This is a genomic window from Paraburkholderia xenovorans LB400, assembly GCF_000013645.1.
GTDB lineage: Bacteria > Pseudomonadota > Gammaproteobacteria > Burkholderiales > Burkholderiaceae > Paraburkholderia > Paraburkholderia xenovorans.
The window spans coordinates 1,266,644-1,497,329 of the sequence record NC_007952.1 but is presented as its reverse complement, the minus strand read 5'-3'; the positions used below and the strand labels follow the sequence as shown (position 1 = coordinate 1,497,329).

The 230,686-nt window shown below is 62.3% G+C and carries 202 protein-coding genes, 2 tRNA genes, 3 rRNA genes and 3 pseudogenes (2 of these 210 cut by a window edge); 89 read left to right on the top strand and 121 right to left on the bottom strand.

The features are described from left to right. Positions 1–207: pseudogene (locus BXE_RS28620) on the top strand (hypothetical protein); it begins 193 nt to the left of the window's first position. 375 nt (positions 208–582) lie between these two features. Then, the gene (locus tag BXE_RS28615) at positions 583–1,401 is read left to right on the top strand and encodes an alpha/beta fold hydrolase (protein ID WP_011491613.1); all 819 of its coding nucleotides are present in this window, start codon (positions 583–585) and stop codon (positions 1,399–1,401) included. Positions 1,402–1,411: 10 nt separating this feature from the next. Here the strand turns inward: BXE_RS28615 and BXE_RS28610 are convergent, their stop codons facing one another. Together BXE_RS28610 and BXE_RS28605 are read right to left on the bottom strand one after the other, a co-directional pair. Further along, on the bottom strand, positions 1,412–2,401 hold the full coding sequence (locus tag BXE_RS28610) for a peptidoglycan DD-metalloendopeptidase family protein (protein ID WP_011491612.1): 990 nt from the start codon (positions 2,399–2,401) through the stop codon (positions 1,412–1,414). A gap of 505 nt (positions 2,402–2,906) precedes the next feature. After that, positions 2,907–3,323 carry a hypothetical protein gene (locus BXE_RS28605; RefSeq protein WP_011491610.1) on the bottom strand — a complete coding sequence of 139 codons (417 nt, stop codon included), beginning with the start codon at positions 3,321–3,323 and terminating at the stop codon, positions 2,907–2,909. Positions 3,324–3,709: 386 nt separating this feature from the next. Between BXE_RS28605 and BXE_RS47930 the strand changes: the two genes are divergently transcribed. Both BXE_RS47930 and BXE_RS28600 read left to right on the top strand, forming a co-directional pair. Continuing rightward, a complete protein-coding gene (locus BXE_RS47930; protein ID WP_267886391.1) occupies positions 3,710–3,844 on the top strand; it encodes a hypothetical protein in 135 nt (44 codons plus the stop codon). Between the two features lie 216 nt (positions 3,845–4,060). Beyond that, the gene (locus BXE_RS28600) at positions 4,061–4,360 is read left to right on the top strand and encodes a hypothetical protein (RefSeq protein WP_216668838.1); all 300 of its coding nucleotides are present in this window, start codon (positions 4,061–4,063) and stop codon (positions 4,358–4,360) included. Positions 4,361–4,470: 110 nt separating this feature from the next. Here BXE_RS28600 and BXE_RS28595 read toward each other — a convergent pair whose 3' ends face one another. Beyond that, positions 4,471–5,631: a porin gene (locus tag BXE_RS28595; protein WP_011491607.1), complete on the bottom strand. Its 1,161-nt coding sequence runs from the start codon at positions 5,629–5,631 to the stop codon at positions 4,471–4,473. 544 nt (positions 5,632–6,175) lie between these two features. On the opposite strand from BXE_RS28595, the gene BXE_RS28590 reads away from it, so the two are divergent. Beyond that, positions 6,176–7,285: an OpgC domain-containing protein gene (locus BXE_RS28590; protein WP_011491606.1), complete on the top strand. Its 1,110-nt coding sequence runs from the start codon at positions 6,176–6,178 to the stop codon at positions 7,283–7,285. Between the two features lie 103 nt (positions 7,286–7,388). Continuing rightward, the gene (locus BXE_RS28585; protein WP_011491605.1) at positions 7,389–8,264 is read left to right on the top strand and encodes an alpha/beta hydrolase; all 876 of its coding nucleotides are present in this window, start codon (positions 7,389–7,391) and stop codon (positions 8,262–8,264) included. A 156-nt stretch (positions 8,265–8,420) separates the two neighbouring features. Here the strand turns inward: BXE_RS28585 and BXE_RS28580 are convergent, their stop codons facing one another. After that, positions 8,421–9,503: an AI-2E family transporter gene (locus BXE_RS28580; RefSeq protein WP_011491604.1), complete on the bottom strand. Its 1,083-nt coding sequence runs from the start codon at positions 9,501–9,503 to the stop codon at positions 8,421–8,423. Between the two features lie 373 nt (positions 9,504–9,876). Here BXE_RS28580 and BXE_RS28575 point away from each other — a divergent pair, with 373 nt between their 5' ends. Together BXE_RS28575 and BXE_RS28570 are read left to right on the top strand one after the other, a co-directional pair. After that, positions 9,877–10,158 carry a DUF3331 domain-containing protein gene (locus BXE_RS28575; protein ID WP_007177006.1) on the top strand — a complete coding sequence of 94 codons (282 nt, stop codon included), beginning with the start codon at positions 9,877–9,879 and terminating at the stop codon, positions 10,156–10,158. A 262-nt stretch (positions 10,159–10,420) separates the two neighbouring features. Then, the gene (locus tag BXE_RS28570; protein WP_011491602.1) at positions 10,421–13,006 is read left to right on the top strand and encodes an adenosylcobalamin-dependent ribonucleoside-diphosphate reductase; all 2,586 of its coding nucleotides are present in this window, start codon (positions 10,421–10,423) and stop codon (positions 13,004–13,006) included. A gap of 19 nt (positions 13,007–13,025) precedes the next feature. On the opposite strand, the gene BXE_RS28565 is transcribed toward BXE_RS28570, so the two are convergent. The 7 genes from BXE_RS28565 to urtA all read right to left on the bottom strand — a co-directional run bounded on the left by BXE_RS28565 (position 13,026) and on the right by urtA (position 19,725). After that, entirely contained in the window at positions 13,026–13,355 is a 330-nt protein-coding gene (locus BXE_RS28565) for a zinc ribbon domain-containing protein (protein WP_040124774.1), read from the bottom strand. A gap of 118 nt (positions 13,356–13,473) precedes the next feature. Then, a complete protein-coding gene (gene fmdA, locus BXE_RS28560; RefSeq protein ID WP_011491600.1) occupies positions 13,474–14,706 on the bottom strand; it encodes a formamidase in 1,233 nt (410 codons plus the stop codon). 36 nt (positions 14,707–14,742) lie between these two features. After that, positions 14,743–15,432 carry an urea ABC transporter ATP-binding subunit UrtE gene (urtE, locus tag BXE_RS28555; protein WP_011491599.1) on the bottom strand — a complete coding sequence of 230 codons (690 nt, stop codon included), beginning with the start codon at positions 15,430–15,432 and terminating at the stop codon, positions 14,743–14,745. Positions 15,433–15,503: 71 nt separating this feature from the next. Then, positions 15,504–16,247 carry an urea ABC transporter ATP-binding protein UrtD gene (gene urtD, locus BXE_RS28550; RefSeq protein WP_011491598.1) on the bottom strand — a complete coding sequence of 248 codons (744 nt, stop codon included), beginning with the start codon at positions 16,245–16,247 and terminating at the stop codon, positions 15,504–15,506. Continuing rightward, positions 16,244–17,407 carry an urea ABC transporter permease subunit UrtC gene (gene urtC / locus BXE_RS28545; RefSeq protein ID WP_007177000.1) on the bottom strand — a complete coding sequence of 388 codons (1,164 nt, stop codon included), beginning with the start codon at positions 17,405–17,407 and terminating at the stop codon, positions 16,244–16,246. Before urtC ends, urtD begins: the two co-directional genes overlap by 4 nt. Positions 17,408–17,467: 60 nt before the next feature. Continuing rightward, positions 17,468–18,385: an urea ABC transporter permease subunit UrtB gene (gene urtB / locus BXE_RS28540; RefSeq protein WP_011491597.1), complete on the bottom strand. Its 918-nt coding sequence runs from the start codon at positions 18,383–18,385 to the stop codon at positions 17,468–17,470. Between the two features lie 74 nt (positions 18,386–18,459). Beyond that, positions 18,460–19,725, bottom strand: coding sequence for an urea ABC transporter substrate-binding protein (urtA, locus tag BXE_RS28535; protein WP_011491596.1), 1,266 nt, complete (start codon positions 19,723–19,725; stop codon positions 18,460–18,462). Positions 19,726–19,977: 252 nt separating this feature from the next. Between urtA and BXE_RS28530 the strand changes: the two genes are divergently transcribed. The 6 genes from BXE_RS28530 (at position 19,978) to BXE_RS46030 (ending at position 28,234) form a co-directional block, all read left to right on the top strand. Further along, positions 19,978–23,439: a hybrid sensor histidine kinase/response regulator gene (locus tag BXE_RS28530; RefSeq protein ID WP_233518965.1), complete on the top strand. Its 3,462-nt coding sequence runs from the start codon at positions 19,978–19,980 to the stop codon at positions 23,437–23,439. Continuing rightward, on the top strand, positions 23,432–24,517 hold the full coding sequence (locus tag BXE_RS28525; protein WP_011491594.1) for a response regulator: 1,086 nt from the start codon (positions 23,432–23,434) through the stop codon (positions 24,515–24,517). The genes BXE_RS28530 and BXE_RS28525 overlap by 8 nt, the downstream gene beginning before the upstream one ends. Before the next feature lie 389 nt (positions 24,518–24,906). Beyond that, positions 24,907–25,968 (top strand): dTDP-glucose 4,6-dehydratase, encoded by a 1,062-nt coding sequence (rfbB, locus tag BXE_RS28520; RefSeq protein ID WP_011487057.1) that lies wholly within the window; start codon positions 24,907–24,909, stop codon positions 25,966–25,968. A 10-nt stretch (positions 25,969–25,978) separates the two neighbouring features. After that, the gene (gene rfbA / locus BXE_RS28515; RefSeq protein ID WP_011491593.1) at positions 25,979–26,872 is read left to right on the top strand and encodes a glucose-1-phosphate thymidylyltransferase RfbA; all 894 of its coding nucleotides are present in this window, start codon (positions 25,979–25,981) and stop codon (positions 26,870–26,872) included. After that, positions 26,857–27,711 carry a dTDP-4-dehydrorhamnose 3,5-epimerase gene (locus BXE_RS48245; RefSeq protein WP_148223020.1) on the top strand — a complete coding sequence of 285 codons (855 nt, stop codon included), beginning with the start codon at positions 26,857–26,859 and terminating at the stop codon, positions 27,709–27,711. Before rfbA ends, BXE_RS48245 begins: the two co-directional genes overlap by 16 nt. A 181-nt stretch (positions 27,712–27,892) precedes the next feature. Then, positions 27,893–28,234, top strand: a complete 342-nt coding sequence (locus tag BXE_RS46030; RefSeq protein ID WP_148223019.1) for a hypothetical protein — start codon at positions 27,893–27,895, stop codon at positions 28,232–28,234. A 46-nt stretch (positions 28,235–28,280) separates the two neighbouring features. Here BXE_RS46030 and BXE_RS28505 read toward each other — a convergent pair whose 3' ends face one another. From BXE_RS28505 to BXE_RS28430, 15 genes are all read right to left on the bottom strand, one after another. Next, entirely contained in the window at positions 28,281–29,807 is a 1,527-nt protein-coding gene (locus BXE_RS28505; RefSeq protein ID WP_011491590.1) for a right-handed parallel beta-helix repeat-containing protein, read from the bottom strand. Then, positions 29,804–31,048: a glycosyltransferase gene (locus tag BXE_RS28500; RefSeq protein ID WP_011491589.1), complete on the bottom strand. Its 1,245-nt coding sequence runs from the start codon at positions 31,046–31,048 to the stop codon at positions 29,804–29,806. The genes BXE_RS28505 and BXE_RS28500 overlap by 4 nt, the downstream gene beginning before the upstream one ends. Before the next feature lie 24 nt (positions 31,049–31,072). After that, positions 31,073–32,209 carry a glycosyltransferase gene (locus BXE_RS28495; protein WP_011491588.1) on the bottom strand — a complete coding sequence of 379 codons (1,137 nt, stop codon included), beginning with the start codon at positions 32,207–32,209 and terminating at the stop codon, positions 31,073–31,075. Then, positions 32,209–33,303 (bottom strand): glycosyltransferase, encoded by a 1,095-nt coding sequence (locus BXE_RS28490; protein ID WP_011491587.1) that lies wholly within the window; start codon positions 33,301–33,303, stop codon positions 32,209–32,211. The genes BXE_RS28495 and BXE_RS28490 overlap by 1 nt, the downstream gene beginning before the upstream one ends. 3 nt (positions 33,304–33,306) lie before the next feature. Next, the gene (locus BXE_RS28485; protein ID WP_011491586.1) at positions 33,307–34,260 is read right to left on the bottom strand and encodes a polysaccharide pyruvyl transferase family protein; all 954 of its coding nucleotides are present in this window, start codon (positions 34,258–34,260) and stop codon (positions 33,307–33,309) included. Continuing rightward, positions 34,261–35,553: a lipopolysaccharide biosynthesis protein gene (locus BXE_RS28480; protein WP_011491585.1), complete on the bottom strand. Its 1,293-nt coding sequence runs from the start codon at positions 35,551–35,553 to the stop codon at positions 34,261–34,263. Beyond that, positions 35,550–35,828 (bottom strand): hypothetical protein, encoded by a 279-nt coding sequence (locus BXE_RS28475; RefSeq protein ID WP_011491584.1) that lies wholly within the window; start codon positions 35,826–35,828, stop codon positions 35,550–35,552. Before BXE_RS28475 ends, BXE_RS28480 begins: the two co-directional genes overlap by 4 nt. 9 nt (positions 35,829–35,837) lie before the next feature. Continuing rightward, positions 35,838–36,773: a glycosyltransferase family 2 protein gene (locus tag BXE_RS28470; protein ID WP_011491583.1), complete on the bottom strand. Its 936-nt coding sequence runs from the start codon at positions 36,771–36,773 to the stop codon at positions 35,838–35,840. Beyond that, a complete protein-coding gene (locus BXE_RS28465; protein WP_011491582.1) occupies positions 36,770–39,010 on the bottom strand; it encodes a polysaccharide biosynthesis tyrosine autokinase in 2,241 nt (746 codons plus the stop codon). The genes BXE_RS28470 and BXE_RS28465 overlap by 4 nt, the downstream gene beginning before the upstream one ends. Before the next feature lie 13 nt (positions 39,011–39,023). After that, positions 39,024–39,467, bottom strand: coding sequence for a low molecular weight protein-tyrosine-phosphatase (locus BXE_RS28460; RefSeq protein ID WP_011491581.1), 444 nt, complete (start codon positions 39,465–39,467; stop codon positions 39,024–39,026). After that, entirely contained in the window at positions 39,464–40,522 is a 1,059-nt protein-coding gene (locus BXE_RS28455; protein ID WP_011491580.1) for a polysaccharide biosynthesis/export family protein, read from the bottom strand. Before BXE_RS28455 ends, BXE_RS28460 begins: the two co-directional genes overlap by 4 nt. A 386-nt stretch (positions 40,523–40,908) precedes the next feature. After that, a complete protein-coding gene (locus BXE_RS28450) occupies positions 40,909–42,288 on the bottom strand; it encodes an undecaprenyl-phosphate glucose phosphotransferase (protein ID WP_011491579.1) in 1,380 nt (459 codons plus the stop codon). 47 nt (positions 42,289–42,335) lie between these two features. Further along, positions 42,336–43,859, bottom strand: a complete 1,524-nt coding sequence (locus tag BXE_RS28445; protein WP_011491578.1) for a mannose-1-phosphate guanylyltransferase/mannose-6-phosphate isomerase — start codon at positions 43,857–43,859, stop codon at positions 42,336–42,338. A gap of 1,329 nt (positions 43,860–45,188) precedes the next feature. Continuing rightward, positions 45,189–45,578, bottom strand: a complete 390-nt coding sequence (locus tag BXE_RS28435; RefSeq protein ID WP_011491575.1) for a hypothetical protein — start codon at positions 45,576–45,578, stop codon at positions 45,189–45,191. Positions 45,579–45,655: 77 nt separating this feature from the next. Next, positions 45,656–46,033, bottom strand: a complete 378-nt coding sequence (locus BXE_RS28430) for a hypothetical protein (protein WP_011491574.1) — start codon at positions 46,031–46,033, stop codon at positions 45,656–45,658. Positions 46,034–46,363: 330 nt separating this feature from the next. Between BXE_RS28430 and rfbC the strand changes: the two genes are divergently transcribed. Further along, on the top strand, positions 46,364–46,912 hold the full coding sequence (gene rfbC, locus BXE_RS28425; RefSeq protein ID WP_011491573.1) for a dTDP-4-dehydrorhamnose 3,5-epimerase: 549 nt from the start codon (positions 46,364–46,366) through the stop codon (positions 46,910–46,912). A gap of 92 nt (positions 46,913–47,004) precedes the next feature. Here the strand turns inward: rfbC and BXE_RS28420 are convergent, their stop codons facing one another. From BXE_RS28420 to BXE_RS28410, 3 genes are all read right to left on the bottom strand, one after another. Next, a complete protein-coding gene (locus BXE_RS28420) occupies positions 47,005–48,006 on the bottom strand; it encodes a GlxA family transcriptional regulator (RefSeq protein ID WP_011491572.1) in 1,002 nt (333 codons plus the stop codon). Positions 48,007–48,250: 244 nt separating this feature from the next. After that, the gene (gene galU, locus BXE_RS28415; RefSeq protein ID WP_007176973.1) at positions 48,251–49,132 is read right to left on the bottom strand and encodes a UTP--glucose-1-phosphate uridylyltransferase GalU; all 882 of its coding nucleotides are present in this window, start codon (positions 49,130–49,132) and stop codon (positions 48,251–48,253) included. A 673-nt stretch (positions 49,133–49,805) separates the two neighbouring features. Continuing rightward, positions 49,806–50,795, bottom strand: a complete 990-nt coding sequence (locus BXE_RS28410; RefSeq protein WP_011491570.1) for a GlxA family transcriptional regulator — start codon at positions 50,793–50,795, stop codon at positions 49,806–49,808. A 1,164-nt stretch (positions 50,796–51,959) separates the two neighbouring features. Here BXE_RS28410 and BXE_RS28400 point away from each other — a divergent pair. After that, a complete protein-coding gene (locus BXE_RS28400; protein ID WP_040124784.1) occupies positions 51,960–52,187 on the top strand; it encodes a hypothetical protein in 228 nt (75 codons plus the stop codon). A 116-nt stretch (positions 52,188–52,303) separates the two neighbouring features. Here the strand turns inward: BXE_RS28400 and BXE_RS28395 are convergent, their stop codons facing one another. The 4 genes from BXE_RS28395 to BXE_RS28375 all read right to left on the bottom strand — a co-directional run bounded on the left by BXE_RS28395 (position 52,304) and on the right by BXE_RS28375 (position 58,180). Next, positions 52,304–53,254: a dimethyl sulfoxide reductase anchor subunit family protein gene (locus tag BXE_RS28395; RefSeq protein ID WP_011491568.1), complete on the bottom strand. Its 951-nt coding sequence runs from the start codon at positions 53,252–53,254 to the stop codon at positions 52,304–52,306. Positions 53,255–53,271: 17 nt separating this feature from the next. Next, the gene (locus tag BXE_RS28390) at positions 53,272–54,027 is read right to left on the bottom strand and encodes a 4Fe-4S dicluster domain-containing protein (protein WP_011491567.1); all 756 of its coding nucleotides are present in this window, start codon (positions 54,025–54,027) and stop codon (positions 53,272–53,274) included. Positions 54,028–54,052: 25 nt separating this feature from the next. Further along, entirely contained in the window at positions 54,053–56,977 is a 2,925-nt protein-coding gene (locus tag BXE_RS28385) for a molybdopterin-dependent oxidoreductase (RefSeq protein WP_011491566.1), read from the bottom strand. A gap of 270 nt (positions 56,978–57,247) precedes the next feature. Then, on the bottom strand, positions 57,248–58,180 hold the full coding sequence (locus tag BXE_RS28375) for a 2-hydroxyacid dehydrogenase (RefSeq protein ID WP_011491565.1): 933 nt from the start codon (positions 58,178–58,180) through the stop codon (positions 57,248–57,250). A 281-nt stretch (positions 58,181–58,461) separates the two neighbouring features. Between BXE_RS28375 and BXE_RS28370 the strand changes: the two genes are divergently transcribed. Next, positions 58,462–59,949 carry a sensor domain-containing diguanylate cyclase gene (locus BXE_RS28370; RefSeq protein WP_011491564.1) on the top strand — a complete coding sequence of 496 codons (1,488 nt, stop codon included), beginning with the start codon at positions 58,462–58,464 and terminating at the stop codon, positions 59,947–59,949. Between the two features lie 27 nt (positions 59,950–59,976). Here BXE_RS28370 and BXE_RS28365 read toward each other — a convergent pair whose 3' ends face one another. Continuing rightward, entirely contained in the window at positions 59,977–60,279 is a 303-nt protein-coding gene (locus BXE_RS28365; RefSeq protein ID WP_011491563.1) for a putative quinol monooxygenase, read from the bottom strand. A gap of 269 nt (positions 60,280–60,548) precedes the next feature. Between BXE_RS28365 and BXE_RS28360 the strand changes: the two genes are divergently transcribed. Beyond that, positions 60,549–60,890, top strand: a complete 342-nt coding sequence (locus tag BXE_RS28360; RefSeq protein ID WP_011491562.1) for a zinc ribbon domain-containing protein YjdM — start codon at positions 60,549–60,551, stop codon at positions 60,888–60,890. Positions 60,891–60,920: 30 nt separating this feature from the next. Here BXE_RS28360 and BXE_RS28355 read toward each other — a convergent pair whose 3' ends face one another. Next, positions 60,921–62,321 (bottom strand): heavy metal sensor histidine kinase, encoded by a 1,401-nt coding sequence (locus BXE_RS28355; RefSeq protein WP_011491561.1) that lies wholly within the window; start codon positions 62,319–62,321, stop codon positions 60,921–60,923. Continuing rightward, the gene (locus BXE_RS28350) at positions 62,318–62,989 is read right to left on the bottom strand and encodes a heavy metal response regulator transcription factor (protein WP_007176962.1); all 672 of its coding nucleotides are present in this window, start codon (positions 62,987–62,989) and stop codon (positions 62,318–62,320) included. Before BXE_RS28350 ends, BXE_RS28355 begins: the two co-directional genes overlap by 4 nt. Before the next feature lie 203 nt (positions 62,990–63,192). Here BXE_RS28350 and BXE_RS28345 point away from each other — a divergent pair, with 203 nt between their 5' ends. The 3 genes from BXE_RS28345 to BXE_RS28335 all read left to right on the top strand — a co-directional run bounded on the left by BXE_RS28345 (position 63,193) and on the right by BXE_RS28335 (position 65,323). Beyond that, a complete protein-coding gene (locus tag BXE_RS28345; protein ID WP_011491560.1) occupies positions 63,193–63,825 on the top strand; it encodes a hypothetical protein in 633 nt (210 codons plus the stop codon). A 92-nt stretch (positions 63,826–63,917) separates the two neighbouring features. Beyond that, the gene (locus BXE_RS28340) at positions 63,918–64,550 is read left to right on the top strand and encodes a cytochrome b/b6 domain-containing protein (RefSeq protein ID WP_011491559.1); all 633 of its coding nucleotides are present in this window, start codon (positions 63,918–63,920) and stop codon (positions 64,548–64,550) included. After that, on the top strand, positions 64,547–65,323 hold the full coding sequence (locus tag BXE_RS28335; RefSeq protein ID WP_011491558.1) for a molybdopterin-dependent oxidoreductase: 777 nt from the start codon (positions 64,547–64,549) through the stop codon (positions 65,321–65,323). Before BXE_RS28340 ends, BXE_RS28335 begins: the two co-directional genes overlap by 4 nt. Positions 65,324–65,341: 18 nt before the next feature. On the opposite strand, the gene BXE_RS28330 is transcribed toward BXE_RS28335, so the two are convergent. Then, a complete protein-coding gene (locus BXE_RS28330; protein ID WP_011491557.1) occupies positions 65,342–66,310 on the bottom strand; it encodes an AraC family transcriptional regulator in 969 nt (322 codons plus the stop codon). A 318-nt stretch (positions 66,311–66,628) separates the two neighbouring features. Between BXE_RS28330 and BXE_RS28325 the strand changes: the two genes are divergently transcribed. The 3 genes and pseudogenes from BXE_RS28325 to BXE_RS46025 form a co-directional block, all read left to right on the top strand. Further along, a complete protein-coding gene (locus BXE_RS28325; RefSeq protein WP_011491556.1) occupies positions 66,629–67,681 on the top strand; it encodes an NAD(P)-dependent alcohol dehydrogenase in 1,053 nt (350 codons plus the stop codon). A 716-nt stretch (positions 67,682–68,397) separates the two neighbouring features. Then, positions 68,398–69,354, top strand: a complete 957-nt coding sequence (locus tag BXE_RS28320; RefSeq protein ID WP_007176956.1) for a LysR family transcriptional regulator — start codon at positions 68,398–68,400, stop codon at positions 69,352–69,354. A 486-nt stretch (positions 69,355–69,840) separates the two neighbouring features. Next, positions 69,841–69,960, top strand: a pseudogene (locus BXE_RS46025) (DotU family type IV/VI secretion system protein); the annotation flags it as partial. A 285-nt stretch (positions 69,961–70,245) separates the two neighbouring features. Here the strand turns inward: BXE_RS46025 and BXE_RS28315 are convergent. From BXE_RS28315 to BXE_RS28260, 13 genes are all read right to left on the bottom strand, one after another. Then, entirely contained in the window at positions 70,246–71,364 is a 1,119-nt protein-coding gene (locus tag BXE_RS28315; protein WP_011491553.1) for an aldose epimerase family protein, read from the bottom strand. Beyond that, positions 71,361–71,660: a hypothetical protein gene (locus BXE_RS28310; protein ID WP_148223018.1), complete on the bottom strand. Its 300-nt coding sequence runs from the start codon at positions 71,658–71,660 to the stop codon at positions 71,361–71,363. Before BXE_RS28310 ends, BXE_RS28315 begins: the two co-directional genes overlap by 4 nt. Before the next feature lie 50 nt (positions 71,661–71,710). Continuing rightward, positions 71,711–72,340 (bottom strand): ABC transporter substrate-binding protein, encoded by a 630-nt coding sequence (locus BXE_RS44605; RefSeq protein WP_081435586.1) that lies wholly within the window; start codon positions 72,338–72,340, stop codon positions 71,711–71,713. After that, on the bottom strand, positions 72,333–73,025 hold the full coding sequence (locus tag BXE_RS28305) for an HAD family hydrolase (protein WP_011491552.1): 693 nt from the start codon (positions 73,023–73,025) through the stop codon (positions 72,333–72,335). The genes BXE_RS44605 and BXE_RS28305 overlap by 8 nt, the downstream gene beginning before the upstream one ends. A 19-nt stretch (positions 73,026–73,044) precedes the next feature. Next, positions 73,045–74,250, bottom strand: coding sequence for an MFS transporter (locus BXE_RS28300; protein WP_011491551.1), 1,206 nt, complete (start codon positions 74,248–74,250; stop codon positions 73,045–73,047). A gap of 16 nt (positions 74,251–74,266) precedes the next feature. Continuing rightward, a complete protein-coding gene (locus BXE_RS28295; RefSeq protein ID WP_011491550.1) occupies positions 74,267–74,863 on the bottom strand; it encodes an NUDIX domain-containing protein in 597 nt (198 codons plus the stop codon). Positions 74,864–75,859: 996 nt separating this feature from the next. Beyond that, a complete protein-coding gene (gene zwf, locus BXE_RS28290; protein ID WP_011491549.1) occupies positions 75,860–77,347 on the bottom strand; it encodes a glucose-6-phosphate dehydrogenase in 1,488 nt (495 codons plus the stop codon). 239 nt (positions 77,348–77,586) lie between these two features. Then, positions 77,587–78,522, bottom strand: a complete 936-nt coding sequence (gene lhpI / locus BXE_RS28285; protein ID WP_040125389.1) for a bifunctional Delta(1)-pyrroline-2-carboxylate/Delta(1)-piperideine-2-carboxylate reductase — start codon at positions 78,520–78,522, stop codon at positions 77,587–77,589. Between the two features lie 188 nt (positions 78,523–78,710). After that, complete coding sequence (locus BXE_RS28280; protein ID WP_040124793.1) at positions 78,711–78,968, bottom strand: hypothetical protein; 258 nt, start codon at positions 78,966–78,968, stop codon at positions 78,711–78,713. Between the two features lie 112 nt (positions 78,969–79,080). Continuing rightward, positions 79,081–80,646: an enterotoxin A family protein gene (locus BXE_RS43455; RefSeq protein WP_148223016.1), complete on the bottom strand. Its 1,566-nt coding sequence runs from the start codon at positions 80,644–80,646 to the stop codon at positions 79,081–79,083. Further along, on the bottom strand, positions 80,588–81,256 hold the full coding sequence (locus BXE_RS28270; protein ID WP_011491546.1) for a hypothetical protein: 669 nt from the start codon (positions 81,254–81,256) through the stop codon (positions 80,588–80,590). The genes BXE_RS43455 and BXE_RS28270 overlap by 59 nt, the downstream gene beginning before the upstream one ends. Before the next feature lie 84 nt (positions 81,257–81,340). Continuing rightward, the gene (locus BXE_RS28265) at positions 81,341–81,607 is read right to left on the bottom strand and encodes a hypothetical protein (RefSeq protein ID WP_040124796.1); all 267 of its coding nucleotides are present in this window, start codon (positions 81,605–81,607) and stop codon (positions 81,341–81,343) included. A gap of 630 nt (positions 81,608–82,237) precedes the next feature. After that, complete coding sequence (locus tag BXE_RS28260; protein WP_011491544.1) at positions 82,238–83,578, bottom strand: NAD(P)/FAD-dependent oxidoreductase; 1,341 nt, start codon at positions 83,576–83,578, stop codon at positions 82,238–82,240. Between the two features lie 517 nt (positions 83,579–84,095). Between BXE_RS28260 and BXE_RS28255 the strand changes: the two genes are divergently transcribed. Beyond that, positions 84,096–84,950, top strand: a complete 855-nt coding sequence (locus BXE_RS28255; RefSeq protein ID WP_040124799.1) for a helix-turn-helix domain-containing protein — start codon at positions 84,096–84,098, stop codon at positions 84,948–84,950. 35 nt (positions 84,951–84,985) lie between these two features. Here the strand turns inward: BXE_RS28255 and BXE_RS28250 are convergent, their stop codons facing one another. Both BXE_RS28250 and BXE_RS28245 read right to left on the bottom strand, forming a co-directional pair. After that, positions 84,986–86,827, bottom strand: a complete 1,842-nt coding sequence (locus BXE_RS28250) for an ATP-binding response regulator (RefSeq protein WP_011491542.1) — start codon at positions 86,825–86,827, stop codon at positions 84,986–84,988. Next, a complete protein-coding gene (locus tag BXE_RS28245; protein ID WP_011491541.1) occupies positions 86,797–87,327 on the bottom strand; it encodes a molybdopterin-dependent oxidoreductase in 531 nt (176 codons plus the stop codon). Before BXE_RS28245 ends, BXE_RS28250 begins: the two co-directional genes overlap by 31 nt. A gap of 232 nt (positions 87,328–87,559) precedes the next feature. Here BXE_RS28245 and BXE_RS28240 point away from each other — a divergent pair, with 232 nt between their 5' ends. Beyond that, positions 87,560–88,507, top strand: a complete 948-nt coding sequence (locus BXE_RS28240; protein ID WP_011491540.1) for a phosphoribosyltransferase family protein — start codon at positions 87,560–87,562, stop codon at positions 88,505–88,507. Between the two features lie 71 nt (positions 88,508–88,578). On the opposite strand, the gene BXE_RS28235 is transcribed toward BXE_RS28240, so the two are convergent. Next, entirely contained in the window at positions 88,579–90,300 is a 1,722-nt protein-coding gene (locus BXE_RS28235) for an ATP-binding domain-containing protein (RefSeq protein ID WP_011491539.1), read from the bottom strand. A 216-nt stretch (positions 90,301–90,516) separates the two neighbouring features. Between BXE_RS28235 and BXE_RS28230 the strand changes: the two genes are divergently transcribed. Both BXE_RS28230 and BXE_RS28225 read left to right on the top strand, forming a co-directional pair. Then, a complete protein-coding gene (locus tag BXE_RS28230; protein WP_011491538.1) occupies positions 90,517–91,143 on the top strand; it encodes a glutathione S-transferase family protein in 627 nt (208 codons plus the stop codon). 161 nt (positions 91,144–91,304) lie between these two features. Then, on the top strand, positions 91,305–91,871 hold the full coding sequence (locus BXE_RS28225; RefSeq protein WP_011491537.1) for a Fur family transcriptional regulator: 567 nt from the start codon (positions 91,305–91,307) through the stop codon (positions 91,869–91,871). A 183-nt stretch (positions 91,872–92,054) separates the two neighbouring features. On the opposite strand, the gene BXE_RS28220 is transcribed toward BXE_RS28225, so the two are convergent. Together BXE_RS28220 and BXE_RS28215 are read right to left on the bottom strand one after the other, a co-directional pair. Next, the gene (locus BXE_RS28220; protein WP_040124801.1) at positions 92,055–92,567 is read right to left on the bottom strand and encodes a response regulator; all 513 of its coding nucleotides are present in this window, start codon (positions 92,565–92,567) and stop codon (positions 92,055–92,057) included. A 523-nt stretch (positions 92,568–93,090) separates the two neighbouring features. After that, a complete protein-coding gene (locus BXE_RS28215; protein WP_040124803.1) occupies positions 93,091–93,903 on the bottom strand; it encodes a TetR/AcrR family transcriptional regulator in 813 nt (270 codons plus the stop codon). 77 nt (positions 93,904–93,980) lie between these two features. On the opposite strand from BXE_RS28215, the gene BXE_RS28210 reads away from it, so the two are divergent. From BXE_RS28210 to BXE_RS28200, 3 genes are all read left to right on the top strand, one after another. Beyond that, a complete protein-coding gene (locus BXE_RS28210) occupies positions 93,981–95,528 on the top strand; it encodes an MDR family MFS transporter (RefSeq protein ID WP_040124804.1) in 1,548 nt (515 codons plus the stop codon). Positions 95,529–95,933: 405 nt separating this feature from the next. After that, a complete protein-coding gene (locus BXE_RS28205) occupies positions 95,934–97,199 on the top strand; it encodes a hypothetical protein (protein WP_011491533.1) in 1,266 nt (421 codons plus the stop codon). Positions 97,200–97,404: 205 nt separating this feature from the next. Next, positions 97,405–98,478 (top strand): TAXI family TRAP transporter solute-binding subunit, encoded by a 1,074-nt coding sequence (locus tag BXE_RS28200; protein ID WP_011491532.1) that lies wholly within the window; start codon positions 97,405–97,407, stop codon positions 98,476–98,478. 44 nt (positions 98,479–98,522) lie between these two features. Here BXE_RS28200 and BXE_RS28195 read toward each other — a convergent pair whose 3' ends face one another. Both BXE_RS28195 and BXE_RS48065 read right to left on the bottom strand, forming a co-directional pair. Beyond that, positions 98,523–98,957, bottom strand: a complete 435-nt coding sequence (locus tag BXE_RS28195; RefSeq protein ID WP_011491531.1) for a hypothetical protein — start codon at positions 98,955–98,957, stop codon at positions 98,523–98,525. Beyond that, entirely contained in the window at positions 98,929–99,051 is a 123-nt protein-coding gene (locus BXE_RS48065) for a hypothetical protein (protein WP_322787396.1), read from the bottom strand. The genes BXE_RS28195 and BXE_RS48065 overlap by 29 nt, the downstream gene beginning before the upstream one ends. 329 nt (positions 99,052–99,380) lie before the next feature. Here BXE_RS48065 and BXE_RS28190 point away from each other — a divergent pair, with 329 nt between their 5' ends. The 10 genes from BXE_RS28190 to BXE_RS28145 all read left to right on the top strand — a co-directional run bounded on the left by BXE_RS28190 (position 99,381) and on the right by BXE_RS28145 (position 108,692). After that, the gene (locus tag BXE_RS28190; RefSeq protein WP_011491530.1) at positions 99,381–100,268 is read left to right on the top strand and encodes a DMT family transporter; all 888 of its coding nucleotides are present in this window, start codon (positions 99,381–99,383) and stop codon (positions 100,266–100,268) included. Between the two features lie 122 nt (positions 100,269–100,390). Then, positions 100,391–101,287, top strand: a complete 897-nt coding sequence (gene sapR / locus BXE_RS28185) for a sap1 transcriptional regulator SapR (RefSeq protein WP_011491529.1) — start codon at positions 100,391–100,393, stop codon at positions 101,285–101,287. Between the two features lie 32 nt (positions 101,288–101,319). Next, positions 101,320–101,883 carry a D-alanyl-D-alanine dipeptidase gene (gene ddpX / locus BXE_RS28180; RefSeq protein ID WP_011491528.1) on the top strand — a complete coding sequence of 188 codons (564 nt, stop codon included), beginning with the start codon at positions 101,320–101,322 and terminating at the stop codon, positions 101,881–101,883. 56 nt (positions 101,884–101,939) lie between these two features. After that, on the top strand, positions 101,940–102,221 hold the full coding sequence (locus BXE_RS28175) for a hypothetical protein (RefSeq protein ID WP_040124807.1): 282 nt from the start codon (positions 101,940–101,942) through the stop codon (positions 102,219–102,221). 157 nt (positions 102,222–102,378) lie between these two features. Continuing rightward, positions 102,379–102,981 (top strand): GNAT family N-acetyltransferase, encoded by a 603-nt coding sequence (locus tag BXE_RS28170; protein ID WP_011491526.1) that lies wholly within the window; start codon positions 102,379–102,381, stop codon positions 102,979–102,981. A gap of 89 nt (positions 102,982–103,070) precedes the next feature. Then, complete coding sequence (locus tag BXE_RS28165; protein WP_011491525.1) at positions 103,071–103,964, top strand: MerR family transcriptional regulator; 894 nt, start codon at positions 103,071–103,073, stop codon at positions 103,962–103,964. Between the two features lie 227 nt (positions 103,965–104,191). Beyond that, entirely contained in the window at positions 104,192–105,787 is a 1,596-nt protein-coding gene (locus BXE_RS28160) for a flavin-containing monooxygenase (protein WP_011491524.1), read from the top strand. Between the two features lie 75 nt (positions 105,788–105,862). After that, complete coding sequence (locus tag BXE_RS28155) at positions 105,863–106,771, top strand: SDR family NAD(P)-dependent oxidoreductase (protein ID WP_040124809.1); 909 nt, start codon at positions 105,863–105,865, stop codon at positions 106,769–106,771. Between the two features lie 92 nt (positions 106,772–106,863). Continuing rightward, positions 106,864–107,745 (top strand): metal-dependent hydrolase, encoded by an 882-nt coding sequence (locus BXE_RS28150; protein ID WP_011491522.1) that lies wholly within the window; start codon positions 106,864–106,866, stop codon positions 107,743–107,745. Next, complete coding sequence (locus tag BXE_RS28145; protein ID WP_011491521.1) at positions 107,742–108,692, top strand: alpha/beta fold hydrolase; 951 nt, start codon at positions 107,742–107,744, stop codon at positions 108,690–108,692. Before BXE_RS28150 ends, BXE_RS28145 begins: the two co-directional genes overlap by 4 nt. Here BXE_RS28145 and BXE_RS28140 read toward each other — a convergent pair. Then, a complete protein-coding gene (locus BXE_RS28140; RefSeq protein ID WP_011491520.1) occupies positions 108,667–109,221 on the bottom strand; it encodes a putative glycolipid-binding domain-containing protein in 555 nt (184 codons plus the stop codon). The genes BXE_RS28145 and BXE_RS28140 overlap by 26 nt on opposite strands. Positions 109,222–109,533: 312 nt before the next feature. On the opposite strand from BXE_RS28140, the gene BXE_RS28135 reads away from it, so the two are divergent. After that, entirely contained in the window at positions 109,534–110,478 is a 945-nt protein-coding gene (locus tag BXE_RS28135; protein ID WP_011491519.1) for an urea transporter, read from the top strand. A gap of 66 nt (positions 110,479–110,544) precedes the next feature. Here BXE_RS28135 and BXE_RS28130 read toward each other — a convergent pair whose 3' ends face one another. The 7 genes from BXE_RS28130 to garD all read right to left on the bottom strand — a co-directional run bounded on the left by BXE_RS28130 (position 110,545) and on the right by garD (position 118,858). After that, a complete protein-coding gene (locus tag BXE_RS28130; protein ID WP_011491518.1) occupies positions 110,545–111,744 on the bottom strand; it encodes a porin in 1,200 nt (399 codons plus the stop codon). 97 nt (positions 111,745–111,841) lie between these two features. Continuing rightward, complete coding sequence (locus BXE_RS28125) at positions 111,842–113,194, bottom strand: TRAP transporter large permease (protein WP_011491517.1); 1,353 nt, start codon at positions 113,192–113,194, stop codon at positions 111,842–111,844. A 7-nt stretch (positions 113,195–113,201) separates the two neighbouring features. Next, positions 113,202–113,681: a TRAP transporter small permease gene (locus BXE_RS28120; RefSeq protein WP_040124812.1), complete on the bottom strand. Its 480-nt coding sequence runs from the start codon at positions 113,679–113,681 to the stop codon at positions 113,202–113,204. A 145-nt stretch (positions 113,682–113,826) separates the two neighbouring features. After that, on the bottom strand, positions 113,827–114,819 hold the full coding sequence (locus tag BXE_RS28115; protein ID WP_011491515.1) for a TRAP transporter substrate-binding protein: 993 nt from the start codon (positions 114,817–114,819) through the stop codon (positions 113,827–113,829). A 613-nt stretch (positions 114,820–115,432) separates the two neighbouring features. After that, positions 115,433–116,362: an SMP-30/gluconolactonase/LRE family protein gene (locus tag BXE_RS28110; RefSeq protein ID WP_011491514.1), complete on the bottom strand. Its 930-nt coding sequence runs from the start codon at positions 116,360–116,362 to the stop codon at positions 115,433–115,435. Then, complete coding sequence (locus BXE_RS28105; RefSeq protein ID WP_011491513.1) at positions 116,359–117,201, bottom strand: NAD-dependent epimerase/dehydratase family protein; 843 nt, start codon at positions 117,199–117,201, stop codon at positions 116,359–116,361. The genes BXE_RS28110 and BXE_RS28105 overlap by 4 nt, the downstream gene beginning before the upstream one ends. Before the next feature lie 67 nt (positions 117,202–117,268). After that, complete coding sequence (gene garD, locus BXE_RS28100) at positions 117,269–118,858, bottom strand: galactarate dehydratase (RefSeq protein WP_011491512.1); 1,590 nt, start codon at positions 118,856–118,858, stop codon at positions 117,269–117,271. 225 nt (positions 118,859–119,083) lie between these two features. Here garD and kdgD point away from each other — a divergent pair, with 225 nt between their 5' ends. The 3 genes from kdgD to BXE_RS28085 all read left to right on the top strand — a co-directional run bounded on the left by kdgD (position 119,084) and on the right by BXE_RS28085 (position 122,511). Further along, positions 119,084–120,001 carry a 5-dehydro-4-deoxyglucarate dehydratase gene (gene kdgD / locus BXE_RS28095; protein WP_011491511.1) on the top strand — a complete coding sequence of 306 codons (918 nt, stop codon included), beginning with the start codon at positions 119,084–119,086 and terminating at the stop codon, positions 119,999–120,001. Positions 120,002–120,215: 214 nt separating this feature from the next. After that, positions 120,216–121,568, top strand: coding sequence for an MFS transporter (locus tag BXE_RS28090; RefSeq protein ID WP_011491510.1), 1,353 nt, complete (start codon positions 120,216–120,218; stop codon positions 121,566–121,568). Between the two features lie 199 nt (positions 121,569–121,767). Next, entirely contained in the window at positions 121,768–122,511 is a 744-nt protein-coding gene (locus BXE_RS28085) for a FadR/GntR family transcriptional regulator (RefSeq protein WP_011491509.1), read from the top strand. 132 nt (positions 122,512–122,643) lie between these two features. Here BXE_RS28085 and BXE_RS28080 read toward each other — a convergent pair whose 3' ends face one another. From BXE_RS28080 to BXE_RS28070, 3 genes are all read right to left on the bottom strand, one after another. Next, positions 122,644–124,227, bottom strand: coding sequence for an aldehyde dehydrogenase (NADP(+)) (locus tag BXE_RS28080; RefSeq protein ID WP_011491508.1), 1,584 nt, complete (start codon positions 124,225–124,227; stop codon positions 122,644–122,646). Between the two features lie 371 nt (positions 124,228–124,598). Further along, positions 124,599–125,900, bottom strand: coding sequence for an MFS transporter (locus BXE_RS28075; RefSeq protein WP_011491507.1), 1,302 nt, complete (start codon positions 125,898–125,900; stop codon positions 124,599–124,601). 29 nt (positions 125,901–125,929) lie between these two features. After that, positions 125,930–126,766, bottom strand: coding sequence for an NAD-dependent epimerase/dehydratase family protein (locus BXE_RS28070; RefSeq protein ID WP_011491506.1), 837 nt, complete (start codon positions 126,764–126,766; stop codon positions 125,930–125,932). A gap of 414 nt (positions 126,767–127,180) precedes the next feature. Here BXE_RS28070 and BXE_RS28065 point away from each other — a divergent pair, with 414 nt between their 5' ends. Next, complete coding sequence (locus tag BXE_RS28065; RefSeq protein WP_011491505.1) at positions 127,181–127,720, top strand: DUF2867 domain-containing protein; 540 nt, start codon at positions 127,181–127,183, stop codon at positions 127,718–127,720. Positions 127,721–127,833: 113 nt separating this feature from the next. Here BXE_RS28065 and BXE_RS28060 read toward each other — a convergent pair whose 3' ends face one another. Beyond that, on the bottom strand, positions 127,834–128,655 hold the full coding sequence (locus tag BXE_RS28060) for an alpha/beta fold hydrolase (protein ID WP_011491504.1): 822 nt from the start codon (positions 128,653–128,655) through the stop codon (positions 127,834–127,836). A 614-nt stretch (positions 128,656–129,269) separates the two neighbouring features. Here BXE_RS28060 and BXE_RS28055 point away from each other — a divergent pair. Together BXE_RS28055 and cydB are read left to right on the top strand one after the other, a co-directional pair. After that, positions 129,270–130,685, top strand: a complete 1,416-nt coding sequence (locus BXE_RS28055) for a cytochrome ubiquinol oxidase subunit I (RefSeq protein WP_011491503.1) — start codon at positions 129,270–129,272, stop codon at positions 130,683–130,685. Between the two features lie 41 nt (positions 130,686–130,726). Next, positions 130,727–131,731, top strand: a complete 1,005-nt coding sequence (gene cydB, locus BXE_RS28050; RefSeq protein WP_011491502.1) for a cytochrome d ubiquinol oxidase subunit II — start codon at positions 130,727–130,729, stop codon at positions 131,729–131,731. A 57-nt stretch (positions 131,732–131,788) separates the two neighbouring features. On the opposite strand, the gene BXE_RS46680 is transcribed toward cydB, so the two are convergent. After that, a complete protein-coding gene (locus tag BXE_RS46680) occupies positions 131,789–131,998 on the bottom strand; it encodes a hypothetical protein (protein WP_041744125.1) in 210 nt (69 codons plus the stop codon). A 276-nt stretch (positions 131,999–132,274) separates the two neighbouring features. Here BXE_RS46680 and BXE_RS28040 point away from each other — a divergent pair, with 276 nt between their 5' ends. Then, positions 132,275–133,024: a response regulator transcription factor gene (locus tag BXE_RS28040; RefSeq protein WP_011491500.1), complete on the top strand. Its 750-nt coding sequence runs from the start codon at positions 132,275–132,277 to the stop codon at positions 133,022–133,024. A gap of 51 nt (positions 133,025–133,075) precedes the next feature. Here the strand turns inward: BXE_RS28040 and BXE_RS28035 are convergent, their stop codons facing one another. Further along, the gene (locus tag BXE_RS28035) at positions 133,076–135,064 is read right to left on the bottom strand and encodes an ATP-binding response regulator (protein ID WP_011491499.1); all 1,989 of its coding nucleotides are present in this window, start codon (positions 135,062–135,064) and stop codon (positions 133,076–133,078) included. A 299-nt stretch (positions 135,065–135,363) separates the two neighbouring features. Here BXE_RS28035 and BXE_RS28030 point away from each other — a divergent pair, with 299 nt between their 5' ends. Both BXE_RS28030 and BXE_RS28025 read left to right on the top strand, forming a co-directional pair. Further along, positions 135,364–136,155, top strand: a complete 792-nt coding sequence (locus tag BXE_RS28030; protein WP_011491498.1) for a hypothetical protein — start codon at positions 135,364–135,366, stop codon at positions 136,153–136,155. A gap of 204 nt (positions 136,156–136,359) precedes the next feature. Then, complete coding sequence (locus tag BXE_RS28025) at positions 136,360–139,818, top strand: GMC family oxidoreductase N-terminal domain-containing protein (protein WP_011491497.1); 3,459 nt, start codon at positions 136,360–136,362, stop codon at positions 139,816–139,818. Positions 139,819–139,862: 44 nt separating this feature from the next. Here the strand turns inward: BXE_RS28025 and BXE_RS28020 are convergent, their stop codons facing one another. Continuing rightward, positions 139,863–141,275 (bottom strand): FAD-binding oxidoreductase, encoded by a 1,413-nt coding sequence (locus BXE_RS28020; protein ID WP_011491496.1) that lies wholly within the window; start codon positions 141,273–141,275, stop codon positions 139,863–139,865. Continuing rightward, positions 141,272–142,261 carry an isopenicillin N synthase family dioxygenase gene (locus BXE_RS28015; protein ID WP_011491495.1) on the bottom strand — a complete coding sequence of 330 codons (990 nt, stop codon included), beginning with the start codon at positions 142,259–142,261 and terminating at the stop codon, positions 141,272–141,274. The genes BXE_RS28020 and BXE_RS28015 overlap by 4 nt, the downstream gene beginning before the upstream one ends. 304 nt (positions 142,262–142,565) lie before the next feature. On the opposite strand from BXE_RS28015, the gene BXE_RS28010 reads away from it, so the two are divergent. From BXE_RS28010 to hutC (BXE_RS27990), 5 genes are all read left to right on the top strand, one after another. Further along, positions 142,566–143,393, top strand: coding sequence for a transporter substrate-binding domain-containing protein (locus BXE_RS28010; RefSeq protein ID WP_011491494.1), 828 nt, complete (start codon positions 142,566–142,568; stop codon positions 143,391–143,393). Positions 143,394–143,518: 125 nt separating this feature from the next. After that, the gene (locus BXE_RS28005; RefSeq protein ID WP_007176882.1) at positions 143,519–144,169 is read left to right on the top strand and encodes an amino acid ABC transporter permease; all 651 of its coding nucleotides are present in this window, start codon (positions 143,519–143,521) and stop codon (positions 144,167–144,169) included. Positions 144,170–144,200: 31 nt separating this feature from the next. Beyond that, the gene (locus BXE_RS28000) at positions 144,201–144,863 is read left to right on the top strand and encodes an amino acid ABC transporter permease (protein ID WP_011491493.1); all 663 of its coding nucleotides are present in this window, start codon (positions 144,201–144,203) and stop codon (positions 144,861–144,863) included. Between the two features lie 19 nt (positions 144,864–144,882). Further along, positions 144,883–145,752 (top strand): amino acid ABC transporter ATP-binding protein, encoded by an 870-nt coding sequence (locus BXE_RS27995; RefSeq protein WP_011491492.1) that lies wholly within the window; start codon positions 144,883–144,885, stop codon positions 145,750–145,752. Between the two features lie 52 nt (positions 145,753–145,804). Continuing rightward, positions 145,805–146,608: a histidine utilization repressor gene (gene hutC, locus BXE_RS27990; RefSeq protein ID WP_011491491.1), complete on the top strand. Its 804-nt coding sequence runs from the start codon at positions 145,805–145,807 to the stop codon at positions 146,606–146,608. 24 nt (positions 146,609–146,632) lie between these two features. Here hutC (BXE_RS27990) and hutC (BXE_RS27985) read toward each other — a convergent pair whose 3' ends face one another. The 8 genes from hutC (BXE_RS27985) to BXE_RS27950 all read right to left on the bottom strand — a co-directional run bounded on the left by hutC (BXE_RS27985) (position 146,633) and on the right by BXE_RS27950 (position 154,538). Further along, positions 146,633–147,361 (bottom strand): histidine utilization repressor, encoded by a 729-nt coding sequence (gene hutC / locus BXE_RS27985; RefSeq protein WP_007176878.1) that lies wholly within the window; start codon positions 147,359–147,361, stop codon positions 146,633–146,635. 124 nt (positions 147,362–147,485) lie between these two features. After that, a complete protein-coding gene (gene hutH, locus BXE_RS27980) occupies positions 147,486–149,135 on the bottom strand; it encodes an HAL/PAL/TAL family ammonia-lyase (protein ID WP_011491489.1) in 1,650 nt (549 codons plus the stop codon). Positions 149,136–149,173: 38 nt separating this feature from the next. After that, complete coding sequence (locus BXE_RS27975; RefSeq protein WP_011491488.1) at positions 149,174–149,965, bottom strand: ABC transporter ATP-binding protein; 792 nt, start codon at positions 149,963–149,965, stop codon at positions 149,174–149,176. A 34-nt stretch (positions 149,966–149,999) separates the two neighbouring features. Further along, on the bottom strand, positions 150,000–150,755 hold the full coding sequence (locus BXE_RS27970; RefSeq protein WP_011491487.1) for an ABC transporter permease: 756 nt from the start codon (positions 150,753–150,755) through the stop codon (positions 150,000–150,002). A gap of 14 nt (positions 150,756–150,769) precedes the next feature. Beyond that, the gene (locus BXE_RS27965; RefSeq protein WP_011491486.1) at positions 150,770–151,492 is read right to left on the bottom strand and encodes an ABC transporter permease; all 723 of its coding nucleotides are present in this window, start codon (positions 151,490–151,492) and stop codon (positions 150,770–150,772) included. Between the two features lie 136 nt (positions 151,493–151,628). Continuing rightward, entirely contained in the window at positions 151,629–152,489 is an 861-nt protein-coding gene (locus tag BXE_RS27960; RefSeq protein ID WP_040124819.1) for a transporter substrate-binding domain-containing protein, read from the bottom strand. Positions 152,490–152,837: 348 nt separating this feature from the next. Continuing rightward, the gene (locus BXE_RS27955) at positions 152,838–153,674 is read right to left on the bottom strand and encodes an arylamine N-acetyltransferase family protein (protein ID WP_011491484.1); all 837 of its coding nucleotides are present in this window, start codon (positions 153,672–153,674) and stop codon (positions 152,838–152,840) included. A 180-nt stretch (positions 153,675–153,854) separates the two neighbouring features. Further along, positions 153,855–154,538, bottom strand: coding sequence for a hypothetical protein (locus BXE_RS27950; RefSeq protein WP_040124821.1), 684 nt, complete (start codon positions 154,536–154,538; stop codon positions 153,855–153,857). A gap of 339 nt (positions 154,539–154,877) precedes the next feature. Between BXE_RS27950 and BXE_RS27945 the strand changes: the two genes are divergently transcribed. The 6 genes from BXE_RS27945 to BXE_RS27920 all read left to right on the top strand — a co-directional run bounded on the left by BXE_RS27945 (position 154,878) and on the right by BXE_RS27920 (position 162,803). Next, positions 154,878–156,410 (top strand): carbohydrate porin, encoded by a 1,533-nt coding sequence (locus BXE_RS27945; protein ID WP_040124823.1) that lies wholly within the window; start codon positions 154,878–154,880, stop codon positions 156,408–156,410. Between the two features lie 100 nt (positions 156,411–156,510). Beyond that, positions 156,511–157,674 (top strand): hypothetical protein, encoded by a 1,164-nt coding sequence (locus tag BXE_RS27940; protein WP_011491481.1) that lies wholly within the window; start codon positions 156,511–156,513, stop codon positions 157,672–157,674. Positions 157,675–157,711: 37 nt separating this feature from the next. Then, positions 157,712–159,019, top strand: a complete 1,308-nt coding sequence (gene efeB / locus BXE_RS27935) for an iron uptake transporter deferrochelatase/peroxidase subunit (RefSeq protein WP_011491480.1) — start codon at positions 157,712–157,714, stop codon at positions 159,017–159,019. A 60-nt stretch (positions 159,020–159,079) separates the two neighbouring features. Then, positions 159,080–160,111, top strand: coding sequence for an iron ABC transporter substrate-binding protein (locus BXE_RS27930; RefSeq protein WP_011491479.1), 1,032 nt, complete (start codon positions 159,080–159,082; stop codon positions 160,109–160,111). Further along, positions 160,112–161,716, top strand: coding sequence for an ABC transporter permease (locus BXE_RS27925; protein ID WP_011491478.1), 1,605 nt, complete (start codon positions 160,112–160,114; stop codon positions 161,714–161,716). A gap of 28 nt (positions 161,717–161,744) precedes the next feature. Then, a complete protein-coding gene (locus BXE_RS27920; protein ID WP_011491477.1) occupies positions 161,745–162,803 on the top strand; it encodes an ABC transporter ATP-binding protein in 1,059 nt (352 codons plus the stop codon). Here the strand turns inward: BXE_RS27920 and BXE_RS27915 are convergent. Beyond that, positions 162,788–163,678 carry a LysR family transcriptional regulator gene (locus tag BXE_RS27915; RefSeq protein WP_011491476.1) on the bottom strand — a complete coding sequence of 297 codons (891 nt, stop codon included), beginning with the start codon at positions 163,676–163,678 and terminating at the stop codon, positions 162,788–162,790. The genes BXE_RS27920 and BXE_RS27915 overlap by 16 nt on opposite strands. 102 nt (positions 163,679–163,780) lie before the next feature. On the opposite strand from BXE_RS27915, the gene BXE_RS27910 reads away from it, so the two are divergent. Next, a complete protein-coding gene (locus BXE_RS27910; RefSeq protein ID WP_011491475.1) occupies positions 163,781–164,701 on the top strand; it encodes a DMT family transporter in 921 nt (306 codons plus the stop codon). A gap of 80 nt (positions 164,702–164,781) precedes the next feature. On the opposite strand, the gene BXE_RS27905 is transcribed toward BXE_RS27910, so the two are convergent. The 3 genes from BXE_RS27905 to BXE_RS27895 all read right to left on the bottom strand — a co-directional run bounded on the left by BXE_RS27905 (position 164,782) and on the right by BXE_RS27895 (position 166,901). Next, positions 164,782–165,033, bottom strand: a complete 252-nt coding sequence (locus tag BXE_RS27905) for a Txe/YoeB family addiction module toxin (RefSeq protein WP_011491474.1) — start codon at positions 165,031–165,033, stop codon at positions 164,782–164,784. Positions 165,034–165,043: 10 nt separating this feature from the next. Continuing rightward, positions 165,044–165,337, bottom strand: coding sequence for a type II toxin-antitoxin system Phd/YefM family antitoxin (locus tag BXE_RS27900; protein ID WP_011491473.1), 294 nt, complete (start codon positions 165,335–165,337; stop codon positions 165,044–165,046). Between the two features lie 265 nt (positions 165,338–165,602). Continuing rightward, positions 165,603–166,901: an MFS transporter gene (locus BXE_RS27895; protein ID WP_011491472.1), complete on the bottom strand. Its 1,299-nt coding sequence runs from the start codon at positions 166,899–166,901 to the stop codon at positions 165,603–165,605. A 180-nt stretch (positions 166,902–167,081) separates the two neighbouring features. Between BXE_RS27895 and BXE_RS27890 the strand changes: the two genes are divergently transcribed. The 9 genes from BXE_RS27890 to BXE_RS43445 all read left to right on the top strand — a co-directional run bounded on the left by BXE_RS27890 (position 167,082) and on the right by BXE_RS43445 (position 177,989). Then, positions 167,082–167,855: a GntR family transcriptional regulator gene (locus tag BXE_RS27890; protein ID WP_011491471.1), complete on the top strand. Its 774-nt coding sequence runs from the start codon at positions 167,082–167,084 to the stop codon at positions 167,853–167,855. A gap of 9 nt (positions 167,856–167,864) precedes the next feature. Then, a complete protein-coding gene (mdcA, locus tag BXE_RS27885) occupies positions 167,865–169,526 on the top strand; it encodes a malonate decarboxylase subunit alpha (protein WP_011491470.1) in 1,662 nt (553 codons plus the stop codon). 2 nt (positions 169,527–169,528) lie between these two features. Then, a complete protein-coding gene (locus BXE_RS27880) occupies positions 169,529–170,464 on the top strand; it encodes a triphosphoribosyl-dephospho-CoA synthase (RefSeq protein ID WP_040124826.1) in 936 nt (311 codons plus the stop codon). Beyond that, positions 170,452–170,766: a malonate decarboxylase subunit delta gene (locus tag BXE_RS27875; protein WP_011491468.1), complete on the top strand. Its 315-nt coding sequence runs from the start codon at positions 170,452–170,454 to the stop codon at positions 170,764–170,766. Before BXE_RS27880 ends, BXE_RS27875 begins: the two co-directional genes overlap by 13 nt. Then, positions 170,763–171,665 carry a biotin-independent malonate decarboxylase subunit beta gene (locus BXE_RS27870; protein ID WP_011491467.1) on the top strand — a complete coding sequence of 301 codons (903 nt, stop codon included), beginning with the start codon at positions 170,763–170,765 and terminating at the stop codon, positions 171,663–171,665. Before BXE_RS27875 ends, BXE_RS27870 begins: the two co-directional genes overlap by 4 nt. Then, on the top strand, positions 171,662–172,480 hold the full coding sequence (gene mdcE / locus BXE_RS27865; RefSeq protein ID WP_011491466.1) for a biotin-independent malonate decarboxylase subunit gamma: 819 nt from the start codon (positions 171,662–171,664) through the stop codon (positions 172,478–172,480). Before BXE_RS27870 ends, mdcE begins: the two co-directional genes overlap by 4 nt. Further along, complete coding sequence (locus tag BXE_RS27860) at positions 172,480–173,181, top strand: malonate decarboxylase holo-ACP synthase (RefSeq protein ID WP_011491465.1); 702 nt, start codon at positions 172,480–172,482, stop codon at positions 173,179–173,181. The genes mdcE and BXE_RS27860 overlap by 1 nt, the downstream gene beginning before the upstream one ends. Beyond that, positions 173,181–174,113: a malonate decarboxylase subunit epsilon gene (mdcH, locus tag BXE_RS27855; RefSeq protein WP_011491464.1), complete on the top strand. Its 933-nt coding sequence runs from the start codon at positions 173,181–173,183 to the stop codon at positions 174,111–174,113. The genes BXE_RS27860 and mdcH overlap by 1 nt, the downstream gene beginning before the upstream one ends. Positions 174,114–174,272: 159 nt before the next feature. Beyond that, entirely contained in the window at positions 174,273–177,989 is a 3,717-nt protein-coding gene (locus BXE_RS43445) for an enterotoxin A family protein (protein ID WP_011491463.1), read from the top strand. Between the two features lie 134 nt (positions 177,990–178,123). Here the strand turns inward: BXE_RS43445 and BXE_RS27845 are convergent, their stop codons facing one another. Further along, on the bottom strand, positions 178,124–178,735 hold the full coding sequence (locus BXE_RS27845; protein WP_011491462.1) for an alpha-ketoglutarate-dependent dioxygenase AlkB family protein: 612 nt from the start codon (positions 178,733–178,735) through the stop codon (positions 178,124–178,126). A gap of 157 nt (positions 178,736–178,892) precedes the next feature. Between BXE_RS27845 and BXE_RS27840 the strand changes: the two genes are divergently transcribed. Next, positions 178,893–179,477 carry a malonic semialdehyde reductase gene (locus BXE_RS27840; protein ID WP_011491461.1) on the top strand — a complete coding sequence of 195 codons (585 nt, stop codon included), beginning with the start codon at positions 178,893–178,895 and terminating at the stop codon, positions 179,475–179,477. Positions 179,478–179,513: 36 nt separating this feature from the next. Here the strand turns inward: BXE_RS27840 and BXE_RS27835 are convergent, their stop codons facing one another. Next, complete coding sequence (locus tag BXE_RS27835; protein ID WP_011491460.1) at positions 179,514–179,843, bottom strand: hypothetical protein; 330 nt, start codon at positions 179,841–179,843, stop codon at positions 179,514–179,516. A 391-nt stretch (positions 179,844–180,234) separates the two neighbouring features. Between BXE_RS27835 and BXE_RS27830 the strand changes: the two genes are divergently transcribed. After that, the gene (locus BXE_RS27830) at positions 180,235–181,398 is read left to right on the top strand and encodes a metallophosphoesterase (RefSeq protein WP_011491459.1); all 1,164 of its coding nucleotides are present in this window, start codon (positions 180,235–180,237) and stop codon (positions 181,396–181,398) included. Positions 181,399–181,449: 51 nt separating this feature from the next. Here the strand turns inward: BXE_RS27830 and BXE_RS27825 are convergent, their stop codons facing one another. Continuing rightward, positions 181,450–181,974: a hypothetical protein gene (locus BXE_RS27825; RefSeq protein ID WP_011491458.1), complete on the bottom strand. Its 525-nt coding sequence runs from the start codon at positions 181,972–181,974 to the stop codon at positions 181,450–181,452. 632 nt (positions 181,975–182,606) lie between these two features. On the opposite strand from BXE_RS27825, the gene BXE_RS27820 reads away from it, so the two are divergent. Continuing rightward, positions 182,607–183,314 (top strand): MgtC/SapB family protein, encoded by a 708-nt coding sequence (locus BXE_RS27820; RefSeq protein ID WP_011491456.1) that lies wholly within the window; start codon positions 182,607–182,609, stop codon positions 183,312–183,314. Positions 183,315–183,475: 161 nt separating this feature from the next. Continuing rightward, a complete protein-coding gene (locus BXE_RS27815; protein ID WP_011491455.1) occupies positions 183,476–183,730 on the top strand; it encodes a GlsB/YeaQ/YmgE family stress response membrane protein in 255 nt (84 codons plus the stop codon). A gap of 75 nt (positions 183,731–183,805) precedes the next feature. Here the strand turns inward: BXE_RS27815 and BXE_RS27810 are convergent, their stop codons facing one another. The 4 genes and pseudogenes from BXE_RS27810 to BXE_RS27800 all read right to left on the bottom strand — a co-directional run. Further along, positions 183,806–185,320 carry an acetyl-CoA hydrolase/transferase family protein gene (locus BXE_RS27810; RefSeq protein WP_011491454.1) on the bottom strand — a complete coding sequence of 505 codons (1,515 nt, stop codon included), beginning with the start codon at positions 185,318–185,320 and terminating at the stop codon, positions 183,806–183,808. A 190-nt stretch (positions 185,321–185,510) separates the two neighbouring features. Continuing rightward, a complete protein-coding gene (locus BXE_RS27805; RefSeq protein ID WP_011491453.1) occupies positions 185,511–185,726 on the bottom strand; it encodes a hypothetical protein in 216 nt (71 codons plus the stop codon). Between the two features lie 187 nt (positions 185,727–185,913). Beyond that, the gene (locus BXE_RS47350; protein ID WP_233518967.1) at positions 185,914–186,078 is read right to left on the bottom strand and encodes a hypothetical protein; all 165 of its coding nucleotides are present in this window, start codon (positions 186,076–186,078) and stop codon (positions 185,914–185,916) included. Then, positions 186,068–187,437: pseudogene (locus BXE_RS27800) on the bottom strand (FUSC family protein); the annotation flags it as partial. The pseudogene BXE_RS27800 and the gene BXE_RS47350, both read right to left, overlap by 11 nt. Positions 187,438–187,636: 199 nt before the next feature. On the opposite strand from BXE_RS27800, the gene BXE_RS27795 reads away from it, so the two are divergent. Beyond that, positions 187,637–188,632, top strand: a complete 996-nt coding sequence (locus BXE_RS27795) for a LysR family transcriptional regulator (RefSeq protein ID WP_011491450.1) — start codon at positions 187,637–187,639, stop codon at positions 188,630–188,632. 185 nt (positions 188,633–188,817) lie between these two features. Here BXE_RS27795 and tnpC read toward each other — a convergent pair whose 3' ends face one another. The 16 genes from tnpC to phnS all read right to left on the bottom strand — a co-directional run bounded on the left by tnpC (position 188,818) and on the right by phnS (position 205,523). Beyond that, complete coding sequence (gene tnpC / locus BXE_RS27790; RefSeq protein ID WP_038456920.1) at positions 188,818–190,398, bottom strand: IS66 family transposase; 1,581 nt, start codon at positions 190,396–190,398, stop codon at positions 188,818–188,820. A gap of 63 nt (positions 190,399–190,461) precedes the next feature. Continuing rightward, entirely contained in the window at positions 190,462–190,800 is a 339-nt protein-coding gene (gene tnpB / locus BXE_RS27785; RefSeq protein WP_011488195.1) for an IS66 family insertion sequence element accessory protein TnpB, read from the bottom strand. Next, the gene (gene tnpA / locus BXE_RS27780; protein WP_011488194.1) at positions 190,797–191,183 is read right to left on the bottom strand and encodes an IS66-like element accessory protein TnpA; all 387 of its coding nucleotides are present in this window, start codon (positions 191,181–191,183) and stop codon (positions 190,797–190,799) included. Before tnpA ends, tnpB begins: the two co-directional genes overlap by 4 nt. Positions 191,184–191,354: 171 nt before the next feature. Beyond that, positions 191,355–191,468: ribosomal RNA gene (gene rrf / locus BXE_RS27775) — 5S ribosomal RNA — on the bottom strand. Between the two features lie 174 nt (positions 191,469–191,642). Next, positions 191,643–194,524: ribosomal RNA gene (locus tag BXE_RS27770) — 23S ribosomal RNA — on the bottom strand. Positions 194,525–194,818: 294 nt separating this feature from the next. Next, positions 194,819–194,894 (bottom strand) — tRNA-Ala (locus tag BXE_RS27765). 81 nt (positions 194,895–194,975) lie between these two features. Further along, positions 194,976–195,052, bottom strand: a tRNA-Ile gene (locus BXE_RS27760). A gap of 77 nt (positions 195,053–195,129) precedes the next feature. After that, positions 195,130–196,660: ribosomal RNA gene (locus BXE_RS27755) — 16S ribosomal RNA — on the bottom strand. Together the 16S, 23S and 5S rRNA genes with 2 tRNA genes alongside form the textbook arrangement of a ribosomal RNA operon. 600 nt (positions 196,661–197,260) lie before the next feature. Next, positions 197,261–197,821, bottom strand: coding sequence for a phosphonate degradation HD-domain oxygenase (locus tag BXE_RS27750; RefSeq protein WP_011491449.1), 561 nt, complete (start codon positions 197,819–197,821; stop codon positions 197,261–197,263). 4 nt (positions 197,822–197,825) lie between these two features. Further along, a complete protein-coding gene (gene phnY / locus BXE_RS27745; RefSeq protein ID WP_011491448.1) occupies positions 197,826–199,277 on the bottom strand; it encodes a phosphonoacetaldehyde dehydrogenase in 1,452 nt (483 codons plus the stop codon). Continuing rightward, positions 199,274–200,563, bottom strand: coding sequence for a phosphonoacetate hydrolase (gene phnA / locus BXE_RS27740; RefSeq protein ID WP_011491447.1), 1,290 nt, complete (start codon positions 200,561–200,563; stop codon positions 199,274–199,276). The genes phnY and phnA overlap by 4 nt, the downstream gene beginning before the upstream one ends. Positions 200,564–200,619: 56 nt before the next feature. Beyond that, positions 200,620–201,354 carry a phosphonate utilization associated transcriptional regulator gene (locus BXE_RS27735; protein ID WP_040125396.1) on the bottom strand — a complete coding sequence of 245 codons (735 nt, stop codon included), beginning with the start codon at positions 201,352–201,354 and terminating at the stop codon, positions 200,620–200,622. Positions 201,355–201,430: 76 nt separating this feature from the next. After that, complete coding sequence (phnV, locus tag BXE_RS27730) at positions 201,431–202,294, bottom strand: 2-aminoethylphosphonate ABC transport system, membrane component PhnV (protein ID WP_011491445.1); 864 nt, start codon at positions 202,292–202,294, stop codon at positions 201,431–201,433. Next, positions 202,284–203,228, bottom strand: coding sequence for a 2-aminoethylphosphonate ABC transporter permease subunit (locus BXE_RS27725; protein ID WP_007176835.1), 945 nt, complete (start codon positions 203,226–203,228; stop codon positions 202,284–202,286). Before BXE_RS27725 ends, phnV begins: the two co-directional genes overlap by 11 nt. Beyond that, entirely contained in the window at positions 203,206–204,306 is a 1,101-nt protein-coding gene (gene phnT, locus BXE_RS27720; protein WP_011491444.1) for a 2-aminoethylphosphonate ABC transport system ATP-binding subunit PhnT, read from the bottom strand. The genes BXE_RS27725 and phnT overlap by 23 nt, the downstream gene beginning before the upstream one ends. Before the next feature lie 125 nt (positions 204,307–204,431). Further along, positions 204,432–205,523, bottom strand: a complete 1,092-nt coding sequence (phnS, locus tag BXE_RS27715) for a 2-aminoethylphosphonate ABC transporter substrate-binding protein (protein WP_011491443.1) — start codon at positions 205,521–205,523, stop codon at positions 204,432–204,434. Between the two features lie 367 nt (positions 205,524–205,890). Between phnS and BXE_RS27710 the strand changes: the two genes are divergently transcribed. Further along, the gene (locus tag BXE_RS27710) at positions 205,891–207,000 is read left to right on the top strand and encodes a 2-aminoethylphosphonate--pyruvate transaminase (protein WP_040125398.1); all 1,110 of its coding nucleotides are present in this window, start codon (positions 205,891–205,893) and stop codon (positions 206,998–207,000) included. Between the two features lie 20 nt (positions 207,001–207,020). Here BXE_RS27710 and BXE_RS27705 read toward each other — a convergent pair whose 3' ends face one another. Then, on the bottom strand, positions 207,021–207,776 hold the full coding sequence (locus BXE_RS27705) for a DeoR/GlpR family DNA-binding transcription regulator (protein ID WP_011491441.1): 756 nt from the start codon (positions 207,774–207,776) through the stop codon (positions 207,021–207,023). A gap of 192 nt (positions 207,777–207,968) precedes the next feature. Between BXE_RS27705 and BXE_RS27700 the strand changes: the two genes are divergently transcribed. After that, positions 207,969–209,246, top strand: a complete 1,278-nt coding sequence (locus BXE_RS27700; protein ID WP_011491440.1) for a tyrosine-type recombinase/integrase — start codon at positions 207,969–207,971, stop codon at positions 209,244–209,246. A 379-nt stretch (positions 209,247–209,625) separates the two neighbouring features. Here BXE_RS27700 and BXE_RS44590 read toward each other — a convergent pair whose 3' ends face one another. From BXE_RS44590 to BXE_RS44585, 7 genes are all read right to left on the bottom strand, one after another. Then, positions 209,626–209,871, bottom strand: coding sequence for a helix-turn-helix transcriptional regulator (locus BXE_RS44590; protein WP_081435582.1), 246 nt, complete (start codon positions 209,869–209,871; stop codon positions 209,626–209,628). A gap of 767 nt (positions 209,872–210,638) precedes the next feature. After that, on the bottom strand, positions 210,639–211,061 hold the full coding sequence (locus BXE_RS27695; RefSeq protein ID WP_011491438.1) for a type II toxin-antitoxin system VapC family toxin: 423 nt from the start codon (positions 211,059–211,061) through the stop codon (positions 210,639–210,641). Further along, on the bottom strand, positions 211,058–211,309 hold the full coding sequence (locus tag BXE_RS27690) for a FitA-like ribbon-helix-helix domain-containing protein (protein ID WP_011491437.1): 252 nt from the start codon (positions 211,307–211,309) through the stop codon (positions 211,058–211,060). The genes BXE_RS27695 and BXE_RS27690 overlap by 4 nt, the downstream gene beginning before the upstream one ends. A 133-nt stretch (positions 211,310–211,442) precedes the next feature. Beyond that, positions 211,443–213,155: a hypothetical protein gene (locus BXE_RS27685; protein WP_011491436.1), complete on the bottom strand. Its 1,713-nt coding sequence runs from the start codon at positions 213,153–213,155 to the stop codon at positions 211,443–211,445. A 194-nt stretch (positions 213,156–213,349) separates the two neighbouring features. Further along, complete coding sequence (locus BXE_RS27680; protein WP_158340993.1) at positions 213,350–214,336, bottom strand: DUF4297 domain-containing protein; 987 nt, start codon at positions 214,334–214,336, stop codon at positions 213,350–213,352. Positions 214,337–214,805: 469 nt separating this feature from the next. Beyond that, positions 214,806–215,246: a hypothetical protein gene (locus tag BXE_RS27675; protein ID WP_040124828.1), complete on the bottom strand. Its 441-nt coding sequence runs from the start codon at positions 215,244–215,246 to the stop codon at positions 214,806–214,808. A gap of 11 nt (positions 215,247–215,257) precedes the next feature. After that, a complete protein-coding gene (locus BXE_RS44585; protein ID WP_081435581.1) occupies positions 215,258–215,416 on the bottom strand; it encodes an SDR family oxidoreductase in 159 nt (52 codons plus the stop codon). Positions 215,417–215,452: 36 nt separating this feature from the next. Between BXE_RS44585 and BXE_RS46675 the strand changes: the two genes are divergently transcribed. Continuing rightward, positions 215,453–215,614 carry a hypothetical protein gene (locus BXE_RS46675; protein WP_158340994.1) on the top strand — a complete coding sequence of 54 codons (162 nt, stop codon included), beginning with the start codon at positions 215,453–215,455 and terminating at the stop codon, positions 215,612–215,614. A 96-nt stretch (positions 215,615–215,710) separates the two neighbouring features. On the opposite strand, the gene BXE_RS27670 is transcribed toward BXE_RS46675, so the two are convergent. Continuing rightward, positions 215,711–216,460 carry an IclR family transcriptional regulator gene (locus tag BXE_RS27670; RefSeq protein ID WP_011491434.1) on the bottom strand — a complete coding sequence of 250 codons (750 nt, stop codon included), beginning with the start codon at positions 216,458–216,460 and terminating at the stop codon, positions 215,711–215,713. Between the two features lie 322 nt (positions 216,461–216,782). Here BXE_RS27670 and BXE_RS27665 point away from each other — a divergent pair, with 322 nt between their 5' ends. The 5 genes from BXE_RS27665 to BXE_RS27645 are packed head-to-tail and all read left to right on the top strand — an operon-like array spanning position 216,783 to position 221,845. Next, the gene (locus BXE_RS27665; protein WP_011491433.1) at positions 216,783–217,937 is read left to right on the top strand and encodes a CaiB/BaiF CoA transferase family protein; all 1,155 of its coding nucleotides are present in this window, start codon (positions 216,783–216,785) and stop codon (positions 217,935–217,937) included. Then, positions 217,934–218,680, top strand: a complete 747-nt coding sequence (locus BXE_RS27660) for an enoyl-CoA hydratase/isomerase family protein (RefSeq protein WP_011491432.1) — start codon at positions 217,934–217,936, stop codon at positions 218,678–218,680. Before BXE_RS27665 ends, BXE_RS27660 begins: the two co-directional genes overlap by 4 nt. A 40-nt stretch (positions 218,681–218,720) precedes the next feature. Beyond that, positions 218,721–219,551, top strand: coding sequence for a CoA transferase subunit A (locus tag BXE_RS27655; protein ID WP_011491431.1), 831 nt, complete (start codon positions 218,721–218,723; stop codon positions 219,549–219,551). Continuing rightward, positions 219,544–220,290, top strand: coding sequence for a CoA-transferase subunit beta (locus BXE_RS27650; RefSeq protein WP_011491430.1), 747 nt, complete (start codon positions 219,544–219,546; stop codon positions 220,288–220,290). The genes BXE_RS27655 and BXE_RS27650 overlap by 8 nt, the downstream gene beginning before the upstream one ends. 7 nt (positions 220,291–220,297) lie before the next feature. Further along, entirely contained in the window at positions 220,298–221,845 is a 1,548-nt protein-coding gene (locus BXE_RS27645) for a class I adenylate-forming enzyme family protein (protein WP_011491429.1), read from the top strand. A gap of 47 nt (positions 221,846–221,892) precedes the next feature. On the opposite strand, the gene BXE_RS27640 is transcribed toward BXE_RS27645, so the two are convergent. Continuing rightward, positions 221,893–222,906 carry a TauD/TfdA family dioxygenase gene (locus BXE_RS27640; RefSeq protein WP_011491428.1) on the bottom strand — a complete coding sequence of 338 codons (1,014 nt, stop codon included), beginning with the start codon at positions 222,904–222,906 and terminating at the stop codon, positions 221,893–221,895. Positions 222,907–223,059: 153 nt separating this feature from the next. On the opposite strand from BXE_RS27640, the gene BXE_RS27635 reads away from it, so the two are divergent. From BXE_RS27635 to BXE_RS27620, 4 genes are all read left to right on the top strand, one after another. After that, a complete protein-coding gene (locus BXE_RS27635; protein ID WP_011491427.1) occupies positions 223,060–223,974 on the top strand; it encodes a LysR family transcriptional regulator in 915 nt (304 codons plus the stop codon). Between the two features lie 343 nt (positions 223,975–224,317). Further along, the gene (locus BXE_RS27630; RefSeq protein ID WP_011491426.1) at positions 224,318–225,301 is read left to right on the top strand and encodes an MDR family oxidoreductase; all 984 of its coding nucleotides are present in this window, start codon (positions 224,318–224,320) and stop codon (positions 225,299–225,301) included. Between the two features lie 18 nt (positions 225,302–225,319). Continuing rightward, on the top strand, positions 225,320–226,828 hold the full coding sequence (locus BXE_RS27625; RefSeq protein WP_011491425.1) for a class I adenylate-forming enzyme family protein: 1,509 nt from the start codon (positions 225,320–225,322) through the stop codon (positions 226,826–226,828). A 40-nt stretch (positions 226,829–226,868) separates the two neighbouring features. Beyond that, positions 226,869–227,612, top strand: a complete 744-nt coding sequence (locus BXE_RS27620) for an enoyl-CoA hydratase/isomerase family protein (RefSeq protein WP_011491424.1) — start codon at positions 226,869–226,871, stop codon at positions 227,610–227,612. A 156-nt stretch (positions 227,613–227,768) separates the two neighbouring features. Here the strand turns inward: BXE_RS27620 and BXE_RS27615 are convergent, their stop codons facing one another. From BXE_RS27615 to BXE_RS27605, 3 genes are all read right to left on the bottom strand, one after another. Continuing rightward, positions 227,769–228,701: a hydroxyacid dehydrogenase gene (locus tag BXE_RS27615; protein ID WP_011491423.1), complete on the bottom strand. Its 933-nt coding sequence runs from the start codon at positions 228,699–228,701 to the stop codon at positions 227,769–227,771. A 16-nt stretch (positions 228,702–228,717) separates the two neighbouring features. Then, complete coding sequence (locus BXE_RS27610) at positions 228,718–229,917, bottom strand: mandelate racemase/muconate lactonizing enzyme family protein (RefSeq protein WP_011491422.1); 1,200 nt, start codon at positions 229,915–229,917, stop codon at positions 228,718–228,720. Positions 229,918–230,016: 99 nt separating this feature from the next. Further along, positions 230,017–230,686, bottom strand: partial view of a Bug family tripartite tricarboxylate transporter substrate binding protein gene (locus tag BXE_RS27605; RefSeq protein WP_011491421.1) — the 3' portion only. The gene runs 320 nt beyond the window's last position; the window shows 670 of its 990 coding nt (coding positions 321–990); its start codon lies off the right edge, out of view — the gene reads right to left on this strand; the stop codon is at positions 230,017–230,019.

Sequence of the window (230,686 nt, the reverse complement as noted above, 5' to 3'; positions counted from 1 at the left end):
CGAACGTCGACGAAATTCTCGACGACAAGGAGGCCGATGCCACCCGACCGGATCGCCGCGGCCGAAGCAGTGGCCGGGCTCTTCTCGCCCGACATGCCGAACAATGCGTTCCTGCCGCGCTACCTGCCGCTGCTGCATGCCGATCCGGCCATCCTGCATCATCACGGCCAGGTCACCCAGTTGTTGCGTGGCATCGAATCGAAGTAGCCGGCTCCCGAATTCACTCACCATTGAAAGCGGGCGTTTCGATCCATCCGGAGATGCCCGCTCGTTGGCTTCATAGGGATGCCATTGCCGGATTACCAGGCATTTTCGAATGCCGCCAATCGGGCGAGGCCTATTTTCAAGGCAATTTGTGCGCGATTCGTAAGAGTGCGGATCGCCTGCATGGCTCGTTTGCCACCGAAACAAGTGCGCGGTGAAGCGCCGTTTGAATTTGCCTGGTTTTGCTGAATAAAACAAAGGTGAGCTTCTGCGGGAGCTACTATGAGCATGCTGCGAAGAGCATGCTACGGAAAGGCGCCCTGCATGCTTCACGAAGCCCTGCTAAGGTAAGCAGACTTCCTCGCGACGCTCACCGCCATGCAAAACTGGCCGCTCCCCGAAAGCTACACTTTCCGCGATCAATCCGTGCGCTTCAACGTGACCGGTACCGGTCCGCCGCTGGTGCTGGTTCACGGCACGCCGTTTTCTTCCTATGTGTGGCACCGCATTGCCCCGCATCTCGCACAGACGCGCACGGTCTACTATTACGATCTGCTCGGCTACGGGCAATCCGAACAGCGCGATGCTCAGGACGTTTCGCTCGGCGTGCAGAATGGCTTGCTGGCGGAATTGCTCGCGCACTGGCAATTGAAAAACCCGGACGTCATCGCGCACGATTTCGGCGGCGCGACTTCGTTGCGCGCGCATCTGATCGACGGCTGCGACTATCGCAGTCTCACGCTGATCGATCCGGTGGCAGTGGCGCCGTGGGGCTCGCCGTTCGTGCGGCATGTGCGCGAGCATGGTGACGCGTTCGCCGGACTGCCGCCCTACATCCACGAGGCAGTGGTGAAGGCGTATGTACGCGGCGCGATCGCGCGCGAGATTACGGATCACGAACTCGCGCCTTATGTGACGCCGTGGCTCGGCACAACGGGCCAGGCCGCGTTCTACCGGCAGATCGCGCAGATGGATCAGCGCTACACCGACGAGGTCGAAGCACGCTATCCGCAGTTGCGCTGTCCGGTGCAGATTCTGTGGGGCGAAGAGGATCAGTGGATTCCGCCGGCGCGCGGCCGTCAACTGGCCGCGGCCATACCGGAAGCGCGGTTTCAGCCGGTCCCGAAGGCCGGCCACCTGATGCAGGAAGACGCGCCGGAAGCGATCGTCGCCGCGGCGCTACGGTGGCTGGACTAAGCGCGCGCGCCTAGCCGCGTCCTTGCGGCAGGTACGGCATGGGATCGATCGGCTTGCCGTCGCGGCGCAACTCGAAGCCCAACGACACCCGCGAGTTGTTCTCGTCGCCCATCTCGGCGATCTGCTGTCCCTGCACGACGATATCGCCGGTTTTGACCAGCAGCTTGCGGTTGTGCGAGTAGGCGGTCAGAAAGTCCTTGTTGTGCTGGACGATGATCAGACTGCCGTAGCTGTTCAGGCCCGTGCCGGCGTACATCACCTTGCCGCCGGCAGCCGCCCGCACCGGATCGCCCGGCTTGCCGCTGATTTCGATGCCCCGCGTTTCGCCCGGCTGGAATCCTTCCACCACGCTTCCGCCCGCGGGCCAGGCCAGCGACACGCCACTCGCGTGCCGCGCGGTTTGCTGTGCCACCTCGCGCGCCTCGGCGGCGCTGGGCGCGGGCGACTGTGCAGACTGCGGTTGCGCCGCGCCTGCTGATCCAGCCGATCCTGCCGATCCTGCCGATCCTGCCGATCCGGCCGATGCCGCCGCTGCTTGCTGCGCCGCGCCCGAAGCCGCGGATCCGGACGCCGCGGCGGCCTTCGCGGCCGCATTGGCGGCGTTCACCGCCCGCGCGGTTTCCGGCGAGGCGACGCGCAACACCTGTCCACGCTTCAGCCGCGCGGACGCCTTCAATCCATTCCAGGCCTGCAACTGCCCGACACTGCAATGATGACGCTGCGCGATGCGCGCCAGGGTGTCGCCACGCTTGACGCGATACACCAGCGGCGGCGATTTCTTAAGCGGTGCGCTCTGATCGGCGCCGCTCACGGCCGGCGTTGCCGCCGTCGCGTCCGATGCCGGCGCGCTCGCGGCCGGCACCGCCGACGCAGCCGCTGCGCCTGATGCCGCGCCGGTCTGCGCACCCTGCTGCCCCACATTCGCACATCCACTGACCGCCAGCGCGACCCATACGCCGGCCAGACTGGCCATCATGGTTCTGTCGAAACGCTTTCCCATCTTGTTCGACTCCTGCCTCATTCATTGTCGAGCCGGATGCCGGCTTGCAGCGGCAATGCGCACGCCCGTCCGGCGCGCTGCTCTCCCCGCTACACTGCCGCGCCGCCTCGCGCGGCGCTCATCCCTGCGCTGCCGGCAACCCAACCCTTCGCGTTCACAGCCTGCCGGATAGCCAGGACGCGTCCATACAGCCCGTCAAAACAGCCGATCTTCTGCGAAAAGGGTCAGATTACCGATTAAAATTCAAGCGGAATTGTAAAGTGCGTTTTATAAAAAACGCGCCAACTCACACACTCTGATACAAACCTTACGCACGGCATTGCCGACTTCGCTGCACGCGCAACGTGTCGGGCGACGGCTCGTGGCCGCACCAACGGCTATGCCTCGGCAGCCGCACGATAACGTTTGCTTAACGGCAAAGCGCGGCAAAAACTTGAATCTTCAGTGAAGCAATGGTGACAGTGGCGAGACGATCGTGACGGCGCGATGGGACGGCGACAGCCAGCTAGCTGTAATACTCCCCTTGGTACTTCACGTACCCGACCGGATGATGCGTAAAGTGCAGAACCGGCAGAACAGGGTTGCTATTGTCTTCGGTGGGATAGGCGCTGGCGTCGGGAATGTACTCGCCTTGTGCTTCGATCGGCTGCCCCGCCTGCAATCCGGGAATCTCATGCGCGAGGCCCTCGTTGTCGCCGAAACGCACGGCGACGAACACCTCTGTGCCCACGAGATCTTCCGTACCGCCTTCGAACTTCACGACCGTGTCGATCCGGATGATGAAATGCTGGTGATTGGCACCGTTGTGATTCTCCGGGCTGGCGAATACCTTGCTGATCGTGCCTTGCACGCAGGCCAGCGGCGCGCCCAGCGAATGAACGTAACTGTGATGAGGAAGGATCAGCGTCGCGCGATTGCTCATGAAGTCTCCGTGAAAGGAATCAGCGTTGCCTACAGCGAATCGTATGGCGAGCCGCAAGCCGGCAGCGGCAGCGCGATACCATTTGAGCAGAACACAGCGCATGAGTTCAGCGCGCAAGTCACGGAATACGCGCTGACCGTGCGCCTCCGCGCACCAATGCCGTCGGGCATCGCTTTGCCTCAGTGTGGAATAGCGGATCTGGCACGAACCGCCGTAGTGGCCCCGGACCTATAACGCTTTCCATTTAGTCAGCACGGCGAACTATGTCCGCACTATCGTGATGCCCAGCGCCTCGAACGGCGCGGTCAGCGCCTCGGCCGTGTTCCGTTCGACGACAATCGCGCTGGCCGCCGTCACGTCCGCCAATCGAAGTGCTGGAACTGCCGTTGGAAGAAGCGCTGACGATGATCGGGCGTGGCGAAATCGTCGACGGAAAGACCATCATGCTATTGCAGTACGCCACGCTGAATTTGTCCGGCACCCAGGCGGAACATGGCGAGCGTTCACGTTTTTCGGACTGATCCTATCCGACATTAGGAAAAGGACGATAGGTTGGAGAAGACAATAAAAATATTCTTACGCATCCCATTGAAGTCGACCGGCGGCGCAGTCAATGCGCCGCCGGTTTATCAAATGGGAAACCATTTCCGTCAGAATATTTTTAGTTCGCCGCCTTGACCAGGATGGCGAATCAAGCCGAGGTTCAAGTGGATTCTCTCAGTTCAGCAAACCGCTTCATGAGCGGTTTTTTCTTCGGCACGCTGATTGCCGCCGTTATCATGGTGCTGCTGTGCAATGCCGGTGAATTTTCCCCGTTTATGGCGAAACTGCATGCGCTGGAACAGGTTATCGTAACCGCGCTGATTTCCATCGTGATTGTCGACGCCAAACCCTTGGCCTATAAAACCGTCTGGCGCGAGCGCCGCTGCAGCTTCGTACTGGATGAAGACATTAGCGCAACCCTGCGCGGCCGGACCTTTGGTATTCCATTCGGCGTGATAGTCGGCATTCTGATTCAGAATTACGTGATGAACTGAGTGCCAATCCATTCAATACGCCGCCCGATATTCGCGATCTTCAATTCTCGCGCCGCGGGTGATATTCGATCGCGCGGCGCGGCGATGAAACGAAGTCGGATATATCGCGCCTAGAACTTATGCCGGATCGCCGCCCGCACCACGACCTGCTTCGACGTCGATGAAGGGGACTGCGTGCCGGGCGTGAAGGCCTCGTCGAGAATCGAATAGGTCGAGTCGCCAGTCACCTGCTGATACTCGCCCTGAATGTAGACGTCGGTGCGCTTGGACAGGTTGTAGTCCGCCATCAGGCCGAACGAATGGATTTTCGGCTTCACGCCGCCAGTCGAGGCGTCGAAGGTTTCCATCGAGTACACATACTGCGCGCCGACGAACAGCATCGGCGAGATCTGATACTTGCCGTTCAGTTCGAAGTTCTGATACTTCAGCGAATTCAGCAGCACGCCCGGCGGCACGAGCGGCGTCACGCCGAGATACCCGTTGCCGGTCGGATCCAGATAGTTCGAATTGGTGTAGACGAAACCGGCCGTCGCCGGGCCGAACGTATAGGTAATGCCGCCGCCGAACACACGCATGCGGGCAGCGATGAAGCTGGCGTCGTTCGCCGTGATCGCGCCGTTCGCGCCATTGCCGGGATTGTCGGCCTGCAGATACGCAGCCGCCACCAGCAAGCCGCCATACGCATACTGGCCGCCGAAACTGTACGCGCGATTGTTGGCGAAACCGGTGTCGTTGCTGAAGCTGTAGACACCGCCGAACTGGAAACCGGAAAGCGACGGACTGGTGTACTTGACCGAGTTGTCGAGACGAAACGTGTTGTCCGTGTTGTCGTTATCGTACGGGTGCGAGAACAGCAAGCCGCCCCAACTGCCGTTGGCCGTGGTCTGGGCCAGATAGTCGACCACGGAATCGTACTGGCGGCCGAACGTCAGCGTGCCGTATCGCTCCGCGCTCAAACCCACGAACGCCTGGCGGCCGAACATCCGGCCGCCCTGGTTGAACCGGCCGGAGCTCACGTCGAAACCGTTTTCCAGCTGGAAAATGGCCTTCAGTCCGCCGCCCAGTTCCTCGGCGCCTTTCAGCCCCCAGCGGCTGCCCTGCGCGTCGCCGCTCGCCAGTTCATAGACATGGCCGCGGCCGACATTGTTGGTGTAGTTGATGCCTTCATCGAGCACGCCGTAAAGCGTCACGCTCGTCTGCGCCGAGGCGGACGCGGCAAAAGCGACAGACACAGCGGCGGAGACAGCTAGCGCGAACACTTGCCTGTTCATGAAGATCTCCCTGCACTCGAGCAATGGGACAACTCGATCCGGCCGCTTTTGTTCTGGCGCTTCGTCCGCGAACCAACCGACCCTGACGCGCGCTTTACGGAAATCCTCACACGCCGTTAGGCCGCCGTCCATTGGGTGTGGTGTCGATATCTCAAATTGTTGCGAAATCTCCACTTGGTGCGGCAGCCCCTTTTACCGCGGCCCCCATTGAGGTAAACGGAGCAACGTCACGCGGACTTGAGCCCGGGCAAAGGCCGACGCGCCGCGGCGTTGCGCTGACACTTGCGCAGTCGCGAGCGGATCTGTCACGGAAAGAAATATAATCGAAAGCTTTTTTGCGGCGCCGCAGCGGAACTCCGCCCCCGTTATGGGGGTCATCTTTACGCCTCCTGCAACCGCGCCGCGCCCGGCCCGGCCGGTTGAAAGCGGCGACGCGGATCGCGTATCCGCCGCTGTACCCCAATCCAATTTCAAAAGCCTTGTGAGACGCCCGCCGCGCTGGACTAGCGCGCCGTCGCACGGGGCCTGCTTTGGGCACCACACAATGCAAAAGTCGCAACCGCGCCTGATCGAGCTCGATTTTTTTCGCGGGCTGGTCCTTCTGATCATCGTCGTCGACCACATCGGCGGCAGCATTCTGTCGCGCGTCACGCTGCACGCCTATGCGCTGTGCGACGCCGCCGAGGTCTTCGTGTTCCTCGGCGGCTTCGCCACCGCCACGGCCTATGCCGCGCTCGCCGAACGGCGCAACGAGACGATCGCGCGCAGCCGCTTCCTGCGGCGCTCGCTCGAAATCTATCGGGCGTTTCTGGTTACCGCCGCGTTGATGCTGCTGGTCAGCGCCGCGCTCACCGCGTTGAGCATCGACGGGCCGAATCTCGCCACCACGGATCTCGACGACCTGTTAGACACCCCGCTCGCCGCGCTGCGCGACATCCTGTTATTCCGCCGCCAGCCCTATCTGGCCTCCGTGCTGCCCATGTACGCGTTTTTCGCCCTGCTCGTGCCCATGATCCTGCCGCTCGCGCGCAGCAAGCCGTGGCTCCTGCTGGCCGGAAGCGTGGCGCTGTGGGCCGGCGCGCCGGCCATCGACGCGTACCTGCCCGCCGCGCCGGACATGCACTGGGATTTCAACCCGTTCGCCTGGCAATTGCTGTTCGTGCTCGGCGTGCTGGCTCGTTGCCAGCCGGTCTATCAGCGCGTCAGCGCGCACCGCCTGGGGTGGCTCGTCAGCCTGCTGGCGCTCGCCGTGGTAGCGGCCGCGGCCTACTACAAGCTATTTATCGAGCGCGAACCGCTCGACGGCAGCCTCAAACAGAACCTCTCCTATCTGCGAGCCGTCAATTTTCTCGCCATTGCCTGGCTCGTCGCGAATCTGATCCAGCTAGGCTGGACGAAGAAGCTCGCGCAATGGATGCCGTGGGTCGGCGTGATCGGCCGCAAAGGGCTGCTGTGCTTCGTCGCCGGTGCCGTGATCTCGCTGGTGGTCGATTCCGTGCTGTACGCGGCGACGGACGGCTATCTGAACTATCCGCTCGGCCTGCTCGCCGACGCGGTCGCGGTCGCCGCGCTGTTCGCAGTGGCGCTGGGCGCGGAGCCGCTCAGGCGTCTGGCCGGCCGGTTGTATGCCGGGCGGCTTGGAACGTCGCCCTGAGGTCCTGAGCGGCGCGCACGTGGGCCAACGCCCAGGATTCCACCGCCGATCCCGATAGCACGACAGCCGCGCGCAACCCGCGCGGCGCGCCTCCCAATCTGACATGCGTCTATTCCTACAGTCCGCCCTCGTTGCGCTCTACGCCGCGTCCACCAGCGCGCCGACCCTCGCCAGCACCGTCATCAGCCGAAGCTTCTATTCGGACGCGCTCGGCCGCGACTGGTCCTACACCATCTATCTGCCCACCGGCTACCGCCACGACGCCAGCCGCATTCCCGTGCTCTACCTCCTGCACGGCAATAATGGCGATGCCAACGACTGGATCACGCAAGGTCATCTGCAAACCACGGCCGACGCGCTGATCGACCACAAGGAGATGCCGCCGGTCGTGATCGTGATGCCGCAAGGCGGCACGGACTGGTACGTCGATCGCAAGGAGAAGATGGAAACGGCGTTCTTCGACAATCTGCTGCCCGAGATCGAAACGCGCTACGCGGTCTCGACACAGCGCGGCGGGCGGATGATCGGCGGCGTCTCGATGGGCGGCTTCGGCGCGCTGCGTTATGCGATGACGCAGCCCGAGCGCTTTTGCGGCGCGCTGCTGCTGAGCCCCGCGATCTATGCGAACGAGCCGCCGCGCGCGTCAGCCGCACGCCGCGTGGGCGTGTTCGGCGAGCGCGAATTCAACGCGGGCATCTGGCACGAGCTCAACTATCCGGCGCAATGGGAGCGCTACATGAGCCGGCCCTACCGTCTGCCCATGTTCATCGCCGCCGGCGACGACGACCTCGCGATCCAGTCCGAAGTATCGTCGCTCTATACGCACCTGAGGCTGGCGGGCAATCCGGCGGCGCTGCGCATTATCGACGGCGGCCACACCTGGGATGTCTGGAGCGCGCTGCTGCCCGCCGCGCTGAAATACACGCTCGGCTGCGTGAAGCCGCCGCCGCAGGAACATCCGTCGAATCAGCGGCCCTGAAGGTTCGGGGCCAGCGGGTCCAAAGGGTCCAAAGAGTCCAAAGGGTCCAAAGGGTCCAAAGGGTTCCAAAGAGTCCGGGGGTCCAGGTGTGTCTATCCTGCGTCCAACCGGCATCTGTCCGGACTGTGCGAGGCAGCGCGGAGAAGCGCCGTGCAACTATTGCACGAGGTCGGTCCACAACACCATCAGCACGGTCATCAGCGCGGGACCGATAAAGATACCGAGCAGCCCGAACGTTTCCGCGCCGCCAAGAATACCGAACAGCACGAGCAGGAACGGCAGGCGCGTGGAGTTGCCGATCAGCACCGGCCGCACGAAATGCTCGGCGACGAACACCACGACGGCGCCGAACACGGCAAGGCCGATCGCCGCCGCCACCGAGCCTTGCGACAACAGCCACAAAGCCGCGATGCCGAAGGTCAGCGGCGCGCAGAACGGCAGCATCGCCGCGATCGCGGTGACGAACGCGAGCAGCGCAACGTGCGGCAAGCCCGTCACGAAGTAGGCGACGCCCAACAGCGCGCCCTCGCCTAGCCCGACCACGACCAGCCCCGACACCGTGCCGCGCACTGCCGCGGCCATGCGTTGCAGAAGCTGCGCGCCGTCGTCGCCGAAACCGCGCCGCATGCCTTTGAGCAGCGCCCCCGACAAACGCGGACCCGCCTGGAAGATCACGAACAGCGTGACCAGCATGAACGCGAACACCGTCACGGCATGCACCGCGCGCGCGCCGAAGTGCCGGCCGAGCGTCACCACGGCGGGACTGTGCAGTCCTTTCATCGCGGCCGACTCGCGCAGCGGCTGAGTCAGGTTGGCCTGCCACCACGTGGAAATCTGTTGCACGCCGAACGGCAGATGCTGGACGAAATCCGGCAACGGAATGCCGTTTTCCTGCACCGTCTTGAACCACTCGTTCAGGTCATGCGCTTCGCGCAGCGCCTGCGCAATGCCGATGCCGACCGGCAGCACGACCAGCAATGCGATCAGCAACGTCAGCACCGCGGCGATCAGCGTCGTGCGGCCGGTGAACCAGCGGTTGCCCTCGACCTTGCGCAACAGCGGCCACAGCGCAATCGCGATCACGCCGGCCCACGCCACCACCGCGATGAAATCGCGCACCACCCACAACGCCAGCAGCACCAGTCCGATGTAAAGCGCGAGCGAGGCCGTTTTCTGCTTTTTCAGACGGTCCGGCGCATCCGGCGGTTCGGGAGGTGCAACGGGCGGGGATGAAATCATGTGAGCTCTTATGGTTCTGGAAAGACGTCCCTTATGGGGACTTCCTTCGGGCGTGTGCGAGCCGACCGGAAAAATGCAAAACCGCTACACTGGCGTTGCACGGTCGCTCATCAATAACCACATATTAAAGGAAGCGCCGGCGCCCTTTGCTGGCACCGCCCTTGTATCACTGCGTACAACACTGCGTTGCAAAAATCCGGCCTATTCCCGTTTGCCCGCTGTCGTGACGCGCAAAGCCCCGTCTTATCGGCATGGGTCGAATGTCAAGTTTAATTGTTGCTGTTTCAAGAACAGTGTTTCAACGACGACACAATGGCTATCCGGGGCGCGCAGGACTACATTCGGCACACCACACAATACGGAGCCGACGACGATGACCTTAGAGTCCATCCCCCTGGACGGTGCCAATGGCGTACGCATCGAAATTCTCGAGCGCTCCGACACGACGCTGGTGATTCGCTGGGTCGAGCCGGGACGATGTCACTACGGTGAGCAACGGTGGCGGCGCAGATCGGCGCACACGTCCGGAACCTGCGCGGTATCGCGCCGCAAGATTCGCCGCGGCGACGCGGTGTTCAAACCGGCGGAACGGCCGGCTCCCTCGAATGCTTCCGCCATGATTTGCGCTGAACTGCTGGAGTGCGTCGAGGACTGACGCCTCAATCCCCTGCCGGCGCCGCGCACGCTGATCCGACGTGCCCGAGCCGCCCGGCAGAACAACCCACATAGCGGTCAGCGCATCATGCGAGCCGCTTCGCACCGTGGGCAACACACCCTTTGATTGCGGCTCTTCGCCACGTGCGTTAAGGTGGACCACATTGCGCCGTGTCACCCTGCCGTGCCACGCACGGCGGTATAGTGACGCGCATTTCCACCCACCGCGCCGCGCCCCTCGCGGCGCCGTTTGAGGGCATATCATGGCCGAAGACACGCCGCAGACCCGCGCCCAGATCGCGCCCACCGCACCTCCCACACCTCCCGCTCCACTCGTCGCACCGCAACAATTCTCCCTCGACGTTCTGCTCGAAAAATACGCGAAAGGCGACGAACAATCGGCTGACGACGTATTCAAACGCGTCGCGCGCGGCGTCGCCGAGGCCGAACCGCCGGCGCTGCGCGAATCGGTCGAAGCGCTGTTCGTCGACAATCTGCGGCATGGCGCGCTCGGCGCCGGCCGCATCATGAGCGCGGCGGGCACCGGCATTGCGGCCACGCTGATCAATTGCTTCGTGCAGCCGGTGGGCGACGCGATTCAGGGCGTCGACGAAGAAGGCCTGCCCGGCATTTACGTCGCCTTGCTGCAAGCGGCCGAAACCATGCGCCGCGGCGGCGGCGTCGGTTACAACTTCTCGGCGATCCGGCCCAAGGGCGCGCGGGTCCACACCACCAGTTCGTCGGCCTCAGGACCGTGCAGCTATATGGACGTGTTCGACGCGTCGTGCCGCACCGTTGAGAGCGCCGGTTCGCGGCGCGGCGCGCAGATGGCCGTGCTCGACTGCAATCACCCCGACCTGCTGGAGTTCATCGAGGCCAAGCATTCGAAAGGCCGCTGGAACAACTTCAACGTCTCGGTCGGCGTGACCGACGAATTCATGCGCGCGGTCGAAGAAGATCAGCCCTGGCAACTCGTGCATCGCGCCGAACCGTCGCCGGCACAGCGTGCGGCAGACGACGTGCGGCAACGCGAAGACGGCCTGTGGGTCTACAGCGAACGCCCGGCGCGCGAGATCTGGGACCGCATCATGCGCTCCACTTACGACGTCGCGGAACCCGGCATCGTGTTCATCTCGCGCATGAACGAGGACAACAATCTGCGCGCGGTCGAAACCATTCGCGCAACCAATCCGTGCGGCGAACAACCGTTGCCGGCATACGGCTGCTGCAACCTCGGCCCGCTGAACCTCACGCGTTTCGTGATCGATCCGTTCGCGCAGATCAAAGGCCGCAAGCCGTCGTTCGACTGGGACGGCCTCGCGAAACGCACGCGCACCCAGGTGCGCTTTCTCGACAACGTGCTCGACGTGACGCTCTGGCCGCTGCCGCAGCAGTACGAAGAGTCGCGCGCCAAGCGGCGCATCGGAGTAGGCTTCACCGGCCTCGGCGATACGCTCGTCATGCTCGGCTTGCGCTACAACTCGCAGGAAGGCCGCGATTTCGCCGTGGGCATCGCGCAACTGATGCGCGACGAGGCGTATCGCGCATCCGTCGAGCTGGCGCGCGAACGCGGCGCGTTTCCGCTCTTCGACGCCGCGCGCTATCTGGAAACCGGCACGTTCGCTTCGCGCCTGCCCGAGGACATCAAGCAGGCGATTCGCCGCGACGGTATCCGCAACAGCCATCTGCTCTCCATCGCGCCGACCGGAACCGTGAGCCTTGCCTTCGCGGACAATGCGTCGAACGGCATCGAACCGGCCTTCTCGTGGACCTACACGCGCATGAAGGTGATGGCGGACGGCAGCCGCGAATCGTTCGATGTGGAAGACTACGCGTATCGTCTTTATCGCGAGCTCGGCGGCGACGTCAACCGGCTGCCGGACTATTTCGTCAGCGCGCTGGAAATGTCGGCGCGCGACCATCTCGACATGATGGCTGCCGTGCAGCCGTATGTGGACACGTCGATCTCGAAGACCGTGAACGTGCCCGCCGACTATCCGTTCGAAGCGTTCGAAAGCCTCTACCTCGACGCATGGAAAAACGGCCTCAAGGGTCTCGCCACCTACCGGCCCAACGAGACGCTCGGCGCGGTGCTCAGCGTGAGCCCGCCGCAAGCCGACGACACGCTGACCGAGAGCGATCTCGATCCGCTGCGAATCGCGATCGATCATCGGCCCAAGGGCGAGCTGCCCGCGATCATCGAGAAAGTCGAGTATCTGACGCAGGCGGGCAAGAAGTCGCTCTATGTGGCGGTATCGTTTATCGAGGTCACGGGCCGGCTGGGTGGTGAGGACGTCACCATCGAACGGCCTATCGAGTTTTTCATTCCGACCGGTCAGCGCGACGAATCGCAGCAATGGATCACGGCGACGATGCGCTCGCTGTCGCTCGCGGCGCGTGGCGGTTTTGTCGCGCGCAACCTGCAGGATATGCGCAAGGTTTCCTGGGATCGCGGCCAGGTCCGGCTCGGCGAGGTGCAGCGGCTGGACGGGCACCGCACGCCGCGCTGGCACGATTCGGAAGTGGCCGCCCTCGCCTTTGCGATCCAGCAGATTCTGCATCGGCGCGGCTTTCTCGACGCCGAAGGCAATCAGGTGCCCTCGCGCATGCTGGCGCGTCTACCGCGCGGGCACATGCGCGCCGAAACCGCGTTGCCGGCGGATTTCGGCATTCGCCCGCACCCCGTCGAAACCGATGCCGACGCCCTCGTTTTGACGCAGCCCGGCGGCGCGCAAGGGCTGCATACGATGCTCGGGCGCAAGTGCGGGTCGTGCGGGGCAAATGCGGTGATTCGCAAGGATGGCTGCGACTTCTGCACCGCGTGCGGTGAAGTGGGCGCGTGCGGGTAGAGTCCGCGCGCGGTCGCGGCTAGTGGCTGATCATCCACGGCCTGCCTGCGGGATTGGTCTTCAGGCCCCCCGCGGTCGTCGCGCCCTTTGTACTGCCCGATCCGCATCCACACCCCGGCCCATGCCGGTGTTTGTATTCGCCCGAGCGTTGCGGCGCATGCGCCGAGCGCTCGTTGATCTGATGTCCGGTGCGCGCGCCTGCCGCCATCAACGACAACGAAGGCAGGCTCAACGTGCGTTGCGCCTGCGACTCGCAGGTGGGGCATGCGCAAGGCATGTCGCGTTCGGCAACGCGGCGGATCGCGGCGAACGGGCCGCAGTTTTCGCAACGGTAATCGTAAGTCGGCATGATGTGCTCCCTGGATGCTTCAAGTCGTTCTATTTCCGGTGACCGCCGCGCCTTTGCGCGACCCGGCACGGCGGTCTTACGGACACGGCCCTCTCAGGTGTTTCAGCAAACGTCTGCGTCAGACCAGATCCGGTGACAAAGGCAGATCCACGCCGCCGGTAATATGTTTGACGGGTCCCGCGGAGTTCGGCCGGATATCGAAGTCGAAAATCTGCGTGGGCAACCACAGCGTCGCGCAGGCGTTCGGTACATCCACGACGCCGCTGATATGCCCCTGCACCGGTGCCGTGCCCAGAATCGAGTAAGCCTGCGCGCCCGAATAGCCGAACTTCTTCAGATACTCGATCGCATTCAGGCACGCCTGGCGGTAGGCGATATGCACGTCCAGATAGTGCTGCTTGCCTTGCTCGTCGACGGAGATGCCTTCGAAGATCAGGTAGTCGTTGTAGTGAGGCGTGATCGGACTCGGCTTGAAAATCGGGTTCCTGATGCCGTATTTCTCCATGCCGCCCTTGATCAACTCGACCTTCATGTGCACCCAGCCGGCCATTTCAATGGCGCCGCAGAAGGTGATTTCGCCGTCGCCCTGACTGAAGTGCAGATCGCCGACGGAAAGACCCGCGCCGTCCACGTACACCGGGAAATACACCTTCGAGCCGCGCGACAGGTCCTTGATATCGCAGTTGCCGCCATGCTCGCGCGGCGGCACCGTGCGCGCCCCTTCGGCGGCGGCTTTGGCGCGCTCGTCGCCGGCGAGACGCCCCATGTGCGCAGTGGCGGCAAACGGCGGATTGGCGAGGCCGGGCACACGCTGCGGGTCCGTGGCGATCAGCGCGGCTTCGCGCTCGTTCCAGGTGGCCAGCATCTTCGGATCAGGCAGGCAGCCGATCAACCCCGGGTGGATCAATCCCGCGAAGTTCACGCCGGGAATATGGCGCGAACTGGTGTAGAGACCATGAAAATCCCAGATCGACTTTTGCGCCTGCGGGAAATGATCGGTCAGGAAACCACCGCCGTTCTTCTTCGAGAAGAAACCGTTGAAGCCCCATTGGCTCTCCTGCTTCGCGCCGATGTCGAGCAGGTCCACCACCAGCAGATCGCCCGGCTCCGCGCCCTTCACGCCCACCGGTCCGGACAGGAAGTGCACGATGGAGAGATCGATATCGCGCACGTCGTCGGCACTGTCGTTGTTCTTGACGAAGCCGCCGGTCCAGTCGTAAGTCTCCAGAATGAAATCGTCGCCCGGATTGACCCAGCAGGCCATCGGAATATCCGGGTGCCAGCGGTTATGGACGTTCTCGTTGTCGTAGGCCGACTGGTTCAGATCGACCTTGATTAGCGTTTCAGCCATTGCAAACTCTCCTCTTGGAAATTGCAGACAGTCGGCTCACACCGACAGGTACTCGCGGATCTTCACGGTGTCGGCGTCGCTGCGCGTGCTCTCATGCACGAGGCGCCCGCCTTCGATCACGAAGAGCCGGTCGGCCACATCGAGCGCGAAACTCAGCACCTGCTCGGACACGACGATCGTGATGTCGCGCAGCTTGCGGATCTCGTTCAACGCCCGCGCGATGTCCTTGATGATGGACGGCTGAATGCCCTCGGTGGGCTCGTCGAGCAGCAGCACCTTGGGCTCCGTGACCAGCGCGCGGGCAATCGCCAGCTGTTGCTGCTGGCCGCCGGACAGGTTGCCGCCCTTGCGCGAGCGCATCTCGTAGAGCACCGGAAAGAGCGCGTAGATTTCATCGGGCACGCGCTTCGTGGGCGAGTTCTCCAGACCGGTCTGGATGTTCTCCTCCACGCTCAACGTGGCGAAGATTTGCCGGCCCTGCGGCACATACGCGATACCTTTGGCGACGCGCCGGAAACTTTCGTCGCGCGACACCTCTTCGCCATCCAGTTTCACCGACCCCGCTTTCAGCGGCAGAATACCGATCAGCGACTTGAACAGCGTGGTCTTGCCCATGCCGTTGCGCCCCATGATCGCCACGGTCTCGTTGCGGGCGGCGTTGAAGCTGATGCCGTGCAAGGCCTCGCTTTGGCCATAACTGACGAATACGTCGTCCACATTCAACATGCTGGGCTCCTCGTTGCGCGCTTCATGATCGCCTCCCGTTCGACTCGTGACCGGTTCAAGTTCGTTCTCACTCAGTGGCCCAGGTAGACGTCGATCACGCGCGGGTCGTTTTGCACCTGGTCCATCGCGCCTTCGGCGAGAATCTTTCCCTGGTGCATCACCGTGACCTTGTGGGCAATCTGCTCGACGAACGCCATGTCATGTTCGATGACGATCATCGAGCGGTTCTGGCAGATCCGTTTGAGCAGTTCAGCCGTGATCTCGCGCTCGCGCACGCTCATGCCGGCGATCGGCTCGTCGAGCATCAACAGTTCGGGCTCCTGCATCAGCAACATGCCGATTTCGAGCCACTGTTTCTGGCCATGCGAGAGCAAGCCCGCTTCCAGATCCAGTTGATTCGCGAGGCCGATCTCACCGGCCACGCTGCGCACGCGGTCCATCACGTCGTCCGTGCGGCGAAACGCCAGTGCGCCGAACACGCCGCGTCCGCGAGGAAACGACACTTCGAGGTTCTGGAACACGGAGAGGTTTTCGTAAATCGACGGGGTCTGGAACTTGCGGCCTATCCCTTTGCGCACGCGACGAAACTCCGGCAACTGCGTCATCTCCTCGTTGCGGAACTTGATGCTGCCGTGGGTCGCGCGCGTCTTGCCGCAGATGAGATCGAGCAGCGTCGTCTTGCCCGCGCCGTTCGGTCCGATCACCACGCGCAGCTCGCCGCGGTCCACATACAGGTTGAGCGAATCGATCGCCTTGAAGCCGTCGAACGACACGCTCAGCTCTTCCACCGCCAGCACGAAATCGGTATTGCTCATGAGGCGCTCCTTGCGCCGCGGCGCGCGAGCCACGGCTTCACGTGACTGTCGTAAAGACCGGCGAGGCCGTTCGGAAACGCCATCACCACGCCAATAAAGAGTGCCGCCATCAGGAACAGCCACAGGTTCGGAAAGCTCTCGGAAAACCACGTCTTGCCGAGATTGACGAGCACCGCGCCGTAGACCGCGCCGACCAGCGACATGCGCCCGCCCACCGCGGCATAGATCACCATTTCAATGGAAGGCACGATCCCCACGAACGACGGTGACATGAAGCCCACCTGCAACGTGAACATCGCCCCGCCGATCGCGGCCAGCACCGCCGCGACACAGAACGCGAACACCTTGAACATGGCCACGTCATAGCCCGAGAAACGCACGCGGTCTTCCTTGTCACGCATCGCGAGCAGCAGCGTGCCGAGCTTGCTGCGCTGGATTTGCCGGCAACAGAGAATCGCCACCAGCAGCAGGACCGCATTGACGAAGTACAGGATCAGCTTCGCACCGTCGCCGCGAATGTCCCAGCCAAGCAGGGTGCGCAAATCCGTGATGCCGTTCACGCCGCCCGTATAGCCTTGCTGGCCGATGATCAGCACCGAAAGAATCAGCGCCACCGCCTGCGTGATGATGGCGAAGTACACGCCGCCCACGCGCCGCTTGAACATGGCGAAGCCCACCACGAACGCCAGCGCGCACGGCACGACCACCACCGCCGCAAGCGCGAACGGCAGCGAATGAAACGGCTTCCACCAGAACGGCAGCGCGGTGAGCTGGTTCCAGTCCATGAAGTCGGGAATGCCCGGCGTCGACTGGATTTTCGTGCTGACCGGATCCGAGGCTTCGAGCTTCAGGAACATGGCCATGCAGTAGCCGCCGAGGCCGAAAAACACGCCTTGCCCGAGACTCAGCACGCCGCCGTAGCCCCACGCCATCACGAGGCCGACGGCGACGAACGCGTAGGTCAGATACTTGCCCATCAGATTCAGACGGAACACGTCGAGCGCGAGCGGAAACACGACGAGAATCAGCACCGCCAGCACCACGATGCTGCCGTAGCCGTCGGTGGTGAGCCAGCGCCGCAGCGCGGGCCGCAAGCCGGCGCGGGCGGCGGCATGACCCGGCGAAGCGGGCGCACCGGCGGAAGGGTTCAGCGGGTCCATATGCGTTTCTCCGGGCTGAAGCGATTGATGGAACGGTTCAGAGGCGCACTCGATGAAAAATCACGCACGGCGCACCTTCGACGCGAAAAGTCCTTGCGGCCGCAGCATCAGCACGATCACGATGGTCAACAGCGTCACCACGCGCGCCGACGAACCCGTCATGAAGAACTCGCTGATCGACTGCATCTGCGCAATGCCGAAGGCGGACGCCACCGTGCCGAGCAGGCTCGCGGCGCCGCCGAACGTCACCACGAGGAACGAATCGACGATGTAGAGCGAGCCGCTGGTCGGCCCGGTGGAGCCGATCGCGGTAAACGCCGCGCCCGCGACACCGGCCATGCCGCAGCCGATCGCAAAGGTCAGCCGGTCGGTCTTGCGCGTATCGATGCCCGCCGCGTTCGCCATCTGACGGTTCGCCACCGTGGCCCGCACACGCAAGCCCCAGCGCGAGCGGTACAGCGCCAGCAGCACGCCGCCCGTCATCACCACGGCGAGGCTCATCACGAAGAGGCCGTTGATCGGAATGTCGAGCCCCGGCTTCGGCGACCAGGAACCCATCAGCCAGTCCGGCAAGGTCGGGCTCACTTCTTTCGGGCCGAACACCGAGCGGAATACCTGCTGCATGCCGAGGCTGAGGCCCCAGGTCGCCAGCAGGGTGTCGAGCGGACGCCGGTAAAGATGACGGATCAGCGCCCACTCCGCGACCCAGCCCGCTGCGAACGCCAGCGCGAAAGCCGCGCAGATGGCGAGCGGGAAATACAACGGCGCGAAGCCGTGCCAATAGTTGTCGGCCAGTTGGGAAAACATGTAGATCGTGTAAGCGCCGATCGTCATGAATTCGCCGTGCGCCATATTGATGACGCCCATCTGGCCGAAGATCACCGCCAGCCCCAGCCCCATCAGGAGCAGCACGCTGAAAAGGCTCAGGCCCGCGAAACCCTGCATCAGCGTGATGTTAAGAATGTCCGAAGCCGACATGTCGCTCTCCTCGAATTGATCGGCGCGCGCCCGCACTGCGGCGAGCGCGCTTCACGCGTGGCTTGCCGCGGTGATTACTGGTAGCCCTTCGGGAACGGATTGGGCTCGATCAGATCCGGCGATTCCGCGACCACCTTGAACTGGCCGTCCACCTGCGCCTGTCCGATCCGCGTGCGGCTCCACAAGTGATGGTTCGCGTGAATCTTCACGTAGCCCTCCGGCGCGGTCTTCAATTCGATGCCCGGCGAGGCCGCCACCACCTTGTCGACGTCGAAGCTGCCGGCCTTCTCCACCGCCGCTTTCCAGAGCCACGGCCCGAGATAGGCCGCCTGGGTCACGTCGCCGATCACGGATTTCGGCCCGTATTTCGCCTTGAATGCCGCGACGAATTTCTTGTTGTTGTCGTTATCGAGCGACTCGAAATACTTCATGGCCGAGTAGAAGCCCGCGAAGTTTTCGCCGCCAATGCCGAGCACTTCGTCTTCCGTCACCGAGATGGTCAGCAGGAACTGCTTGTCCGCGGTGATGCCGGCCGCCTTGAGCTGCTTGTAGAACGCCACGTTCGAACCGCCGACGATGATCGCGTAGATGCAATCCGGCTTGGCGATCTTGATCTTGTTGATCAGCGAGTTGAAGTTGGTGGTGCCGAGCGGGTAGTACTCCTCGCCCACCACCTTGCAGCCGGTCAGATGCTGCTCGATATGCTTGCGCGCGATCTTGTTCGAGGTGCGCGGCCAGATATAGTCCGAGCCGATCAGGAAGAAGCTCTTCGCCTTCTTGGTCTGATTCGCCCAGTTCAGCCCCCAGAGAATCTGCTGGGTCGCTTCCTGGCCGGTGTAGAACACGTTGTGCGACTGCTCCAGGCCTTCGTAGAAGGTCGGGTAGTACAGCAGGCCGTTGTCGCGTTCGAAAATCGGCAAAACGGCCTTGCGCGAGGCCGACGTCCAGCAGCCGAACACGGCGGCGACGTGATCGTTCTCCAGCAGCTTCTTCGACTTCTCGGCGAACGTCGGCCAGTCGGATGCACCGTCTTCCTGAATGATCCTGATCTTGCGGCCAAGAATGCCGCCCGCCGAATTGATCTGTTCGATCGCAAGCCGCTCGGCCTGAATCGAGCCGGTTTCGGAGATCGCCATCGTGCCGGTTGCCGAGTGCAACTGACCCACCGTCACTTCCGTGTCGGTAACGGCAAGGTGCGTGGTGTTGACCTTGGCGGTCGGAAACTGCTGGGCCCGCGCGATGCCGGACATGGCCAGCGCGGGCGCGGCAGCGAGCCCCATCAACAGTTTGCGGCGCAGCGCCGAGGGCATGCCGGACTCGTTCTGATCATCGTGTGACATCGAATTCTCCTTGTAGTCGTGGTCGGGCGACCCGCGCTGGGAACCGGATGGCGGTGTCGACGCCACGAAAGGTAGGTAGCCAATTTGCGCGGCCCAATACGTCAGTTGACGTAGGGCGCGACAAAAATCCGCTCCCTATAATCGCGTCGGCGTGGTAGCCGCAATGGCATACGGGTGAGGAGGCAAGCGCGAATGGAATGCAATTTGCATGGCCGCACCGCTAGTCACGCAACCCGCCGACGAAAGGCCTCGATGCACCAAACGCAACCACAGACCCCTCCGCCCGCCGCTGCCGCCACCCAAGCTGGGGCATCGCGCCCGCCGGCAGGCGGCACGCAGCGCATCGTCAAGATCCGCCGCGACTACAACGCGTGGGTCGGCGACGAGACGCTCGAGGACTACGCGCTGCGCTTCACGCCGCGCGCGTTCCGGCGCTGGTCGGAATTCCGCGTCGCCAATACGGCGATCGGCGCGGTGTCGTTTCTGGTGCTCGAAGCGATTGGCGGCGCGCTGGTCGTGAACTACGGCTTTACCAACGCGATCTGCGCCATCCTCGCCGTCTCCCTGCTGATCTTTTTGACAGGTATCCCGATCAGCTACTACGCCGCGCGCAACGGCGTCGACATGGACCTGCTCACGCGCGGTGCGGGTTTCGGCTACCTGGGCTCGACGCTCACTTCGCTGATCTATGCGGTCTTCACCTTCGTTTTCTTCGCGCTGGAAGCGGCCATCATGTCGCTCGCGCTGGAGCTGTATCTGAAGGTGCCGCTTTCCGTGGCCTACGTGATCAGCGCGCTCGTGATCATTCCGGTCGTGACCTTCGGCATTACCTTCATCAATCGCCTTCAGGGCTGGACCCAGCCGTTGTGGCTCGTGCTGCTGGTCGTGCCGTACGTCGTGGTGTTGTGGCGTGAACCGCACGTGCTCGCGGAATGGGTGACGTTTAGCGGCGTTTCAGGCAACGGCCACGAATTCAACCTGGTCGCTTTCGGCGCGGGCTGCACCGTGGTGTTTTCGCTGATCGTGCAGATTGGCGAGCAGGTCGACTATCTGCGCTTTCTGCCGCCGCGCACGCGCGCCAACCGCTTTCGCTGGTGGGCCGCGCTGATCGCGGCCGGCCCTGGCTGGATCGTGCCGGGCGCGATGAAAATGCTGGGCGGCGCGTTTCTCGCCTTCCTCGCCATCCAGCACGAGATCGATCCGGTCAAGGCCGTCGAGCCCACGCAGATGTATCTGGTCGCGTATCACTACGTGTTCCATTCGCCTGAAGGTGCGCTTGCCGCGATGACGCTGTTCGTCATCGTGTCGCAACTGAAGATCAACGTGACCAACGCCTATGCCGGCTCGCTCGCGTGGTCGAATTTCTTTGCGCGGCTCACGCATAGCCATCCGGGACGCGTGGTGTGGCTCGTGTTCAACGTGCTGATTGCGCTGCTGCTCGTCGAGATGGGTGTATTCGAAGCCATCAGCAAGGTGCTTGCGCTGTATGCAAACGTGGCGATTGCCTGGATCGGCGCGGTGGTGGGCGACCTCGTCATCAACAAGCCGCTCGGGTATAGCCCGCGCCACGTCGAGTTCAAGCGCGCGCATCTGTACGACGTCAATCCGGTCGGCGTGGGCGCCATGCTGATCGCTTCGCTGATTGCCGCACTCTCGCATGCGGGTGTGTTCGGCACCACGGCCGAGGCGCTGTCGTCATTCATTGCGTTGCTGGTGGCGTTCGTCTGCGCACCGCTGCTGGCCATCGCCACACGCGGACGCTTCTATCTGGCGCGCGACGGCCGCGACCTCGAAGAAGGCGCGATACTGCGCTGCGTGATCTGCGAAAACACCTTCGAACGCGAGGACATGGCGCACTGCCCGGCTTACGCCGGTTCGATCTGCTCGCTGTGCTGCTCGCTCGATTCGCGCTGCAACGACTCGTGCAAGCCGCATGCGCGACTACCCGCGCAATTCGGCAAGTCGATGCGCACACTCTTCCCCAGACTCACGCTTGGGCCCGCAGGTTTGCGGCTCGCGCAGTACGCCGGCCTGCTGATCGCCGTGGTGACGCTGCTCGGCGGCGTGCTGGCGGTGCAGTGGTATCAGAGCGTGCGCACGCTGCCCAATCTCGACACGACCGTTCACGACGTGCTGCTACAGGGCTATCTGAAGGCGTTTTTCGCGCTGGCGCTGGTCGGCTGTATTGCCGCCTGGTGGCTCGTGCTCGCCAACGAAAACCGCAAGGTCACCCAGGAAGAATCGCAGCGGCAAGCCGAATTGCTGATGCAGGAAATCGAGGCGCACCGCAAGACCGACGCCGCGCTTCAGCGCGCGAGCGCCGCGGCCGAGTCCGCCAATCGTGCCAAGAGCCGCTACGTGACGGGCCTGAGTCACGAACTGCGCACGCCGCTCAACAGTATTCTCGGTTACGCACAACTGCTGCTGCAAGGCACCGACGAACTGCCGCCGGCGCGGCGCAATGCCGTGGCGACCATCTATCGCAGCGGCGAGCATCTGCTGGCGCTGGTGGATGGCCTGCTCGACGTCGCGCGGATCGAGGCCGGCAAGCTGCAGTTGAACGTGACGGAGATTTCGCTGCCGGACTTCGTCGCGCAACTCGCTGCCATGCTCGAACCGCAGGCCACCGACAAAGGATTGCAGTTCGAATTCCAGACGAGCGGCCGCATGGCGGACGTGGTGCGCATCGACGAAAAACGCGTGCGGCAGATTCTCATCAACCTGATCGGCAACGCGATCCGCTTCACCTCGCACGGTTCGGTGAAGGTGCGTGCCAGCTATGCGTGGGAAGCCATTACGTTTGAAATCACCGATACCGGGCCCGGCATGCCGGCCAGCGAACTGGAGCGGCTATTCCTGCCATTCGAGCGCGGCGCGGCGGCGCGCGAACACGATCATGGCGCGGGGCTGGGACTGACCATCTGCCGCCTGCTCACGGAACTGATGGGCGGCAACCTGGAAGTGCAAAGCGAGGTGGGCAAAGGCACGCGCTTTATCGTGAAGCTGTTCGCGCCTGAAGTGCGGGCGCCGCAGTTGCTGGCGAGCGGCCCGCTCAACGTGAAGGGTTACGACGGGCCGCGCCGCACCGTGCTCGTGGTGGACGATCTCGCGGAGCAGCGCCGCATTGTCGTGCAGACGCTGGCGCCGCTGGGCTTCAACGTGGTGGAAGCCGCGAGCGGACCGGAGGCGCTGCAATGGCTCGGCACCGCGTCGGCGGATCTGATCGTGATGGACGTGTCGATGCCGGACATGGACGGCTTCGAGGCGAGCCGGCTGATTCGCGACAATCATCTGTCGGCGGCGCCGGTTCTGATCCTGTCCGCCAACGCATTCGCGGACGATCGCGACAAAGGCGCCGCAGCCGGTTGCGACGACTACCTCGCCAAGCCGCTCTACATTCCGCTCCTGCTCGACAAACTGGCCGCACTGCTGCAACTGCACTGGATCGTCGAGCCGACCGAAGCGGCGGCCGCCTCCGCCGTTGCGCGTGTCGACGTGACGGCGAGCCTGCCCGCCACATTGCGCGAAAAGTTGCGTGCGCAACTGGAAATGGGTTACGTGCAGGGCTTTATCGAACAACTCGACGCCGCCGAACATGGCGCACCGGAACTCGCCGCCGTGCTCGAACCATTGCGCGCGCTTGCGCGCCGCTTCCGGCTGACTGAACTCGCGCATCTGCTCGCGCCTACCCCGCAGGTCCATCCCGATGCATGACGAAACTTTGCTTTTGCCGCCCGACACGCAACCGGATTTGCCCGATGGCAAACCGGTCGTGCTGATCGTCGACGACACGCCGGACAATCTCGCGCTCCTCTCCGATACGCTGCAGGCGGCCGGCTACGCGGTACTGGTGGCGCTCGACGGCCAGTCCGCGCTGCAACGCCTCGCGCGCATCACGCCTGACGCCGTGTTGCTCGACGCGCTGATGCCCGGCCTCGACGGCTTCGAGACGTGCCGGCGGATCAAGGCCGATCCGCGCAACCGGCATCTACCCGTGATCTTCATGACCGCACTGACCGATAGCGAGCATGTGGTGCAGGGCTTTCGCGTGGGCGGCATTGATTACGTCACCAAACCCGTCAAGCCAAGCGAGGTCAGCGCGCGGATTGCCGCGCACGTGCAGCGCTCGCGCCAGCAGCGTCAGGCGGACAGGGTGCTGGAGATCGGCATGCGCGCGGCACTGATTGCGGCGGCGAGCGGTGAGATCAGGTGGCAGAGCGATCTGGCGCGGCAACGGCTGGCGTGGTATGGGTCGGGGCGTGGGCTGATGGACGAGGCAGATCAAGTGGCAAACGAAGCGGCAAATGAAGAAGACCGCGACTGTGCGGCTTCGGCTTTGTTCACGCCTCGACGTGTTGACGAAACCGCGCTATTGCATCACCCGCTGAGCGAAGCCGGCCCGCGTCTGCCGATGGTGCTGGAGCAATGGTTCGTGCGCTGGATCGAAAGCGGTTGTGACCTGCAAGCCGCTTTCGAAACCGCCGCCGACGGCGTGCGCCGCGTCGTGCGCGTACTGGGACCGGCAACGCGCGGCGAATGGGTGATCCTGCTGGAAGAATTCGACGACGCCGCGCATACCAGCGCCCTTGCCTCGCAATTCGGGCTGACGGCACGCGAAGCGGAAGTATTGCTGTGGCTTTCGCGCGGCAAGACGAATCGGGATATCGGCGATATTCTCGGAATGGCGCCACGCACGGTCAACAAGCACCTCGAACATGTGTTCGGCAAACTGCATGTCGAAACGCGCGCCGCTGCCGCGGCGATTGCGGCGAAGGCGAGCACGCGGTATTGAGGTCTAGCGTGCCCGGGCTGGAGCGGTTCGTCGTATCAGGGGAATGGCCCTTTCAGCACCCTTTGTCCACTGTCGCAATTATCTGGTCAATTTCTGCCACTTTCGCCTACAACAGTCGGCGTTCGACAATCATTCGTCAATAACGATCGAGCAGGCATGTGCCTGCTCCGTTCATGTGCGTCCTGCCCTTCTACCGACAGGGCGGTAATTCTCATGGTCAGATTCTGAACGTGCCGATTCTCGAAACCGGCGATATTGGACTCACGACCAGGATCAGATCAAAGACAGCGTTACCGGCTCACTGGGGCGTTTTAAATGGCCATAAATTTCATGCGAAGACATTTCACAAAATCAATCGAATGCCGCCCCGCACATTCGAAGGACAATTCATGATTCTGGTAACGGGCGGCGCCGGTTTTATCGGCGCCAATTTCGTGCTCGACTGGCTGCGGCTCCATGACGAACCGCTAGTGAATGTCGACAAGCTGACTTATGCGGGCAATCTCGGTACGCTGAAATCTCGGCAGCACGATCCATTGCATATTTTCGTGCGCGCGGATATCTGCGATCGCAGCGCGCTCGACGCGTTGTTCGCCGAGCACAAGCCGCGTGCCGTGCTGCACTTTGCCGCGGAAAGCCACGTGGACCGTTCGATTCATGGCCCGGCTGATTTCGTGCAAACGAACGTGGTCGGCACCTTCACGCTGCTCGAGGCAACCCGTCAGTACTGGAACGCGCTCGGCGAAGCCGGCAAGGCCGCATTCCGCTTCCTGCACGTTTCGACCGACGAAGTATTCGGCTCGCTGTCCGCTACCGATCCGCAGTTCTCCGAAACCACGCCGTATGCGCCGAACAGTCCTTACTCGGCCACCAAGGCCGGTTCCGACCATCTGGTGCGCGCCTACCATCATACGTATGGGCTGCCGGTGCTGACCACGAACTGCTCGAACAACTACGGTCCGTACCAGTTCCCCGAAAAGCTGATTCCGCTGATGATCGCCAGTGCGCTCGCCGGCAAGGCGCTGCCGGTCTACGGCGACGGCCAGAACGTGCGCGACTGGCTGTACGTGGGCGACCACTGCAGCGCGATCCGCGAGGTGCTCGCGCGCGGCACACCCGGCGAGACGTACAACGTGGGCGGCTGGAACGAGAAGAAGAACCTCGAAGTGGTCCACACGCTGTGCGACCTGCTCGACCGGTTGCGTCCGAAGGCGGGCGCGTCGTACCACGACCAGATCACGTATGTGAAAGATCGTCCGGGCCACGACCGCCGTTATGCGATCGACGCGCGCAAGCTCGAACGTGAACTTGGGTGGAAGCCCGCGGAAACGTTCGAAACGGGTCTCGCGAAGACGGTCCGGTGGTATCTGGACAATCAGGCGTGGTCGAACGAAGTCGCCTCGGGCGAGTACCGCAAGTGGGTTGAGACCAACTACGCGCAGCGCGCGTAAGGGCAAGGCAATGGCGCGTAAAGGCATTATTCTCGCGGGCGGCTCGGGCACGCGCCTGTATCCGATCACGCACGTCGTCTCCAAGCAGTTGCTGCCGGTGTACGACAAACCGATGATCTACTACCCGCTGTCCACGCTGATGGTGGCGGGCATCCGCGACGTACTGATCATTTCGACGCCGCAGGACACGCCGCGCTTCGAGGCGATGCTCGGCGACGGCAGCCAGTGGGGGATGAACATCCGGTATGCGGTGCAGCCTTCGCCGGACGGTCTCGCGCAGGCATTTATTATCGGTCGCGACTTTGTGGGCAACGATCCGTCGGCGCTGATTCTGGGCGACAACATCTTCTACGGTCACGATCTGGCGAAGCAGCTGGAAAACGCCGACGGGAAAACGGAAGGCGCGACCGTCTTTGCGTACCACGTGCAGGACCCGGAACGGTATGGCGTGGTGGAATTCGACCGGCAGTTCCGCGCGCTGTCGATCGAGGAGAAGCCCGTGAAGCCGCGTTCGAACTACGCGGTCACGGGTCTGTACTTCTACGACAACCAGGTCTGCGATATCGCCGCCGACATCAAGCCGTCGCCGCGTGGCGAGCTCGAAATCACCGACGTCAACTCGCGGTATCTCGCCAATGCGGCGCTCAATGTCGAGATCATGGGGCGCGGTTATGCCTGGCTCGATACCGGCACGCATGATTCGCTGATCGAGGCGGCGACGTTCATCGCCACGCTGCAGAAACGTCAGGGGCTCGTGGTCGCATGTCCCGAGGAAATCGCATACCGGCAGCGGTGGATCGACGGCGAGCAACTGCAGGCGCTCGCCCAACCACTCGCGAAGAACGCTTACGGCAAGTACCTGCAAAACCTTCTTACGGATCAAGTGGCGTGGCTGTCCAGGTAATCGCGGCCGCGCTGCCTGAAGTGAAACTCATCGGGACGAAGGTGTCTGGAGATGCGAGCTTTTTCTTCGAGAACTTCAACGCGCAGGCATTCGCCGCACAGGTCGAGCGTGGCGGGGCTCGGCCGGCAGAGCGCCAACCCAATCGCACACTGAAATGTGAAATGAAATTCTTCGACTTGTCAGGACCCGCGGTGAGACCGTTGCGCGCGTGTCTGTTATGTCTTTTTGCAGTGTCCACCTCGGGCTTCGCTCAATATCACACCGCATCGAGCCGGCAGCCCACTCTGTCGCCTTACTCCACCGATAAGGCGAGCGAATTGGACTATACGTCGGTGGATCCGGCTACACTGACCTCTTATTCGCCGACCGGTTTGCCTGTGTCTGATGACTCGGACATGTCGAAGTTGGGGCACTACAAGCGTCGCTATGCGGACCACCAACGTCGACGGGATCTCGACGACAGAAAAACCGCCAGCAAGTCGCCTTATGCGCCCCCCGACCTCACCAAGGAGGCGACAGTAGGGAAAGATCTGATAGATGAGCCGGACTACCTCACCAGCATGATGATCGAATCCGCATCCGAAAGTGGCGACGATCTTGCCCTTGGCGATAACGACAAAAAGGGCCGCCAATCAAGGTTTCAAACGTCAAAGAAGCGGGCACTTGAGTCGTCTCTCCTGTCTCAAGGCGCTTCAGCGGACACGAGTAGCCTCACTTCCTATTCCGCAGCGACTTCAACACTTGATGATACCGAGGCGTCGCCCAGCACGAAGCGCTTCAGGCCAAGTCCTGCAATGAAGTCCTACAGGAGCATGCTGAGCGGTGTGGACGCCAACTGACGAAGCCGTTCCGCTTGCGCTTATATTGCTTGAATCCTGCTTCAGTCGCTGACCGCGATTCCCGCCGGCAGGGACCGCCCTTCACGAGGCGGCCCCATCGACCGCGCAAACGTTTGCTCAAGGCTTGCCGGCGCTCCGTTCCGAACTGGTAGACTAAGGCGCTGCCTGCTTTGGAGCCATCGTGCGAGATTTGCGAACACTGACACGCTTGAGGAACGTTGGCGAGAGTCTCGCCCTGGTGTTTCTTGCCATTGCCGTTTGCGTTGCCGTCGTGATCCGCAAGGTTTGTGGCAGCGTCGCTCGCCTGTGGGACCTTCGCAAGGATCGTCCTAAACAGAATGACGCGATGGATGAATATGTGCGGTCGCTGCATGAGGCACGCACGAAGCGCACACCTGCCGATCGCGCCGGGCATCGTCTGGAAAAACGTCACGAATCCAGTCGACACCCGAAGCGATCGGCCAATGAGGAGAATGCCCCGACGCCCCATTGCCCGGCCGAAGACGCTCACAGCCGCGACTGAGCACGAGGTCGCGAGTCAGCCAATCACGCACGCGCCGATGTCGCAACTACTTATCAGGAGTCGGCGCGTCGCGGAGATCCTGAACCACGTTATCTTCCACGGAAACCCTCCCCGGATTGTCGGAACGAATCCAGGCAGTGACGCTCGCCACGTCTTTCTGTCCGGGCTCAGTAGAAAGTAAATTGGCGGACCGGGACGTGCCGGTCGAAACAAAAATGCGGTTTCGGGCCACCTGCCATTGCCGCGAAAGGCTTCCCGGGCCAATCCAGATCGCGTAATAGCAATCGCCGATCAACTCGTTCTCGTAAATGCGGCCGAAATTCCATGCCTTGCTCGCTGAATTAGCTCCAGTGACGACATGGCTGCCCCGCCCCAGCATCTGCTCTTTTCTCACCCTTCCGCCCGCGATCCACTGGGGAGAAAAACTTTTGTTCTGGTATATCTCGGCATTCCCCGCGCAGTAGAAATGAATGTTATTGCATTTATTCAAGACATTATTCATTACCCTGATGCCGCGATTCCGCTCGGAGATCCAGATTCCACCCACTTCCGCATATCGGCTGTTCGACGCAATGGCGCATTGATTCAGCGAGTTGTGGTGAATATCTACGTTCAGATTCGAGTTATTCACACCGTTGGCATAGAAGAACTCGGAAAACCGGTCCACCGTATCTCTGGCCAGCAGAATGCCAATGGCGTCGGTTCTCGATATCCTGTTGAAGCAAACTTCACCGCCCGATACGCCTCCAAGGAAAATTCCACGAGCGGCGCCGTCCTCGCAAATATTATTTGCGATTTTGACATTCGAGCTATATTTTTCGCCCAAACTGTTTCCGACGTACGATTCCTCGTTTCCCGTGAACCACGTTACGGCAACACAGTCGTCGCCCGGAAACCTCACCCGATTCGAAATAATTCTTATATTGGCTCCGCAACCCTGACAGGTTATGCCGTCGGCCTTGGTGTGATGGACATCATTATCGTGAATATAAATATTGGTCGATTTCTGCACCCAGATACCGGCCGACCAGCTTCCGTCGATCTCAACGCCCGAAATCTCTATCCCCCGAGCACCCTCCACATAAATGGCAAAATTATTGTCGATTCGTGTAGACGGCGCCGACACGTAGGCGATTTTTCCGTTTCTCACGTGCAGGTTCTGGCATCCGCCTAACCTGGACGACGATTTAAACGTCAGCCCCGACGGCGAAGGACCTGTCGGCGTAGGGCGATCTACCAGAAGGGTCGAACCATTCAGATCCAATGTTGCGTTCTTTAAATCAATGAACACGAGCGGCTTGACGCGATACACCTTTCCCTTTCCAGCAATCACCGTGACGTTGGAGCGCAAGGCACGCGTGAAATAATCCGTGTCGTCGTCAATTCCGTTACCGTTGGCACCCGTCCCGTCGATGCGCACGCTAATCTTTGTGCCGTTCGCCGGCGCAATCCCGGAGGAAACAGCAACACCGCTCGCAGCCGGCCGCCCCAAAGATGGCAACGAAAAAGACATGCCGCCCAGGATGAGTTTCACAATGGAGCGTCTTTTCTCCAGGCGATCAACCCGTTTCATCGGCTTTCCGTCGACCGCGGTCCGAACGTCTTGGCCGGTTGAACGGCATCCTCGGTCAATCCGTCAGTTCGCTCTTCTGCGACCGGCACGATTGCGCCATAAACGTGCTCATGCTGCGCCGCTATCTCGTCCCAGGTGGGCGCAATATGCCTTCTCTCCGGCGGACTCCACGATCCCGTCCAGTCCAGAATCTTTGCCGCAATATTGGCAGGATTATCGTCAGCGGGAACCATCAGCACACGCTCGTCATTCGAAGGCTCATAACCTGTTCCACACTGCTCGAATTCGTCCGCCGCGGCTGGAAACGTGGAAAGAACCCGCGTTCCCAGTTCGGCCGAGTACCAGAAACTTCCCCGTCTTGCCGAAAGCCCGTCAGAGAATAGTTGAAGCACTACGTCACACGCAGAGAGCTTTAACGCCAGTTCATCCGCCCGCTCGATATAGCCGCATAGTTCGATATTGCCTTCAAGGCCATACTCCGCAATTTTCTTGCGAAAATCTTCGCGTTTTTCGTCGTGCCCGTCCGGAAAATCACCGCACATAACCAGCTTCGCCGCACACCCTTTGTTCAGCAGTTCCTTGACGATATGCAGCATTTTTTCCGGCTGCTTCCATTCATAGACGAAGCCGAAAAAGCCTAGCACGATCTGCCGGGTGTACCCACTATCGTCATGCCGGCTTTTTTCGACGTGCAGGCGCGATAGCACATTTTCACGCGCCGCCAGAACATCGGCTGTTTCAAGTTCCGGAATATCGACGTTCACGGCGATCGGAATCACAACCTGTTTTTGACTGCGCCTCGTATACTTTGCGACTCGTGAGCTCAAAAATGCTTTCCGCTCCCGTTCGGAGGCAAAGATCAGGACGTCTGCCAGAAGAATGGTCAGGTAAACGCTGGCACGGCGCAACACATGCATGCTTCTCCATTCGTGCAACGTGATCGCGAGGCGGCTCGCTCGAAAAAAGATCCGGCCAATGACCGGCACGACGCCAGGCATGACAGAGGTTCCCCATCCCTCAACCGGATATTGAATATGGACGATATTCGATCGGCTAAAGAATCGAAAAAATCCAAACCATTTAAAAATATTTCCCGGCTTGAACCTTGAGTGAACAAAGCCAATCCTGGCACCGGGCGTCGCTCGCCGGCCCAGAGCGGCCGCCACTTGCTCCGCATAGTCCCCGATACCGTCACGATCAATAGCAGGGTCGTGACCAACCACGTAGTCGACATGAATCATATAATCCTCGATAAATCCGGCCAACTACTCCATGAACCCGGCGGCGCCCACCGTCTCTGCGTGTGGCATTACCGCCTGATACATTTGCAGCATTTTTTCGTTCATCGCTTGCGATTTAAAAACGCTGGTATAGCGCTCGCGCGCTGCACGCCTCAGGAGGGTCAGGTTTTCAAGCTTCAGGTCCGAGAAAAAGGCTACCGCCTTCTCTTCATTTTCAAAATTGAGGTGATATCCGCTAATCCCGTGTTCCACGATATCCGGCAACGCTCCCGCCACATTGCATATCACCGGCGTGCCCGCTCTGAGTGCTTCAACGGCAACGAGGCCAAAACCTTCCCAGCGTGAAGGCACCACGAGAGCGTCCGCGAGATCATAAAAAATCTGCAATGCATCTCGTTCCTGCCAGCCGATGATTTGCACATTCTCAGGACACGATCCACGTACCTGAGCCCACCAGCCGGAATTGACGACCGCCTCCCCGACCACCGTCAATTCGATGTCTTTTCGCGCAGCCAATCGAAGCGCGTTGAATAGAAGATCGACACCCTTCTGATAATCCAGCCGGCCGACGAATAACAGGCGTATCGCACGCTTTTCGGATGAGACAGCCTGATTCCGCGGTGCGTCCGGGACGAGGTCGGAGATACCGCTTACGATCAGTTCGAGCTTCTGTTTCGGCAAGCCGGCATCGAGTGCGGCGTTGTACTCATGTTCAGAAATGCAAACGATCCTGTTGCACGCCAACGCGAGCATCGTTTCGATCTTCTTCCACAGCCAGTTCGTATGTTCGGCCCCCTGGCGCAGATACGACCAACCGTGCGGACAATAAATAACCTTCGTCTCCTTGCGTAATGCCATCAATACAACGCGACCAATGGCACCGGCAAAAGAACTGTGCAGATGAATCACATCCGGCGCCTGTGTCCTGACGATCTTGAGAATCGCGAGACAGAGATTCAGCATCGTAGACAAAGAGCGCCCTTGCCGCCTGAATTCCCAAACAACGGCCTCGTGAAACTCGCTTCGCCCTTCATCTCCGTCGCGCGGGACGATGATGTGGATATTTTCCGCTCCATACAGACCCACCTGATACGGAATAATCTCCGCCAGATACGATTCGATACCGCCCTTCAGGGTCTCGCACACGTGCACTATTTTCATCAGGTCCCCCCGATTGCATCTCGAGCCAGAATCAAACTCACTTGCTGGTCAATGTAGTTTTTTGAGGTCAGCGTTTCATTACGCGCACGATCGAACGCTGCGCGCTGATAACTCCGTCGCGCCGAGACATCCTTGGCGAGTCTTCTGACTTGCGAACCGAGCGATTCGGCACTCCCGGTCTCGTAGTACATCACTTCGCCTTCGTCGAAATAGTCAGTCAGCCCTCCGGTATTTGCCGCGATAACAGGCACGCCGAGGAACGCCGCTTCCAGTACGCATGTAATGCCGGACGCATGCATATTGCTTTTGAGCGGCACCACGACGAGGTCCGCCCATGCATACGCGTCTTTCACTTCACCTAGCGAATTCGCGGACTCTATTTCCCAATTGTCCGGATATGACGCGACCGATTTCCTGAAGGTGCGGCTAAGCACGCGGACGCGGACTTCGCTCATCCCGGACAGGGCCGCACAAAACGTCTTCCAGTCGCGATGTTCGTCGTTACCGATTGCGAGAATTCTCAGCGCCGAATCGTCCCGTATAGCCGGGAGTTCGTCAGCCGAAAAGCTGTCGTGACAAATACCGAATTTCACCGACTTCGCGTTGATCCGGCTGTCGAGCTGATTCAGCCAGTCCTGGTTCTGGCTGGACAACGTTATTACCAGATCTGACTTACTCAAAACGGCACCGAGCAGCCTTGCGCCGAACTTACTCTGCTGTTTCAGCAGGTCCGGGGTCCAGATGATCTGGCATACGGTCTTTGCTTTTATCAGCCACGGAAAAACCGTTCTCAACAGCAGGACGGAGAACGTTTCTCTATCCGTGTGCGTAAAGATGTAGTCCGACTTCGCCATGTCTCTGATATTTCTCAGTGCATGCACGAGATCAGCACGAAAGATTCTGGAAATACTTTTCCTGATAATTCTGGAAAGGTAATTTTCGTTAACTGATTTCGAATAAAGCACGTCGAATCCAGACTCCTCCAGATAATGATATCCATAAGGAGACCTGTCCGGCCGAATACCTTCTTCGAAGGATTTCTTCCAGTTCTCAACGGAAATCTCGGCCCAGAGCAATACGAACGCTTTGCGCACGGCTCACGCTCCGTTCGCAGAGAGAACCACATTGGGCAGCGCCTTCGTCCAGCATTCGTAATAACCCGAATTCTTGCCGTACGAGTTATCAATCAAAACGATTTCCTTATCCAGCAAGGCGCCGAGAATATGCCCATGCAATCGCGACGTCACGACGCGCTCATATTTCGAGAAAAAATTCACATTCGCCTCGATGATCGAACGCACCATTGGCAGGTACATTTTCCACGGGCGAACGACCCTCACCGGAGCCATCCCCGCAACCCGATGAAATTTGCTCGACCATTGCTCGAGAAACGGCGCCGAAAACTTTTGCAAATCGTTCCAATCGCCTTGAAAATCCCGGTCCTGCACCGGCGATTCCGCAACATGTGAAGCCTGCGGCTGCTCCTTGTCGCCACGAATCAGCCAGAGCGTGCCTTTTGCCGCATCGCGCGTTGCCGGTTTGAACGCCGATGATCCGTAAAGCCAATGCGCCATATCCGGCAGCAGGCGGACTTTGTCGCTCAGAAAATTCACGGCAAATTGGTAGCTTTTTTCGTCCCTGACGCAGATGTGCAGATTTTTATGGCTTCTGAAAATTGCCGCCGATTCCCTGGCCTTGGCCTTGTCAGAAAAATGGATCGTCTGTGGCAGCAAAACAATCTTGTTGTCGGGAAACTGCCTGACGATGTGCTCGCGGAACGACTGATGCCACGGATAAAGGTCACCGAAATTCCCCCCGCCTTGCAATACGATCGTTCTGTCGCCAACCGCGCTTCTGGAAAGCTGCGACCTTTCCTTCAGACTAAACCGGTCATCGATCACGATATTATTGTCGCGGAAGAAATTCTCGCTTCCCTGGAATATCAGCAAATCCCCGATATTGAAGTAAACGGGATAGTCGGCAAATATTATGTGCTCGCCCTGCGGAATGATTTCCAGCAACGACGTCAGTTTGTATTTTAATGAATTCATTTAGCCACCCCGTTTGAAAAAACCCAATGCCCCACCCCAGTCGGTTCGTGAAGGCATCCAATTTTCAGATCGCGTCTCAAAAGCACTCTTGAACATCACCCACGCCACGGTGAGTTTTAGAACGGAGGACATCAGAATCCCGGTCGCAACGCCCACGACTCCGAGTTGCAAACCGAGAAAATACGCAAATACAATCGCGGACAAGCCGCCCACCAGTTGGCGGATCGCCCCCTTATGCGGCTCGCCCACCGCGCTGAACGCCTGGGAAACAATCAGGCTTCCTCCGGCCACGCAGGAGTCGATGGAGAGAATGCACAGCACCTTGACGAATCGGGAAATCTCCACGTTCGTAATAAAGAACGACGACAGCATTACCGGCGCGAGGCAACCCGCCATCAGCACGGACAAAACCGTGATATATCGGAAATTAACCGCGGTTTGTTCCACAACCGCGCTTCTTGATTTTCCGATTGCCTTTGCCAGAAGCACCTGACTCAACGAAATTGGAATCTGGCCTACGCCCCGCGCAACTGCCGCGACGATCGTATAGATGCCTACCTCCCGCATCGGCATGGACAGTGCGATTAACGCGATCTTGTCCACCTGCCAGACCAGGATGTTCATTACATCGCCGATCCAGTACAGCGACGCGAGGCGGCCCAGTTCGCGAACATCCTTGCGGGCCAGCACCCCTTTATTTTTGTATTCCCTGATGCACACGACGATCGTGAACGCACTGCTTACCAGCGATCCGGCGGCGTAAGCAGCCAGATAAGCCTGCGTTTCGACCACCGAGAAAAGACCGAAAACCAGAATCCCCACTGCGGTCACGGCGGGCGACATCAACCGCGAGACACTGAATACATGGAACAGCTTTTCGGTTTGGCATGCTCCGGAAAACAGCGCATAGACAATCGTCGTATCGGTCAGAACGATTGTCCAGATCGTCACCAGCGTTCTATCAGCTGAAATTTTGCCGGCGATATACGGCGCAATTGTCAGGCTGACGAGCGTGCCCGCACCGATGGAAAAAACGGCGCAGACGATCAAACATTTAAATAGACTTTCCGCGCGCTCAGGGAATCGTTGCGTCAGATACACGAAACCCAGATGAAGGCCGAAGCAGCATATCGACGCTAACAATGGCGGATAGGCCATGATCGCCGTAACCGCACCGCGCGTGTTCAAACCGGCGAACAGCGACGTAAGCGCCACGTTGCCGAAATTCAGCCCCAAAATCGCGACGTTCGATCCCAGCGCCTGGCGAAAAAGTGAGTTGAAGTGTCGCGTCATATCCGCACTCTCATCGAGCTGACGGAACCGGCCTGGTGCTGAATCGCCGCGAGACAGGTCTCTGCGTTATAACTGGCGATCAGCCCGTGCGCCCCGCTGACAGCCTTTAAATAGCGGAAAAAGAACAGCATGGAACACGCGGTCGTCATCGAACGGATGATTCCGAAAACGGCATAAATCCGGGTGCCGAGCGCGGCAAAAAGTGCGATCGAGGCCAACAGCAAACTTGGCGGAAGCGCCCTCCCCGGTGCCTTACAGATTTCAAGGATTGCCATAGCGATTCGTCAGCCGGGACGCCGAAGTTGACCTGACAGGCCATGTGCCACTCCGGTCGCAATTGCCACGGCTCCCGCGTAATTGCCCTTTATCACACGGCGAGCGAGCCTGCCCGACAAGGAAACAAGTAGCGGAACGGCCCAGTGATATTTGAAATGGCTTCTGAGAAAAATGACCGAGCCGCGAGAAAAGAAGTAGTCGAATCGAGGACTTCCTTTGCCGACCGTGTTCGACTCCGCATGCATGACGATCGACTTGTCGGCAAACGAAATCGACCAGTTCTTTTTCGCCAGCCGGAAACTGTAATCAGCGTCTTCCCAGTAGAGAAAGTATTTTTCCGAGAGTGGCCCGATGTCCAAGTACGCATCGCGGCGAATCAGACAACTCGCCCCACACAGGTAGTCCAGCTTGGTGTCGGCCGTGAAATTCTCAACGTGCATGGATCGACCGGTAATACGGCTGATTACTCCGCCGCCGGCGCAGATCGTCTTATCGACGTTGTGCAGATCGACAATCCGTGATCCGACGGCGCCTATGGCAGCGCTCTGTTCAGCGACTGCGACGAGTTCCGACAGCGTGTCTTTGCGAACGATGGTGTCGTTGTTCAGCAGCCAGAAGTACTTGACCGCGGAATCCCGCAACGCATTCATCGCCATATTGCACGCAGCGGCGAAGCCGTCGTTGGAATCCGAGCCTATGACCTTGACCGACGGCCCAAGCTCCATGAACCGTTCATAAGAGCCGTCTCCGGAGCAATTGTCTACAACGACAATGGAATAAGAGCCGTAGTCCAGTTGTCGAAGCGATTCGATGCAGCGCAACGTATCCCTGGCGTTTTTATAATTCACGAGGACGACTGCAACGTGATGAGCGTCGGTCAACGTGCCCGGCGCAGGACTTTGTCCGTCGCGATGACGCGTGCTGATTGACAGGATTTTCTTCATTTCGTTAGCTGCCCGTATTCATACGCGTAGTACCGCCCATATCTGCGACCGTAGCCGAGCGCAGTGCGAGGCAGATCGTTGAGCAATGCGCCCTTCAGTGCAACTCCGCCGTGCTGCAGTCGCCGAACGGACTCGACGATTTCATGCAGCGGGTGCTGCGCATAACGCAACGCCAGAAGTGTCGTCCCGGCATGCTTGCCGATAATCGCGGCGTCCGTCACGGCGAGGACCGGCGGACTGTCCACGATCACTATGTCGTATGAAGCTTGCAGCTTCTGCAGCATTTCCGCGAATCTCGCGTTGGTCAGCAACTCGGACGGATTCGGTGGCACAGTGCCGGTCGAAATGAAATCGAGCCCCGGAAGAACGTCGCGCTGAACAACCTTGTCGAGACTGATCTCGCCCAATATGAAATCACTGACGCCCGGTTCGCGTGCCAAGCCAAAGCAGTCATGCACGTGTCCACGACGCAGGTCGCAATCTATTAGCAACACCTTCTTTCCGGAGGAGGCAAGTATCGTTGCGAGGTTGGCGACAATGAACGATTTACCCACGCTAGGGCTCGGACTCGTGACCATAGCGATGTTGTTCCCGGCCTCGAGCATGGCGAACTGAATTGCCGTTCTCAGGCTGCGCAAACTCTCAACGGTCGTATCCGCGGGACTCTGGTGAGCAAGAATATGAGAGCCCTTTAAGCGCTGACGCACGGCATCGTCCAGCGCGCGTTGCTCGTCGCTGTGCGGAATGGTGGCGAAGATGGGCAGACCCGTAGCACGCTCAATCGCGTCACCACTCTCGACGCCGCCGAAGAACGCCTTCCGCACGAACGCGGTCGTCACGCCGAAAATGGCGCCCAGCACAACACCCATTGCGATCACCAAAGCCTTCTTCGGCTTGATCGGTTCCTCCGAATCCTGTGCAAAATCGACCACACGCACGTTGCCGACTTTGCCTGCCTTCAGGACGCGAAGCTGCTGTGCACTATTCAGAAGGCCCGTGTAGAGATCCGTATCGACTGCAACGTCACGCATCAGACGCAAAGCGCCCTGCTCCAGGTTGGGCAAACCGGAGATTCTGCTACCGAGCGACTCGGTTTGACTTTTTGCAGCCACAATCTGCTTGTCGAGCGCAACGACACTCGGGTGCTCCTCAGTGAAACGCTGCCTCAACTCCAGCCGTCTTTGCTGCAACTCGAGAAGCGCCGTGTTCGAATCCACGGATTGCTGCAATATGAGTTTCGCTTCCTCACTCAGATTGACCGTGCCTTTCTCGTTTCTGAAACGGTTGTACTTGACCTCGGCATCGTCAAGCTGGCTCTTCAACTGAGGGAGCTGGCGGTCGAGAAACTCGATGGTTTGTTGTGCTTCCGCCGATTTCAACGCGACGTTTTGCGTCACATACTCGTTAGCCACCGCATCCAGAATACTTTTCGTCTTCTTCGGATTCGGTCCATTCAGGGTGACGCTGAGGATACCGGACTGCTTGCCCTTCTCTTCGATCTTGAGATCTTCCTGAAGATCTTCCACCGCCTGAAGTTCGGAACTGCGCCTGAGAATGAACTCGGTTCCCGGGCGGGCAGCCAACCGGCTCACGAGCAGCGTGACTTCGCCGTCGTCGACCCGGCCTCTGGCGACACGATTCAACTTTCCTTCGAGCACGACGTCGCCCGAACTCTTCAATACATAAGAGTCGCGACCCGTAGCCACCAGCGTGAACTTTTTCTTCCAGTATGTCTTTGGAACGTCGAATTGATCGACCTGAATGCTCTCGCCGCCCCAGGCAAAGCGGCTCAGACCAAGAAATGGAGGCGCGATCCCGGCCGGTTCGGCCGCCGACATCCTGCTCTCGTAGCGATTGGTCACCCATCCGCCAATGATCGGAAAATGCCGGGGCGTCGCCTCGATAAAGAGCTTCAGACTCGAAACCGCGGATCCGACCACAAGTCGTGATCGCAAAAGTTCGATCTCAGCGGTAGTCGCGGATTTTGCGTCCAGGAGCGGTGCCAGATCTCCCAGCAGATTCTTTTCGGAGAGGTCGGAATCTTCGACCTGAATCAGGATGTTAGCGTCGTAGATGGGACGAGCGCCGAACGCATAGATGACACTGAGCGCGATCACAAACGCCATGATTCCCGCAATGAGCCACCGCCCCTCATATATCAGCGAAAGGTAATCGGCAAACGAAACGTCGTCATTGGCACGGGTGGCGTCAGGCGACGCGGGTAGATTAGCAGCCATTTGTTACCTATATTTATACGTTCAGTTCTTCCAGCGCGTATGACCAACGCTTCAAGCCCGCTTCGATCGACACAAACGCTTTTTCAAACTCAGCTTTGCCTTTCTGGTACGGGTCAGCCACGTCGAATTGCTGAAAATGGCCCACTCGATAAGTTCGGCCTGTTGCGAACCGGTAAGTGTCTTCAACCCTCTTCTTCTGCTCGGCGGACATGACGAGGATCATGTCCGCGGCCTTCACCATCGACCAGCTGAGCTGGCGTGCCACGTGCTTCTCCAGACAGAGCCCTCGCTCCATCATGGCCGACATGGCAAACGGATCGGCCTTTCTGCCGATCAGCGCGTTCAATCCGGCGGAGCTGACGCGAATCCGTGGAAACAGATCATTGGCCAGCGCCTCGGCCATCGGGCTTCGACAGATATTCCCCTCGCAAACGATCAGAATGGAATTGACGCTCATTTCGTCACGATTGCCGTGGTTAGACCCGCGTTGATCGCCGGCAGGAGCAGGCTAAGAACACGGCTGAACCGGACAAGCCCGCTGCCGTCCACATACACCACGTCCTTCGGTTGCAACTGGAACTCGTTCGCCAGAATCATTGATACGGGCGAGCGGGCGTCCAGATGGAAGACTTCGGGATTTGCGCCTCCCGAACTGCGTATTACGTAGAGTTGCGCGGCGTCGGCGGAATTCGAGTTGATACTTCCCGCCTGAGCCAGTGCTTCACTGAGCGTCAGCGCGCCATTTCTCAACGGATAAGCGGTAGCTGGTTTATTGACTTCGCCCATGACGTAGACGCCGCTTTCGTCACGCGAGACGACTCGCAGCAGATCGCCGTTCTGCATCAGGATTTTCGAAGGGTTCTCTCCGCGAGCAAGCATCTTCGCGAGATCTATCTGATAGGAGACACCGTCGCGCACCAGTATCATGCGGCTCTGGTCGGCGCTGTCAGCGAGGCCGCCTGCCCGCGTGATCGCTTCGTAGAGCGTCATCGGGATGTCGGTTATGGATATGGCGCCCGGACTCCTGACCTGGCCGTCCACGTAGACCTCTTTCGCACGGTAGGACGCAACCCTGACCGTGACCTGTGGATTCTCGAAGACGCGCCTCAACGCGGCGGCAATCCGCTCCTGGGCTTCACCAACCTGAAGGCCGCGGACAGCAATCTTCCCGGCGTATGGAAAACGAACCGTACCGTCTTTTTCGATAACGAAACCGGCTGCCGGATCCGTACTGCGCTGTACGTTTGTCTGGGTCTGCTGCATGCCTTGCGCGACGGCAAGTTCAGGATGATCCCAAACCGTAATCTGCAGTACGTCGCCCACGCCGAGCGTATATCCGGAGGTGTAGGCAAAAAGCTTGTTGCTCTCGACCGCGGTCGGCTGCCCGACTTCATCGCGCATCTTCCTGATCAATGCGGTATTGATGTCGACTATCGGCACCTGAAGATCGACCGGCGGAGTCTGTGCGTCGCCACTAGTCAGCGGTAGCGTCGGAGGTGCCGTCATCCGCATTCCAGGAGCGACCGAGCAGGCCGACAGAATGACGCTTGCAGCCAGTCCGGACAGCAATTGAAATCCGCGACGGCAATCAGTTCCTTTACAACCACCGGCCCACTTCCACAATAATGCCATCAGATAATCCTTCAAATGCTTTTTCATTGATTTCGAATTCGGCGGCAGCGTCGACTGCAACAAAATCGCACGATCTCCCTGTGAATCGTGTATGAAAAATTGCGTTGCCCTTTTGCGGTCCGCGGTTCGGTAGACCAGTTGATTTCCGCGCTATCGGTACGGGAACCCTGCGAGGGTTCCCGCGTACACCCCGCGGCCAATGTTTACGTGCGTCGACTGAAGTTCATGCGCGGACTTATGTGCAAGTCGCTGGGGTTGCTGCCTTGTCAATAGGCGTTGCTGCTCGCCAACCCTTTGACCATCGTCGCAATCACGATTCGCATGTCCAGACCGAACGACCAGTTCTGCAGGTAGTAGAGATCATGCTCGACCCGCTTCTGCATTTTCTCGAGTCGATCGGTCTCTCCCCTGAATCCGTTTACCTGCGCCCAACCGGTAATACCGGGTTTTATCCGATAGCGATGGATGTAGCCGTCCACAACCTTCTGATACATCTCGTCATGCTCGATCGCATGCGGCCGTGGCCCGACCACCGACATTTCGCCGCGCAGTACATTAAAGAACTGCGGCAGTTCATCGAGACTCGTGCGGCGTAGAAGCGCACCTACTCGCGTGATGCGCGGGTCGCCTTTGGTGGCCTGAGTGACGACGCCTGCTTTCTCGGCATGAGCGCGCATGGACCGGAACTTATAGATACGGAACACCTGACCGTCGGCACCCTTCCGAAATTGCGTAAAGAAGACCGGACCGCGCGACGAACACTTCACCGCGATCGCGATGATCAGCAGCAATGGTGTCAACGCGAGCAGCGCCAGCGCCGCGAACAGACGATCGAAGATCTCTTTCTGCACCATTGCCCGTGCGGGCAACGGCGATGCCACCAGACTGATTGCCGGCGCACCGATCAGATCCACCACACCCGCATCGAACAACGCCATGCTGCGCACATCCGGAATGAAGCGAATGTTCACGAGGTCCTCGCGGAATTCATTCACGAAACGGAGCATGGTTGGCGCTTCCGACAACGGCAATGCCAGCCAGATTTCTCTAATCGCGCTATTTCTAACGTATTCGGAGAACTTGCCGAAGTTCTCGAATACAGGAATGCCTTTGGGTGCGAAAACTTCGCCCGCGCCAACCTCGAATAGAGCGGACATGCGAAATCCGCTCGCCGGAGACGCCTGCACCTTGCTCACGACTTCCCTGCAATGAACCCCGCCGCCCACCACGGCGACGTTGCGCAAATTCATACCGGCGTGGCGCACGCTACGCAGCACCGAATGCAGCACCAGACGCGAGCCGATCAAGCCGGCTGCGCTCGTCGCGGTCCAATAGATAAACCAGAGCCGCGAGATCATATCCGTGCGGTGTACGGAGAACATCAGCACGAGTCCGCCCGCCTGAACCAGCAGCCAGGCCAGCGAAACCTGTCCGCTCAGTCGCAACAGCGAGCGGCCGCGCCACGATTCATAGAGGCCGAACACCGGGAACGACACCAGAGCAAGTGCGACTGAAAACGTAATGAACGCGCCATCCACCCGAGTCTGGGTGAGATCCTCAAAGCGGATGTGCGACGCCAGAAGTGCGCCGGCCACGATGAGAATCACGTCGACGAGTCGCGCCAATAACCCCTGTATTCCGAGCATGTTCCGATTTCCCCGCCAGAAGATGGACTGCGTGCTCCGCCGAAGCGTCACGCCCGACCGTATGTGTCATCAAACCGAACAATGTCGTCTTCACCGAGATATGACCCGGACTGCACTTCGATCAATTCGAGCGGCAGCTTTCCAGGGTTCTCGAGGCGATGCGTCACGCCCAATGGAATGAACGTCGACTGGTTCTCGCTCAGCAGAAATTCCTCATCGCCACGCGTAACCAGGGCAGTGCCGCTCACTACGATCCAATGCTCGGCGCGGTGGTGATGCCGCTGCAGTGAAAGGCGACCGCCGGGGTTCACCACGATCCGCTTGACCTGGAAACGCTCACCGTGATCGACCGAATCGTAGTAGCCCCACGGGCGCCGCACCTTGCGATGAACCTCCGCTTCAGGCGCCTGCAACGCCCGCATCCGGCTCACTACGATCTTCACTTCCTGAACACGGGAACGGTCGGCTACCAGCACGGCGTCGTCCGTTTCGACCACCACCACATTGGTCACGCCAACGCAGGCGATCAGACGCTTCTCCGAATGCGCGAAGCTCGAAGTGGCGCCCTCGAAGACGACCCGTCCGCGGCAAGCGTTACCGTCGGCGTCTTTTTCGAGCGCATCCCAGACCGCGTCCCACGAACCGAGGTCGGACCAGCCCGCGCTGAGCGGCACCACGACGCCCTCCGCGATGCCTTGTTGCGAACCGAGGTGTTCCATCACCGCATAGTCGATCGAGTCGGCCGGGGACGAACTGAAGGCATCCGCGCCCGGCCGGAAAAATGAAGCGTCGCTGTAACCCTGCGCCTGCGCTTGCAGACAGGCGTCGTACATTGCCGGCTGAAGGCGCTTGAGCGTCGCGAGCCACACACTCGCGCGTAGAACGAAAATGCCGCTGTTCCACCAGTACTCGCCCGACGCCACGTATTGAGCAGCAATTTCTGCAGCCGGCTTTTCGACGAAGCGCTCGATGCGATGCGCTTCACCGCTAATTTCATCGCCAAGCTTGATATAGCCGAAGCCCGTATCGGCACGCGTGGGCGGCACGCCAAGTGCCACGATAGCTCCCCGCTCGGCGTGCTGCGCGGCCAGAGCGATTGCTGCCTGGAAAGCGGCGACGTCGACGATCGCGTGGTCTGCCGGCATGACCAGCACAATCGCGTCCTCCCCGTCCGCGCACGCCGTGGTGGCCGCCAACGTCAGTGCAGGTGCCGTGTCGCGGCGGGCCGGTTCCACCACGATGCGCGCCTCGACGCCCCGTTCACGCAACTGCTCCGACGTCACGAAACGGTGCTCGTTTCCACAGACGACAATCGGCGTACTCACCAATCGCCCCTGCGCGTTGAAGCCCTTCATCCGCTGCACGGTGGCTTGCAGCAGCGATTCCGAACCGAGTACGTCAATCAGCTGCTTCGGATACTGTTCTCGCGACATGGGCCACAGCCGTGAACCGGCCCCGCCCGCCAGTACCACCGGAACGAGCCGGACAGCCGCAGGGACCCCCTGTTCCGTCGAAACCGCCTTGTTGTCGCCGGCGTGCGCGACAGTTTCATCCGTTGAGGTGGTCACCATATGCAGTCCTATTCGTAGTTCCAGCTTGAACAGCCTTCGCAAAGCATTTCCTTGCCTCGCGCTATTTATTTCATGTCACGCAACCGCTGATTCGAGTTCATTCAGATGACCCGGTTACCCGAGCAGTTGCACAACCGAATCAAAAAACAATGCCGCAACCCTTTCCTTGCTGGTCACCGTGATCCAGCAACGAAATAGCTCGTGGTTCCCAAAGGGACTTGTCCATCGCCACAAAGCCCTCTGTGATGGACTGAACCGATGTGGTATTCGTGGCGTCTCCAGCCACTTCCGACGTTCGCTCTTCTATTGCACGAGCGAATTCAAATTGAAGGCCACACCAGCTTTTGAAGCTACGCAGACCTTTTGACTATAAACGTATTCCGATCCAATACCGGTACTCGTGTTGCCAACAAAAATCGTGCTTTTCCATTCGTATTCGGACCTCACACAAGCCGCTTACCTGCAATAAGTACGTCGGCCTCAGTTGCAGTGCATCATACATAGACCGTCTTCTCACTTTATGTGACTGACGGAAAACGCCAACATGTTGGCGTTTTAGCCCACTCGCCAATTACGCCCTGGAATAGGCCTTATCTGGAGTGGATAGAGGCGGCCGGGTAATCGCAGCAGGAACGGAAAAACGCCGGAGTAATTGCGTTCTGTAAGTATGAAGCGCCAGCTCTTTTGCGAGTCGCAATGCTTCGACTCGGCCCTTTTGGAAATTCACTTTGCGCCATCCAATGGATCGCCAAACGTCCTCGGGGTGCGGCGCGTTTTGGCAAAATTCCCTGGCAGGCTGCGCCACCAATCTGGCCGGCCGGCGCCAATCCGATTGGCGATTGCGGACCACGGAAGGTCGCCGGAAACCGCGCCCAGCGACCTCTTTCAACGCACTGACTCCTGGAACAAACACAGAGCCGGCAGCCTTTACGAGAGCAATAGATGTGCGGTAAGCGACGCAAAGCCAATCAACACGCTGAGAATTGCCCATAACCGCAAGCGTGACATCAGCCTGGCCCGCGATGCTTCCCAGTTCCCACGCGCGCGATGCGGCTGGAACTCGAGAAATATCAATGGCTGGTAGTGTCGCCGCCCAACCTTCAACGCGGAGAGCACGCTGAAAACCGCATAGAAGATCGCCCATCCGAAGCAGAGATTCGCAAGGACGGAAAGAAGAATTACCATATATTTCACCAACTTAGGAGCAGCGATTGAAGTTCTTTAAGAGTACCGGCTAGTACTTCCCGTTTCATGACAAACGTTTGGCCGCATCCGTCTAATTCATTCATAGTCTGGACAGGTTCCACGCGCCTCCAGTCACCACCCGCTCTAATCCGCGTCGCACCAGATTCCGCTCTCGGGGAATCTGAGCCCTGAGACGACGAGCGCCATGCAGACCCGGTGCACTTCGGCCACCGCCGGAGACCGATAGTCGAGACGCCCTGAATCGACGAATGCGCTCGCCAGGCTTTTTGCGTCGAATAGCTGTTTCGACACCCGCAGCATTTGCGCCGAGAGCGCTTGCGCGCGGCTCGCCAACGATACGCGAGCCAGCAGATCGAGCGGGCCATTCACATACATCCAGAGATGCGTGAATTCGACGGCATGTCCGGCCGTCAGCCATTTTCCGGTTAGAGAATGCCTCAGCAATTGCGACACCACGAGATAGGTTAAAAGGTCGGTGCAAGCATCGGTGTCGGCGTAATTTGACCAGGACATGTCGAGTCAACAGGATGAGCGGGGTCACAGCTGTGGCGCGCAACGAGTTACTCCGTTTGCGCGGATTCGCGTTCGTGTCAGTCGTCCTGCCGATGAAAGACGATCTCTCCCGGCAGATTGGCCACACAGGTGACGAAGATTTCGATCACCGCCGGAGAGCGCAAGTCCAACCTCACACCGCCAAAGAACATGCGCGCCAGACTGCGTGCGTCGCATGTTTCCCGCGAGGTTCGCTCGATTTGTTCAGCCAACCGTTGCGCACGGCACGCCAGCGTGACGCGCTGCAGCCAGTCGGCGCGACGGCGATTCAGGCGCAGCCAGAGCCAGGTGGATTCGACCAGTTGCTCAGGCCTCAGCCATTGGCCGGTCTTCTGGCGTACGACCAGTTGCGACGCAACCAGATAGGCGAGCAGTTCCGTACGCGCCTGAAGATCAAATTCGAGGAGCCGGTTCATTATTGGTGACTTGATTCGACGCGGTCATGTACTCGCGTGTTTCTGGAAATGAGCATGGCGCCCCCGTCATGCAGCACGTGAAGCCGGCGCAATGCGCCGCCAACCGGTACATGTCCAACGCCACGCTGGATCTGCAATCACGCGACGGATAGTCCTATGGACAATCTGATCGGGTCCGCCAAAACATTGAAGGATTCCGCCGACCCTCGAAATGGCGTATCGCACCAATCTTTTGGCGCTCAGGGATAAACGGCCACTTGTAGTATTAATGGCCTGCCTCCCGCAACACGCCATGCAGGGTGTCCGCAATCCCTCATCCTATTCGTCACAATGGCAATCCAGGTCAAGCACACGGCAATTCGCGACGTCAAACTGATCGAGCCACGCATTGTTTCCGACACGCACGGCGTTTCATTCGACAGCTTCGATCAGGAGGACTTCGAAGAGCATGTAGCGCGTGGCTACCGCTTTGTGCAGGAGCGCCATGCGGTTTATCCGTACAACGTATTGTGTGGACTGCACTATCAGATTCAGCGACCGCAGGGAAAGCTCGTGCGTGTCGTCAACGGAGAAGTAGTGAACGTTGCGGTCGACCTGCGCCGCTGGTCGCCCACGTTCGGCCGCTATATCAGCACGCGGCTTTCGGCTGCCAACTGTCGTCAGCTATGGGTTCCGCCCGGTTTCGCACACGGCTTTCTGGTGCTGTCGGACGTGGCGGAAGTTTTGTGCAAAACCACCGAGCGCGGTTTGGCGGAGCACGAACGCACCCTGCAATGGGACGACCCGGATATCGCCATTGAGTGGGATCTGAACACGGCGCCGATCATATCGGAGCGCGATTCGTTGGGCACCCGTTTCAGCATGGCCGAAGTGTACTGACAGGAAGCCGCCATTCGCTCAGCGAGGCTCTTCCCCGTCGACCGGTTGAACGTCCTCCAACCGCAGTTCTCCCGAGCCGCGGCATGATCTTCTCAAGCCGGCCTGGAAGCGCGCTTGCTCGCGCGATACTCGGTCGGCGTGACGCCAAGATACCGGCGAAATACTTTCGAGAGCTGGCCGCCGCTGCCCATGCCGCAACGCCGCGCGATCTTGTCGACAGGCAGATCCGTTTCAGACAGAAGATGGCAGCATTTATCGATGCGAACGTACAGAAGATAATCTGACGGCGTCACGCCCATTTCCGTCTTGAAGCGACGCAGGAAATTACGCTCGCTCATCGCCACGAACTGCGCCGCTTCTTCAATCGTGATCGCCCTGCCGCAATTCATCTCCAGCCACTGCACCGAAGACTGAATCTTCTCGCTCACCACGCCAAGCACATTCCGGCCTGGCGCTCCGGTAAACTGCGCCTCGAAGCGCAGCCTGACCAGTCCCGTAATCTCGCGCGCGACTTCTGCTCCGAGATCCTCTTCGATTATCGCCAGTGCCGCGCGCAGCGGAGTATTGGATCGTTTTGAACCCGAGACTTTCAAGCCGCCCTGGGCGACCGTATGATCGCCTTCATTACGACGCAATTTGTGGGACTTGTCCGCGAATTCGGCGGCATCCATAAGCAACTGTCCCTCGGCGATAGGAAAAATTTTTTCGCTTCGTAAATCGAGCCAGCGCAGCCATGCAATGAGACGCTCCTCGCTCAGCATGTTGTGAACGCCGGCGCCGCCTGCAATGAAGAGTGCGTGAAATTCATCCGCGTAACCGCGTGATTCGATGCTGTCGGTCCAGACGAATACCGACGACGAACTCGCTATTCTTCCCCCGCCAACCGAGAGCAAATAGATATCGTAGAGCGGGCCACCAATGCGCATGGACGTACAGAACGCATTAGCCGACTGAAAGATTTCCACTACCGTCGCTGCCTCCGGTAGCGCGAACCCGTTGAAAAGGGCTATCCCGATGCGTTTCACCGCGCGAACGTCATGCAACATCTGAGACTGAGTCGCATGGCGACTAGCACGGGAAAAGAAACCTGCCATCCAGCCGTCCCCCGAAGATAAGTGGCCTCCTACGGCACATATGGGCCGTTTCCGCAAATCGTACACAAGCGATCCGCATAAAACTGACGGCTGGCTGAATAGGATAATAGGTTGGCGGTCACGGACGACCGCCACATGCGATGGAAATGGCGGAATCGTGCCAATATCCGTGATCGCGATTATTCTATGGATTCCGAACAACTACTCGACTTCCCGCCGTATGGGCGTATTCCTTCACTCCCGTTCACATCGGCAGCAGAGACAGATACTCCTCAAGGTACTCACGAAACTCGACGCCTACCTCGGGATGCCGCACCGCGAATTCCACCGTGGCCTTCAGGTAGCCGATTTTGCTGCCGCAATCAAAGCGCGTGCCGCGGTACTTGTAGGCCAGTACCTGCTCATCGGCAAGCAGCGACTCGATCGCATCCGTCAACTGGAGTTCGCCACCGGCACCGGGCTTGATGGTGCGCAGATGTTTGAAAATGCGCGGCTTCAGCACATATCGACCCACAACACCGAGGTTTGAAGGAGCCGCGCTCGGCTCGGGCTTTTCCACGATGCCCGACATCTTGATGATGGACTGCTCCCATTCCTTGCCGTCGACGATGCCGTACGATTTGGTATCCTGCGCCGGAATTTCCTCAACGCCGATCACCGAGCTATGGTAGTGATCGAACACCTCGATCATTTGCGTCATGACAGGAGGGCTGCCGTATAGCAGGTCGTCCGCGAGAATCACGGCGAACGGACTGTCGCCTACCAGCTTCTCCGCGCATAGCACCGCGTGCCCGAGGCCGAGCGCCTCCGGTTGGCGCACGTAAAAACAGTCGACATGGCTCGGCTTGATGCTGCGTACCAATTGCAGCAGCTTGTCCTTGCCGCGCGCTTCCAGTTCCGCCTCGACCTCATACGACTTGTCGAAATGGTCTTCGATCGCGCGCTTGCTGCGGCCCGTCACGAAAATCATTTCAGTGATGCCGGCGGCCATAGCCTCTTCGACCGCATATTGGATGAGCGGCTTATCCACGATCGGCAGCATCTCCTTTGGGCTCGCCTTCGTGGCAGGGAGAAATCGCGTGCCAAGGCCTGCTACCGGAAAGACTGCCTTTGTAACTTTTAGCATGAGGGACTCCGAGTGTCATTAACATGGGCAAATCGCAGTTGGATCATCCCGGCCCCACTGATCGGCACGCAAGGCCGGGCGCGGTGGATGGAACAGGCGAGGGCAAAGTGCGCGAAGGTCAACGCTTGACGTTGAGACCGGTAGTCCGGCCGTGACCGCCGATTCAGTGGAAGTCGCCGCTCACGCGAGCCGAAACGACGAGGCGGGAGCATAAGGCCTCAGTTGGTCACGTAGTCGCGCATGGCGTAAGCGATGCGAATTTTGGCCGAACCGGCCCTACTCGCTGTATTTTCTCTCGCTCAATTCGCCTTCACTCCGATCTTCCCTTCGGCTATGAGCCGTCAATTCAGTCTGGATTCAGGGATTTTTCAGGTAATTTTCAGTGCCGCCACCTGATCCAGAAACTTTCCTGGCCACCCATTTTCCTGTACGCGGGCAATGAATCTCGCGAGATCGAGAAAAAACATCCGGCATGAACAATTCCGGACGCAGCCGGTTAATTTCCACGAGCTTATGGTCATTAGAGAGGATCCCGGCAAGACAGATTACCGGTAATTTCGCCAATAATTTCCTGGGTTGAAAAATAACCGAATGCATCTGAAATAAAACGATATGAACTGTTTTTTCCAGGTGAATTAGCAAATTCGAGGCAGACAGAAGCGCAATTCTCCGTTCAAACCCGCTTGCTCATACGATACTCGGTGGGCGTTGTCGTCAGATGCTTGCGAAAGAGTTTCGCCAGCCGACCGCCACATCCAATGCCGCAATGGCGAGCTACCTTATCGACGGGCAGATCGGTTTCGACAAGGAGTCGACAACTCATATCAAGCCGCACGTAGAGCAGATAATCGGACGGCGTCACGCCCATTTCAATCTTGAAACGCCTGAGGAAATTACGCTCGCTCATGCCCGCCATCTGCGCGGCCTCGTCGATCGAAATATGGCGATGCCCATTCGCTTCCAGCCATTTTGCCGACACCTTGATTTTCTCGCTCACGCCGACCGAGGCATTCTTGCGCACAATCGCCGTAAACCGGGTATCCGTGGATGGCGCAACCCAATCGGCGATCTGACGCGCGATTTCCGCGCCGAAATCTTCCTCGATCACCGCAATGGCGGCTCGAAACGGGCTGACAGAAACGCCCGAGGAGCCATTGCCGGCGCCCGTTCGCACGATTTCGCCCGCGCGTTCGCCGTATCGCCTGATACCGGCCGCCTGCCCGAACCCGGCGGCGTCGAGTAGCGCCCGTCCTTCACCGATCGGGAACACCAGTTCCCCGCGGCGATACGTCCGCCGAAGCCAGGCAATCAGATGTTCGTCGCGTAGCGCATCAATTACGCCTCCGCCACCCGCTATGAACAAGGCGTGAAAGCGCTCCGATTCGCGCTGAACGCCGATGCCCTCGGTCCAGACGAATACCGATGAAGAGCTCGCAACCCTGCCCCCGGCTGCCGACAATAAACTGACGTCATATCGCGTCCTGCGGTACTGCCCGCCCTCCGTGAACGCATTCGCCGAATGGAATACCTCCGCGATCGCTGCCGCCTCGGGAAGGGCAAAGCCGCCGAACAAAACTATCCCGATGCGTTTCGCGGTACCGGCCTCTGGCAAAACGTGAGGTACCATTGCGCTGTTGCGATAAGCGACTGAAGACCACCCCATCAGATTTTCCCCGGAAATTGGTTGTCCGTTCCGACTTGCTTTGAGTCTGATTAATTATCGGGATTGATCGTACATAAGGATGGTCTACGACACTTTTTTCTGGCCGAATCGACCAATATGTTGGCGGATATGGTCAATCCTTTAGGCGACATACAAGGGCGCGCGCTCCAGCGCAAGGAATTTCAGGTTTTTTGCAATGGCGATCTTTAAGGCTGCGCATCCGGTCAATTCATTTATTCAATAACCATATTCATATTTAGTATTTGCAAATTCGAAAACATACATGATCACATCATCGAAATGTAGTAATGCTCGATGAATGCATGCCGGAACAGACGGACGTTCATTGCGCGCATGTAAAGCCGCATCAAATCAAATTGATCAGCTGGAATCGAATGAACACGTGAAGTTCACGTGCGGGCGGCCGCTCGCCAGCGGCCTCGCATGCGTTCCCCGCCTTCCTGTCGTGCCGGTTGGCGCCAATCAGGTCTGGAGCCTGGCCGGTACAGCCTGCGCCGAAATGGCAGGACTCCCTGGAATGGACTCCCCGTGCCAGGAATACCGTTTCCCGGGCGGACATGCCGACAATCTGCGTCACGAACAGCGGTGGGTCATCCACGGCTATGCGGCCGGTATCACACTGCAACGTGTTAGCCGCGCCTACCCGTATGCCTCTTTCTCATGTCCCGTTCAGTCAACATTTTGACTCAATCCGCCACGCACATCCGCTGTCTGATTCGACCGATTAAACTCCGCTTCGGTCTTTCGAGGGGGCGCTTCTCTGTGAAGCAACCCCGCCCCTCGATTTCGCCTGTCGCCCCTCGGGCGGCAGGCATTTTTTCTTGAGCCGCCAGATTCGATTTCCCGCGATAAGGGGAACAGAGCATCAGCCAACGCTGCGGACGCGTGCATCGGAACTCTCACTTCACGCTTCAGTGTTTCGAGCCGACGTGTGAAGTTCGCCACGCTGACCGGGATGGCTGTTCAGTAAGGTGATTCTCGCCTGAGTCATCGGTGGATGAGGTTTATGATTTTTTCCCCAATGCTTCTTCGGCTCGCGACGAGACGATCGCCGCCAGCCTTCAATTGACCAGGCCGGACGCGGTAGTCTCTCCAGGAGCCTATCGCGGAGCGTAAAATTTTACACACGCAAACGGGACATGTATGGACGAGAAAGTGACGTATGTGTATGAGTACACGGGCGGTTTTGGCACATACCGCACCACCGGGTCGCAGATGGTACATCTGCTTCCTCTCGTTGGAGACAACGTGACCATGAGGGTCGACGAACCCGGGTTTGACGGCGTTCTGAAGGTGAAGTCGCGGCTCTTTGAATACGACAGGATGGGCTCATTGACTATTATTTTCAGTCTCTCCCACACCATCGCTTAAGATTCCAGATTATCAGGCCGCCAGTGGCAGAGAAGTGCCGCAGCAATACGTGGCGAGCCCACGCGCGGTGTCATGCGATCACACAACCCATTGCCTCTATCTAACCAGGCATTCCCTCAACCGACTCTCGCGTAATAGAGATTCTGTGGATGCTTCGCTTCCGCGAAGAAAAACCAGCGCTCCGCAACCAGCCCCGCGTATTGCACCAGACACGCCGCGCCCAGCAAGCCGAGCGACACCCCGATCGAATGCAGACTTGCGCCCACCGCTATCAACACGACCGGCGCAACAAAGGCCGTGGCCAGGAAACCCCATTTGACACCGCGCAACGTGCCCGCCGATTTGCCGTGAAAGAACTCCCGCAGATTGAACGCGCCGGCGGTGAAGCCGCGCGACACCTGCACCAGCTTGGGATTGCGAATGCCGGTGGCGCTCTGCACCGTCGACTTCGGCCGCAAGCGCGCATTGCGCACGAGCGATGCCGAGCGGCTCGCGCAACCGGCGAGCGTCAACATGCATGCGCAGACGGCCAGCCCCGCGGTCAGTGCGGGCGCGAACCACGCGCTCAACGCCGTTGCCAGCGTGAAGCCTGACGCGCAACCGAGCAGCGAGAAGTTCACCAGGGTGAGCGGCGTGGCCCACTCCTGCAGAAAGCGCAGGCACGCGTAGATCATCGCCGTGCAGACGAACAGCGCGGCGCTCGCTAACACACCGAGCCAGCCAATCGCGAGCGCCCAGGGCGAACCGAACCAGTGCGCGGCACCATAGAAAAAAGCACAGGCAAGAAACGCCGGCAGGCACAGGCATTCTCGCGACAACCACGAGGTGCGCCACATGGCGATCGCGCGCCATGCGCGTTCGGGATGGCCCAGATGGAAGAACGACGCGAGCAGCCCGAGTCCACCCAATATCACCGACACGGCCGCGCCGGCGATATAGAACGCATCGGCGGCCGACGCCAGCAAGCCGAAATGTTCAGCGGTTTCCACGCCGACGAGCGCGATCAGCAGGCCCTGTGCCGCGCCGCTCAGGGTAGTCAGAAAAACCACGGAGAATGCGGGATTCATCGTGCAGTCCTATCGTTTCAGATGCGCGTCGCCATCGACGCAAGATGCAACTCACCGCGCTCGAGTTGCGCGTCGAGCGATTCCGGCGACTGGGCCGGGTCCGCCACCGAGCCGGACGTTTTGCAGGAGCACGAACCGCTACCGCAGCTCGCCGCCTCGGTGGGCACGCGCGGCAAATAGTGATTCGCCGGCCGCGTATTCCACTCCGGCATCAACTGATAGCCGCCGCGCTCTTCGATAGCCTTCGACACCACCGACTCCGGGTCGTGAATATCGCCGAACAGCCGCGCCGAGGTCGGGCACGCGAGCACACAAGCCGGCTGACGGTCACGTTCGGACAGGTTTTGGTCGTGAATACGATCCACGCATAGCGTGCACTTCGTCATTTCCTTGCGGCCTTCGTCGAGTTCGCGCGCGCCGTACGGGCACGCCCACGCGCAATACTTGCAGCCGATACAGCGGTCGAAGTCCACCAGCACGAGCCCGTCTTCCTTGCGCTTATAGCTCGCACCGGTCGGACAGACCGGCACGCATGGCGGATCCTCGCAGTGCAGACACGACTTCGGAAAATGGATCGTTTCGGCGTTGGGAAAACTGCCGGCTTCGAAGCTCTGCACCCGGTTGAAGAAAGTGCCGGAGGGATCCGCGTCGTACGGATTCAGGTCGGCGAGGCTGCCCGATTCGCCCGACGTATTCCACTCCTTGCAACTCGTCACGCACGCATGGCACCCCACGCATACGTTCAGGTCGATCACCAATGCCATCTGTGTCATCAAAGGCTCCTTGCGGCTGTCTGTGCTATTTGCGGCCCGTCGCGCCGCGCAGCCGCGCCGCGAATTCCCCTCGTCCCGCGAAGTAGGTTTGCACGATGCGTGAGATCACACCGTTTTCACCCGGCACCGCGGGCATTGCCGCGAACTGCGGCAGCGTGTGCCGCGCGTCGGCTTCCGCCGGATAGATGCGCACGCGCACGTCGTACCAGGCGGCCTGGCCCGTCACCGGATCGGAATTTGACATGCGGCTCGCCGCGTCGTCATCGCGGCCGGGCAACTCGTCGGTGATCAGGTGATTGAGCAGGAAACCGCGTTGCGATTCGTTCGCGCCCGGGCCGAGATTCCACGCGCCCGATGCCTTGCCAATCGCGTTCCACGTCCATACGGTGCCCGGTTCAACTGTCTCGCTGAAGCGCGCCATGCAACGCACGCGGCCCCATTGCGATTCGGCGTAGATCCAGCTGCCGTCGGCAATGCCGTTTTCGGCCGCCATCAATGGATTCATGTAGAGATAGTTCTCGCCATGAATCTGCCGCAGCCATGCATTCTGCGAGTCCCACGAGTGGTACATCGCCATCGGCCGCTGCGTCACGGCGGCAAGCGGAAAACGCACGAGGTCCGTGGCGGTATTTTCCAGCGGCGCGTACCAGAACGGCAGCGGATCGAAGTACTTTTCAACGCGCGCGCGCAGGTGATCCGGCGGCTGCCTGCCGCTCGTGCGCCCTTGCGCGGCGAGTCTGAACTTCTGCATCACGTCGGAATAGAGCTGGATCAGGATCGGCTCGCCGAACTTGCGAAAACCGTTCCTGACCGCCCACTCGAGATATGGCCCGTTGCAGTTGCGCATGTATTGCAGCGTCTCGGGTAGCGGGTAATGGAACACGCAATTGTTCTTCGCGTACTGCTCCCATTGCTTCGGATTAGGCTCGCCCACCAGCGCCTTGTCACCGTCCTTGCCGCGCCAGCCGATCAGGAAACCCACGCCGGAATCCGGTGTGGTCGTGAAATTGACGACAAAGTCGGGATAGTCGCGAAAGCGCCGCTCGCCATCGGCGGTCGTGAAGGCCGGCAACTTCAGACGCGACGCCAGTTCGATCAGCACTTCCTGGAACGGCTTGCATTCACCGGTGGGCGGCACGACTGGTACCCGCACCGAATCCACCGGTCCATCGAATTCGGAGATCGGCCGGTCGAGCATGGACATCGCGTCGTGCCTTTCCAGATAGGTCGTGTCGGGCAGGATCAGATCGGCGAATGCCGTCATCTCCGACTGGAACGCGTCGCACACCACCAGAAACGGAATCTTGTACTCGCCGTTCGCGTGCCTGTCGGCGAGCATCTCGCGCACTTTCATCGTGTTCATCGACGAATTCCACGCCATGTTGGCCATGAAGATCATCAACGTATCGATCGGATACGGGTCGCCGCGCCACGCGTTGGTAATCACGCTGTGCATCACGCCATGCACGGCGAGCGGATATTCCCACGAGAACGCCTTGTCGATCCGCACCGGGCCGCCCTGATCGTCGATGAACAGGTCCTCGGGCGCCGCGGGCCAGCCGAGCGGGCCGGTGGCGAGCGGCGTGTTCGGCTTGACGGCGTCGGGGCTGTTCGGCGGTTTCGCCGACGGCGGCACCGCACGCGGAAACGGCGACTTGTGACGAAAGCCGCCCGGGCGGTCGATCGTGCCGAGCAGCGACATCAGAACAGCGAGCGCGCGGATCGACTGGAAGCCGTTGGAGTGCGCCGCGAGGCCGCGCATGGCATGAAAGGCGACCGGGTTGCCGGTGACCGTCTCGTGCGTCTCGCCCCACGCGTCGGTCCAGCGGATCGGCAACGTGATGCGGTGGTCGCGGCTCGTCTGGATCATTTCGCCGGCGAGGCGGCGGATCGTGTCCGCCGCAATGCCCGTGATCGCAGCGGCCCACTCGGGCGTGCAATCGGCCACGCGTTCGCGCAGCAAGGCGAACGACGGCGTGACCGGCGTGCCGTCGTCGAGCGTAAAGCGGCCGTCTAGCGCGGGATTGACGCCCGGTGTGTGATGCGGCACGGCGCGCGCGGCGTCCGCATCCCACCAGAGATGATTCTGCGGGAACAGCGGATTGCCGACCGGCCGCTCGGGGTCGCGCACGAACAGGCCGAAGTTTTCGCTCGCTTCGTCGAGGTCGACCAGCTCCGCCGCGTTGGTATAGCGGCGCACGAATTCGTGATCCCACGCGTCGGCGGCAATCAGTTCGTGCAGAAACGCCATGAACAGCGCGCCGTCGGTGCCGGGTTTGATCGGCACCCATTCGTCGGCGATCGCCGCGTAGCCGGTGCGGACCGGATTGATTGCAATGAAGCGGCCGCCCGCGCGCTTGAACTTCGAAATGGCGATCTTCAGCGGATTCGAATGATGGTCTTCCGCCGTACCTATCATGAAGAAGAGTTTCGCGCTGTCGAGATCCGGGCCACCGAATTCCCAGAACGAGCCGCCGATCGTGTAGATCATGCCGGCCGCCATATTGGCCGAGCAAAAGCCGCCGTGCGCCGCATAATTAGGCGTACCGAACTGTTTGGCGAAGAGTCCGGTCAGCGCCTGCATCTGATCGCGGCCGGTGAAGAGCGCGAATTTCTTCGGGTCCGTGGCGCGAATCGCACCAAGACGCTTTTCGAGCACGTCGAACGCGTATTCCCACGACACCGGCTCGAACTGCGCGCTGCCCCGCTCCGCGTCCGGCTTGCGCATCAGCGGCTGCGTCAGGCGCGCGGGCGAGTACTGCTTCATGATGCCGGAGGCGCCCTTCGCGCAGATCACCCCCTGATTGAGCGGATGCTCCGGATTGCCGTCGATGTAGCGCACCTCGCCTTCCCGCAGATGCACACGGATACCGCAACGACAGGCGCACATGTAGCAGGTGGTTGTCTTGACATCGAGCCGTTCGTTCTGTGTGCGGGCGTGGTGTTCCATGCGGGATCTCCGTCGCGGCTCCGGGTGGGTCGAAGCGGTGGTGATGCGGTATCGCCCATCCTATTCGCCGCAGCCTTGCAATGGAAATCGCCATTCGTGACGGAAAGTATCCGCCGTGCCGATAGTTTCGGTTTGCCTTTCAATGAAGCGCCGGCCCGCGCGTCGCGCGAAAAGCGGCCGCGGCCGGCGTGGGGGACCGGCGCTTTCCCGTTCGTCAACGGCTTGGCGCTGCGCGGTAAAACGCATGAACGCGTGAGCGCCGGGTCGACGTCAGATCGGCGTCAATACCGCTTCACCCGCAAAATGCCGGCTCGCATTGCTGAGGAAATTGTCGACCGAGGCCGTGATCGCTTCCGGCGAACGGCCGCCCACATGCGGCGTCAACACCACGTTGCGCAGTTTCAGCAGCGCCTCAGGGGGATTCGGCTCGCCCTCGTAGACGTCGAGCCCGGCGCCGCCAATCGTGCCCGCCGTGAGCGCCTGCGCGAGCGCCGCCGTGTCGAGCACGCTGCCGCGCGAAACGTTGACCACGAAGCCCTGCGGACCGAGCGCCCCGAGCACCGTCTGGCCGATCAGGTGACGCGTATCCGCACCGCCCGGCGTTGCGACCACCAGAAAGTCGCTCCAGCGCGCGAGCGCTTCCACGTTGTCGAAGTACTTGTGCGGCGAGCCTTCGCGCGGCTTACGGTTGTGATAGCCGATCTCCATGTCGAAACCCACGCCGCGGCGCGCGACCTTGCTGCCGATATTGCCGAGCCCGACAATGCCGAGGCGCTTGCCGGATACGTTCGGGCGCATGGGCAGCGTATCGCGCCAGACGCCTTCGCGGGTGGCCTGATCGAGTTGGGGCACGTCGCGCACCACCGCGAGCAGCAAGGCGAATGCATGGTCGGCCACGCAATCGTCGTTGGTGCCCGCGCCGTTGACGAGCACGATATCGCGCGAACGGGCATGGTCTACGGCGAGGTTTTCATAACCGGCGCCGAGCGCGCTGACCAGTTCCAGCTGCGGCATGCGGTCGATTTCCGCCGCGGTAAGTCCGGTCGTGCCATTGGTCAGCACCGCTCGAATCGTTTCGCCATGTGCGTCGATCGCGGCGGATCGCGCGGCGGCATCGGGCGCGTAGATGACGTCGAACGCCGCTTCGATACTGGCGCGGCTTGCATCGTTCAAATGGATCAGAACCAGAAGGGATGGCTTCATGATGGCGGTTTTGTCAGCAACGTGAATGGACGGAACGGGTTTCAGGCCAGTGTAGCAAGGCTCGCAAAGGCGTGCTGGCGGCCGTCCGGAGGGCTCGGCGCCCCGCCTTGTACGTCCCCCGCAGCCTCTGCCCGGCGGCGGCCCGGCGTGCCTCAAGTCTGTCGGCACGCGGCCGTTATCTTGCTGGATGGCCGCGGCGAAAACGAGGCGCAACCGGTCTTTCTTTTCAGCCGCGGCCCAACCCGCTTTAAAATAGCGGCACTTCCGATTCCGAGAACTCCATGCTGGACATCCTCCCGCGCGGCCCCGCGCCCGCCAACGACGACTCCGAGATGTTCGAACTCGCGCCCGTTTCGCTCTGGCTCGAAGACTTCAGCGGCGTGCGCGCACTATTCGAGGCATGGCGGGCCGACGGCGTGACCGATCTGCGCGCGCATTTCGCCGCCAATCCGGACTGCGTCGCGCAATGCGCGCATAGCATCCGCGTCATCAAGGTCAATCAGAAGACCCTGACGCAATTCGAGGCGGCCGATTTCGAAGCGCTCAACGGCAATCTCGCCTCGGTGTTCCGCGACGACATGCTCAAGACCCACCTCGAAGAGCTATGCCAGTTGTGGGCCGGGCAATCGCAGTTCACCAGCCAGACGGTCAACTACACGCTCGGCGGAAGGCGCCTCGACGTACTGCTCAAGGGCGCCGTGCTGCCCGGCCACGAGGCGCGCTGGGACCGCGTACTGGTGTCGGTCGAAGACATTACCGAACTGGAAGGCGCGCGGCACCGCGTGACGCTCGCCGAGCAGTATGTACGCGGCCTGTTCGAGTATTCGCCGGTCTCGCTCTGGGTGGAGGATTTCAGCGCGGTCAAGCGTCTGCTCGACGACGCGCGCGCGGCCGGCATCAACGATTTCCGCGTGTTCACGGACGTGCATCCCGAGTTCGTCGAACGCTGCATGCAGGAAATCCACGTGCTCGACGTGAATCAGCACACGCTCGACATGTTCGCGGCCAAAGACAAGAAAACGCTGCTGGCGCGTCTGACCGACGTGTTCCGCGACGACATGCGCCCGCATTTCCGCGAGCAGCTGATCGATCTGTGGGACGGCAAGCTGTTCCAGCAGCGCGAAGTGCTCAACTATTCGCTCGATGGCAGCGAGGTGCACGTGCACCTGCAATTCTCGGTGCTGCCGGGCCATGAAAAGAACTGGGACCTGGTGCTGGTGGCGCTCACGGACATCACGGCGCGCAAGAAGGCCGAGGCCTACCTCGAGTTCCTCGGCAAGCATGACGTGCTGACCAAGCTGCGCAACCGCTCCTTCTACGTGGACGAACTGAACCGGCTCGAACGCAAGGGTCCGTGGCCCGTCACGATCATCATGGCGGACCTGAACGGTTTGAAACGCGTGAACGATCAGCTCGGCCACGCCGCGGGCGACGCGCTGTTGCGGCGCGCCGGCGAGGTGCTTGCCAAAGCGACCGAGACGCCGTTTCACGCGGCGCGCATTGGCGGCGACGAGTTCGCGATCCTGATGCCGGACACCGACGAGCGCGGCGGCATCGCAATGGTCGATGCGATCAGGCAACTGATCGAGCTGAACAATCAGTTCTATCCCGGCTCCCCGCTCAGCTTTTCGATGGGCGCGGCCACCTGCCAGCGCGGCGACCGGCTCGAAGCCGGCGTGCAACGCGCCGATCTGCTCATGTACGAGGAAAAGCGCGCAACCTACGCGAACCAGCCGGCTGCCGAAGCAGGCGACGCGGCAGCCGGCTGAAAAGCAGACGCGCCGTCAGCCGCGCCTTCAGCCCGGCAATTTGGCCGCCAGCACATCGACTTTTTCAATGCTCGGTGGCGAGGCGAACAGTTCGCCGGCCTTCGCCATCAAGGCGGCCGCCACCTTGCCGCTCAGGTGCGCGTCACGGCCGCCTTCGTCCGCAAACGCATCGAAAATGCCGAACGTGGACGGTCCCAGCTTCAGCCCGAACCACGCCACGGTGCCGGGCTCCTCCTCGACGAGCGGCAGGCCGCCGAGCAGGAACGCTTCGACCTCCTGCTCCTTGCCGGGCCGCGCTTCCAGACGAACGTACAGGGCGAGTTTGACCATGACAGAACTCCTGCTGTGAGATTCGGGCAATAGGTGCCTTGCAAGGCCTCGCAAAGCATGACGAAACACGGGGGACCGCCGGGCTGCTGGAAAAGTATAGTCCGCCTCCCGTTGAGCGTCGCCACGCGCCTTTCGGGCCAGAATCGCGGCCCGCCCGTTTGCGCTCGCGCAGCATCCCGCATGCCGGACAGTGGCGGCCCGGCGCGCGTCCGCTATACTCGCCAACCCCGAAGTTATCCGCGGCGCCGCCGCGGCCTGGAAAGAAAATCATGTCGACAATTCCCGCCTGCCCGCAATGCGCAATGGAAAACACCTACCCGGACGGAGACAATTACGTCTGCCCGGATTGCGCACATGAATGGCCGATGAACGCCGCAGCGTCCGCCGACGACGCCGACGAACGCGTGGTCAAGGACGCCAACGGCAACCCGCTGGCCGATGGCGACGCCGTGGTGCTGATCAAGGACCTGAAAGTAAAAGGCTCGTCGATCACGCTAAAAATGGGCACTAAAGTGAAGAGCATTCGCCTCGTGGGCGGCGATCATGAAGTGGACTGCAAGATGGACGCCGGCAACTTCATGCTGAAGGCCGCGTACCTGAAGAAGGTCTGAGCGAACGGCGCCGGCCGGCAGCGGCGCCGCTCAAACACCCGGGAAGCGCAACTCGAAACGCACCACGCCCGGCGCCGGGCACACCACACGCGCCGTGCCGCCATGCAGATGCATGATCGCCTTGACGATCGCGAGGCCCAGACCGCTCGACTCGGTGAACGCGCTGCGCGCCGCGTCGGCGCGATAAAAGCGGTCGAACAGACGGCCCAACTGCTCCTCGGGAATCGGCGCGCCGTCGTTTTCGACCACCACGGTGGCGCCCTCTTCGTCCTGTGTGCCGCGCAGGCGCACCACCGTATCGCTCGCGCCGTAGCGCACCGCATTGACGACCAGGTTGTTGATCGCGCGCCGGCACAGCATCGGATTCACCGATGCAACACCTTCTGCCTCGACTGCGAAGCGCATGCCGCGTTCGTCGGCGGGGCCTTCGAAATAGTCTGCGATCCTCACGAGTTCGCCACGCAGGTCCACCGGCTCACGGTCGACCGAAAGCGCCGCATGATCGGCATGCGCCAGAAACAGAATATTTTCCGCAATATGACTGAGGCGGCTCAATTCCTCGAGATTCGATTCGAGCAGTTGCTGATACTCTTCAGGCTCGCGAGTTCTTGCAAGCGTGACCTGGGTCTGCCCGATCAACGCGCCGACCGGCGTGCGAATCTCGTGCGCGAGATCGGCAGAAAACTGCGACAGACGCTGATAACCGTCCGCAAGACGGTCGAGCATGGCGTTGAACGCATGCGTGAGCTGGCGCAATTCGAGCGGCGCCGCCGCGCTGTCGAGCCGCACGGACAGGCTCGCCGGGCTGATTTGCGCGGCCCGCGTGGCAATCTCGCGCACCGGGCGCAACGCGCGGCGCAACACGTAGTAGGCGAGCAGCGTGGCGGCCAGCATGCCGATCAGCGTAGCCAGCACGATACGGTTGCGGTAGGCGGCCAGCATGCGCACTTCCTGCGTCATCGGGTGGCCGGCGATCACTTCGACTTCGGTGCCGTCTTCGCGCGCCCTGGCGGTGGCCATTGCCCAATGCACCGGCACGCCGTCGGCCAGCCGGGTCTGGCGGATGTCGGCAAAGGTCGGCAGACGGCCCGCCTCGCCGGCCTGCAAGGCGGGCACGGCCACGCCCGCCGGATTCACGTCGATAAACGGCGCTTCACCCGGACGGCGAAACAGCAACACGTCCTGTTCCGCGCCGAGCATGGTCTCGAACAACAGCGGCCGGTTCTTCAGTTCGCTGACCGAATAGAGATCGCGCACAATGCGGCTGAAATGCTCGACGCGAGCGGCCAGCACCACGTCGGCGCGGCGCTCCAGCGACAATTCCGCTGAACGGTAGAAATAGGCGCCCAGCGTGCCGATCACCACGCACGCAATCGAGGCGAACAGCACCGTGGTGCGAGCCGTGAGCGAGCGCCCGGTCCAGAATTTCATGAGCCGTCGCCGAAGGTGTAGCCGATGCTGCGCACCGTATGGATCAGCTTCTTCTCGAACGGATGATCGACCTTGGCGCGCAGCCGTTTGATGGCCACGTCCACCACGTTGGTGTCGCTGTCGAAGTTCATGTCCCACACTTCGGAGGCGATCTGCGTGCGCGAGAGCGCCTCGCCCTGGCGGCGCACCAGCAGATGCAACAGCATGAACTCCTTGTTGGTGAGCGGAATTTCCACGCCTTCGCGCGTCACCTTGCGGCGCAATACGTCGAGCTTGAGGTCGGCGATTTCGAATACGTCGCTCTCGCGGGTCACGCCGCGACGCAACAGCGTGCGGATGCGCAGCACCAGTTCGGTAAATGAAAACGGCTTGACGAGATAATCGTCCGCGCCGAGTTCGAGACCGCGAATACGGTCGCTGACGTGGTCGCGCGCAGTAAGGAAAATCACCGGCAGATCGCGCCGTGCCCGCAGCGCACGCATGATTTCCCAGCCGTCGATGCCGGGCAGCATCACGTCGAGCACCACGAGGTCGTAAGCATTTTCGAGCGCCATGTGCAGGCCGTCCGTGCCGGTGCGCGCGAGATCGACCGCATAGCCGCTCTCGCGCAAACCCTTCTTCAGGTAATCGCCGGTTTTCGGATCGTCTTCGATGACGAGGATGCTCATGGTGCTCGGTGCTCCAATTCGGGCTGCGGCCCGAAGGCCCGCTACGCTGCTCGCTGGAATGCTGAAACGCTGAACGTGGATATGTCAGCCATTCTACGTGGCCCTCGCGCGCCATTCATGACGTTTTTGTCATCCGTCTGTCACTCGCCGGAGCCGGTCGCGAGTCTAATCTGCCCCCATCGTTCACCACCTGGAGCAGATTCATGAAGATCGTTTCCGCGCGTGCGTTGCGCACCTTCGTCGCCCCCGCGCTCGCCGCCGCCGCGTTCCTCGCCGCAGGACCCGCGGCATTCGCCCAGAACGCTGCGCCCACCGGCGTACGCGGCACCGTGACGTCGTTGTCGGGCGACCTGCTCAAGGTCCACACGCGCGACGGCAAGGACGTCGACGTGAAGCTCGCCAAGGACACGCCGATTCGCGGCGTCGTGCTCGCCAATGTGAACGACATCAAGCCGGACAGCTATGTCGGCACCGCCGCGATTCCGCAGGCGGACGGCACGCTGAAGGCGCTCGAAGTACACGTGTTCCCGGCCAGCATGCGCGGTTCCGGCGAAGGCCATCGTCCGTGGGATCTCGGCGGAAACAGCTCGATGACCAACGGCACGGTCGGCTCGCTCGTGGTCAGCAATGGCCGCACGATCACCGTGAAGTACAAGGACGGCGAGAAGAAAATCGTGATTCCGCAAGACGTGCCTATCGTCGCGCTGGAACCGGGCGACCGTTCGCTGCTCGTGCCGGGCGCGAAAGTCGTGCTGTTCGCACACAAGGAGGCTGACGGCTCGATGGCCGCCAACTTCATCTCCGCGGGCGAACACGGCGTAACGCCGCCGATGTAATACGGCGTTGCCGGTTGTATCGCTTGTCCGGGCAGCCGCGTTCTTCAATGGCGCGGCTTTCCACTTCCCGTTCGCTTCGTGACCTCCGCACCATGCCCGAACCGCAAAAGCGCCTGCTCGTCCACCCGCTCGTCGTGCGCATCACGCACTGGATCAACGCGTTTGCGATGGTCTGCATGGTGATGAGCGGCTGGGCCATCTATAACGCGTCGCCCTTTTTCCCGTTCAGATTTCCGGTGTGGGCGACTGTTGGCGGATGGCTCGGCGGCTCGATCGCCTGGCATTTCGCCGCGATGTGGCTGCTGTGCGCAAACGGACTGCTGTACTTCGCGTATGGCCTCGGACGTGGTCATTTCCGGCGCAAGCTGTTGCCGGTTCATCCGCGCGACGTGATACACGACGCAAGCCTCGCGGTGCGGTTCAGGTTGCCGCACGATACCGGCAGATATAACGCGGTGCAGCGTGCGCTGTACCTGCTCGTACTCTGCCTTGGCGTGTTGCTGGTCGCATCGGGGTTATCCATCTGGAAGCCGGTGCAATTCTCCTGGCTCACCGCGCTATTCGGCGGCTTCGATTTCGCACGCCGCGTGCATTTCATCGCGATGGCGGGCGTGGTCGGCTTCGTCGTCGTGCATCTGGCGCTGGTGCTGCTGGTGCCGCGCACCCTGCTGCCCATGCTGACCGGTCGCGCACCGCGCGCAGCCCATGAAGGGGGCCAGGCATGAGCGCATCTGAACGCAACGGCGACGCCCGCAAATCCCGCATTGTCCTTGCGGATCATCAGCCGCAAATCGAGCGGCTGCAACGGCGCCTGTTCCTGCGCTCGTCGCTCTCCATTGGCGCACTGGCCATGCTATCCGGCTGCAACATGCAGGACGGTGATTCGGTCGACAAGGTGCTGTGGGCCATGTCGCGCTGGAACGACCGCGTGCAGGGCTGGCTATTCGATCGCAACAAGCTCGCGCCGACCTATTCGGCGCGCGAAATCACCGACCCGTTCCCGTTCAACGCGTTTTATCCGGAGTTCGATGCGCCGGATATCGACGGCTCGACGTATCAACTGGAAGTCTCGGGACTCGTGTCCGACAAGCGCAGCTGGAACCTCGACCAGTTGCGCGCATTGCCGCAGGTTTCGCAGATCACGCGCCACATCTGCATTGAAGGATGGAGCGCGATAGGACAATGGCGCGGCGTACCGTTTCGCACGTTTCTGGAACGCGTCGGCGCCGATCTGAGCGCACGCTATGTCGGCTTCAAATGCGCGGACCGCTATTACTCCAGTCTCGACATGGCAACGGCCCTGCATCCGCAGACGCAACTCACGCTCGATTTCCGCAATGAGCCGCTGCCGGCCAAATACGGCTATCCGCTGAAATTGCGCGTGCCGACCAAGCTCGGCTTCAAGAATCCCAAGCACATCGCGGCGATCTTCGTGACGAACACGAATCCCGGCGGCTATTGGGAAGATCAGGGCTATAACTGGTTCAGCGGGCTGTAATGGCGCTCGCGTGTCTGGTCATACGGCGGTGACGTAACGCGCCACCGGCTTGACCACGCGCGGCGGCGGCGCATCGTAGAGCGTGCGCATGCGTTTGACCTCGTCGACCGGGCTCAGCCCGAACAGGCGCTTGAATTCGCGGCTGAATTGCGACGCGCTTTCATAACCGACGCGCGCGGCCGCCGCGCCCGCATTCAAACCATCCTGCACCATCAGCAAACGCGCGTGATGCAAGCGCGTGGTCTTCACGTATTGCATCGGCGAAGTGGCCGTGACGGCTTTGAACTGCGCATGAAACACGGCGAGGCTCATGCCTGCTTCCGACGCCAGCGTTTCGACGTCGAGTTCGCCGTGGTAATCGGCATGAATCCGCCTCAATGCTTTGGCGATCCGGCCGAAATGATTCTGATGCGTGAGCGCCGCGCGAATCGCGTCGCCCTGCTCGCCGGTCAGCACGCGATAACAGATCTCGCGCACTACGCCTGGCGCGAGAATGCGTGCGTCGAGCGGCGAAGCCAGCGCTTCCATGAGGCGCTGCACCGCATTGCATAGCGCAGGATCGAGCGGCGTCGAATAGATGCCGACGGGTTCGTTCTGCGCGGCGCCCTGGGTCTCGTTCAACGCCATCAGCAATTCGGCCACCATAGTGAGATCGACGCGCACCGAGATGGCGAGGAACGGCTCTTCCGGGCTCGCCTCGGTCTCGCATTCGAACGGCAACGGCACGGAAAGCACCAGATACTGCTGCGCGTCGTACTGGAACACCTGATCGCCGAGAAAGCCGCGCTTGCGCCCCTGGCAGACGATCACGATGCTCGGCTCGTACATGACCGGCATGCGCGGCATGGGACTATTCGCGCGCATCAGGTTGACGCCTTCGAGACTCGTGCGCGTGAAGCCCGGGTTCGGTGCGAGCGCGTCGAATAATGCGATCACGCGCTGCTGAGCGGGATCGGCCGGGGCGGGTTCAACGGATCGGGTTGACATGACGGTATAGTGACGTGCAAGAGAATAATGCTTGAAATTTAGCACCAAACGAACTATCGCGCTGCTCACCAGGAGTTTTAGGCAAATCTTCAAGACATTCAGGTATTCCCGGGCTGCCTTCCCGCTCCTATCATGGGAACCCTGCCGGATCATCCTTTTCCGCGCTGCGCCGGGCTCGGTTGCCAATTCCGTGTTTGACGAATTTGCCAGCCACCGCCCGCGCCGTGATCCCGGTTCATGACGAGGTTGGCCACATCGGCAACATGCGTTGCCCATCGCCGGCGCCTTACGATTTCACCCTCTTTGCTGGAGCTACCCATGAGCACGACTTATGCCTATGCAGCGACCGACGCTACCGCGCCGCTCGCCCCGTTCGAAATCCAGCGCCGCGAACTTCGCGCCCATGACGTGCAGATGGAAGTTCTGTTTTGCGGCGTTTGCCATTCCGATTTGCATCAGGCGCGCAACGAATGGAAGAACACGGTTTTTCCGGTGGTACCGGGCCATGAAATCGTGGGCCGCGTGACCGCGGTCGGTCCGGACGTGACGAAGCACAAGGTCGGCGATCTGGTCGGCGTTGGCTGTCTGGTCGATTCGTGCCGTACGTGTGCGAGTTGCGAGGAAGGACTTGAACAGTACTGCGAGAACGGATTTGTCGGCACGTATAACGGTGTCGACCGGGTCGACGGTCAGATCACTTACGGCGGCTATTCCACGCAACTCGTCGTGGACGAAGAGTTCACGCTGAGCGTGCCGGACAATCTCGACCCTGCCGGCGTGGCGCCGCTGCTGTGCGCGGGCATCACGACGTATTCGCCGCTGCGCACCTGGGGTGCGGGTCCCGGCAAGAAGGTCGGCATTGTCGGCCTTGGCGGCCTGGGTCATATGGGCGTGAAGCTCGCGCATGCGATGGGTGCGCATGTCGTGCTGTTCACCACGTCGCCCTCGAAGATCGAGGATGCGAAGCGCCTGGGTGCGCATGAGGTGGTGATTTCGAAGAATGCCGCAGAAATGGAAGCGCATTTGAACAGCTTCGATTTCATTCTGAATACCGTGGCTGCGCAGCATGATCTGAATCCGTTTCTGAATCTGCTCAAGCGTGATGGGACGATGACGCTGGTCGGCGCGCCCGAGCATGATCATCCGTCGCCGCAGGTATTCAATCTGATTTTCAAGCGTCGCCGGCTGGCTGGGTCGCTGATTGGCGGGATTGCCGAGACGCAGGAGATGCTGGATTTTTGCGGTGAGCATGGGATTACTTCGGATATCGAGGTGATTCCTATGCAGGGGATTAATGAGGCTTATGAACGGATGCTGAAGAGTGATGTTAAGTATCGGTTTGTGATTGATCTGGATTCCTTGCGGAAGTAAGGGGGTGGGCCGCGCTGCGGTGGGTTTTTTGCCTTGCGGCGCGGTGGTTTGTGCTTTTTGTTCTTTTTTTTGTTCTTTTTTTTTGTTCTTTTTTTGTTGGCCTTTCCTTGAGTTCTTTGTGGTCTATTAGGGTTGCCCCTGTGCGGGGCGGCACTCACTTTCTTTGCGGCCGCAAAGAAAGTAAGCAAAGAAAGCGGCTCACACCGCCAGCTCTTAAGCGGGTCCCCTGGCTTGGAGGGGGTAGTGGCGCATCTGGAATCCGTGCCCTCGCGCATTCAGCCCAGGTGACAAGGCCGTCATACTTCCGGCGGCGCTGCGCGCGCCGCAGCGGTAATTCATGGAGTGGGCCTGGCGTCGCCGAGGCGAAGCCGACGGCGCCGCGGCGCGCTACTCCCGACGCTTTCCCATGCAAACCCGTCCGCGACGCACGAAGTGCGGAGTGGGAGCTGATGATGGCTTTGTCACTGACGCGGAATGTGCGAGCGCACGGATTCCAGATGCGCCACTGCCGTGGCTGTGCGAGGCCTCCACTTAAGAATTAGCGGTGTGAGCCGCTTTCTTTGCTTACTTTCTTTGCGGCCGCAAAGAAAGTGAGTGCCGCCCCGCACAGGGGCAACCCTAATAGACCACAAAGAACTCAAGGAAAGGCCAACAAAAAAAAGCACAAACCCCAAACCGCCACGCCGCAGGCAAAAAATCCAACTGGAGCAAAAACCGTGATCGACAGAATAACCGCAATGCGTACATTCATCCGAATCGTGGACACCAACAGCTTCACCCGCGCAGCGGAATCCCTAAACATTCCACGCGCCACCGCGACCACCATCGTCCAGAATCTGGAAGCGCTACTAGGCACCGCCCTCCTCGCCCGCACCACGCGGCGTCTGAGCGTCACGCCCGAAGGCGCGGCCTACTACGAGCGCTGCGCGCAAATCCTCGCCGACATCGACGAAATGGAAGCCAGCATCCGCCACGCCACGGATAACCTGACCGGCCGTCTACGCATCGAAATGCCCGGCGCGGTAGCCAGCACCATCGTCCTGCCGGCACTGGACGACTTTCACACGCGCTACCCAAACCTCGATCTCGCCATCGGCATCAGCAACCGCACAGTCGATCTGATCTCCGAAGCAATCGACTGCAGCATCCAGTTAGGCGAACTGCCGGATTCGAATCTGGTCGCGCGCCAACTCGGCACCCTCGAACACGTAACCTGCGCAAGTCCGGCCTACCTGGCCCGCTACGGCACGCCCACAGACCTCGACGATCTGCGTGGACACGTCGCCGTCAATTGCATGTCGCCGCATAACGGGCGCGAAGTGGACTTCGATTTCGAAGTGGATGGCGACGCGCAAAACGTCAAGGTAAAAGGTTTCGTCAAAGTCAGCGACGAACAGGCCTATCTCACCTGCGGCCTGCAAGGCCTCGGCCTGATCCAGCCCGCCCGGATCGCCGCGCAACCCTATCTGGACTCAGGCCTCTTGCGCGAAGTCCTGCCGCAATGGAAGCCGGTGCCCATGCCAGTCTCGGTCGCCTACGTGAAGAATCGCCGCGTGTCCCCGCGTGTGCGCGCGTTTGTCGACTGGCTGGCAGAGTTGTTCGAGAAAGCGGAGCATGTCGATCAGGATCTCTCACGTGTCCGTCAGTTGCTGCGCGGCCTGCATCCCGCCTGAGGCGGGTTCAATGCAGGCGCGCCACGCGGCAAAAAAACCTCGAACTCAAAAGAGTCAGGATTATCGAAGCGATCGACAACCGTCATCTTCTACCATTCCGCCGACAGCGAACTCGTCTGGCCGGTAGCACTGCCATCGTTGACGCCGGAAAAGCTCGTATCGCCCCCCGCACACTTATCCACGCCCTGCGTGCCAAATGAAGGCTGCGTCAATTCGCCTGGCATCGGCGTGCCCGCGCCACTATGGCTGGCGTGCCTGCTGTGCCGAACCCGTGCATGCGCCCCAATGACCGTCGCATACGCACCAGCGGCACAACGGTCTTCAAGGAAGCCACGCTGCCACACTCTTTAACGCGTTCCGCCAGTTCCGCATTGCCGGTAGCACTCGCGCTAGCCTTTGTCGGCTTATCCGCTGCCACGGTTCTGGTATCCGCCGGTTTGGTCCGTGCGACGAGCGCGGCCAATAGATCGGCATCCGAATCGTCTTTTGAAGCGTTACTGTCCGCGTGGGCCGATCGGTGCGGTATTCGCGCGGGTTGGGCTGCTGGCTTATCTCGGACTGAACACTTATCTGCGCGATCAGACCTTGCGCTCGCTCGCGCCGTAGCAAGCACAATGTTAGAAGGAAGCTCTCCCGACTACGGAAAAAGCACACAGTCCGATAAGACATGCATGATGCTTCGATGGCGCATGAGCTGGTTCGCAGTATGGTTTGCACTGGGGACAACTCTCGCCTGGGCGTAGACCATAATGAATTTGTCACCGTTGTGACAATAAAAGTGTCACTTCGCCGCGAACTCAATCGGTACCTGGAGCGACTGGCCTTGACCGCCGTCGAACCGTCGGTGGCCAGCGTGGGCGACTTCCTGCGACAACTTCCCCCGCACCGCAATCATATTTGACCTCCCTTCGCTGGATCCCATAGTCCGTCGTTCTTCCCATAGCCACCCAGAAGTCCGACTCGATAAATCGTCGTCGAACGAAAAATGTCACCGGGCCGCAACACCGTGCTTGGAAAAGCCGGCACATTCGGTGAATTCGGAAAATGCTGAGCTTCCAGACAGAAGCCATCTGATTGCCGGTAAGCCCGTCCCGACAATCCGCTATAGCGTCCGTTTAGTACGTTGCCACTATGCAGTTGCAAACCGGGTTCCGTAGTCAGAACCTCGAGGGTGCGTCCACGCGAGCCCTCGCTCACCCAGGCGGCCAACTGTGGTTGCAATGAGTGCTCAGCGCCCGATAGTACGAAGCAGTGGTCGTAACCGCGTCCGAGGCGAATCTGCGGATCATCGGATCGAATATCACGCCCAAGCGGCTTTGCTTTCCGAAAATCGAAAACAGTGCCCGCGACGCCGTGCAACTGACCGATTGGTATCAATTCTTCGTCCACCGGCAAATAATGATCGGCGAATATCGCTACCTCATGGTGAAGCGCGCTGCCACTGCCCTCACCCGCCAGGTTGAAGTACGCGTGATTGGTCGTGTTGAATACAGTGGGAGCGTCGGTTTGCGCTTCAAAGTCGATGATGACATCACCCGGCGCGGCGAGCGTATACGTCACGGCAATGGCCAACGCCCCCGGAAATCCTTGATCGCCGCATGGACTGTCCAGTTCCAGACGAACCTTCGGGCTACCCGCCTGGTCGACCACGTTCGCTACGCGCCAAGGCCGGCGATCAAATCCCCGTGGCCCCCCGTGAATGGAATGCTGACCTTCGTTGCGTTCGATCCGGTATTCAACGCCATCGAGATCGAAGCACCCTCGCGCGATACGATTCGCATACCGCCCCATCGTCGTCCCCATACGGCCCGGTGCTGAAACGTAATCCTCGAGCGTCGGATAGCCGAGTACTACCGACGCAAACTGGCCTTCGATGTCAGGTGCCCACAGAGCCTGCAACGCCGCTCCCAGGGAGATCACGTCTATCGAGAAGCCGCTCTCCAGCGACAGTGTTATACGCTCAATCCGTTCACCATCGGGTAGCACACCGAAAGTCGACCGTTCAATCATTGCCTCTCTCCCGCGAAACGTCGTGCGCCATCATCCCGCGAGTTGATCAGCATGCCGAACTGACGCAATACGATGTCACGTTCGCGCCCGGCACGTTCGGCATCCAACTCGAAATACGTTTGCGTCTTCGCCTGGTGATGCACGATCTTGGCGTGGCTCTCAAAGTAGGGTATTGCGGCGGCTGACGTGAGCCACGCAAGGACGCGTTCGCATGCCTGCTGGTGAACCGTGCCGCGTAACATCCCATATACCTCTGATTCCATTCCTGTCGCTTCTGACGGCAATGCGATTTCCACTCCTATGCCCGCCTGCCGGCGCCGCGCCGCGGCAATCTGAACAGTAACGCCTACCGCGATGCCTCCAGTCCGGCTCTTTGGGCAGGCTCCCATGCAGAACCAGGATAGTCGATTACGTTGCGATCAATGTCGTGCATCAATTGCCAGCCATCACGATCGCCAAAGCACTGTATCAGTGTAGACAACGCCAGGTAGCCAGCCCCTGAACGACGCGGATCGGGAAACACGATTCCCCCTGCGAGCATTGGATCGGCCAGAGCGGACCAGGAGGCAGGCACGGCTAATCCGCGTTGCCTGAGTAGCGACGGATCGACAACGAATGCGGTCGAGAATGCCGTCGGACGGCAGAATCCGTCGGTCTCGGAGCACACTGCCGCAGCGTTGGAACAAAGGATACGCTCTGCGATCCCGGGCGTTTTAGCAGCCGTTTCAGCCCAACCGAGAATCAAGTCGCATTGCGCCCCCGACAGCAGATACTCGGTCAGCGTCGCTGTTGGCATGCGCCAGAGATCGATTGCCACGCCGGGCAGATGCAATTTGAGTGCAGCAAGATAATCGGCAAGCTCGTACGGTTCAAACGAACTGACTGCACGCAAACGCGCCTCTGACCCGGTACCGGTTGCGGTGTCTATCCGCACTGCGTCAGCAGGCAGATTGCTTCCTCTATATGGGTTACTCATATTTACCCCCGAATGCCGTTCCCTCTCTGGCGACCCGGTCAAGGATGTCCCACACTGCACCGGCGGTAAAGTCGTCGATCACGTCAGCCGCACCAGCGCCACGTAATGCGCCGGGTGGCAAACCGGTGCTTATCCCGAGCGTATATATGCCTGCACCCGTCGCGGATCGAATACCAGAGAGCGAATCTTCGAATGCAACCGCTTGCCGTGCTGTACCACCCAGGCGTTCGAGGCCAGTCAGATAAGGAAGCGGATCCGGCTTGCCACGCGCCAACTCGTCACCGATCACCAGTAAATCGACGCACTCCGTCAAACCGAGCCCGTTCAGCATTAACTCGGCATTCTGCCGTGGCGCGTTCGTCACTATTGCGACACCGACATCATTCCGGGCTGCCCAATCGAAGACATCGATAGCGCCACGGGTAGGCTCCAGGTGCTTTACCGCCGACCGGAACAGCTCCTCCTTGCGGTCAGCGAGTTGCCGATGCCGGTTCTCAGGCTCGTTAGGGAACAGTTCCCGCATGATGGCGTCGTTCGGCGCGCCCATTATCCGCGTTCGGTATATCTCTGGCGTAATGCTACGCCCGAAGTCTGCGAGGAGCGTCTGATAGGCGGCGAAATGGAACTCGTCGGTATTGACGAGTGTTCCGTCCAAATCAAAAAGAAGCGTAAAGGGCGGCTGCATTTCAGTCTTCCTTCAGGTACTAGACGCCGCGAGCGCTCGATCGGGTGCACGAAGACGCGCAAAAATTGGCAACTACCATAAGCGCGGGTAACACCGCAAGAATGCCGACTGCGTTGACCAGCCCAATCGACTGGCCCAGATAGCCAAGCGCAATTGGCACGATGAGCAGCGAAACACCAACGGCTTGTGTGGCACCAACAGAAATCAGTGTTACGCGTGTTGGCGCAAGCCGAATGGCGTTACTGATAATCAACGGGAAAAAATTGCCGAGGCACATACCCGCCGTTACGAGCGAGGCGAGTGTTCCCAAGCGCAGTTCGCTGATCCATAGGGTAAAGATGGCGATACCGCCAAGCAGAATAACGGCCGGAAGCATAATGCGACCGTCGAGCACCGCCAGGAGACGGCTCGACACCAGGCGACCGAGGACGGTGCCGCCGAAAAAGAACGCCATCATACTCACGGCTTCCGCAGGGCTAAGTGAGAGGCGGATTTCAAGGTACTGTGCTCCCCAGAAGCCGACTCCCCACTCCGCTCCGATGCCGAGCACAACCATCAACCAACTCAACACCACGGAAAATGGAACCCTGCTCAAACGCGCGCCTGCATCATCATCCGGTGCAAGAAGTGGCGCCGCGCGGTCAGCCGGCATACTCGGGCCGGGAAGCGTCGCAAAGACGATGGCCAGCGCAGCTGCGCAGACTAGCAAAGCGAAACGCCATGATAACCCTGCTGCCGAGGCCTGACCGATCAACAAAGGTCCAACGAACACGCCTACTCCCGCACAGACAAAAGCCTCCACCATCGCCATGTCGCGATTCTCGGCGTGGTGCCACGCAATGCCAGCTTGCACGGCCGCCTGTACACATCCCCCGGTCAATCCCATTGCAACCGCAACGAGGAGCGTACCCGTCAAGCCGCTCACCTGCGTGATTGCAAGCACCGCCGTTACCATCGCAACCGCAGAAATCCGAATCAATGTGTTGATCTGCATGCGCTTAAGCAGCGCACTGCTCAAAAACCCGGAGGCAACAAGTCCGATCGCGTAAAACGTAAAGTGCCATCCTACCTGTACCGTGTCATAGTGAAATTCACTACTCAGGAACGGTAATGTGGAACCCAGCACCGACTGCTGGAAACCAAAAATTGTCAGCACCAGATAGAGAAACCATGTCGGCGCGTCCCTTCGGAACAGCACCTTTGGGTATAAGGAAATATCGTTCACGACTCAGCGCTCCAGTTCACTCTGCAAGCCGGCGAAGCTTTGCATATTGCAAAAGCATGATGGTCTTGCCATCCATGATGGCTCCACTTTCGACACACGCCAGCGCTTCGTCCAGCGTCATCTCGAGCACTTCAATTTCCTCGCCGTCTGCCTCCACTCCACCACCATCGCCGACCTTGTCGTTGTCGAAGTATTCACCGACGAAGAAATAGAGCCGTTCAGTGACAGAGCCTGGACTCATGAACGCTTCGAAAACCTTGCGAACGTTTTCGATCCGATAGCCGGTTTCTTCTTCGGTCTCCTTGCGAATACATGTTTCCGGGTCGTCGCGATCAAGCAGGCCGGCGCATGCTTCTATCAACATGCCGTCATGCTCGTTGACGAACGCTGGAAATCGAAACTGCCGCGTAAGCACGACAGTCTTCTTTTCGACGTTGTACAACAGGATAGTCGCGCCGTTCCCTCTATCATATGTTTCACGGCTTAACGTCTGCCAGCTTCCATCTTTTCGCTGAAAATCGAATATCGTCTTGCGTAAAACATACCAATTGTCGGACAAGAGCTCAGTCGACTTGATTCGTACACGCGCGTTTGTACTCGTTACGGCAGGCATTGATTTACTCTCCATGGGACGACAGTCGGCTCACGTTTGGCGCGTTTTTCGCAACAGCTGACAGAGGTTCTCTGAAAGCTATAGACGAATATCAGATTGAAACTCACTCACGCAAAAACGTTAGAAGCCCAGCGATTAAGCCCCTGATTTTTTTGAGAAAAACCTATCAAACATGTAGGTTGTAAAGAGATATCAATATGGCTAGAGCTGATTTCTCGGCGCAGGACGTACGCCGACCAGCGCTCAATCGTTGTGAACCACTTTTGTTGAGTCTGAATTCGCAGGTTCGAAGGCAGCGCCGTTCCGAATTAGCCTCGCATTGCATGTCGACAAGCGGAGGTGCAGACGCCCGAAAACGGAGCCCTGTCGCTAACCCTTGTTATCGATAGTCCAGCATTTTTTACTGAAACTGCCGTTTTGCGAAACGCGTCATGCCCCCTTCGTCGTCCGCCTGCCATAATCTACAGATGCCGAACGTTTCCCCTCCACCATCTTTTCCCGACAACGCGTCCCTGTCGGCGCTGCGCGCCTGGTACGCGGGCGTTGGCTCGCGCGACGGAGTTAAGCGTTATTGCCCGCAGGCGTTGCAGGAGAGCCAGTCGGCCCAACGCTGCAGAAGGGAGATCCCGGTTCGCGCGCGCTTTGGCACGTCGTTACTGGGGACGGGTAGTGTCAAATTTATTGCGGCCTACGCTGGGCGATCGCAACAGCTTTCGTTGAAATTCCGCTATGGCTTGCGGATTTCGTGAAATGGCTGCTGCGTGCGCTGTATCCCGGCTGACAGGATCCCCGATGCCTACGATATCGAGGTGTGGACTAACTTTGTACTCGTTGTTTCAGGCTATCTGATTGCAGCGGTCGTGGTTGCAAGCGCAAGCGTATTCGCAAGCGCATTCGCATGGAAACGCCTGCCCAGCACGCAACAGGCTTCCGTAACAGCAACCTTGTGTAGCCCGCCGGCATTTGCGGGCTTCTTACAGCACTGAAGAAAAAATCTTATTGCGACTCTTCCGCCCACACTGCATTTTCCCGCGCCATCAGCGCGGTGGATGCAGCCGGCCCGAACGTGCCCGCCGTATAGCCACGCGGCTTCTCGCCCGACTTGCTCCAGCCTGCCAGAATCGGCTCGGCCCACGCCCATGCTGCTTCGAGTTCGTCGCGACGCATGAAGTGCGTGAGGCGTCCGCGAATCACGTCGATCAGCAAACGCTCGTACGCTTCCGCGCGACGCTCGGTAAAAGCCTGCTGCAAATCCAGATTCAGATTCACCGGCAGCATATGCATGCCGCTGCCCGGTTCCTTGGCGAGCACCTGCAACTGGATCGACTCCTCAGGCTGCAACTGGATCACGAGCCGGTTGCCGTAGTTGCGCCCGCTATTCCCGTTCGGGATGATCGAGAAAGGCAGTTCGGAAAACTCGATGACGATCTCCGATACTTTCTTCTGCATCCGCTTGCCGGTGCGCAGGAAGAACGGCACATGCGCCCAGCGCCAGTTGTTGATATGCGCGCGCAACGCGACGAAGGTTTCGGCGCGGCTGCCTGCCGGCACGTTGTCTTCCTCGAGATAACCCTTCACCGCCTCGCCGTCCACCGCGCCGGCGGTGTACTGGCCGCGCACGGTGTCGCGCGCGATGTCTTCCGGCGTCATGGGCCGCAATGAGCGCAGCACCTTGAGCTTTTCGTCGCGAACCGCGTCCGGGTCGAGCGACACGGGCGGCTCCATCGCGACAATGCACAGCAGTTGCAGCAAGTGGTTCTGCACCATGTCGCGCAGCGCGCCGGTCTTGTCATAGAAGCCCGCGCGGCTGCCCACGCCGACCGTCTCCGCCACCGTGATCTGCACGCTCTTGATATACGGCGCCTGCCACAACGGGCCGAAAATCGGATTGCCGAAACGCAGCACCATCAGGTTCTGCACGGTTTCCTTGCCGAGGTAGTGGTCGATCCGGTAGATCTGCGCTTCGCTGAAATGCTTGCCGACCGCCGTGTTGATTTCCTGCGCGGACGCCAGATCGTGGCCCAGCGGCTTTTCGAGCACCACCCGCGAGTTGCCGTCGACCAATCCCGCCGCCGCGAGGTTATCGCAGATGTTCGTGAACAGGTCCGGCGACGTCGCGAGATAGAACACGCGGCGCACGCCCTCGCGCGACGCCTCCTTCAGCCGTTGATAGTCCTCGACTGAATCCACGTCCATGCGCACGTATTCGAACAGCGCCAGAAACTTGTCCCAGGCGGCGGCATCGAACGCTTTCTTTTCAATGAAGGGCTTTGCCTTCTGCTCCATGAATTCGTTGATGTACTCCTCACGCGACCAGGGCTTGCGGCCGATTGTGAGAATGCGGGTGTCCGGCGGCAGGTTGCAGTGCAGATGCGCCATATAGAGCGCGGGCAGCAGCTTGCGAAACGACAGGTCGCCGGTGCCGCCGAAAATGATCATGTCGAGCGGCAGGTCGGGAGTGGCAGAAGCGTGGTGGGTCGTCATAGCGCGGTCGCAGCGTCGTGAGGGATAAGGCGTGGGTGAAGGGCAGAAAAAAGCCGGCAGAAAAAAGCAGCAGTGAAACACCGTGCCGACGGCCCGGCACTCTTTTCTGACAAACGCCTATGGTGCAACGTTTTGAGATTGTTTGCACGGCAACATGTGCCGCAGGTTGGCGCAATATGCCAACCCGCGGCGTGAGCGGCCTGCCTGGAGGACTTTGTCCGGCTTTCGCCGGCAAGCCTTCAACCGCCTGACAAAGCCTCGCGCGCCACGCGGCACGCCGCCAGATCCCAGGCCGCACAGCCGACGCTTTTAAAAACGACCGGTTCTTTCTGCGGCCGCAGCGCCGGGTTGCCGAGCACCGAGGCGATCCCGCCGACCTGGGCCCAATCCACGCCCGCTTGAATGAAGTCGCCGGCCTCGTGGCGCGCGCCGGCCTCGTCGTCGACAAACAGCGCGCTGCCGGCGATGGTGCGCGCGCCGATCTCGACCATAGCGGGCGTGAATGCGCCGACGCCGATCACGAGGCGCTCCGCGCGCGCGGCTTCGTCGTAGATGGGCTGTCTGCTCGTGGTCAGCGCGATCACCACGTCGACCGACTCGGGAATCGCCGCGCCGTCCTGCGTGAACGGCCGGATCTCGCGCGCCTTGTCGTGATGCTGTGCGCAAAACGCTTCGGCGCGCGCGGGCGCACTGCCCTTCACCCACACGCGTGCTTCGGGAAACAGCTCGCCGATCGCCTCCAGATGGTTGAGCGCTTGCGTGCCGGTGCCGATCAGCAGGAACTCGCGCGGCGCGGCGGCGGCGAAGGTTTCGACGCCGAGCATCGAGATCGCCGCCGTGCGGCGCCCCGTGACGATCGGGCCGTCGAGGATGAAGAGCGTCTCGCCGGTGTCGGCGTCGAACGTCATGACTTTGCCGTGAATGGTAGGCAGGCCGCGTGGGCCGTTGGCCGGGCACACGTTGACCAGCTTGTGGATCGCGAGGTCGGGCGCGGTAGCCGGCATCGACAGCATGATGCCGCCTTCGTTGAGCGGCACGACGAGCCGTTCGGGACTTGCGATGCGCTGCTGCGCATATTCGATGCTCGCGCGCTTGAGCGCGGCGACGAGTGCGGCATACGGAATCAGCCGCGCGGTCGCGGCGGCGTCGAAAATCTGCGTGGTCGGGCGAGTCATGGGCAGCTTGTTCCAGTCCTTGGCAAGAGGTTGAGTCTGCCGGGCACCGCGCGGCAAGAGCGAGTGCGGCAGACGCGACCCCGGCTCGCGCAGATCGCACATGCGGCGGCTACGGAAGTCGGAGACAAGCGATTCTACGACGCCGCGCGAATCGAGGGGCCGGATCGCGCAGGCAGGCCGCGCCGACATCACTGCGAGTCGCGTTTGTCGCCGGCTTTGTCGTGACCCTTGAACATCGCGCGGCACGCGGGGCTGAGTTCGTCGACATGCTGCTTCATGCAGGCGGTGATCTTCTCTTTGTTGGGGATCTCCGCGGCGCAGAAGTGCATGGCGTCGCCGCGGCAGGCCTTGGTCTGTTCGTCGCGGGTGGCGGCGTTCGCCGGGGCGGCAAAAGCGGGAGCAATCACAATCAGGCTGGCGGCAAGCAGAGCATAGGTTCGATTCATGGCGGGTCCGGTGTCGCATAAGTTGGTGCAGGCCGCTCAGCAGGAAACGGACCCGGTCACGGCGCCCACCGTGAGACGGGACGGCCCCGCCATGTGCTCGCTTGCCCGCGCGTTATGCCGGCGCCTGAAGTTCGGACAGCCGCTGTCTCGTCTGCGTATAGTCCGCAAGGCGCTTCCAGATCGACTGCGGAATCTTGTAGTCGGGGTGGATCGCCTGTGACTGCGTCAACACGAACGGGGCGCCCGGCGTTTTCAGTTCGAGCGTCGCCTTGCTCGCGCCTTCGAGATTGCGCACTTCGAGCCGGTCGGGCGTAGGCGCTACCACGTAGTAGCCATCGGGAAACAGCCACGCCGCATTGCGCTCGTTCAGCCACTTTCCGAGCGGATCAGGCGCACTGCTGGATTTATCGTTCACCCGGTCGAGCCAGCTGCCGAGCGTGTCGTAGCGGCTCAGGATCGGCACTTCGGTTACGAAGTGCGTCGCCTGCGGCGCAAGCGCGCTATCGGAATCGCGTTCGAACCGGTACAGCGTGTTCGCCGTGCCCGCATCGGTATTCGTGAAGGCGGACGGGCTGGGCGGCGGACTCACGGCGTGTCCTGTCGAATCGACGATGCCCCACTCCGTCTTGAGCGCTTCGAACGGACTGGGCTTCGTGTCGTCGGTCAGGTAGGCGTGGCCGTCCGGACCGTAGGTCACCCACTTGCCGTCCGGCACATGAACCAGCCGGCTGCGGTTGTCGTAGCGAAACACGCCGTTCTGATCGTTCACGTCAGCAGGACGCCGGTCGACATACAGGCGACCATTGCTGCCGACGCGCACGACCTCGCCCTTCAGCATGTCGCCCGTGAATTGCAGCCGGCCATCGGGCGCGAGTTCCAGATTGCCGAAGTCCGGCTTGGCCTGTTTGGGAATGATGACGCCGACATAGCTGTCGTCGGGCCCCGTGAACGAAGTCGAACCGTCGCTACGGAAAACCGCCCCGGCCCCGAGCGTGCCGAACACCCCGTTGAGCAAGTCGTTCTTCGCCCGGATGGCGACAGGCCCGAGGTAGCTTTCTCCGCGTTCGAGCGAGCGGATTTTTTCCTTCGCATGGGCATAAAACTGGGCCGTTGCGAGGTTCGGGTCTTCGTGGGCCGCATAGACGGTCTTGTCTCCGCTTTCGCGTTTTTCCACGAACGGGCGACGGCTCGCGTCGCCCCACGCGGAATCGTCGGCGGCAAAGCCCGAGAGTTGCGGCTGCGGACTTGCGATGTGAGTCTGGTCGTACACGTCCCAGCGATAGTCGGGATTGGCGACGAAATCACCGACCTTGCCATCTATCACGGGCCGCCAGCCGCGAATCTGCGTGCTGTCGATGCGCCCGAGCGCGGCAACTTCGCCGTCCTCCGGCTTGCGGGTGCGCTCGCCCAGCGTCGCCGCGACATCGACCATGTTCGGCGTGGGCGCGACATCGTAGATGTAGCCCTTCTCGCCGCCGGCGAACTGCGGACTTTGCGTTGCCGTATCGAGCTTGCGGAACGCACCTAGGTAGCCGGCGCCGTCCGTGACCCCTCTGCCGGATGCGACGTCGCCGTTATGCGTGCTGAGATTGATGTTCTGCAATCGCGTCCCCTCCGCGCTAAAGCCACCCTGCTTCTTCATCTCGTCCGGCGTCACGCAGGATGGACGGTAGAGCACCAGCGGATCGGGCGACTCGCCGGTGGAACGCTTCAGTTCGTTGAGCGGGTCGCCGCCGCGATACGGGCTGCCTGGCGGCTCGGGGGGGCGGCGGCAAATCGACTCGTGGTGGCGTCAGACTTACGTAGGGTCTGCGCGGCATGGACAGGTCGAGCGGCTGCTCCTGCACAGGCTGTGGCGCCGGCTGCCGGGCGGGCTGTTGTGCGCTCCCGGACAGATCGAGCGGCAGATCTTCGAGCGCATAGGCTCCGATGTCGCGCGGATTCGAGCCGCTCGCGTGGGCCTCGGTCGGAAAGTAATAACTGGTCGAGAAACCGACGATCCTGCTGGCCACCTCACGATACGCGTTGTTATAGAAATCGTTCAATGCATAGGCCATCTGATCGAAATTCGCGTACTCGAACGTGCCTGAATTGCTTTCGTTTACCTGGTAGCGATCGTTTCGATAATCCGGGTCGCGAAATAGCCTCTGGATCCCGACCACATGCCCGTCGATCCCGCCTGGCACGTACGTTCTGCCGTTACGGTCGGGAATCAGCTGATAGTACAGGTTGATGTTCGCGAAATCGTTCGGCCTTTGCTGGATCTCACCTGCCGAGGTTCGAACCATGAACGGCGAGCCGAAGTTTCGCCGCAGGTCGTCGATGAGTCCGTCGGCACTGTACCCGTTTCTCGCGGCCTGGCTTGCGGGGTCCTAGTGCCTGATGTGACCGGGCAGTTCCGCCGGCTGGGAAAAGCGCGTGAACTGTTGATGGGCGCGCTCGATCTCCGTCATGACCGCGTCGTGTACCTGGCCTCCTGATTTCAATTGGCCTCTCACACTGGCCGCGGCCGACAGCAGCGTCGAACCGCCGCTCGCGGCCACTCGCTCGAGATGCAGCACCGAGCCCGAGCACAATGATTCCCGGCACACGCCCGGCAGCGTTTGCGGATCGTCGTTGATTGCCGGCCGATACAGCATGTTGAACGCGTTCGCCTGCAGAGCCGTGGTTTGAATGTCCGGAGGTGCAGCGAGAGGCGGGCCGCAGGGTGATCGTGTGTCCGTTGTATTGGACCTGAACGGGCGCCCCGGGTGGCGGCGGAGTCTGCGGCGCGGGCGAGCGCCTGGCCCGCCCGGTCCGCTCGGCCGGTGCCGGCTCGGGCTCCGGCTTCGATACATCGGCGGTCCTTTCACGCCCCGACCGCGTCTGCGTCGCGCCGGCATTCGCGCCGGCAAAGCCGGCCTGCCAATGCGGGACTTCTCCCATAAGCTCACGCAACAGGTCGTCGCGCGACGGGGCTCGCGGCAGCTGCGCGGCGGGCCCGTGCGCATTAGCCGATAAATCCTCGCTTGCCGGAAAACGGGAAACTGCGCTCTGGTTTACAGCGAATACCTTCATGGACTGCTCTCCCTCCATTGTGATGACAGCACCGGAAATGCGGGACGGTCGGGCGACGGTCTGCCATGCCGCACCAATGTCCCGCTGGAGAGATGAAAACCCGACGAAGGTTGCAGAAGGTAATGCAGGACGCTGCCGCTTGCATCGCAAGGGCGGCGCCATGCAGTGGTGATGTCCGAAATGACGCGTGAAGCGGCGCTTACGGGTAAGGTCTACAGCATGCTGCGCGGCCGCTGCATCGTGCCGTCGAAGAAACGCTGCAACCGGAACGCCGACAGATCGAGCGACGCCTCGCCGCCATCGTTCAGTTCCGCGAGCAGTTTGCCGACAATCGGTCCCATCGCGAAACCGTGGCCGCAAAAGCCGGTGGCGATCGTCAGACCGCTGACCTGCGCTGGCGCGTCGATCACCGGAATGCCGTCGGGCAGCACGTCGATCAGGCCGGCCCACGATTCGACCACCTGCGCGTCTTTCAACGCGGGAAACAGGGCGCGCAGTTTTTTCAGCGCGTCCGGCGCGTGACGCCCGTTCGGCTGCGGGTTCGGATCGCGCGGATGCAGCACACGTTCGTTTTCCGGCACGCCGCCCGGCAGACGGTCGCGCAGATCGCGCAGACACGCGCCGTTCAGATGGAAGCTGAATTTCTCGCGCTGCGCCCACAACTCCGGCAGAAACCATTTGAGCGCGCGGAAATGGCCGAGCGTCATATCGACGTCGACCTGCATGTCGTCGGCGAGATTGATCGCGCCGTTCGCGCGTTGCCGCACGCCCAGACCGTGCCCCCAGAACGTCGATGCGGTGATGCGCGGCAGCGGATTGGTGCGCATGCAGGTGCCGCGCACAGCCTGTTGCGGCAGTTCGAGCCCGAGCGTTTCGAGCAGACGCCAGCTGCTCGCGCCGGCCGCGCAGATGAAGCGCGAAGTGCGCAGCGTGCCGCGCTCGGTCACCACGCCGGCAATCGCGCCGCCCGCGCGCTCGACGCCGATCACCCCGCAGCCTTCGAAAAACAGCGCGCCGGCTTCGGCCGCCCGCGCCGCGAAGGCGGCCGCGACGCGGCGCGGCTCCGCCTGACCGTCGCTCGGGGTGTAGAGGCCGCCGAGCGCCGGACCTTGCATGCCGGTCACGACCGTGTCGATCTGCTTGCGCTCGATCGTGCGGGTATCCAGCCCGTATTGACGCGCGACCTCCATCCATTGCTGGAACGAGCTCCAGTCTTCTTCGCCGGTCGCCACGTAGAGACAGCCGCCCTGACGCCATTCGAGGTCGAAATCCAGCTCGCTTTCGAGTTTCTCCCACAGCTTGATGCCGGCCATCATCAGCGGCACTTCGGCGGCTTCACGGCCCTGCTGGCGCACGAATCCCCACGCCCGCGACGACTGCTGCCCGGCAATCCGCGATTTGTCGAGCACCACCACCGAGAGCCCGCGGCGCGCCAGATAGTAGGCGGCCGCGCAGCCCATGATGCCGGCGCCGGCGATCACCACGTCGGCATGTTTCGGGAACACCTGGTCAGCGGGCGTGAAGTTCGCGTGCAGCGGGTAAGTGGTGGTCATCAGACTGGCGGGTTTTAAGTGTGGACATAATCTTCGCAGGCGGCCCGGCGGTTCGCAATGCCCTGGTGCCCAAGGCCGGTGCGGGCGCGGAAGCGAATGAAGCACCGTTTATCCGTCACGGACGATATCGGCACTTGATTCGCGACGCAGATATCGGCCCAATGGCCGCGCAACGGCTGCCCGCCGGCCAGGCATTCCGGAGCGCCTGCCGCGCCGGAGACATCGGCGCAGACATCGGCGCAGACATATTTCTCCGCCGATGCAGCGCGGCTTCCCCGGTACTCGGTAAAATACGTTTTGATGCTCCATGCATAAAAACATCGCCGCGCCGGTCCGTTCCGACTCTCGCACCAACGGGCTTTGCGGCGGTCAACAAAACTGCAGACTGCGATACTTTTTACGGTACATTTGCTGTCCCCTGCGTAGCCGCGCCAATGCGCATCGAATGTGCATGGCCGTGTTGCGCCTGTCGTATCGCGCTCCCAGTACCCTTTAAGACGGCGGATTCTCACGCAGTATGGCCAACGAAACACACTCACCTGACTCCATCGCAGTCGCCGAGCGCGTGCGCGAGTTGATGAGCCGGCACGGAATCGGCAAGCGCCAGCAGACCACGGAGCTGTGCCGCATTCTCGACCTGAGTTTTTCACAGGGGCACCGCAAGCTGCGCGGCAACAGCCCGTGGACTCTCTCGCAAATCAAGAAGGTTGCCGAGGTGTTCGGCGAACCGGCCGCCCAGCTGTTCGGCGCGCAATCGCTCGATCCGGGCATGGTCGGCGCGATCGCCCAGGAAGCCGTGTTCTGCATTGGCGCAATCGAACTGGCCTGCACGGCCTGGGTCGGCGCCGCGCTCGAGGCGGGCAGCCGCCCCGAATTCGTCGCCTACGCGAGGCTCGGTCAATGGCGCGTGGCGCGTCACGACGGCACGCTTTACCAGAGCGCGTACGAGGTTCACAAGATCGAGATCTATCCGCGCCGCGCCGAAACCGACAAGCCGACCATCGCCGTGGTCGACGACGATCAGGCAAGCGCCGACAACCTGCGCGACTATCTGGAGCGCAGCGGCTTCGCGGCGGTCGCGATCTACGGACTGGCGGCGTTCGCCGAACAACTGCAAGCCCAGGTGTTCGACGGTGTCGTGATCGACTGGCTGTTCGGCTCGCAGACCTCGGCGGCCGCGATTCGCGCGGTGCGCGGCTCGGAAAACCCGGACGCGCCGATTTTCGTGCTGACCGGCGAATTGCTGACGGGCAAGGCCAGCGAGTCGGAGATCAGCCAGGTGATCCGCAATTACGACGTCGCGTGCTATGAAAAGCCTGCGCGCATGGCGATTCTGGTGGCCGATCTGTCGAAGCGGTTGAACCGGCCGTAAGCGGCCGCAGGCGGTCTCAAGCGGTCTGCTTCGCATCACACCGTATGCGGCGAAGCCAGAGCCCGCTGCAACGCGCTGCGGAGTTCCTCGTAATGCACCGGCTTCAATAACGCATCGAAGAACGGCTGCTGCGAGCCGGCGCCATCCTCCGTTCCCTCGTCCGGCGCGTACGCGCTGACCACGATCACCGGCACGCCCGCGGACGGCCCGCCGCGCGCGGCGAAGTCCGCGAGAAACGTATAGCCGTCGCGCCCGGGCATATGCAGATCGAGCAGCACCACGTCGCAGCGGCGCGCGTCGAGCCAGGCGAGCGCGTCGTCGGCATTGGCGACGGTGTGCGCATCGAAATCCATGTACGCGACCATTTCGCCGAGCGACTCGCGAATCAGGCGGTTGTCGTCGACGATCAGCACGCACGGACGCGCACCGCGAGGCTCGGTGCGCGCCGCCACGTCCGGCGGCTGCCTGGCGGCGACCGGCGTGACCGGAATCGTGACGGTGAACGTCGTGCCCTCACCCACCTTGCTCGCCACCTCGACGGTGCCGCCGAACAGCTTGACGAGCCCCTGCACGATCGTCAGCCCCATCCCCGCGCCTTCGAAGCGGCGCGTGCGCGACGAGTCCAACTGCGTGAACTCCTGGAAGATGAGCGGAATCTGCGCATGCGGCACGCCCGGCCCCGTGTCGCTGACCACGAAGACCAGCAGCGCCGGCTGCTGCCGCAACAGCACCCGCACGGTGCCGGTCTCGGTGTAGCGGATCGCGTTGGTCACGAGGTTATTGACGATCTGCCGGATCCGGTGCGGATCGGAATCGACCAGGCCGTGCGCGCCGCTCGCCTCGCTTTCGAGCCGCAGACCGCGCGCGGCAGCGGACATTGCGTGTTCATCGACGATCGACGCCAGCAGCTCGCGCGGCTCGAAATGCTCATGACGCAATTCGAGCTTGCCGGCACCGAGGCGCGCGTAGTCGGTCAGGTCCTTCATCTGCGCTTCCAGATGCCGCGCCGCGGTGTCGAGCCGCTGGATCACCTTGCGGTCCGCCTCGGAGTGATAGTTGAAGCCCAGCAATTCGATCGACGACACGATGGCATGCAACGGCGTGCGCAGTTCGTGACTGATCATGCCGAGAAACGCGTCCTTGGCGTGACTGGCCTCGCGCGCCGCGCGGCTCGCCTGGTGCTCGGCTTCGAGCGCCGCGTGCTGCTGGCGCATCAAACGCGTGCGGCGCCGCCCGTTCAACACGAGCAGCAGCGTCGCCGCCGCCGATAGCAACAGCAGCAACAGGCCGCCGGCGAACAGCATGCGGCGCTTGTCGATGAAATCGCGGTTCATCGCTTCACGGTCGGCGACGTCGGTAAGGCGCCGGCTCAACGCGAGATCGTTGACCTCGTTCCAGTGCTCGCGCAGTTGCGCGACGATCTGATTGGCCTCGCCGCGGTCTTTCGGCAACGCATCGACTTCAGGTGCGATACCGCTGAGCAGCCGGTCGAGCGAATGAATTTCGTCCAGTTGTCTTTGCAGCAGCGAGAGCTGCGTGGTCAACCGGCGCGTCGAGCCCGCCATCACGTGGAGTTTCGATTGCAGCAACTGGTAACGCAGCATCAGCCGCGCATAGTCGTCGTCGACGCCCGACTGATACAGCAGCAGCTGATTCTCGAAGCGCGCGTAGGCGATCTGCAACTGCGCGGCGTCCCAGTAGAAGCCGTCGTAAGAACCGGTCAACTGCTCGGTGGCGCGCGTGTTGAGCAGATTCGCGTACAACAGGTAGCCGATCGCGCCGGCCGGCGCCGCCAGCGCGGTCAGCCAGATCAGCACGTAGAGGACACGGCGCCACGGACGGCGCGCTATTTGACGATGAGGGCCTTGATCTGCCATACGAATTTCGAATCGCCCGAGGCGCCCTTGAGTTCATCGGGGAACGCATCGCGCGGGTAGATGAGGAACAGCGGCCCGAAGTCGCTGATCTTCAGACGCCGGCCGTTCATGCTGTATGCGACGATCACGCCATAACGATCGCAGTCCGACACCGGAATGGTGTAGGTGTAGTCGTCGAGCGAGTGGATTTCGATCTGGCTGCCAGACGCACCAACCGTCTTCAGAATATCCGCCAGCAGCGGTCCTGTGAAGGTGGAACGCGGCGTCCAGGTGGTCGCGGTCGTGATCGTATGGACCGGCAGTGCGAGCAGTTGAGCCTCGGTGAAATGGTACGTCTGGTGCGACGCATCGGTAGTCTTGCCGATCTTGCCGCGCACGTCGAGCGATAAAGGCAGAGGATCCGGCTGGGCCTGCGCGCTCCATGCGGCCAGTGAGAGAACGAGGCCCGCGGCCCAGATCGCACGTTTCCTGCCATTCACCGCTGCGGTCAACTTGGTCATCTGCTTTTTTATTCCGTTGTCTATCCTGCTGCCGGTGGCCGGACAGTCTCCGGTCCGATCTGTTGCCGCGCCCGCCACCCGTTGCCCCAGACGCGCGATCTTTGAACCGCATGCATAATATCGCCAAAATTCACTGTCTCAAAAACGAGGAGCCGCGGCCGCGCGAGCACCGCAAGCTGCGCCCGCGCCAGAGAAACTCGCCTCACACGCGCCACGCGCCGCCCTACGAGTCATGAACAAGCCGGTTTTGCCCCTGACGTACGAACAGCTCGATCACTGGATCGAGTCGCTGCAACCCGCCTTGCTGGCCGAGCGTTTCACGATGGCGATCGGCATTCTGCGCGGCGGCGCGCCGCTCGCGCTGATGGTGTCGCACGCCGTCGGCACGCCGGTCGCGTTCCTGCGCTACGACCGCGCGGCGCGCACGGTTGCATGGGATTCGACGCTGCCGATCCCGCCCTCGGGCTCGGTCGTGCTGCTGTGCGAGGACATCGCGGGGCGCGGTTTTACGCTGACGGATTGCATCGCGTTTCTTCAGCGGCAGGGCCTCGTGGTCAGGACGCTGACCGGCGCCGTGGACGACCTGAGCCGCACGCAACCGGACTACGCGATCGACGCGCGCGGCTACTTCGCCCTGTTTCCGTGGGAGCGCCAGGCCTACACCGAGCGTTATCGCGAAGACTGGGCGCGCGTCGAAGCCGGCGAGGCGCCCGCGATGGCGGACGATCACGAATACGCCACCTATGCGATCGACCTCGACGGCATTCTGCTGCCCGACGTCCCGCTCGCCCGCTATGACGAAGATCTGGCCGCCGCGCTCGCCGAGCGCGATGCCCTGCTGCCGTTCGACGTGCTGCCCGGCATCGACCTGCAGCGGGTCCGGACGATCATCACCGGCCGACCGGAAGTGGATCGCGCGCGCACCGAGGCGTGGCTCGCACGGCACGGCTTCGGCCATCTGCAGCTGACGATGCGCACGCCCGACACGCACGATGAAAGCCCAGCCGGCAGCGCCGCTCACAAGGCCACGGCCGCATTGCGCGGCGGTGTCACGCATTTCATCGAGAGCGATCCGGTGCAGGCGCTGCTGATCGCTCAGCAGGCACCGCTGTTGCGCGTGATCTGGTGGGACGCGCACACGCAAACCGGCATGCTGGTGGGCGCGCGCGCGTGGGTTTGAGCAGGACCGAGCGGTCTGTGTGACCGACTGGCACGGGCGTGCCGAGCGTCCGGGCCGGACCTGAGCGGCCCCTAAGCTTCCCGCCCGTCTTTCGCTTCCCTCGCCTCCTTGCCGCCGCGCAAATGCAGATGCCGCGCGGCCCGCTGCGACGCCACGACGATCAGCTTTATCGTCGCGCGCGTGGCACCGACGAACAGTTTGCGCGCGATGCGTTCGTCGAAGTTCTCGAAGTCGACCTCGGTTAAAATCACGCACGGCGCGGCTTGCCCCTTGAAGCGGTAGATCGACTCGAACAGCACGTCCCCTTCGCGGTACTCCGGGTTGCCGAACATATCGTACTTGCCCGTGAAACTGCGCAGCCGATGCGGCCCGAGGTGATCCAGCGCGGTCATCGCCGAGCCTTCGCGGCCGCGAAACGACAGCACGACGATGTCCTGCTTGCGAAAGCCGAGCGAGAGCGCCTGGGTGATCGCGCGCTTGGTCGCCTCGATGCTGCCCTCGGCTGCATTGGCCTCGTCGTACACGGAGAGCGAAATATCGGAGCCGTCGAACGGACTGCCTGAGGCGAGCGCCGCGGCGACCGGCACCGAGGCGCCGACCACGTCGCGCACATAATCGAGAATGTCGCGCGGGCTGCGATAGTTCGTGGTCTCCTTCAGCGTGGTCCAACCGGGCAGCGCGACCGGTTCACGCATATACAGATTCTGTAGCGGGTCTTCGAGCCACCACCACGCGGCGCCTGGGCGCAACAGGCGCTCGAGTGCGGTGACCCACGGCTGCTGGAAATCCTGGCCTTCGTCCACGATCAGCACGTCGAATTGCCAGCGCGGGCCGATCGGCGTTTCGGCGAAAATCGTTTCGAGCTGATCGAACGCCGCGAGGGAAGTCCCGTTGGGCGACACGCCGCCCGCCTGGAAATCCGGCTCGCGGCCCGCATCACGCGCAATCCAGTCGCATAGCTGGTGATAGTTCGCCACCTTCGCTTCGGGCGGCGCGACCCGGGCTATGTGGTCCGCCAGCGGCCGGTTGAAGCACACGTATAACGGCCGCTGGCCGCGCGCCACCGCGTCTTTCATGACCTGCACGGCGAGTTGCGTCTTGCCGGAGCCTGCCGTGCCGACCACCCGCAGCCGGAACGGCGAGAACTCGAGCCGCCTCGCCCACGTCGCGAGACCGCCCGCCAGACGCGTAACGAGTGTGCCCGCCTGCCCGAGCAGCGCGCTGGCGTCGGGCGTGAGCGCCAGTTCGTCGGCGAAAAAGTGATGGATTTTCGGCGCGCTGGCAAGGCGCGGCTCATCGGCCGGCAAGGCTTCGCGGATGACCGCCGCGAGCCTGTCCTTGCGCGTCGCGTCGACGATCCGGGCGGGATTCACGCCGGCAATCGCCGCGTCCTTGACGATGTGATCGGGGCAATACAGCAGTTCCTCGATGAAATACGTGCCCGCGCCGAATGCCGCGGTAAAGCGCCGGTGCAGACTTTCGACGGTGTGCGCAAGCGCGATCGCCACGTTGCGCTCGGTCTGCAGATGAACCTTGACCAGTCCTTTCGGCGTTTCGCGCAGGAAGCCGGTTTTCTGTTCGACGATCATCACGCGCCCGGCCGGGCTGACGATCACGAAATCCGCTTCGCCGAACACCGAGAAGTTCTGGCTCAGACGTGTCCAGTGCACGCCGTGATAGACGGTGTAGCCCTCGGGAAGCGCTTCTTCCAGCAACGCCAGCGTTTCGCGCTCGCGGGCCGCCGCGCCGGTGGCGGCGAGGCTCTTCCAGTCGTCGGGAACAATGCGGGCCATGCGTGCCTCGTCGTATTCGGATGGGCTCATTGTACGCAACGCGCGCATATTGCCGGATGCCTGTAGCGGCGGCGCTTTCAGACGTGCCGCCCGGCATGTTCGCGGTGGCCGGCTGTCGCCCGGCGGCGCCCAAAATCGCACGCATCGTGTATCGTTACCGGCTGAACGCCGCGCGCCGGGCGCGGCTTGCCAACTGTCAGGAAAAGGATTTACCGGATGATTACGATCTGGGGACGCACCAATTCGGTCAACGTCCAGAAAGTGTTGTGGTGCTGCGACGAGCTGGTGCTGCCGTATGAACGGATCGACGCCGGCCTGCAATTCGGCCGCAACGACGAACCCGCCTATCTGGCGATGAACCCGACCGGCAAGATTCCGACGCTGGTCGACGACGACTTCGTGCTGTGGGAATCGAACTCGATTTTGCGCTATCTGGTGCTGAACTACGGCGAAAGCAGTCTGCTGTATCCGTCTGAACCGAAAGCGCGTGCCAGCATCGACCGCTGGCTCGACTGGTCGTTGTCCACGCTGCAACCCGCCGAGCGTCCCGTGTTCTGGGCGCTCGTGCGCACGCCCGCCGCCGCGCGCGACACCGCGAAGCTGGCCAGCGACTTCGACGCCGTCGCCCTGCTGTGGCGCATGCTGGACTCGCATCTGCAAGGGCGCTTCTTTCTCGAAGGCGAGAAGTTCACGCTGGCCGACATCGTGATCGGCGCCTACGCGAAACGCTGGTTCGGCGTGGAGGGCGTCGAGCGGCCGCCGCTGCCGAATCTGGAGCGCTGGTATTCGCGCATTGCAACGCGTACGGGGTTCAAGAAGTATGTGGACTTTCCGCTGACCTGAACTAGCGGGTTCGAGCCATCGGGCTACGTGTGGCCAAAGCGCCGGCCACCCGCCTTGCTGCTGCCTTTGCGCCCGCTTTTTTGCGCGGCGCCGTGGCCCCGCGGCGAGCGAGCGCACAGCGCGCCGGCACGGCGTGGCACGATGGCCTTTATAATCGTCGCATGAAGACCGCCAAGCCCGCCGCGACCACCGCCAAAGCCACCTCCGTTCACTCGCATGAGCCGGGGCACGCGCACGGTGATTCGCAGGAAGCCGCCCTGACACTCGCGGAAGAATATTGCCGCGAACGCGGCGAAAAACTCACGCCCATCCGCCGTAAGGTGCTCGAATTGCTGCTGAATTCCGGGCGCGCCACCAAAGCCTATTCGCTGCTCGACGAGATGCGCCAGATCCATCCCGGTTCGGCGCCGCCCACCGTTTATCGCGCGCTGGACTTTCTGCTCTCGGCAGGCCTCGTGCACCGGATCGAATCGATCAATGCGTTCACCGTCTGCCACGATCTGACGCAATGTCAGCATGGCATCCTGGTGGTCTGCCAGCAGTGCGGCAACGTCACCGAATTGCACCAGCCCAAGCTGCGCCAGGCGCTCGTCACACAAATCGAAGACGCGGGCTACCGGCTCGCGAGCGACGAAATCGAATTGAAGGGATTGTGCTCCGCGTGTCAGGCGGCAGAAGCGGCGGCGGCGGGCAAGGATGCGGCGCAGCGTGTTGCTGCGGTTAAATAGAACGCGGCTGGCTGCGCAATCAGTCGGGTTCGTGGAACGCACCGGAACCGGTTCGTCGCAGAGCCAGACAGGCGGAGTGCAAATGCTCCGCTTTCCGGCAGGAACGCGACTACAACGGTGGCACCGCTACACGCAATTTACCAACTGCGCATCAACCACGGCGGTGACACCGCCCCGCTCTATTCAGCCCGCGGCGCGGGCGTCGATCGCGTCGTGCAGAAGCGTCACGAGGTCTTCGGGCAACGCCGGTTTAGTCATGAAGTGCTGGAAGCCTTCGCCGATACTTCGTAAGCGATAAGCTTCGTCCGTATGGCCAGTCAGCGCGACGGCTACCGATGGCGCGTGGTCGCCACGAATCTCGTGGTCGCGCAGGCGCTGGATCAGGTAGAAACCGTCCATAGCGGGCAATTCGAGGTCGCATACCACGGCGTCGGGTAACAACCGCAGCGCCGCCTCCACGCCCTCTTCCGCATCCGCCACCGCGACGACATGCGCGCCTTCTGCTTCGAGTAACAAGGTCAGCGATTCCCGGCTGTCCGGGTCGTCTTCTACGAGCACGATCGTGGCCTGATCGAGTCTCAATGCTGCAGTCATTTTCTGTTGTTGCTCTAAAAAACCGGTTAGGCCGTCAGACGTGGCCAACGTTTCACTCTGCTGTTTGCCGCCCATTTGCGCGGCTGCGATATTGCTGTTCATGGTCCGACTCGATTTCATGCGCCGAGTTGCAACAAGGCTCACGATTGTAAAACATGGCCCAAGCGCCAACGCGTGCGCACCGTAACGCGCCAAAATTGCACGCCGATGAAAAACCGGCCTCCGCCGTCACAATCACGGCTTGCCGAGGCCGACTCCCGATCCGCCGCGACAGCTCGTGCAAACCCCATTTGGCACGGTCTTTCCCGCCCGGCGTCTCATTCACATTCCTGTTCGTTACGATGCCGGCGGGGTTGCGTCATGCCGCCTGCATTCACGTCCAACCCACCAGTAGCATGTGGCGTGCCTCGTGGGCGTCGGCTTCGGGCGGGACCGGTTGCGCGGGATACCTGGTTGTCGCCCGGTACTTGCGCGTCGACCGATACGACGAAAGCGGCTTACGAAGTGTGGGAGCGGAGACGGCGAAACGACTGCGGGTCGTGTCGACGGGCTATCACGCTTTGCGTCACATCCGCGGGTTCCGCGAAAGATGAGTGATGAGCGGCAAGCGGCAGGTGACAGACGGTCAGTCCGCTTTCTTCGGACCGATCCCCTGCACCAGCAAGGCCACTGCATGCCGGGCGATCTGCTCGCCGCCGATATTGCGGCGCATGGGATCGTTGCACCACAATTTGGACGTGGCCAGCGGCAAAATCGTCAGCCCCAACAACGTAACGAAGACGAGCGCCGGCTCCAACCCCGCATTCAGCCGCCCCTCCTTCTGCCAGCGTGCAATGGCCGACAGCGACGCCTTCTGATGCGCGTCGCCGAAACGTTCGTGCATACGCTGACGCAACAGGCCGCCGTCGCTGATGACTTCGCGCACCCACAGCGACGGAAACCACGGATGGTCGGTAGCCACCTGCACCAGCCGCTGCGTGAGCTGCGTGATCGCCGCGACGGGATCGTCGGGATTCTCCTGGAACGGCACGCCTAAACCGGCGCGCAACGGCGCGAACCGCTCGTCGATCAACACGTCGAGCAACTGATCGCGGGTCTTGAAGTAGTAATGCATCATTGCCGGCGTGAAACCCGCCTCGCGGGCGATCTCTCCGAGCGTGGTGTCGACAATGCCCTGCCGCGCGAACAGTACGAGCGCCGCGTCGAGCAGACGGTTGCGCTGATCGGGTCCGCGAGCGGCGCCCGAAGGCCGGCCCGGCCGACGTGCCGGCGCGGCTGCCTGGAGACTCGCCAGTGCGGCTGCCTGCGACCCTGCCTGCGACCCTGCCTGCGTTTCAGCAGACCGCCTCAGCGCTGCCTGCGGCCTGCGCCCCTTCACGACAGCGGCGTGTTTCGCCGCGCTTTTCACCGCTCGACCGCCGGACGGAATTCTTGCCATTGCATTGGATTTGACTGGTGACGCGATGTCGCATATATTAATCTTTAAATTAATTAATTTCAATGCCAGCCCCCGCTATGGATCAATCGACCACGACTCAACCTGCCGAGCTGACGCAGCGCGAGGTGCAGGACAGCCCGCAAGGCGGCACGCAGGCCGGCGATCATCCGCCGATCCGCCTGCTGTTCCCGGCGCTGCTGCTGGTGATGCTGCTCGCCGCGCTCGACCAGACCATCGTCTCGACCGCGCTGCCGACCATCGTCGGCGAACTGGGCGGGCTCAACAACCTGTCATGGGTGGTGACCGCGTACCTGCTCAGCTCGACCATCGTCGTGCCGCTGTACGGCAAGTTCGGCGATCTGTTCGGCCGCAAGATCGTGCTGCAGACGGCGATCATCGTGTTCCTCGTGGGCTCCGCGTTGTGCGGCGTCGCGCAGGACATGACGCAGCTCATCGTGCTGCGCGCGTTGCAGGGTCTCGGCGGCGGCGGCTTGCTGGTGGTCACGATGGCCGCCATCGCGGACGTGATTCCGCCGGCTGAACGCGGCCGCTATCAGGGCGTGTTCGGCGGCGTGTTCGGTCTCGCGACCGTGGTCGGCCCATTGCTCGGCGGCTTTCTCGTCGAACATCTGACGTGGCGCTGGATTTTCTACATCAATCTGCCGCTCGGCATCGTCTCGCTCGTCGTGATCGGCGCGGTGTTCAAGCCGCACGTTCGCCACGTGAAGCACACCATCGACTACATGGGCGCCGCATTTCTCGCCGGCGCCCTCACCTGCATCATCCTGTTCACGAGCCAGGGCGGCACGATCCTGCCGTGGTCGTCGGCGCAATTGTGGTTCACGCTGGGCATGGGGCTGGTGGCGATCTGGGGCTTCATTCACGAGGAACGCAGCGCGGTCGAACCGATCATGCCGCTGGAACTCTTCAGGCAACGCACGTTTTTGCTGAGCAGTCTGATCGGCTTCATCATCGGCGTGTCGCTGTTCGGCTCGGTGACGTTCCTGCCGTTGTATCTGCAGGTCGTCAAAGGCTCCACGCCATCGCAAGCCGGCATGCAGATGCTGCCGATGATGGGCGGCCTGTTCGTCATGTCGATGGTGACCGGCCGCGTGATCAGCAAGATCGGCAAATATCGCATGTTCCCGATCGCCGGAACCCTGCTCGTGGCAGTCGCGATGCTGATGCTTGCGCGCCTGCAGATCAGTACGCCGATTCATGTGATGTATATCGACATGGGCATTCTCGGCTGCGGGCTCGGCATGGTGATGCAGGTGCTGATTCTCGCCGTACAGAACACCGTCGAGTTCAGGCATATGGGCGTGGCAACTTCAGGCGCGACACTGTTCCGTTCGATCGGCGGCTCGATCGGCGTGGCGGGCTTCGGCGCCGTGTTCTCGAACGGTCTCGCCGCGCGTCTGGAAAAGCTGATCCCGCCGGATACGGAATTGCCGCACGCGCTTGGGCCCGCCGCGATCCATCAGTTGCCGCAAGCATTGCGCGACGATTATCTGCAAGCGTTCGCGGGTGCATTGCACACCGTTTATCTTTCGGCTGCATGCGTGGTGGTACTGGCGTTCGCGCTCGCATGGCTGCTGAAGGATCATCCGCTGCGCAAGCATTGACGATTGCGCCGCTTGCTTCGAGCGCTTCTTGCAAGCGCTTAATGACGACGGGCACGATGAGGGACGATGAGGGACTACGGGGTCGAGCGCCATGCGCGCCGACCCCGTTCTGTTTTTAGCGCCGCTCGAATGGCGTGAAAAAACTTTCTCCCCCGTTCGTTCTGCCGACATAGAGACCATTTCGTCGTACCTCCAAATGTTCGCTAGCGCACATAAGATAGGTAGCAACGTCGATTGACGTTCTCACTGAAACGCCACATATTGCGAGCAGCGGCACCGTAAGCGCGGGCTTGCCGCTCAGGACTCTCCGGCGCATGTGGATCGTGATTCCGCGGACATTGCTCCCGCTTCAACATGATCCGGAACATGCCGTAATGGCATTGTTTTCCCAAGGTGGGTCACAGCATGTCCACCCAGACACTGATCGGCCACAGCTTTCCGACGCCCTGCAAACGGTGTGGCGGGGCACTGTACAGGCAAGTCGACTATTGCCCGTATTGCGGCGCGGTGCATCCGCTCGACGCGGGTCCACACAAGCGTACCGTGATTCCGGGCAGCCGCGCGAGCGCCACGGGTAAAGCGGCGCAGAAGACCAGTCCCGACCCGGTGATACCGGACGAAGGCGGCCTCGCAATGCGTGCCGCGGATACCGGTGACCATGCCTCCGCCAAGGCCGCGCTGCCGGCATCGGCACTTATTTCGCCGGATACGCCGGTCCCGCCTCTCCCGGCGCTGCCTCGTGCGGCGGGTCGCGGCGCGATGTCGATTCGTAAGGTGCTCTTCGGCATCGGCGCGGTTGTCGTAATCGGCCTGGCGTATGTCGGATATGCGCTATTCAGCGACAATGAATTTTCGGGTGGAAATAGCGGCCAGTCCAACGACACCGAAACTACTCAGGACGCCAGAACGACTACCGGCACGATCGCACCATACACGCCGGCCCAGTCTGCGAATCAGGCTACCGTCGCGGGCAAATCCGCCCTATCGGTCACGCCGGCCCGGCCGGCGCAGGTGATACCGCCAACGCCTGTCGCACCGGCTGTCACAGCAGCGCCCGTCAAACCCGCGGCGCCCAGATTCAGCGATGCGGCGCAAGCGTTGCAATCAGCACGCCTCGCCTTGCGCGCCAACGATCTCTCTTCGGCACAAGCCGCGCTCGGCGCCGCGCAGGCGCTGCAACCGGGCAGATCCGACGCGCAGGACCTGGCGGGAGAGTTGAAGCCGCTGATTACGCGCCGCGACGCCGCGTTGCTGGCAGCACAAACTTGCGCGTCGCAGCAGTCGTGGCCTTGCGCGCGCCAGCACGCCAACGAAGCGCTCGCGATCGACACCGGCAATGAAACGGCGAAGTCCATTCTGGAACGCGTGATTCGCGAGACCGGCTGGGCGCCGCTCAACCCGCACGCCGCGGCGGGCACGCAGCCGCAAGTCAAACCGTCTGCGCAAGCGCAAGCCGCGCCGCCTTCGCAGCAGGTGGTTCAGTTGCAAACACCGCTTCCTCAAGGCATGCCGGCGAACAACGCAGTTGTCGTAGCCGCGCCGCGCCCCGCCGCCGCGACGGCCGACAACAATGGCGTCGATGCACGCCTGCGCGCCATCAAGGATTCCGGCTGGAACCGCGCGTCCGCGAATGCCGCCAGGCCTTCCGCGGGCGCTGCTGCCACGCAGTGAAATATATTCCGGATACCGAATCATATGGGCACGTCTTCCGTAAATCGCACATATAAACGCACGCATTAGCACAGGCGGTTTGATAGGTAACAGACGGACACGGCAGTTGCGGCACATAGAACATGACATGGCACACCGGCTCACCGGTGCTTCGCGCGCGTCGACGCGCGAAGCTATATGAACCTGACCGAAAGGTAGATAGACCATGCTGAAGAGACTTCTGGCGGGATGGCTGGGGCTGGCGCTGATGGTCGTATCTTCGCTGGCTTGCGCGGAGCCGGCGCATTACAAGATCGTCACCGGTCCGGAACGGGGCACGTATATCCAGATCGGCCAGGATCTGTCGAAATGGGTTGCGCAGCCGGTGGGCATCGACCTGGAAGTGATGGCGTCGAAGGGCTCGGCCGAAAACGTGCAACGCATGCGCTTCGAGCCGGGCGTGAAGCTCGCGCTGGTGCAATCCGACGTGTATCAGGCTTACATCGACATGGCCAACGCCGGCAATGCCGATGCGGGCACGGCGATCCGGCCGCTACGGCTCATCATGCCGCTCTATGACGAGGAAATTAACGTCGTGGTGCGCGCGGACTCGCCGCTAAAAACGTTCGCCGACATCAAGGACAAAAGCATCAGCGTCGGACTGATCGGCAGCGGCACCGCGCAGTCAGCCACGACGCTCTACCACCTGATGTTCGGCCAGGCCATTCCCGAGCAGAACATCCAGCATCTGAGCAACGAGGACGCGCTGGCCGCGTTGATCGTCAAGAAGGTGGACGTCGCGATCATCGTGGTCGGCCAGCCGGCGAAACTGTTCAACGACATGAACCCCGAGCTGCTGCAACAGATCCGCCTGCTGAAAGTCGACCCGGCCGCGCCCGAAACCGCCCGCGCCAAACAGACCTATTTTCCCGCGACGATCCGCGCCACCAGCTATCCTAACTGGCTGAAGGAAGACGTTCCCACGCTGACCGTCAAGGCCTTTCTCGTCACCTACGATTACGGTCTGCGCGACACCGTCGGCAATCTGAATCACTTTGCCGATTCGCTGTGCGCCAACTTCGACAATCTGCAGGAGCACGGACATCCGAAGTGGAAGCAGGTGAAGCTGGAGTTGCCGACTCTCGTGCGCGGATGGAAATACTATGCGCCGGTCGAAAAGCATCTGCGTGCGTGCCTTGCGAACAAGAGCGCCGCGATCAGCGCCACGGCGGCCCAGGCCGCGCCGAAACCACGCTCGACGTGCTCGGACCAGGAGCGCCTGCTTCTGCTCTGCAAGTAGGTTGCGGCCAGACGCACGTCCCGCGCGCGCCGGACAGCGATGAACTATCCGGCAACGTGACCCGTCGGCTTCGGCGGGATTGGGCCGAAGAACATCGCCATGAATTTGTCGCGGCCGATCACGCGAACCAGTTCGGCAACCACGCAATAGATCGCGATCAGCGTCACCAGCAGAATCTGGATAGCCCAGAAATGCGCCCAGTTGAGATTGGCGAGCAGCATGCGGTTGGCGGCGGCGAGACTCGGCGCCTCCTTCCAGTATTCGTAGAGATGTTCCAGGTAGTGCACGACCAGAGCCACCAGCGTATAGATCGCCGTTTTCCAGCCGATATTCCAGATCAGCGGTTTCTCGGGAAAGCGGTTGATGAACGGCAGCAGGTTGGCGATCAACACCGATTTACCGAGAATCAGCGCGGCGATAGTCACGGAGACCGAGGTCGGCAACGTGACGTCATAGCCGCGGGAAATCAGCGCGCGCATGATGCGCGACAATGTGGAGAATGACGAGGAAGTAGAGGGTCGGCGGAATCATCTCCATGAATTCATGCTTGATTCTGGCGGTCAGATTGCTCATGTTCGTCTCCTCATCACGTGCTCGACCCAATCCCTTGAACCCACAAGTTCATGATAGACGTTCATGACGCGGCCCGGCGGTGATGGATATCGTGCCGGTTGCCACGGCGGTGTCGCGCCGCTATCCGCGATTGGCACTGCGTTGCCCGGAACCGCTGACCGATATGCACGCTGCGTTGTGATCCCGCAGCGGCAATGGGCAGCCGCGTAACGCGCTGTACCGCTCCATTCCTCGATACAGTTTGGACGGTTTGCACCGATCCGTACCTTACTGTCCACGGCCGGATAGCCGATGCTATGCGCTCTCTCCTCACGCATGGACTCTCCCGCATGGACAAGACAACCAACGGCTGGCTGAGCGGCCTCATAGGGGTGTTGATTTTCAGCGGCTCGCTGCCGGCCACGCGCATTGCCGTGGGCGGCCTCGACCCGCTATTCCTGACGGTGGCCCGCGCGACTATTGCCGGCACGCTCGGCCTGTTGCTGCTGCTCGTGTTCCGCCAGGCGCGCCCCGCGCGCCGCGACCTGATTCCGCTCGTCGTGGTCGCACTCGGCGTGGTGGTCGGCTTTCCGCTCCTGACGGCGCTGGCGCTGCGGCACGTGAGCTCGGCGCACGCCGTGGTGTTCGTCGGCCTCCTGCCGCTCGCCACGGCGATCTTCGGCGTGCTGCGCGGCGGCGAGCGTCCGCAGCCGGCGTTCTGGCTGTTCTCGGCGCTCGGCAGCGGCGCGGTGGTGGCTTTCGCCTTGCGTCACGAGCTCGACGCATCGCCGGTTGGCGACGCGCTGATGCTGGCCGCCATCGTCGCATGCGGGCTGGGCTATGCCGAAGGCGCGCGCCTGTCGCGCCACCTCGGCGGCTGGCAGGTGATTTCGTGGGCGCTCGTGCTGTCGCTGCCGCTCATGCTTCCGCTCGCCGTGTGGGCACGGCCCGCCTCGTTTGACGGTGTCAGTCACGCGGCGCTCTGGGGCCTCGCCTATGTGTCGCTCTTCAGCATGCTGATCGGTTTCGTGTTCTGGTATCGCGGCCTCGCGCTCGGCGGCATTGCGGGCGTCGGGCAGTTGCAGTTGCTGCAGCCGTTCTTCGGCCTGCTGCTCGCCGGGCTGCTCCTGCACGAACAGGTGCCGCCCGCGATGATTCTCGTCACCGTCGTGGTCGTGGCCTGCGTGGCGGGCGCACGGCGCTTTTCCCGTGCGGCGCCGGCGCGGCCGGCTGCCTGACGCGCGCGCTGCGCGCGGCACGCACGCGCTTCAGCCATCTTTCACACGCTCGCGGCGCGGGCGGCCGGTTGAATATGTCATCATCCCGATGATCGACCAACCACTGCCCGCCCGCGACTACGATGCCGACCGCTTTTGCTCAAACCGTCGAAGCCCGCTTTGCCGAACTCACGCCCACCTCCAAGCGCGTCGCCAGCTATATGCTGGCCAACCTCGACCGGCTCGGCCTCGAAACCGCCGATCAGATCGCACAGCAAACGGGCACGAGCGGCATTTCGGTCGGCCGGTTCCTGCGCAGCATCGGCTATCAGAATCTCGACGACCTGAAGCGCGAGTTGCGCGGCACGCAGGAGCGCCCCTGGCTGATCACCGACCGGCTCGACGCGTTCCGCCGCAGCGCCGGCCAGCACGACGAAGCCGCGCCGGATGCAGGTTCGCCCGCAGCGCCCAACCCCGCGCTGGCCCGTTCGCTCGAACTCGAGCTCGGTGCGATCCAGCATGTCTACCAGCTCGCGCAATCGCCGGCATTCGCGCGCGTGGCCGAGCGCATCGCCAACGCGGATGCCGTCTACATTCTCGGCATTCAGTCCACGCGCGGCATCAGCAACGCGTTCTACAGCTACCTCGAATACATCCGCCCGCGCGTGTTCTATTCGGACGGCATGTCGGGCTCGTACGTCGATTCGCTGAACTCGGGATTCGAAGCGCCGTATCTGATCGTCACCGACACGCGCGCCTATTCGAAGGTCGCACGCCGCTATTGCGAGGCCGCCACGCGCCGCGGCCTGCCCTTTGCGCTCATCACCGATATTTATTGTCCGTGGGCGCGCGAATTCGACGGCGATCTGCTGCAGGTCAAGACCGACGTCGGCCAGTTCTGGGATTCGCTCGCGCCGCTCACCTGTCTCTTCAATCTGCTGATTTCGGCGATCGTCGAAAAGCTCGGGACGGATCTCGACGATCGCGTGGCCCGCAACCGCGAACTGCAAAGCGAATTCGATCAGTTCGACGACCTCTGACGCACTCCTCTCTCTTCGTTCCTCTTCGTCACATGACCGACCATCGACTCATCGAGATCACACACGCCACGCACGGCGTCGACATCGACCTCGTCTATGCCACGGCGCGCAATCTCACCGGCAAACCGATCTACCGGGCCGCGCATTGTCTTCTGCTCGAACCGGCGGAGGTGGCGTTGCGCCGCGCGGTGGAACTGGCGCGACAGATCGGCACGACGCTGCGCATTTTCGACGCGTACCGGCCGCCGCAAGCGCAGCAGGTGCTGTGGGATTTTCTGCCCGACCCGACTTACGTGGCGGATCTGAAACGCGGCTCGAACCATAGTCGTGGAACGGCGCTCGACCTGACACTGCTCGACGCGCACGGCGAGGAACTCGACATGGGCACCGGCTTCGACGCCATGACGATCGAATCGGAGCACTTTCATCCCGGTCTGCGAGCAGATGTGCAGCGCAATCGCATGTTGTTGCTGGGCGTGATGCATGGCGCGGGCTTCACGCACATCAAAAGCGAATGGTGGCACTACGAGTTGCCCGGTTCGCACGCATTGCCGCTGATCGACAACAACGCAAGCGGACCGCTGCGGCTGATGTGATCGATCGGCCGACAGGAAAACAGGTATCCTCACCGGCTCGTTCAGAAGGAGGACCCATGAAGTTTTCAATTTGCCTGGCGCTCGCCGCCTTGACAGTGTCTGTCGGCGCGTACGCCCAGACGTCGCAAACTTTCCGTTTCGGTGAAGGCCAGAGCACGCTGCCGTCCGGTAATACGCGGCCCGCGCCCGCACCTCACGCGCAGGCTCAGGAGCCGGCCGCTGCGGCGCCTGCCGAACAGCACGCGCCAGCGTCGAAAACCAGCCCGAAACATAAGGCGAAGCATCGCCGGCATCATCGCGGACAGGTGACGCAGCCGGACACGTACTCGCATAACTGAGTGCCGCAACGTTGAGCGTGCGCGCATGATGCCATCGGCCGGTAAGTGCGCCGATACCGGCCATACGTCACAGCGATTTTTGACCCGCTTCAAATTCGCGCGCACGGCGGGCATAGTAAAACGTATCCGCAGACTTATCGCCACGACAGGAACACGTATGAGCACCACCCGCCCCGCGCCCTCCGCCCCGGACCCGGCGAATGCAACCGCCCCGCTGATCCGCGACGCCACCGAAGCCGATCTCCCCGCGATTCAGGCAATCTACGCGCACCACGTGCTGACCGGCGTCGCCTCGTTCGAGGAAGTCCCGCCTTCCGTCGACGACCTGCGCGCGCGGCTCGCATCGGTGCGCAGCTACGGGCTGCCGTACATGGTGGCGCAGGTCGATGGCGAAGTCGCCGGTTATTGCTACGCGACGCCTTACCGGCCGCGCGCCGCGTATCGCAACACCATCGAAGATTCGATCTATGTGAACGACGCCTATCGCGGCCGAGGCCTGGGGCGCGTATTGCTTCAGGCGCTGATCGAGCGCTGCGAAACCGGACCGTGGCGCCAGATGGTCGCCGTGATCGCCGACGGCGGCAGCGGCGGTTCGCTGTCGCTGCATACGCAGTTGGGTTTCGAATTGACGGGCACGTTGAAGGCCGTAGGCTTCAAACACGGCCGCTGGCTCGATACGACGTTGATGCAACGCACACTCGGCAAAGGTGACTCGATCCCGCCGGACGACGTTGCACCGGAACGCGCCCGAAGCGTCTGAAGCGCCCGAGGCGCCCGACACGCCACGTCTGCCACGGCTGAATGCGAGCGCGCTGGCAGGCGCGCGCGCCGCCGCGGTAAAATCCGCGCATGCCCAACACGCCGCCTCCTGTCCCGCCGCTGCCCGCCGATTCCGCCGATTCCGCCGATTCCGCCGATTCCGCCGATTCCCGCGCTCCGGCCGGCGCCACACCGCGCAACGAATACACCGTCGACGAACTGGCGCGCGTGACCAACACCACCGTGCGCAACGTGCGCGCCTATCAGGACCGGGGGCTGCTCGCGCCGCCGGAAAAGCGCGGCCGCGTCGGCGTGTACGACGACACGCACGTGTCGCGTCTGAAGCTGATCAACCATCTGCTCGCTCGCGGCTATACGCTCGCCAACATCCAGGACCTGATCATGGCCGTCGACGAAGGCCACGATCTGCGCGCCACCCTCGGACTGGAAACGGCAATCGGCGGCCGCTGGTCGCGCGAGCGGCCCAAAAAATACTCGCTGATCGAGTTGCTGCAAATGTTCGGCGACAAGGCCTCGCCAAGCGCGCTCGGCAAGGCGGTCGATCTCGGCCTGCTGGAACGCGACGGTCTCTCCTTCGTGTCAGGCAGTCCGACGGCGCTCGCTGCCGGCGCCACGATGGCGAAGGAAGGCATTCCGCTTGCCGACCTGCTCGACGCCGTGGGCATTGCGAGGCCGCATTTCAATGCGGTTGCCAAAGCACTGGTCGATCTGGTGGTCCGCCAACTGGACCGCTACGACGCCGACGCACTGCCGCCGCCCGCCGACGTGCCCGCCCTGGTCGACGCCATCTGGCGCGTACGGCCGCTGGCAATGGTGCTGGTGGAAAGCGAAATGAACCGCGCGCTCGAAGAAGCGTCCGGCGATTATCTCGGCGACCGCGTCGCGGCCATCATGGCAAAGCAACTCGGGCATCCCGCCGAGAGCACGACCGGTTCGAAGAAGAAAGACAGAACGAAGAAGTAACGCCGCGCCACGTTCCGGCGCGCGGTCCCGGCGGGCGTTCGTGCTTATGCGGTGGTACGCCTTTTTAAAAACCGGGAAGTCGCGGCGCTGGCCGCAAAGTCAATCGCAGCGTGCATCCGGTCCTAGAGGGGCGCGTCTAACCGCCTCCTTGCGTCATCCGTTACTCGCCTCTATTGTTACATCAACCAATGTAACAGTTAATAGCGTAAATAAAGGAGACGGATCGGATGAACGCACGCATGCCCCACGACACCGCGGCGCCCGGCACGTCCGCGCCCGTCGAAACCGACATCGCCATCATCGGGTCCGGCTTTGCCGGCCTCGGTATGGCGATCCGCCTGCGCCAGGCCGGTATCGGCGATTTCATCGTTGCTGAAAAAGCCGATTCCGTGGGCGGCACGTGGCGCGACAACCATTACCCCGGCTGTGCCTGCGACGTCCAATCGCACGTCTATTCCTTCTCCTTCGCCCCGAATCCGCGCTGGACCCGCATGTTCGCGCGCCAGCCGGAAATCCGCGCTTACCTGGAGGACTGCACGCAACGCTTCGGCGTTCAGCGGCATCTGCGTTTCGGCCATGAACTCGCGAGCGCGATCTACGACGAGACGCGCCACCGCTGGCAACTGAGCTTCACGAATGGCCAGCAGTGGTCGGCGCGCGTGCTGATCTCGGGCATGGGCGGCCTGTCGCGCGCGGCCATGCCGACCATTCCCGGCATCGAAAACTTCAAGGGCAAAGCGTTTCACTCGCAGCACTGGGACCACGGCTATTCGCTGCAAGGCAAACGCGTCGCCGTGATCGGCACCGGCGCGAGCGCGATCCAGTTCGTCCCGCAGATCGCGCCGCGCGTCGCGCATCTCGACCTGTTCCAGCGCACGCCGCCGTGGATCATGCCCAAGGCCGACCGCCGCGTGAAGCCGCTCGAACAATGGCTGTTCACGCACCTGCCGGTCACGCAGAAGATCATGCGCTCGGCGCTTTACTGCATGCTCGAATCGCGCGCATTCGGCTTTGCGATTCATCCTTCGCTAATGAAGACGGCGCAGAAAGTCGCTGAGAGACATCTGCGACGCCAGGTGCGCGATCCGCTATTGCGCGCCAAACTCACGCCCAACTATACGATGGGCTGCAAGCGCATTCTGATTTCGAACGACTACTTCCCCGCGCTGTCGCGCCCGAATGTTTCGGTGACGACCACCGCCATTGCCCGTATCGAGGAAGACGCGGTCATCACCACCGACGGCGCGCGCCACCCGGCCGACTGCCTGATCTTCGGCACCGGCTTTCAGGTAGCCGACCCGTTTCCGCGCGGCGTGGTGCGCGGGCGCGGCGGTGTCGATATCGTCGATACGTGGCGCGACGGCGCGCATGCGTACCTCGGTACCACATTACCTGGTTATCCGAACTTCTTCATGATCGTCGGACCGAATACCGGTCTCGGCCATAACTCGATGGTGTTCATGATCGAGTCGCAGGTCGAATACATTCTGCGCGCACTGAAGACGATGAATGCGGAACGCGCCGATGCGATCGAAGTGCGGCCGCAAGTCGAGCGCGCCTACAACGAGCAGATCCAGCAGAAACTCGGCCGCGCGATCTGGTCGACGGGCGGCTGCAAGAGCTGGTATCTCGATCCGAAAACCGGCAGGAACACCACGCTGTGGCCGGGATTCGCCTACAAATTCCGCCAGGCCACCAGCACGTTCAGCATGGGCGATTACCTGGCATATTCGCCCGCGCCGCAGCCGGCAAGCGCGCCGATGGTGCCGCCGCAACCCGTGCATGCTCACGGCAGCGCAACGGCGTCGGCCGAAGCGACCTGAGAGGACATAAGGATAACGACAAGGCGCGGTTCAGAGAGGACAGCATCAATCCTGCATGGAATGAGAGACAAGCCAATGAAGAACTTTACCGACAGAGTGGCCGCGATCACCGGCGCAGGCTCGGGCATGGGCCGTTCGCTCGCGATTCAGCTGGCGCGCGAAGGCTGCCACCTCGCGCTCGCCGACCGCAATGCCGCGAGCCTTGCTGAAACCGCGCAGCTTGCGCAGGCCGCGGCACCGCAGATCGTCGGCTCGCCGCTGCGCATCACCACGCGCGTGCTCGATGTCGCGGACCGTGCCGCCATGTTCGACTGGGCCGCCGAAACCGCCGCGCAGCATCAGCGCGTCAACCTGGTGTTCAACAACGCGGGGGTCGCGCTGTCGAGCACCATCGAAGGCATGGACTACGCCGATCTGGAATGGATCGTCGGCATCAACTTCTGGGGCGTGGTGCACGGCACGAAGGCGTTTCTGCCGTATCTCAAGGCGTCCGGCGCGGGTCATATCGTCAATACGTCGAGCGTGTTCGGGTTGTTCTCGCAGCCGGGCATGAGCGGCTATAACGCCACCAAGTTCGCGGTGCGCGGCTTTACCGAGGCCCTGCGCCAGGAACTCGATTTGATGAAGTGCGGCGTTTCGGCGACCTGCGTGCATCCGGGCGGCATTCGCACGGGCATCGCGCAATCGAGCCGTATCGCGTCGAATATGGTCGGCTTCATGCTGGAAACCGAACAGCAAGGCAAGGACGACTTCGAGAAGTTCTTCATCACCACCGCCGACGAAGCGGCGCGCGTGATTCTCGACGGCGTGCGCAGAAACAAACGGCGCGTGCTGATCGGGCGCGATGCGCGGGCCGCGGACTGGCTGGCGCGCACATTGCCGGCGGCCTATCAGGCACTGGTGGTGATGCAAACGCGCCGGATGAAACGCATCGCGGAGAAACGCGCGCGACGCGCCGCGCAGGTGGACGGCAGGCGCGCGTGAAACGCAGGCCCTCAGACAGCAGCACGCAGCGCCCTGCACGTCATTCGACCCGAACACCCAGCAACACATCAAGCATCTCAAGGAGCAAGGCCATGATGCCGGTTCGCCGCGACCTCCGTTTCAACCTGCCGCAGGAACGTGCCTGCGATTGGCACGTGCAAGGCTCACATGTGACACACTTCTTCAATGCGCTTTCGCTGCTGTTCCCGGCCGGCGAGCGTTTCTTCATGGATAGCGTGCGCCACTACCGCGACCAGATCGACGACCCCGTGCTGAAGAAGCAGGTGCTCGGCTTCATCGGCCAGGAAGCCATGCATACGCGCGAGCATGTGGAATACAACGATCTGCTGCAGCAAGCGGGCTTGCCGGCGCATAAGCTGGACAAACGGCTTTGGGCGATTCTGAACTTCGGCCGCAAGATCCTGCCGCATTCGTATCAGCTCGCGGTGACCGTCTGCCTCGAACATTACACGGCGATGCTGGCGGGGCTGCTGTTGCAGGACGCGACACGCATCGGCGGATCGGTTGAGGGCTATACGCAGATGTGGACCTGGCATGCGCTCGAAGAAACCGAGCATAAGTCCGTTTCATACGACGTGTGGAACGCCGTGCTCAAGCCCGGGCTCGGCCGGTATCTGCTGCGCACGGGCACCATGCTCGCCACCACCGTGACGTTCTGGCTGATCGTGTTCGACTACCACGTGCGGCTGATGATCGCCGACCGCAAACGCGGTGGCCATCTGCGCGGCATGTGGCGCGTCGTGAAGTATCTGTACGGTCCACGCCACGGCGTATTTCCGCGCATCGCCGGTGAATGGCTGAGCTTTTTCCGGCCTGGCTTCCATCCGTGGGATCACGACAACCGCGCGCAACTGGCGCGCATCGACGCACTGGTTGCCGCGGTCGATGCCACCAACGCGGCCACGCCGGGCGCCCGCAAGGCCACGGGTCGCGGCGTGCGGGCAGCCGCGTGATACGCGACACGCTTGCCGTCGAAGCCGGTGACATACGGCTCGCGGTCTACGTGAGCGGACCGCGCGACGCGCCGCCGATTGTGCTGGTGCATGGTTATCCGGATTCGGCGGCGGTGTGGGAACCGGTGCGCGCGCAACTGGATGCGCACTACCGCGTGATCGCCTACGACGTGCGCGGCGCGGGCGCGTCCGAAGCGCCGGCCACGCGCGAGGCCTACCGGCTCGAACACCTCGCCGCCGACCTGGCGGCGGTTGCCGACGCGACCTGCGGCACACGGCCGTTCCATCTCGTGGGGCACGACTGGGGCTCGATTCAATGCTGGGAAGCCGTGACCGACCCGGCGTTCAACGGCCGCATTGCGTCGTACACGTCGATCTCGGGGCCCTGTCTCGATCACGCGTCTTTCGACCTGCGTGGCAAAGGCGGCGGCGGAGCTCAAACCGCCCATCAGGGAACAAAGCGCCCGTTCGGCAGCGGCGTGCGGCAAACGCTCAAGTCCTGGTACATCTTGTTCTTTCACTTGCCGTGGCTGCCGGAGCTCGTATGGCGCGCAGGCGGCGCGCGCCTGTGGCCGCTGTGGCTGCGTGTGACCGAACGCGTGCGCCCGGTGCCCGACCCGGCGCAGATGCGCAACGCGATCAACGGCCTGAATCTCTACCGCGCCAATTTCATCGGCAAACTGCTGCACCCGCGAGCGCGTCATGCGCACGCGCCGGTGCAATTCATCGTGCCGCTACGTGACCGCTATGTCGGGCCGGCGCTCTCGCTCGGACTGGAAGGCTGGCTCGGCGCCTACGAGCGCATCGAGATCGATGCCGGCCATTGGGTCGTGCTGCGCGAACCCGAGCGGATCGCGGCAGGCATCGAGCGCTTTGTGGAGCGGCACCGCACGGACCACGGCGGCTGCGCCACGTCAACCGTCAATGCTCGCGCGGCAGGCGTGTGAACAGCGTCGGATAGTCGATCACGAGACCGTCTTCGTCCACCTTCAGGTCCGCCGTGAAGTCGCGGAAGATGCCCTCGTAGCGATACTCGCGATGCAACGCGATGCACGAATAGGCCTGCCCGGCGCGCGTGACCTGTAAATCCGGCGTGGAAATATACGCCACCGAAATGGGGCGACGCTCGCCTTCGGCCAGTTGCAAACGGCGGATCGGCAACGTGTTGGTGAACGGCGTGGCCGCAATATCGATGTCGATGCAACCTTCGATCGCGCTCAGCACAAGCCCGTGACCATCGCGCCAGTGACCCTCGCCATCGCCATGCAATTCCAGTTCGCCGCCGCCGACTATCTTCATCCAGGCATAGCGCGTGCGCCATTGCGCGTCGCAGCGCACCTTGTAGTGCAGCCCATATGGCTTGCCATAGCGCTGCCCGACCACGACGCTTTCCGCGGCGAAACCGTCCTCATGCGAATCGAACGCCAGATGTTCGATACCGTCGCCCTCTTCCGATACCCACCGTAATTCGCGCATCTGCCTGTCTCCTCGTGAAGCGGCGCAGCCGGCACGCCGGTGCGTCGCCGGTGCGTCGCCGGTGTGTCGCCGGTGTGTCGCCGGTGCGTCGCCGGTGCGTCGCCGGTGTGTCTATCGTAGCGCGAAAGCTTTCGGCTCGCCGACACGGCTCGCCATTGTGGACATGTGTCGCAAATAGCCACTATCAACGCATCGCAATGCACGACACAGCGCAACTGGCCTATTCTCGCGTTTCGCTGTCATCCTGCCTGGCGCGCACCTCGACGTACGCTTTGGGTTCGCGCCTCATCGTCATCACGCCGCCTTTAAATCATGCACGCCGCTGCGACCCATGCCCGATCCGCCGCCTTGCGCACGCTGTTGCGCAGTCTCGGCCAGATCGTGCTGCAACCGAACGCCTTCACCGGCGCGTGTCTGCTCGGCGCATGGCTGCTCGACGACCCGCGCCTCGCATGCGCAGCGCTCATGGGGGCGGTTGCGGCCAATATCAGCGCGATTCTGGCCGGCTATCGCGAAGACGATACGCGTGCCGGCTTGCACGGCTTCAACGGTGCGCTGGCGGGTCTCGCCGCCTTCAATTTCATCGCCGACAATGCCACCGCCGCCGCCGTGGCGATTCTCGCCGCCACCGCCACGGCATGGCTTCTGGAGCCGTGCTCGCGCATGCTGCGCGCAGGCGGGCTCGGTTTCCTTTCGAGTCCGTGTCTGATCGTCACCTGGCTTTGGTTGCCGTTGGTCGCGGCCAATGCGCAACCGGCCGGCGTAGCCTCGACGCATGCACTTGGCGCAACGCAATGGAGCCGCGGCTTGCTCGCCGGTTTTGCGCAAACCGGCTTCGCATCGGATGCGCTATCCGGCGTGCTGCTGTTGATCGGGATCGCGGCGGCATCGCGCAGGCACGCGCTGTGGGCGCTGATCGGCGCGGGGTTCGCAAGCGCCGCGCATCTGCTGCTCGGCGCAACGGCGAGCTCGTTCGATACAGGCCTGTTGGGATTCAACGGCGCGCTGACGGCGCTCGCGCTTGCCGATTGCGGTGTCGTTGCGATACTCGGCGGTGTCGCTTTGTCGGTCGTGCTGCAGGCGGTGGCCGCCTGTTTCGGCTGGCCGGCCATGACGGCGCCCTTCGTCGTCGCGACGTGGAGCGTGCAGTGGCTCGAGCGGCGTCCGGCGCATTGCACGTCCAGCGCCGAACCGGCGCCATGCACGGATACCGTGCGCGCCGCGACGGCTCAGGTTCCGGCCAGACGCACGAGTTAGGCGTATTCAAACATTCATCGGGTGACGGCGTAGCAACGCGCCGCCACCAGCCACCAGGTTACGCCATCAGAACTTGTGAATGATGCCCACGCCCGCGGCAAACTGGCTGCGTGACGAGGACGGTGCACCGTTCTGACCGTCGCCGATATCGGCCGTCGCGTTGATGATGCTCACACCGTTCGTCGCCAGCGTCTGGCCGCTCGCGCGTTGATACGCTTCGAGCGCATACAGACCCGTGCGCTTGGAGAGGCTGTAGTACTGCGAAAGGTTGAACTGCTGATAACGAGCCGAACTCGAAATGCCGTTCGCTTCGGTTGCGCGCGTATAGCTATAGCCTGCGGCCAGATCCAGCGCCGTCAAAGGCTTGAAGTGCAGCACGGCGCCGCCCGTGTTGAAGATCGCGGTAGTGCGGAACGGCGAGTTGATGCCCGGAATATATTGCACGTTCGAGTAAGAGAACGAAACATCCCACTGCGCGTTGAATGCATAACCGCCGGTCACCGCCACGCGCTGCTGCGCCTGTGCGCGTTGATAGCCGTTATTGATGCCCGACACGCCTGCCTGCGCACCGGCGTTCGACGTCGTGGAATCCGCGCCCCATGCGCCGCCGCCGGGCGTCGAGTTGTTGATGCGCTGGAAGCCCGCTGCAATGCCGAACGGACCGTTCAGGTACTGCAATGCCGCGCTCCACGTCGAACCCGCGTTGAAGCTGCCCGGCACGCCGCCAAGCGAATACGAACCGCTCACCGTCAGGCCGTACATGGTCGGCGACGTGTACACCAGCGAGTTGTTCGCGCGATACAGCGTATCGAGAGAATCGATATCGCCCGGGTGTGCGCCGTAAGCGCCCGTGAGCCACGTGGTCGGGCTATACGGTGCCAGCAGCGTGTAATACGACGTATATTGGCGGCCTGCCGTCAACGAACCGTAGGTGGCGTTCGCCACGCCGACATAAGCCTGGCGGTTGAACGCGAGGCCCGAAACGGACTGCGCGCCGGTCGCGCTGTTAAAGCCTTCTTCCAACTGGAAGATCGCTTTCGTGCCACCGCCCAGATCCTCGGCGCCCTTCAGGCCGAAGCGACTGCCGGCCCAGATGCCGTTGACCATCTTCACCGCCGAACGGCCGCCGGAGGTCGAACCAGGCGACGTCTGGCTGCTCTGATAGCCGATACCGGTATCGATGATCCCGTACAACGTCACGCTGCTCTGAGCGTGCGCGCCGAGGGCGACCAACCCAAGGGCCGAGGTTGCTAATGCCTTTTTCATTTCTGCTCCTCTTTAAAAAATTGTTCTTTGTTGCTGCACGGTTCGAGCGCCGCTAAAGTCCCCAAAGGGACTTTCATATGGACGTTAATTAAGGATTTCAAAATACCGGATGGCCATTGATCAGGCTCGGCAGCCAGGTGGAAAACATCGGCACGTAAGTCACGATGTTGATCGCGCTGAAGATCGCCAGGTAATACGGCCACGCCACCTTGGTAGTTTCACCAATCGACACATTGCCGATCGCGCAGCCGATGAACTGCACCGAACCGATCGGCGGGTGCACCAGACCCAGTGCGCAGTTCAGCAGGATCATGATCCCGAACTGCACCGGACCTACGCCCGCGTGCATCGCCATCGGCAGGAACAGCGGCGTGGTGATCAGGATGTGCGCCGCCATATCGACGAACGTACCGAGGAAAATCTGGATCAGGTTGATGTACAGCAGCATCAGCCAGGGCAAGCTGGTCGCGCCGTCGAGCATGTGTTCGATCGCATCCGGAATCTCCAGATAAGCCATCTGGTAGCGCAACATGTTCGACACGCCGATCAGCAGCAGCACCACGCCGGTGGTTTTGGCCGCCTTCGAGAGCGCATGAAACAGCTTCTTCATCGTCATCGAGCGATACACGACGATCGTCAGCACGAGCGAATAAAACACGGCGATTGCGGCGGCTTCCGTCGCGGTGGCAATACCCTTTGCGACGCAAACCAGAATGATCGCGATCACCATCAGGCCAGGCAATGCGCCGAGGAACGTGCGGGCCACGGCGTACCAGCCGGGGAATCGCTGCAATTCGGTCGAACCATCCGGACGACGCGGATAGCCATATTTGACGGCTTGCCAGTACGCGGCGAGCAGCACGAAACCCATCACCCACAATACCGGCAGCAGACCGGAAAACAGCAGATCGCCAATCGACACTCCGCTCATCGGGTGTCCATTCAAGGTGCCGGTGATGCCTTGGGCCGCGAACGCATAGATGATCATGTTGGTCGACGTCGGCATCAACGCGCCCGCCAGCGAAGAGTGTGTCGTCACGTTGACCGCGTAGGCCGCGCTGTAGCCTTCACGCTTCATCAGCGGGATCACCACGCCGCCCATTGCAGAGGTATCCGCCGAAGGCGAACCGGAGACGCCGCCGAACAACGTACACGCGACCACGTTGGCCATGCCCAGGCCGCCGCGAAAATGCCCGACGGTGGCTTGCGCGAAACGCAGGATACGGTCCGCGATACCGCCGTGCAGCATCAGTTCACCGGACAGAATGAAGAACGGCACCGCGAGAAACGAAAAACCGTTGATGCCCGAAATCATCGACTGCATGGCGGTGGCCGCCGGCAAGCCTTCGTACAGGTAAGTCAGGACACACGAGAGCCCGAGCCCGAAGGAAACAGGAACGCCGAGAAGAAGAAAGACGAGGAAACTGACGGAGAGAATGGCAAGTTCCATGATTGCTCTATTTCTGTTTCTGTGCGAAAAGCGCGAGCAGGTTCTCTATCGAGAACATTGCAATGCAGACACTGGCAAAAACCGGGATGCAGTAACGCAAGGATTCAGGCAGGCCGATAATGGGAATCCGGTCTTCCGCGGTCGCCTCGACCATCTGCAGACAGCCGAAGAAAACCGCGCCCGCGAAGACGATCAGGCAAATGTGCTGAAACGCCGTCGCGACGAGCTGCCCCTTCGGCGGCAATTTCTTTACGAGCGAATCGAGCCCGATATGGCCGCCTTCGCGCACTTTGAGCGCGGCGCCGAACATGGCGATCACGATCACCAGCAGGAGCGCGATGGGCTCGACGAAATCCGGTGCATCGCTGAAGACGTAGCGCATCACGACGCTGTAGATCACCAGCAGGCTGAGCACGGCGAGACTCACCGAGGCTACGATAACCAGCACGCGGAACAGAAAATCATTTGGGCGCTTCATCAAGCTCATTGACCCCATCCTTGCATACGACCGACCTGGCTTTATTGATCAGCAATCCTGTTCGACTCTCCGGTTCAGGAAGCACGCAGCGGCTGGGCATGCGAGTCTTCTCGCCGGCCCTTGCGCCACTGCGGTACCTCTACTCAGCTGAACCTTATTTGACGGCCTGAATCTCGTCGACGAGCTGCTTCATCTGCGGGGTCTTTTCGTACTTCGCCCAGACCGGCTGCATGGCCTTCACGAACGCAGCACGATCGATCTGCGACGAGGCGACGATGGTCGCGCCGCCCTTCGTGACCGTCTTGCTCGCGTCGGCTTCGCGCGCGGTCCACAGCTTTTCGTAGTACGGCACCGAGTCGGCGGCGGCCTTCTTGATGATGTCCTGTTCCTGCGGCGTCAGCGTATCCCACACCTTCTTGGAGAACACCAGCACTTCGGGGGTCATCGAATGCTGGGTTTCGGAATAGACCGGCGCGACTTCGAAGTGCTTGGTTTCTTCGTACGACGGCAGGTTGTTTTCAGCGGCATCCACCAGCCCCGTCTTCAGGCCCGTGTAGACCTCGGCGAACGGCATCGGCGTGGGCGTGCCGCCCATTGCCCTGATTTCGTCGACCATCAGGTCGGACGGCTGCACACGAACCTTGAGGCCCTTCATGTCAGCGGGCGAATGAATCGGTTTCTTCGTATAGATCGAACGCGCGCCGCTCTCGTAGAACGTCAGCGCGATCATGCCCTTCGCCTTGAAGGCGTCGAGAATCTTCTGGCCTTCCGGGCCGTACATCACTTTGCGGAAATGGTCGATATCGCGGAACAGGAACGGCAGCGACGGAATCATCGATTCGGGAACGATCTCGTTGAAAGCCGCGCCGTTGGCGCGCGCCATGTCCAATGCGCCGATGCGCACCTGATCGATGGTGTCGTTTTCCGAACCCAGCGCGCTATTGCCGAAGACCTTCACGGAATCCTTGCCGCCGGTTGCCTTGTTGATCTGCTCTCCCATGTATTTCACGGCCATGTTGGTCGGATACGTGTCGCCATGCACGTCCGACACGCGGAACACCCGCGCATGCGCCGACACGGTGCTGAAGGCCAGCACCGAGGCTGCGACGATCATCGAAACACGGGAAGAGGCAAACTTCTTGTTCATCGTGAAATTCCTTGAAAAATTGACCATCCAGTCGATTGCGGAAGGCCGCTCGCGGATGCGATATGGTTTTGCTGCGTCTCCGGCGTTACGCCCGCCACCGTTCGCGGTCACGCGCGCGTTGCCGTGCTGGTCTGTGCAGCGTCCCCGGCGCAGATGCTCAGCACTCCTGTCGGACAACCCGACTCTTTTACTTTTGCTTCAACTGCTTCGGCGTGCGTGTCGTGGGCGCCTGGTCGCGCACGTTCACCCTGCCGTGTTCATACCGATAACGCGAAATCTACAGAAAGGAATTTGTTTGGGCTCATATGTTGTACGACGACATATGAAGTCTATAAAAGGCGGTTTGAGTTGTACAGACGGTATTTACCCGCACCACCAGGCACCCGGCAGCGATGACCGAATCGGGCTGACGGAGAGCCACACGTCGTCCAGCGCGGTGCTGCCAAGGTAAACCGGGATTCCCGCCTCGCATGGTTTTGCAAAAACAAAATGGTGAAGCGACCGTAGTCTTTACGCCACATTGTTGTACGATGAGTGATGAATTTTAGGCAAAACCAAACAAAAGGCGCCGAGCATGAAGAGATGCCCGGCGCCCTTCCCGTCAACGCTCCGCTTACAGTTCGCCCGCGAATTCCGGCTCGGGTAAGCCGGTGACACCGGGGCGCACAGCGAACAGATGGCCGTCGTGCTCACTTGCGTTCGCCGCGGGACGAATCGACGTCACGAACAACGTATCCAGATCGCGTCCACCGAACGCGCACATGGCAGGTTTGATGGCCGGCACGGCGATCTGCCGGTCCAGCTTGCCAAGCGGTGTGAAGCGCAGCAACAGGCCCGCGTCGTTGGCGCAAATCCAGTAGCAGCCGTCGGCGTCCACCGCGGCTCCGTCGGGGCGGCCCGCATGATGATTCAGATCGGCAAACACGCGGCGGTTGCGCGGCTCGCCGGTCTCGCCGTCGTAGTCGAATGCCCAGATCTGCCGGCGCAAAGGATGCGAGTCCGACAGATACATGGTCGCGCCGTCCGGCGACCACGCGAGGCCATTCTGCGTGATGAGCCCGTCGACGACCGGCGCGGACAGAACACCGCGCGCATCGAACCGATAGAGCGCACCGGCCGGCCTGGCGGCCGCCATGTCCTGCACCATCGTGCCGGACCAGAAGCGCCCTTGCCGGTCGCAACGGCCGTCGTTGAAACGCATGTCGTCGCATGCGAAGTCGGGCGCGGCGAGCTTGCGCCCTGTCACCTGCACGGCTTCGCCGGTGGCCGTGGCCCCAGCGAGCGTCACGGCGAAGAGCCCCGTCTCGCAACCGGCCAGCACCGTGCCGCGATGATCGAACGCGATGCACGCCACTTTCTCCGGCATCCGCCATTCGGAGCGTTCGCCCGAATCGATCCGCAAACGCACGATCTTCTGCGCCGGAATGTCCACCCAGTAGAGCGCCTGTTCCGCGATGCGCCACACCGGACTTTCGCCGACCGAAGCCGGCGCCTGCCCCGCCACCTCGACGCGCTCCGCTCGCGGATTCGCCGCGGCGCTCACCGCTTCGGCTCCATCGGGCCGGCGAGCACGAACGGACCGCCTTGAAAACGCTGCGTCGGATCGTCGAGTTCGCCCGTGGGTGCAGTGACCGGAAAGAGATGCTCGAATTCGACCGAACTGTCCTGCGGACGAAAACCCAGGAACGCGGTTTTGGTGTTGTCCACCCACTTGGTCCGGTTATCCGACACACCGTAGACGATCGCGTGACCCACGCGGTTGGTGAACAGCGAGCAGCGCACCAGTTCGATGAAGTCGCGATAGCTCAGATAGGTCACGAGCATGCGCGGATTTTTCGGCTGCTCGAATGACGAGCCGATGCGCAGGCACACCGTCTCCAGACCGAAACGATCGAAGTAGTAACGCGACAACGATTCGCCGAAGCATTTGGTCACGCCATACAGGCTATCGGGCCGCAGCGGCGCGTCGATATCGACCACCTCCGTCACGGGATGAAAACCCACCGCGTGATTCGAGCTCGCATACACGATGCGCTTCACGCCCTGCTTCTGCGCGGCCGAATAGAGGTTGTACAGGCCGCGAATATTCGCTTCGAGCAGATCCTCAAACGGCGCTTCGACAGAAATGCCGCCGAGGTGAATCACCGCGTCCACGCCTTCGAGCAGCGCGTGAACGGCGGCTTCGTCCGCGAGATCGACGGTGGATGCTTCTTCGTGCGCCGCCACGTCGCCGAGCGGCGCGATATCCGTGACGCGCACGATATCGGCCCACGCTGCGAGCGCGCCGCGCAACTGCTTGCCGAGATTGCCCGCCGCGCCGGTAAGCAGCAGACGGCGGAAAGGTTTGTGTGTCGCGTTGCGGTCGAGGTTCGAGTCAGTCATGTTTCCATGTTGGTGTGAGTGCGATCGGATCGGCGTGATGAAGCAGAACTGCGGATCAGGCGACCGATCAGGTCACCGGAGCCGGATTGAACAGCACCAATGCATTGTGGAGCTTGAGTTTTTCCGCGCAGGTTTGCTTGCGGCCACTGGCGACGTCGAGCATCAGGCGGAACAGTTCCCAGCCCACGTCTTCGATGCTCGCCGCGCCGGTCGCGATGGTGCCGGCGTCGATGTCCATCAGGTCATGCCAGCGGCGCGCGAGATCCGAGCGCGTCGCGACCTTGATGACCGGCACTTCGGCGAGGCTATACGGCGTGCCGCGGCCGGTGGTGAAAACATGCAGGTTGATACCCGCCGCTACCTGCAACGTACCGCAGATGAAATCGCTCGCCGGCGTCGCCGCGTAAATCAGGCCTTTCTGCCTGACCTTTTCGCCCGGCGACAACACGCCGGAAATCGCCGAATTGCCCGACTTGATGATCGAGCCCATCGCCTTTTCGACGATGTTCGACAAGCCGCCTTTCTTGTTGCCCGGCGTGGTGTTGGCGCTGCGGTCGGCGCCGCCGCGCTTCAGATAATCGTCGTACCACTGCATCTCGCGGATGATCGCCGCGGCGACGTCCGCGTTGGCCGCGCGCGCCGTCAATTGATCGACGCCGTCGCGCACTTCGGTGACTTCGGAGAACATGACCGTGGCGCCGGCACGCACCAGCAGGTCGGTCGCGTAGCCCACCGCGGGATTCGCGGTCAGTCCGGAGAATGCATCGCTACCGCCGCATTGAACGCCGATCACCAGATCGGACGCGGGGCAAGTCTCGCGGCGTCGGTTGTTCAGGCGCTGCAGATGACCATCGGCCATTTTCATGATCGACTCGATCATCGACTGGAAGCCGACGTGCGCGTCGTCCTGTAGCACCACGACGTCGCCGTTCAGATCGGCCTCGATATCGCCGATGTCCGCGACCTCCGCCACGTTGGCAGCCGCGGCGATCGGAATCGTGCCGGGCGGCATCAGGCGCTCGGGCTGCAGCTTCTCGCACCCGAGGCTGACCATCATCACCTCGCCGCCGAAATTCGGATTCAGGCTGATATTGCGCACCGTGCGGATCGGCACCATCGCGTCGGGCGCGTCGATCGCGACACCGCAACCATAGGTATGGCCAAGGCTCACCACGTCGTCGACGTTGGGGTACTTCGGCAGCAACTCGGCCTTGATGCGGGTGACCGCATGCTGCACGACATCGGCCACGCATTGCACCGTGGTCGTGATGGCGAGAATGTTGCGCGAGCCGACCGAGCCGTCCGCGTTGCGATAGCCCTCGAACGTGTAGCCCTCGAGCGGCGGCATCTCCGGCGCCCTGATCGTGGCGATCGGCAGATCCTCGAGCCCCGGCGGGCTCGGCATGCGGATCACGTGTTCGTTGATCCAGCTGCCTTTCGGCAACGCCTTGAGCGCATAACCGATCACCACGTTATAGCGGATGACCTCGTCACCCTCGGCCAGATCGGCCAGCGCGACCTTGTGCCCTTGCGGCACACGCTCGCGCAGCGCGAGACCATCGGGAAATACCGCGCCCTCGCCCAGGCCGCCGTCGTTGACGACGATCGCGACATTGTCATTGGGGTGAACGCGAATGTAGAGCGGAGATTGTTCCATTGCATCGATCCTTATGGCGCCGCACGCCTGGTGCGCCGACTATTCATACGTCATCCTACAACATGAAAGATTGCGTAGACGTTCCGTATTTACCCTATGACAGGCATTATGCCGCTAAATGACCGTTGAGTTAGCCGATTTGTTGTTGTACGATGACGTATAAGAAATCTCCATTTCTACCCATCGAACCACTCGCGAACCATTCCGACGCACTGGATATTCATCATGACGACACCGCAGGAACTGAAGCAGATCGTTTCCGAAGGCCTTCTGTCCTTCCCCGTTACCGACTTCGACGAACAAGGTGATTTCCGCGCCGACACCTATGCCGAGCGGCTGGAATGGCTCGCGCCTTATGGCGCTTCGGCCCTGTTCGTCGCCGGCGGCACGGGCGAATTCTTCTCGCTCACGCACACCGACTATTCGGACGTCGTGCGCACGGCCGCCGAAGTCTGTAAAGGCAAGGTGCCGATTCTCGCCGGCGCGGGCGGCCCGACGCGTGTCGCGATCGCCTACGCACAGGAAGCCGAGCGTCATGGCGCGAACGGCATTCTGCTGATGCCGCATTACCTGACGGAAGCCTGCCAGGAAGGCATCGCCGCGCATGCGGAAGAAGTCTGCAAGTCCGTGCCGAACATGGGCGTGATCATCTACAACCGCGCGAATTCCAGGCTCAACGCCGATATGCTCGAAGGGCTGGCCGAGCGCTGCCCGAACCTGATCGGCTTCAAGGACGGCGTGGGCGAGATCGAGAACATGGTGTCGATCCGCCGCCGCCTTGGCGACCGTTTCTCGTATCTGGGCGGCCTGCCGACCGCCGAAGTCTATGCCGCGGCGTACAAGGCGCTCGGCGTGCCGGTGTATTCGTCGGCGGTGTTCAACTTCATTCCGAAGACCGCGATGGACTTCTACCGCGCAATCGCCGCGGACGACCATGCCACGGTCGGCAAGCTGATCGACGAATTCTTCCTGCCGTACCTGGCGATCCGCAACCGCCGCGCGGGCTACGCGGTCAGCATCGTCAAGGCGGGCGCGAAGCTGGTCGGCCATAGCGCCGGTCCGGTCCGCGCGCCGCTGACCGATCTGACGGAAGAAGAAATGGCCACGCTCGACGCGCTCATCAAGACGCTCGGTCCGCAGTAATCCGGCTGGGGCGCATCGGACGCTGACAACACCCGGCGGCCGTGCGAGCGAGGGCCGCGCAAACGGCACCGCAAAGAGCGCCCGGCACGGCAACGTCGCCGGGCGTTTTTGTGCCGCACGAACGTATCGCAAGATTCGCGGCCGCTAGTTGCGCCACGACGGCGCCTCGACGCAGGGAGCCCGCTCCCATGCATAAGAAATTCAGGAGATGACCATGGAAATGAGCCGCACGGCGAGTGCCGCCCACGTCGCGAAGCGCACCCGAGTCCGCTACGCCATCCTGCTGCTGATCTTTCTGATCACGACCTTCAACTACGCGGACCGCGCCACGCTGTCGGTCACCGGCTCTGCCATGCGAGCCGAGTTCGGTCTCGACGCGATCCGCATGGGCTACATTTTCTCCGCGTTCAGCTGGGCGTACGTGCTGTCGCAACTGCCGGCCGGCTGGCTGCTGGACCGCTTCGGCGCGCGCCGCGTGTACGCGGCGAGCATCTTTTTCTGGTCGCTATTTACGTTGCTGCAAAGCTCGATCGGCTTGCTGGGCAGCGCGGCCGCCGCCGTCACCGCGCTGTTCGCGCTGCGCTTTGCAATGGGCGCGGCCGAATCGCCGGCCTTCCCCGCCAACGCCAAGGTGGTGGCGAGCTGGTTCCCCACCAACGAACGCGGCACGGCATCGGCCATTTTCAATTCGGCGCAATACTTCGCCGCCGTGGTATTTACGCCGTTGATGGCGTGGCTCACTCACGCGTTCGGCTGGCACATGGTGTATGTCGTGATGGGCGTGATGGGACTGCTGCTCGCGCTCACCTGGCTGAAGGTGATGAAGAACCCCGCCGACCATCCACGCGTGTCGCGCGCCGAACTGGAGTACATCGAACAGGGCGGCGGCGTGGTCAATGGGCAGAAGAAAGCTCGCGCCATCGACAGAATCGAAAATACCGGCGGCTGGTCTCTGGTGCGCCAACTGTTGAGCAACCGCATGCTGCTCGGCGTCTATCTCGCGCAGTACTGCATCAATGTACTGACCTACTTCTTCCTCACCTGGTTTCCCATCTACCTCGTGCAGGCGCGCGGCATGACCATTCTGCAAGCGGGCCTCGTGGCTTCGCTGCCCGCGATCTGCGGTTTCTCCGGCGGCGTGCTCGGCGGCATTCTGTCCGACGGGTTGATCCGTCGCGGCCATTCGCTCACGATCGCGCGCAAGGCGCCGATTGTCGGCGGCATGCTGCTGTCGGTGTGCATCATCGGCTGCAATTATGTGTCGACCGATTGGGTCGTCGTCGCCCTCATGTCGCTCGCGTTCTTCGGCAAAGGCATTGGAGCGCTCGGCTGGGCCGTGGTCGCCGATACGTCGCCGAAAGAAGCGCTCGGCCTGTCCGGCGCGATCTTCAATATGTTCGGCAACGTGGCCGGCATCGTCACGCCGATCGTGATCGGCTATCTCGTCGCGAAGACCGGCTCGTTCAATGGCGCGCTGGTATTCGTGGGCATCAACGCGCTGCTCACGGTGTTCAGCTATCTCGTGATCGTCAAAGACATCAAGCGGGTGGAGTTGCGCCCGCGCTAGTCATGCGGCAGTGATCGTACCTCCCCGCGGTGGCGCGATCTGGCCGCCACCGCAGCGCGAGACGCCCTGAACGGCGCGCCGATGCCTGGCCGTGCGTCGGCTCGCAAAATGATTCGGCCTCTATATAATCAGTCATCAGACGACGGTATAATCAAACGCATGAAGTCTCTGCAACTATCTGATTCGAGGGGCGTTTTCGATGGCTACACCACTGGCATCCGCGGCACCGCCACGACGCGCTCGTAATCTTGCCGAGTTCGTCGTCAGCTACGTCACCGAGCAGATTGCGTCCAATGCCTTGAAACCCGGCGACAAACTGCCAACCGAGTCCCAGCTCATGGTCACGCTGAGCGTGAGCCGCACCGTCATTCGCGAAGCCATCTCGCGCTTGCAGGCGGGCAAGATCATCGAAACGCGGCACGGTATCGGCAGTTTCGTGCTGGAACCGCCGCGCGAAAAACTGGGCATCGACATGGTGCCGGCCACCACCTTGCGCGACGTGCTGTCGATCCTGGAACTGCGCATCAGCCTCGAAACGGAATGCGCGGGGCTGGCCGCCCAGCGCGCCAAGCCGGACGACCTCGCGCGCATGCGCAGCGCGCTCGACGCGATCGAAGCCACGCGCCACAACGGGCTGGACAGTGTCGACGCCGATCTGCAGTTTCATATCTCGGTGGCGCGCGCCACCGGCAACCGCTATTTCGTGGATATTCTCACGCAAATGGGCAGCGCGCTGATTCCGCGCAACCGGCTCGACTCCGCCGGCATTGCGCGCGCGGAACCGGACGCGTATCTGTCGCTCGTGAACCTCGAACACGAAAGCATTCTCGAAGCGATCACCCGGCACGACGCGGAAGGCGCGCGCGCGGCCATGCGCATGCATCTGTCCAACAGCCGCGAGCGCTTGCGGCGTGCGAACGAGGCCGCCGAGGCGAATAGCTGAGTCGATTCGTCACCGCGAAATCATCGCGCGGTGGCCGTCAGCACAAAAGAAATGGCCGGGGATCGAACAGACCCCGGCCATTTTTCATTTCACACGATTTCACACGATCACCGGTCGCGAATCACCCGGCGCTCAGCTGCGCGTGATCTCGCCATCGCGGCGGCGCCACAGGTTCAGCGGGTTGCTGTCGGCGAGCGCCTCGGGCAACAGGTCGGCCGGGAAATCCTGATAACACACCGGGCGCAGGAAGCGCTCGATCGAAGTCGTACCGACCGAAGTCGCACGGCTATCGGACGTAGCCGGGAACGGGCCGCCATGCACCATCGCGTGCGAGACCTCGACGCCCGTCGGGAAGCCGTTCACCAGAAGCCGGCCGGCTTTGCGTTCGAGAATCGGCACCAGCTTTTTCGCCGCCGGCAGATCGGCGCTGTCCATCTGCACCGTGGCGGTCAGTTGACCCGCGAAATGTTCGGCGACCGCGAGCATTTCCTGCTCGTCCCTGCAACGCACGATAGTCGACGCCGGGCCGAACACTTCGTCTTCCAGTGCGGGCGTGGCGAGGAACGTTTGCGCGTCGGTCACAAACAGCGCCGCGCGAGCCTGCGTCGGGCCGCTTGCTTCGACGCCATGCGCCACGGCCTCCACGCCTTTCGTCGCGGCCAGCTTGCCCTCGCCTTCTTCATAAGCGGCATGGATGCCGGACGTCAGCATGGTTTGCGCGGGCTTGCCGCTCAGCGCGCCGGACGCGGTCGCGACGAAGCCCTTGAGCGCGTCGCTGTCGATTGCAATCGCGAGACCCGGATTGGTACAGAACTGACCGGCACCGAGCACCAGCGAATCGACGAAACCGCGCGCGATGCTCTCGCCGCGCTGAGCCAGCGCATTCGGCAGAAGGAACACCGGATTGATGCTGCTCATTTCCGCGTAGACCGGAATCGGCTCGGCACGCGCCGCCGCCACGCGCATCAGCGAAGTCCCGCCCGCGCGCGAACCGGTGAAGCCCACCGCCTTGATCGCCGGATGCGCGACCAGCGCCTCGCCCACAGAATTGCCGGCACCGACGATCAGCGAGAACACGCCTTCAGGCAAGTCCATTTCCTGCGCGACACGCTGGATCACCCGGCCGACCATCTCCGAGGTGCCCAGGTGAGCGCCATGCGCCTTCACCACCACCGGGCAGCCGGCCGCGAGCGCCGCAGCGGTGTCGCCGCCCGCCACCGAAAACGCGAGCGGGAAATTGCTGGCGCCGAACACGGCGACCGGGCCGAGCGGAATCTTCTGCATGCGCAGATCGGAACGCGGCAACGGCTTGCGCTCCGGCAGCGGCGAATCGAGCGTGGCGGCGAGCCATTGTCCGGCGCGAACGACTTGCGCGAACAGTTTGAGCTGGCCCGTCGTGCGGCCGCGCTCGCCTTCGAGACGCGCCTTCGGCAAACCCGACTCCTGGTGCGCCCGCTCGATCAGTGCATCGCCCAATGCCGTGATGCCGTCGGCGATACGGTCGAGAAATTCGGCGCGCACCGTCAACGGCAACTGACGGTACGGATCGAAAGCCTGCCGCGCGAGCTCGCAGGCCTCGCCGACGTGGGCGACCGAACCGCTGCCGAAAACCGGCTCCGCGATGTCCGATCCCGTGGCAGGATTGAACGCATGCAGTGGTTTTTCCTCGCCGCGTACCGCTTTGCGACCGATCAGCATTTCGCCGGTAATGAACATTTCGCCTTCCTTGGATAGAGACCTTAGATATAGGTCATCCTACAACATATCGACATATAGGCGCAACCCGAAACGCCCATCTGGTAAGGAACTCAGGTTTGCGTAGCCATTCCGGTCAGCGGTGCCGATGCCAACCTAAAACCTAGATATACGACGACTTATAACTAATGCTCGACGGTCGTTGGAGTTTGCCCGACCCATCGTCGTTCGAGGAAACCGCCCATGTCTGCCGTCACGTCCTACCAGCTCTGGCCCAACAGTTTTCGCCGAACGGTGCGCGGCGGCGAAACCCTGATCGGCTGCTGATCCCCGTAGTTGATAGCGCTAGAGGACAGTGCCGCAGACGCGGCTCGCGCCCTCCCCGCCACACGCTACCCGCCGTAGGGCATTCGCGGCGCGTCGGTGAGCCAGCGCGGCTCGGGCGTCCTGTCGGCGTTTTTCGCCAGCAGGCACACCACCGCCGCCGCGATAATGTCGAACACCGCCAGCACGACGAACAACGGGCTATAGCCGATCTGCGTGACCAGCACGCCGAACAGCGCGGTGAACGCCGCCGCGCCGAGATAGCCCGCCATGCCGCCCATGCCGGTCGCGGTAGCGACTTCATTCTTGCCGAACATATCGGACGTGATCGCATACAGCGCGCCCGACAAGGTCTGATGCGCAAAGCCGCCGACGCACAGCAGCGCCACCGCCGCATACGGGCTCGCCACCAGACCGACGCAGGCCGGCCCGATCATGCACAGCGCGCCGACCACGAACACCATCTTGCGCGACGTGAAGAGCGACACTTTGGCGTACTTGTGAAACAGCGGACTCAGATAGCCGCCCAGCACGCAGCCAATGTCGGCGGCCAGAAACGGCATCCACGCGTACAACGCGACTTCCTTCAGATTCATGTGACGCTCGGTCATCATGTACAGCGGAATCCACGCGTTGAAGGTCTGCCAGGCCGGTTCGGAAAGAATGCGCGGAATGCCGATCGCCCAGAAGTCGCGGCTGCCGAGCATGGCGAACCAGCTGCGCTTCGCGGCGCCGGCGTCGCTGTGCCTTGCTTCCTGGCCGCTGAGAATGTAGTCGCGCTCGGCTTCGCCCAACAGCTTCTGCTTGCGCGGATGTTTGTAGAGCGCCATCCACAGCACGCTCCAGATAATCCCCGCCACGCCGACGATCACGAAGGCCAACTGCCACTCGCCGTGCAACAGCGCCCAGACCACCAGCGGCGGCGCCAGCAGCGCGCCGATCGACGAACCGATGTTGAACCAGCCGATCGCCACCGAACGCTCTTTGGCCGGGAACCACTCGCTCGTCGCCTTGACGCCGGCCGGAATGCCGGCCGCCTCGGCAATACCGAGCACACCGCGGAAGAACGCGAGGCTGCGCCAGCCGGTCGACCACGCCGCCGCGGCGCACGCCAGCGACCATGCCAGCGCGAACGCCGCAAAGCCGAGCTTGGTGCCGACGGTGTCGAGCACATAGCCGGCGACCGGCTGCATGAATGCATAGCAGAGCTGCCAGGCCACGACCACGTGCGAATACTGTTCCGTGGTGATGTGGAGGTCCTTCATCAACGTCGGCGCCGCCACTGACAACGTATTGCGCGCGAGGTAATTGATGATGAGCCCGGCCGCGACCAGGCTGACCATCCACCAGCGGATGCCCTTGATTTTCATTGCTGCGTCTCCTCGTAATTCTGGACCGCTCAGACAGGCCGCGTGGCGGAAGCCGCCAGGCCCTCCGGGCCAGCGTCATCGCGCGAATAATCGATGCCCACAAAGCCGCCGCCCTGGAAGCGCTGGCCCAACGCGTCGAGCGGATTCGGGCGCGCGAGAATGTCTTCGGCGTAGACTTCGGCGTTTTGGGTCGGCTGATAGCCCAGACGCCCGGCGCCGCTGTTGTCCCACCAGCTGCGCGTATTGGCCGACACGCCCCAGATGGTCAGGAAGCCTATGTTCTCCGCTTCCACGCAGCGGTCGAGAAAATGCAGCAGATCGCGATGACCGAACCAGGTGCTCAGGTGGCGCGGTTCGGTCGGCCGCTCGAGGCAACTGCCGATGCGCACGCAAACGCTTTCGATACCGTGCTTGTCCCAGTACATTCTCGCCAGGGCTTCGCCCCACACCTTGCTCAGGCCGTAAAAACCGTCCGGGCGCAGTTCGCAGTCGAGGCTGAGACGCTCGGTAACGGGATACATGCCGATGGCGTGATTCGAACTGGCGAACACGATGCGCCGCACGCCTTGCCGGCGCGCCCCCTCGTACACTTCGACCAGCCCGCGCAGATTGTTCTCGATGATCTCGGGCAGCGGACGCTCCACGCTCGTACCCGCGAAATGGATCAGGACGTCGACACCTTCGAGCAGCCGGTCCACAACCGCGGGGTCGCGCAGGTCGCCGTGCATCACGTCCTCGCCTTCCACGAGCGGCACGAGCGCCTGCGAGCCCGCGGCCGAGCGCAGCGGCGTGCCGCGCGCGACCAACGCGGCGCGCACCACCGAGCCTAGCTGGCCGCCGGCTCCGCTCAGAGCAATTTTTTTCATAGGGTTCCTTTGCTGCGCCGCGCGCGATCGGGCTTTGGCGCCGCGATCGCCCCGGTCATGACGGCGAGCTCTGCCGATTCGGCGATAGTTGTACGATAACGTACTATTATCGATGTCGGTGCGGAATTCAATTAGGCACTTACCCTTATTCCGACATCGATACGGCCAATTTCTCTTTTATAAACAACACAATACGATTAATCTATTTATGTGACGTCGTATAACTACGAACGTATTTTTCCTTCAGCAGGCCGCTCCATGAGAACCCACATGTGCCGGCCTCCCACGGCCGCCCCGCAAGGACGCGTAGACTTGAATAGAGGTAGAGACGCTCACGCGCGAGCCGAAGCGCCGCGATGAACCGGCGCCGCGCCCTCTTCGATCCCATTGCCATTGCCAGCCCCACACGCCACCATGCTCACTGCCCATTGTTCCGTGCAATCCGTCACCCTGCCTGCTGAATCAGGAGTCGCCCGTCTATACCAGGCACCGGACCTGGCCGACGCGTACGCGGTCCGCCTGCCCGACAACGCCATCGACGATCCGGAATTGCTCGCGCGCTTCGTGTTCGCGCATCAGGCCGCGTGGGTCGCGAAGCTGATGGGATTGCGCGATGCGATCGTTGCGCGTTTCGGGCTGAAGACTTCGACGCAGTTGCGCAGCCGCGAGCCGGCCAACGCAAAAGAGCGCGTCGACATCTTCAGGATTTACACGCGTAGCGCCCACGAGATCATCCTCGGTGAAAACGACCGCCATCTCGACTTCCGCGTGTCGCTGCTGCAGCAAACCCGAGGCACACGCGAAGGCCATTCGCGCTATCTGATCCTGTCCACCGTCGTGCATTGCCACAATCGACTCGGCCGCTTCTACATTCTCGCGATCGCGCCGTTCCACCGGCTGGTGGTCCGCTCGTCGTTGCGGCGAGCGGCGCGCATCGGCTGGCCGACTGTCTGAGCAGTCCGGAACGCGGGCGCGTGAACACGCACGGCCCGCGGTTCGGCTTCGAATGCGGCTGGGCGCGCCGGACCTTCCAGCGCCCGCCGCACACACATAACGTCAGCGCATCGCTACGATCCGATGAATTCCAGCAGATCGGCATTCACCTTGGCAGCCTCGACGGTGCACATGCCGTGCTGCCCGCCCGGATAGACCTTGAGCGTGGCGTTCTTCACGATCTTCGTGGTCAGGCGGCCGGCGGCGTCGATCGGCACGATCTGGTCGTCGTCGCCATGCAGCACCAGGGTCGGCACGTCGATCTTCTTCAGATCCTCCGTGTAGTCGACTTCGGAGAACTGCTTGATACAGTCGTACAGCCCCTTGATCGAGCCGGCCATGCCCTGGACCCAGAACGAATCGATCACGCCCTGCGACACCTTCGCACCCGGACGGTTGTAGCCGTAAAACGGCAGCGCGAGATCCTTGAAGAACTGCGAACGGTCGTCTTCCACGCCCTTGCGGATGCCGTCGAACACCTCGAGCGGCGTGCCGCCGGGATTGCTTCCGGTCTTCAGCATCAACGGCGGCACCGCGCCGATCAGCACGGCCTTGGCCACCCGCTGCGTGCCATGCCGGCCAATGTAGTGCGCGACTTCCCCGCCACCCGTGGAATGGCCGACGAGCGTGGCGTCCTTCAGGTCGAGGTGTTCGATCAGCGCCGCGAGATCGTCGGCGTAGGTGTCCATGTCGTTGCCGTCCCACGGCTGTTGCGAGCGGCCGTGGCCGCGCCGGTCGTGCGCGATCACGCGAAAACCTTTGCTGCCGAGAAACAGCATCTGCGCGTCCCAGGCGTCCGCGGTCAATGGCCAGCCATGCGAGAAGACGACCGGCCGGCCCTTGCCCCAGTCCTTGTAGAAGATTTCCGTACCGTCTTTCGTCTTGATCGTGCTCATCTGCTGACTCCTTTCAGGTGAAGTCTGCCGTTGCCGGCAGGTGGATGAAGCGTGCTCTCGAACCATGCGCGTGGCGGGCGGCACAGCATGCCTTACACCACACGTCGATGACGGATTCGCGACACACCCAGGCCATCAGACCGGGGCGTCGGTTTTGACTATTCGAAGCGAATAACGGGAAAAAATACCGGAATGGCTGTACGGCTTGCGCGAGTGAATAGCATGCACTCTTTTGCAAAGCGCTGCCGCCTCGCTGCCAGAACGGCAGAAGCCACTAGCAGGCCGTGTAGGCTCCGAAGAAAACGTCAGACTCGAATCAAGGACGCCCGCGCTCACTCATGCGACGTTGGTGCAGCGCGGTCGATTGCCGCAGCTCCGGCGCGTCGCGCGCAGGTGCGGTGCGCAAAGGCCGTCAGGAAAACTTGATATCCATCAACGGTTTGCCGTCTCAAAAAAGAAAATCAGCATAGAACAACGCGGTTTTTTGACGCACATCGCGCCGCAGCAAAGTTTCCCCTCATCCCCTACTCTTGCGCCATCTGCCCCGCGCAGTGCGCACCGACAACGGTCGACGCGCGTAGTCCGCCCTCGCGGTCATCACGCACTTCACGCTCATGAACTCCGCTCTATCGGCATTAGATCTCGCCCGCATCCAGTTTGCGTTCACTGTTTCGTTCCACATCGTTTTTCCGGCGCTCAGCATCGGTCTCGCCAGCTTCATTGCCGTCCTCGAATGGCGCTGGCTGAAAACCGGCAAGGCGTACTACAAAGATCTTTGCCTGTTCTGGTCGAAGATCTTCGCGGTCGCCTTCGGCATGGGCGTCGTGTCCGGCGTCGTGATGAGCTATCAGTTCGGCACCAACTGGTCGGGCTTCTCCAGTTTCGCCGGGCCCGTCACCGGTCCTCTTCTCATGTACGAGGTCATGACCGCGTTCTTCCTCGAAGCGGGCTTCCTCGGCATCATGCTGTTCGGCTGGCAGCGCGTGAGTCCGCGCGCGCACTTCGGCGCCACGTTGATGGTGGCGATCGGCACGCTGATTTCCACCTTCTGGATTCTCGCCTCCAATAGCTGGATGCAGACGCCGCAAGGCTTCGAAGTCGTGAACGGCCGCGTCGTGCCGCTCGACTGGTTCAAGATCGTGTTCAATCCGTCGTTCCCGTACCGGCTCGCGCATATGGCGCTCGCGGCGTTCATCGTCGCGGCGCTGGTGGTGGCGGCGGTGGGCGCATGGCATCTGCTGCGCGGACGGCGCGATCCGGCCGTCAAGAAGATGTTCTCGATGGCGCTCTGGCTGCTGCTGATTCTCACGCCGATCCAGGCTTTCGTCGGCGATCAGCATGGGCTGAACACGCGCGAATATCAGCCGGCCAAGATCGCGGCGATCGAAGGCCTGTGGGAAACCGAAAAAGGCGGCACCGCGCTGAACCTGTTCGGCATTCCCGACATGCAGGCGGAAACCACGCGCTACGCCGTGTCGATTCCGCATCTGGGCAGCCTGATCCTCACGCATAGCTGGGACGGCGAGATTCGCGGCCTCAAGGAATTCCCGCCGCAAGACCGGCCGAACTCGACCGTGGTGTTCTGGAGCTTTCGCATCATGGCCGGCCTCGGCGTGCTGATGATCCTGATGTCGGTGGCCGCCTGGGTGCTGCGCCGCCGGGGCAGCCTGTTCGAATCGAAGTGGTTCCAGCGCGTGGCCGTGGCGATGGGCCCGACCGGCTTCATCACGCTGCTGGCCGGCTGGGTCACGACCGAAGCAGGACGCCAGCCGTGGGTGGTGTACGGCGTGATGCGCACCTCGCAGGCCGTGTCGCCGCTGACCACGCAGCAGGTCGGCATCTCGCTGATGGCCTTCGTGATCGTGTACTTCCTCGTGTTCGGCACCGGCATCTACTACATGCTCAAGCTCATGCGCACGGGCCCCGCTCTGCCGGGACAGACGCCGCATGACGCGCCGGAACATCGGTCACCGAACCAGACCGCGCGCCGCCCGCTCTCCGCCGCCGATCACATGATCGACGCCGCCTGAATCCAGCCTGCTTCAGCAGCTACTTGCGATAGAGAAAGAACATGGACGTAACCGTAGTGTGGGCCGCGATCATCGCGCTGGGCCTTTTCATGTATGTGGTGCTGGATGGCTTCGATCTGGGCATCGGCATCGTCTTCCCGTTCTTCCCCGACGAGAAAGAACGCGACCTGATGATGAACACCGTCGCGCCGGTATGGGACGGCAACGAAACCTGGCTGGTGCTCGGCGGCGCCGGTCTGTTCGCGGTGTTTCCGGCGGTGTATTCGACCGTGCTGTCCGCGCTGTATCTGCCGCTGATCTTCATGCTCGTGTGCCTGATCTTTCGCGGCGTGTCGTTCGAGATTCGCGCCAAGGCCAATCGCACGAAGCATCTGTGGGATCTGGCGTTCATCGGCGGTTCGGCGGGCGCGACGTTCTTCCAGGGCATCGCGCTGGGCGCGTTCCTGCAAGGCATTCCCGTGATCGACGGTGCGTATGCGGGCGACGCCTTCGGCTGGCTCACGCCGTTCAGCCTGCTCACGGGTCTCGGCCTCGTCGTCACCTATGCGCTGCTCGGCTGCTGCTGGCTGGTGGCGAAGACCGAAGGCGATCTGCAGCGCCGCCTGCATCGCGTGGTCTGGCCGCTGACGATCGTGCTGCTCGGCTTCATCGCGATGGTGAGCATCTGGACGCCGCTGCAGGATCCGAATATCGCGCAACGCTGGTTCCACGACGGCCTCTTCTACCGTCTGCTGCCGGTGCCGTTCCTCGTGGCGGTCTGCGCGTTCTTCATGCATCGCGCGGTGCGTGAGCGGCATCACAACACGCCGTTCGCGCTTGCACTGCTGCTGGTGCTGCTCGGCTACGCGGGGCTGCTGGTGAGCCTGTGGCCGTATGCGATTCCGTCGAGCATGACGCTGTGGGAAGCGGCCGCGCCGCGTTCGAGCCAGATGTTCACGCTGGTCGGCGCAGCGGTCATTCTGCCGATCATCATCGCCTATACGACGATGGGTTACTGGGTATTTCGTGGCAAGGTGCGTCATGGCGACCAACATCACTATCACTAGGCAGGCCAACTCCGGCGCGGGTCGAAGCACAACGCAAAGTGCAACTCCAGGCGGGCCTCAAAGCGGGACCCGCGGCGCATCGCCCGCGCCGTCGCGCAAACTGCCGGGCTGGCTGTGGTTCATCGCGCTGTGGTGTTTCGGCGTGGGCTCGGCCATGTCGCTCGGCTTCGCATTCAAGATTCTGATGAATGCGACGTTATTCGCAGTCAGATAGAAACCGCTTTCGTGTGATTCGATCTGGCGCGCATAACCTTCGGAATCCTGCATGGACGGCTTCAAAAAAGGGCCGGCCGGCTCGTCTACCATGCAAGCCGGAACCTATGCGCGGGAGACCTGCCTTAGACATCATGCAGTGCATCGGACCGATGGCGATTTAACAAATAGACAGTCAACTAAGCGGCCAACCCCAAGGGGCGCCGCGCCACCGGTCGGGCATATGATCGCGGGGTGGGCAGCAATGATGCGATTCACGAGGCTGGAAGTAAAACGAGACCCTATAACGGCGGCGGCCCACATCGGGCAGGCCCGACTCGCGGAGCCATCATGAAGTTTCTCGTAGCCGACGACCATGAACTGATCCGGGAAGGCGTCAAGGGCATGCTGCGCGGCCTCGATCCCGACGCCCAGTTCGACGAAGCCGATAATTGGGAGACGCTCGCAGCCCTCGCGCGTCCGGACGCCGATCACGATCTTGCCATCGTCGATCTGCATATGCCGGGCATGAGCGGCGCCTCGTCGCTCGAAGTCCTGCTGAAGGCGAACCCCGCGCTCCCGCTCGTCGTCCTCTCCGCCGAAGAATCACCCGACGAAATGCGCGCGGTGCTGGCCGCCGGCGCACTCGGCTTCGTGCCGAAGCGGCAGCCCGCCAGCGTCATGCTCAAGGCGATCGAACTGGTGCTCTCGGGCGGCGCCTACGTGCCGATGGAAGCCCTCAGCCTGCTCGGCACGCGCGACGCGCAGGCCGAAGCGCCCGCCGATCCGTCGCTGCAAGGCGCGGGCGGCGCGCAGGCGGCCGGCCAGGCCGGCACCGCGCTCACGGAACCCATCGCGCAGATTCAGGCATTGCAGCCGCACCAGCAGCATCTGCTGGAGAACCTGTCGCCGCGTCAGCAGGACATCATGCGGCTCGTGCATCGCGGCTGGACCAACAAGATGATCGCGCGCGAGCTGGGTGTCGCGGAAGGCACGGTGAAGGTGCATCTGTCGGTGATTTTCCGGGCGCTCGGCGTGCACAACCGGTCGACGGCGATCGCGGTCATCAACGGCTGGCTGGAAGCCGGGAAAACCCTGTAGTACGGGAGCGGTGACAGGCGGTGTTCGCGCCGCCAGTTCGCGTCTACGTGTCTACTTTTGCGGTTCGCTCTGCGACGGCGTGCTTTCGTACCGGGTGCTCCGGGGCTGGCTCTGGCTCTGCGATCCCATTCCTGCCATTCCCGCCATTCCCGCCATTCCGGCTTCGCTTTGCGGCACGCTCGCGGCAGCCGGCATCGCGCCGCTCGCCGGCCGGCCGCCCACCTCTTTTCCCGTCGGGTCCGCGCGCAGTTCCGGCGCAGCCGCCGCCCGCCCCTTGTCCAGTTCGGCCTGCTGCCACAGCATCTCCAGCGTGCGACGCAGGCGCGCGGGCGTGACCGGCTTGTGGAGTACCGGAATCCCCTGCAAGGCGAGCGCCGCCAGCTCCGCCGACGCCATATCGCCCGTGATGAGCAGCGTCACCACGTTGTCGTGCCCCGCACGCGCGAGCGCATTGCGCACCGCCGTCAACGCCTGCGCGCCGGTGCGGTGATTCGCCAACTGGTAATCGCACAGCACGGCATCGGGCACGAAGCCGCCTTCGAGTGCCGCGAGCGCGTCGGCTTCGTCGCGCGCGCCTAGCACGCTGCAACCCCAACGGCCGAGCAGACTGACGAGGCCTTCGAGAATCGACGGATCGTCGTCGATGCACAGCACGCGCCGCCCTTGCGCCGAGGGGCCGCCCGCCACGGCTTCGTTCAGGCTCGCGACAATGCCGCCGGCATCGCCCGCCTGCACCGGGAAACGAAACACCGAACCGCGCCCCGGCGCCGAACGCAGTTGCAGCTTGCCGCCGAGCATCTCGACCAGGCGCTTCACGGTCGGCAAGCCCAGACCGTGACCCTGGCGCGCGTCGCGCTGCGGATTGGCGACCTGATAGAACTCCTCGAAGATGCGCTCCTGCTCCTCGACGGGAATGCCGATGCCCGAGTCGCGCACTTCGATATGACCGCCCGCGGGCCGTCCCGCGCGGCGCACGCCCAGCCAGATCGCGCCTTCTTCCGTATAACGCACCGCGTTCGAAAGCAGATTGCTCAGTACCCGCTCGAGCAGCACGGGATCGTCGTGCACGACCATCGTGGTCGGCGCGATGCGCAGCGCCAGCCCTTTGGCGGCCGCCTGCGGACGGTACTGGCTGCCGACCCGTTCGAACAGTTCGGACAGCCGGAAATGCAGCCGGATCACCTGCGTCACGCCGCTTTCGAGCCGCGCCAGATCGAGCACCTGATTGAACAGCTGGTTGAGCGCCTCGACGTTATAGACGATGTGCTCGGCGGTCTTTGCGTGCTGCGCGGGCGTCGCCGCCGCGTCGTTGAGCGAGGCCGCGAGCAGGCCGATGGCATGCAGCGGCTGGCGCAGATCGTGACTGGCGGCCGCAAAAAAGCGTGTCTTGGCGAGGCTGGCTTCTTCGGCCACGCGTTTCTGCGCGGCCAGCGACTCCGCCAGATACTGCTGGTCGACGCGCGCCTGCACGACCTGCTGGAACAGCTTGCGGTAACTCAAGGCATAGACGTTGATCGCGCAGAAGAAGAACGCGAGGACAATGGCGAGAATCGTGCGGTCGAACGTATGCGTGCCGAAATGCATGACGATCGAGGGAAACAGCAGAAACGGAATCGCGGTCGAGAAATTCAGCAGGTCGAAGCCATTCGACATGAACACGCCCGCGGCCAGCGTCACGAGCATGACCGTGTGCAGCAGCGGCAAATCGGTTTGCGGACTCTGGAACGCGAACCACACCGCGATGCCCGGCGCGCTGTACAGCAGCACGCCGCGCAGCGCATGCAGATAGATCCAGCCGCGCGGCGAGACGAGCTCGGGATAGCGGCGGTTGCAGATCCACAGCGCGAGGCCGCCGCAATTGGCTGCGGCATAAAAACCGAAGCAGGCGATAAACAGCGGCGGCGACGGTATGTTCGGCCAATAGATCGCCACCAGCACCGCAATCGAAAACCAGTGCGAAAAGAAAGCGATCGGATCTTGCGCGTACAGCACGCGTACCAGGTCTTCGTCGATGGCACGCTGGATCGGGTCAGCCCGCATTACGCGGTCTCCTGTGGTCGATCGTCGATCGGAGTTGGCGCTCCGGCGCCTGCTCTGGTCCCGTGCACCGGACGGCTCCGGCGCAACCCCTTTCTCTTCAGACGAATAAGATGCATTTCGCCGGATGGTTTACCCGGCAGTTTACCCATCAGCTACCACTTAATCCATATAGGCGAAGCGGCCGCCGGAAACCATACTGGGTTCACATTCTTCAGCGCGGCTTCAAAGCTTCACCATCCACACCCCGCCTGCCATTCAGGCCCACCGCGCTCGTTGCCTTACCCCTTCTGGAGGTTTTCATGGGCGCAGTTCCGAGCCACGAGTTCGTCCGCAATCTCGACGATGCGATTCTGCCGGATTTGTGGCGCCGGCGTACCCGCTTGTCCGGCGACGAAATGGTGTCGATGGTCGAGCTGGTCAAGCGGGCGTTGCGGACCTATCACCCGCTCGAGTTGCAGGCGCTCGGCGAGGACAAGGAAGAACTGGTCGCCCAGTTCATCTACGCGAAAGTCCTGCGCCTCGCACCCGGCCATACCGAAACCCGCGCCTGCGCCGACAGCGCGCCCTCCAACGGCTACGCACTGTGCGCGTATTTCCGCCGCTATCTGATCGACTGCCTGCGCAGCGCTGGCCATCAGCGCAACGTATCGATGGAAAACGAAGGCATGGCGCAGGAAATCGATCTGCATGCGCAAGCGCTGGAAGACCCGGTGGAAAGCGTGCTGCTGCAATACGGCCTCGACGAACAGCGCGTGCGCCTGTCGGCGCGCGCCTTTATCGAAAGCCTCGACGAGCCGGAGCGCATCGTGCTGGCCGGCAGCCTCGGCTGGTGCTCGGAAGGTAAAGGCGGTCTTTCGGCAGTCGCAGCGCAGCATCGGGTGCCCTCCTATCACTATCGCGCCGTCAAGCTCGGCGTCACCATGAAGAAGACGGCCGGCGCCGAAGCTTTTTCGAACACCAAGATCGGCCGCTGGCTCGCCGACGAGCTCGGTATCGAGATCGACGTCGACAATCGCCCGGCTATTCTGCTCGCGCTGAACCTGCTCGCCGCCGAATCGAGCGACAGCGAAATGAACGAAGCCGCCGCCTGACCGCATGCGGCCACGCGGGCGCCGGCCGTCCGCGCCGTCTCGCGAAGCCGCGCACGTGACGCAACGCTCGCGTGCGTGACGTACGATGCGCCTTTTTTTGTTCGCGCGCACCGCCTAGGATAAAAAAGCCGTCGCCGCACGCCGTCTTGCATCCGAAGTCCTGGTTATCTTTCCCCGCACTCCATTCCAGACGAGGTGGCCGTGATGAACCGCTTATCGAGCGCCGTGACCGCAATTCAATCGCATTACGACGTGGTCGTGGTGGGTTCCGGCTACGGCGGCGCGATTGCCGCGTGCCGCATGGCGCGCGCCGGGCGCCGCGTATGCGTGCTCGAACGCGGGCGCGAATTCATGGCCGGCGAATTCCCCCGCACGCCGTTTCAGGGCGCCGCGCAGGTGCAATACAACACGGCGGCGGCCCATATCGGCTCGCCGCTGGCCTTGCTCGAAGTGCACGTGAACGAAGACGTGAACGCGGTAGTCGGCTGCGGTCTGGGCGGCACCTCGCTGATCAACGCGAACGTCGCGCTCGAAGCCGACCCGCGCCTGTGGGACGACGCACGCTGGCCGGCCGCGTTGCGTGCCGACAAGGCCGCGCGCGACAAAGGCTATGCGCTTGCCCGAGCGATGCTGCAACCGTCGCCGGTGCCGAAGGATTATCCGGTGTTGCCGAAACTGCAGGCGCTCGAAAAATCGGCGCAGGCGCTCGGCATGGAAGACCGCTTCACGCGCCCGGATATCACCGTCACGTTCGAGGACCGCGTGAACGCCGCAGGCGTCGCGCAGAAGGCTTGCGTTGGCTGCGGCGACTGCAATTCGGGCTGCAATTACGATGCGAAGAATTCGACCCACATGAACTATCTGCCCGACGCCGTGGCCCACGGCGCGCAGATTTTCACCGGCACCGCTGTCCATTCGGTGCGGCGCGACGCGACCACGCGCAAATGGATCGTGGGCTACCAGTTGGTGAGCCTCGGCCGCGAAAGCTATGGCGCGCCCGATCTGTTCGTGAGCGCCGATATCGTGATCGTCTCGGCTGGCACGATCGGCTCGACCGCGCTGCTGCTGCGCTCGCGCAATCAGGGGTTGAGCGTCTCCGGCATGCTCGGCAAACATTTCACCGGCAATGGCGACGTGCTCGCCTTTGCGTACAACACCGAGCCCGTGATCAACGGCGTCGGCTGGGGTTCGCACGAGCCGGGCGATATCCCGCCGGTCGGCCCGACCATTACCGGCCTCATCGATCATCGCAATACGGCCAACGTCAGGGATGGCTATGTGATCGAAGAAGGCTCGCTGGCCGGTCCGGTGGGCGCGGCGCTGGTCGGCCTGCTCGGCGCCGCCGCGCCGCTCGAAGGCGTGGATGTCGCGCCGCGTTCGCTCCCGGAACAGATCGCTTACGACGCCCGCATGTCCGAGAGCTTTCTGCGCGGCCCCTATCACGGCGCGCTCAATCACACGCAAAGCTACCTCGTCATGGCGCATGACGACGAAGACGGCCAGATCGACGTGGACGACACAGGCCAGCCGCGCATCGTGTGGGAAAACGCCGGCAAGCAGCCGATCTTTCAGGTGGTCGAGGAGGCGCTCAAGCAGGCCACCGTGCCGCTCGGCGGCAAATACCTGCGCAATCCGATCTCCACCGATATCATCGGCAACCGCACCGTCACCGTGCATCCGCTCGGCGGCTGCGGCATGGGCGAGGACGCGGAGCACGGCGTAGTCGACCACATGGGCCGCGTGTTCAGCGGCGCCACGGGCAACGCGGTGCACGACGGCCTGTACGTGATGGACGGCGCCGTCATGCCGATGTCGCTCGGCGTCAATCCGCTCCTCACCATTTCCGCGCTGGCCGAACGCAATTGCGAGCTGCTGCTGGCCACGCATCCCGTGACCGCCGCCCCGGCCGACGGCGCGGCCGCCACGCCGAGCTTGCCGCCTGCGCCGACGCCCGAGCTCGCGTCGTCGTCGTTGACGCCGTCCTCGCCGCAGAAGATCGGCCTGCATTTCACCGAAACGATGATCGGCACCTACGCGCCGGTCGCGGCGGGCGAAGCCGGCGCGAGTCCGATCGAGTTCACGCTGACGGTCGAATCGGAAGATCTCGCCGATATGATCAGCAATCCGCAACATCTGGCGCGAACCGCCGGCACGCTGACCTGCCCCGCGCTCTCGTCGCAGCCGATGACGATCTCCAACGGCACCTTCAATCTGTTCGTGGTCGACGAGTCCGACGTGGACGAGCGCAACATGAATTACCGCATGACGCTCAATTCGACCGAAGGCAAGACGTACTATCTGAGCGGGCAAAAGATCATCACCCGCACCTCGCCGGTCAATCTGTGGGAGCAGACCAACACGCTCTACGCGGAAATCCGCGAATCGGCGCAAGCCGATGCACCGCTGCTCGGCAAGGCGACGCTCATCATCACGCCCGAGAATTTCCTCAAGCAGCAACGCACGCTCGAAGTCACCCATGCGCCCGATCTGAAGACCCGCCTCGAATGGACCCTGAAATTCGGCAAGTTTTTCGCGGGCGTGCTGTTCACCGAATACGGCGGCGTGGCCGCGCCCTTGCAGTACTACGACCCGAAGGCCGAGCCGCGCCTGAAGCGCGCGCTGCGCGCGCCGGCGCCGCAGGTGGTCTTCTTCGACACGCCCGATGGCACGACGCTGAGGCTCACACGCTACCTCGATCCCGCGCTCAAGGCCGCGCGCCCGGTGCTGCTGATTCACGGCTCCGGCGTATCGAGCCGCATCTACTCCACCGATCTGATCGCGACCAACATGGTCGAATATCTTTGCGCTTCAGGCTACGACGTGTGGCTCGTCGATCTGCGCGTCAGCATCGAAATGCCGAGCGTGCTCGTGCCGACCAACGTCGACAAGGTGGCGCGCGAGGACATTCCGGCCGCGGTCGCCAGGATCCGCGAACTGACCGGTGCCGCGGAGATTCAGGCGCTGGGACACTGCATGGGTGGCCTGGCACTCAGCATGTCGCTGCTGTACGGACTCGAAGGCGTGCGCTCGGCGGTCATCTCGCAGGTGTCGGCGCACCCGGTGCCGGGAACGCTGCAGAAGATCAAGGCCGGCCTGCATATTCCCGACCTCATGCAGCATCTCGGCGTGCACGACCTGACCGCCTATACGGAACACGAGTCGTGGCCGCGAAACCTGCTCGATGAAGCGCTCAGGTTCTACCCGCTCGATCACGACGAGGGTTGCGGCAATCCGGTCTGCCACCGCGCCACGTTCCTGTACGGCCTGCTCTACGAACATGAAAAACTCAACGAAACGCTTCACGCGAACCTGCAGGAATTGCTCGGCGTGCACGACGTTTCGGTATTCAAGCATCTCGCCGCGATGGTGCGAGCCGGTAAAGTAGTCGACGCGGCCGGCGAAGATGTCTATCTGGCCGGCGCGGACGGTATGAAAGGCCTGGAAGGCATGCGCCGGCCAATCGGCTTCATTCACGGGGAAAGGAACGAAACGTATCTGCCGGCAAGCACGCTGCGCACGTACGAGCTGCTGACCGGGCATTTCCCCGAGCAGCCTTACGAGCGGCACGTCATTCCCGGTTATGGACACATCGACTGTATCTTCGGCAAGCACGCCGCCGTGGATGTTTATCCGGTGATCGCGAAGTACCTGGACGCGCATTGACGAAGAGCGGGCGCGCCGTCGCCACGCGTGCCGGCGCAGCCCGCTCAGAACAGCTTGCCCGGATTCAGAATGCCGTGCGGATCCAGCGCGTGTTTGATCGCAGCCATTGCCGCCAACTCCGCCGGCGAGCGCGAAATCGGCAGGAACTCGCGCTTGAGCAAACCAATCCCGTGTTCCGCCGACACCGAACCGTGCAGCGGCCCGAGCATGTCGTAGACGAACGCGTACACCGCATGATGATTGACGCCGGGGATCGAATGTCCGTCCACGGTGACATGCAGATTCGAATCGCCGATATGCCCGAAGAAATACGACGCATTGCCCGGCCAGCGCTGATCGAGCGCCGCGCGGCAGCGGTCGACGAAGGCGCCGATCGCGCCGATCGGCAGGCTCACGTCGAAGTTGATCGCGTCGAGCCGCACCGGAAACTCCGCCGTGCATTCGCGAATCGCCCATAGCGCGCGCACGTCGGCCACCGACTGCGCGATCACGGCGTCGCGGATCGCGCCGGCTTCCAGCGCTTCGGTCAGCGCGGCGGAAAAGCGTTCGCCGTCGTCGTCCGAATCGAAGCTGGCGTGTTCGATCAATGCATAGAGCGGATGCGCGTCGGCAAATGGCGAGCGCGTGCCGGTCAGCTTCACGCCGAAGTCGTAGAAGTCCGGCCACATGATTTCGAACGCGCCGATGTCGTTGCCGAATCGCGTGGACAAGCGGCGCAGCAGGTTCACGGCGGCATCGTAGCCGTCGAGCGCAACCAGCGCGGTATGGCGCGCGGCACGCGGCGGATGCAAGCGCAACACGGCGCGCGTGATTACGCCAAGCGTGCCCTCCGAGCCGATGAACCAGTGTTTGAGGTCATAGCCGGTATTGTTCTTGACCATCTTGCCGAGCGACGTGAGCACGTCGCCATTGGCCAGTACCACTTCGAGACCCAGCACCTGGTCGCGCGCGGTGCCCGACTGGATCACCCGGTTGCCGCCCGCGTTGGTCGCGAGATTGCCGCCGATCTGGCACGAGCCGCGCGCGCCGAGATCGAGCGCGAGTTCGAAGCCGGCTTCGGCGGCGGCTTCCTGGGCGGCTTGCAAGGTCGTGCCGGCGCGCACGGTCAGGGTGGCGGAAGCGGCGTCCACTTCTTCGACGCCGTCCAGCCGTTCGAGCGACAACGCAATATCCGTGGCACGCGCAATCGCGCCGCCCGCGAGGCCGGTCATGCCGCCTTGCGGCACCACCGGCTGATGCGCCGCGTGACAGATGGCCAGCGCGCGCGAGACCTGCTCCGTGGTGCGCGGCAGGAGCAATGCCGCAGGCCGCGTCGGCTCGTGGCGTGTCCAGTCGGTCATCGCGCGTTCGCTGATCTGCTCGCCCACGCGGACGCTGTCTTCACCGAGCGCGGCGCGCAGCGCATCGAGTGTCTCGCCAAGCGGTGCTGCGCGATGCGCGGTACTGTTGTCTGTCATGCAGGGGTTCCTTGCGCGCCCTCAGCGGCGCGTTTCTTCCGATAGCCCATCGAGTCGTTGATACGCCCGAGAATATAGTCGCCCGCTGCGACCGGCTGATACTTGAGGTCGGTTTCGTTCGTACCGAGATCGCGTGGATCGACCCGCGCACCGTAAGTCGGATCATAAAACGTCGCGATCGAATAGCGCTCGCGCCCCGACGCATTGATCACGCGATGCAGGGTGGAGCGAAAGCGGTCGTTGGTCCAGCGCGCGAGCAGATCGCCGACGTTGACCACGAAGCTGCCTTCGACCGGCGGTGCATCCACCCACGTATCGTTGGCGATTTCCCGCACCTGCAGGCCACCCACCTGATCCTGCCACAACAAGGTGATGCAGCCATAGTCGGTGTGCGGCGCGACGCCGAACTGATCTTCGTCCGATTGGGGCGGCTGCGGCGGATAGTAGACCATCTGCGTGCGCTGCATCCGCTTGGTATAACGCGGCGCGAAGAATTGTTCCTCCACGCCGAGGCTCACCGCCACCGCGCGCAGCAGATCGGCGCCGCACGCCCCTACCGCTTCATAGTAACCGTACAGCGCGGGACGCAACTCCGGCATGAAGTCCGGCCAGTTATTCGGTCCACGCAGCGCCTGACCGGCCAGCACGTCGGGGTCGTCCTCCGGCAATTCGAGGCCGATGCTGAAGAACTCCTTGTAGTCGGGACGTTTGGCCTGGTACATGGTCGCGTCGCCGAGCGCATTGAAACCCCGATGGCGGTGATTGACCGCCGCGCGCCGCTTGGTCTCCACCGGAAACGCGAAGAAGCGGCGCGCCGCCTGCGCGGCGGCGTCGATCAGCGCTTGCGGCACGCCGTGATTGACGATGTAGAAGAAGCCGATCGTCGTGCACGCTTCACGAATTTCCTGCGCCACGCGCTGTAAAGCCTGCGGGTCGCCCGCGCGAACGCCGGCGAGATCGATGATCGGAATGCGGGTCACAGGCATTGCGTTGCTCCTGAAGGATCGGCTGAATCGACTGATGAAACAGGCACATGAAGACACATATGAGGCGGGCGCATGCAGCGTCTCCTTGAAGACGCCTTTCCGCCGCGCGCATTGCAGTTGTATATACCGCCAAAAGCGCCCCCGCAAGCAGCTTGTCGGCCCTTCGCATAAGGGCTTTTCTCTACTCGCGCGTTTATTTATTTCGCTGCAAAACCGCGGTATATACTGCCTGGCATCGACTCGCGCCGAACCCGCTTTCGTGCACCACCTTCGCGCGACACCGCTTTGCCAACCGGAGAATCCCATGAGCATCCTTGCAGGCTGGAAGTGTCGTTTGGTCATGCTGGCGTTGTGCGCGGCAAGCGCCACCGCCCACGCGGAAGACCAGCTCGCCAAAGTGAAAAAAGCCGGCGAACTGGTGGTCGGCACCGAGATGCAGTTCGCCCCTTTCGACTTCCTTGAAAACGGCCAGCAAGCGGGTTTCAACAAGGATCTGTTCGCCGAGGTCGGCAAGGAAATGGGCGTGAAGGTGCGCTTTATCGACTTGCCGTGGCCGAGCGTGCTGCCGGGTCTGGAAGCGGGCAAGTTCGACATGGTGGGCGGCCCGCTCACCGTCACCAAGGCGCGCATGGAGCGCTACACGTACACCTTGCCGATCGCGGACGCGACCGACGCGCTGCTCAAACGCGCGAACGACTCGTCGCTCAGGCAATCGTCGGATATCGCGGGCAAGACGGTCGGCGCCGGCAAGGGCTCGGCGCAACTCGACCAGTTGAAGGCCTACGTTGCCACGTTGCCGAAGCCGCCTGAAATCCGCGAATACGTCGACAACAATCAGGCTTATGCCGATCTCGCCGCGGGCCGGATCGTGGCGGTGGCGAACTCCATGACCAACATTGCGTATGTGGCCAAGCAGCGGCCGGAAACATTCGCCGTGGTGCAGCCGCCGTTCGGCGCCAAGGTGTACTTCGCCTACTGTTTGCGTAAAGACGCGGACAGCAAGCCGCTCGCCGATGCCTTCAACGCCGCGCTCGTGAAAATGCACAACGACGGACGCCTTGCCGCGTTGCAGAAGAAATGGTTCGGCGTCGCAATGGACGCACCGACCACCATGCCCGCGCCGAACTATTGATCCTGTTTATCGCTCCACGCTTTGTCAGGCCGACGTTCTGATTTCGATGCACGTGCCCTGATGCAGGCGATGCGGCCCGCGCAACGAGCCGCATCGCTCTTTCCGTTCTACCGAGTGCGCAGCTTATGTTCAGCACGACCGTCTTCCTCCAGGGCTTTCCGCTGCTGCTGCACGCGGCGCTCGCCACCATCGGCATTTCGCTGACGGGTCTCCTGATCGGTTTCTTCGTGGCGATCGGCGTGTGCGCGGCGCGGCTTTCGCCGAACCGCGCGGCGCGCATGTTCGGCGGCGCCTATGTGTTCTTCTTTCGCGGCGTGCCGATGCTGGTGCAACTGCTGCTGGTGTACTACCTGCTGCCGTTCGCGGGCATCAACGTGTCGCCGGTCGTGGCGGCGATCAGCACCGTATCGCTATGTTCCGCGTCCTATATCGCCGAGATCCTGCGCGGCGGTTTTCTCAGCATTCCGCCGGGCCATCTGGAAGCCGCGCGCATGCTCGGGCTCTCGCCGTTCGACATGCTGCGCCGCATTCTCGTGCCGCAAGCATTCCGTTTGACGCTGCCTTCGCTCGTCAATGAAATGGTGCTGCTCATCAAGGCTTCTTCGCTGATCTCGGTGGTGGGCGTGGCCGAGCTGACGCGCACCGCGCAGAATATCGCCGCCAGCACCTATCGGCCGCTGGAAGCGTACCTCGCCGCCGGGCTGATCTACTTCGTGATCTGCGGTGCGCTCACACTCGTCGCGCACGCCGCCGAATACCGCTTGCAGCACGCCTGAGCGGCCCCGCGTCCGACATCGAATCCACGCCATGCAAAAGCTCGATCCCACCGTCATCACGCACAATCTTCAGCCGATCGCGGCGGGCCTCGCCACGACGCTCGGCACCTGGGCTGCGGGCGTGGCGATCGGCATGCTGATCGGCTTTCTGATTGCGGTGCTGCAACTCTTCTGCGGCCGCTGGGTGCGCGGCATCTTGCGCGTATATATCGAACTGTTTCGCGGCACGCCGTTTCTCGTGCAACTCTTTTTGCTGTATTACGGCGGGCCGTCTTTCGGCCTCACGCTCGAACCGATGACCGCCGGTGTGCTCGGTTTGGGCCTGTACGGCAGCGCGTATTTCGCCGAAGCGTTCCGCTCCGGCTTTCAATCGGTGCCGCCCGGCCATCTCGAAGCGGCGTCGTGTCTCGGCCTCACGCGCTGGCAGGCGGTGCTGCGTATTCAGGTGCCGCAAATGCTCGTGCTGATCGTGCCCGCGCTGACCAATCTGATCATCGTGCTGAGCAAGGAAACGGCCGTATTGTCCATCGTCACCGTGCCCGAACTCACGTTCGTGCTCACCGGCATCGGCTCGGCAACCTTTGCCTTCGTCGAAACGCTGCTCGTGCTGTGCGTGTGCTACCTCGCGCTGGTCGAACTGACTTCGCGCGCGGGCATGTGGGCCGAAGCCCGCATCGCGCGCTTCATGGCGTGAACGGAACCGGGACTCTCTTATGACCATCATCGCCGACATGCCCTCCTCCGCGTCCACTGCCAATGTCGAATCGTCGTCCGGTGCGCCGTTGATCGAAGTGCGCGACCTGCGCAAACGCTTCGGCGAAGTCGAAGTGCTGCGCGGCGTCGATCTCGAGATCGCGCGCTCGGAGGTGGTGTGCATCATCGGCCCGTCCGGTTCGGGCAAAAGCACGCTGCTGCGCTGCCTCGCCGCGCTCGAAACCTACGATCAGGGCGACGTGCGTATCGAAGGCGAACTGCTCGGCTATAGCGAGCGCAACGGCAAGCGCGTGCGCGCCTCGCAAAGCGACATCAACCGCGTGCGGCGCAACGTCGGCATGGTGTTTCAGCAGTTCAATCTGTGGCCGCACATGACGGCGCTCGGCAACGTAATGGAATCGCTGCTGCGCGTGCGGCATCTGTCGCGCGACGAAGCGCGCCGCCGCGCCAACGCGATGCTCGAAACGGTGGGCCTCGCGCACAAGGGCGACGCGTATCCGGCCAGGCTCTCGGGCGGCCAGCAGCAGCGTGTGGCGATTGCGCGGGCACTCGCAATGGAGCCGCACATCATGCTGTTCGACGAGCCGACCTCGGCGCTCGACCCGGAACTGGTCGGCGAAGTGCTGCAAGTGATGAAACAGCTCGCGCGCGACGGCATGACGATGGCCGTCGTCACGCATGAAATGGGCTTCGCCGCGCAGGTCGCGGATAAAGTGATGTTCATCGACCAGGGCCGTATTGCCGTGCAAGGCAAACCGCGCGATGTCTTTCACGACGCCGGCCAGCCGCGCTTGCGGCAGTTCCTGCAGAACTACTTCGACCGCAACGCGTTCTGGACACGCGGCCCCGACGACGCGCAGCCGCTATGAGCGCGCGCCGCTTTCCGCCTGCCTCACGCGGACACTGACGCAAGGGCCGCCGATGTCCTCCACCGTTCGCAGCCGGGCTCATGACAAGCCGCTTTCCGCCGCGGCGATGAAGGCTGCGCGCGCCGCGACCGACGCGCCGGCCGCGCGCTACGAACAGGTCAAGAGCCATATCCGGCACATCATCGAATCGGGCGAGCGCCACGCGGGCGACCGCCTGCCGTCCGAGCTCGATCTGGTCGCGACGCTCGGCGTGTCGCGCATGACGGTCAATCGCGCGCTGCGCGAGCTCGCTGAAGAAGGGCTCGTGACGCGCGTCTCCGGGGTCGGCACCTTCGTCGCGCAGACCAAGCCGCAATCGACGCTGCTGATGATCGCCCATATCGGCGACGAGATCCGGTCACGCGGCCATGAATATCGCTGCGACACGGTGCTGTTGCAGCGCGAAACAGCTTCGGTGATCGTGTCGAACGCGTTAGGGCTTGCGCCGGGCGCTTCGGTGTTTCATGTGATCTGCGTACATCGCGAGAATGGCTTGCCGGTGCAGCTGGAAGATCGCTATGTGAATCCGGCGATTGCGCCGGATTTTCTGCTGCAGGATTTCTCGGCGATCAGGCCGTCGGAGTATCTGTTCGAGATCGTGCCCGCGCACGACGTGGAACACGTGGTCGACGCCGGCCTGCCTACGCGTGCCGAGGCCGAATTGCTCGAAATGCGCGCCGAGGAGCCGTGCCTTACGCTGATGCGCCGCACGTGGACGAGCGGTGTGACGGTCACGTTCGCGCGTTTCGTGCACCCCGGCTCGCGCTACCGGCTAGGCTGCCGCTTCTCGCCGGATCTGTCGCAACGCCAGGGTTGAAAGCGCGCTTCGTGTTAAAGCGCGCTAGACGTTCCCCGCCAGATGAAAACGCGACGCCGGATGCCACAGTTGCACCGACGTCGCCACGTCGTCACCCACCCATGTGCGACGCCAGAGTTGCAGGCACGGCTCGCCGATATCCATCATCAGATGCCGGCGCACGTATGCGTCCGGCTTCTGCGCGTAGATACGGAATTCCGCGCGCTGGATCGGCGCGAGCCGCACCATGTAGTGATTCGGCGTTTCGATCGTGAAGTCCTGTTGCAGATAATCGGGAAACACCTTCGGGTTGACGTAGCGGTCCTCGTACTGGATCGGCTCGCCCTCCTCGCCGTGCACGATGCACGAGTGAAACGCCGGCCCGCTGGCGAGACCGAGCGCTTCGAGCGCGTGCGGGTCGTCGCTCGGTTCGAGCGTCAGCACACGCGCCGAATGGCGGTGGCCGCGTGCGGCGATTTCGTCGGCGATGTTGCGGATTTCCAGCACCGTCGATTCGTAGCGCTGCGGCGCGACGAACGTGCCGGAGCCTTGCACGCGCGTGAGCACGCGTTCGGTGGTCAGTTCGCGCAGCGCGCGCGACACCGTCATGCGCGCGACGCCGAATTCCTTGACCAGTTCCGCCTCTGACGGGATCAGGCCACCCGGTTTCCAGTCCCCTTCGCTGATGCGCCTGATCACGTAGCGTTTGATCTGCTCGTAGGCAGGCATCGCTTTCACAGGTGTCTCCTGTTTGCGATCAGGGCGGCCCTGCATCTCCGCGCTCGGCGCGTTTGTAGTTGTGTTCACTCCGACCTCGTGGGTGGTACGCGGGTTGTACCTGGCTGGTACAGCCCGGCCGGCTCGCCGGCGGGTAGCCCGCTCACCGGCACTGTTTCGATCATGCCATGTGCGCGGCGGCCTGCCCGTCGTTGACGGCGATACTCGCGGCAGCGCGGACGTGGCCCGCGGCCGCCAGACCCGTGACCGTGGCGGGCGTCGCCAGATTCGGGCCGTCGGCGGACGTGGCCGGCCGGGGGCCAATGTTACCAGGGTTCGGCAACGGCGGCGGCGCTTCGTCGGCGATCATGCGAAAGGCGATGCTCATGTCGTCGGCGAGCGGCCGGTCGTCGCGGTAGGTCGGTACGACGCGGCGCACGCGCTGCCAGAGGGCTTCCGTGTGCGGCGCGCGCGGTGCGTCGATACTTTGCAGGTCGTAGGCTTGCGCGGCCGCCAGCAATTCGATCGCGACGATGCGCCCGGCGTTGTCGATGATTTCCAGCGCCTTCAGCGCGGCGGGCGTGGCGTGGCACAGGTGGTCTTCCTGCAAGCCCGAAGTGATGCCGCCGTCGAGGCTCGCGGGCAGCGCAAGACGCCGGTTCTGCGCGACCAGCGAGGCGGCCGTGTACTGCGCGATCATGAAGCCCGAGCAGGTGCCGCCCGGCTCGGCGAGAAACGCCGGCAGGCCGCTGACCAGCGGATTGACGAGGCGATCGAGGCGCCGCTCGGCCATCGCCGCGACTTGCGCGATCGCGGTGGCGAGACTGTCCATCGCCAGCGCGATCGAGGCGCCCACCGCGTGCGCCTGCGAATACACGCGCGGCTCTTCCGGCGTACCGGCGACGATCGGGTTATCGGTAATCGACGCGAGTTCGCGATTGACCACGTCGGCGGTCGCGGCGAGCACGTCGCGCGCGGCGCCGTGCACGTGCGGAATGGTCCGCATGCTCAGCGGGTCCTGCGTGCGATGGCCGATCACCGCCGCGAGAATGCCGCTGCCGGCCAGCGCGGTACGCATCCGCTCGCCAACCTGGTTCAGTCCAGGCGAGATCCGCAAGGCGAGCGATTCTTCGTCGAACGCCGCGAGCTGGCCGCGCAGATTCTCGAAGCTCATCGAGGCGACCATATCGGTCCAGTCGAGCAGGCGTTCGGCGCGCGCGAGCGCCAATGCGGCCAGGCCGGTGACGCACGGCGTGCCGTTGACCAGGCTCAAGCCCTCCTTGGCTTCGAGCATGAGCGGTTCGAGGCCGATACGTTGCAGCGCGTCGCGTCCCTTGAGCCGCTCGCCGCGCAAGCGCGCATAGCCCTCGCCGATGCAGACGAGCGCGATATGCGCCATATGGCTCAGATAACCGACTGAACCGAACGCCGGCACTTCCGGCAGGCAATCCGCGTTGAGCAGCGCCACCAGTTGGTCCGCGACTTCGAGGCGAATACCCGAGTGTCCATGCGCGAAGTTGTTGACGGCCGCCGCCATCACCGCGCGCGTTTCGGCAGCACCGAGCGGCGCGCCGACGCCGACCGCGTGGCTCATCAGAATGTTGCGCGACAACGTGCGCTGTTCGCCCGGCGAAACGATGACGTCGCACAGTGCGCCCACGCCGGTATTCACGCCATACGCGCGAATCCCGCGCTCGACGATCTGTTCGACGAGCACGCGCGCCGTCGCGACGCGCGCGCGGGCGTCGGCGGAAAGTTCGAGCGGTTCGCCGGCGGCAACCGCTGCCACCTGAACCCAGTCGAGAGGACGATTGGAACGGATCACGGCCATGTCAGTGCTCTGGTTGGTCAATTACCTGGTGATGCTGATCAGTTGGTGGTGCGGTCCTGATGGCTCGATACGAACTGCCGGAAGCGATCCGACTTGCTTTCGACGAATACTTCGTCGGGCGTGCCGTCGGCTTCCACTTGCCCCTGATGCAGGAACATCACGCGATTGGACACGTGGCGCGCGAAACCCATCTCGTGCGTGACGACCAGCATGGTGCGGCCCTCTTCGGCCAGCGAGCGCATCACGCGCAGCACTTCGCCCACCAGTTCGGGGTCGAGCGCGGAGGTCGGTTCGTCGAACAGCATGACTTTCGGATGCATTGCCAACGCGCGCGCAATCGCCACGCGCTGCTGCTGCCCACCCGACAGATGCGCCGGATAGTGGCCGCGCTTTTCCGCAAGGCCGACTTTCGCGAGCAGCGCCTCGGCTTCTTCCACCGACTCGGCGCGGCTGCGCTTCTGCACGCGCATCGGCCCTTCGATCAGATTTTCCAGCACCGTCATATGCGACCAGAGGTTGAAGTTCTGGAACACCATGCCGAGTTGCGAGCGCACCCGGTCCACCTGGCGGCGGTCGCTCGGTTGCAGCCTGCCGTCGCCGCGGCGCTTCATTTTCAACTCTTCGCCGGCCAGCGCGACCGAGCCGTCATCCGGCGTTTCGAGCAGATTCAGACAGCGCAGGAAGGTGCTCTTGCCGGAACCGCTCGCGCCGAGAATCGAGATCACGTCGCCCTGGTGGGCGTCGAGCGAAATGCCTTTGAGCACGTGGTGATCGCCGAACGATTTGTGAATATTCTTGACCGACAGTGCAACGGGTGCCGTAGCGTTCATGGGAGTCTCCAGATTCATCCAGGATGGGCGGCCGTTAGGGCGCGGCGCGACGTGCTTCGGTGGTGGTGGAAACCGGGCGGCTCGCCGCGGCCTGCGGGCGTGCCGCGCGCAGGTGGCGCGACAGACGCGTTTCGAGCAGGCCCAGCAGGCGCACGATCACGAAATTCAGGAACAGATAGATCAGCGCGGCGCAGATGAAAACCTCCGTCGTGCGGTAGGTTTGCTGGATGATCTGCTGCGCGACGCCGGTCACTTCCCACACGGTGACGAGACTCGCGAGCGCGGTGGATTTGACGAGCAGCACGGCTTCGGTCGAATACGCGGGTAAGCACTGGCGCAACGCGATCGGACCGATCACGCGGCGCAGCAGCGCGAAACCCGACAGGCCGATCGAATAACCGGCCTCGATCTGGCCGACCGGCACGGCCATCAAGCCGCCGCGAATGATCTCGGCGGTATAGCCGGCCGTGCATAGCGCGAGCGACAACACCGCGCACATATAAGGCTCGCGCAGCACCGGCCACAGGAAGCTCTCGCGGATCACGCCGAACTGACCCATGCCGTAGTAGACGAGGAACATCTGGATCAGCAGCGGCGAGCCGCGAAACACGAGGATATAAGCGCGCGCGAAGCGGTTCGGCAGCCAGTGCGGCGACACACGCATCGTGACGATCACGAGCGAGAGCAGGCCGCCGAGAATCAGCGAGCAGAAGAACAGGCCGAGCGTGGTCGGCACGGCCGCGAGCAGTTGCTTGAGCGTGTCGAACAGGAAGTCGAAGTCGAAATGCATGGTGGGCGCCCTCGTCAGTTACGCGCGAAGTTGCGCTTGAAGGACCGGCCCACGCGCGCTTCGGCGCGATTGAAGACGCGGTTCGAGATGCTGGTCATGAGCAGATAAAGCGCGCCGCCCACCACGAAGAACGTGAAGTATTGATGCGTGGAGCCCGCCGCCACCTGGCTCGTGCGCAGCAATTCGGCGAGCCCCGTCACGGAGATCAGCGCCGAGTCCTTCAGGCTCAGTTGCCAGACATTGCCGATGCCGGGCAACGCGAACCGCAGCACTTGCGGAATCAGGATGCGGCGCGCCATCGTCAGCGTCGGCATGCCGATCGCGCGCGCGGCTTCGAGTTCGCCGCGCGACACCGCCAGCACCGCCGAGCGGTACACCTCGGCCTGATAGGCGCCCGAAATCATGCCCACGGCCAGCGCGCCGATCACGAACGGCGGCACGCCGACGAAACCTTCCGCGCCGAACCACTGGCCGACGTTCGTGACGAGCGTCGAGCCACCGAAATAGAACAGATAGATGACGAGCAGTTCAGGCACGCCACGAAACACCGTGGTGTAGATATCGCCGATCACGCGCAACGTACGCAAGCGCGACAGCTTGGCCGCCGCCACCAGCGCGCCGAACACGGCGCCGACCGCGAGCGCCGCGAGCGTGAGCGCGACCGTCATCAACGCCGCGAGCAGCAACACGCCGCCCCAGCCTTCCGGCCCGAAGCCGAGCATCTGTATCAGAGCCATTTTCTACCTCTCATCCATGACGGCGGATCGAACCGGCCGGCGCGCGCCGCATCCTCCGACACGCTCAGGAAAACGCCGGGCTGCCCGCAGGTTTTGCCGCGCGCGCGAAGCGAGCGGCCCGCGGGCGCCCGCTCAATCAAGGCGTGACGTCGGTCTTGAACCACTTGTTGGAGAGCTTCTTGACGGTGCCGTCGGCGAGCGCGGCGTTGATCGCGGTGTCGAACTTCGCTTTCAGATCGGCGTCCTGCTTGCGGAATGCCAGACCTTCGCCCGGACCCCAGATCGGGCCGCCGATCTTCGGGCCGGCCATCACGATCGACGCGGTTTCTTTCTTGTCGATGTTGGCGGCGTAGTACGTCACGTCGTCGAACGAAGCGTCGATGCGGCCGTTGGCCAGATCCAGATCGCGCTCGGGCGAGGTCTTGTAGACGCGAATCGTGGCAATGTCCTTGAAGCCGTCATTGATGAATTTGGTGTAGACGGTGCCCGATTGAATGCCGATGGTCTTGCCCTTCAACTGCTTGCGCAAAGCGTCGACCGTCGGCTGGTCGGTCTTCGGATCGCCGGTCAGCTTGACGACGCCCGCGCCCGGCGCGGCTTTGGGCAGAATCTTCGCATCGGCTACGGCGAACGTGGCGGGCGTGGCGGCGTACGGCTTCGAGAAGGCGATGATCTTTTCACGCTCCGGCGTGATCGAGATCGCATCCATCAGGACATCGAATTTGCCGGCTTGCAGACCGGGAATCATGCCGTCCCAATCTTGCGCCACGAGGTTGCATTGCAGCTTGATGCGCTCGCACAGGTTGGCGACCAGTTCAGGTTCGAAGCCGCCCAGCTTGCCGCCCGGCAAGGTCAGATTCCACGGGGCGTAGCCGCCTTCGAGCGCGATCGTCACCGTCTTCCAGTCTTTGGCCTGCACCGGTGCCGCGAAAATCGCCGCGGCGCCGATGACGGCGCCGATCAATGCTTTTGCTGCCGTCGTGCGCTTCACTTTCACGTCCAAACTCCTTTGATTGAGGAAACTGTCGAACTGAATGTCTAATCGCTGCCTAATTTGTATAGACAAGTCTGCATGAGTCAAAAAGTCGCCGCAAGAAAATTTGTGGGAAATTGACGGCATCATCGGGTAAGCCCCTAGACGATGCCGTGCGACGCGGGTTAGCGGGGAGTTTTCAAAGCGTGCAGCGTGATGGGCATGCGTAGTCGCATGGGCCAGTGCAGCTTGTTTTGTCTAGACAGGTTGATGCGTGATGAGCCGGCGCGTGAGCGGCGTCAGCCTCCCGATACGGCCCACCAGCCAGACCACTGCCTGGAAGATGAGGCGCGCGACCATGACCGTTCGTTGCTACGCGGTTGTGACCGGCGTGCGCACGCGTTCGAATATCTCGGCGATGTCGAACTCGCCGGTGTTCAAGCCGAACTGATCGCGCAGACACGCGGCAAGTTCAGCGGCGCTGCGAAGTTGCCGCTCGCTGATGAGCCGGCCGTCCGCGGCGCGCTCGCTCAGTTGATCGTTGAGCAACGCGAGCCGCGCTTCGGGCAACACGCGGCACACAATCAGGGTGCTCGCAAAAATCGCTTCCGGCGAGGTCGACGTGTACCAGTTCGAGGTTTCGTAATCGATCCACTCGACCGGATGCAGATCGAAGCGGTAGACCCGCGCCCAGCTTTCGTCACGCGCCTGCACTTCCAGAAAGAGTGCGTCGCGCGATGCATCGGCAAGACGGAACGTGCCGAGTTCGGTGGGCTGCGCGAGGCCCGCGGTCAGCCGCAGCGGCGCGGTCAGCGTCACGCTGCCGAAGCCGACGTCGGCGATCCAGGCTTCGTCGTTCAGGTCGATGCGCAACACCATATGCGTGCGCGGCGGAACCGCGTCCGATTCGCGGCCCCAGAGCACGCGCCCGAGCAATGGCGTGACCGCGAAGCCCAACTGGAGCAGCACGTCGGCGAATAGCGCGTTCTGTTCGAAACAGTAGCCGCCGCGGCGCCCGGTGACGAGTTTGCGTTCCACTGCGTCGAGATCCAGTTTCACAGGACGCCGCGTGAACGGGTTCAGGTTCTCGAACGGGATCGCGCGCGGGTGCAGGCGGTGAAGCGTGTGAAGCACTTCGAGCGTTGCCGCGCGCGGACCGTCGTAGCCTATGCGGGCGAAGTAGTTTTCCAGATTCACTGTGTGAGACATCGGCAGGGTTCCGGTATGGTGTTGGGCGCCGCACGCGGTTCCGTTCCGTGCGACCGTGCGGTTTCGGGAATCGATCATAGCCGCTTTTGCGGCCGGCTCGCTGCCGCGGTCCTTACCTGCTTTCGTAGCACCGGCCGGCGCCACCCGTGCAAGGGCGGCGCTCATCTCCAAAGCCGTGTGTTACTGCCCGCCCTTTAACGCCGAGGTTGCAATGGACGGCACGCTGATGCCGTGGCTCGACGCGAACTGCACGGCCGAGCTCAGCGTCGACATCAACGATTGCAACTGGCCCGGCGCAGATTGTGCGATGTACGAGGCGCTCTGCGCCGTCTGCGGATTCATGCCCGCCTGCAACAGCGACGACGGACTCATCTGGCCGATACTGCCGAGCCCCGACTGCAGGCTCGAGTACTGGCTCACGCCCTTACCCAGCGAAGACAGCCCGTCAGTAAAAGCCTCCTTATTGATCGGCGTGGCCGATGCCGTGCCGCTCGCCCGGCTCGCGAAGGCCTGGGTCAGCGTTTGCGATAGCGACTGCTGCGTGCTGCCGACCTGGGTCAACTGACTCACCGAAGGCGTGCCGCCGCTCAGCAAACCCGCCGCCTGTTGCGCCTGCCCCGCCGCGCTGCTCATCCCCATCGCGGAGGCGAGACTCGACTGTCCGCTGAGTACCTGCTGGTTCGCGCCCACATAGGTCTGCAACAACTGCGACACGCCGCCCGACGACGCCGTCGCCCCGGCGCCCGCCGAACTGTCACCGCCGCCTATGCCGAACTGCTTGAGATTCAGCTGCGCATTCGAAACGCCGCTCACCAGCAAACCGCCGCTCGCCAGCAACGAAATCAACACCATGCGTTTGTTCATATCTATCTCCTGAATGGGCGTTACGGGTAGGTGTGCGGGTTCGACACCCCACCCCGCCACGCGTTCGATACGACCACAGCCATACGATTTCATTACGATCACATTCACCGCAAATTACGCGCAAATAGCCTTTAGTAGCAGTACGTAAAGAGCAACGTTATATGTCAGTAATATTGATGCGAATCGTTCTCATTTGTGTTGACGCGCCCATTACGCGTGCGTACGATCTCGCCATCTGCTGCAGTTGGTGTCGCGAGCCGAAGCGGCAAAATCGTGCGGGCACGCGGCGACGCGCCGCGATGATTCAAATCAGTCGATACAACACCAATAAGGATTTCGATGAAGTTCGCCCATTTCAACGGACCCCGCATGGAAGCGCGTCCGTTTCGCGATTCCGTGCCGCGTGCCAGTGCGGCGCGCCGTTCGCGGCTAGCCTGCCTGCCCTCCATGCGGCGCGCCGCGCTTTGCACGGCGTTCGCGTGGGCTTCGCTGACAGCCGGCGCGGCGATGGCCGAAGCCAATCCCGACGCCACACCGGAAGCGCCCGAGGCCGACCTGAAGATTCAGGCGACCCAGACGAACCAGTGGACCGGCTTCTGGAACCGACAGCAGATGCTCGGCGACATTGGCGGCCTGCGCCCCTGGCTCGGCAAATACGGCGTGACCTTCACGCTCACCGAAACCAGCGAAGTGCTCGCCAACCTGCGCGGCGGTCTCGCGCATGGCGCCGACTACGACGGCTTGACCACCGGCACCGTGCAACTGGACACGCAAAAGGCATTCGGTCTGCCGGGAGGCCTGTTCAACGTCAGCGCCTTGCAGATCCACGGCGCCAATCTCAGCGCCAACAAGCTCGGCACGCTGAACACGGCGAGCGGCATCGAAGCGGACGACACCACCCGCCTGTGGGAATTGTGGTACCAGCAGTCGTTCCTGAACAAGCGCATCGACGTGAAGATCGGTCAGCAAAGTATCGACCAGGAATTCATCACCAGCACGTATTCGGCGCTGTTCGTCAACACCATGTTCGGCTGGCCCGCCCTGCCCTCGTATGACATGCCGTCCGGCGGCCCGGCCTATCCGCTGTCCGACCTCGGCGTGCGCGTGCGCGGCCAGATCACGCCTTCATTGACCGCGCTGGCCGGCGTATTCGACGGCGATCCGCTCGGCAACAACCCGGACAACAAGAGCGGCACCAACTTCAACCTGCACAACGGCACACTGTTCATCGGCGAATTGCAGTACGCGATCAACCAGCCGGCCGACGGCGAAATGGTCGGCGCGGGCGGCGGCGGTTTGCCCGGCACCTACAAGCTCGGTGTCTGGTACAACAACGGCAGCTTCGCGGATCAACGCTACGACAACACGGGCCTATCGCTCGCCAATCCGGCCACCAGCGGCATCGCCCAGAATCATCACGGCGACTACAGCTTCTACGCGGTGGCCGACCAGATGATCTGGCGTCCGGACCCGGACGAACCGCGCAGCATCGGCGTATTCGCGCGCGTGATGGGCGCGCCCGGCGACCGCAACCTGGTGAGCCTCGCCGCCAACCTCGGCGTGGTGATGAAAGCGCCGTTCGCCGGCCGCGACAACGACAGCGTGGGTCTCGCGCTCACCTACATCAAGGTCGGCAACCACGTGAACGGCCTCGATCTGGATAGCCGCGCATTCAGCAACGGCCCATACGGCGTGCGCACCAGTGAAACCACGCTCGAGGCGACCTATCAGTATCAGGTCAATCCGTGGTGGCAACTGCAAGCCGACGCGCAATACACGTTCAACGCCGGCGCCGGCCAGAACCCGAACGATCCGACGCAGCCGCTGCGCAACACGTTCGTCATCGGCCTGCGGACCAACATCAATTTCTGATGACGCTCGCGCCCAATTCACACGCTACCGACCCATCGAATCCCATGCTTTCGATCATGACCGCAACCCCCGCTTTGTGCGCAGGCACGGAGGCTCAATCGTGAACAACCCCACGCGCAAGTTTTCTCCGCGTGCCGCGCGGGCTCTCGCAAGGCCCCTGTTTGCCGTCGCGCTCGGCACGGCCGCATTCGCGATGGCCGGCAGCGCGCTGGCCGAGCCGCAAGGTTTCCTCGAAACCGTCAAGCACCACACCACGCTCATCAACACCGTGCCCGGCAACGGCGACCAGAATCCGTACGCGGTGGTGGTCGCGCCGGTCACGGCCGGCACGGTCAAGCAAGGCGACGTGCTGGTCGGCAACTTCAACAACTCGACCAACCTGCAGGGCACCGGCAGCACGATCATCAACTATCACCCGGACACCAAAGAGATGACGGTGTTCGCCACGGTGCCGCGCGACCTGAAGGAATGCCCCGGCGGCATCGGCCTGTCGACCGCGATGACGATGCTGAAGTCCGGCTACGTGATCGTCGGCAGCACGCCGAGCAACGACGGCACCACCGGCACCAAAGGCGCCGGCTGCCTGATCGTGATCGATCCGCAAGGCAAGGTCGCCTCGACGATCACCAGCCCGAACATCAACGATCCGTGGGGCAACATGGCGGTCGTCGACAACGGCACCAGCGCGACGCTGTTCGTCAGCATGGCCGGCTTCGGCGTGGGCGGCGCGGACGGCAATCCGCCGGTGTTCAAGCAGGCCACCGTGCTGCGTCTGGACCTCGACGTGCCGCCCGGCAAGCCGCCCGTCGTGAAGAAGGAAACGGTGGTGGGCAGCGGCTTCGGCGCGCAGGCGGACAAGGGCGTGTTCCTCGTCGGCCCGACCGGACTCGCGCTCTCGGGCGATCAGAAGCTGCTGTATGTGTCCGACGCGATCGGCAACCGCATCACCGAAATCGACGAACCGATGACGCGCGACACGAGCGCGGGCGTCGGCCGTCAACTGACCGCCGACGGTCTGCTGCACCGGCCGCTCGCGATGGTGACCGCGCCCAACGGCCACCTGCTCGTGACCAACGCGCTGAACGGCCAGATCGTCGAAATCGATCCCGCCAGCGGCAGGCAGATCTACGCGCGCTGGATCGACACCGACAAGGCGCAATCGCCCCCGGGCAACGGCGACCTGTTCGGCCTCGCGATGACGCCTGAAGGCGACGGTTTCTACTACGTGCAGGACGACGTGAACACGCTGGTGCTCGCGAAGTAAGCCGCACATTCCAAAGCCAAACGAAGGTGAAGTCATCATGGCAAACGATCGACCCCCGCGGCCCTCACGGCGCGGGTTTCTCAAGGCCGGCGGCGCCGCGGTTGCAGCGGGCGCGAGCCTCGGCGCGGGCCTGGCCGCGCCGCAGAATGCGCTCGGCAAAACGCAGCCGCATGCCGCCGCCGATCCGCAGATGGCCGTCGAGCCGTTCTACGGCGCGCACCAGGGCGGCATCGTCACGCCGCAGCAAAGCCACACTTACGTCGCCGCGCTCGATCTGACCACCGAGAAGCGTGACGACGTGATCGCCCTGTTGCGCGCTTGGACCGAGGCGGCCGCACGGCTCACGCAAGGCGGCACGGCCGCGCCGCTGCCGACCGGCGACGCCGGCGACAACAAGGCCGCGCCCGATTCCGGCGACGTGCTCGGCCTCGGCCCCTGTGGGTTGACGATCACCTTCGGCTTCGGCCCCGGCCTCTTCACGCATGAAGGCAAGGATCGCTATGGTCTCGCCGCGCGCCGCCCGGCCGCGCTCGTCGATCTGCCGCGCTTTAACGGCGACCAGTTGATCAAGGAGAAAACCGGCGGCGATCTGTTTATCCAGGCGTGCGCGAACGATCAGCAGGTGGCGTTTCACGCAGTGCGGCAATTGTCGCGCATGGCGTATGGCACGGCGGCGATGCGCTGGGGCCAGTCCGGCTTCCTGTCGGGTCCGCGCGGTCAGACGCCACGCAATCTGATGGGCTTCAAGGACGGCACCAACAATCCGTCTACCGCGAAGCCGCAGTTGATGAACCAGTTCGTGTGGGCCGGCGCCAGCGCCGACGCGCCGTGGATGGAAGGCGGCACCTACACCGTGGTGCGGCGCATCCGCATCACGCTGGAACACTGGGACAACACTGAACTGGACTTCCAGGAACAGGTGTTCGGGCGCCACAAATACAGCGGCGCGCCGATCGGCAAGAAGAACGAGTTCGACGCCGTGGACCTGAAGGAAGAAGACAAGGACGGCAATCCGGTGATTCCGGAGAACTCGCACGTGCGTCTGTCGAACCAGGCGAGCAACAACGGCGCGCAGATTCTGCGCCGCTCGTACTCGTATAACGACGGCACCAACTTCTATATCGAGCGCTGGCCGCCGTGGCGCCAGGAAACGGAGTACGACGCGGGCCTCATCTTCATTGCGCATCAGGGCGACCCGCGCACCGGCTTCATTCCGATCAACGACAGGCTCGCGAAGTTCGACATGATGAACCAGTTCACGACGCACGTCGGCAGCGCGATTTTCGCCGTGCCGCCGGGTGCGAAGCCGGGTTCGTATATCGGTGCGGGATTATTCGAGACCTGAGCGGGCCGGGCAGTCGACACAACACAGATCAACTACAACATCACAACGGATTTCTGGATCATGGCTTACAACTCGTTTGGCACTCGTCTGCGTGTTCTGGGCAGCGCGGCCGCGCTTGCGCTGACCGCTTTCGCGACGGCACCTTCGGCCGCTCAGGCCGCGTCGATCACGCTGTATAACGCGCAGCACGAGCAGGTCGTCAACCTGCTCGCCAAAGACTTCGAAAAGCAGTCGGGCATCTCGGTGAAGATCCGCAACGGCGAAGGCCCGGCAATGGCCGCGCAGATCGTCGCCGAAGGCGCCGCCACACCCGCCGACGTGTACTTCACGGAAAACTCGCCGGAACTGATGCTGCTCGAAGAGAAAGGTCTGTTGAGCAAGGTGGACGCCTCGACGCTCGCCACCGTGCCGGCGCGTTTCAGTTCACCGACCGGCGCATGGGTCGCGGTGACCGCGCGTGAAAACGTGCTCGCCTACAACACCGCCAAGGTCCAGGCATCGCAACTGCCGCAATCGCTGTTCGATCTCGCCAGGCCGGAATGGAAAGGCAAGATCGGCATTGCCCCGAGCGACGGCGACTTCCTGCCGCTCGTCTCCGCCGTGCTCGCGCTGAAGGGCGAAGCGCAAACGGTGCAATGGCTCAAAGGCCTGAAAGCCAACGCGCAGATTTTCGACGACGACGAAGGCGTGGTCGCCGCCGTGAACCGCGGCGGTGTCGCGACCGGTCTGATCAACAACTACTACTGGGCGCGTCTGCATGCCGAACTCGGCGATAGCAAAACCCGCAGCGCGATCTATCACTTCGGCAACGGCGACGCCGGCGCGGCGGTGAACGTGTCGGGCGCCGCGGTGCTCAAGTCCGCCCACAACGCGGACGGCGCACAGAAGTTTCTCGCCTACCTGGTGAGCGACCGCGCGCAACAGTTGATGGCGAACAGCCACGTGATGTTCGAATATCCGCTGCACGCGGGCATCGCACCGGACCCAATCCTCAAGCCTTTTGCGGAACTGAGCCCGCCGCCGCTGACGATCCAGCAACTCGGCGACGACAGCCAGGCCGGCAAGCTGCTGCGTCAGGCAGGCCTGCTGTAAATGAGCGAAGCTTTGTCAGCCGGCCCGCCGGCTGTCTCCCCTGTCCCGGCGCGCGCCCGGTCGCGCGCGCCGCGCGGTCTGTTCGCGGCAGCGGCACTCAGCGCTTTGCTGGTGTTGCTGCCGATTGCGTTTACGTTCTGGCGCGCCGCCAGCTTCGGCGCGGCCGAGGCGGTCGATCTGGTGTTCCGCCCGCTCGTCGGCGAACTGCTGGTCAACACGCTGACGATCACCGTCTCGACCACGCTGGTCTCCGCCGTGATCGGCACGGCCGCCGCGTGGTTCGTCGAACGCACGCACTTGCCGGGGCGCCGCGCGTGGGCCGTGCTGAGCGCCGCGCCGCTCGCCATGCCGGCGTTCATCTCGAGCTATGCGTGGGTGTCGCTGAGCCTGGATTTGCAGGACTTCAACGGCGCTCTGCTGGTGCTCACCTGCGCGTATTTTCCGCTCGTCTATCTACCGGTGGCCGCCGCCCTGCGCAGCATGGATCCCGCGCTCGAAGAAAGCGCGCGCGCCCTCGGCTGCAATCGTTGGAGTACCTTCATTCGCGTGGTATTACCGCAACTGCGTCCCGCGTTGCTCGGCGGCATGCTGCTGGTGGCGCTCGGCGTGCTGTCCGAATTCGGCGCGTTTACGCTGCTGCGTTTTCGCACGTTCACCACGCAGATCTACGCGGAATTCCGCACCAGTTTCGATGGCGGCGGCGCGTCGCTGCTCGCGTGCCTGCTGATCGTGATCTGCCTGATCGTGCTGGCCTTCGAGTTTCGCGTGCGCGGTGCGGCGCGTTATGAACGCGTCGATCGCGGCACACGGCGCGCGGTTTTGCGCTACGACCTGGGCATATGGCGCTGGATCGTCGTCGCGGGCTTTGCGCTGCTGTCGGTCACGACGCTGGGCGTGCCGCTCGGCATGATCGGCTACTGGCTCACGCAACCGGGCGCGGCCGCCGTCACGCCGGCCGACGTTTCGCCCGAACTGCTGTTCAACGCCACGCTCTCGTCGCTCGGTTTCGGCCTTGCGGCCGCGTTGCTGACCACGCTGCTGGTCGTGCCGCTCGCGTTCCTGCTGGTGCGCTATCCGACCCGTTTCGCGACGCTGTTCGAACGCACGGTGTTTCTCGCGCAGGGCGTGCCGGGTCTGGTGATCGCGCTGGCAATCGTGTCGCTCGCGGTACACGTGCTGCAACCGCTCTATCAGAGCGCGACGCTGCTCGTGATCGCCTACGCGATGCTGTTCATGCCGGTGGCGCTGGTCAGTGTGCGCGCCGCCTTCATGCAGGCGCAGCCGCGCCTCGAGGAGACCGCGCGCGCCCTCGGCCTGAACTGGTCGCAAACGCTGTTTCGGGTGGTGCTGCCACTGGCGGCGCCCGGACTCGGCGCGGCCGCGGCGATGGTGTTCATCTCGGTCGTCACCGAGCTGAACGCGACGCTGCTGCTCTCTCCGCTCGACACGCAAACGCTCGCCACCCAGGTCTGGGCCGACACCTCGACGATGGCGTTCGCCGCCGCTGCGCCCTACGCAGCGCTACTCACCGGCATTTCGCTGTTCGCCTCGGGGCTGCTCTTCGCGCTGCTCGGCAAATCGGCGCTACTCGGCGAACGCGGCTGACACGCCGCGCTTTTACCATCGGATTTTCATGAGCGAACTTCGTATCCACGGGCTGCAAAAATCATTCGACGGCACGCCCGTGCTGCACGGCATCGATCTGTCCGTTGAGCGCGGCACGCTGCTGGCGTTGCTCGGTCCTTCGGGCAGCGGCAAGACCACCCTGCTGCGCCTCTTGTGCGGCTTCGAGCGCGCGGATGGCGGCAGTGTCGACATCGACGGCCGCCGCGTGGCCGGCGACGGTCTGCATGTGCCGTCGGAGCAGCGCCATATCGGCTACGTGCCGCAGGAAGGCGCGCTGTTTCCGCATCTGTCCGTGGCGGACAACATCGTGTTCGGCTTGCCGCGCGCGCAGCGCCGTGCACGGCATCGCGTGGCCGAGTTGCTGGAGCTGGTCGGCCTGCCGGCGAACTTCGGTGAACGTGCGCCGCAACAGCTGTCGGGCGGCCAGCAGCAACGCGTCGCGCTGGCGCGCGCGCTGGCGCCAGCGCCGACGCTGGTGATGCTCGACGAGCCCTTCTCGTCGCTCGACGCCGCATTGCGGCTCGAAACCCGGCAGGCCGTGGCCAGCGCGCTGGCCGCGACCGGCGCGACCGCCGTGCTGGTGACGCACGATCAATCCGAAGCCTTGTCGCTCGGACATGAGGTGGCAGTGCTATGGAACGGCCGGCTGATCCAGACGGCGACGCCGGAGACGCTCTACCGCCGGCCGGTGACGCGCGAGCTGGCGTCTTTCGTCGGCGAAGCGGTGTTGCTGCCGGGCGTGGTCAGGCAGGACCGCGTGAGCTGTGAGCTGGGCGAGTTGCCGTTAGTCGGGCCGGTCGGCCAGGGCGCGGTGGATGTGATGGTGCGGCCCGAGCAGATCCGTCTGCTGCGCGCCGAAGAAACGATGCCCAACGGCGCGGGGATTCACGACGCCGTGGTCACCGAAGTGATCTTCCAGGGGCAGGACGCGGGCGTCGCGCTGCAGTTGCGTTCCGGCACGCGGACAATGATCCGCGCGCGCGTGCCCGGCTATCTTTGTCCACGGCCGGGCGAGCAGGTGCGGCTCACGGTGGACGGCGAGGTGACGGCTTACGCGCGAGCCTGAACCTGAGCCTGAGCCTGTGGCCGCTGCGACAGATCCTGCATCATCTGCGCGGCCAGATAATCGCAGGTGGGCCGATCCGACTTGGCGCTGCGCGCCACCACGATTTCCAGCGGCGCGATCTTCGGCAGGCCTTGCGCCTCACCGAGAATCGTCAGCCGCGGCGGCACGCTGCAACGCGTGAGCGCGATCACCGACAAACCCGCATCCACGGTTGCCACCAGTCCCATCAGGCTCGCGCTGCTGAACGCCGCGCGATAGCGGATCCGCGCGCCGTCGAGCGCGGCCAGCGTATGCTGGCGCGCCACGCAGCCCGGCTCATAAAGTCCCACCGGCAGCGGCGACGCCGCCAGCACCGGCGTGTCCAGCGACGCGCCCACCCACACCATCGGCTCGCTGCGCACGAATTCGCCGCGCAGCTTGCGGTCGCGCGTGACGAACGCGAGATCGATCTTGTTATCGGCCAGCATCGGCGCGAGCGACGTGCTCTGCGCGCAGACGATCTCGATCTCCACATGCGGATACAGATTCGAAAAACGCCGCAACACGGGCGACAGCAGCGAGGAGACGTAATCGTCCGGCGCGCCAAGCACCACGCGGCCGGTGACCTCGGGCCGCACGATTGCCGACCATGCCTCTTCATGCAACGCCAGCACGCGCCGCGCGTATTCGAGCAACGTATTGCCCGGCCGCGTGAGCGACAGATTGCGCGTGTTGCGGGCGAACAGCGTCGTGCCGAGCATGGTTTCGAGCCGCTTGATCTGCATGCTGACGGCCGCCTGCGAGCGATGCACGGTCGCCGACGCCTTCGTGAAGCTGCCCGTTTCCACCACCGCAACGAAGGTGCGCAGCAGATCGACGTCGAATTCGGGGTGCATGATTCATCAATTCCGCTTATGGAATTGCTCAATTTAATTCGTTTGTCGGTGCCGTGCAAGCCGCGCAATACTCGCGACATCAGATCACGGAGACCACGGCGCATGTCCCTCACCCAACGTCAACAAGGCGCCATCACGCTGGCGAGCGGCGGGCTTCTGATGGGCACGCTCGGCATCTTCGTCGAGGAAGCGCAGCTCGGTGCGCTGGTGCTGGTGTTCTTTCGCTGCCTGTTCGGCTTTCTCTCGCTGGCCGCGTATTGCGCGTGGAAGGGCTTCTTCACGCACGCGCATTTCACGCGACGCACCGTCTCGCTGGCGCTGATCACGGGCGTACTGATGGTCACGCAGTGGGTCGGTTTCTTCGACGCGATTCATCGCACCAGCATCGCGGTCGCCACCGTGGTGTTTCATGTGCAACCGTTCTGGGTCGTGCTGATCGGCGCGGCGTTGTTCAACGAGCGGCTCGGCATGGACCGGCTCGGCTGGATCGCGGCCGCTTTCGTGGGGCTCGTGCTCGCGTCGGGCGTCGCGGTCACGCAGAATTGGCAAGGCCATGCGAGCTATCTGATCGGCGTCGGCGAAGCGCTGGTGGGTTCGGTGCTGTACGCGAGCGTCACGTTGATCGCCAAAGGGCTCGGCAATTTGCGCCCGCATCTGCTGACGCTCACGCAGTGCGCGGTCGGTGTCGTGTGCCTGCCGTTCATCGCGCCGCTCACCGCCGCGCATATCGGCCCGATGCAGTGGTTCTGGCTGGTCGGCATGGGCGTGCTGCACACGGGGCTGTCGTATGTGCTGATTTACGGCGCGCTGCCCAAGCTGAGCACGCCGGTCATCGCCGTATTGCTGTTCGTGTATCCGCTGACGGCGATCGTGGTCGATGCCGTGGTGTACGGGCGGGCGTTGTCCATACCGCAATTTGCCGGCATGGTGCTGATCGTGGTGGCGAGTCTCGGAGTGAACCTCGGATGGCCGCTGCTTTCAATGCTGCGGCCTGGCTGGCGGGCGCGGCGGCAGATGGATTGAGATGCCGGTGCGCCCGATCGCGGTCGAAGGCGTTGAATAAAAACGTTGAATAAAAACCGGGTGGTTTCACCCGGTTTCGCTCAGCAGTCGTAGTGGAAGCGAAAGGCGATCACGTAGATCTTTCCGTCTCGCGGCAAGTAGACAAGACGGTCGGCCAGCGTGATACGCCGAGACCACAATCCGCTCATGCTGCCCATCAACGCCTCCGGTTTCCCCGTACCGCGATAAGGATCGCGCCGGCACTCCTCCAGCAGCGTGTTGATCTTGCGCACGACCTTCCGGTCGGTCTCTTGCCAATACAGGTAATCGTCCCACGCGTCGTCGGTGAACATAAAAATGCTGTCAGCCTTTGCGGCCTCCTCGTTGCGGCTTCTGTGTCTGTTCATCGGTCAGCAGTTCACGCGCAGTCGCACCGCCGGCGTTCAGTTGAGCGATAGATCGGGCGAGCCGCTGGGCGTTCTTCGACGAACTCAACAGATACAAGGTCTCCTGCATCGCATTGAAATCCGCGAGCGAAACCATCACCACGTTTTCGCCCGTCTGCCTCGTGATCAGCATGGGTATGTGATCGCGGCAGACGTCGTCCATCGCCTGCTTGAAGCCGGCACGCGCCTCGCTATAAGTAAGGACGTTCATTCGTTTTCCTGACTGGGAGGTTGCCCTCCAGTCACTCCTGTCAAAAGTTAGGGACGATTCCACTGTCGAACGGATACCCGTACGAAGCGCGACCACATGCAAAACCGGTGGCTCGAAGCAGAAAGGCACCCGAGACCACCGGCGATCATTGTACCGGATTCTGTACAGATTGGCCCATTCGAAACCGCAGAAAAAACTACGTCTCTAACCGATGGAAAGGATGCCCGCTTGCAGTTCCTCCCGCCACTCGGCCGAACGGCCAACCTTACTGCGGCAACACCTCGCCCCGCGTCTCCGGCGCGAATGGAATCACGAACAGCCCGACGATGAACGCGAGCGCCGTCAACGCCACCGGCACGCCGAGCGTATGCATGTGTAGCACCGCCGCGCCGAGCAGAAAGTTGACGCCCGCGCCGACGAACCGCCCGAACGAGGTGCAGAACGCAAACGCCGTCGCCCGCACGCGGGTTTCGAACTGCTCCGGCAGCCACAGGCTGAACAGCGCGAAATTGCCGCCGAAGAACCCCAGCACGAAGAGCCACGCAATGAACGGCGCGAGTCCGTTGGGCAAGTAGAACGCCCAGCCGAAACTGCCGACGATCGCGACCGCCATGCCCAGGAAGTAGATCGCCAGCGTCTTCTTGCGGCCGATGCGCTCGGCAAGCGGCGGCAACGCAAGACAGCCGAGGATCGTCGCAATGGACAGGAGACCCGTGGCCAGCGACGCCGTTCTGATCGCGTCGTTTTTGGCCATGCCGGCTTTGGTCGCCAGCTGGATCACGGCGGACGGTTCGTACACCGCGCCGGCCCACAACCCGATGATGGCGATCGTCAGCAGGATGCACGCGACCCAGGTGCGGCGTCGATACGCCGGCCCCATGATTTCGCGCAGCGGCCTGGTGCGTACGGTGCGCGCCTCGGCCTTCTGCCACTTCTCCGACTCTTTCACGCGCAGCAGGATCAGAATCGCGACCACCACCGGCACGGCGCCGGTCAGGAACATCGCGCGCCAGCCGTAATGCACGCCAACCGTGTAGTTCAGCGCCGCGGCAAGGAAGAACCCGGCGTAGTAGCCCGTTTGCAGATAACCGGCGCCCATCTTGCGGCGATCTTCCGGCCATGCTTCCGCTACATACGTGCCGGCCAGCGCCCACTCGCCGCCGATGCCAACCCCCGCAATGAAGCGATAGATGCCGAGTTCCCATACGTTGTGCGAGGTCGCCGCGAGCCCCGTGAAAATCGCGAACGTGAAGATGGTGCCGGCCAGCACCTTGGTGCGGCCGAAGCGATCGGCGAGCGGCCCCCAGATGAACGACAGTCCCCACCCGACCAGAAACAGCGCGAACAGGATCGAGCCGGCGAGACCGACATTCGCCGGCGTGGCCGCATAGCCCGAGCGCGGCAGCAACTCGGTCAAAGCCGGCGTCAGCACCAGCGCATAGATGAACGAGTCCATCCCGTCGAGCGTCCAGCCTGCCCACGCGCCCCAGAAACCTGCGATCTGCGAACGATTCAGCGGCGTGCGGCGCCGCGTGACCGACGTGCGGTCGGTTAGTGAATTCATCATGCTCCTCCGGCCCAACGGTTGGCGTACGTAATGGAAACAACGGATTGGCGCGTTTGTCGATGAACCGGGCGTCCTCGCAAGACCAGTCAGTCAGAGGACGCCACGGACAGAGCGGCGAAAAAATTTCGGGTTTGCCCGCCTGTAAATCGCGTCTTTTTATATATAATATTTGATCTTATGAGCGACGCAATAGATGGTTTTCCCCTGGACGCCCCGGCGCGCAGCCCGCTTTTACCCGCGGCGGCGCCGCGCGAAAGCACGTCCCGCGTGATCGCGGAGGCGCTGCGCGAGGCGATTGTCAACGGTACGCTGGCGCCGGGTGCGCCGCTGCGGCAGGACGCGATCGCGCGGCACTTTTCGGTCAGCGCAATTCCCGTGCGCGAAGCCTTGCGTCAACTGGAGAGCGAGGGTTGGGCCAAAGCGGCGGTGCATAAAGGCGCCACGGTCGCGCCTTTGTCGGCGGAAGAAGCACGCGAAATCTACGAGATCCGCTCGGCGCTGGAGAGCCTCGCCATCGGCCTGGCCATTCCCCGTCACACCGCTGCCACGCTGCGCAAAAGCGCCAATTTGTGCCGCGCCGCCGAACGCGAGGCCGACCCTTCGCTGTACGTCGAGCGCAATGTCGCGTTTCACATGAGTCTGTATGCGCCCGCTGCCCGTCCGCAGCTCGAGGACATGATCGGCACGCTGCACCGGCGCGGTGAACGATATCTGCGCCTGAAGTTTGGCTTGCCGTCGTACAAGGGCGAGTCCGACAATGAACACGCCGCCCTGCTCGATGCCGTGCTGCGCCGCGACATTGCCGCCGCGCAGCAACTGGTCGTCGCGCATCTGCTGGGCACGGGCGACCTGCTTTACCGTTTCCTGACCGAGCGCGCACAGGCCGAAGCCGCGCACGCGAATCAACCCAGGCCGCGCGGCAGACCCCCGCGCGCCACCACCGGGAACTGAGAGAAGCCGATGAACCGACCCGCCGAAACGTCACCCCCCGCGCGTTCGTGGACCACGCGCCGCGACGAAAAGAACCGTCGCCTCGCGGCCATCGCCCCCTGGCTCGAAGACGGTGTGCTGCCGCCGGGCCGTATCGTCGAGGCGCTCGAAATGCTGATTCAACCGGGCGACCGTGTCGCGCTCGAAGGCGACAACCAGAAGCAGGCCGACTTCCTGTCCCGCTCGCTCGCCAGGGTCGATCCGCAAAAGATTCACGACGTGCATCTGCTGATTTCGAGCATTGGCCGTCCCGAGCACCTGACGCTATTCGAGCGCGGCATCGCGCACAAAGTCGACTTCTCGTTTGCCGGCCCGCAAAGTCTGCGGGTCGCGCAACTGCTCGAAGACGGCCAGCTGGAAATCGGCGCGATCTATACGTACGTGGAGTTGTACGCGCGCATGTTCGTGGATCTCACGCCGCACGTCGCGCTGCTGTGCGCGGAAAAGGCCGACCGCCACGGCAATCTGTACACCGGCGCGAATACCGAAGACACGCCCACCATCGCCGAGGCGGCCGCCTTCCGTCATGGCATCGTGATCGTGCAGGTCAACGAGATCGTCGACGAATTGCCGCGCGTGGACATTCCGGGTTCATGGGTGGACGTGGTCGTGCAGGCGGACCGGCCGTTCGCCGTCGAGCCGCTGTTCACGCGCGATCCGCGCCATATCGGCGACCTGCAGGTGCTCACGGCGATGATGGTGATTCGCGGCATTTACGAACCGTACGGCGTAACGTCCCTGAATCACGGCATTGGTTTCGATACGGCCGCGATCGAACTGCTGCTGCCCACCTACGGCGAGTCGCTCGGCCTGAAAGGCAAGATCTGCCGCAACTGGACGCTCAATCCGCATCCCACCATGATTCCCGCGATCGAATCGGGCTGGGTCGACAGCATTCATTGCTTCGGCAGCGAAGTCGGCATGGAGGCGTATATCGAGGCGCGTCCCGACGTGTTCTTCACCGGCAGCGACGGCAGCCTGCGCTCGAACCGCGTGCTGTGCCAGCTGGCCGGGCAATACGGCGTCGATCTGTTCATCGGCTCGACCCTGCAGATCGACGCGGACGCGAATTCGTCGACCGTCACGCGCGGGCGTCTCGCCGGATTCGGCGGCGCGCCGAACATGGGCCACGATCCGCGCGGCCGGCGTCATTCGAGCCAGGCGTGGCTCAAGCTGCTGCGCGACGAGGGCCCGGTGTCGCGTGGCCACAAACTCGTCGTGCAGATGGCCGAGACCTACAAGAAAGGCGGCGAGCCGACCTTCGTCGATGAACTCGACGCCGTCGCGGTCGGCGCGAAAAGCGGCATGCCGATCGCACCCGTGATGATCTACGGCGACGACGTCAGCCATGTCGTCACCGAGGAAGGCATCGCGCATCTGCACAAGGCCGAAGGCATCGACGAGCGGCGCGCGGCGATCGCGGCCGTGGCCGGCGTGACGCCGATCGGGCTGCGCGCCAGACCGGAGAAGACCGCGGAGTTGCGCCGGCGCGGCATCGTCGCGTATCCGGAGGACCTGGGCATTCGTCGCGGCGAGGCCAAGCGCTCGCTGCTGGCGGCGCGCAGCATCGACGATCTGGTGACGTGGTCGGGTGGCCTGTACGAGCCGCCCGCGCGCTTCAGGAGCTGGTGAGCATGGCGCCCGGCATTTCGTGTGCGCGAGAGAGTGTGCGAGAGGAAGCGCCCGCGCCACGCGGTAACGCTGCGCGCACGCTTTCCGACGCGCAACTCGCGCGCTACGCCATCTCCGCGCTGATCGACGAAGCCCAGCTCACCCCCAAACCTGCGCTGGTCGACCGGCGCGGCAGCGGCGCCCATCGCGACCTCGATCTCGACACCATGCTGCGCTCGGCGCACGCGCTCGAACCGACCTTTGCGACACTCGCGCGCGCGGCGCGCCGCCGCGGCGAACCGTCTGCGTTGTTGCGCACCGAGCTCGCACAGATCGGCCGCGCCGGCGAACTCGACATGCTGCACGCCACGGGCGGCAGCAACGCGCATCGCGGCGCGATCTGGATTATCGGGCTGCTGGTCGCGGGCGCATCGCTGCCCGCTGGTGCGATGCGTCTGAACGCGGCGCGGATCTGCACGGGCGCCGCGCAGATCGCGTGCTTTCCGGACCGCTTCGCCGCGCCCTCCGACAGTCACGGCGAACGCGCACGTCAGCGCTATCACGTCGGCGGCGCGCGCCGCGAAGCGCAAGACGGCTTTCCGCACGTCATCGAGGTCGGCCTGCCTGCGTTGCTCGCGGCGCGCGAGCGAGGCATCGACGAAAACGCCGCGCGCCTCGACACGCTGCTCTCGATCATGGCAAAGCTGGACGACACCTGCCTGCTGCATCGCGCGGGGTTGCCCGGTTTGCATGCCGGACAACACGGCGCGCAACGCGTGCTGGACGCGGGCGGCAGTTCGACGCCTGCGGGCCTCGAAGCGCTCGCCGCACTCGAACGCAACCTGCTGACGCTCAACGCATCGCCCGGCGGCGCAGCCGATCTGCTCGCCGCCACCCTCTTTCTCGACATGCTGGCCCATCACGACGCCAACGGGAGCCCGGACACATGGAACATCTGACCTTCGACTATCCGGCGCAACGCGCCGTCACGACCCGCGCGCATGTCGGCGTGGTGGGCTCGGGCGATCTGGAGGTGCTGCTCTCGCCCGCCGATCAGGCTGGCGCGCTGGCAGCGCACGTGGTCGTGCGCACCAGCGTCGACGGCTACAGCCACATCTGGAAAAGCGTGCTCGACCGTTTTTTCACCCGCTACGACGGCGCCGCGCAAATCGAAATCAACGACTTCGGCGCGACGCCCGGCGTGGTCGCGTTGCGGCTCGCCGAAGCCGTCGAAGCCGCCGAACAGGGAGACGATGCATGAACACGGTCGCGAGCACCCATCCCGCGCCGCTGCTGCGCGAAAGTTTCATTGAACTGCCGGCGCGCGAACGCGCCCGCTCGCTGCTGGATGCGGGCACCTTCCGCGAACTGCTCGGCCCGTTCGACAGGATCGAATCGCCGTGGCTGCCGCTGCAAGGCGTCGTCTGCCAGGCGGACGACGGCTGCGTGATCGCGCGCGGCACCATCGGCGGCGAGCCCGCCGTGGTCGCCGCGATCGAATCCGCGTTCCAGGGCGGCAGCATCGGCGAAGTGTCGGGCAGCAAGATCGCCGCCGCGCTCGAACTGGCGTTGCGCGACTGCGAACGCGGCAAGATCGTGCGGCCGGTCGTGCTGTTCGAAACGGGCGGCGTGCGGTTGCAGGAAGCCAACCTCGGCCTCGCGGTGATCGCGGAGATTCAGGCGGCCATCGTCGCGTTGCGCCGGCATGTGCCGGTGGTCGGCGTGATCGCGGGCATGGTCGGCTGCTTCGGCGGCATGTCGCTGGCCGCGGCGTTGTGCTCGTATCTGGTCGTCACGAAGCAGGGGCGGCTCGGCATGAACGGCCCCGAGGTGATCGAACAGGAAGCCGGTATCGAGGAACTCGACGCCAGCGATCGCCGCCGCGTGTGGCAACTGATCGGCGGCGAACAGCGCACGGCGACCGCGCTCGCCGATCAACTGGTCGACGACGACGCCGACGCGGTGCGCGCCGCCGTGCATGCCGCGTTCGCGCAGGGTGTGCCGGCCGCGCATCGCAGCGAACAGGTCGACCTGTTCCTGAACCGGCTCGCGCAGATCGATCCCGCCACCGTCACGCCGGAAACCATGCGCGACGTATTCAACCATCACGTGCAGAACGTGCAGCACGTGCAGAACACATTGCGCAAGGAGCAGGCATGAGCGACGTACAACCCAGCCGCGGCGCGCGCTGGTTCCAGGCGCTTGCCGGCGAATCGGCCAGCCAGGCGCCCGTATGGAGCGCCGACGCGCCGCTCGGCGGCGAAACGGCTCACTTCTTTGCGGTCGTGCCCGATCCCTCCAACCGCTTTCCGCGCGCGACCGATAACGTCGTCGGCCTCGAACAGGGTTGGCGGCTCGCGCGTGCCGTGCGCGAAGCGATGGCGCAAGACGAAGCGAGCGGCACGCGCCGCCCGATCGTGGCGATCGTCGACGTGAAAAGCCAGGCGTACGGCTACCGCGAGGAGATGCTCGGCATTCACCTCGCCTGCGCGGCCGCCGTCGACGCCTACGCGAGCGCGCGCGATGCGGGTCATCCGGTGATCGCGCTGATCGTCGGACCGGCCATGTCTGGCGCTTTCCTCGCGCACGGCTATCAGGCCAACCGCATCGTCGCGCTCGACGCGCCCGGCACGATGGTTCACGCAATGGGCAAGGAAGCCGCCGCGCGCGTCACGCGCCGCACGGTCGAAGCACTCGACGCGCTCGGCGAAACCATCGTGCCGATGTCGTACTCGATGGCGTCGTTCGCGAGGCTCGGGTTGCTCGACCAGTTGATCGACGACGTCGATGCCGACGCGCCGGACGCCGCGCAGATCGAGCACGTGCGCCAGGTGTTGACCGCACAGATTCGCAGCGTGCGCGACGACGGCCGCCGCAACCTCGCGCATCGGCTGGAATCGGCGGAGGCGCAGAAGAATCGCGCGGCGTCGATCGAAGTGCACCGACGTCTCGCCGAACAATGGGATGCCGTGTAATGCAGGTGTGCGCCGCGCCGCCGTTCGCCATCGACCACGCGTTGTCGTGCGACGCGCGATGGCGGCCGCACGACTTGTTGCGCCTGCAACGTCTGCAGACCTTCGATGCCGAACCGGCATGGGTGCGCGAGGCGTTCCAGCGCGCGCCGTATGCGGTGGTCAGACGCGCGCTGGCGGCAGACGGGTTCGTCGCGATCGGTGTGCGCGGCGCCGGGCGGTCGCAGCGCTACGGTACGTGGGCGTTGTCGGCGGATGTGGTGAGCGCCGTGTCGCCGGAAACGCTCGCGTCATGCACGCCACTCGCCGGACGCGCCGCATTGCCCGCTTTCGCCGCACTCGCCGCGTTGCAGGCCGATGCGGCCGGCCCATTGGGCGCATTCGCCTGGGGACCGACCGGCAGCGCCGGTTTCGAACTGGCGACACGGACCCCGACGGCGACGGCATCGAGCGATCTCGACCTGCTCATCCGAGCCTTTGAAAAACCGCTCGCGCGAAACCTCGCGACTCATTTGCTGGACTATCTGCACGCGCTGGCGCAACGCGCGGGCGTTCGCGTGGACGCGCAACTGGACACACCCGCAGGCGGCGTGGCGCTGGCCGAATGGGCAGCGGACAAACCCCGCGTGATGGCGCGCCACGCAAGCGGTCCGCGCCTGATTGCCGATCCGTGGGCCGCGGCGGCGCACGGCGACGACGCCTGATGCTCGCCCTGCTTTTTCCGGGACAAGGCGCGCAGACCGATGGGTTTCTGCATCGTCTGCCGCGGCACCGTGCCGTGCGCGACACGCTGGAGGAAGCTTCGCAGGTGCTCGGCGCCGATGTGCTCACGCTGGACACGCCGGACGCTTTGCGCTCGACCGTCGCTGTGCAGATCGGCCTGACGGTCGCAGGCGTGGCGATCACGCGCGCACTGGCTGACGAACAACTCGTGGCGGAGATCAGCGCGGGTTTGTCCGTCGGCGCGTACGCCGCTGCAGTCGGTTGCGGTGCGATTCATTTCGCAGACGCGTTGAAGATGGTTCGCCGCCGCGCCGAGTTGATGGAGACCGCATACCCGTCCGGCTACGGCCTCGCGGCAATCTCGGGTTTGACCGAATATCAGGTGGAAACGCTCGCCGCGCGGCATGCGGATGAAAACCGGCAGCATGTCTATATCGGCAACGTGAACGCGCCGCGCCAGATCGTCGTGGCGGGCGCAAACGACGCGCTCGACGCGTTCGCCGCACGCGCGCTGGCCGCAGGCGCGCGCAAGGCCGCGCGCCTCGCGGTGAGCGTCCCCTCGCATTGCGAATTGCTCGCGCAGGCCACGGACGGGTTGGTGGCGTACGCAAAGGAAATACCGTTTCATGCGCCGCACAGCACGTATGTCGGCAATCGCGGCGGCCGCCCTCTATACACGGCGGACGCGATCCGCGACGATCTCGCAACCAATATGCGCTACACCGTACGCTGGTTCGACGCGCTCGCGGTCATGCAGGAAATGGGCGCGCGCGTACTGATCGAAGCGCCGCCGGGCCAGGTCCTGACCGACATCGCGCGCGAATACTTTCCGGACAGCACGGCGCTCGCCGCCAGCACCTTTCCGTTCGATCGACTCGTCGCCACCGCGCGGCGGCGTCTGGATGCCGGCTGAGCAACGCCTGCCTCGTTCGCCCGCATGCCACGGGTGAACACCTGGACACGCCTTACCTGGACACTACCCCGGTTCCGTTCGTCGTCGCTACGATCATCCACAGGGATCTTCCGATCCCTCGAAACGCCTCCTGGCGTTTTATTTTCTGGAGCATCGACCATGCGCGTCTCCGGCGTCAATCAAAGCTACATCACCAGCGTCAGCAACGACCCTTCAACCGATGAGCAGAACGCCGATAGCACCGCGTCCGGTTCAGGCACCGCACAGGGCAGCACCGAACACCACAGCACGCAGGCCACCCACCCGAATGACGCAGGCGGTAACGCGTCTGCGCGCCGCCCGGGCGACGCAGTCAAACACCCGGAGCGATTCGCCAGAAGTGCGGGCGATACCCGCGAGGCGTTGCCGAACGGACAGACCAGCACCGCTCGTCGGCTTGACGTCATGACGAACCACCGCGCGAATTTCCACGCTCGCCAGATTGGGTCTACCGATCGCGACTCAAGCTCATCGCTGGCCGGGGTCATTCCGGCATCAGGGCGAGCCGGCGCCAGAAACGGGTACCCCCTTGGCGCGCTCACATCGACCGCCCTTCCACACGCCGACGAATCCGGCAACCTCGGGTTGCGAGTCAAACGGGGTCCAGCCTTCAGCACATGCATCAAGGATCGTGGCGGCAACGCGTTAGCGCGGAACGCCATTGCAATCGAACGATTCGATCAGGTCGACTATCCGGAGAGCCACGGGCAAGCGAGTGGCGGCCTATGTGAGGGAATGGTTCGGGAAGCCATGCGCCGGGTCGATCTCGCATGGACCGATCAGCAAATGATAGGTGAACATCAGGAGCCACTCACGCCACCGCTAATGTCAGCAGTGCATAACATGCATGCGGAAACCAGTCGCCTGCTCAATACACGGACAGACATGTTCAACCGTATTCAGAACTTCCAGTCTGGTAGAACCGCACTCGGTTTCAACCACTATACGCCGCAGCCATCAGTCAGGTTGCACACCGGGGCCGTGGCGCCCGATACCCGCGTCACCGTGCTCATCAATCGATTGAACCTCTTCCTGCGGCGGCCTAACGACATGGCATACATCCAGTTGTCCCTGGATTCGCCAGAGGGTCGAAGGGATTACGGGCACGCAATTCTCGTCCAGAGAGGTGCGACCCATCACTATTCGATCTTCGATCCCAACAATGGCGCATTCGAATACAGGGACTGGAACAGTACAGCAAATGCGTTGCGCGAGTATATGGACTCCGCCTTCAGAAATCGCAGCCCTTTCGACGATCTGCCCCCCTTCTTAGGAAACAGATATAGACTCACGCCGTTCAAAATGCAGGTGTACTTATCGAATCCGCCGGCAGTCAGGACATCGGAGCGAGTTCTTGAACCGCAACTGGGAGCGCTCGGTTATGGACCGCCCGAGTTCGACTGCGAAAATCTAATCTATCAACAACATGCCGTGTCATCAAACGAAATATCGCTCAAGTCGCTCTTTCCGGACGGCGCGGAGCGAGCCGGCCTCCGCAGTCCGGCCGAAAGCGTGGGAACCTATGTGCTACAGGAAATCGCCGCCGGGACAGCAACAACGCTCAGCGATGCCGCGGGCAACTTACGTTTCTGGCAGAGCAATCAGGAAACACGTGAGCAGACCGTCCTCAATCTGAATAGCGTTCACGAGCAGCACCAGTCGACCTCCACCTTCACTATGGCGAATCACATCCGCCACAGCGGCACGTTCGCTATTACGACAGCGGACTCGCTTGTCAATGATCTGAGAACACACTTTAGCGAGCCGTACGTCGGCGACGGCGGACCGCGCCCTTTGCACAATGACATCGCAGTCATCGATCTGGCGTTGGGGCCTCAAGCCGCCGGAACATCGACGCGAGAAGCGAGTCGTCCGGTCATCGTGCAGCGGCTCAATGTCAATTCTGACGCCGAGCATGATCGCTACGAGCTTTTTGATCCCAATTTCGGCGTGTTTGCGTACGATGGTCTTCAGAATCTGTCGGACACTATAGGTCGCATCTACAACACGGGATATGGCACCGAGGGCGGAATCGCCCATGCCACGACCACGTGGTACGCATCTGAAGCCGGAATCAGGGATCCGGGCGACAGCCTGTCAGAGACACGGCCGTTGTTACCTTCACGAACCGTCACTTTGGACGAAGCAGAAGAAATGGGAGGGCTGGTGCCGGTTGGTCCACTTGTCCCTCCAAGCACGAACCTGTCGGCCGAACCAGTCAACTATCGTCCTTCGCTTCAAAACTATATGGACCATCTCAACACCAAACGCGCAACCGGGCCGTCTTCGAACCGCGATCCGTGGGTTTTGTTTCGGCCGTCAACGGATACACCCAACAAAGTCGCGAAAAGAGGGGGGTTCAATGCCGGACGCACAAGGCTGCGGGACGTCAATCTGCAAATGCACAATTTCGACATCGCCTCGCACGGAGCACAGACGGACAGCGCCGGCTACGTCGGAGCATTCCGACTGCCATCGACCGCCCTCATCCGCCAGCAACGTCAGCCCGCTGATGGCTATATATACGCTATCGCGCCGTCCCTCAACATGGTGGATGTGAACGCAAGCCTCGGCCCACATGCTCTCGCACCGGACAACCAGGAATTTGCCGCCGTTGGGCAAATCGACAACACACAGATAATCGGCTGGTGGCGAACGCAAGACCTGCAAAAAGGGCTTAAGTCGCAGTTCACGCCTAATCCGGTGTTTCGCTGGGACGTGTACAACTGGACACGGACCGCGGGGGCGCAGCCGCAACTGGCCCGCTTCCCGATGAACAGCCCTGCGTGGCAGGAGCCCGCCTACAAGCCGTTCTCGAGACCGGTCATGCAAAATGGCAAGCAGATCGGGCTGGCTCCCAAAGAAGACCCCAACCTGACGCTGGCCAGCTTCTATCTCAATTCCCGGTTGAAAACCCACCAGGCAGCAACACGGCAGGCAGCCGGTGAAGACTATCATGGGCCAATAACCCTTCGCGCTTACGGCGGAGAATGGCCGTACATACTGTATGCGGATGCAAGCGACAACCTTCATGTCTACCGGACATCCTACGCCCAGAGCACAACGGGGAGCATGAAACAATTTGCGCTGAGCAACGACGGCCGTTTCCACTATACAAACAACTACAACAAGGTCTTACTCGTCGGTCACGACGGTTACCTCTACGTGGGCGCGAACCCCGGGAACCCACGTAGCTTGAACGGTGTTTTTCGCTTCGATGGCACCAATCCCTTCCGTCTCCTTCATCTCGAGGACACGAAACATTTGACCGTAGGCAAGGCTGTGTCTACACCGTTTGTCACTGACTACTACGCTGGATACAGATCGGACTGGCAACTGACGGATTCACGCGGCAATAAAGTTACACCGCCCGCATCGAACTACAACAGCTACTATTGGGCAAGCACGGTGGGCAACCGCGCGCAGTTGTACGAGTTCGATCTGAACCCGGATTCCATGTTGCCGCCGGGTACGACTCAATTCGTTACCCATATGCTGGCTGACTTTTTCCAGGGTAGCTTCTCCCAATATCCCAGGCATTTGGACCAGGCCGGCGGGGCCGCTGAAGCAATTGAATGGCTTGCCTCCAAGAATGCCGCCTGGCTGTTCCGGGACGGCTTCTATGCAGTTCCAACAGGCCCGGACCGACTCGAAGTGCGAACACTCGGCGGTAAGCCTGTCTTTCAGGCAACGGTCGATCTGAAAACGGGTCTCGAGTCGTATCGAACCCTCGGTCCTACGTCGAGCGGCTTCCGGATTAACGAGGACGTCTGGAAGGACCTGCAGTTCCGGGAGGACCAACGCCTGGAACTGGAAGACAGGCTGCGGCGTACGTAACCAGACTGCAGCCGGGAAGTTCGTTCGATACCGGGTCTATGCGCGAGCAGCGCTGCGTGCTCACTGGGCTTGCCTTGCTTGCCGGACGGGCTGGCCTACCACGCCTCGCCGTCAACCCGCCACCGCGTGCTGGATCAGCGAGCACCCGCGCTCGGCATCACCCAGCGAAACGTCAGATTGATCCGCTCGCCCGCCACGCGCGGCTCCTTCGGCACCCGATGCCGCCAATCGGCCTGCGTGTTGCCTTTCATTACGAGCAGGCTGCCGCCCTTGAGCGAAAAAGACTGCACGACACCGGTTCTGTTGTGCCGCAAATCAAATGTGCGCGCGACGCCCAGGCTCACGGATGCGATTACCGGCCGGGCGCCGAGTTCGGGCTCGCGGTCCGCGTGCCAGCCCATGCTGTCGGTACCGCTGCGGTAGCGGTTGATCAGCACGCTATTGAAATGCGCGCCGCAAACCGACTCAGCGGCCGACTTCAGTTCGGCAACCGTCGCCGTCCACGGTTGCGGCACGTTGCGAATGCCCGAGTAGACATAAACCGCATCGGGCTCGCCCTGCCAGGCGGTCAGCCGCGGCAGCGGCACGCGGCCTGCGGGCGTGCCCATCATGTCCTGACGCCATTCGACTTCGCCGATGAGTTGCGTCAGCGCCCGCCCCGCCGTTGCGGGCGCCAGCCAATCGGGATACCAGTCGACGTCGGGCGCCGGCAGTGCATCGGAAAAATCCGCGAAGAGATCCGTCATGAGATTGCCTGAGTACGATCGCGCGCTCAAAGCGCGACCGGATGAGAACCCTGGTTATTATGGCGGCAACGACGACAGCGATCACGCACGCACGTTGCGGTTTCATTCGCAGCAGTCGTATCCATTCCTCACACGCAACCTTCAAGGGACACTCAACATGATTCTCTCCGACGAGGCGCTCGCCCAGCTTTTTCGCGAAGCGCGCACGCATAACGGCTGGCAGCCGAAACCCGTCGACGACGCCGTGCTGAGGCAACTCGTCGAACTCGTCCTGCTCGGCCCGACCTCGGCCAATTCGAGTCCGGGCCGCTTCGTCTTCGTCAAAACGCAGGAGGGCAAGGAGAAGCTGCGCCCGGCATTGTCGGCAGGCAATCTCGAGAAGACGATGGCAGCGCCGGTCACGGCGATCGTTGGAATGGACATGGCGTTTTACGAGCATCTGCCGAAGCTGTTTCCGCACGCGGACGCGCGTAGCTGGTTTGCCGGCAACGACAAGGCGATTGCCGACACGGCATTTCGCAATTCGACGCTGCAAGGCGGCTATCTGATTCTCGCCGCCCGCGCGCTCGGCCTGGATACGGGTGCGATGTCCGGTTTCGACGCCGCCAGGATAGACGAAGCTTTCTTTGCCGGCACGACCGTGAAGTCGAACTTTCTGATCAATCTGGGCTATGGCGACCCGTCCAGGCTGTTTCCGCGCAGCCCGCGCCTTGCTTTCGACGAAGCCGCGCGGATCGTCTAGCCTGCGGCCTCCGCTCCGAGCCGCTGCCGAGTCCGCTCAACTGAAGAGGGCCACGTAGAAAACCACGGCGCCGATCAACGCACCAACGAAGCAGAAGCCCTCTTCGGCCTCGTCGCCACCTGACCGAACCCACGCCCCGACGACGCCGAACAGTCCCGCGATACCCAAGGCGACGCATAGCATCACCACGTAGAACAGCGCGCTTTTGCCCAATTCGGAAAAATCGATGTTGCGCACGCCGAAGTACAGGCCGACCGCCATCAGCGATATCACCACTAGCGGCAGCATGACATGGCTACCCTCGTATCCGACGTGGTGCGCATGGTGCGCGTGGCGGAACGGGTTGCCTGATCCGAGCAGTTTCATTTGTGCCTCCTGCCTTCGCCTCTGCCGGCGATAAAACGAACCGCTAGCGGACTGCCAGAGCCTTCTCCGAGGACCTTGCCGTAGCTTTGGTGCAAGCCGGTTCCATTCCAGAATAGTCCACGCCCGAACACAATTCAAAGCCCATTTAATTCGAGCGCAACAGCCGCGCGAACGAGCCAGATACAGCGGCCTGGATGCCGCAATGCAGTAACCTGCAGGCGCCTTTACACGGGCGGCGGATCGCCATGTGAACGGCAAATCTGGCGCGGCCGGCAAGCGATTGCACAACTCGGTAGAATGGGTCGGCTCGTTCGCCCCGGCATTGCCGCAACGCACGAGTAGCGCCGCCCTTCCGCTCTCGTGCCGGCCCCTTCCCGCCCTGATCCTCGCTATGCGCCGCTCATCGTTTCTTGTTCGCATCATCCTGATTGGCATCCTGCTGCACATTTACGTCGGCTTTCGTCTGATTCCGGACATGCCGATCGGCACCGCCGGCCGCTGGCTGTGCGGGTTGTGGCTCGTACTGTCGATCTTTCTCATTCCGCTTGGCATGCTGGCGCGCACGATCAAACAGCAGCCCCTCAGCGACCGGCTTGCGTGGGTCGGTTTGCTGGCGATGGGCTTTTTCTCGTCACTGCTGGTCCTGACTTTCGTGCGCGACCTCGTGCTCGCCTCGCTTCTGACCGTCGACGCGATCTGGCCGAACACCATCGCCATCGCGCACTGGCGGACCGGCTCCGCGGCGGCCGTGCCGTTGCTCGCGCTGCTTTCTACGCTTGTCGGCCTGTTCAACGCCCGCCGTCGCGCGAAGGTGGTGACGATCGAAGTGCCGATCGACGATTTGCCGGCCGCGCTCGACGGCTTCACGATCGTGCAGATCAGCGACATTCACGTTGGGCCGACCATCAAACGCCGCTATGTGGATGCGATCGTCGACGCGGTGAATCGCCTCAAACCGGATCTGATCGCTGTCACCGGAGATATCGTGGACGGCAGCGTGCCGCAATTGACCCGACATACGCAACCGCTGTCACGGTTGAGCGCGCGCCACGGCGCCTTTCTCGTGACCGGCAATCACGAGTATTACGCGGGCGCCAACGCCTGGATCGACGAATTCCGGCGCCTGGGACTGAAGGTCCTGCTCAACGAGCACGTGATCGTGGACCACGACGGCGCACGCGCCGTGATTGCCGGCGTGACCGATTATTCAGCGGGCCATCACGACCCGGCGCACCGCAGCGATCCCGTCGCGGCACTTGCGGGTGCGCCTGGCGACGTGCTGATCAAGGTACTGCTCGCCCATCAGCCGCGTTCTGCGGAAGCCGCGGCAGCAGCCGGCTTCACACTGCAACTCTCGGGGCACACGCACGGCGGCCAGTTCTTCCCGTGGAATTTCTTCGTGCGGTTCCAGCAGCCGTTCACCGCGGGTCTTGCACGGCTGAATGGACTCTGGGTGTACACGAGCCGGGGGACCGGCTACTGGGGACCGCCGAAGCGTCTGGGTGCGCCGTCTGAAATCACGCGCTTGCGCCTCGTGCCCGGCGAGCCCGACTAATGCACCCGACGAGAGCAGACGTTACCGCGGTGGACGTTATCGCGGCGGACGTCACTGCGTGGGCGCCACGGCCACGCTGACCTGCGGCGCGAACGCCACTACCACTTGCATGCCCGGCGTCACGCCGGCGGTCCTGGCCGGATCGCGGCCCTGGATATGGAACACAGAACCGTCCGCGCCTTTGAGCGCCATGATTCCGGAAGCATGGTCAATGGCCTCGACGCGGGCAGTTACCGTCTGAACCGTGTCCGGCTGCCCGGTTTGCGGCGCCGTGACTTGCCCGTCCGCACTGCGCGTAACGGTGATCACGGCATTGCGCATCATGCGGATGTGAACCTTGCCGCCTTGCTTGATCTGCGCAAGATTGCGCGTGTCGGTGACGTTGAACGACGCTTCGCCGCCCTGTGTGTCGAGCACCGTGACCGAATGGTTGGCCTGATCGATCGCCTTCACGAGGCCGTCTGCCTGCAGCGTGCTGCTGCCTTCAAACGGCGCGGGCAAACCTGCGGCGAACGACACGAAGGGAGCAGCGGCGATCAGCGCACCGGCGATGACTCGAAAAGCTTTGATTTTCATACATTCCTCAATTCGGATGAGCGGCGGAAGCGGTGGAAACGTCGGAAGCGGCAACGTTGCGCGGATCGCGACGCACGAGCGAAACCGCGTGTTCCGGGTTATACAGACAGTGTGTTTTCCGGGATGGCCGTCGTCAATCTTCGGAGTCCGTATTTGTGTGGGAATAGTTCCTCAATCAGCACGGAAACTTCCCCAAAGATAGCGTGCAAATCATTCGTCACCGCACCCAATGGCGGCTTGACTTATCTTTGCAGAGACGCCTAAAATCCGCCCAGTTCATTTACCCGGAATCACGATCTTGGACAGTAGCAGTAGTACCCGTCGAGCTTCGATTCGCCCGATCGCCTGATCGGCAAGATTCCCGCGCCAGCCTTTTCCTGTCGCCGTCTTGCCTTCAGGCCGGCGGTGCACGTCGTAGTATCCGCGTAGTACCCGTATCCACTTGTTGCAGTAAAGTCGCAGTGAGCTCCGCATGGCTGAATGCCGTGCCGACCGCCCTTGCCTTCCGGCGCCGCGAGTCTTGCCCGCGCGCCCGATCACGCCTGCTCGCGCCCGCGCCCATCGGGACGGACGCGCCGGTGTCACGCGCAAGGTTCACACTGCGCGAACTCGCGCCTCACCCATGTTGACCGATGACAGTTGAATTCCTCTTGCGGCTTCTCTCCGCCTTCGCCTGCGGCGTCGCGATCGGCTTTGAACGGCAGATGCGTCAGCGCAATGCGGGCTTGCGCACCATCACGCTGGTCGCGAGCGGCGCATGCCTGTTCGTTACGCTCGGCGTGCTGACCGGCAACGGCACGAGCGGCATCACCCAGATCGCCGCGTATGTGGTCTCCGGCGTCGGCTTTCTCGGCGGCGGCGTGATCATGCGCGACAAGGGTTCCATTCAGGGAATCAACACCGCGGCAACCTTGTGGTGCTCGGCCGCGGTGGGTGTGTTGTGCGGCGCGGGGCATTATGGGCCGGCGCTCGCGGGCACCGCCGTCGTGCTGCTGACCAACACCGTGCTGCGTGAAGTCAGCCGTATGATCAACGCGACGCCAGTGTCGAACGCCGACCTGGTCCGCGAATACGTGCTGACGATCGTCTGCCGGGAGGCCGACGAGATTCATATCCGTACAGCCGTCTCCAATTCGATGTATTCGACGCCGCTGTCGTTTCAAAGCCTGACGAGCGAGGACGTCGAAGGTGAGCCAGGCCGTATTCGTGTCACGGCAACCCTGAAGATGCATCCCAAAGATCAGTCGAAGCTCGAACAGATGGCGAGCCGCATCAGCATGGAAAAGAGTGTCTCCAGCGTCAGCTGGACGGCCAGAGAAGCGGAGCCCACGCCCGAGTGAGCGCAGCGCGTAAGTCCCCCGGATTCGTGCGCATCGTCTACACTTAGTCTGCAATAGATTCAGACAATGTTAATTCCGCGTCCTGAATATGGACTGTCCCATAACCTTCGACTAAGCTCTGTCACCGTGAATTTTTCACACTCAACTAGGGAGTCTCGATTATGGAACACGGCATCATTGCATGGCTCATCATCGGCGCGATCGCTGGCTGGCTGGCAGGCGTGCTCGTCAAGGGCGGCGGCTTCGGCCTGATCGTCGACATCATTGTCGGGATTGTCGGCGCGTTCATCGGCGGATGGCTCGCCGGCGTGCTGCATATTTCGCTGGGCGGCGGCTGGCTCGGCTCGATCATCACCGCGGTAATCGGCGCGGTTATTCTATTGTTTCTTATCCGGCTCATCCGGCGAGGTACCTGAACGCCACCTCTGAGGGCTTGCGGCGTCAGGGGCGAATACCCCCTGACGCCGGCTCGACTCAAAACCCGTCCAAACTTAAAGCCCCGCTTCCTGTGCCGGCAACATCGAACCTGTGTCACGCAACCGCGCGTGCCACGCGAAAGCCTGATCCAGTTGATGCGGCGTTTGCCCGCCGCCCTTCAAGGCATCCCTGTAGTAGTCGCGCAGCAGATCGCGATACAGCGGATGCACGCAATTTTCGATGATCAACGTGGCGCGTTCGCGCGGCGCGAGGCCGCGCAAATCGGCAAGGCCCTGCTCGGTCACCACCACGTCCACATCGTGTTCGTTGTGATCGCAATGCGGCACCATCGGCACGATGCTCGAAATGCGGCCAGCCTTTGCCATCGACTTGGTCGCGAAGATCGCACACGACGCGTTGCGCGCGAAGTCGCCCGAACCGCCAATGCCGTTCATCATGTGCGTACCGCCCACGTGGGTCGAATTCACGTTGCCGTAAATGTCGAACTCCAGCGCGGTGTTCAGCGCGATCAGACCAAGCCGGCGAATCACTTCCGGATGGTTGCTGACTTCCTGCGGACGCAACACGAGACGATCGCGATAACGTTCGAGCTCGCTGAACACCTGTGCCTGGCGCGCGGCCGACAACGTGATCGACGCACCGGAGGCGAACGTCACCTTGCCGGCATCCATCAGGTCGAAGGTCGAGTCCTGCAGCACTTCTGAATAAATTTCGAAGGCCTCGAAAGGCGAATCGACGAAACCGGCCAGCACTGCATTGGCGATCGTACCGATGCCCGCCTGCAATGGCGGCAAGTTTCGCGGCATGCGCCCGTGCGACACTTCGTGCTGGAAGAACTCGATCAGATGACCGGCGATCAATTCGGTTTCGGCATCCGCCGGCAGCACCGTGGACGAACTGTCCGGCATGTCGGTGATGACGATCGCCGCGATTTTCTCCGGCGGAATCTCGATCGCCTTCGTGCCGACACGATCTTGCGGGCGCACGATCGGCAGCGGCTCGCGGTGCGGCCGGCGGCCCGGAATCCAGATATCGTGCAGCCCTTCGAGCGCGAGCGACTGTGCAAGATTGATTTCGACGATCACCTTGTCGGCAAGAATCGCAAAGCTGGCCGAATTGCCGACCGAGGTGGTCGGCACAATGCCGCCGGTCTCGGTGATCGCGGCGGCTTCGATAATGGCGATGTCGAGTTTGCCAAGCTGGTTCGCACGCAGCATCTCGACGGTTTCAGACAGATGCTGATCGACGAACATCACTTCGCCGCGATTGATGGCGTCGCGAAGCGTCTTGTCCACCTGGAACGGCAGGCGCCGGGCCAGCACATGCGCCTCGGTCAGCATGCGGTCCACGTCGTGACCGAGCGATGCGCCGGTCATCAGCGTAATGCGCAGCGGCTTGCCTTCCTGACGCGCGCGCTCGGCAAGCGCAACGGGAACGGCTTTGGCGTCGCCCGCTCGGGTGAAACCGCTGGCGCCGACGCGCATGCCGTCCTGAATCAGTAGTGCCGCCTCGGCGGCCGAAGTGATTTTCCCGCGCAGCGCGGCGCAGCGAATCCGGTCTTGGTACATGAAACTCAGTCTCTCCATAATCACCAGTCCGGCCCGTTGATGCGCACGTCTGCGGTGTGCTTCACTCAATGGCCGGATTGTCGCCCCCGCCGCGGCGTCACGACATGACGGCGTCGCGGCCGGGTGCTTCGTCGCGCGTCGATTGTCGCGACAGGTCTTGCACGTGCTTCAGGGTGATGCGTGACGCGGCTTAGCTGCCGAAGTAGATGTTGCAGAAGCTCACCGGTCCGACGCACTCTTCGGCTTTGGCGGCCGGTGCAGCGGCGCGGCCGCGCGTGTCCGCATTGGCGTCGCGTTGCGCGCTCGCCTGGGCGGCCTGCTGTTGCGGGGCGGCGGGAGCCGTTTGTGCCTGAGCGCCGACAGCGGACAAACAGCAGGCGATCAAGGCGATTTTCAACACATTCATTTCGTTCTCCAGGACTTACGATTACTGCGATGCAGTGATGAAACTATATGGTTACCACTCACGCAGATAAACGGGGCCGCCCGGAAGTGATCTTTCCATCCTGAAGAAGGATCGGCGCACAGGACCGATCCGGGCGCGCGGGGGCAATGCCGATGAGTCGATCACGCATGAGTCAGTCAGGCATTAGTCAGCGCGCATGAGTCATGCGCGCATTGAAAGGCGCGTCCTTGTCGAGCAACGCAGTGCGGATGAAATGCAGGTAACTCAGAATGCGCTGCAGGTCATGACGCCTCTCGCGATCGGCATGAACCGCTTGCAGCACGTCCTGCGCAATCCAGGTGGCCGAGCGCACGGATACCAGCGCGCTTCGAAGGGTCCGGCGCCGTCGACGTCAGCGCGCATACCAGCGCTGCGCCGATCACCGCAAGGCCGCCGCTCGGCCAGTCTGTCGTGATCCAGACCAGCCGGCGATCGCCATGACCACAGCCGAGCGGATAAAAGTCGACGCGACGACAAAACTGTTGGTTTTGCTCACGTAACGAACGGTGGTCCGCGGCTGGCTCCCCGGCTTGCTCAGCGTCAGCGATGCATAAGTCCCCGAGTAGCGGCTCCATTCGTCGACGAACCGGTACAGCAGTTCCGCCGCCGTATCGAAGTCCGCCAGCGATTCAGCGGGCGAGGCTTCCAGCGGCCTCCTCGTTTCGCGCATGCGGCGGGGCAGACTCGCCTGAAGGTGCTGCAAGCGGGCCGCCATTCGCGATGCATCGACGGTGGCATCGGGCTGTTGGATCATGAGCGCGGCGAGTTCGCTGAAGTATGGTTTGATCGCCGTGGCGATCGGCGCCGAACCGCTGGCACGCAGACGCTTGAGCAGTTGATGCAGCGCGTGCAGCCGCGTGCAGGCATCCGTGAACTCGCTGTTCAGACGGCCGAGATGCTCGCTGCGTGAGCGCATGGCCGGATCTTCGAAGGCGGCAAAAGTGCGCGTCGCCTCGAAACCGACGATCTCGTCGACGAGATCCGCAAAGCGCCGCTCAAATTGGCCGCGCTGGATGCCGCGATCCAGCACATCGGCGGCGAACGCGGTAAAATTTGCGCATCGAATCTGCAGCGCGTGCCGCAGTGCGAGGCTGGATCGCTGCGGCACGATCAGCGCGCTCACCGCGCTCGAGGACACAATGCCGACCGCCACCGCCACTTCCGCCGCGCGCGTAAGCGCCGCCAGAAACAGGTCGTGAGGCGCCGCGACGTTTAGGATGCTGATCAGCGCAGCGGTGTATCCCGCGAGCACAAAGCCATACCACCTGAAATGCCGAAACCGGACCGCTGCCGCAATACAGGCGCTGACCCAGCCGATCACACCGAGCATGTACAGCTCGGGCTGCTGGACGAACAATGCGCCCAGCACCAATGCAGCGACTGTGCCCGCCGCAGTCCCGAGAATCCGGTAGAAACTCTTGGCGAGCACCATTGCGCTGAACGGCTGCATCAGCACGAACACCGTAGTCATCGCAATGCGCGGTTGCGGCAGATCCAGCAGCATCGCAATGCCCAGCGCCAGCAGACCCGCGGTCACCGTTTTCAACAGATGCAGCCAGATCAGGCCATCGCTATCTGCCCAGTCGGGAACGGCCCGACTGAGTGGTCGCAACATGACGCTCCACTGCCGGCCGGAATCGGCCGTCGGTTCGATCGCATGTTCGCGCTTCATCTGAAAGCAATGCGCCCCGGTTCGTCGCGGAAAGAAGCACCGGCGAGGACTGCTTACTCCGGCAGGCAAGGCGCCGATTGTAGGAGCATGCTATGCGTGCATTAAGAGGACCGGCGCGGAACGTTCCTTCCAAAACGAACAACAATGCGCATCCTGGACAGGCGGACAATACGGCCTCTGCCGTGAAATAGAAGGATCGATGGATACGTTACAAAATATGCGAGTGTTCGTGCGCGTGGTCGAAGCCGGGAGTTTCACCGGTGCCGCGCAGTCGCTCAATTCAACGACCGGCGCAATGTCCCGCGCGGTTTCGGAACTCGAAGCTCATCTGCGGACCCGGTTGCTGAACCGCTCCACGCGACGGCTAGCGCTGACCACTGCGGGCGAGCGTTACCTGACACGATGTCAGCAGATACTTGCAGATGTCAGCACAGCGGAAGAAGAAGCCAGTTGTGCGCATGAGCGCCCGACCGGCGCTTTGAGAATGCATAGCTTTGCCAGCATCGGCCAGCATTACGTGCTGCCGGCTATCTCGCGCTATCGCGCGCTGTATCCGGAGGTGACTGTCGAGCTGACGTTGTCGCAGCGCATGCCTGATCTCTTTGAAGGCAGCGCGGATGTCGCGGTGATCGGCGCTTCCACTTTGCCTAATTCGGATCTCGTGTCGCTTCCGCTTGGAACGACCTTCAGCATCTTGTGCGCTTCGCCGGCGTATGTGCGCGCCCACGGCGCGCCGCAGAAGCCGGCCGATCTGGCACACCACGAATGTCTGATCCTGCATACCCCGGCGTTTCCGCCGCACGACTGGGTGCTCGAAGGGCCGAATGGCTGCGAAACGATGGAGGTGAATGGGCCTGTGCACGTGAACATCGCCGAGTCGCTGATCGTCGCGATTCGCGAAGGAATGGGCATTGGCATGCTGCCGCTCTACGCGGCAATTTCCGGATTACGTGATGGAACGTTAGTGCGCGTGTTGCCGCAATATACCGCGCAGAAGATGAATATTTACGCGCTATATCCGTCGCGTAAGTTCATCGATGCGAAGACCCGGACTTGGGTCGAATTCTTGCGTACGCACCTGCCCAAAGTCATTGCCCGCGACGAAGCATTGCTCGCAGAAGTCGACAAAGCGCAGATTAGCGATGGCGTGATACCCGCTGGCGCAAGCAGCGGCGCGGATATCGCGACGCAGTAAGTCATGAGATGGATCTGACGCCGGGCACCCCTGGCTGTGCGTGGGTACGGCAGCGGTGCGGGTGCAGGAGGGTGGAGTGTCGCGGGTGAATTGCGCCGTGGCGCGGCGGGATGCGGGTAGCGAACCGGGTCAGGTTTTTCGCGGCGGTTTGTAAGCGCGCAGCAAACCCATCTTGACGGGTCGGGTTAGTCGACGATCCCCGTTGGTTGCCAGCGATGCGGCAACAATGCCGAGATGTCGCTGGCCTTGTGGATAGGAAGCCGCGTGAGGATGTCCTTCAGATAGGCGTGCGGGTCATGGCCGTTAAGTTGTGCCGACCTTATCAGGCTCATGATGGCGGCAGCGCGTTGACCCGCCCGTAGCGAGCCGGCAAATAACCAGTTGGCCCTCCCGATGGCCCATGGACGGATCTGGTTTTCTACCCAGTTGTTATCTATTGGCACGTGTCCGTCGTCGAGATAACGCGTGAGCGCCTCCCAACGCTTGAGACTGTAATCCAGCGCTTTTGCAATCGCTGAACCTTCCGAAACCAGCTTGCGCTGCGCCACCATCCATTCGTAAAGTGCGTCGCACAATGGTTTGGCCCGGCTCTGCCGCAGTTTGCGCCGTTCCTCTGCATCGAGCACTGCAGCGTCGCGCTCGATATCGTAAAGCGCAGCGAAGAATGGCATGGCCTGTCCGGCAACCTGACTGCTGTGATTGGCATGCAGGTCGAAGAACTTGCGCCGTGCGTGCGCAGCGCATCCGATTTCAGTGATGCCCTGCTGGAAGCCAGCCTTGTAGCCGCCGTAATCGTCGCACACCAGTTTGCCCTGCCAGTCAGCGAGGAACGCACGGGCATGTTCGCCTGCACGGCTGACGGCGAAGTCGTAGACCACAGCGCGAAGCTCGCTGAAGTGCGTGGGTGTATACGCCCACAGGTACGCCCGGTGTGTCTTCCCTTTACCGGGACTGAGCATCTGCACCGGTGTCTCATCCGCGTGCAGCACGCCCTGCTGCAGGAGTTCCTGATGGAGCGCGTCGACCAGTGGCTGCAACTGTGCGCCGCACGTGCCAACCCACGCACCCAATGTCGATCGCGGTATCGCCAGACCCGCCCGCGCAAAGATCTGTTCCTGACGATACAGCGGAAGGTGATCCGCATATTTGGCGACCAGCACCGAGGCCAGCAGTCCCGTAGTCGGGATACCCTTGTCGATGACGTGTGCGGGCACCGGCGCCTGAATCAGCGTTTCACAGTTCTTGCACACCCACTTGCCACGGATATGTCGCTCTACTGCAAAGACACCGGGCGTGTAGTCCAGCTTCTCGCTTATGTCCTCACCGATTCGCACGCGCTCGCAGCCACAGTGACACAGGATGCTGTCCGGTTCGTGGTGGATCTCCGTGCGCGGCAGTTGCGCTGGCAGCGATGTGCGCTTCGGTTGCTGGGTTGACTGGTCGGCGGGCGCTTGTGGCTGAAGCTGCTCGAGCTCCAGTTCGATGGCGGCCAGATCGGCGTCGATTGCTTCGTCCAGCAGGCTCATCTGCTCGCTGGTGAACTGTTCGCTACGCCGGCCAAACTGCTGGCGTTTGAGGATGGATATCTCGTGGCTTAACTGCTCGATACGCGTCTGCCGGTAATGCAGTTCGCGTTCGTTCTCTTCGACCTCCCGCGTCTTCTCCTCAATCTCCCGGTCCCTGTCCTGCACCTGGGCAATCAGCTGCGCGGCAAGGGCGCGTAACTGTTCCGGGCTAAGGGCGTTGAGGTCGGCGGGCAGGGTCATGCAAACCAGTCTGCCAGAACCCCAGGCACCGTGGAAGCGCAACTGTTTACGTCCCTGTTGGCCTCATACGACGCGGATCACACCATTCGGGCCGATGCGCTGCCACGGCAAGCCCACCACCAGAGCGGCGAGCTGTTCCTGCGTGAGTGCATGTTGCTTCGGCTCGCTGCCAGCGTGAGGCCAGGCGAACTGTCCCTCGTTCAAACGTCGCGCTGCCAGCCATATCCCGATTCCGTCGTGAACCAGCACCTTCAGGCGATTGGCCCGCCGGTTGGCAAAGAGGTAAGCATGGTGCGGATGCGCAGCGCCGAACACCTTGACCACACGCGCCAGTGCGGTGTCGAAGCCCGCACGCATATCCAGCGGCTCGACTGCCAGCCACACTTCATCAATGCGGATCACGCGAGCCACTCCCGCAGCCAGGCGGCGCATTGCGCCGCCTCTGATGTCGGCCAGCTAACCGTAATCGACTGGTCCGCGCGACGAACTTCCACGCGGATCTCAGCCGCACGCGCGGTCCGCGTCTCCAGAGGAAGCGGAACGAACGCCGGTGCCGCTACTGATGGTGCTGATATGTCGCCACGCGCCACCAGCACGCAATCGTTCCTTTCGGCCTGCTCTACCCAACGTCGCAGCAGATTCGCGTTCAGCTTGTGGTGCAATGCGATGGCCGCGAGCGACACCCCGGGGCCTTGGCAAGCCGCCACCACCTGGGCTTTGAACTCGACGCTATAGCGCCGGCGTCGACGACGGCCAAGTGGCGCTTCTTCTTCGATAGTGTTCACGTGTCCACCTATTCAAGTGGATACGATGCTCCCAAGACCCTCCACGCAACTCAAGACGGGATGGCCGTGCGCTTACGGCGGTTTTGCGCGCTGCTTCTGTTCTGGATGGTGTGGGCGGTAAACGCAGAAACCCCACCTGTGTTGGGGTGGGGTTTCTGATGCTGCTTGGGAGCCTGACGATGACCTACTTTCACACGGGTAATCCGCACTATCATCGGCGTGGAGTCGTTTCACGGTCCTGTTCGGGATGGGAAGGGGTGGGACCGACTCGCTATGATCATCAGGCATGACTTGTTGCCGCGCTGGATTTCGGGCCAGCGAGGCCAATCGGGAAGAAGTAGTTTCTGGTGATGCTCACCAGGGGTGGAGCGTGGGGTTGTGTTGTTTCTGCTGGCACAACACGGATCACTCAACCGTGCGTGTCCTGTTTCCCCTGTGGGGATAAGACACACCTGTTATAGGATCAAGCCTTACGGGCAATTAGTATCAGTTAGCTTAACGCATTACTGCGCTTCCACACCTGACCTATCAACGTCCTGGTCTTGAACGACCCTTCAAGGGGCTCGAAGCCCCGGGGATATCTCATCTTAAGGCGAGTTTCCCGCTTAGATGCTTTCAGCGGTTATCTCTTCCGAACATAGCTACCCGGCGATGCCACTGGCGTGACAACCGGTACACCAGAGGTTCGTCCACTCCGGTCCTCTCGTACTAGGAGCAGCCCCCTTCAAATATCCAGCGCCCACGGCAGATAGGGACCAAACTGTCTCACGACGTTTTAAACCCAGCTCACGTACCTCTTTAAATGGCGAACAGCCATACCCTTGGGACCGGCTACAGCCCCAGGATGAGATGAGCCGACATCGAGGTGCCAAACACCGCCGTCGATATGAACTCTTGGGCGGTATCAGCCTGTTATCCCCAGAGTACCTTTTATCCGTTGAGCGATGGCCCTTCCATACAGAACCACCGGATCACTATGACCTGCTTTCGCACCTGCTCGACTTGTCGGTCTCGCAGTTAAGCACGCTTATGCCATTGCACTATCAGCACGATTTCCGACCGTACCTAGCGTACCTTCGTACTCCTCCGTTACACTTTGGGAGGAGACCGCCCCAGTCAAACTGCCTACCATGCACTGTCCCCGGTCCGGATAACGGACCAAGGTTAGAACCTCAAACAGACCAGGGTGGTATTTCAAGGTCGGCTCCACGCAGACTGGCGTCCACGCTTCAAAGCCTCCCACCTATCCTACACAGACCGGTTCAAAGTCCAATGCAAAGCTACAGTAAAGGTTCATGGGGTCTTTCCGTCTAGCCGCGGGGAGATTGCATCATCACAAACACTTCAACTTCGCTGAGTCTCGGGAGGAGACAGTGTGGCCATCGTTACGCCATTCGTGCAGGTCGGAACTTACCCGACAAGGAATTTCGCTACCTTAGGACCGTTATAGTTACGGCCGCCGTTTACCGGGACTTCAATCAGGAGCTTGCACCCCATCATTTAATCTTCCGGCACCGGGCAGGCGTCACACCCTATACGTCCACTTTCGTGTTTGCAGAGTGCTGTGTTTTTATTAAACAGTCGCAGCCACCAGTTTATTGCAACCCCTTCACCCTTCTGGCGCAGGCCAGTCAGGCTACAGGGGCGTACCTTATCCCGAAGTTACGGTACCAATTTGCCGAGTTCCTTCTCCCGAGTTCTCTCAAGCGCCTTAGAATACTCATCTCGCCCACCTGTGTCGGTTTGCGGTACGGTCTTGTTAAACTGAAGCTTAGAGGCTTTTCCTGGAACCACTTCCGATTGCTTCTTCACCGAAGTGAATGGCCTCGCACCCTTGAATCCTGCGCCCGGATTTGCCAAAGCGCCTTCTCCAATGCAAGGACCGGGACTTCCAACACCCGGACAACCTTCCGCGATCCGTCCCCCCATCGCATTTAACAATGGTGCAGGAATATTAACCTGCTTCCCATCAGCTACGCATTTCTGCCTCGCCTTAGGGGCCGACTCACCCTACGCCGATGAACGTTGCGTAGGAAACCTTGGGCTTACGGCGAGGGGGCCTTTCACCCCCTTTATCGCTACTCATGTCAGCATTCGCACTTCCGATACCTCCAGCACACTTTTCAATGCACCTTCGCAGGCTTACGGAACGCTCTCCTACCATGCATATAAATATGCATCCGCAGCTTCGGTATATTGCTTAGCCCCGTTACATCTTCCGCGCAGGACGACTCGATCAGTGAGCTATTACGCTTTCTTTAAAGGATGGCTGCTTCTAAGCCAACCTCCTGACTGTTTTAGCCTTCCCACTTCGTTTCCCACTTAGCAATATTTGGGGACCTTAGCTGGCGGTCTGGGTTGTTTCCCTCTTGACACCGGACGTTAGCACCCGATGTCTGTCTCCCGTGATTGCACTCTTCGGTATTCGGAGTTTGCTATGGCGTAGTAATCCGCAATGGACCCCACAACCATGACAGTGCTCTACCCCCGAAGGTGATACACGAGGCACTACCTAAATAGTTTTCGGAGAGAACCAGCTATTTCCAGGTTTGTTTAGCCTTTCACCCCTATCCACAGCTCATCCCCTAACTTTTCAACGTTAGTGGGTTCGGACCTCCAGTACGTGTTACCGCACCTTCATCCTGGCCATGGATAGATCACCTGGTTTCGGGTCTACACCCAGCGACTGAATCGCCCTGTTCGGACTCGCTTTCGCTACGCCTGCCCTAATCGGTTAAGCTTGCCACTGAATGTAAGTCGCTGACCCATTATACAAAAGGTACGCCGTCACCCTCTTTCAAAGGCTCCGACTGTTTGTATGCATGCGGTTTCAGGATCTGTTTCACTCCCCTCCCGGGGTTCTTTTCGCCTTTCCCTCACGGTACTGGTTCACTATCGGTCGATCACGAGTATTTAGCCTTGGAGGATGGTCCCCCCATCTTCAGACAGGATTTCACGTGTCCCGCCCTACTTCTCGCATACCTAGTTCTTCCATGATGTTTTCGTCTACAGGGCTATCACCTGCTATGGCAGCACTTTCCAGAGCTTTCGACTAACACTACGGATAAAGAATGCAGGCTGGTCCCATTTCGCTCGCCACTACTCTGGGAATCTCGGTTGATTTCTTTTCCTGCGGTTACTTAGATGTTTCAGTTCACCGCGTTCGCTTCACGCAGCCTATGGATTCAGCTACGGATGACCCATACGGGCCGGGTTTCCCCATTCGGATATCGGAGGATCAAAGCTCGTTTGCCAGCTCCCCTCCGCTTTTCGCAGGCTACCGCGTCCTTCATCGCCTGTGATCGCCAAGGCATCCACCACATGCACTTGTTCGCTTGACCCTATAACGGGTGTGTCTCTCGATACACACGCTACAGGTTGAGTATTCGTGTTGCGCCGTATTCCAAAGCAATCTTTCGATCACCTTTTCATACATTGATACAATCACAACCCTGATTCACCTACTCGCACACCCATCTCTAAGTATGCTTTCGTGAATCTCCTTACTACTTCTTCCTGATTGTTAAAGAACGACAGCCGATATCACGGTTGCTATAACCATGTATCACTCTGACTGGCTCAATCGCCAATGCACAACGCTCTGCTTCTTTCACAGAACGCTACGCATTGAGGATTGGTGGAGGATGACGGGATCGAACCGACGACCCCCTGCTTGCAAAGCAGGTGCTCTCCCAGCTGAGCTAATCCCCCAGTCATGCACACACCAGATCCGCCCTGCCCCCTTCGGGGGTGGGATGCCCGTAAGCGCTTAAGCGCCAACGATCATCGACATGGTGGGTCTGGATGGATTCGAACCATCGACCCCCGCCTTATCAAGACGGTGCTCTAACCGGCTGAGCTACAGACCCCTGAGTCTGTCTGCGTTTCTGTCTTTAATTCACAGCCGATAAGCGTGAGCGCTCAACGCTTGACACGTTAGCTCGGGAAAGGAGGTGATCCAGCCGCACCTTCCGATACGGCTACCTTGTTACGACTTCACCCCAGTCATGAATCCTACCGTGGTGACCGTCCTCCTTGCGGTTAGACTAGCCACTTCTGGTAAAACCCACTCCCATGGTGTGACGGGCGGTGTGTACAAGACCCGGGAACGTATTCACCGCGGCATGCTGATCCGCGATTACTAGCGATTCCAGCTTCACGCACCCGAGTTGCAGAGTGCGATCCGGACTACGATCGGTTTTCTGGGATTGGCTCCCCCTCGCGGGTTGGCGACCCTCTGTTCCGACCATTGTATGACGTGTGAAGCCCTACCCATAAGGGCCATGAGGACTTGACGTCATCCCCACCTTCCTCCGGTTTGTCACCGGCAGTCTCCCTGGAGTGCTCTTGCGTAGCAACTAGGGACAAGGGTTGCGCTCGTTGCGGGACTTAACCCAACATCTCACGACACGAGCTGACGACAGCCATGCAGCACCTGTGTTATGGCTCCCTTTCGGGCACATCCACCTCTCAGCAGACTTCCATACATGTCAAGGGTAGGTAAGGTTTTTCGCGTTGCATCGAATTAATCCACATCATCCACCGCTTGTGCGGGTCCCCGTCAATTCCTTTGAGTTTTAATCTTGCGACCGTACTCCCCAGGCGGTCAACTTCACGCGTTAGCTACGTTACCAAGTCAATGAAGACCCGACAACTAGTTGACATCGTTTAGGGCGTGGACTACCAGGGTATCTAATCCTGTTTGCTCCCCACGCTTTCGTGCATGAGCGTCAGTATTGGCCCAGGGGGCTGCCTTCGCCATCGGTATTCCTCCACATCTCTACGCATTTCACTGCTACACGTGGAATTCTACCCCCCTCTGCCATACTCTAGCCCGCCAGTCACAAATGCAGTTCCCAGGTTAAGCCCGGGGATTTCACATCTGTCTTAGCGAACCGCCTGCGCACGCTTTACGCCCAGTAATTCCGATTAACGCTTGCACCCTACGTATTACCGCGGCTGCTGGCACGTAGTTAGCCGGTGCTTATTCTTCCGGTACCGTCATCCCCCCACCGTATTAGGGCAGAGGTTTTCTTTCCGGACAAAAGTGCTTTACAACCCGAAGGCCTTCTTCACACACGCGGCATTGCTGGATCAGGCTTGCGCCCATTGTCCAAAATTCCCCACTGCTGCCTCCCGTAGGAGTCTGGGCCGTGTCTCAGTCCCAGTGTGGCTGGTCGTCCTCTCAGACCAGCTACAGATCGTCGCCTTGGTAGGCCTTTACCCCACCAACCAGCTAATCTGCCATCGGCCGCCCCTGTAGCGCGAGGTCCGAAGATCCCCCGCTTTCCTCCGCAGAGCGTATGCGGTATTAATCCGGCTTTCGCCGGGCTATCCCCCACTACAGGACACGTTCCGATGTATTACTCACCCGTTCGCCACTCGCCACCAGGGTTGCCCCCGTGCTGCCGTTCGACTTGCATGTGTAAGGCATGCCGCCAGCGTTCAATCTGAGCCAGGATCAAACTCTTCAGTTCAAACCTGTTACTGTTTTTCGGGCTCTTTCGAGCCCGGTCGCTCACTCAACGTACTGACGAATGATCCAACCATCTTGCGACAGTCAAACCTTCCTTTCATTACTGTGTGAGACCTGATACTTCCGCTTTACGGCAGATCCCGGAAGATCCACCCCGCATCGCGCATCAAGCGCCCACACTTATCGGCTGTTAATTTTTAAAGATCGGGTCCGCATTCACCACCAAACCGCCACCGGAAAACCTCAACAACTCACACCACCCGGCACCGCTTCGTTCTGCGTCGCTGCATCAGCAGCAGAGAAACGAGATTATGAAGAACTTCCGCTACGTCGTCAACAGGTTTTTCCAACTTTCCTAACCCGCCCACTTCGCCGAAAGCCTTGCCACTGCTGGCTCTCCCGCCTCCCGCGCCCCGTTGTCCGGAGCACGAAAGAGCGAGATTCTAGCGAGCCGGACTCCGCCTTGCAAGCGTTATTTTGATCTGCATGGATTGCGCCAGAAACGGCAAGAGGATCGCAACAAAATCAGAGAATCAGCACGCGCGAAACGGAAAGAAACAGCCTGATCCGAACATCTCTCCGCGGGCCAACAGACAGCCCTTCAGACAACCGCGTGCTTGAGCATCACTCGCTCGACAACGCCCAGATAGTGCTCGATATCCGGTGTCGCGCGGTTCTCTTCTTTGGCGAGATCGTCCCACCTGCGCAGGCACAAAGCATCTTCGGCGTAGGGCTTCTGCAGAAACGTGTCCGCTTCCTCCTTGCTGAAAATGCCGCCCTGCAGTTCCAGACTCCTCACCGAATCGGCGGAAAGCCGGCCGAAATACGTGTCGTCGATCGCGCACAGGCAGCGCTTGGCGTCGACGTGCAGGCGTATCGGCTCCAGCACCGCGTCCGACAACACCGGCCGTAGAAACGGCAGCGCGAAATACTGATGCAGATCGTCGATGCCCCGCTGTGTAGGCGTCTCACCCTGCAAATTGAGCAGGTGCCCGAGGTCGTGCAGAAACGCCGCGGCAACCAGGTCGTCGTCAGCGCCAGCCTCCTGCGCCAGCAAGCCGCTCTGCAACGCATGTTCGAGTTGCGTCACCGGCTCGCCGCTATAAGCCATCCTGCCGTATTGCTCGAACAGGGAACGGATGTCCTCCACACTCAATGCCACGTTATCACTCCCACGGTAATGAAAAAGTCTTCAGATTGGTGAAGCTCTTCATGGCTTCCTGAACACCTTCCTTATAGCCAAGCCCGGAGTCCTTGATGCCGCCGAACGGCGTCAACTCGATCCGGTAGCCGGGCACTTCCCACACATTGACCGTCCCCACGCGCAATTCGTTGATGAAGCGCGTGATCGCATCCTGCCGGTTCGTGCACACACCTGACGACAACCCGAACGCCGTGCCGTTGCTGATGCGGATGGCGTCGTCGAGCGTGTCGAAGGTGATGATCGGCGACACGGGCCCGAAGGTTTCCTCGCGCACCAGCGTCATCGACGGGTCGACGCCGTCCAGCACGGTCGGTGCATACAGCGCGCCGTTGCGCTGATTGCCGGTCAGAAGACGCGCCCCGCTCGCCACCGCCTCGTTCACGCGCGCTTCGAAAAGCTGCGCCGCGGCAACATCGATCACGGTGCCCATCTGACTCGATGCATCGAACGGATCGCCGAAAGTCCAGGCGCGCGTCTTCTCGACGACCAGATCGGTGAAATCCGCGGCCACGCTCTTTTGCACCAGCATCCGCTTGACCGCGGTGCAGCGCTGCCCGGAGTTCTTATACGAGCCCTGCACGGCAAGCGTCGCCGCGCGTTCGAGATCGGCGTCGTCGAGCACGATCAGTGGATCGTTGCCGCCCAACTCCAGCACCACGCGCCGGTACGCCGCTCTCGCCGCAATGTATTTGCCGATCGCCACGCCGCCCGTGAACGTGACGAGTTCCGCCAACGGATGCGTGATCAGTTCATCGGCGATTTCTCGCGGATCGCCGGTCAGCACCTGCAGCATCGGCGCGGGCAAGCCGGCTTCGTATAGAACGTCGGCGAGATAGAGCGCCGACAGCGGCACCTTTTCCGACGGTTTCAGCAGCACCCGATTATTGGTCGCGATAGCTGGCGCGATCTTGTGCGCAACCTGGTTCATCGGATGGTTGAACGGCGTAATCGCCACGATCACACCCGCCAGCGGCTCGCGCTGCGAAAACACACGGCGTTTCTTGCCGTGCGGCGTCAGATCGCACGAAAAGCTCTGGCCGTCGTCACGCAATGCCTCGATCGAAGCAAACTTCAACACGTCCGCCACGCGGCCGATCTCGTAACGCGAATCCTGCTTCGACAGGCCGGACTCGAGCGAAATCAGATCCGACGCCTCTTCGGTCCGCTCGCGCATGATCGAAGCCGCGCGCTCCAGAATCTGCGAGCGTTCGTAACGCGTGAGCTGCGCCTGATAGGCTGCCGCGTACTCGAACGCAGCACGCACGTCGTCGACGCTCGCCAACGGGACCGTGCCCACGCGCGTTCCCGTATATGGATCGAACACGTCGAGCGTGCGCGGGCGCGTCACGCGCTCGCCCTTGAGCCGCAGCGCTTCCGCCCGGAAAGCCGGATGATCCCGCAGCACGGCGTTCATGATGCGGACACGCGATTCAAGGCGATGTCGAAGATGTCGAAGTTGCGCAGTCTCCTGCCGCCGTTGCCACCGCTGGACGGCAACGCCTCGACACGCCGGTTGAACAGCAACGGCACTTCCTGTTCGGAAACACCGCCATGCGAGCGCAACGGCACGGTCAGCCCGGAAAGGTCATGCTCATTGCGCCGCGTGCCGAGCGCCACATGCTTCGTGCTGACCACGACGATATCGCCGACTCGATCGTTCGGCAGTTCGAAGCGTTCGCACGCCGCACTGTTATCGAGCACGGTTTCGATCCCCCGCAAGCCGCCGATCCGTTCGATCACCTGCGCGACACTGATATCGCGCGGCAGATAGATCGTCGCGAACGAACCGAGCGCGCCGTGATGCACCACGTAAGGATCCGTGATCGGCAAAATGACGCGCGCACGGCCGGTGCCGAGCCACTCGTCCAGCACGTCCTGCAGATAGATCACATTCGGCTCGCCGGTCTGCGGATCGTGCTTCGCGTTCATGCCGTGGTCGGCGGTCAGGCCGATCACCCAGCCGAGCGCGTCGAGCTTCGCGAGATAGCCGTCCATCATCGCGTAGAACGCGTTGGCGCCCTCGGTGCCCGGCGCGAATTTGTGCTGGATGTAATCGGTGGTCGACAGATACATCAGGTCGAGCTTGCGGGTCTGCGCAAGCCGCACGCCGGCGGCGAACACGAATTCGGACAATCCGGCGCTATATACATCGGGCACCGGCATGCCGACCAGATCGAGTACTTCGCCAATGCCGTTTTCTTCGAGCGTCACCTTGTCGGCTTTTTCCGCCGAGAAACAGATGCCCTTCAACTGCCAGCCGAGCAGCCGGCGCAATTTGTCTTTCGCCGTGACCACGGCCACCGCGGCGCCCGCTTCGGCGGCGGCGGCCAGCAAGGTGCCGGCGCGCAAATAGGCGGGATCGTTCATCATCACTTCGGCGCCCTCGCCGCCGTTCGCGTGCGGGTCCCAGAAGTAATTGCCGCAGATGCCGTGTACCGAAGGCGGCACGCCGCACACGATCGAGAGATTGTTCGGGTTGGTGAACGACGGAATCACGCAGTCGCCCTTGAAGGCGCTGCCGCCCTTGAGCATCTTGCCGATGAACGGCGCGACGCCCGCCGCGACCGCGGCTTCGAGATAATCGAATTCGCAGCCGTCGACGCACACCACGACCGTCGGTTGCGAGGGCAGCCGGTAGCTGCGGCCGTTGACTTCGATCGTGCGTCCGCTCGTGCTCGTGCTTGTGCTCATATTTGCCATCGTCGCCTTCCATGCGTGCCGGGCACGCGTGTTGTAGTCAGTCCGTCGCCCCTACCTCAACCGTTCGATGCCGGCGGCATGCGCACCATGCCCAACGGCCCGGCCGGTTCGCACGCCGCATGGGCGCGCTGCAAGCCGCCGTTCACGTGTGCATGCATCAGCGCCGCGGCACGCCCGGCGTCGCGCGAAGCGAGCGCCGTCAAGATCGCGCGATGCTCGGCCAGCGAGCGCTCCATCGCATCGGCATGCACCACCAGCGCGGCACGTCGAAACAGGCTCAATTCGCACACCAGCCTGCGGTACGTCTCATACAGCTTCAGATTGCCCGACGCCGCCACGAGCGCGTCGTGAAACGCCACGTTGGCGCGCGCGTAGGCGTCGTGGTCGCGCGCGTCGAGCGCCGCGCGCATGGCGTCGAGCCAATCGCGCAACACCGCGAGCTTGCGGGCATCGATACTTGCCGCCAGCATCCGGCACGCCGCCTCTTCGAGCACCGCGCGCACCGCGTAAATCTCGTCCGCTTCCGCCAGCGAGACCGTCCGCACGAACACGCCGCGATTCTTCTCGGTGCGCACGAGGCCGGCCTGCTCCAGCGCGCGAAACGCCTCGCGCACCGGACCGCGCGAGACCTGCAGACGCGTGGCCCAGTCGGCTTCGTTGAGCTTGTCGCCGGGCGCGAGCGCCCCTTCGATGATGTGCCGTTCGATTTCGTCGCGAACCAGCGTCGTCAGCGAATGCCTGCGCACAACCTCGATCGGATCGACAGAAGCAGTTTGCATATATTCGGTCATTTTGACAAATTTTGCCACATCGATATGCGTAGACGCGCCGTCATGGCACGCCTGCACATGCATCAGAAGTTGCCCGTCAGTCTGCCCGACGGCGCGGCACGCGCGCCGCGATCAGCAGCAGCGCGGCCAGCGAGACCAGCAGAAGAATCAGCGACAGCGCGGAAGCCGGCAGGTAATAGCCGCGCTCCACCTGGCCGATGACCACGATCGGCACCGTCGCAAAGCCCGGCGGATACACGGTCAGCGTGGCGCCGAGTTCGCCGAGCGAGAGCGCGAACCCCAGCGCTAGACTCGCGCGGATCGCCGGCACCAGTTGCGGCAGCACGACGCGGCGCAACACCATCGAAGGCGGCGCGCCGAGACTTGCCGCCGCTTCGCGCAGAATCGTCAGTTCCGGGCGCAACGCGGCCGCGGCGCACCGATAGCAGAACGGCAGCACGAGCGCGAGTTGCACGAACACGACGATCGCCGCGGAGCTCGACAGATCGAGCGGACGCTTGTGATACGCAATCAGCACCGCGAGCCCGAGCACCACGCTCGGCACGCCGTTGGGCATCATCGCAACGGTGTCGACGAAGGCGCCGAGGCCGCGGCGGTCGCGCCCTTCGAGCGCCAGCGCGAGCCACAGGCCGAGAATCGTGCCGAGCACCGCGACGCCCATGCCGATTTCGAGGCTGGTGGTGAGCGCGTCGAAGTCGCTCGAACCGAGGCGTTCGAACCAGCGTGTGCTGAAGCCGTCGGGCAGGATCGTGCCGGACCAGTGCGCGGCCACGCTCGAAAGCGCGACGACCAGCACCGGCAGCACGAACAGCCAGAAGCACAGCAGCGCGGCAAAACCGAGAAACAGGCCGCCGAGCATGCGTACCGGCAGACTGCGGCGCACCGGCCGCGCTTTCTTGTGCATGACCGGCAAGACGGTCGGATCGAGTTCAACGGCCATGACCCGCTCCTTTCACCTTGCGACGGTTGACCTGGCGGTACAACGCGTACAGCGACAAAGACATGATCAGCATCACGACCGCGCCGGCGGCGGCGGTCGGCAGATCGAGATCGACGGTGGCGGAGCTGTAGATCGCCACCGGCAGCGTGATCAGATGCGCGCTGCCGAGCACGAGCAGAATGCCGAATTCGTTGAGCGTGAGCAGGAAGCACAGGATGGTGCCGGCGGCGATGCCCGGCCACGCGAGCGGCAGGATCACCCTGGCCGCGACCATCCAGCCGCTCGCGCCGAGGCTGCGGGCGGCTTCGATCAGACGCATATCGAGCGTGGCGAACGAAGCCAGCGTGGGACGCACCACGAACGGCGCGTAGAACACCACCTCCGCGAGAATCACGCCGCCTACGCCGAACAGGAAATCGAGCGGCGGCGCCTGCAAATGAAAGAGCCGCTGCAAGCCGATGCTGACCGAACCTTGCGAGCCGTACAGAAAGATCAGCGTGAAGGCGACCAGAAACGACGGGAACGCGACGAACAGTTCGAGAAAGCGCGTGATCATGCGCGCGCCGGGGAACGGCTTGAAGAACAGCATCGACGCCAGCGCGACGCCGAGCAGCGACGCGAGCCCGGCACTGGCGAACAGGATCCACAGCGTGGTGCCGATCACGCCGCTCGTTTCGGGATTGCTGAAGAACGCCGAATACGCCTGCAGGCTCAAGCCATGCGGGCCGGTCAGACTGAGCAGCACCAGACGCACGAGCGGATAGATGACCAGCGGCCCGAGCACCACCACGGCGATGAACAGCAGATGCCATTGCGCGGCGCGTTCGCGGCGCTTCACCGCGGCGGTATGCGAAGCGGCGCTGGCGCTGCGGCGCGCGTCGGCGGCGGCCGTGCCGAGCGGGTTCGGCGTATCAGGGGTTGATAAGGACGACATCGTCAGCCTCGTAACGCAGGGAAACACGCGCGCCCTTCTCCGGCATCATGCCGTGGCCGCGCTGCATGGTGACGAGCACCGGCTCGTTGGGCATCGCGTCCAGTACGACGGATACCGACAGCACCGCGCCATACCATTCGACCGAGGCGATCGCACCGTGCAGATGCCCTTCGCCGAGCGGCACGATACGCAGCGCCTCAGGACGCAGGCAGGCCACGCGTTCGCGCTCGTTGTGGCGCACGTCGCTCATGCTGAACGCCACCTGTGGCGGCAGCAGATTGGCCGCGCCCAGATAACGCGCGACAAATCCGTCGGCGGGCGCGTCGTACAACTGTTGCGGCGTGCCGAGTTGCGCGATGCGGCCTTCGCGCATCAGCAGCGTGCGGTCGGACAGCACCAGCGCGTCGTCCTGATCGTGCGTCACGCAGACAATCGTCAGATTCGGCAGGCGCTCATGCAGCGCCTTGAGTTCGGAACGCACCGATGCGCGCAGATTGGCGTCCAATGCGGAAAGCGGTTCGTCGAGCAGCAGTACGTCGGGCTCGATCACGAGCGCGCGGGCGAGCGCCACGCGCTGCTGCATGCCGCCCGACAACTGCGCGGGCATTACGTGGCCGGCGTCGCCCAGTTGCACCAGCTTCAACGCATCGGCCACACGCCGGGCGATATCTTTGGACGGCGTGCGGCGCGCGCGCAAGCCGAAGGCCACGTTCTCGAACACCGACAGATGCGGGAACAGCGCATAGCTCTGGAACAGCAGGCCGAGATTGCGCTTGTGCGGCGGCACGTGGGTGAGATCGTGACCGGCCACCGTCAGCGTGCCGGACAGCCCGTCCGCTTCGATAAACCCGGCGATGAAACGCAGCAAAGTGGTCTTGCCGCAACCGCTGCGGCCGAGCACGGTAAGCAGCTCGCCGCGCTGGATGGTCAGCGACAGATCGTCGAGCACCGTGCGCGAACCGAAGCGCACCGTCAGATGGTCGATCTGCACGCCGCCCGGCGCAGTCGAACTCGCGGCATCGAGCGCGTCCGGGGCGGCGCCGAGCGCGCCTGGTTGAGCAAGACTGGCGGTATTCACCGGGTTCATCCTCCAACTGGATTAATGCAGATGCAGCGCCTCGGGATTCCCGCGGGCGCCGCCTGATTCCGTGACGTCGCGCGGCTACATGGCCGGGCGACGTCGATGACGCTACGAACAGCCGCTTACTTCGGCTTGACCACTTCGATCTGCTTGCCCGACGAACCGATCACGTCGTTCTTCCAGCGCGCGGTCCAGTCGGCCTTCTTCGCCATCACCTGATTCCAGTCCACCGGAATCAGCTTCACGCCGGCGATGGCCTGCTTGACGGCTTCGCCGTTCTTGCCGGCGAGCGGCACGTCAGTACGGCCCGGAATGCCGAAGATGTCCGGCACCTTGGCCTGCACTTCCGTCGACATCAGGTAGTCGATCAGCTTCTTGCCTTCCGCCTGGTTCGGACCGTTCTTGATCAGGCCGATCGCGTACGGCAACTGGAACGTGGTCGGCTGGCCGCCGGGCGCGGCCGCGAGGAACACCGGCTTGAGCGACAGGCCACCGTTGGCGGCGTCGTCCAGATCCATTTGCAGATCGCCGTTGGCGACCGCGATTTCGTTACGCGAAAGCAGCACGTCGAGATAGCCCGTGCCCTTGGTGTGGAACTTGGCACTGTTTTCGAGCTTCTTCAGATAGTCGAACGCCTTGTCTTCGCCCATCAGCGACGAGGTCAGGATGATCACGGCCATGCCGTCGCCCGCCGTGGCCGGGTTCGAGTAGGCGATCTTGCCGCTGAAGTCCGGATGCAGCAGGTCGGCGAAAGTCTTCGGCTGGGTCTTGGTGACTTCCGGGTTGATCGCGAACGAGAAGTAGTTGTTCACGAAAGTCGCCCATGCACCGTTGGGCGCCTTGGCGATCGCCGGCACGTTCTTGTAGTTGGCGCTCTGATAAGCCTGCAGCAGCCCGCTCTGGTCGGCTTGCTGGATGAACGGCGGCAGCGTGACGAGCACGTCCGCCTTCGGCTGATCCTTTTCGATGGTGGCGCGGTTCACCACTTCGCCGCTACCCGCCGTGACGATGTTGACCTTCACGCCTTCCTTCTTTTCGAAGGCCGGCAGCACGTCTTTATAGAGGTTTTCGAGGCCGTCGGCGGTGTACAGCACCACGGCGTCGGCCGCGTGCGCCTGCATTGCCGTGGCGCCGAATGCCGCCGCGGCGACCAGCGCCGGCAGCAGCTTGCGTGCGCGGCCAGTCCTGGCGTGAAGGGAATTCGTCTTTGTCATGTCGCTTTTCTCCGAAAGGCAAAAAACCAGACGGTCGGGATATCCCGATACCTGTTGTGATTGAACGGCGGTAGCGCCGCGCCGCTTGCGTGTTGCCCGCATCAAGCTGAGTGCAGATTCATGCGGATTGCAGATTGCCAACAACTTTGTTCCCACCTCTCCAGCCCGACTTACAGCCCACCTACGACATCCGCGCCGCCAGCCATGCCTGAAAGGGCACGGCAAGGATCACAGGTTTGCATGACAACGCCATGACGATTCTGCTGAATTCCAAAAAATGACACAATTCGCCAATAATATCCAAATGACTCTTTTCGCCGCCCGGTCCGGGAGGCGCCTGTCCCGGATGATGACGGAGGCTTGTGTGATCCCTGGAAACGACCCGATCCTGTTGACCCCGGGCCCGCTCACCACTTCCCTGCGGACGCGCGAAGCCATGCTGCGCGACTGGGGTTCGTGGGACGCCGCGTTCAACCGCATGACCCACGGCGTATGCGCCGACCTCCTGAAGATCGTACATGGCGAAAACGACTATGTATGCGTCCCGCTTCAAGGCAGCGGGACCTTCGCGGTCGAAGCGGCGCTCGGCACGCTGGTGCCGCGCCAGGGCTGCGTGCTGGTTCCGAACAACGGCGCGTATTGTGCCCGGCTCATCAGAATATTGCAGCGGATGGGCATCGCTTATATCGAATTGGTGTTGCGCGAGGACGAACCGGTCAGCGCCGCCGCCGTCGAAGACGCCTTCAACCGTCACTCGCGTATCAGCCACGTCGCGCACGTGCATCTGGAAACGAGCGCTGGCCTGCTCAATCCGCTCGACGATATCGCCGCGGTATGTCAGCGGCACGGCAAAAGCCTGATCGTGGACGCGATGAGCTCGTTCGGCGCATTGCCGATCGACCTGCGGCGCGGCGGCATCGACGCGCTGATCTCGGCGAGCGGCAAGTGTCTCGAAGGCGTGCCGGGCATGGGCTTCGTGATTATGCGGCGCAGCCTGCTGGAGGACAGCGAAGGCCGTTCGCCTTCGCTCGCGCTGGATCTGCACGATCAATACGTCTATATGCGGAAGACGACGCAGTGGCGCTTCACGCCGCCAACTCATGTGGTGGCCGCGTTGCGCGAGGCGCTCGACCAGTTCGGCGCCGAGGGCGGCCAGCCGGCGCGCGGGGCGCGTTACGCGCGCAACTGCGCGGCGCTGGTCGGCGCCATGAAAGCGCTCGGTTTCGAGCCGTTTCTGAAACCCGAGGTGCAGGCGCCCGTGATCGTCACTTTCCACGCGCCGCGCGACCCCGCGTGGCATTTCGCGGCGTTCTACGCGGCGGTCCGCGAGGCCGGTTACGTGCTGTATCCGGGCAAGCTCACTCAGGTGGAAACGTTCCGCGTGGGTTGCATCGGCGCGATCGACGCGAACGAACTGCTCAACGCGGCAGCCGCGATCGGCCACGCGCTCGAACGGCTCGGCATCCGGGTGAGGTAGACGGGACAGCCGCGGCGCGCTCAGGCGATCAGGATTTCCGGACCATGCGCCGCGATCGCCTTGCCGAGCGCGCGCTCCGGCGCCAGTTCGGTCACCAGATAACGCGCCGACTCGATACCGTTGATGCGCACCGGCGTCACGCGCCCGAACTTCGAATGATCGGCGACGATCACCACCATGTCGGCTGCGGCGATCATGCGGCTGCGCACCTCGGCGGCCATGCGGCTGTAGTCGGTCAGATAGCCGTCCGGCGAGATCCCGCCCGCGCCGATGAAGGCAAAGTCCGCGTGGTACTGCGTCAGCTGATGCACGGTATCGAGCCCGAAGGTGGCGTCTTCGATATCCGACAGCTCGCCACCCAGCAGCGTGACGCGGTTGTCGTTGCGACGGCCGAGCAGCAGCGCGATCCGCCAGTCGTTCGTGTACACGGCCAAACGATGCCGGTCGAGCAACGCCCGAGCCACCGCTTGCGTGGTACTGCCCGAATCGATGATCAGCGACGCGCCGTCCGGCACGAACTCTGCTGCGCGCTCGCCGATGGCGCGCTTCGCGCCGGCGTTCGCCGCTTCGCGGGTATCGAGGTCGGGCTCGCGCCGGTCGCTCGACAGCGCGCCGCCGTGAGTGGTGACCAGCAGGCCGCGCCCGGCCAGCGCGTTCAGGTCACGGCGAATGGTCTCGCGCGACACGTTCAGTTCGCGCACCAGCTCCGCGACCGAGAGCGCGCCGGTTTTGGCGACTTGCGCCAGGATGTATTGGTGACGTTGTTCTGCGAGCATTGACGGCTTTTCCTTCATCATCCCGCGAGAGGTCTGTCACGCGGGGCGTTTCTTGATCAAACGCCCTTCAGATAAGGGCTTTTTGCATCCGCAATCTGCGCCGCAAGGGGCATCTACGGTCATCTGCAAGTTGCTAAACTCAAGATGTTGGCGTAACTTTTTTCACTCACTCGCCGAAAACCTACGCCGATCATGCGATTTGATGCCAAGGCCGCGAAACAGCTAAAGCCGGATACCCACATGGGCTTCGAGGCGTTCCCAGGCCTTCGTCTGGAAGCGACCGCATCGCGGCGCACTTGGACCTACCGATTCAAATCTCCGGTCGACGGTAGGATGCGTCAGCAGAAGCTGGGAGAGTGGCCAGCGATGTCCTACGCTGCCGCCATAGTCAAGTGGCAGGACATTCGGGCGCGCCGCGACGCTGGCGAAGACCCCGTTCTCACACGCAGGGCATCGAACCGGCCTGTGATGGCTTCGACGCCGGAATCATACACGGTGCGAAAACTGTGTGACGATTTCCTCACGGGCCACATTGAAAGGTACCGTGATGCGCTCGGCGCCGCGCAGTCCCGTCGGCGAATCATGACAAAGATCGCCCCGATTGCCGGCTTGCCAGCCGCCTCGATCACTCGAAAACAGGCGTTCGACCTGCTCGATGGGGAGCGTCAGGCACCGCGGAACGCTGCCATTCTGCGCTCCGAGCTTGGCGCAGCGTGGGATTACGCGCTGGACGCGGGCCGCGTTCCAGAGGACACCCCAAACTGGTGGCGGCAGGTCATGCGCGGCAAACTGAGAAGCGTGGGGCGAAAGCGCGGCGGAAAGGTAGAGAACGTCAAGCGCGTGCTCAGCGAAGACGAGTTGGCTATTCTCGTCCCGTGGCTGTCGAAGCTGTCAGAAACGATCTCCGACGTGCTGACCATGTACCTATGGACCGGGCTGCGCGGCGGCGAAATAGTCGTGATGGAAGGCAAGGAAATGTCGAAAGAGTCGGACGGCTTGTGGTGGACCATTCCAAAGGCGAAAACCAAGAACAAGAACCGGGCGTCCGCTACCGACCATCGCGTGCCGCTGGTCGGGCGCGCGGAAAAGATTGTCCAGCGTCGGCTAGGACTGCACGGGAAAGGCTACCTGTTTCCGACTGCCGACAGCCGCCATATATCTCAGAAAAGCGTGCAGGCCGTTGTATGGGCGCACCAATCCTACTCGCTCAAGCCGGGTCAGACGTTGCGACCGCAACTACCTGTGTCACATTGGGCGCCGCACGACCTGCGCCGCACGTCCCGAACTATGCTGGCTGCTCTCGGGTGTCCTCACGAGGTGGCCGAGGCTGTTCTCGGTCACGTGCTGCCGGGCGTCGCGGGCGTGTATAACCGGCACAGATACGATAAGGAGAAGCGCGAATGGCTCACGCGACTCGCGAATCATCTTGAACGTATAGTGGGCAACGCCGGAGGCGAGGACAAAGAATAAGCGAATAGAATTTGCGACTGCACATCGGGCGCCGGTCGATCTGATCGTTCGGCGGCAACGGGTGATTTACGGCGCCCACTATTCTGCTTCCTTCCACTACTCCGAATGCTGGACGTCGTGCCCCCGACCACAGAACGCCTTACGGGGGTGACTATCGCGGACATCATGTGCGCTACCTACCCTATTGGAAGGCAAGCAGCGAGCCAGTGACGGGACGGACGCTGCACGACCTTGTTCGAAAACCGCACGGACGATCCTCGGCGCGGAGAGGTGCGTCAACGGGGTAGCCGACAACATCATTCATCACATTAAGCTGAGTATCGTCGGGGGCTGAGCGGCGACAACCTCTACGGCTAAAATGCCAGAAAACGCGAATGGCTCACGAAGCTGGCTGCTCGCCTTGAGGAATTTTCCGCTTTCTAGCGCCTGTGTTCTCCGGCGGCAGCAGGTCAGCAACCGGACGAGCATCAGCCCACCTCCGGACCTCGTGTGCGAGCCATCCCACCCTGCGGCCCGATAGTAACCGCGGTTCAGGGAAGCTTTTCTCGCGCACCAGTTTCTGTACGGTCGTCGGCGACAAGGAAAGCGCCTCTGCCACTTCTTTCAGAGAAAAACAGATTTTCATCGCCGTTTCCACCTTCCGTCTGTTGCCGATAACTCCCTATTCGCACGGCACCGCTTCCAATACGAACGACGTGGGAATGTCGAGATACGGCTAACGCGTCAAACGCGTGCAAAGCGTACTTCCGAATTTAGCGGATGAGTTCGAGTTGGGCAAATCGCTTTGCGAGAACAAATTTGCGTCTAGCGGCGCATCCATTGCACGATGGCTTTCTCACGAGTTCCCCCGGAGTCCTATGCAAAATCAGCTTGAGCTGAAAATCATCGGCGCCATGCTTCCTGACGTTGATTTTTTTTATTCAGCGTTCCGTAGAGCGTATGCGGCAAGCAGCCTTTCGGGGCATTAATGAAGTTGCGCTTCTCACCTAGCTCGCTGTCGTCGGACGCACTGGCTCATGCCTGTGGCGCTAAGGTTGCGCGTGGATTGATGTTTTCAGCGGGGTAGACCTTTGGGCAATCTGCGGAGCCATTCGAAAATGAAACTGCCAGTTGCTGGCTGAAGCAACCTCATCAAGCTTGCACCCCGCCCGTCCCTGTTTGAAGCCCACCGTTAAAGATCGTCGTCAACAACGATGCTGCAGATCCTTCGCTCGAGATCGACTGCGACGGAGGGATGGCAAACCGCCCGGAAAGCCTTTCCCAGTATGGCTCTGTAAAAAAACCGTTCCGCTACCCATACTCCTACCCATACTAAAAAAGACCCGTTTTTCCGCTGTTTGGGATGCCCCGATTCCCGATTTCAGCGCGCCGAAAGACGATTCGAATCCCCACTTAGGACATCGCCCACGGATCTATGACTGCAATCTCGCATCCGGTGAAATCCTTCACGTTGCGCGTGGCCAGCGCCGCCCCTCTTGAGCGCGTACAGGCAGCGATCATGGCGTCGAACTGGCTGATCGGTCTGCCCTCGCTTTTGCGCGCCCCCGCAATCCTTGCGTATGCGTCGGCCGCATCGCTGTCGAACGCGAGAAGCCGACCCGCAAAATCCTCGATGAAAATCGCATCGACCGCGGTAGACAGAGCACCCTTGCGGGAACCGTCTGGCAGCAAATGCAGCCCATAGAGGATTTCGGCACGGGTTACCGTCGTCGTGAAAAGCGCCGCGCGCGGCTGTGCGCCAAGCCACGCCATCACCCTGACGTCTGGCACAGGCTTCAACGTCTCGGACAGAACGTTCGTGTCAAGAACGATCATGCGCCGAGGTCCACTCGTTCCCGAATCGCGTCGCGTGGCGGCAATTCCAGGTCGACACCACCGAACGGCTCGATCCGGCTCCGGATCGATTCAGCCAGGCTACGCTGACCGCCGATGGATTCGGTCGAGAGCGCCGCGCGGAGAATATCCCGGGCCTCGTCCTCCATTGACCGTCCATGCTGCGCCGCCTGGACGCGCAGACGCGCCTTCAACTGCTCGTCAAGGTTACGGATCGTCATGCTCGCCATTTTTCCTCCATCATTGATGGCATTTTAATCAATGATGGCAAGAATTTCAACTAGCACCGCTGTCTGGGCAGTACGAAAAATGGCGGTCATTGTCATGACCGGATCTGAGGCAACAGCTTCAAATCGATTTTATTTATATGCGTACTTGAGCAAGCCCATCAATCGCATGCTGAACCAGCGGGAGTAAGCGGGCTGCAACCTCATCCAGTTGCGAGGATTCAAGCAGTGCTCGCTCCCGCACAAGTTCCACTGTCAGATCCGGCTGAAATGAGTCATTTGGGTCTTCTGCGCAGAGAATGACCTGTGCGTTTGCCGGCGTCTTTCCTGCGAGGAGCCCCATCACTCGTTCCAGATGCTTCCTGTCCTGCGCGTTCTGGTTCGGCGAGTCGATCACAACCGGGCTCGGAAGATTAGAATCGCTGTTCTTCATGACAGTCCAGAGTGATCCATAATAGGCCACCACAGATCGCGGCCCCGGGCTACCGGAATCTGTAGGTCGTTTGTTGAGTTTCCATGAGTCTAAATTTGTAAAACCCACCACGTCAGCAACAACCAGCAGCTCCTTGAAGGTTTCGCGAAAAACAGCGAGTGGCGCACTGGCATCATGATCTTTCATCACTCCGTCTAACTCGATTTTTAGATCCCGCGCCAATTCAGTTGCACCTGCTGCAGCCTTCTGAACGCTTGCTATCTCGGCGTCCAGCGCACTTTCTGCAGGGTCGGCACCATGGCTTTTTACTACATCCTCGAAGGTGAGGCGCCCCTTCTTCACTGCCAGAATGTTCGAGATCTCCGTGTACTGCTGTCGAAGTGCAGTAGATTCCCTGCGTGACCGGGCCAACCGTTCAACGACTGCCGCAAGATTTTGCTGAAGACGCTCCTTCAGGCGGTAGAGTTCGCGAGCGTCCTCCGCCAGATCGAGGAACGTGTGGAAAGAAGCATCATGCTCCACGTGACAGGTGGGACACCGGAATGTGCCTTGATCAGCCGTCGCCAAGCCAATGCTCTTGAAGTCGGCCTCATGCTCACGAAGGGCCGCCTCGGATAGTCGAATCTGATCGCCAAGTTCGCGCGCGAGCGCCTGGCCCTCGACAATGTCACTCCGCACCTTATCCTGCCTTGCCCCTAGCTCGGTGGCCAGCTTAGCCAGCTCATGTACTTCCTTTTCGAAACCGGCAGTTGAGAGCTTCACACGCGAAGCTTTTACCGACCTCCTCAGTCGCAAGCGAGTCCGCTGTAGCGTGCTGACCTCTATCTCCAGTTCCGCGTACCTACTCTTGGCGGTTCGCTCGCGAGCCTTGAGTTCGAAGTACTTGAAAGGGCGAACCTGAGCGAAATACTCGAGGGTATGCGGAATTGCGCTGGCATCAAACTGCTTGAGGCTTTTGAAGGTATCCCAATTACCAAAAAACGAGCCGTCTTGATTGATGTAGAACGGAAGAAAGAACATTGATGGCGAAGCCGACCGGACGTTATCTTCCCGGTCCATCAGTTGCAACGGGAACCCGATTGCCGAAGCAAATATTTCATTCCATCGGGCGCTACTCGTGGTCGCGCCAACGAGTTGCTGACCACGAAAGAGCGCCCTCAAGTCGGCGCGGCGTACAGTCGTGTATTCGGTTTCACCAACAGAGAAATCGACCGCAACGATCGCTGAATAATCCCACCCGCGGAGATCCCCGGTAGGTTCTGCGTCAAATGCCCGGAAGAGGGATTTGACGATCGTCGACTTCCCTGTCGAGTTGCCGCCCAAGAATAGGTTCTTCCTTGGATGAAACGACTGACTGTAGGCCTTCTGCTCCTTCTCTGAGCAGATGCTTATTCTTCTGAATCGCAAGCTTTGCATTGGTGTTCTTTCTTATAGCTCTCAGAATCAAACGAACGTTTGATTTGTCCATGCTTGTACCATTGCGTAAACCGCTAATGCACGAATCCGCGCGACACTCTCGCCCGGGAGGAATTCTTGTAGCGAGGCCTCGATCGCCTCAAATTCCCTTACCGTTGACCAGGACTGCGATTCGCTTGTATCGCTGATGGCCTTCAGCGCCGGCCAGTCCACTTCAGAGAGGGCGAGTTCCCGCCGGAAAGCTTCAGGCGCGCAAGTTCAGTTAGCGCCACCTCGATTCTCATGCGGGCGCGTGTAGGCCACGAAAGTGCCAGTGAAAGCTCCATCACAACATCCTCACGCAACTTCTGCTGGTCAGGTAGTAGTTGAAGGTCAGCGAGCGCGTCGCCAAACTGCGCTTTGCTGTACCCGCGCTTGCTGATAAGCTCATCCCAAGATTTGCATTTCGACGTGTTACGCGATGCTGTTGCGAGCTTCGCGAACAACGCATCGACGAACGAGTCGGCCTGCGCGGCATGAGCTGCGCTCAGCTTCTTGAGCATCCCGTGCGCTGCCCCAATGACGTGAACTCGCATGTCATTGACCTCGATAGGAGCGTATCTCAAGCCGATTCTTTGCAAAGGAATGTCGGTCTTAGCAACACCGTGGCGCGCTGCCGTACTATCGCGAAGGTGTGTCTGCCGTTCCGGAGTCAGCTCCGAAAGCGCCACATAATCCATCGACAGGGCCGTTCCACCTGCCGCGAGTTCAACTCTGAATCGTGTGTTAGAAACAAACTCGGCATCTGCTGCCAGCGTCTTAAAGCCAAGGACCGATTTCAATAGTTTAGCCAATGGAGAATCAGCTTTAACCTGCTTGCCTTTGGCCGTTAAACCAGCAAGAGAATTCAGATCCCAGACGTTGCCTTCCTTCTTCTTGAGCTGATAAAGAGTGATCGTCGCTGGTGATTGAGGTTTGTCAAGACGCGCGATGTCCTGAACATACTCAAGGATGAAAAGGAAATCGGTCTCGCCGGCTTCGGTCAAGGCGAGCATTTCATTGATGAGCCAGAATCGGGCAAAGTCATTGCCTTTGTTTCCGTGGCCACCACCGAATTCATGGAGATCATCGTCCGCCTCAACCTCGCATAGCTCAATAATGGCAGTGGTTGTCGACATCGCATCCCCTTTCTGGTTCTTCACGCAGCCCCCTACCATTCGCTGCTGAAACGTTGCTGTTCGATGGCGATGTGAACTCAATGACTCGTACTAGCCGACTGCACTATCACGCCTCAGCCCGAGTGACACATCCAATCAAGAATCTGTGTCGGCCCCGCCTCACACTGTAGTCGTGAGCCATATACCGACTTTACCCGTCAGAATCCCGTCCCACTGTCCGTTCCAAGCGATCCGGGCGCCGCTGCTCAGCGTGCTGGTTGAGTCGCGGTCCGGTCACAACAAAGTCGGCGGCAACCCGAATATCGGCACGTAGCTCGCCCACTCCCGGAATCCGATCAGTGATACCCGGTGAAGCGTGGCGCACGTCCCATCATTCTATTTGGTTAGGTAAGCATAGCCCCCTTACAACACAAAATACACGGTCGACCGCCACTACGGCCCCGGAAGGATCTCGCCGGCCCAAACAGGCGCCGACCTGGGTCGACTTATGGCATCACTGCAGATGCTGTTCCCGCAGCTTCCCCGAGGCCGTACGTCCGCCGACGTACGGCCATCGTGAATCTGGCACGCGTTGAACAACCTGAGCGCGCCTTCGCCGGACGCGAGATCTGCCCTTCGCGGACAACCTGGCGGTCAACGCCGCGGCGCCCGTTTTACCGTCGCAGCGATAGTCGTCGTAGTACGACACGACATGTTCAAGCAACGAGACAACCCTAGTCATCTGCTGAGGCTTGTCAGAAAAAACGAAAGCCAGCAGATAGAAGCAGCCCGCAAGAACGACCGGCATCCATAGCCACGGGTTGGCAGTTGTGGTGAGCTTCTGGGCCCCAGCAGCGACAGCCAGCCATGCCGGAAACAGTCCGATCTTTTCAAGATCGCCGCTGGTCAGCGCGATTCGAGCCTCGAAGGCGTCGCGATTAAACCGGTATTGCATCAATGCGAAACTCAGGACAGCGAACGCCCACCGTCGATCGTTATCACCTGCCCGGTCATGAAACCCGGCGCGTCCGACGCAACCCACGCGATTGCCTGCGCGATCTCGTCAGGCGAGCCCTGCCGGCGCAGAGGAATCTGCGGCAGATAGCGGGACCTGCGTCGTCCCATGTCTCGCCGGGACGCAGAAACTGGCACACGATCGGCTTGAGCCTGGCCTATTTCCTGTCGAAGCGGACCGATATATTCATTTTCAACGATTTCCAACGCGTCTCGGGCGCGCACGCCGTTGCAGCCTTATACCTGGATGCGCCGTCGACCACCCGAACACAGGACATGGTCGTCGTCGGCATCCGGCACAAGTTCTGACGAACGCGTGCTTCGCGCTCGCCCGTTCGGCATTCTCCATTTGTACGGCCGGAATTCAGGCGACCGTCGGCTGCAAGCGGAATCGGCGGCCCACGCCTACAGGCGATAACCCATTGCGCGCGACACGTTCAACGCCGCTTCCTGCACCGCCGGCGTGAGTTCCTTCATGCGCTTGGCGCTCAGACGTTCAAGCGGGCCCGAGATGCCAATCGCGGCAATCGGTGCATTGAACGCGTCGAAAATCGGCGCCGCGACGCCACCGACACTCTCGCGCCACTCGCCACGATTGATCGCGAAGCCGTTGCTCGCCGCACGTGCGAGTTCCGCCTTCAGCTCTTTCAGATCGGTGATGGTCGCTTTGGAATGCGCGACGAGTTCGGGTAGATGACGCGCGACATATTCCGGTCCCTTATAGGCAAGCAGGATCTTTCCAGTGGCCACGCAATAAGCCGGCGCATGGCCGCCGAGCGCCGAGTAGGCACGCACGGGTTGCGGGCTGTCGATTTTGTCCACGTAGATCACTTCGCCGCCGTCGAGGATCGACAGGTGGACCGTTTCACGAGTCAACTCGGCAAGCGAATGCATCTGCCCGGCCGCGAACTGGCGTACGTCGACCTGCGCCATCTGCTTCGCACCCAGTTCGAACAGTTTGAAGGTGCTGCGGTAGTTGCCGCTTGATTCGTCACGCGTGGCATAGCCGGCGTGAGCCAGTGTTTGCAACGTGCGATGCGTGTTGCTTTTGGTCAGGCCGACTCGCTCCGCCAGCAACTGGATCGTTACGGGTCGGCCGCTCTGATCGGCAAGCGCTTCGAGCAGCATCAGCCCTTTGAGCAAGGTCTTATCCATAGTCCTAAGAATTGGGATTGAACTGCCATTTTACTCCTGCCGCACCAGGCGTCCAGTCCGACTTTTCCCTTGCATGGCCGACGTTCCCGGAAGTCTTCAGGAGGCGCATCGACATGGCGTCACCCTTTTCCTGAACGGCCCGGCCGGCACCTGGAGAAAACCGGCATTCCCCAATATTCAGGATTTACGTTTCATAATTTGGTTTACATCCACCGGCCTTCGTTTCACAATGGCGCGAAGCGATCGGGCAATGCGCGCCGTCATGCGGCCCGCGCAGCCCGGTGTGAGGGTTCCAAGTTCAACTGTCAGCCGAGGACATGCAATGTATCTGCCTCTTCAAGGAATCAGGGTCATCGAGTTCTGCAACGTCGCCGCGGGACCTTTTTGCGGCATGTTGCTGGGGGACATGGGCGCAGATGTCATCAAGGTCGAACATCCCAATGGCGGCGATACGCTGCGCGCGTGGCCGCCCATCTCCGAGGGCTACAGCGAAAATTTTGCGTCGTTGAATCGCAACAAACGCTCGGTCACGCTGGATCTGAAAGACCCGGGTGATGTCGAGCAGGTCCGCCGGTTGATCGATAGCGCCGACGTGCTGATCGAGAACAACCGTCCCGGTGTCATGTCGCGCCTCGGCCTCGGCTACGAGGAAATTCACCAGCGCGTGCCGCGTCTCATCTACTGCTCGATCTCGGCCTACGGTCAGTCCGGCCCGCGTTCGCAGGAAGGCGGTTTCGATCTGACCGTGCAGGCAATGAGCGGCATCATGAGTATCACGGGCGATCCGGGAGGCCCGCCTGTCAAATGCGGCGTGCCGCTCGCCGATTTTTCGGCGGGTCTGTATGCCGCCTTCTCGATTGCGGCCGCACTACGAGCCGCCGCGGAAACGGGCGTCGGCACGCACGTCGACGTCCCCATGCTGGGCGCGACGCTGGGGATCGCCGCGTTGCAAACCTCGGAGTACTTCGGCACCGGCAACGATCCGGTCAAACTCGGCTCCGCGCATCCGCGCAATGCGCCGTATCAGGCGTTCTCCGCGCGCGATACCTACTTCGGCATGGCCGCGGGCAACAATGCGCTATGGCGCAGCGTTTGCGAAGTCATCGGCATGCCGGAGCTGGAGAAAGACGAGCGCTACACCACAACGACACTCCGCGCGCGTCACCAGACCGAACTGCGCACTACGCTAGAAGGGGTGTTCAGCCAGCATGACGCGGCGCACTGGATCGAGCGGTTCCGTGCCGCCGGCGTGCCGTGCGCACCGATCAACACCTATTCGCAAGTATTGGCCGACGAACAGGTCGAACATATGCAGTGGGTACAGCCTGTCGAACTGCCCAACGGCGTGTCGACTCGCACCTTCGTATCGCCGGTGCGCTTCGGCGGCGAGACGCCAAAGATTCTGCGCCGGCCGCCCGCGCTCGGCGAACACAACGACGAACTGCTCAGCCGCGCCAGCACGGAGGTAAATGCATGAGCGTCCTGTCGATCGACAAGCGCGAATCGCACTGGGCGCTCACGCTCCAGCGCCCGGACAAACTGAACGCGTTGTCCGCCGAACTGGTCGACGCCTTGCTCGACGCGGTCGAGGCCGCCGCGCGCGAAGCAGTGCCAATACTTACCCTGCACGGCGAGGGCCGGTGCTTCAGCACCGGTTTCGACATGACGGACGTCGAACGCCAAAGCGAAGGCGATCTGCTGCTGCGTTTCGTGCGTATTGAAACGCTGCTGCAACGCATCGCGTCGTCGCCCTGTTTCACGATTGCGTTCGCGCACGGCCGCAACTTCGGCGCGGGCGTCGATCTGATCGCAGCATGCAACCTGCGGGTCGCGGCACCCGGTTCGACGTTCCGCATGCCCGGCCTGAAGTTCGGCCTCGTGCTCGGATCGGCGCGCTTCGCGCGTATCGTCGGCAATCATGAAGCGAGGCGGATTCTGGAAACAGCGGCAACCTTCGACGCGGATCGCGCCGTCGCGCTCGGCTTTATCGAACAGATCGCGTCGCCGGAAAATCATGCGACGATCGTGACCGAAGCACTCGCCCGCGTCGGCGAATTGACAGCCGCCAGCCGCGCCTTGCTCTATCGCGCGCTAGACGCCGAAACACCCGATTCCGATCTTGCGGCACTGGTTCGCTCGGCCGCCGCGCCGGGCATTCACCAACGCATTGACGCCTATCGCAACGCAGGCAAGGTCGGCAGGACGCCGGCCGCGAAATAGGCGACAACCCGAGACCGACCCGCAAGAGACGGAGGACGACATGGGTTCCGGATTTCCCGACAAACACAAACAGGTGTCACTGGCCGAGATGGTGGCACGCATACCCGACGGCGCGTCGATCGGGCTTGGCGGTAGTTTCCTGCATCGTGGACCGTTCGCATTCGTGCGCGAACTGATTCGCCAGAAAAAGCGCGACCTCGAAATCATCAAGCAGTCGCCCGGTTACGACATCGACATTCTGAGCCGCGCCGGCGTGGCCACTCGCACGCGTTGCGGGATCGTCGCCATGGAAGGCAATTTCGGCCTCGCGCCCTACTACCGGCGCGCTGTGGAACGCGGCGAGCTCAAGCTGGAAGAGCATGCGTGCGCGAGCCTGACCGCCGGTTTGCGCGCCGCGGCGTTCGGCGTGCCCTTCATGCCGTGCGGCGGTCTGCACGGCAGCGAACTCACCCGCATCAACCACTGGCAATGTCTGGACGACCCGTACGGCAGCGGCCAGCAGACCTGGGTCATCCCCGCCATTTCGCCGGACTACGCGGTGATTCACGCGTCGAGCGTCGACCGGTCGGGAAATGTGAGAATCGCCGGCACCTATCACTGGGACCGCATCATGAGCCGCGCGGCGAAAAGCGTCCTGGTGGTCGCCGAGACGATCTCCGACGAAGATTTCTCCGCGCAACCCGAACTGACCGTGGTGCCCTACTTCATGGTCGAGCGGTTCGCTATCGTGCCGAACGGCGCGTGGCCGGGCTCCTGCTGGCCGCTGTATGAAATCGACTATCCGGCCGTTCAGGCGTATCTGCCCGACGGCGACGAGGCACTTGCCGCGCATCTGGCCGCCGCACCCGAAACGGAGCTTGCTCATGGCTGAAGTCACGGCTGGCGAATGGACCGGCTTTTCGTACATCGTCACGAATCTCGCGCGCTTCATCCGGCCCAACGAGATCACCTTCAGCGGCGTGAATTCCACGCTGCCGATGCTCGCCTGCCTGTTCGCCAAACGCGCCTACGACTGGGACTTCGTGTACCTGAACGTGGCGGGCGGCGTGGATCCGTCGCCGTCGAAGATCCCGATTTCGAGTTCAGATCCGGTACTGGCCGAAGGCTCGGCTTCGATCTTTGCCAATGAGGATTTCTATGACCTGTGCACGCGCGGCCGGATGGATCTGACCTTCCTCGGCGCGGCGCAGATCGACGGCGCCGGCTGCGCGAACAACTCGTGCATCGGTGCATGGGCGCACCCGAAAGTGCGTCTGCCGGGCGGCGGTGGCGGCGCGGTGATGCTGCCTACCGCACGGCGCGCCTGCACGTGGCGCACGGAACATTCACGCCGCACGCTGGTCGAGAAACTCGACTTCGTGACATCGTGGGGCGGCATGCATGGCGTAGTCACGCCGATCGCCGTGTTCGTCAAACGCGATAACCGTCTTGCGCTGCAATCGTGGCACCCCGCGGTGAGCATCGACGAAGTGTGCGAACGCACCGGCTTCACGTTCGATACGCGCGGCGCCGAGCCGACACCACCGCCGAGCGCACGCGAACGCGATGCGCTGCGCGCGCTCGATGCCGACGGCCAGTTCGAACGCGACGCCGCGATCAGGCTGAGGTAAATCCCCGATGATGCCCACGATCCTCGACGCTCCCCGGCGGCCCACGACGCTTGCCGACGCTTTCGACACTTTCTGGCGGACGCCCGGTACACAGCGGCTCACCGCACTGCGCGACGAAGCTCGGGCGCTGAGCTATACGGACCTGGAAACCCGCACGCGCACCCTCGCCGGCCGTTTGCTGACGCATGGCGCGAAACCGGGCGAGGCGCTTGCGATCAGCATGAACCGTTCGCTCGATGCGGTGCTGTTACTGCTCGCCGCGATTCGCGCGGGTCTGAGCCCGTGCGTGCTGGAGCCCAGACTTGCCGACGGCGAAGCTCGCGCGCGCGTCGCCGCCACGGCTGCCGCGTGGCTCGTGTACGACGACGACAACGCCGCGCTGGCCGGATCGTTCGATCTGCCCGGTTGCACGCCGCTCGCCTTCGACGCCCTGTGCATGGCAACCCCAGCCGACGCGCTCACGCTGCCGGAGATTGCACCTGACACGCCCGCGCTGCTGCTGTTTACTTCGGGCAGTACCGGCCGGCCCAAGGTCGTACAACTCACGCAAGCCGCATTGCTCAATAACGCCCTCGGCGTGATCGACATGAGCGCGCTGAACAGCGAGGACCGCCTGCTGCATGTCATGCCGATCTATCACACCAACGGTGTGAACAACCAGTTGTTCGCGCCGTTACTGGCCGGAAGCACCGTCCTGTTCTGTTCGCGTTTTCGCGCGGCGGACATGCCCGCTCTGCTCAATTCGTATCGGCCAACCATCATCACCGGCGTGCCGACCATGTATTCGCGCATGCTCTCGCAATCGTTCGATACCGAAGCGCTCGCCGGCTTACGCATGGCACGCTGCGGATCGGCGCCGATCACCGAGACACTGCACCGCGAAGTGGAAGCGAAGCTCGGTTGCCCGCTGGTCGTCTCGTACGGACTCTCGGAAGCGACCTGCACCAGCACGCTCAATCCGCCGCAGGCACGCCGCATCGGTTCAGTCGGTAAGGTGCTGGCGGGACAGACCGTCGAGCTGCGCGCGCCCGACGGCAGCATGAGCGCGACGCCGGGCGTCGAGGGCGAAATCTGTATCGGCGGCGCGAATCTGATGAGCGGCTATCTGGGCGCGCCGGATGCCACCGCCCGCGCGGTCACCGACAACTGGCTGCGCACGGGCGACCTCGGCCGGTTCGACGACGACGGCTACCTGAACATCACGGGCCGCATCAAGGACGTGATCATTCGCGGCGGCGAGAATCTGTCGCCGCTGCTGATCGAAAGCGCGATTGTCGGCGTCACGGCGGTGTCGGCGTGCTGCGTGGTCGGCATGGCCGAACGCGATCTCGGCGAGGTGCCGGTGGCGTTCGTGGTGGCGGATGAAGCGGCGAGCGGGTTGAGCGTCGAGCTCATCCAGAACGCCGTGCGCGAGCGACTCTCGCGCATCTATGTGCCACACGAAGTCTTTTTCGTCGATGCGCTGCCGGAAACGGCGGTGGGCAAGGTGGACCGCAAGATACTGGCTGCCCGCCTTGCGGCCGGCGACTATGGGCCGCGAGACGCGCAACGCTAATCTTCACGCGCGCACAAACCGGTTCGCGCGCGCGTGGTTCGCCGTACTCAGCCGTTATAGAAGCGCCGGCCCGCATCGCGCAGCCACAGGCGAACCAGATGGCGTTTGCGCTCGGCCTCCGGATAGTCGACGAAACCCGTGCGACGGTGTCCACAGCGCTGATTGTCGACGATCTGGATCTGCCCCGGCTCGAAGAAGAACTCGCGGCACCACTGGCGTTCGCGCATCACTGCCTCGAGTGTTTCGAGCGCCTCCAGTCCTTCGGCGTCGAGCGTCGAACCGGCCATACGGTAGCCGTTTACCACATGCACGTGCGACAAACGGCAACGCAGGTGACCGTCCTCGTGATGAAACAGAGGATGGCTAATGAGCTTCGGATCGGCCGGAGCATGCTCGCGCTGACGGTCGAAAATGTACGGCTGATAGAGGCGCGCCAGCAGTTCCGGATGCCGCTCGATCATCTGGTTATAAACCGTGTAAAAGCTGACCACGCTGCTGATGCCGCCCTCCAGCGCCGGCTGCAGGCACAGCAGCGCCACGTATTCCGGCGGATAGAGGTTGTAGCTGTTGTCGGTGTGAAAATTCTGCTCGGCATTGGTCACGTCAGGCCGCACGCCATTGCCGGGCGGCTTGCCCTGATCGCGTACGTCGTAGACCATCTTGCCGTCCCAGCTTTGGGCAACGGGGCGCGCCACCATCTGCGAGAGCAGCCAGTATATGTTTTTCGCGTCGTCCTTGCTGTAATCGTCGAGCGGCAATTTGTCGATGATGACGAATCCCGGCCCGTCGCTCAGCATCTGCTTCGCCTCGGCCATCATCGCGCGGCACTGCTCGAGTTCGAAGTCCTGCTCGTTCAGTAGCACGATCGGCAACGGGTTGGCCCGCAGCGTTTCGACGAGCGTATCGAGTTCGCGCCGGCAGGCGCTGCCCAGACGGATCATGCCGTCATCCGGCGTGAGACTGGCCGACGTCCACGTGATCGGGCCGCTGAACGGCTCCATGCGTGCCTGCGACGCGTGCTGCCAGGTGGTGTCATCCAGAACCGCGAGCTCATCCGACATGTCTTCCTCCTTGTAGTGACGTTATGTTCATCGTTAAGCTTAAGGAACACCGGCGCGGCCTGAAAGCGAGTTATTTCGATGCGTTTTCATCGAAACAACCGATCGACTTGCTGCTGCGTTGCAACACCCGCGCACCGAACAGGGAACCGTGAGATGGAGATTCGCCAGTTACAGACCTTCCTGCGCATCGTCGAAACCGGCAGCTTCGCCGCCGCGGCCGAGGCACTTCACGCAACCCAGTCCACCGTGTCGGCGCGTATACGCGAACTGGAACGCTCGCTCGGCGTGGCGCTGTTCGATCGTAGCCAGCACCGTGCACAACTGACCGCCAAAGGCAGCGAACTGGTCACGCTGGCCCGGCAGATGGTGTTGCTCGGCGCGCAGATCCGCGAACGCATTGGCGCGAGCGACGCACTCGTCGGCACGCTGCGCCTGGGTGTCGTCGGCCTGGTCGCCGCGACCTGGTTGCCGGCGTTGATAAGTGCGATGCGCGCCCGCTATCCGCGTGTATCGATTGCGATCGAAGTCGCACTGACCAACACGCTGATCGAACGGGTGCGCAACGGCGAAATGGAAGTGGCAATCGTGACCGGACCGTTGCACGAGCCGGCCTTCGAGCACGTCCACCTGGGCCATGACGCGTTCGCGTGGATGGCCGCTCCCTCTCTGGTCACGCCGCTGCCGCGCGAACCGTTGCAAGCCGCCGATCTGTTGCGCTGGCCGATCCTCGGGTTATCGGCAGCTTCGCATCACTATCCTGTGATCGAACGCTGGTTTCGTGACGCACACGTCGCGTACCGGCCCGTGATCTCGTGCAGCACCGTGCGTGTGCTCGCCGACCTGACGATCGCGGGCCTCGGCACGAGCCTGTTACCTGTGAACGCCTACGCGGCCGATGTCGCGGCCGGCCGGCTGCAGGTGATCGCAACGGAGCCGAATCCGGAGGGCGTGGAGTTCGTCGCGCTGCATCGGCCGCCTCCGGCGGACCCGCTGGCGAGCGCGTTGACCGGCCTGGCGAGCGAACTCGCCGAGACCGGCGTGCTGCGCGGCGCGTCGCCGGCCGGTTGACTGGCGCAAATGGTTCGCCTCGCTGGCACCGGCTGACCGCAGCACGCCGACGAAGCATCGAAGACGCCAGGATTTTACGGAATCAGTCAATTCCCAAGCATTTCACCCAGCGTGGCGCGTTCAATTCAACATGACACTCAAGCGCTTCCTTTCGCTTGAAAGAAGCCAATATCCCTTGCAACGCACCCGGGAAAACCCCGGGTTTCGGTTCAAGCCGCTTGACCCTGTTCGCGGGTGGTGCGAGCATCCGGTAGACTCATTATTTAGTCTTTACGTCCTATAATTTAGGTTTATAGAAACTCTGTTTTTTATTTCCCCTTCCTCCCGATCAGGAGAACGTCGGATGTTCAAGGCTATCCTGCTGGACCGGCAAGACAGTGGCACCGTTGCAAGCGTGACGGATCTCGAAGACAGCCAGTTGCCAGAAGGTGACGTGACGGTACGCGTCGACTACTCGACGCTCAACTACAAAGACGGCCTCGCCATCACCGGTAAAGGGCCGGTGGTGCGCAAATTTCCGATGGTGCCAGGCATCGATTTCGCCGGCATAGTCGAGGCGAGCAGCGACTCGCGGTATCAACCCGGCGACGCCGTGGTGCTCAATGGCTGGGGCGTCGGCGAAACGCACTGGGGCGGCCTCGCGCAGAAAGCACGCGTGAAGGCCGACTGGTTGCTGCCGTTGCCTGACGGCATGAGCGCACGTCATGCCATGTCGATCGGCACGGCAGGATATACCGCCATGCTGTGTGTGCTTGCGATCGCCGCCCACGGCGTGACGCCCGGGCAAGGCGACATTCTGGTAACGGGTGCGAACGGCGGCGTGGGCGGCGTGGCCATCGCGCTGCTGGCGAAACGCGGTTATCGCGTGGTGGCCTCAACCGGCCGGCTCGCCGAAACGGATCATCTGAAAGCCTTGGGTGCCGCCGACGTGATCGATCGCAACGAGCTTTCGTCGCCCGGCAAGCCGCTTGCGAAAGAGCGCTGGGCCGCCACGGTGGACAGCGTCGGCAGTCATACGCTCGCCAATGCCTGCGCGGCCACGCGCTATGGCGGCATCGTCACCGCATGCGGTCTCGCGCAAGGCATGGACTTTCCCGGCAATGTGGCACCGTTCATTTTGCGCGGTATCACGCTGCGCGGCATCGACAGCGTAATGGCGCCGTTCACGGTGCGTCAGCAGGCATGGCAGGCACTGGCCAAAGAACTACCTGAGTCGGCGCTCGAGGCACTGGTACGCGAAGTGTCGCTGGGCGAGGCCCCGGCGCTCGCATCCGATCTGCTGGCAGGCAAGGTGCGCGGTCGTGTGATCGTCGCCGTCAACGCGTGATTCATGAGCGAGGCCGCCATGAAAACCGTCCACGCTGGCGCGTCGGAGACGTTCGCCGACCTGCCTGCCTATGAAATCGTCGCGCGCTGGGCCGCGCTGATTCCCGAAGCACTCGCGCTGAGCGATTCGGGCACGTCGCTCAACTATGCGCAACTCGGCTCGCGCATCGAAGCCACGGCCGGCTGGTTGCATACGCTCGGCATACAGGCCGGCGACCGTGTGATGCTCGTCGGCGAGAACAGCGTGGCGCTGGCTACGCTGATCCTTGGCGCGCATCGCGCGGGCGTCACCGTCGTGCTCGAAAACGCGCGCCGCGCGCCGGCGGAGACCGATACGGTTCACGCGCACTGCGCAGCGCACGCCATGCTGTTCGTGCTCGACCGGTCACCCGATGCCGCTGCGCATGCAAAGCGGCTCGGCGCGACCGAAGCGATCGATGCTCCAGCGGGCCGCGTCGCTGTCCGCCTCGAAGCCACCGCGCGAGGCGAACCCGCCGACGAAGCGTCGGCCGCCGCGATCATTTACACGACCGGGACAACCGGCAAGCCTAAAGGCGTGATGTTGTCTTCGCGCGCGCTGAGTTTTATCGGCCAGCAGATGCGCGTATTGCGTCACGTCACGCCGCGCGACACGGTCTACGGGGTACTGCCCATCACGCATGTGATGGGCCTCGCCTCGGTGCTGTTCGGCACGCTCGCGTCCGGCGCGCATCTGCATCTGGTATCGCGCTTCTCAGCCGCAGAATGCGTAGCATGTATCGGCCGTCTTCACGTGAGCATGCTGCAGGGCGCGCCAGCAATGTTCGCGAGGCTCGTCGACCACTGCCAGGCTAACGGAATCACGCGTATCGAGGGCGTACGGTTCATCGGCTCAGGCGGCGCTCCGATCGATCCGACCATCAAGAAGGACGCGCAACGGTTATTCGACACGCCGCTGCACAACGGGTACGGTTTGACCGAAGCGGCCTCGACCTGCTGGACCCGTTTCGAAGACGACAACAGCGACGACACCGTGGGCCGTCCGCTCCCCGGCGTCGAACTACGCATCGCCGCGCCGCCCGGCAGTGACATCGGAGAACTATGGGTTCGCGGCCCGCATGTGATGAACGGCTACTTTCGCGATCCGCTGCGCACGTCGGAAGTGCTGACCGGCGACGGTTGGTTCAATACGCAGGATCTCGCCCGGCAATCCGCCGACGGCCGTATCTACATCGTTGGGCGCACGCGCGACATCATCATCCGCTCGGGCTTCAACGTGTATCCGCTCGAAATCGAACTGGCGCTGGCGACGCATCCCGACGTGCTGCATTGCGCGGTACTCGGCCGTCCCGTCAAAGGTAACGAGGAAATCATCGCTTTCGTCGAACTCACGCAGAACGCCTGCGTGAAACCGGAAACGCTGCTTGCATGGTTGTCGGAGCGGCTCTCGCCGTACAAGCGTCCGGCGCAGATCGTCGTGATGGCGACGCTGCCCGTCGCGGCAAACGGCAAGGTGCTCAAGAGCGCATTGGTGGTGCCGCACGCGTGATGCGCGCGGCGTTTTCTTCTACTTACAGGACATTGCACTCATGGACGAACCGGTCACGTACGAATCTCGCGAACGCATTGCGCAGATCACGATCAACCGCCCGCATCGAATGAACGCCATCGACGATCATGTCGAAGTGGCGCTCGCCGAAGCGTGGCGGCGTTTCAATGCGAGCGACGATCGCGTGGCGATCCTCACTGGCGCGGGCGATACCGCCTTCTCCGCCGGCCGGGACCGCGATGCGACCGGCACGCCGGAATATCGCAAATTCGCACCCGGTGTCGATATCGTGGTTGAAAAGCCGGTGATCGCCGCGGTAGCGGGATGGTGTGTCGGCGGTGCGCTGACCCTCGTGCAAATGTGCGACCTGTGCGTCGCCGCCGAGAACGCGAAGTTCGTCTATCCAGAAGTGAAGGTCGGCTTCGCGGGCGGCCTGGTCGGTTCGCTCGCGGTACGCATTCCGCACAAGATCGCGATGGAACTCATGCTGCTCGGCGAACCGATCGGCGCGCAACGTGCCTACGACGTGGGTTTCGTGAACCGTCTGGTGCCGGTCGGCCAGCAGGTCGCCGAAGCACGCGCGCTGGCCCTCAAGATGGTCAACCACGCCCCACTCGTCCTACGCATGCTCAAGCACTTCGCCAACGAAACCATGCCGAAGGGGCCGGTCGAACTGGCGTCGCAGGCGCTGCGCGAAACCGATCGCCTGTTCGCGAGCGAAGACTATCGTGAAGGTCAGGAAAGCTTCATGCAGAAGCGCACGCCGCATTTCACCGGCAAATAGATTCGACAGCGGGCGCTCGCACGGATACCCGGCGCCCATGCCTGCGGCTCGCGCGGCGCAGTCGCGTCAACCCTCCTTGTACGGTCCGCGATAACCCATCGCATGGGAGATTCGCGCGCGGTTACTCGCGAATGCGAACCGAACCGACCGGAACTCTCAGACAGGACGCAGCGACGCGAGGGCCTCCATCACGCGTCGCGCGACGAGATCGCACACGCGCGTTTCCGATTCGTCGGTCACGCCCGCGATATGCGGCGAGACCAGCAGATTGGGTGCATCCCGCAGCGCCGAACCGGCGCCGAGCGGTTCGGCGGTAAATACGTCGAGTGCGGCGCCGCGCAGATGACCGCTGCGCAACGCATCGGCCAATGCCGTTTCGTCGACGATACCGCCGCGCGCCGCGTTGATCAGGATCGCGCCGGGTTTCATCGCGGCAAGTGCGCGACTGTCGATCAGATTGCGCGTCGTGCCGGTGAGCGGCATGTGCAGACTGATGACATCGCTGGTGGTGAGCACGTCGTCGAAACTGGTCATGCGCACGCCGTTCGTCATGGCGCCTGCGAGCTGCGTGCCGCTGCCGCAGGCGATCACGCGCATGCCGAGCGCCGCGCCGAGTCGCGCGGTTTCCCGCCCGATCGAGCCGAACCCGACGACGCCGAGCGTCTTGCCGGCAATCTCGTGTCCCTGCACCAGCGCCGCGCGCGGCCACTCGCCGTCGAGCACCGCAGCGCTCGCGGCGAACCACGGACGCAGCATCGACAGCGCCGCCGTCATCACATACTCCGCCACGGCCAGCGCGTTCGCGCCGATCGCCGGAATCACCTCGATGCCGCGCGCCGCGCAGGCTTCCAGATCGATGTTGTCGAGCCCCACGCCGAGCCGGCCCACCACACGGCAACGCACGAGCGCAGCCAGCAACTCGCCGCGCACCTGGGTCCGGTTACGTACGATCAGGCAGTCCGCGCCGGGGGCCACACGCAGCAGCGCCGGCAAATCGGTCACCAGCGCAGGTTCGTAGATCACATCGTGCTCGCGCGCCATCCGTTCGCGCGAGTCGGCCGTCATCAGGTCCGGGATGAGAATTTTCATCGGCAACTCCGTCGTGTCATGAGCGCTTGTATTGCAACAGACCACCCATGACCTTCGGCGGATGTGCGAGGATCGCCTCCTCGACCGGATCGGTGCCCCAGCCCGGCCGGTCCGGAATGATCAGCTCGCCGTTCTGGTACTCCGGCGCATGCGTGAACAGTTCGTCTTCCCACGCGAGCCGGTCGATGTCGGTCTCCATGATGCGCAGATTCGGCACCGCCGCCGCGAAGTTCGCGTTGATCATCGTGCACAGGTGGCCGTAGAAATTATGCGGCGCGACGTTGATGTCGTGCGCGTCGGCAAAGGCGGCGATTTTCATCGACTGCCACACGCCATTCCAGATCGTATCGACGATCGCAACGTCCACCGCGTTGGCGTCGAAGAACGGCTTGAACTCGCGAATGCCGAACAGCGTTTCGCACGAGCTGATCGGATGCGGACTATGGTTGCGCACGTAGGCGAGCCCTTGAGGCGAATAACTGTCGATCTCGACCCAGAACAGATCGAAGTCGGCCAGTTCGCGCAGGATCTTCAGATAGCCTTCCGGCTTCGCGTTGAAGTTCAGATCCAGCAGAATTTCGACGTCCGGACCCGCGCCATCGCGCAACGCTTCCAGATGCGCGCGCAGATTGCGCAGGACCTTGCGGTCCACGTTCAGCGCGGGTTGGAACGGCACCGCAAAACCGGGCCGCCACGCATGCAGCGGACCGTCGTCGTGAATGAAGATGTTGGTCTTGATGGCGCGGAACTGCCGCTCGCGTGCTTCCTCGGCCGTGCGTTTCACGCCATCCAGATCGGTCACGGGCGGCCCGAAGAACTTTGGATGATTGATGCGCCAGGTCGGGCAATGCGACCAGTAAACCGGCACGCGATCTCGCAGCTTGCCGCCCAGCAATTCATAACAGGGCACGTTGAGCGTTTTTGCTTTCGCGTCGAGCAGTGCGTTTTCGATCGCACCGATCCCCTCGCTCACCACGCCGCCCGTGGCGGGGCGCGTGAGACAGTACGCTTCCGCAAAAAACCGCTCGTGTTCCATCACCGATGCGCCGACGAGGCGTTTGCCCAATTGCTCGATCACGGCCGTGACACCGGGCGAGCCGAAACCTTCGTCGAATTCGCTCCAGCCGACGATGCCCTCGTCGGTGGTGAGCTTCACGAAGTGATAGTTGCGCCAGCCTGCGTCGCAGCAGAGCGTGTCGACCGAAACGACTTTCATTGCGCCTCCAGAAGAATGCATGATTGCGCGCCGGCCGCCGGCGCGCGGCTGCTAGCCGGCGCCCTCGCCGGCCGCGCGGTTCGCCGCGCGAGCGCGTTGTCAGTCGAGATGCAGGTTCAGTTCCTTGGCGACCTTGCCCCACTTCGCGAGCTCGGCGTTGACGAACTGCTGGAACTGCGGCGGACTGCTGCCGACGGGAATCGCGCCGAGCGGTTCGAGTTGCTTTTTCACGTCCGGCGACTGCATGGCCTTGCCGATTTCCGCGCCGAGCTTGCTCACGATGTCGGGCGGCGTACCGGCCGGCACGAACACGCCGTACCAGGACGTCACGTCGTAACCCGGCACGCTTTCACTGACCGCGGGCATGTCAGGTGCAAGCGGCGAACGTTGCGCGCTCGTCACCGCAACACCAGTCAACTGATGATTGCGGATGTACGGCAACGCCTCATTGACGACCGCCACGCTCTCGCGCCCACCGATCGTGTCCTGGATCGCCGGAATGCCACCCTGATAGGGAATCGTGGTCATCTGCACTCCGGCCATGCGTTTGAACAGTTCGCACGACAGATACGGACTCGTGCCCACCCCCGAGGTCGCGCAACTCGCCTTGCCCGGATTCTGTTTCGCGTAGCTCACGAGTTGCGCGAGCGTGGTGACTTTCAGCGCGGGATTCACGGCGAAATAGTTCGGTACGTTGACCACCTGCGAAACCGGAATCAGATCTTTACGAATGTCGTAGAGGGGCTTGCGATAGAAATAATCGTTGAGC

Bases quoted from the DNA above. Each gene is read 5' to 3' on its own strand.
- BXE_RS27675 (WP_040124828.1), bottom strand. From the start codon at position 215,246: ATGCAATACCGGTTTAATCGCGACGCCTTCGAGGCTCGAATCGCGCTG.
- BXE_RS28055 (WP_011491503.1), top strand. From the start codon at position 129,270: ATGAACTCCGCTCTATCGGCATTAGATCTCGCCCGCATCCAGTTTGCG.
- BXE_RS28370 (WP_011491564.1), top strand. From the start codon at position 58,462: ATGCTGGACATCCTCCCGCGCGGCCCCGCGCCCGCCAACGACGACTCC.
- BXE_RS28025 (WP_011491497.1), top strand. From the start codon at position 136,360: ATGAACCGCTTATCGAGCGCCGTGACCGCAATTCAATCGCATTACGAC.
- BXE_RS27955 (WP_011491484.1), bottom strand. From the start codon at position 153,674: ATGTCTCACACAGTGAATCTGGAAAACTACTTCGCCCGCATAGGCTAC.
- BXE_RS27900 (WP_011491473.1), bottom strand. From the start codon at position 165,337: ATGAACGTCCTTACTTATAGCGAGGCGCGTGCCGGCTTCAAGCAGGCG.
- BXE_RS27945 (WP_040124823.1), top strand. From the start codon at position 154,878: ATGAAGTTCGCCCATTTCAACGGACCCCGCATGGAAGCGCGTCCGTTT.
- BXE_RS28010 (WP_011491494.1), top strand. From the start codon at position 142,566: ATGAGCATCCTTGCAGGCTGGAAGTGTCGTTTGGTCATGCTGGCGTTG.
- BXE_RS28435 (WP_011491575.1), bottom strand. From the start codon at position 45,578: ATGTCCTGGTCAAATTACGCCGACACCGATGCTTGCACCGACCTTTTA.
- BXE_RS28615 (WP_011491613.1), top strand. From the start codon at position 583: ATGCAAAACTGGCCGCTCCCCGAAAGCTACACTTTCCGCGATCAATCC.
- BXE_RS28565 (WP_040124774.1), bottom strand. From the start codon at position 13,355: ATGCCGACTTACGATTACCGTTGCGAAAACTGCGGCCCGTTCGCCGCG.
- urtB (WP_011491597.1), bottom strand. From the start codon at position 18,385: ATGTCGGCTTCGGACATTCTTAACATCACGCTGATGCAGGGTTTCGCG.
- BXE_RS28305 (WP_011491552.1), bottom strand. From the start codon at position 73,025: ATGCAGCCGCCCTTTACGCTTCTTTTTGATTTGGACGGAACACTCGTC.
- kdgD (WP_011491511.1), top strand. From the start codon at position 119,084: ATGACGACACCGCAGGAACTGAAGCAGATCGTTTCCGAAGGCCTTCTG.
- BXE_RS28210 (WP_040124804.1), top strand. From the start codon at position 93,981: ATGGATCAATCGACCACGACTCAACCTGCCGAGCTGACGCAGCGCGAG.
- zwf (WP_011491549.1), bottom strand. From the start codon at position 77,347: ATGACGACCCACCACGCTTCTGCCACTCCCGACCTGCCGCTCGACATG.
- BXE_RS28485 (WP_011491586.1), bottom strand. From the start codon at position 34,260: ATGAATTCATTAAAATACAAACTGACGTCGTTGCTGGAAATCATTCCG.
- BXE_RS44585 (WP_081435581.1), bottom strand. From the start codon at position 215,416: ATGGGACGACGCAGGTCCCGCTATCTGCCGCAGATTCCTCTGCGCCGG.
- BXE_RS27970 (WP_011491487.1), bottom strand. From the start codon at position 150,755: ATGCATTTCGACTTCGACTTCCTGTTCGACACGCTCAAGCAACTGCTC.
- galU (WP_007176973.1), bottom strand. From the start codon at position 49,132: ATGCTAAAAGTTACAAAGGCAGTCTTTCCGGTAGCAGGCCTTGGCACG.
- urtE (WP_011491599.1), bottom strand. From the start codon at position 15,432: ATGTTGAATGTGGACGACGTATTCGTCAGTTATGGCCAAAGCGAGGCC.
- cydB (WP_011491502.1), top strand. From the start codon at position 130,727: ATGGACGTAACCGTAGTGTGGGCCGCGATCATCGCGCTGGGCCTTTTC.
- BXE_RS28430 (WP_011491574.1), bottom strand. From the start codon at position 46,033: ATGAACCGGCTCCTCGAATTTGATCTTCAGGCGCGTACGGAACTGCTC.
- mdcE (WP_011491466.1), top strand. From the start codon at position 171,662: ATGAGCGACGTACAACCCAGCCGCGGCGCGCGCTGGTTCCAGGCGCTT.
- BXE_RS43445 (WP_011491463.1), top strand. From the start codon at position 174,273: ATGCGCGTCTCCGGCGTCAATCAAAGCTACATCACCAGCGTCAGCAAC.
- BXE_RS27805 (WP_011491453.1), bottom strand. From the start codon at position 185,726: ATGAATGTGTTGAAAATCGCCTTGATCGCCTGCTGTTTGTCCGCTGTC.
- BXE_RS28470 (WP_011491583.1), bottom strand. From the start codon at position 36,773: ATGAAGAAAATCCTGTCAATCAGCACGCGTCATCGCGACGGACAAAGT.
- rfbB (WP_011487057.1), top strand. From the start codon at position 24,907: ATGATTCTGGTAACGGGCGGCGCCGGTTTTATCGGCGCCAATTTCGTG.
- hutC (WP_011491491.1), top strand. From the start codon at position 145,805: ATGTCCTCCACCGTTCGCAGCCGGGCTCATGACAAGCCGCTTTCCGCC.
- BXE_RS44605 (WP_081435586.1), bottom strand. From the start codon at position 72,340: ATGAGTAACCCATATAGAGGAAGCAATCTGCCTGCTGACGCAGTGCGG.
- BXE_RS27690 (WP_011491437.1), bottom strand. From the start codon at position 211,309: ATGGCGAGCATGACGATCCGTAACCTTGACGAGCAGTTGAAGGCGCGT.
- BXE_RS28105 (WP_011491513.1), bottom strand. From the start codon at position 117,201: ATGACTGACTCGAACCTCGACCGCAACGCGACACACAAACCTTTCCGC.
- BXE_RS27635 (WP_011491427.1), top strand. From the start codon at position 223,060: ATGGAGATTCGCCAGTTACAGACCTTCCTGCGCATCGTCGAAACCGGC.
- BXE_RS27610 (WP_011491422.1), bottom strand. From the start codon at position 229,917: ATGAAAGTCGTTTCGGTCGACACGCTCTGCTGCGACGCAGGCTGGCGC.
- BXE_RS28400 (WP_040124784.1), top strand. From the start codon at position 51,960: ATGGACGAGAAAGTGACGTATGTGTATGAGTACACGGGCGGTTTTGGC.
- BXE_RS27860 (WP_011491465.1), top strand. From the start codon at position 172,480: ATGCAGGTGTGCGCCGCGCCGCCGTTCGCCATCGACCACGCGTTGTCG.
- rfbA (WP_011491593.1), top strand. From the start codon at position 25,979: ATGGCGCGTAAAGGCATTATTCTCGCGGGCGGCTCGGGCACGCGCCTG.
- BXE_RS28385 (WP_011491566.1), bottom strand. From the start codon at position 56,977: ATGGAACACCACGCCCGCACACAGAACGAACGGCTCGATGTCAAGACA.
- BXE_RS27665 (WP_011491433.1), top strand. From the start codon at position 216,783: ATGTATCTGCCTCTTCAAGGAATCAGGGTCATCGAGTTCTGCAACGTC.
- BXE_RS28505 (WP_011491590.1), bottom strand. From the start codon at position 29,807: ATGAAACGGGTTGATCGCCTGGAGAAAAGACGCTCCATTGTGAAACTC.
- BXE_RS27815 (WP_011491455.1), top strand. From the start codon at position 183,476: ATGGAACACGGCATCATTGCATGGCTCATCATCGGCGCGATCGCTGGC.
- BXE_RS27620 (WP_011491424.1), top strand. From the start codon at position 226,869: ATGGACGAACCGGTCACGTACGAATCTCGCGAACGCATTGCGCAGATC.
- hutH (WP_011491489.1), bottom strand. From the start codon at position 149,135: ATGGCCGTGATCCGTTCCAATCGTCCTCTCGACTGGGTTCAGGTGGCA.
- BXE_RS27845 (WP_011491462.1), bottom strand. From the start codon at position 178,735: ATGACGGATCTCTTCGCGGATTTTTCCGATGCACTGCCGGCGCCCGAC.
- BXE_RS27640 (WP_011491428.1), bottom strand. From the start codon at position 222,906: ATGTCGGATGAGCTCGCGGTTCTGGATGACACCACCTGGCAGCACGCG.
- BXE_RS28375 (WP_011491565.1), bottom strand. From the start codon at position 58,180: ATGAAGCCATCCCTTCTGGTTCTGATCCATTTGAACGATGCAAGCCGC.
- urtA (WP_011491596.1), bottom strand. From the start codon at position 19,725: ATGTCACACGATGATCAGAACGAGTCCGGCATGCCCTCGGCGCTGCGC.
- phnS (WP_011491443.1), bottom strand. From the start codon at position 205,523: ATGACAAAGACGAATTCCCTTCACGCCAGGACTGGCCGCGCACGCAAG.
- tnpC (WP_038456920.1), bottom strand. From the start codon at position 190,398: ATGACCCTGCCCGCCGACCTCAACGCCCTTAGCCCGGAACAGTTACGC.
- BXE_RS28065 (WP_011491505.1), top strand. From the start codon at position 127,181: ATGCTCACTGCCCATTGTTCCGTGCAATCCGTCACCCTGCCTGCTGAA.
- BXE_RS28315 (WP_011491553.1), bottom strand. From the start codon at position 71,364: ATGATTGAACGGTCGACTTTCGGTGTGCTACCCGATGGTGAACGGATT.
- BXE_RS28265 (WP_040124796.1), bottom strand. From the start codon at position 81,607: ATGCTGTATCGGCCGGCAATCAACGACGATCCGCAAACGCTGCCGGGC.
- BXE_RS28170 (WP_011491526.1), top strand. From the start codon at position 102,379: ATGAGCACCACCCGCCCCGCGCCCTCCGCCCCGGACCCGGCGAATGCA.
- BXE_RS27725 (WP_007176835.1), bottom strand. From the start codon at position 203,228: ATGTCGTCCTTATCAACCCCTGATACGCCGAACCCGCTCGGCACGGCC.
- lhpI (WP_040125389.1), bottom strand. From the start codon at position 78,522: ATGACTCGCCCGACCACGCAGATTTTCGACGCCGCCGCGACCGCGCGG.
- BXE_RS27670 (WP_011491434.1), bottom strand. From the start codon at position 216,460: ATGGATAAGACCTTGCTCAAAGGGCTGATGCTGCTCGAAGCGCTTGCC.
- BXE_RS28125 (WP_011491517.1), bottom strand. From the start codon at position 113,194: ATGGAACTTGCCATTCTCTCCGTCAGTTTCCTCGTCTTTCTTCTTCTC.
- BXE_RS28600 (WP_216668838.1), top strand. From the start codon at position 4,061: ATGAGCGGTTTTTTCTTCGGCACGCTGATTGCCGCCGTTATCATGGTG.
- BXE_RS28460 (WP_011491581.1), bottom strand. From the start codon at position 39,467: ATGAGCGTCAATTCCATTCTGATCGTTTGCGAGGGGAATATCTGTCGA.
- BXE_RS27830 (WP_011491459.1), top strand. From the start codon at position 180,235: ATGCGCCGCTCATCGTTTCTTGTTCGCATCATCCTGATTGGCATCCTG.
- BXE_RS28455 (WP_011491580.1), bottom strand. From the start codon at position 40,522: ATGCGGATGACGGCACCTCCGACGCTACCGCTGACTAGTGGCGACGCA.
- BXE_RS28195 (WP_011491531.1), bottom strand. From the start codon at position 98,957: ATGCGCGCGCTGATTTCCCGCGGCTATGACGTCACGTTGCCGACCTCG.
- BXE_RS28005 (WP_007176882.1), top strand. From the start codon at position 143,519: ATGTTCAGCACGACCGTCTTCCTCCAGGGCTTTCCGCTGCTGCTGCAC.
- BXE_RS28330 (WP_011491557.1), bottom strand. From the start codon at position 66,310: ATGTCAACCCGATCCGTTGAACCCGCCCCGGCCGATCCCGCTCAGCAG.
- BXE_RS27880 (WP_040124826.1), top strand. From the start codon at position 169,529: ATGGCGCCCGGCATTTCGTGTGCGCGAGAGAGTGTGCGAGAGGAAGCG.
- BXE_RS28120 (WP_040124812.1), bottom strand. From the start codon at position 113,681: ATGAGCTTGATGAAGCGCCCAAATGATTTTCTGTTCCGCGTGCTGGTT.
- BXE_RS28215 (WP_040124803.1), bottom strand. From the start codon at position 93,903: ATGGCAAGAATTCCGTCCGGCGGTCGAGCGGTGAAAAGCGCGGCGAAA.
- BXE_RS28445 (WP_011491578.1), bottom strand. From the start codon at position 43,859: ATGGTGACCACCTCAACGGATGAAACTGTCGCGCACGCCGGCGACAAC.
- BXE_RS28340 (WP_011491559.1), top strand. From the start codon at position 63,918: ATGCCCGAACCGCAAAAGCGCCTGCTCGTCCACCCGCTCGTCGTGCGC.
- BXE_RS28605 (WP_011491610.1), bottom strand. From the start codon at position 3,323: ATGAGCAATCGCGCGACGCTGATCCTTCCTCATCACAGTTACGTTCAT.
- BXE_RS28345 (WP_011491560.1), top strand. From the start codon at position 63,193: ATGAAGATCGTTTCCGCGCGTGCGTTGCGCACCTTCGTCGCCCCCGCG.
- BXE_RS44590 (WP_081435582.1), bottom strand. From the start codon at position 209,871: ATGAAAATCTGTTTTTCTCTGAAAGAAGTGGCAGAGGCGCTTTCCTTG.
- BXE_RS27905 (WP_011491474.1), bottom strand. From the start codon at position 165,033: ATGTTCACCGACGACGCGTGGGACGATTACCTGTATTGGCAAGAGACC.
- BXE_RS27645 (WP_011491429.1), top strand. From the start codon at position 220,298: ATGATGCCCACGATCCTCGACGCTCCCCGGCGGCCCACGACGCTTGCC.
- BXE_RS28590 (WP_011491606.1), top strand. From the start codon at position 6,176: ATGCAAAAGTCGCAACCGCGCCTGATCGAGCTCGATTTTTTTCGCGGG.
- BXE_RS28270 (WP_011491546.1), bottom strand. From the start codon at position 81,256: ATGGTTCGAACCTCGGCAGGTGAGATCCAGCAAAGGCCGAACGATTTC.
- BXE_RS28035 (WP_011491499.1), bottom strand. From the start codon at position 135,064: ATGCGGGCTGACCCGATCCAGCGTGCCATCGACGAAGACCTGGTACGC.
- BXE_RS27705 (WP_011491441.1), bottom strand. From the start codon at position 207,776: ATGCTCGCAGAACAACGTCACCAATACATCCTGGCGCAAGTCGCCAAA.
- BXE_RS28230 (WP_011491538.1), top strand. From the start codon at position 90,517: ATGATTACGATCTGGGGACGCACCAATTCGGTCAACGTCCAGAAAGTG.
- BXE_RS27735 (WP_040125396.1), bottom strand. From the start codon at position 201,354: ATGACCGAATATATGCAAACTGCTTCTGTCGATCCGATCGAGGTTGTG.
- BXE_RS28140 (WP_011491520.1), bottom strand. From the start codon at position 109,221: ATGCGCGAATTACGGTGGGTATCGGAAGAGGGCGACGGTATCGAACAT.
- urtC (WP_007177000.1), bottom strand. From the start codon at position 17,407: ATGGACCCGCTGAACCCTTCCGCCGGTGCGCCCGCTTCGCCGGGTCAT.
- BXE_RS27685 (WP_011491436.1), bottom strand. From the start codon at position 213,155: ATGCAAAGCTTGCGATTCAGAAGAATAAGCATCTGCTCAGAGAAGGAG.
- BXE_RS27660 (WP_011491432.1), top strand. From the start codon at position 217,934: ATGAGCGTCCTGTCGATCGACAAGCGCGAATCGCACTGGGCGCTCACG.
- BXE_RS28420 (WP_011491572.1), bottom strand. From the start codon at position 48,006: ATGGCAGGTTTCTTTTCCCGTGCTAGTCGCCATGCGACTCAGTCTCAG.
- BXE_RS27870 (WP_011491467.1), top strand. From the start codon at position 170,763: ATGAACACGGTCGCGAGCACCCATCCCGCGCCGCTGCTGCGCGAAAGT.
- BXE_RS27825 (WP_011491458.1), bottom strand. From the start codon at position 181,974: ATGAAAATCAAAGCTTTTCGAGTCATCGCCGGTGCGCTGATCGCCGCT.
- BXE_RS28240 (WP_011491540.1), top strand. From the start codon at position 87,560: ATGAACAAGCCGGTTTTGCCCCTGACGTACGAACAGCTCGATCACTGG.
- BXE_RS27930 (WP_011491479.1), top strand. From the start codon at position 159,080: ATGGCTTACAACTCGTTTGGCACTCGTCTGCGTGTTCTGGGCAGCGCG.
- BXE_RS28160 (WP_011491524.1), top strand. From the start codon at position 104,192: ATGAACGCACGCATGCCCCACGACACCGCGGCGCCCGGCACGTCCGCG.
- BXE_RS28220 (WP_040124801.1), bottom strand. From the start codon at position 92,567: ATGAACAGCAATATCGCAGCCGCGCAAATGGGCGGCAAACAGCAGAGT.
- BXE_RS27875 (WP_011491468.1), top strand. From the start codon at position 170,452: ATGGAACATCTGACCTTCGACTATCCGGCGCAACGCGCCGTCACGACC.
- BXE_RS27625 (WP_011491425.1), top strand. From the start codon at position 225,320: ATGAAAACCGTCCACGCTGGCGCGTCGGAGACGTTCGCCGACCTGCCT.
- BXE_RS28115 (WP_011491515.1), bottom strand. From the start codon at position 114,819: ATGAACAAGAAGTTTGCCTCTTCCCGTGTTTCGATGATCGTCGCAGCC.
- BXE_RS28500 (WP_011491589.1), bottom strand. From the start codon at position 31,048: ATGATTCATGTCGACTACGTGGTTGGTCACGACCCTGCTATTGATCGT.
- mdcA (WP_011491470.1), top strand. From the start codon at position 167,865: ATGAACCGACCCGCCGAAACGTCACCCCCCGCGCGTTCGTGGACCACG.
- BXE_RS27915 (WP_011491476.1), bottom strand. From the start codon at position 163,678: ATGCACCCCGAATTCGACGTCGATCTGCTGCGCACCTTCGTTGCGGTG.
- BXE_RS28175 (WP_040124807.1), top strand. From the start codon at position 101,940: ATGAAGTTTTCAATTTGCCTGGCGCTCGCCGCCTTGACAGTGTCTGTC.
- BXE_RS28390 (WP_011491567.1), bottom strand. From the start codon at position 54,027: ATGACACAGATGGCATTGGTGATCGACCTGAACGTATGCGTGGGGTGC.
- BXE_RS27925 (WP_011491478.1), top strand. From the start codon at position 160,112: ATGAGCGAAGCTTTGTCAGCCGGCCCGCCGGCTGTCTCCCCTGTCCCG.
- BXE_RS27895 (WP_011491472.1), bottom strand. From the start codon at position 166,901: ATGAATTCACTAACCGACCGCACGTCGGTCACGCGGCGCCGCACGCCG.
- BXE_RS28000 (WP_011491493.1), top strand. From the start codon at position 144,201: ATGCAAAAGCTCGATCCCACCGTCATCACGCACAATCTTCAGCCGATC.
- BXE_RS28350 (WP_007176962.1), bottom strand. From the start codon at position 62,989: ATGAGCATCCTCGTCATCGAAGACGATCCGAAAACCGGCGATTACCTG.
- BXE_RS28080 (WP_011491508.1), bottom strand. From the start codon at position 124,227: ATGTTCATTACCGGCGAAATGCTGATCGGTCGCAAAGCGGTACGCGGC.
- BXE_RS28225 (WP_011491537.1), top strand. From the start codon at position 91,305: ATGAAGACCGCCAAGCCCGCCGCGACCACCGCCAAAGCCACCTCCGTT.
- urtD (WP_011491598.1), bottom strand. From the start codon at position 16,247: ATGAGCAATACCGATTTCGTGCTGGCGGTGGAAGAGCTGAGCGTGTCG.
- BXE_RS27810 (WP_011491454.1), bottom strand. From the start codon at position 185,320: ATGTACCAAGACCGGATTCGCTGCGCCGCGCTGCGCGGGAAAATCACT.
- BXE_RS28355 (WP_011491561.1), bottom strand. From the start codon at position 62,321: ATGAAATTCTGGACCGGGCGCTCGCTCACGGCTCGCACCACGGTGCTG.
- BXE_RS28060 (WP_011491504.1), bottom strand. From the start codon at position 128,655: ATGAGCACGATCAAGACGAAAGACGGTACGGAAATCTTCTACAAGGAC.
- BXE_RS48065 (WP_322787396.1), bottom strand. From the start codon at position 99,051: ATGAGCAATCTGACCGCCAGAATCAAGCATGAATTCATGGAGATGATT.
- BXE_RS28255 (WP_040124799.1), top strand. From the start codon at position 84,096: ATGGCCAACGAAACACACTCACCTGACTCCATCGCAGTCGCCGAGCGC.
- BXE_RS28130 (WP_011491518.1), bottom strand. From the start codon at position 111,744: ATGAAAAAGGCATTAGCAACCTCGGCCCTTGGGTTGGTCGCCCTCGGC.
- BXE_RS28030 (WP_011491498.1), top strand. From the start codon at position 135,364: ATGGGCGCAGTTCCGAGCCACGAGTTCGTCCGCAATCTCGACGATGCG.
- BXE_RS27615 (WP_011491423.1), bottom strand. From the start codon at position 228,701: ATGAAAATTCTCATCCCGGACCTGATGACGGCCGACTCGCGCGAACGG.
- BXE_RS27795 (WP_011491450.1), top strand. From the start codon at position 187,637: ATGGATACGTTACAAAATATGCGAGTGTTCGTGCGCGTGGTCGAAGCC.
- BXE_RS28495 (WP_011491588.1), bottom strand. From the start codon at position 32,209: ATGAAAATAGTGCACGTGTGCGAGACCCTGAAGGGCGGTATCGAATCG.
- BXE_RS27995 (WP_011491492.1), top strand. From the start codon at position 144,883: ATGACCATCATCGCCGACATGCCCTCCTCCGCGTCCACTGCCAATGTC.
- BXE_RS28450 (WP_011491579.1), bottom strand. From the start codon at position 42,288: ATGCTCGGAATACAGGGGTTATTGGCGCGACTCGTCGACGTGATTCTC.
- BXE_RS28465 (WP_011491582.1), bottom strand. From the start codon at position 39,010: ATGGCTGCTAATCTACCCGCGTCGCCTGACGCCACCCGTGCCAATGAC.
- BXE_RS28245 (WP_011491541.1), bottom strand. From the start codon at position 87,327: ATGACCAAGTTGACCGCAGCGGTGAATGGCAGGAAACGTGCGATCTGG.
- BXE_RS28260 (WP_011491544.1), bottom strand. From the start codon at position 83,578: ATGACCACCACTTACCCGCTGCACGCGAACTTCACGCCCGCTGACCAG.
- BXE_RS28040 (WP_011491500.1), top strand. From the start codon at position 132,275: ATGAAGTTTCTCGTAGCCGACGACCATGAACTGATCCGGGAAGGCGTC.
- BXE_RS28475 (WP_011491584.1), bottom strand. From the start codon at position 35,828: ATGGCAATCCTTGAAATCTGTAAGGCACCGGGGAGGGCGCTTCCGCCA.
- BXE_RS46680 (WP_041744125.1), bottom strand. From the start codon at position 131,998: ATGCAGGATTCCGAAGGTTATGCGCGCCAGATCGAATCACACGAAAGC.
- BXE_RS28135 (WP_011491519.1), top strand. From the start codon at position 109,534: ATGCACGCCGCTGCGACCCATGCCCGATCCGCCGCCTTGCGCACGCTG.
- rfbC (WP_011491573.1), top strand. From the start codon at position 46,364: ATGGCAATCCAGGTCAAGCACACGGCAATTCGCGACGTCAAACTGATC.
- BXE_RS28570 (WP_011491602.1), top strand. From the start codon at position 10,421: ATGGCCGAAGACACGCCGCAGACCCGCGCCCAGATCGCGCCCACCGCA.
- BXE_RS28090 (WP_011491510.1), top strand. From the start codon at position 120,216: ATGGAAATGAGCCGCACGGCGAGTGCCGCCCACGTCGCGAAGCGCACC.
- BXE_RS28150 (WP_011491522.1), top strand. From the start codon at position 106,864: ATGATGCCGGTTCGCCGCGACCTCCGTTTCAACCTGCCGCAGGAACGT.
- BXE_RS28200 (WP_011491532.1), top strand. From the start codon at position 97,405: ATGCTGAAGAGACTTCTGGCGGGATGGCTGGGGCTGGCGCTGATGGTC.
- BXE_RS28335 (WP_011491558.1), top strand. From the start codon at position 64,547: ATGAGCGCATCTGAACGCAACGGCGACGCCCGCAAATCCCGCATTGTC.
- BXE_RS27835 (WP_011491460.1), bottom strand. From the start codon at position 179,843: ATGAAACTGCTCGGATCAGGCAACCCGTTCCGCCACGCGCACCATGCG.
- phnY (WP_011491448.1), bottom strand. From the start codon at position 199,277: ATGAACGCCGTGCTGCGGGATCATCCGGCTTTCCGGGCGGAAGCGCTG.
- BXE_RS28280 (WP_040124793.1), bottom strand. From the start codon at position 78,968: ATGAATCGAACCTATGCTCTGCTTGCCGCCAGCCTGATTGTGATTGCT.
- BXE_RS28530 (WP_233518965.1), top strand. From the start codon at position 19,978: ATGCACCAAACGCAACCACAGACCCCTCCGCCCGCCGCTGCCGCCACC.
- phnV (WP_011491445.1), bottom strand. From the start codon at position 202,294: ATGGCCGTTGAACTCGATCCGACCGTCTTGCCGGTCATGCACAAGAAA.
- BXE_RS27890 (WP_011491471.1), top strand. From the start codon at position 167,082: ATGAGCGACGCAATAGATGGTTTTCCCCTGGACGCCCCGGCGCGCAGC.
- BXE_RS27910 (WP_011491475.1), top strand. From the start codon at position 163,781: ATGTCCCTCACCCAACGTCAACAAGGCGCCATCACGCTGGCGAGCGGC.
- BXE_RS28595 (WP_011491607.1), bottom strand. From the start codon at position 5,631: ATGAACAGGCAAGTGTTCGCGCTAGCTGTCTCCGCCGCTGTGTCTGTC.
- BXE_RS28480 (WP_011491585.1), bottom strand. From the start codon at position 35,553: ATGACGCGACACTTCAACTCACTTTTTCGCCAGGCGCTGGGATCGAAC.
- BXE_RS28365 (WP_011491563.1), bottom strand. From the start codon at position 60,279: ATGGTCAAACTCGCCCTGTACGTTCGTCTGGAAGCGCGGCCCGGCAAG.
- BXE_RS28395 (WP_011491568.1), bottom strand. From the start codon at position 53,254: ATGAATCCCGCATTCTCCGTGGTTTTTCTGACTACCCTGAGCGGCGCG.
- BXE_RS28410 (WP_011491570.1), bottom strand. From the start codon at position 50,795: ATGGGGTGGTCTTCAGTCGCTTATCGCAACAGCGCAATGGTACCTCAC.
- BXE_RS28575 (WP_007177006.1), top strand. From the start codon at position 9,877: ATGACCTTAGAGTCCATCCCCCTGGACGGTGCCAATGGCGTACGCATC.
- BXE_RS27695 (WP_011491438.1), bottom strand. From the start codon at position 211,061: ATGATCGTTCTTGACACGAACGTTCTGTCCGAGACGTTGAAGCCTGTG.
- BXE_RS28085 (WP_011491509.1), top strand. From the start codon at position 121,768: ATGGCTACACCACTGGCATCCGCGGCACCGCCACGACGCGCTCGTAAT.
- BXE_RS27630 (WP_011491426.1), top strand. From the start codon at position 224,318: ATGTTCAAGGCTATCCTGCTGGACCGGCAAGACAGTGGCACCGTTGCA.
- hutC (WP_007176878.1), bottom strand. From the start codon at position 147,361: ATGCAGGGCCGCCCTGATCGCAAACAGGAGACACCTGTGAAAGCGATG.
- BXE_RS28235 (WP_011491539.1), bottom strand. From the start codon at position 90,300: ATGGCCCGCATTGTTCCCGACGACTGGAAGAGCCTCGCCGCCACCGGC.
- BXE_RS27650 (WP_011491430.1), top strand. From the start codon at position 219,544: ATGGCTGAAGTCACGGCTGGCGAATGGACCGGCTTTTCGTACATCGTC.
- BXE_RS28070 (WP_011491506.1), bottom strand. From the start codon at position 126,766: ATGAAAAAAATTGCTCTGAGCGGAGCCGGCGGCCAGCTAGGCTCGGTG.
- phnA (WP_011491447.1), bottom strand. From the start codon at position 200,563: ATGGCAAATATGAGCACAAGCACGAGCACGAGCGGACGCACGATCGAA.
- BXE_RS28190 (WP_011491530.1), top strand. From the start codon at position 99,381: ATGGACAAGACAACCAACGGCTGGCTGAGCGGCCTCATAGGGGTGTTG.
- BXE_RS27950 (WP_040124821.1), bottom strand. From the start codon at position 154,538: ATGAACAAACGCATGGTGTTGATTTCGTTGCTGGCGAGCGGCGGTTTG.
- BXE_RS27965 (WP_011491486.1), bottom strand. From the start codon at position 151,492: ATGGCTCTGATACAGATGCTCGGCTTCGGGCCGGAAGGCTGGGGCGGC.
- BXE_RS28015 (WP_011491495.1), bottom strand. From the start codon at position 142,261: ATGCCTGTGACCCGCATTCCGATCATCGATCTCGCCGGCGTTCGCGCG.
- BXE_RS28155 (WP_040124809.1), top strand. From the start codon at position 105,863: ATGAAGAACTTTACCGACAGAGTGGCCGCGATCACCGGCGCAGGCTCG.
- BXE_RS27975 (WP_011491488.1), bottom strand. From the start codon at position 149,965: ATGAACGCTACGGCACCCGTTGCACTGTCGGTCAAGAATATTCACAAA.
- BXE_RS28585 (WP_011491605.1), top strand. From the start codon at position 7,389: ATGCGTCTATTCCTACAGTCCGCCCTCGTTGCGCTCTACGCCGCGTCC.
- BXE_RS28205 (WP_011491533.1), top strand. From the start codon at position 95,934: ATGTCCACCCAGACACTGATCGGCCACAGCTTTCCGACGCCCTGCAAA.
- ddpX (WP_011491528.1), top strand. From the start codon at position 101,320: ATGACCGACCATCGACTCATCGAGATCACACACGCCACGCACGGCGTC.
- BXE_RS28610 (WP_011491612.1), bottom strand. From the start codon at position 2,401: ATGGGAAAGCGTTTCGACAGAACCATGATGGCCAGTCTGGCCGGCGTA.
- BXE_RS27655 (WP_011491431.1), top strand. From the start codon at position 218,721: ATGGGTTCCGGATTTCCCGACAAACACAAACAGGTGTCACTGGCCGAG.
- BXE_RS28250 (WP_011491542.1), bottom strand. From the start codon at position 86,827: ATGGCAGATCAAGGCCCTCATCGTCAAATAGCGCGCCGTCCGTGGCGC.
- BXE_RS27920 (WP_011491477.1), top strand. From the start codon at position 161,745: ATGAGCGAACTTCGTATCCACGGGCTGCAAAAATCATTCGACGGCACG.
- BXE_RS28360 (WP_011491562.1), top strand. From the start codon at position 60,549: ATGTCGACAATTCCCGCCTGCCCGCAATGCGCAATGGAAAACACCTAC.
- mdcH (WP_011491464.1), top strand. From the start codon at position 173,181: ATGCTCGCCCTGCTTTTTCCGGGACAAGGCGCGCAGACCGATGGGTTT.
- BXE_RS28295 (WP_011491550.1), bottom strand. From the start codon at position 74,863: ATGCCTGCCGTAACGAGTACAAACGCGCGTGTACGAATCAAGTCGACT.
- BXE_RS28020 (WP_011491496.1), bottom strand. From the start codon at position 141,275: ATGACAGACAACAGTACCGCGCATCGCGCAGCACCGCTTGGCGAGACA.
- efeB (WP_011491480.1), top strand. From the start codon at position 157,712: ATGGCAAACGATCGACCCCCGCGGCCCTCACGGCGCGGGTTTCTCAAG.
- fmdA (WP_011491600.1), bottom strand. From the start codon at position 14,706: ATGGCTGAAACGCTAATCAAGGTCGATCTGAACCAGTCGGCCTACGAC.
- BXE_RS28525 (WP_011491594.1), top strand. From the start codon at position 23,432: ATGCATGACGAAACTTTGCTTTTGCCGCCCGACACGCAACCGGATTTG.
- BXE_RS27840 (WP_011491461.1), top strand. From the start codon at position 178,893: ATGATTCTCTCCGACGAGGCGCTCGCCCAGCTTTTTCGCGAAGCGCGC.
- BXE_RS28325 (WP_011491556.1), top strand. From the start codon at position 66,629: ATGAGCACGACTTATGCCTATGCAGCGACCGACGCTACCGCGCCGCTC.
- BXE_RS27700 (WP_011491440.1), top strand. From the start codon at position 207,969: ATGCGATTTGATGCCAAGGCCGCGAAACAGCTAAAGCCGGATACCCAC.
- BXE_RS27820 (WP_011491456.1), top strand. From the start codon at position 182,607: ATGACAGTTGAATTCCTCTTGCGGCTTCTCTCCGCCTTCGCCTGCGGC.
- sapR (WP_011491529.1), top strand. From the start codon at position 100,391: ATGCCGACCGCTTTTGCTCAAACCGTCGAAGCCCGCTTTGCCGAACTC.
- garD (WP_011491512.1), bottom strand. From the start codon at position 118,858: ATGGAACAATCTCCGCTCTACATTCGCGTTCACCCCAATGACAATGTC.
- BXE_RS28580 (WP_011491604.1), bottom strand. From the start codon at position 9,503: ATGATTTCATCCCCGCCCGTTGCACCTCCCGAACCGCCGGATGCGCCG.
- BXE_RS28075 (WP_011491507.1), bottom strand. From the start codon at position 125,900: ATGAAAATCAAGGGCATCCGCTGGTGGATGGTCAGCCTGGTCGCGGCC.
- BXE_RS28165 (WP_011491525.1), top strand. From the start codon at position 103,071: ATGCCCAACACGCCGCCTCCTGTCCCGCCGCTGCCCGCCGATTCCGCC.